Genomic DNA, 222,479 nt, shown 5'->3' on the forward strand with positions numbered 1-222,479 from the left:
GCGGATAGACCACCAGCTGGCCGGGGCCGTGATAGGTCACCTGGCCACCGCGGTCCACATGCAGCACCGGAATCTCGCCCGGCGCCAGCACGTGCTCGTCCTTGCCGGCCTGGCCCAGGGTGAATACCGGGTCGTGCTCGACCACCCACAGCTCATCGGCGTCGGCCTCGCTGCGCTGATCGGTGAAGCGCTGCATGGCGCGCCACACCGGCTCGTACGCCTGGCGGCCGAGGTCGCGGACCAGCGCCGGACGCGGCGCGCGGTCTTCCGGGGCGGCTTCGGCCGGGCAGCTGTCGGCTACAGCGTCCACTTCACTTCCGGGTGGTCGCGCAGCGCCTGGTGCGCCAGGTCGTACTGTTCGCGGCTCTCGGCCTTGAACACGATGCGGACGGACACGTACTTGCCGTTGGAGGAATGCTTCCAGCTGATGCGTTCATTGACGACATCGATGCCGGCAGCCAGCAGCAGGCGGGGGAGCTCATGTTCCAGGCCGCGGTTGGCCGGGCCCATGGCACTGAGCTCGAACTGGCCGGGGAACTGGAAGCCGTGGTCGGGGTTGTCGGACTTGATTTCCATGCCCCCATTATCGGGCCGCAGGGCAACAAACCCAAGAGTATTCATCAACGTCAAACAGTGCACCGGTGAGTCGCTGCGTTGCAGCTGAACGGCCGTTCAGCATTAGCCTTGGCCCCATCGCGCACCGCAGGACAGTGCAGCATTGTCTTCACGAGACAATGTCGTTTTCGGAACAGACAAGTGATCCGAACGCGCTCGTTCCATCACGTTCGCGCGAGTACCGTGTCGCAGCATATAACGACAGACAGAAACAACTTCTCCCATGAGCCCCCCTTCCCAACGCCGCCTTGCAGCCCTCGGGCTGTCCGGCCTGCTGGCTGCTGCCCTCCCCCTTGCCGCCCAGGCGGCCGAACAATGTGGTCCGGACGCAATGCGCGACCACCCGCCGCAGGTCAATTTCCGCGTCGACAATGACCTGTTCGGCGGCCGCCACCAGGACCAGGGCTACACCAACGGTGCACTGTTGACCCTGGTCTCGCCCAATCTGGTCGATTACACCGACGACCCCTGCCTGCCGCGCATGGCGCGCTGGGTGAACCAGTACCTGGAAGGGCTGCACCCGGGCAAGTTCGAACAGCAGAACATGATCTTCAGCATCGGCCAGGGCATCTTCACGCCGACCGATTTCAGCCGCAGGGACCTGATCGAGGACGACCGCCCTTACGCTGGCGTACTGATCGCAAACTTCGGTTTCAATGCGCGCAGCGGCGACCGCCTGCAGACCACCCAGCTGACGCTGGGCGTGGTCGGCCCGTGGGCACAGGGCAAGCAGGTGCAGAACGCCGTGCACGACGTGCTGGGCGACGAGAAATTCAAGGGCTGGGACAACCAGCTGCACAACGAGCCGCTGTTCATGCTGACCCATGAGCGCATGCGCCGCTGGCCGGGCGATGCCAGCGTCAATGCCGACGGCTGGGGTTGGGACGCCATCAGCCACTACGGTGGATCGATCGGCAACCTGGAAACCAAGGCCAACCTCGGCGGTGAAGTGCGCTTCGGCTGGAAGCTGCCGGACGACTTCGGCAGCACGCCGTTGCGCCCGGCCGGCGAGAACACTGCGCCGACCCGCGGCGGTCGTCCCAATGGCTGGTCCTGGCACCTGTTCGCGACCTCGGACGCTGCCTGGGTGATCCGCGACATCACGCTGGACGGCAACACGTTCCGCAACAGTCACAGCGTGGACAAGCGCCATGTGGTGGCTTACGGCGGCTACGGCGTGGCCGTGATGTACGGACGCTGGAAGTTCGCCGCGGCGCGTTACCACAGCACGCGCGAGTTCAACGGCCAGCGCGAAGCACCGGTGTTCGGCAGCTTCACCATCAGCCGGTCGCTGTAGGTAGGTGCCGACCGTTGGTCGGCACACCGGTTGATGGCAACGACAGTCGAGCATGGCTCGACTCTACAGGACGAAAAGGCCGGCATTCGCCGGCCTTTTCCTTCACCACGCCGGGGCGTGGATCATTCCGATTCCCACCACATCCAGAAGCTGTCCCACAGGCGCTTGAAGAAGCCGGCCTGTTCAACGGCAGCCACCGCCACCAGCGGCGCTTCAGCCACCAGCTTGCCATCCAGCATCACCTTCACAGTGCCGATCTGCTGGCCGGCGGTGAACGGTGCTTCCAGGGTCTTGGGCACATCGATGCTCGGCTTCAGGTCGTTGTAGCGGCCGCGCGGCACGCTCACCAGCATCGGCTGCGCCACGCCCAGCTGCACCTTGTCGGTCGTACCCTTCCAGACCTTGTGCTCGGCTACGGCCTTGCCCGGTTCGTACAGGCGGTGGGTCTCGAAGAAGCGGAAGCCCCAGTTCAACAGCGCCAGGCTGTCATCGGCACGCTGCTTTTCCGACTGGCCGCCCAGCACCACGGCCACCAGACGCTGGTCACCACGCTGGGCCGAGCTCATCAGGCAGTAACCGGCTTCCGAGGTGTGACCGGTCTTGATGCCGTCCACACTGCCATCGCGCCACAGCAGCAGGTTGCGGTTCGGCTGCTTGATGTTGCCGACCTGGAATTCCTTGATCTTGTTGTACGCGTAGGTTTCCGGGTAATCGCGCACCATCGCGCGGCCCAGCAGTGCCAGATCGTAGGCGCTGCTGTGGTGACCCGGAGCGGTCAGGCCATGGGCGTTCACGAAGTGCGAATTCTTCATGCCGATCTTGGCGGCATAGCTGTTCATCAGCGAAGCAAAGGCCTCCTCGCTGCCAGCCACGTGTTCGGCCAGGGCGATCGCGGCGTCGTTGCCGGACTGGATCGCCATGCCTTTTTCCATGTCTTCCAGGCGCGCGGTCTGGTTGACCGGGAAGCCGCTGTAGCTGCCATCGGTACCGGCGCCACCTTCGCGCCAGGCGCGCTCGCTCATCATCACCTGGTCATCCGCACGGACCTTGCCGTTCTTGACCTCGGCGGCGATCACGTAGGACGTCATCACCTTGGTGATGCTGGCCGGAGCCAGCTGTTCGTTGATGTTTTCACCGGCCAGCACCTGGCCGGTGGCGTAATCCATCAGCACCCAGGCCTTGGACACGCTGGGCGCGGGCGCCGGCGGAGTGGCAACAGTGGCCGGGGCGGCAGCGGCGGCAGGCGTCGGCGTGGCCGGGGTCGGCAGCGGCGTCTGGGCGGAAGCCAGGCCCACCACCAGGGTGGCGGCCAGGGCGGTGGCGGCGGAACGGAAATTCATTGGACAGCAGGCTCCAGGGGACGGCCGGGAATGGAGGGTGGAACGTAACGGCCATTGTAAGGCCGGGGGAGCATGGGCCGGCAGCACCGGCCCGGGCGGATCAATCCTTGACGATCTGCGGCGAACCCAGGCCCAGACCGGCGATGCGGCCGGCAAGTTCCGCAGCACTGGCATGGTCGCTGGCGGGAACGCGCAGGCGGAACAGGGTGCGGCCACCGGCAGCGATGTCACTGATGGTCGCGCCGACGATGCCGGCGGCGTTGAGCTGGCCCATCGCGCGGTTGGCGTTGTCACGGCTGGAGAAGCTGGCGACCTGCACCATCACCGCGCCCACCACCTGCTGCGACAGGCTGGGTGCGGCCGGCGTGGTCGATGCGCTGCGCACCGGTGCCGGCGCCACCGCGCGCGGAGTGGCGCTGGCCACGACAGCTGGAGCGGGCACCGTGCTGCGCACCGGCGGCGCGCTCGGCGGCAGGCTGCTGACCGCCACATCCGGCACGGTGCTGGCCACGCCCTGGGTGGTGGCCGGCTGGCCACGCGCAGGCATGCTGTCTCCCGGCAGGCGCTTGACCAGGCGATCGATGTCGCTGTCGACGTTGGCGCGTGCGGCTGGCGCCGGGCGCGCGCTGGCCACGGCGGTGGTTGCGGCCGCTTCGGCAGCACGACGTTCGCGGCGCGAGGGCTTCTGCGCCAGCAGGTTGCCCTCGCCCGGCTGCAGCGCGCGCACCTCGACATTGCCGGTACCGCGCTGGGTGATGCCCAGGCGCACGGCGGCGGCGTAGCTGAGATCGACCACGCGGCCATCATGGAACGGGCCGCGATCGTTGACGCGCACGATCACCGACTCGCCGTTGTCGAGGTTGGTCACGCGGGCGAAGCTGGGCAGCGGCAGCGTCTTGTGCGCGGCGGTGAACTGGTACATGTCGTAGACCTCACGGTTCGAGGTCAGGCGGCCGTGGAACTTGGCGCCGTAGTACGACGCGGTGCCGCGCTCGACATAGTTGCGGGTGTCATCAAGCACTTTGTACGACTTGCCCAGCACCACATAAGGCGTCTTGTTGCCGATCGCCGAGCGTTCTTCGGCGGTCACTTCCGGTTCGGGAATGCAGGCCACGTTCGGAATGTAATCCGGGGTGCTGTCACGCACGCCCGGCTTGTACAGACCACCGGCGGTGTAGTTGCCGCGGGTACTCAGGTCTTCCTTGGCCGCCGCGTAGGGCGAGCCTTCCGGGCAGTGTGCCGGGCGCGAGCCGCGCCCCTGCACCAGCGTGCCGCTCGACTTGCCACCGTGGCCGGCGGTCGCCGGCTTCTTCGGCGCGCTGCTGCAGGCGGCCAGCGCGAGGACGATCAATCCAGGGACCAGCCATCTGATGTTCATGCCGGGGGCAGCTCCTGTCCGGCAATGGCCTGCGACAACTGGAACACGGCCATCGCGTACATCTTCGAGAGGTTGTAACGGGTGATCGCGTAGTAGTTCTGGAAGCCCAGCCAGTACTGCTTGCCGGTGCTGCCTTCAAGCGTGATCGGGGTGGCGGTGGCGCCGGGCTGCACCGGTGCGCTGGGCTGGTAGCCGCGCTGGGCCAGATCGGACAGCGACCAGGTGGGCATCCACTCGGTCGGGTTGAACTCTTCGCGGCCAGTGGCCAGCGTGGCCGGCACGGCGACCTGGCCGCCGCGCACCCAACCGCCCTTCTTCACGAAGTAGTTGGCGATGGAGGAAAACACGTCGTCGTAGCTGGTGAACAGGTCACGGCGACCATCGCCGTTGCCGTCCACCGCGTAATCCAGGTAGCTGGAGGGCATGAACTGGCCCATGCCCATCGCACCGGCGTAGCTGCCCTTGAGCGTGGTGATGTCCAGCTTTTCCTCGCGGCCGAGCTCAAACAGCTTGGCCAGTTCATCGCGGAAGAACAGCTCGCGGCGCACTTCGCGTTCCAGCTTGGCCGGGTCGCCGCTGCGCGGGTAATAGAAGGCCAGCGTGTACAGCGCATCGAGCACGCGATGGCTGCCGGCATTCTTTCCGTAGCTGGTTTCCACACCGATGATCGCCACGATCACCTCGGCCGGCACACCAGTGCGCTGCTGCACGCGATCCAGTTCGGCGCGATGCTGGGCCAGGAACGCGCGGCCGCCATCAATGCGGGCCTTGCTGATGAACATCGGCCGGTATTCGTTCCACGGCTTGACCCGTTCGGCCGGGCGCGACATCGCGGCGATGATCGGCTGGCGCACCTGCGCCTGGTCGAGCACGCTGCTGATCTGCTCCGGCTTCAGGCCATAGCGCTTGGCGGTATCGGCAATGAAGCGGGCCCGTGCGACCTCGAACGGCACCGGAGTGAGATCGACCGGCGGCGCGGTGGCAGCGGCGGCTTCGGGCGCGGCCTCGGCCGGGCCATGGGTTTTGGCGGCGGGTTGGCGCGGCGTGCTGCTGGCCTGGGGCGAAGACGGTGGGGACTTCGGCTGGGTCGCGCAGGCGACCAGGCCGAGGGTGAGCATGCAGGCCAGAGTGCGTCGAATCATCGTCGCAGGTTAGCAGGTCATGGATGAATTAAAACCCCTAACACCATGAATCACAACGATTTGCCCGCGTTCAGCGGGAAATGTGAAGGCGTCGTGATCGCGCTTCCCCATTCAGTTAGAGGTGGCCGGTTGCGTCCCCATCCCCGCAGACGCAACCGGCAACCGGATCCGGTCGATACCCGCGCGGCTGCCGCTCCCCAGTGGCAGTACCCCGCGCTCCTTGTATCCGTTGGATCAGTACTGCTCCCGCCCGACGCCCCCTCGCGCTGCAACGATTGACGGCGCGCCGTGCCGAACGGGCCGCCATTGTGCAGGCCGATTACGACAAGTCCATTGATCAAGATCAACGCGCTGTAAAAGTGTGAACCAGATAACGTTTTTTCCGGACTTTGGTCAGCGGGTGTGCTGCCGTGCATCGTTGTGAGAACGCTTCCACAACGGGCGTTGCGCAGAGTCAGGAAGTTTCCAGCCAACGGCGCAGCCCCCTCGTGGGTGGTGTCTGGGTGGTCGCGGAAAGGAGAAGCCGCGGGTGGGCCGGTCGGGTTGGGTACGCGGGGGACGCCGTGAATCCGTCCCTGGAGGCTTGGCAGCCGCATCCATGCGGCTGACACCCCCGCGTACCCAACCCGACCGGCCTCTGACAGATTTCGGAGGTCTGCCACCCACGGAGAAGAAAAAGAAGATCAAAAGCGGATCGCGACGCTGCGCTTGCTCGTGAGCCGAGCATGGATCGGCTCTACACAAGGCAATGAAGCCACCCGCCAGGTCGCCTTTGCTTTTGATCTTCTTTTTCTTCTCCGTGGGAGACGCGCACGGAACCTGTCCGTGGCCGGGTAGATGGGCTGCGCAGGGGCGTGAGCCGCATGGATGCGGCGACCGAGCTTACATGGATGTACTTGCAGCGTCCCCTGCGCGGCCCATCTACCCGGCCCCACCCATGAACTGCTTTGCGCGGTCATCCACGAGGGGCTGCGCCGTTGGCTGGAAACCCTATCCCCCGTGCACGGGCCGGTGCCCACGCACCGCCATCACCAGTCCGATGCCGGCCAGCAACGAGACCGCCGATGTCCCGCCATAGCTGATCAACGGCATCGGGATGCCCACCACCGGCAGCAGGCCGGAAATCATTCCACCATTGACCAGTACATAGACGAAGAACGCCAACCCCAGGCTGCCGGCCAGCAACCTTGCATGCGTGTCGCGTGCGTGCACTGCGATCCACAGGCAGCGTCCGACCACGAACAGGTACAGCGCGAACAGCGTCGCCACACCGATCCAGCCGAATTCCTCGGCCAGCACCGAGAACGCGAAGTCGGTGGTGTACTCGGGCAGGAAATCCAGCGTGGCCTGCGTGCCCTGCCCCCAGCCACGCCCCTGCCAGCCACCGGAACCGATCGCGATGCGTGACTGCAGGATGTTCCAGCCGGTGCCGAGCGGATCTGCCGCCGGGTCGAGGAAGGTCAGTACGCGATCCTTCTGGTACTGCCGCAACAGCCCGAACCACGCCAGCGGTGCGGCCACCGCCAGCCCCGCCGCGCCCGTTGCCACCCAGCCCCAGTGCAGGCCGGCCAGCAGCAACGCGAACACCCCGCTAGCAGTGACCAAGGTGGCGGTGCCGAGGTTCGGCTGCATCAGGATCAGCACGGCAGGAACGCCGATCAACACTGCGGCCGTCAGCACCGTGCGTGGCGAGGGCGGCAACGGCTGCCTGTGCAGGTACCAGGCCATCATCAACGGCAGGCTGAGCTTGAGCAGCTCCGACGGCTGCAGGTAGAAGACGCCCAGGTTGAGCCAGCGCTGCCCGTACTTGCCGGTGCCGATCACATACACCGCCATCAGCGGCAGCATCGACAGCGCATACAACGCCGGTGTCCACGCGCGCAGGCGCAGCAGCGAAACACGCGACAGCAACCACATCGCCACCAGGCCACCGGCAAAGCGCGCCGCCTGCCCGGTCACTGGCCCGGACACGCTGTGCAGCACCGCCAGGCCCGCGCCCATCAGGATCAACAACGCGACCAGCAACGGCAGGTCGATCGTGCGCACCGCCTCACGGCAGCCGCCAAGCAGTCGTTTCCATTCCACGCGCAGCACGGTAACAACGGGTGCTTGCGTGAAGCTGTCATGGTGGTCATGCGTTTGTAGAGTCGAGCCATGCTCGACTCTACAGAAGCGCGCAGCCTGTGTTACCCGTAGCCGCCGTGCACCGGGTTGTGGCTGCGCACGGCCATCACCAACCCGAAGCCGGCCAGCAGTGACACCGCCGAGGTACCGCCGTAGCTGATCAGCGGCATCGGCACGCCCACCACCGGCAGCAGGCCGGAAATCATCCCGCCGTTCACCAGTACATAGACGAAGAACGCCAGTCCGGTAGCGCCGGCCAGCAGGCGCGAGTACGAATCGCGCGACTGGCTGGCAATCCACAGGCAACGCCCGATCACCACCAGGTACAGCGCCAGCACGGTGGCCACGCCGATCCAGCCGAATTCCTCGCTCAGCACCGAGAACGCAAAGTCGGTGGTCTGCTCGGGAATGAAGTTCAGGTGCGACTGCGAGCCTTCGCCCCAGCCCTTGCCATCGAAGCCGCCGGAACCGATCGCGATCTTCGACTGGATGATGTTCCAGCCGGCCCCCAGCGCATCCATCTCCGGGTCCAGGAACATCATGATGCGGTCCTTCTGATACGGCCGCAGCAGCCAGAACCAGGCCACCGGCGCAACCGCTGCCACGCCGCCCACGCCCAGGCCGACCCACCACCACGGCAGGCCTGCCAGCAGCAGCACGAACACGCCGCTGGCGGCGATCAGCACACCGGTGCCGAAGTCCGGCTGCAGCATCACCAGGCCGGTGGGCACGCCGATGATGACCAGGGCCACGAGCACGGTGTTGAAGCGCGGCGGCAACGGCATCTTGTGCAGGTACCAGGCCACCATCATCGGCAGGCTGACCTTCAGCAGCTCGGCCGGCTGCAGGTAGAAGAACTTCAGGTCCAGCCACTGCCGGCCGTATTTGCCGGTGCCCAGCACGAACACCGCCAGCAACGGGATCATCGAGATCGCATAGATCATCGGCGTGGCCGAGCGGATGCGCAGGATCGGCACCCGCGAGATGCCCCACAGCGCGGCCATGCCCACTGCGAAGCGCGCGCCCTGGGCCATCACCAGGCCGTCGCCACCAGCACTCTTCAGCGTGGCCAGGCCGATCACCATCAGCGCGGCCAAAGCCAGGCACAGCACCCAGTCCAGCGTGCTGAAGAAGCGGCGCAGCATGTCGCCGGCCCAACGCAGGAACACTCTCATCGTGCGGGCTCCGCGGCGGTAGGGCGTGACGTGGCCGGCAGCGCGGCAGCAGCCGGCGCCCCCGGCTGCGGCGGTGCGGGCGCCGGTTCCGGCGCGGGCACGCCGACCAGCACCGGGTGCTCGCCCAGCTGTGCCGCAGCAAGGTCACCGGCCTGGCGCGCGCCCACATCTTCGTTGTCGAACGCGGTGGCACCGATGGCGGTGGTGCCGCGCTCGCTGTCCAGCGGCTGCATGCCTTCAGGCATCTTGCCCAGCAGATAGGCGTCGAACACCTTGCGTGCGATCGGCGCAGCCGCCGCACCGCCGTAGCCGCCGCCCTCCACCGCGATCGCCAGCGCGATCACCGGCTGGTCGACCGGCGCGAAACCGACGAACAGCGCGCGGTGGCGCAGGTGCATCGGCAGGCTCTTCGGATTCACCGCGGCCGTGCCCTTGCGGCTGACGACCTGCGCGGTACCGGTCTTGCCGGCCATCGTATACGGCGCGCCGGCGGCCATGCGGGCCGCGCTGCCGCCAGGCAGCATGGTGGCCATCATGCCTTCGCGCACCGCCTGCAGATTGTTCGGGTTCGGGCTGACCGGTTTGCTTTCGCCCGGGTCGGTCGCCATCCAGTCATGGTCGAACCCCGCACGCTGCTGGATCACCAGATGGGGCGTGCGCAGCTGCCCGTTGGCCAGCCCACTGACACCCCGCGCCAGCTGCAGCGGGGTGACCTTCCAGTCACCCTGGCCGATGCTGATGTTGACTGTATCGCCCGGATACCAGGCCTCCTTGCGGCTCTTCCGCTTGTAGGCCGGCGACGGCAGGATGCCGCCGATCTCGCCGGTCAGGTCGATACCGGTCGGCTGGCCGAAGCCGTAGTACTCCATGTAATGGTCGAAGCGCTCGATGCCCAGGTCCAGCGCCAGCTTGTAGTAGTAGGTGTTGACCGACTGCGCGATGGATTTGCGCAGGTCGGTCCAGCCGTGGCCACCGCGGTGCGAGTCACCCCAGCCACGCGAGGTGCCGGGCAGATAGAACATGCCGGTGGACAACACCTTGTCTTCCGGGCGGCGTACACCCGAATCCAGGCCGGCCAGGCCGATCAGCGGCTTGAGCGTGGAACCGGGCGCGACGCCACCGAGCACCAGGCGGTTGAACTGCGGCCGCGACGGGTTGTCGTTCAGCGCCTTGAAATCGGCATGCGAGATACCGTTGACGAACAGGTTGGGGTCGTACGACGGCAGGCTGACCATCGCCAGCACTTCGCCGGTACGCGGGTCCATCGCCACGGCCGAGCCTTCCTGGTCGCCGAACGCGGCCACCATGGCGCGCTGCAGGTCGGCGTCGATCGACAGCCGCAGGTCGGCGCCGGACTGCGCGGCAACGCGGCCGATGGTGCGGATGGCACGGCCCTGCACGTTGGTCTCGACCTGCTCGTAGCCGACCTTGCCGCGCAGCTGCTGCTCGTAATAGCGCTCCAGGCCGGACTTGCCGATGTGGGTCAGCGCGGCGTTGCCTTCGCCGAGGATCTCCAGATCCTTGTCGTCGACACGGCCGACGTAGCCGATGATGTGCGCGAACAGGTCGCCATACGGGTAGCGCCGGGTCAGGTAGGGCTCCAGCTCGACGCCGGGGAAGCGCCAGCGGTCGACGGCGAAGCGCGCCATCTCCTCGTCGCTCATGCGCAGCTTCAGCGTGACCGGCAGGAACTTGCGGCGCGCCTTGCGCGACTTGTTGAACGCTTCCAGCTCTTCCGGGCTGATGCTGATGATCTTCGCCAGCCCTTCCAGGGTGGCGTCCATGTCCTTGACCTTGTCCGGGGTCACGTCCAGGCGGAACGCCGGCACGTTCTCGGCCAGCAGGCGACCGTTGCGGTCGTAGATCATGCCGCGCCCGGGCACTACCGGCCGCGGCTTGATGCGGTTGGCTTCCGAGCGCGTGGCGTAGACGTCGTGGTCCAGCACCTGCAGCTTGAAGTACCAGCCGCCCAGTCCCAGCAGGCAGACCAGCACGCCCAGGAAACCCAGCGCCGCGCGGCGGCGGAACTGTTCGGCTTCGGCGTGCGGATTCTTGACCTGGCGGCGCGGGATCATGGCTCAGCGCCCGCGCTTGCCGAAGCGCACCGCATCCAGCAGCACGAACACCAGCGGCCACAGGCCCATGCCCAGCAGCGGCGCCCACCAGTACGACCACGGCAGGGTGGGTTCACCCACCAGGATGTGCACCAGGGCGCTGACGATGCGATCGTTGAACAGCAGGCCGCCGATGGCCAGCATCTGCTGCGACATCGGGAAGAAGCGGATGCGGGCGCGGAAACGCTGCAGGATGAAGGCCAGCATCACCAGCCGCAGCGCCTGTTCGCCGAGCACGCCGCCGTACAGCAGGTCGGCGATGACGCCGCTGGCGAAAGCGATGCCCAGGCCGACCCGCTCGGGTGTCTCGATCACCCAATACGCCAGCACCAGCGCCAGCCAGTACGGGCGCAGTGGCTGCAGCAGCGCCGGCAACGGCAGCAGGCCCAGCAGCAGCGCCACCACCAGGCTGGCCGGCAGCACCCACGGATTGTCGCGCAGGCGGCTCATCGCTGGGCCTCCGGCGTGGTCGGTTGCCGGCCAGCGGCCGGCACTACCGGAGCAGCAGGATCAAGCGAGGATGCGGGGGCCACCGTCGGCGTCGCAGACGGAGCGGATGATCGGCCCACAGCCGGTGCAGGCGTTGCCGGCGTTGTGGTGGCCGGCGTGGTTGCAGCAGGCGCGGCTCCCGCCGGCGCGGCAGCGGTGCTGGCCGGGCCACCCGGGGCGGTTTCTTCCAGCTGCAGGCGCAGTTCCGGCGGAATGCGGATCGCTGCACCCGGGCGCAGCAGAAGCACGTCGCGGCCGCGATCAAGCTGTGCGGCCGGCTTCAGTTCGCCCAACAGGAAGGCATGGGTGTCGTCCGGGCGCAGGCCGGTGATGGTGCCGACCGGGAAGCCGGCCGGGAAACGACCGCCGAGGCCGGAGGTAACGATCTCATCGCCCACTTCCACGCCGGCGCTGAGCGGGATGTCGCGCAGTTCCAGCTTGTCGCCGCGGCCGTAGACGATCAGGCGCACGCCGTTGCGGGCCACGGTCACCGGCACGGCATGGTCGGGGTCGGTCAGCAGCAGCACGGTGGAGGTACCGCCGGTGACGCTGATCACCTGGCCCATCAGGCCGCCGGCATCGATCACCGCCTGGCCGACGTGCACGCCTTCGCGGCTGCCGGCGTCGAGCACCAGGCGCTGCTTCACCGGGTCAAGGTCGATATCCAGGATCGGCGCCAGCTGCACGTCCAGGCCACTGCGCTCGGCCACGTTCAGCAGTTCGCGCAGCTGGGCGTTGTCCAGCGCGGCGGTCTGCAGGCGGGTCAGGCGCGCGTTGGCCAGCAACAGCTGGTTGCGCAGTTCACGGTTCTCGTTGACCAGCTGGCCATGGCTGGCCGCCGAGTCCTTGACCTGGTTGCCGAGCTTGCCCGGCAGGCCAGCCAGTGCCCATACCGGCTGCACCAGGCTGTTGGCCTGCCCGCGCAGGTGCGCGAGCCAGCCGGCCTGGTCGTCAAGCACGATCAGAGTGATGGCCAGTGCCAGATAAGCCAGCAGACGCAGCGGGCTGGCGGCATCACCGGATCGGGAAGCAACGGGAGGTCCGGCGTAGGGCGGCACGGCAACGATTCAATTGGCAGAAGGCGGAAGGGGAACACGCGGGCGCCCCGCCGGTGCCGGCCCACCCTCGTGGTGGGCCGCACCCCGGAGGGGCGCTGCGGGCGCAGGCAGCCGGGACGGCTTATTCCGGCGCAAAGAACTCGTTGCCGTGCATGTCGACCAGCTCCAGCGCACGGCCACCGCCGCGGGCCACGCAGGTCAGCGGATCGTCCGCCACCTGCACGTGCAGGCCGGTTTCCTCGGAAATCAGGCGGTCCAGGTCACGCAGCAGGGCGCCGCCACCAGTCAGCACGATGCCGCGCTCGGCAACGTCGGCACACAGTTCCGGCGGGGTCTGTTCCAGCGCCAGCTTGACCGCGCTGACGATGCCCGACAGCGGCTCGTGCAGGGCTTCAAGCACCTCGTTGGAGCTGATCTTGATCATCTTCGGCACGCCCTCGGCGAGGTTGCGGCCGGAGATTTCCATCTCGATCACTTCCGCCTGCGGGTAGGCACAGCCCAGCTCGACCTTGATGCGCTCAGCGGTGGCTTCACCGATCAGCATGCCGTGGTTGCGGCGCACGTAGTTGGTGATCGACTCGTCGAAGCGGTCGCCACCGATGCGGACCGACGCCGAGTAGACGATGCCGTTGAGCGAGATCACCGCCACTTCGGTGGTGCCGCCGCCGATGTCGATGACCATCGAGCCACGCGCTTCAGTGACCGGCATGCCGGCGCCGATCGCGGCCGCCATCGGTTCTTCGATCAGGAACACGTCACGGGCACCGGCTTCCTCGGCCGATTCCTTGATCGCGCGGCGCTCGACCTGGGTCGAGCCGGCCGGCACGCAGACCAGCACGCGCGGGCTCGGGCGCAGCACGCGCGATTTGTGCACCTTCTTGATGAAGTGCTTGAGCATCGCCTCGGTATAGGTGAAGTCGGCGATGACGCCGTCCTTCATCGGGCGGATGGTGGTGATGTGGCCCGGGGTACGGCCCAGCATCTGCTTGGCTTCGGCGCCTACGGCTGCCACCGAGCGGGTGCCACCGATGGCACGGTCCTGGCGCACGGCCACGACCGATGGCTCGTTCAGTACGATCCCCTGCCCGCGCACGTAGATGAGGGTGTTGGCCGTGCCCAGGTCGATGGACAGGTCGTTGGAGAACATGCCACGGAGTTTCTTGAACATCTGAGGAAGGAGTCCTGAGGGGTGTCGTGCCCGCCGCGGGATGGCGAAAAAATGGGCAGAAATCGAGGCCGACAAGCCTAGCAACCCGCCTGCCGCCGAGCAAGGAAAAAACTAGCTGAACCCGCGTCTTCACAGGCTTTCGGCCTGATCGGGTCTCACCCGGTTCTGGCCCTGAGCGGCACCAGCGGGTAACCTTTGCGCCGTCGGGCGCCCAAGGGCGCCGTTTGCTTGCCCGCCGAACCGGGCCGGCCCACCCCAAAATTCACCGCATAGGCTTACATCGATGTCCGCTCTGATCTGTGGTTCTCTTGCCTTCGACACCATCATGGTGTTCCCGGACCAGTTCAAGAATCACATCCTGCCGGACAAGGTGCACATCCTGAACGTGTCCTTCCTGGTCCCGCGCATGCGCCGTGAGTTCGGCGGCTGCGCCGGCAACATCGCCTACAACCTGCACCTGCTGGGCGGCCAGCCGATCCCGATGGGCACCGTGGGTTCGGACTTTGGCCCGTACCGTGAGTACTTCGAAGGCCTGGGCATCGACCTGTCGCGCGTGCGCGTGATCGATGAGCTGTTCACCCCGCAGGCGTTCATCACCACCGATCACGACAACAACCAGATCACCGCCTTCCACCCGGGCGCGATGATGCGTTCCTACGAAAACCACGTGCGTGGCGTACCGGGCGTGACCCTGGGCCTGGTCGGCCCGGACGGCCGCGAAGGCATGATCCAGAACGCGCAGGAATTCCACGAAGACGGCATCCCGTTCATCTTCGACCCGGGCCAGGCCATGCCGCTGTTCAACGGCCCGGAACTGCGCGAGTTCATCGAGCAGGCCGACTACGTGGTGGTCAACGACTACGAGTCGAACCTGCTGCAGGAACGCACCGGCTGGGACGAGAAAGAGATCGTCAGCCGGGTCAAGGCCTACATCACCACCCGCGGCCCGAAGGGCGCGGTCATCCACACCCCGGGAAAGAGCTACGACATCCCGCCGGCGCACGAGCGCCGCGTGGTCGACCCGACCGGCTGTGGCGACGCCTTCCGCGCCGGCCTGATCTACGGCATCCAGAAGGGCTACGACTGGCTGACCATCGGCCGCATGGGCAACCTGATGGGCGCGCTGAAGGTCGAGCACCCGGGCACGCAGAACCAGCGCTTCACCTTCGATGAGTTCAACGAGCAGTTCAAGCAGCAGTTCGGTTACGCGCTGAGCGCGTAACCGAACTGCCCGCACATCTGATCGGTGGGTGTCGACCTTGGTCGACACTGCCGGCCAGCGGCCGGCACTACCGGAACCTCCGACCGACACGTGGCCTGCTCTCTGTAGAGCCGAGCCATGCTCGGCTTGCGCGCGCCAGCGCGATCCGACCGGAGGAGAGCAGCCGAGCGTGGGCTCGGCTCTACATCAGCAAGCGCCCTGCCAGGCAGCCAGCAAGGCGCGGCAATCAGCGAAATGCCAGTCGGCACGGCCCGGCCATGGGTTTTCCGGCAGGTTGACCAGCACGGTATGGGCGCCGGCCGCACGGCCGCACTCCAGGTCGTAGGCGTGGTCACCGACCATCACCGCCTCCGCAGCCCCGATCCCCCAACGCCGCAGATGCTGCTGCAGGCCATCCGGTGAGGGTTTGGGCACCGCTTCATCGCGGCCGATGATGTCGGCATCGTCGAACAACGCCCCGACCCCGATCGCGTCCAACGTCAGCTTCGCCAGCGCATGATCATTGCGGGTCAGGATGCCGAGCCGGCAGCCTGCCGCCGACAACGCGCGCAGCAGCTTCAGCGCACCCGGTGCCGGCAGTGCGTCCTCGGCCAGCGCGCGCTCATGATCCAGCAGCCACTCGCGCTTGGCCTGCGCCGGTGCGTCCGGCAACGCCGCAATATGGTCAAGGATGTCTTCCTCGGCCGCGATCTCCAGCGCGCGGCGGATCGCGGCGAAATCATGCACGGCGACGGTCAGCGTGCCATCCATGTCGAACACCCAGTGCCGGATCGCGGACAACGCGTGCACTGCGCTGCCCGCCGCAACCATCACTGCCACCACTGCGGCATGCGGCTGGCGTCGACGCCACCGGTTTCGAACACAGCGGTGCGGGTGCCACCGGCCTTGACCGGGAACTCGATGCTGATCGACTTGCCCTTGCGCGCCAGCTTCCACAGCGCCTTCTGGTCGGTGATGAACAGGGCAATGGCTTCATCGGTCTTCGGACGCCACGCCGCCATGGAAATCGGCTTGCCGTCGTCCACGGTTACTTTCACCGTGCACTGCGGGCAACGGAAATCGCCGGCCTGCAGTACCAGATACGCATGCCGCTTCCACTCCGGATGATCGCGGAACACCAGCTGCACCGGCTTGGCGCCGCTGCCATCCACGTCCACCCGTTCCTTGCTGTAGATCTGCGCCGAAACCTGGTTGCCCTTGTTGCCCACCGGGATCTGGTTGTACTGCCACAGCGCCTGCATGCGGCGCAGGTCGCGCGCGGCATCGCCCTTGGCCTTGACCGCGTCGAAGCCTGCGGCGATGCGCTCGGCGGCCGCGGTGTCCTTGTACTGGTCCAGCAGCGAGGCACCATGCAGGCGCGCGCGCTCCCAGTCCTGCGCGGCCACGGCCATGTCGTACTGCTTGGCCACGTCTTCGGCCTTGGCCTCCTTCTGCGCCTGCACGGCGGCTGCGGCGGCTTCCTGCGCCTTGCGCTCTTCCTCGGGGTTGCTGCAGGCAGCCAGGGCCAGGGTGCAGGCGGTGAGCAGGATCAGTCGTTTCATGGCGGAGGTCCTTCGTGTTTTCGCGATTCTGTAGAGTCGAGCCATGCTCGACTGGCCGTCCAACAGCCGTCGAGCATGGCTCGACTCTACAAAAAAAGCGCCGGGGGATGCCCGGCGCGTTTTCTTACTTGGCTTCAGCCTTGGCCAGCATGTCCTGGACCGAGGCAGTGGTGATCGGGTGGTAGCCCGGCTTGGCCTTTTCGAAGGCCTGCTTGGCCAGCTCCAGCCCCTTCGGGGTCTTCACCAGTTCGGCGTAGATCGGCAGGATCAGCTTGCGACGGCCGACGCGCTCGATGAATGCCGCCGCGCCTTCATTGGCCTGCTCGTAGCCGCTGCGGATCGCCAGCGGGTACCAGCGCATGGCGATCTCGCCATTCGGGGTGCCAGTGAAGTGGAAGGCCTTGTCCAGCGTGGCCAGCTTGTCCAGCGGCTGGGTCGCACCCAGGCCGTCGATGAAGCGCACCCATTCCTGCGTGCTCCAGTCGGCGATGACCTGGCTGCTCGGCACGGTGCCGGCGCTGGCGAAGGCGATGCGCGCGGTATCGACGCTGCTGAAGTTGCGCGACTGCGCCTTGGCAGCGAACGCCGGAATGCCCGGCTCGTCCAGCCACGCCTTCAGTTCGGCCTCGGTCACGGCCGAGGGATTCTTCGGCAGCAGGTTCTTCTTCATGTACGCGACGAACTGGTCGGTGTTCGCGCTCTGGAAGGCGTGGTCATCGAACCAGCCGCGCAGGAACGGATCGAAGGTCTCGCGGCCGAAGCGCTGCTCCAGGAATTCCAGGAACCACGCACCCTTGACGTAGGCGACCTGGCTGAGCGCTTCGTCGGGATCACGCTCGTTCAGCGGCGGCAGCGCCAGTGCCTGGTCAGCCGGGCTCATGTCCTTCACTTCGGCCAGCAGGTCGGTCTGGTCGATCTGCTTCTCCATCTCGGCCATTTCCTTGCCGTACAGGGCTTCGGTGATGCGGCTCTGGACGTAGGTGGTGAAGCCTTCATTGAGCCAGATGTCCTTCCAGCTGGCGTTGGTCACCAGGTTGCCCGACCAGCTGTGCGCCAGTTCGTGGGCGACCAGCGAGACCAACGACTTGTCGCCGACGATTACGGTCGGGGTGGCGAAGGTCAGGCGCGGGTTTTCCATGCCGCCGAACGGGAACGACGGCGGCAGCACCAGCATGTCGTAGCGGCCCCAGCGGTATTCGCCGTACAGCTTCTCGGCGGCACCGATCATCTTCTCGGTGTCTTCGAATTCCTTGGCGGCCTTGTTGACCATGGTCGGCTCGGCCCAGACGCCGGAGCGGCCGGAGATCGGCTCGAACACCAGGTCGCCGGCGGCGATGGCCAGCAGGTAGGACGGAATCGGCTGCGGCATCTTGAAGGTGTAGTCACCGTCACGCGCGGCCTTCGGATCGTTGTCGGCGCTCATCAGCACCATCACGTCCGGGCGCGAGACCACGTGCGCGCTGTAGGTAAAGCGAACGCTCGGGGTGTCCTGCAGCGGCACCCAGGAACGGGCGTGGATCGCCTGCGACTGGCTGAACATGAAGGGCAGCTTCTTGCCCTCGGTCATCGACGGTGCCAGCCACTGCAGGCCCGAGGCGGTCGGCGCGGTGTGATAGGTCACTTCCACCTTGGCCGGCTGTTCCGGAGCCTCGATGGTCAGCTTGCTGCCGAACACCTTGTCAGCGGCGGCCAGCTCGAACTTCAGCGGGCTGCGCGCGCCATCGGCGGCAACGGCCTCAACCTTGGACACGGTCAGCTCGCGGGTGTCGAGCACCAGCTGCTTGGCGTCCTTCTGCTTCCATTCCAGGGTGTAGGTGGCGGTGCCGCCGATCTGCTTCTGGTCGAAGTCCAGCTTCAGATCCAGTGCGATGTCCTTGATGGCGACCTTGTCCGGCTCGGCGTACGAGCTTTCGTCGTGGCTGCGGTTCTCGGCGTTCACGGGGGCGGCAGGGGCCTTTGTGGCAGTCGGGGCGGCGGCGGGCGCGGCCGCCTCCTGGGAGCAGCCGGCGGCCAGGGCCACGGCCAGCGGAAGGAGCATCAGCGGATTACGCATGAATCGGGACCGTTACGGGGATCAAACCCCAATGGTACCTCCCTCCGGCCCGGCAGGCGTTGCGCGGTGCGGGGTAATGCGGCCAAGGCCGATCCTGCGGCTGCGCCCCGGGTAGGTGCCAACCTTGGTTGGCACGAATCTTTCATCGCATGTGGCAGGCCCGTGCCGACCAAGGTCGGCACCTACCAGAGCGGATGACCGCAGCGGCCGAGTGCCAACCAGGGTTGGCACCCACCAGGGCAAGGCTTACAGCTTGTAGCCGGAGTGGATCGAAACGATGCCGCCGGTCAGGTTCTTGTAGTGGCAGCGCTCGAAACCGGCCTGCCCCATCATCGCCTTCAGTTCATCCTGCGGCGGGTGCTTGCGGATGCTCTCGGCCAGGTACTGGTAGCTGTCCGAATCATTGGCGAACAACTTGCCCAGCTTGGGCAGGATCTTGAACGAGTGGAAGTCGTAGATCGGCTTGAACCAGTCCGCGGTGACTTCGGAGAACTCCAGCACGCGGGCCTGGCCGCCCACCTTCAGCACGCGGTACATCTCGCGCAGGCCGGCGTCCTTGTCGGTGACGTTGCGCAGGCCGAAGGCGATGGTGACCAGGTCGAAGCTGTTGTCCGGGAACGGCAGGGCTTCGGCGTTGCACTGCACGTAGTCCAGGCCGAGCACCAGGCCGCGGTTGGTCAGGCGGTCGCGGCCGACCGACAGCATGCCGGCGTTGATGTCGCCCAGCACCACCGAGCCCTCGGCGCCGACGCGCTCCTTCAGCAGGGCGGCGATGTCGCCGGTGCCGCCCGCCAGGTCGAGCACGCGGTCGCCCGGCTTCACCTGCGCGGTCGCCACGTAGTAGCGCTTCCACGCCCGGTGCACGCCCAGGCTCATCAGGTCGTTCATCAGGTCGTAGTTGCGCGCGACCGAGGTGAATACCTGGCCGACCAGCTTCTGCTTGTCCTTGGCGGCGACGTCGCGGAACCCGAAATGGGTGGTACCGGCTTTGTAGGGGGATTCGCTCATGGCCCCGATTATCGCACCGCCGGGGGCCAGCGGCACCCCCTGCCCGTATCATGGCGGGCCACGACTTACCGGAGCCCCGCATGATCACCACGCCCGACTACCAGGCCCTGCTGCAGACCGCCATCGCCGAAGCCCGCCAGGGCCTGGCCGAAGGCGGCGTGCCGATCGGCGCGGCGCTGTACCACAACGACGGCCGCCTGCTCGGCTGCGGCCATAACCGCCGCGTGCAGGAAGGCGACCCGTCGGTGCACGGCGAAACCGATGCGTTCCGCAAGGCCGGCCGCCAGCGCCGCTACCAGGACACGATCATGGTCACCACCCTGGCACCGTGCTGGTACTGCTCGGGCCTGGTGCGCCAGTTCAACATCGGCACCGTGGTGGTGGGCGAATCGCGCACCTTCCAGGGCGGCATCGACTGGTTGCGGGAGAATGGCGTCAACGTGATCGACCTGGACAGCCAGGAATGCGTGGACCTGCTGGGCGGCTTCATTGCGCAGCACCCGGAGATCTGGAACGAAGACATCGGTGAATGATCACCACGCAGTGTCCTGTTGAACCCGTTTAATGAACGCTTCAGTGCCGGCACGCCCTAGTGCCGGCAGCGTTTGCGGCCATTGCCGTGAACCCGTGCACAGTCAGCTGCGCAACGTGCACACGCTGCGATAACACCCCGCACGGCTGCCGCGCCTAGGGTGGGGTTACCGGGACTTCTTTCCCCGGCGGAGCCAGCCATGTGCGCGCACGCCGTACGACCTACGCCTGACCCGATCCTCGACGCCATCCGCAAGCGCCTGCAGCAGCAGTACGCACTGCACCAGCGTGGCGCACTGTTCTGGACTGCCTACCAGGGCCTGCAGCTGGAGCTGGTGCGCGGCCACCCGCTCGACCACGAGCGCCTGTGCAATGCGATGGCCGACATCGCCGAAGATCTCGGTGCCGTCGAGCGTGCGCAGTTGATCGGACATGCCAACGCCAGCTCCACATCGCGCTGACGCGGCATGCACCGCCACATACGCCACACTCCGATGAACCCCCACTCCCTTTCCACTCAACCGAACTGGATTGTCATGCACGCTGAAGTCCCCACCATTCCTCCGGTCATCAACGTTGACGCCGAGCTGGATCACTGGCGCCGCCAACATGCCGAAGGCGCACTGCCGCACAACTCGTTCGGCTCGTACGTGCCGTGGATCAAGTTTGCCTGCGATTCGCTGATCACCCAGCCGCGCGCCAGCGAGGCCGAACGTGACGAGATGTTCCAGACCCAGTACGCCCTGCAGATCATGCCGCGACTGAGCGAAGCACAGGCCCGCGAGTTCGTCGACCGTTGCTGGCAGCACGTCTACCAGAGCAGTCCGGTGCGCAGCCTGCAGGCACCGCGCCTGCAGCGCATGCGCGCCTGACCGCCGCTGCACGGCGCCTGCACGGGCCACTGCCGATCATCCTCGTCACCTGAGTGGGACGACGACGATGAAAGCACGCAACCTGTTCAATACGATCGCCAAGAAGGCCGCGGCCGCCACCGGCTCGCCGTGGACCTTCCTGGCCGCAGTAGCGATCGTGGTGATCTGGGGCATCAGTGGCCCGGTGTTCGGTTTCAACGACACCTGGCAGCTGGTGATCAACACCGGCACCACCATCATCACCTTCCTGATGGTGTTCCTGATCCAGCACACGCAGAACGCGGATACCGCCGCGATGCAGATCAAGCTGGACGAGCTGATCCGGGCGACAGCCGAAGCCAACAACGAACTGTTGGATCTGGAAGAACTGGACGAAGAGCGGCTGGAAGAGATCCGTCGCGAGTACGAGCAGATGGCACGCGAAGCCGGCGACGCGCTGGCGCGGGTGCGCGCCTGCCATGCAGCGCGGCGCGACGATGAAGCGGTGTAGCAGGTTCGGAAATGACAATGCCGGCCAGCGGCCGGCACTACCATCGATCATCAAGGCAGGTGCCAACCTTCGTTGGCACAGGGCCAGCCACCAGCGCTGACGCATCCGTGCCAACCAAGGTTGGCACCTACCGGAAGCGCGGACTACCCGCGCTCGTGCCAGCCGCCACCCAGCACCTTGTACAGGGTGATGCGGTTGGCCTGTTGCGCCAGCTGGGCCTGCAGCTGGGTCTGCTGCGCGTTGTAGGCGGTACGCCGCGCATCAAGCAGGGTGACGAAGCTGTCCAGCCCCGCGTCGTAGCGGGCCTGCGACAGGCGGTTGGCCTGTTCGGCCGCGTCCACCAGGCGCTGCTGTGAACTCACCTGCTCGTCCAGGCTGACATTCAATGCCAGCGCATCGGCGGTTTCGCGGAAGCCGACCTGGATCGACTTCTCGTACTGCGCCAGAGCGATATCACGATCTGCGTTGGCGATGGCCAGGTTGGCGCGCAGCTTGCCGCCCTGGAAGATCGGCAGGGTGATCTTCGGCAGGAAACTCCATACACGGGTGCCACTGTCGAACAGGTTGGACAGTTCGTTCGAACCACTGCCGATGCTGCCGGTCAGCGAGATGCTCGGGAAGAACGCTGCGCGTGCCGCACCGATGTTGGCGTTTGCGGCCAGCAGCTGGTGTTCGGCGGCCATGATGTCCGGGCGCTGCAGCAGCACGTCGCTGGGCAGGCCGGCCGGCGGCGGGGCCAGTGCAAGCAGCTGCGGTTCGATGCTGTCCGGCAGCAGTGCCGGATCCAGCTGGCCACCGGCCAGCAGCGCCAGCGCATTGCGGTCCTGGGCCAGCTGGCCACGCAGGCGTGCAGCGTCCGTACGTGCGGTCTCGACCAGGGTACGGGTCTGGGTCAGCTCCAGCGCCGAACTGCCACCACGTTCGTGGCGGGCCTCGGCCAGGCGCAGCGAATCCTCGTAGGTCTTCAGCGTGGCCTCGGCGATCTTCAGCTGCTGCGCATCGGCACCATAGGTCAGCCACGCAGTCGCGGTCTCGGCCACCAGACTCAGCTGCGCGTTACGGCGGTTGGCGGCCACGGCGAAGTACTGTTGCAGTGCCGCTTCGCTGAGGTTGCGCACTCGGCCGAACAGGTCCAGCTCGAACTCGGCCACGCCGACACCGGCGGTGAACTGCTCGGTGACGCCCGCGTCGGTGCCTCGGCGATCCATCTGGCCGGTGACAGCCACGCCGGGCACGCGGTCGGCACGTTGCACGCGGTACTGGCCGCGCGCGCGTTCAACGTTGAGTACGGCCACGCGCAGGTCGCGGTTGTTCTGCAGCGACTGGTCGATCACCTGCTGCAGGCGCACATCGGTGAAGAAGTCGCGCCAGCCGACGGCGGCGACATCGGCCACCTCGCCCTGCGCGGCCTCGGCCGGCCACTGCGCCGGAATCGCCGGAGCGACAGCGGTGTTCTTCGGCACCAGAGTGGAGCAGCCAGCGAGCGTGAGCACGCCGGCAATGGAAAGGAACAGGGATGCACTTTTCATGGGAATGACTTCCATCGGTACTGCCGGATGGCAGGAGGTAGTGCCGGCCAGCGGCCGGCACTACCGTTTCGCTTACGTCGCAGATTTGCGCTTGAACACGCGCTGCACCACCACGAAGAACAGCGGCACGAAGAACACGCCGAGCACGGTGCCGACGATCATGCCGCCGAGCACGCCGGTGCCGATCGCCTGCTTTGCACCAGAACCGGCACCCGTGGAGACCGCCAGCGGTACCACGCCCATGCCGAAGGCCAGCGAGGTCATCACGATCGGACGCAAGCGGTCGCGCACGGCATGCATGATCGACTCGATCAAGCTGGCGCCCTTCTCCAGGTTCTCCTTGGCGAACTCGACGATCAGGATCGCGTTCTTGCTGGTCAGGCCCACCGTGGTCAGCATCGCCACCTGGAAGTAGATGTCGCGCTCCAGGCCCTTGAAGGTGTTGGCCAGCACCGCGCCGAGGATACCCAGCGGGGCCGCCAGCAGCACCGCGGTCGGCACGCTCCAGCTTTCGTACATCGCGGCCAGGCACAGGAACACGATCATCAGCGACAGCGTGTACAGCAGCGGCGTCTGCGAGCCGGCCTGGCGTTCCTGGTAGGACATCGCCGTCCACTCGATGCCGAAGCCCGCCGGCAGCTGCTTGGCCAACTGTTCGATCTCGGCCATGGCGTCACCGGAGGCCACACCCGGGGCCGGTTCGCCCTGGATTTCCATTGCCGACACGCCGTTGTAGCGCTCCAGGCGCGGCGAGCCGTAGTCCCAGTGCTTGGTGGCGAACGCGCTGAACGGCACCATCTCGCCCTTGTCGTTCTTCACGGACCAGAGGTCGAAGTCTTCCGGGACCATGCGGAACGGCTGGTCAGCCTGCACGAACACGCGCTTGACGCGGCCGCGATCGACGAAGTCATCGATGTACGAGCTGCCCCACGCGGCGGCCAGGGTGCCGTTGATCTGGTCGATCGACAGCCCCAGCGAGGTCGCCTTGGCCGCATCGATGTCGATGCGGAACTGCGGCGTGTCTTCCTGGCCGTTCGGGCGCACGTTGGCCAGTTTCTTGCTGCCGGCGGCGAGGCCGAGCAGCTGGTTGCGCGCGGCCACCAGCGCCTCGTGGCCCTGGCCGCTGTTGTCCTTCAGGAAGAAGGTGTAGCCCGAAGCGGTACCCAGCTCCGGGATGGCCGGCGGCGGGAAGGCGAAGATGAAGGCATCCTTGATCTGGCCCAAGGCCGCCATCGCGCGACCGGTGATCGGCATCACGCCATTGTTGGCGTCACGCTCGCTCCAGTCCTTCAGCTTGACGAATGCCATGCCCGCGTTCTGGCCCATGCCGGCGAAGCTGAAGCCCTGCACCGAGAACACCGAGTCCACCGCATCCTTCTCGTTCTGCAGGAAGTGGTTTTCCAGTGCCGCGATCGATTCCAGCGTACGTTCTTGGGTGGCACCCACCGGCGCCTGCACCAGCGCCATCAGCACGCCCTGGTCTTCGTTGGGCAGGAACGAACTGGGCAGGCGCACGAACAGCACGCCCATCAGCACGAACAGCGCCGCAACGATGCCCATGAAGCGCCACGGACGATGGATGATGCCGCGCACGCCACGCTGGTAGCTTTCGCTGGTGCGGTCGAAACCGCGGTTGAAGCCGTTGAAGAAACGACCGGCCAGGCCGCGATGGGCAACATGGTGCTCGCCCTTCTTCAGCGGCTTGAGCATGGTCGCGCACAACGCCGGGGTCAGCACGATCGCGACCAGCACCGACAATGCCATCGCCGAGACGATCGTGGCCGAGAACTGGCGGTAGATCACGCCGGTGGAACCGCTCATGAAGGCCATCGGCACGAACACTGCCGACAGCACCAGGCCGATGCCGACCAGCGCGCCGGTGATCTGGCCCATCGACTTGCGGGTGGCCTCGAGCGGCGACAGTCCCTCTTCGGACATGATGCGCTCGACGTTTTCCACCACCACGATGGCATCGTCCACCAGCAGGCCGATCGCCAGCACCATCGCGAACATGGTCAGCATGTTCACCGAGAAGCCCAGCATCGCCAGCACGCCGAAGGTACCCAGCAGCACCACCGGCACGGCGATGGTCGGGATCAGGGTGGCGCGGAAGTTCTGCAGGAACAGGTACATCACCACGAACACCAGCACGATCGCTTCGATCAGGGTCTGCACCACGCCCTTGATCGACACACGCACGAACGGGGTCGTGTCGTACGGGATCTCGGCCTTCAGCCCGGCCGGGAAGAAGTTCTTCATGTCCTCCAGCGCGGCATCCACGCCGGCGGCGGTATCCAGCGCGTTGGCGCCGGTGGCCAGGGTGACCGCCAGGCCGCTGGCCGGCTGGCCGTTGTAGCGGGTGACGAAGTCGTACGATTCCGCACCCAGCTCGACGCGGGCGACATCACCCAGGCGCAGCTCGGCACCGTCCTGCGCACCGCGCACGATGATGTTGCGGAACTGTTCCGGGGTCTGCAGGCGCGACTGCGCGTTGATGGTGGCGTTGAGCTGCTGGCCCTTGATCGACGGCGCACCGCCGAGCTGGCCGATGGCGACCTGGGCGTTCTGTGCCTTGATCGCTGCGGTCACTTCGGCAACCGACAGGCCATAGGTATGCAGCTTGTTCGGGTCCAGCCAGATGCGCATGGCGTACTTGCCACCGAACACCTGGATGTTGCCCACGCCCGGCACGCGGCTCAGGCGGTCGACGACATTGGAACCGACGTAGTCGGCGATGTCGTTGGCGTCCATGCTGCCGTCCTCGGACACGAACGCGATGACGTTCAGGAAGCCCGAGCTGGACTTGGCCACGTTGATGCCCTGCCGCTGCACTTCCTGCGGCAGCAGCGGCATGGCCAGCTGCAGCTTGTTCTGCACCTGCACCTGGGCGATGTCCGGGTTGGTGCCGCTCTCGAAGGTCAGGGTGATGGTGGCCTGGCCGTTGGACGAGCTGTTGGAGGAAAAGTAGATCAGGCCATCAAGGCCCTTCATGTTCTGCTCGATGATCTGCGTCACCGAGTCCTCGACCACCTTGGCCGATGCACCCGGGTAGGTGGCGCTGATTTCCACCGCCGGCGGTGCGACGTTGGGGTACATCGAGACCGGCAGCTTGAACAGGGCCAGGCCTCCGGCGAGCATGATGATGATGGCGATCACCCATGCAAAGATGGGTCGATCAATGAAAAAGCGTGCCATGGGGTTCTCCGCTTACTTCGCGTCGCCGGCCGGAGCGGCAGGCTGGGCGGCCGCTGCCGGCTTGGCCGGAGCAGCGCCCTTCTCGGTGGCCTTGACCGGCATGCCGGGGCCGATCTTCTGCAGGCCTTCGACGATGACCTTGTCGCCGGCCTTCAGACCGTCCTCGACCAGCCACTTGTCGCCAACCGTGCGGCTGACCTTGACCGGGCGCACTTCGACCTTGTTGTCCTTGTCGACCACCATCGCGGAGGTGTCACCCTTCGGATCGCGGGCGATGCCGGCCATCGGTACCAGCACCGCATCGCTGCGCACGCCGCCGCCGATCACTGCGCGCACGTACATGCCCGGCATCAGCAGGCCGTCCGGGTTGTCCACCTTCACGCGCAGGCCGAAGCTGCCGGTGGCCGGATCGACGCTGACTTCGGAGAACTCCAGCGTGCCCTTGTGCTCGAAGGTGCTGCCGTCTTCCATCAGGATGCTGACCGGCAGCGTCTGGTTGTCCTGCAGGCGGCCGGCGGCCAGTTCGCGGCGCAGCTGCAGCAGCTCGGCCGAGGACTGGGTCAGGTCGACATAGATCGGATCCAGCTGCTGCACGGTGGCCAGCGCATTGGCCTGGCCGGCGTTGACCAGCGCACCCTGGGTGACGCTGGACTTGCCGATGCGGCCGCTGATCGGCGCGGTGATACGGGCATAGCCGAGGGTGACGTTGGCCGCATCCAGCGATGCCTTGGCGGCGCCGACGTCGGCCTCGGCCTGCTTCTGCGCGGCCACGGCGTTTTCCAGATCCTGCTGGCTGACCGCGTCGACCTTGGCCAGCTCGGTGATGCGCTTGGCGCTCAGGCGGGCGGCATTGGCGGTGGCTTCTGCGCGGGCCAGCTGGGCACGGGCATTGTTGGCCTGGGCGCGGTAGCTGGCGTCGTCGAGCTGGTACAGCGGCTCGCCGGCCTTGACCATGCCACCTTCCGTGAACAGGCGCTTGGCGACGATGCCATTGACCTGCGGGCGCACTTCGGCGACCAGGAAGGCAGTGGTACGGCCCGGCAGTTCGCGGGTCAGGCCCACGGTCTCGGACTTCAGCGTGACCACGGTGACGTCACCGGGGCCCTGTTCGGGGGCCTGGGGTTGGCCGCCGCAGGCAGCCACGGTCGCGGCGATGGCCAGCGACAGCGCGATGGGTCGGATTCGGCTCAGCAACATGACGGAAAGGCTCTCAGGGGAAGGAATCTCAAAACGCGCTGATACAGGCCGAAAGCGCCAGCAGGCAACGCTCACCGGCGGGGAGAAGCAGCCGGCAACGGCCTGCCACGCACACGGCGGGAATGATGGGACGGAAATATACATACATGCGTGTTTGTTTGTAAACAGGTACAATTCAGCCACGTTTCACCCGCACTCGTACCCATCCATGGCCCGCAAGACCAAAGAGGACACCCAGGCAACCCGGGAAGGCATCCTTGACGCCGCCGAAGCCTGTTTCCATGAACACGGCGTGGCCCGTACCACGCTGGAGATGATCGGCGCCCGCGCCGGCTATACCCGTGGCGCGGTCTACTGGCACTTCAAGAACAAGAGCGAGGTGCTGGCCGCCATCGTCGAGCGCGTGCACCTGCCCTACATGCAGGAACTGGAACGCACCTCCACCGAGCAGCGCGACACGCCGGTACACGACCTGCGCGCGGTGATGATCCACTCGTTCATCGAGCTGTCCGAGGATGAGCGCCTGCGCAAGACCATGGAGATCATGCTGCGCAGCGATGCCTCCGCCGACACCAAGGTGCTGACCGAAATGCAGCAGGCCGGATTCCGCGATGCGCTGGACCGGATGGAGCGTGCGCTTCGCCGGGCCCAGGACCTGGGCCAGCTGCGCGAAGGAGCGGACCCGAAGATCGCCGCGCGCATGCTGCACGCCACCGTACTGGGCGTGCTGCACGGCGCGATGGTCGAACCGGAACTGATGGACCTCAAGCGCGACGGCATGCTCGCGCTGGACATGACTCTGGCCGCCTACGTGAAGGATGGCGTGTTCGTGCCCGGAACGGTGCCCGAGCCGTTGCCGGACGCGTGAGCGGCGCTGCTGCCACCACCGCCGTACCCATCTGAGGACAGACCCATGATCCTGGACAATGTGGTGTGGGGCTTCATCGGCTGCGGCAGTGTCACCGAGAAGAAGAGCGGCCCGGCCCTGGCCAGCACACCCGGATCACGGGTTGCAGCGGTCATGCGCCGCAATGCGGCGTTGGCCGAGGATTACGCGAGGCGCCATGCCATTCCCCGTTGGTACGCGGACGCTGATGCGCTCATCGCCGATCCGGAAGTGAACGCGGTGTACGTCGCAACGCCCCCCTCGACGCACATGCAGTACGCGCTGCAGGCGATCGCCGCGGGCAAGCCGGTCTACATCGAAAAGCCGATGGCCATGGATCACGCCGAATGCGAACGCGTACTGGAGGCCAGCGCACGCCGCGGCGTGCCGGTGTTCGTGGCCTATTACCGCCGCGCCCTGCCCCGCTTCGCACAGGTGAAACAGCTGCTGGACAGCGGCGCGATCGGTACGCCGCGCAGCGTGCGCGCCACCCTGCACCGGCCGCATTCGGCGAATGCCGCCTCGCCGGACTTCTGGCGGACCCATCCGGCGATCGCCGGCGGCGGGCTGTTCGTCGATCTGGGCTCGCATACCCTGGACCTGCTCGACCATCTCCTGGGGCCGCTGAGCGATGTGCGTGGCCTGGCCAGTTCGTTGACCGGCGCCTACGCCGCCGAGGACAGCGTCTCGATGTGCTTCCGCACCGGAATGGGCGCGCATGGCATCGCGCAGTGGAGCTTCTGCGCCTTCCGCCGCCAGGATGAGATCGAGATCACCGGCGACCGCGGGCAGCTGCGCTTTGCCACCTTCGAGGACGTTCCGGTGGTTCTGGAGACCGAAGCGGGCGTGCAGGCGTTCGATATCCCGAACCCGCCAGCGGTCCAGCAGCCGTTGATCGCCTCCCTCGTGGACGAACTGCGTGGCAACGGCTGTTCACCGTCGACCGGCATCAGCGCTGCGCGCACCAGTGCGGTGATCGACCAGGTACTGCAGGCCTACCGCGCCCGGCACCCGCACTGACCGCCAACAAAAAGGCCGCCTTTCGGCGGCCCCATAGCTTTGCAGAGCCGGGCATTACAGGATGTAGCGGCTCAGGTCCGGATCCTGCACCAGCTCGCCCAGGTGTGCATCGACATAAGCACTGTCGATGGCCAGGGTTTCGCCGTCGCGGTCCGGTGCCTCGTAGCTGAGCGAATCCAGCAGGCGCTCCAGCACGGTATGCAGGCGGCGGGCACCGATGTTCTCCTGGCGCTCGTTCACCTGGAAGGCGATCTCGGCCAGACGATCAATGGCGTCGGCAGTGAAGCTGACCTTGACGCCCTCGGTGGCCAGCAGCGCTTCGTACTGCTTGGTCAGCGCGGCCTTAGGCTCGGTCAGGATGCGCACGAAATCGTTCTTGCTCAGCGCCCCCAGTTCCACGCGGATCGGGAAACGACCCTGCAGCTCCGGAATCAGGTCGCTGGGCTTGGCCAGGTGGAACGCGCCCGATGCGATGAACAGGATGTGGTCGGTCTTGATCGTGCCGTACTTGGTGGACACGTTGGAGCCTTCAACCAGCGGCAGCAGGTCGCGCTGCACGCCTTCGCGGGAGACATCGCCACCGCCCACGTTATCACCCCGCTTGGCGACCTTGTCGATCTCGTCGATGAAGACGATGCCGTGCTGCTCACAGGCCTCGATCGCCGCCGTGCGGATATCGTCTTCGTTGACCAGCTTGCCGGCCTCTTCTTCCACCAGCAGCGGACGCGCGGCCTTGATGGTCAGCGTGCGCTTGTGCGCCTTGGCGCCGCCGCCGAGGTTGGCGAACATCGACTTCAGCTGCTGGCCCATTTCTTCCATGCCCGGTGGGGTCATGATGTCCATGCTGACATTGGCGGCCAGGTCGAGTTCGATCTCGCGCTCGTCCAGCTCACCGTTGCGAAGCATCTTGCGGAACTTGATGCGGGTCTCGTTGTCCTGCGCCGACGGTTCGTTGCGGGCGACTTCCGGATCGAAGCCGATGCCACCGCTGCGGCGCGGCAGCAGCGCATCGAGGATACGGTCTTCGGCACGTTCTTCGGCCTGGGTACGCACGCGCACCTTGGCCTGTTCGCGGTACAGCTTGACGGCCGTATCGGCCAGGTCACGGATGATCTGCTCGACGTCCTTGCCGACGTAGCCGACTTCGGTGAAGCGGGTGGCTTCAACCTTCACGAACGGTGCGTTGGCCAGCGTGGCCAGGCGGCGCGCGATTTCGGTCTTGCCGACGCCGGTCGGGCCGATCATCAGGATGTTCTTCGGCATCACTTCATTGCGCAGCTCCGGCACCAGCTGCATGCGGCGCCAGCGGTTGCGCAGGGCGATGGCCACGGCGCGCTTGGCGTCGTGCTGACCCACGATATGCCGGTCCAGTTCCTGCACGATCTCGCGCGGGGTCATGGTGGCGGAGGAAACTTCGATCTTCGACATGGATGTGCTCACGGATTCGTTGTCGGTAGCGCCGGGCCATGCCCGGCGGATCGGGAGGCGTTACAGCTCCTCGACCACCACGTTGCGGTTGGTGTAGATGCAGATGTCGCCGGCAATGCCAATGGCTTCGCTGGCGATGGTGCGCGCATCCAGTTCGGTGTGCGCCATCAGCGCGCGCGCGGCCGACAGCGCATAGGAACCGCCGGAACCGATGGCGATGATGCCGTCCTCCGGTTCGATCACATCGCCGGTGCCGCTGATGATCAGCGAGGTTTCCTTGTCGGCCACTGCCAGCAGGGCCTCGAGCTTGCCCAGGCGGCGCTCGGTGCGCCAATCCTTGGCCAGTTCGACCGCAGCGCGCTGCAGCTGGCCGTGCTTTTCCAGCTTGGCCTCGAACAGCTCGAACAGGGTGAAGGCATCGGCGGCGGCACCGGCGAAGCCGGCCAGCACCTGGCCGTCACGACCGAGGCGGCGCACCTTGCGTGCATTGCCCTTCATCACGGTGTGGCCCAGCGTGACCTGGCCGTCGCCGGCGATGGCCACGTGCTCGCCGCGACGGACGCAGACGATGGTGGTGGCGTGGAAAACGTTGGGATTCTGACTGGGGTCCATGCGGCCTCCGATAGCTGTTCCCGGGACATGGGGACAGCGCCGGGTGCGATCAAGCCTGTGCGGATGGCTGCCGTTCAGCGCTTGGCTTGCGAAGGCCGATCCGGATTGGGCTCGATGCCCCAGGCGATATACCAGTCTTCGCCCTGCGTCTCGATCGGATGCTGGGTGCGGCCGGAACCATTGCCGCAGGCCAGTGCATCAGCTGCGCAGTAGCGGTCGCAGCCCCAGCAGATGCGCTCGGGATGCCTGGGATGCAGCGGAATGGGCTTCGCCATGGTGGCGGGTTCTTCGTGGCCTGCGGCCACGATGCGCCGGTAGCGCCCGCCCTGCCCTGATCCAGATAAAGGGCGGGCTATTCAGCCGTGTCGCCCTTGTTGCGGCGCTTGGCGCGCGGATGCGCGGCGTCGTAGACCTTGGCCAGGTGCTGGAAATCGAGGTGGGTGTAGATCTGGGTGGTGGCGATGTCGGCATGGCCAAGCAGCTCCTGCACACCACGCAGGTCGCCGGACGATTCCAGGATGTGGCTGGCGAAACTGTGCCGCAGCATGTGCGGATGCACCTGCTTGAACAGGCCCTGGCGCTGCGCCAGCTGGCGGATGCGGATCTGCACCGCGCGTTGGCTGATCGGCCCGTTGCGGCCGGGGAACACTGGCGAGGCCGGGCCACCGCCACTTTCCGCGCGCCACGCCTGCAGCGCTTCGCGCGCCGGCCGGCCGAACGGCACCCGCCGCTGGCGATTGCCCTTGCCCAGTACGTTGACCAGACCACTGTCGAAATCCAGATCGCGCCAGGTCAGCGCGCAGACTTCGCTCAGGCGCAGGCCGGAGGAATAGAACAGTTCCAGCAGCGCGCGATCACGGCGGCCCAGCTCGCCTTCCGGTTCCAGCTCGACCAGCTGCACGGCTTCGTCGGCGTCAAGCACCTGCGGCAACCGGCGCGGCGCACGCGGCGCCTTCAGCGTCGCCGCCGGACTGACCTCGATGCGCCCGTGCTTGAGCAGCCAGGCATAGAAGCTGCGGCAGGCGGACAAGCGGCGCTGCAGGCTCTTGGCCGACAGGCCGCGGCGATGCTCGTCGGCGACGAACTGGCGCACCGCGTCAGCATCAAGCGCCTCCACCGCTACACCACGTGGCTCGGCCCAGACCGACAGCGCATCCAGGTCGCGGCGGTAGGCATCAAGCGTATGCGCCGACATCCGCCGTTCCACCTGCAGGTGCTGCAGGAAGGCCTGTACCGCGCTCATCGACGTGTCCTGCTCAGCCCGGGAAGCGCTTCAGGCCGGTGACCAGCGCATCGCCCATCATGCGCAGGAACAGCGTGCCCATGCCCGGATAGAAGCGGTTCGGGTCGTGGCTTCCGACCGCAATCAGGCCCACGCCCGGTAGCGGCAGCAGTGCGGTGGTCTGCACTTCCTCGCTGCGCACGCCATACAGCACGGCATTCTTTTCCGGCTGCAGGCGGCCGCAGATCGGCTCGCCATCCTTCAGGCAGTCGCGGAACGGGCCCAGCTGCGGATCATCGGCGGCGATCACCTGCAGCCAGTCGGCCTGCTCCAGCCCGGCCACCGGCCTGTGCACCACCAGCCGTACCAGGTCGCCGGCGAAATCTTCCTGCAGCGAGGCAGCCATAGCACGCAGGGTATCGGCGGCGTTGTCCTGCTTCATCAGCGCCAGGGTCAGCTGATGCGTGCGCACTGCCAGGCGTTCATTGATCTGGGCGGTTGCGCCCAGATCGGCCAACCGTCGTGCCAGCTCGCGGTTCTTCTCGCGCAGCACTTCCAGCTGGTAGCTGGCCAGCGACGCAGTCGGACCGTCATCACGCGGCACCACCAGGGTCAGGGCCAGGTCCGGGAACTGCTTGAGGAAGCCCGGATGACGCCGCAACCAGGCAGCGACTTCGTGGGCCCCGAGCTTGTCGACGGTTTCGGTCATGCGATCCACTCCCCTTCGAAGACGAATGCGGTCGGCCCGGCCATCACCACCGGCTGGCCATCGCCTGGCCACTGGATGCGCAGGTCACCACCGGGCAGGCTGATGCGCGCGTCACGCTGCAGGCGGCCACGCTGCATCAGGGTCACCGCAGCGGCACAGGCACCGCTGCCACAGGCCAGGGTTTCACCGACGCCGCGCTCATTCACACGCAGACGCGCATGCGCCGGGCCCATCACCTGTACGAAGCCCACGTTCACCGAGCGCGGGAAAGACGCATGCTGCTGCAGCAGCGAACCGACGCGCTCGACCGGTGCGGCATCGATCAGGCCCACTTCAATCACCGCATGCGGATTGCCCATCGATACCGCAGCAAAGCGGACGCTCTCGCCCTGCAGCGGCAGCAGGTATTCCTCGCGCGCGTGGGCGAAGCCCATCAGCGGCACGTTGGCCGGCTCGAACGCGGGCACCCCCATGGTCACCGCGAACTGGCCCTCGCCCAGCATCTTCACTTCGTGGCTGGCCAACGGGCTGTCGATGACGAATGCACCGCCCTGCGCACTGCCCTCGCGCACCAGCCAGGCCGCGATGCAGCGCGCGCCGTTGCCGCACTGCTCGGAGTTGGAACCGTCGGCATTCCAGATGCGGTAGGACGCCACCGAGCCTTCCGCGCGCGGTGCTTCGATGGTCAGGATCTGATCGCAGCCGACGCCGGTGTGGCGGTCGGCCAGGCGCGCGGCCAGTTCAGGCGTGGGCGGCGCAGTGCCGTCACGCAGGTCGATCACTACGAAATCATTGCCCGCGCCATGCATCTTGCTGAAGCGCAGCGCCTTGGAACCGGCCTTACTCATTCCCGCCGCCCACCTTCTTCGCAGGCGCAGGCGCCGGTTGGGTGGTCGGTGCAGCCGGGTCCACGGTCGTGGCCGGCGTGCCGCTGCCCTCGGTCTCGGTCGGGGTCGCTTCGGTCGCGGGCTCGGCAACCGGTTCGACGGTTTCTTCCACCGGCACCGGCTTCTGCGGCAGTACCAGCGGGCCCTTGTTGCCGCAGGCGGCGAGGAACAGCAGCGAAGCCGCTGCCAGCGGAATCAGGATGGCGTTTCGATGGGGGGTCTTCATGCCCCGAGTATAGCCACTGGCGGCTGAGCGGTTGGTGCAGGGGATCGGGTTGCCGGCCAGCGGCCGGCACCACCGCAGGGGTTCAATCCGCGGGCGGCGGCAGCGGCCGGGTCCACAGCCAGATCGCCACCACGGTCATGCTGCCGATCGAGAACCACTTCACCCAGGCGATCGGCACGCACCACAGCATGATGCCGGCGCATACCGCCATGGTGATCGTGGCCATCCACTTGCCGTAGCGGCTGACTGCACCATGCGCCTGCCAGTTGGCGATGGCCGGGCCAAAGCGTGGATGCTGCAGCAGCCAGCTGTGCAGGCGCTCGGAGCCGCGCGAGGCGGCCCACGCCGAGATCAGGATGAATACGGTGGTCGGCAGGCCCGGCACGAAGATCCCGACGATGCCGGTACCGAGGCTGACGTACGCCAGCAGCCACCACGCCCAGCGGAAACGCACCACGCGCGGTGGCGCGGTGGCGTTGCGAGTGGCGGAAGGATCTGGCGCGCTCATGGCCGCAAGGATACCGGTTCAGGGTGCCAGGCAGTGCCCGGCACCCTGTCGCCATCACGGCTGGGCGATGCCCAGCTGCTGCAGCACGAACGCATACGACTCGGACAGCTCGCGGTAACGCTGGAAGCGCCCCGACTTGCCGCCGTGGCCGGCTTCCATGTTGGTGCGGAACAGGATCGGGTAGGGGCCGGTGTTGTCGTCACGCAGCTTGGCCACCCACTTGGCCGGTTCCCAGTACTGCACCTGCGAATCCCACAGGCCGGTGCCCACGAACAGCGCCGGATAGGCCTGCTGCTTCACGTTGTCATAGGGCGAGTAGGACAGCATGTAGTCGTAGTACGGCTTCTGTTCCGGGTTGCCCCACTCGTCGTACTCGTTGGTGGTCAGCGGAATGGTCGGGTCGAGCATGGTGGTGACCACATCGACGAACGGCACCTGCGCCACCATCACCCGGTAATCCTGCGGGGCCTGGTTGGCCACCGCGCCCATCAGCAGGCCACCGGCACTGCCGCCGGATGCGGCGACGCGATCCTTCGCCGCCCAGCCCTGTGCCACCAGCCCTCGGGTGACGTCGATGAAGTCGTTGAAGGTGTTCTGCTTGTGCAGCAGCTTGCCGTTCTCGTACCAGTCGCGGCCCATTTCCTGGCCACCGCGGATGTGGGCGATGGCATACACCACGCCGCGGTCGAGCAGGCTCACCGCGGTCTGGTTGAAGTACGGGTCCATCGACATGCCGTAGCTGCCATAGGCGTACTGGAACAGCGCGCCCTTGCCATCCTTCTGGTAGCCCTTGCGGTAGACCAGCGACACCGGCACCTTTACGCCATCGCGCGCGGTGATCCAGACGCGATCGGTTTCGTACTTCGAGGCGTCATAGCCGATCACCGGCTGCACCTTCAGCTGGCGGCGCTCGCCGGTGGCGGTGTTCAGTTCGAACACCGTGGTCGGGGTGGTCATCGAGGTGTAGATGTAACGCAGCCACGGCGTATCGGCCTCGGTGTTGTCGCCCAGGCCCATCGAGTACGCCGGCTCGTCGGCCTTCACGTAGTCGCTGCGACCGTCCTCGAACAGCAGGCGGATGCGTTCCAGGCCCTGCGAACGCTCGGCGATGGCGGTGTAGCCATCGAACAGTTCGAAGCCTTCGATGAACACCGCATCGTCATGCGCGATCCAGTCCTTCCACTGCGCGCGCGAGGTCGCATCGGTCGGTGCGGTGACCAGCTTGAAGTTCTTCGCACCATCGTTGGTACGGATCACCCAGCGGCCGTCGTAGTGATCGGCGTCGTACTCGACATCGCGCTGGCGCGGGGCCAGTACGGTGAAGGTGGTCGGGTCGCTGGCGGGTGCATAGCGCTCTTCCGAGGACACGGTGCTGTGCACGCCGATGGTGATGAAGCGATCGTCGCGGGTGCGGCCGATGCCCATGTAGAAGCTGTCGTCCTTCTCTTCGTAGACGACGGTGTCGGCGCTGGCCGGGGTACCCAGCACGTGCTTCTTCACGCGCACGGTCAGCAGTGTTTCCGGATCGTTCTCGACATACAGCACGGTGCGGTTGTCGTCGGCCCAGACCAGGTCGCCGGAGCTGCCGGTGATCACATCGGGCAACACCTTGCCGGTGGCCAAGTCCTTGAAGCGGATCGTGTACTGGCGGCGGCCCACATCATCATCGGCCCAGGCCAGCAGCTGGTTGTCCTGGCTGACCTCCATCGAGCCGACGCTGAAGTAGCCCTTGCCAGCGGCCATCGTGTTGACGTCCAGCAGGATCTCTTCGGCCGCGTCCATGCTGCCCTTGCGGCGCGCGTGGATGGGGTAGTCCTGGCCGGTCTCGAAACGGCTGTAGTACCAGTAGCCGCGCTCGCGCGCCGGCACGCTGGAATCGTCCTGCTTGATGCGGCCGACGATCTCCTTGTACAGGGTGTCTTCCAGCGGCTTCAACGGTGCCAGCAGCTGGTCAGCGTAGGCATTCTCGGCCTGCAGGTAGGCCAGCATGTCCTTGTTCTCGCGCTTGTCGTCGCGCAGCCAGTAATAGTCATCGTTGCGGATCGCGCCGAACGGCGCCTTGACCACATGCGGGTGCTTGGCGGCATCCGGCGGAACGGGCGGCGTGGCGGCGGTAGCGGTCGTGGTCATCAGGCTCGCAAGCAACAGGCAGAGAGTGGATTTCATGAGATAAGGCTCCAGGCGCATCAATGCAATGGTCTTCGGCGGGGTCAGATCCCTTTTCCCGAAAAGGGATCTGACCCCAATCCCTGCAATGCGGCAACCCTGCGGATCGTCATGGGTCATGCCGACCGGCGTACCATGGGCAGATGAGTACCCTGCCCCACACGCCGGGCTACAGCCGGCGCAGCCATGAAATCGCTCCGTTCCACGTGATGTCGCTGCTGGCCCGCGCACAGGCGCTGGAACAGGCCGGCCACGATGTGATCCACCTGGAAATCGGCGAACCGGACTTCACCACGGCCGAACCGGTCGTGCGTGCCGGCCAGGCCGCATTGGCCGCCGGCCATACCCGCTACACCGCCGCACGTGGCCTGCCGGCCCTGCGCCAGGCCATCAGTGGTTTCTATCGCAGCCACTACGGGCTGGACATCGATCCCGAACGCATCCTGGTCACCCCCGGCGGCTCCGGTGCGCTGCTGCTGGCCAGCAGCCTGCTGGTCGATCCTGGTCGCCACTGGCTGCTGGCCGACCCAGGTTATCCGTGCAACCGCCACTTCCTGCGCCTGGTGGAAGGCGGTGCGCAGCTGGTGCCGGTCGGGCCGGAAACCGCCTACCAGCTGACTCCATCGCTGGTGGAACAACACTGGAACGCCGACAGCGTCGGCGCGCTGGTCGCCTCGCCGGCCAACCCGACCGGCACCGTGCTTTCCGCCGACGAACTTTCAGCCCTGTCGCAGACCCTGCACGCGCGGGGCGGCCACCTGGTGGTGGACGAGATCTATCACGGCCTGACCTACGGCCTGGATGCGCCCAGCGTGCTGCAGGTGGATGACAGCGCGTTCGTGCTGAACAGTTTTTCCAAGTACTTCGGCATGACCGGCTGGCGGCTGGGCTGGCTGGTGGCACCGCCGGCGGCCGTGCCCGATCTGGAGAAGCTGGCACAGAACCTGTACATCAGCGCGTCGAGCATCGCTCAGCATGCCGCCCTCACCTGTTTCAGCGAGGAATCGATGGCGATCTTCGAGCAACGCCGCGAGGCGTTCCGCCAGCGCCGCGATTTCCTGCTGCCTGCACTGCGCGAACTGGGCTTCCGCATCGAAGTCGAGCCGCAGGGTGCGTTCTACCTGTACGCCGATGTGAGCGCATTCACCGACGACGCGCAGGCGTTCTGCGCGCACTTCCTGGAAACCGAGCACGTGGCATTCACCCCCGGGCTGGATTTCGGCTTCCATCGCGCCAACCAGCATGTGCGGTTGGCCTATACCCAGGAAGTGCCGCGGTTGCAGGAAGCGGTGGACCGTATCGCGCGTGGATTGAAACATTTCCGGTAGCGCCGGGCCATGCCCGGCGAGCGCGCAGCGCGGCAAAGGAGCCGCCGGGCATGGCCCGGCGCTACCGTTCAACGAATGCCCAACGAAAAACGCCGCCCGAAGGCGGCGTTTTTCATTCCGTCACTTACCGCCGAGGCGTTCCCACAGGAAGCTGTAGGCCAGCGCCGACATGTGCGCGGCCTGCGCGTTGTTGGCTGCACCGCCGTGGCCACCTTCGATGTTCTCGTAGTAGGTCACGTCCTTGCCGGCGTCGATCATCTTCGCCGCCATCTTGCGGGCGTGGCCCGGATGCACGCGATCATCGCGGGTGGAGGTGGTGAACAGCACCGGCGGGTAGTTCTTCTTCGCGTTGAACAGGTGGTACGGCGAGAAGGTCTTGATGAACTCCCAGTCGCTGGTATCCGGGTTGCCGTACTCGGCCATCCACGAGGCGCCGGCCAGCAGATGGCTGTAGCGCTTCATGTCCAGCAGCGGCACCTGCACCACCACCGCACCGAACAGTTCCGGGTACTGGGTCAGCATGTTGCCGGTCAGCAGGCCACCGTTGCTGCCGCCCTGCACGCCCAGGTGCTTGGCGCTGGTGATCTTGCGCTTGACCAGATCGCGCGCCACCGCGGCCATGTCTTCATAGGCCTTGTGACGGTTCTGCTTCAGCGCTGCCTGGTGCCAGCGCGGGCCGTACTCGCCACCACCACGGATGTTGGCGACCACGTACACGCCGCCCTTCTCCAGCCAGGCGCGGCCCATGCCACCGGAGTAGTTCGGGGTCAGCGAGATCTCGAAACCACCGTAGCCGTACAGCAGGGTCGGGTTGGAGCCATCCAGCTTCATCGCCTTGTCGTGCACCACGAAGTACGGCACGCGGGTGCCGTCCTTGCTGGTGGCGAAGTGCTGCTCGATCACCTTGCCCTTGGCATCAAAGAAGGCCGGCATGGTCTTCAGCGTTTCCGGCGCCTGGCCGATCTCGGCCAGTGCCAGCGTGGTCGGGGTCAGGTAGTCGGTAGCGGTCAGCCACACCGCGTCGCTGTCGTTGCTGTCCACCGCGGCCACGCCCAGCGTGCCAAAGGCCGGCGCGCCGACGAAGCGGCTGGTCTGCCAACCATCGGCGCCTGGGGTCAGCACCGACAGGCGGTTCTTGACGTCATCCAGCACGTTCAGCACCAGATGGCTCTTGGTCCAGGTGGCGCTGGCCAGCGAGGTGGTCGCGGTCGGGGTGAACAGCACCTCGAAGTCGCGCTTGCCCGCCAGGAAGTCATCCAGCTTGGTGGCCAGCAGCGAACCGGAGGCATAGGTCTTGCCGCCCACGGTCCACGGGTCGCGCAGCTCCAGGGTCAGCCACTGCTTGTGCAGGCCCTTCTCGGCCGAGTTCGGCGCATCAATCTTGGTCAGCGTGCCGTCGTCGCCGCGCAGGTAGATCTCGTTGTTGTAGAAGGCCAGGGTGCGGCTGACCAGGTTGCGCTCGAAGCCCGGGGTGTCATCGTGCATCGCCGCGATGTACATGTCTTCCGGCTTGCCTTCGTACACGGCCGTGGCCGAGGCCATCGGCGTGCCGCGCTTCCACAGCTTGGCCACGCGCGGGTAGCCGGAGGTGGTCATCGAACCGGCACCGAAGTCGGTGTAGACGAACACCGTATCGCGATCGATCCAGCTGAGGCCGCCCTTCGACTCCGGACGGAAGAAGCCGTCCTTGATCCAGCTCTTGTTGGACAGGTCGAATTCGCGGGTGACATCGGCGTCGGCGCCACCGCGTGACAGCGCGATCAGGCAGCGGCTGTAGTCCGGACGCAGGCAGTCAGCACCGTGCCAGACCCAGTTCTCGCCTTCGGCCTTGTTCAACGCATCCAGGTCAAGCACGGTTTCCCACTGCGGCGAGGCCTTGCGGTACTCGGCCAGGGTGGTGCGGCGCCACAGGCCACGCTCGTGCTGCTGGTCCTTCCAGAAGTTGTAGTAGTAGTCGCCGATCTTCTGCACGCCGGGAATCTTGGCATCGGAGTCGAGCACCTCGCGGATGCGGGTCTCCATCTGCTTGAAGGCCGGGGTCTGCGCCAGGCGCGCCTCGGACTTGGCGTTCTGTTCCTTGACCCAGGTCAGCGGCTTGTCGCCGGTGACGTCTTCGAGCCAGGCGTAACGGTCGGTGTCTTCAGCGGCCACGGCGGTCCCCACCGAGGCAGCGGTCATCATGCCGGCCAGCAGGCAGGCGGAAGCGAGTCGTGACATTGCAGCTCCAGGCAGTCATAAGCCTTGGAACGCTAGCACGGAATGTCGCGGTCTCCCCCGTGTCGAAGGTCAGGCCGTGGCCGCGGGGCTGCGCCGGCCACGGGTCGTGCCGCCGGTGCGGCGACGGGCCTGTCCACCGGTACGCCGGGCCAGCCGCAGCCACGACAGTCCAGGCAGCGGGAAGCGCAGCAACGCCCACCAGGCCACCAGCGGCATGCCCACCAGCCACATCGGCAGCCAGCCCAGCCAGGCGTTGCTGCCGCGCGCGGCTGGCCAGACCAGCACCAGTGCCAGGCCGGCCAGCGCCACCTGCTGCACGCTGCGCAGCAGGCGTGGATCGGCGCGTTCAATGATGACGCGTTCAGTTGCAGGGCGGCGAACGGAACGTGCGTTCATGGGGCTTCTCCGGTGGACAATGCAACACAGTTTGGGCAAGGCCCTTCTCACAGGTTGCGACACCATTGACGGATCGCGTGCACACAGTCGACCATGCGCGTGCAAGCCCACTGGAGCCCGCTCCCGCATGACTTCGATCCGCCCGCTCTGCGCCGCGCTGCTGGCCCTTTCCCTGGCCGGCCCCGCCGTGGCCGCCAGTGAGCCGCCGTCGCCCCGTACCAGTGCCTCTGGTGCAGCTGCCCTGGACGCACCGATCGACCTGAAGCGCTTCATGGGCACCTGGTATGTGATCGGCCGCGTGCCGAACTTCATCGAACGTGGCCATGTCGCCAGCGTCAACGAGTACGAGCTGCGCGACGCGCACAAGGTCGGCATCACCTACCGCTACCGTGATGGCTTCGGCGAACCGCTGCAGGAAGTGCGTGCCCGCGCCAGCGTCGACCCGGACAGCGGCAACCACGGCTGGCGCACCTGGTTCTACCGCGTCGTGCCGACCCATTCGCGGGTGCTGGAAGTGGCGCCGGATTACTCGTGGGCGCTGATCGGCTACCCCGGCCGTGAGATGGCCTGGATCTTCTCGCGCACGCCGGACATGGACAAGGCGCTGTACAAGGAGCTGGCCGAACGCCTGCGCGACGAGTACGGCGTGAACACCGACAAGCTCAAGCGCGTACCGCAGCACCCGGAACAGGTCGGGAAGCTGGGCTACGAAGTGCCGAACGTGCGTTGAGAGAGCGCTCGCCGGGCATGGCCCGGCGCTACCGTAGCCGCGCGGCCATTCTGGTAGCGCCGGGCCATGCCCGGCGGACGCACCGATTACTTGCGGCTGTAATGCGCGACCAGGCGGTCGCCGAGCATCTGCAGCAGCTGCACCAGGATCAGCAGCAGGACCACGGTGACCAGGGCCACATCAGTGTGCGAACGCTGGTAGCCGTCGCGGAACGCCAGGTCGCCGAGGCCACCGGAACCGATCGCACCGCCCATCGCGGTGAAACCGATCAGCGCGACGGTGGTGACCGTCGCACCGGCAATCAGGCCCGGGCGCGCCTCCGGCAGCAGCACGCGGGTGACCAGCTGCCAGGTGGTGGCACCCATCGACTGGGTCGCTTCGATCACGCCACGGTCCACTTCGCGCAGCGCGGTCTCGACCAGGCGTGCGTAGAACGGTGCGGCACCGATCACCAACGGCACGATCGCACCGCGTACACCCAGCGACGTCCCCATCAGGAACAGCGTGACCGGGATCAGCACGATCATCAGGATGATGAAAGGCACCGAGCGCAGCAGGTTCACCACCAGCGCCAGCACGCCATAGGCGAACGGCCGGCGCTTCATCTGCGGTGCGCCGAACAGGTACAGCAGCACGCCCAGGGGCAGGCCGATGGCCAGGGTCAGCGGCAGCGAACCGAGCAGCATCAGCAGGGTATCGATGGTGGCCTGGCCGATATCGGCCCACTTGCCCGCATCCAGGTGGCGGAAGAATCCGCCGGCAGTGGCGATGATCATCGACGCAGTTCCTCAACGTGCACGCCGGCGGCCACGAACGCGGCCTGCGCGGCGGACTGGTCGCCGCCCACCAGGGCGACCACCAGCTGGCCATACGGGGTGTCCTTGATCCGGTCGATACGGCCGGACAGGATGTTGTAGTCGACCCCGGTCTGGCGCGCGACGCTGCCAAGCAGGGGTTCGTAGGTGTCGCCGCCGAGGAAGGTCAGGCGCACGATGCGGCCGCCGACCACGTCGAAATCGCGGTGCAGCGCGCCCTCGTCCACATGCTCCGATTCGCTGACGAAACGGCGCGTGGTCGGGTGCTGCGGGTGCAGGAACACGCGGGTGACCGGCCCGGTCTCGACCATCTGGCCGGCGTCGAGCACGGCCACGCGGTCGCACACACGGCGGATCACATCCATCTCGTGGGTGATCAGCACGATGGTCAGGCCCAGCTCGCGATTGATCTTCGACAGCAGCGACAGCACCGAGGCCGTGGTCTGCGGGTCGAGCGCACTGGTCGCCTCATCGCACAGCAGGATCTGCGGGCGGGTCGCCAGCGCGCGGGCGATGCCGACGCGCTGCTTCTGACCACCGGACAGCTGCGCCGGGTACTTCTGCGCGTGCGCCTCCAGGCCCACGGTCTGCAGCAACTCGGCCACGCGCGCGTCGATCTCCGCCTTCGGCGTGCCGGCCAGCTCCAGCGGGAAGGCGACATTGCCGGCCACCGTGCGCGAGGACAGCAGGTTGAAGTGCTGGAAGATCATGCCGATGCGCCGGCGCAGTGCGCGCAGGCCGTCCGCATCCAGTGCGGTGACATCCTCGCCACCGATCAGCAGGCGACCACCGCTGGGCTCTTCCAGGCGGTTGATCATGCGGATCAGAGTCGACTTGCCGGCGCCGGAATGGCCGATGATGCCGAAGACCTCACCGGCCTCGATGGTCAGGTCCAGCGGCTGCAGCGCGCTGACTTCGCGGCCGGCAACGGCATAGGATTTGTGCAGGCGCTGGAACTCGATCACGGGCGTGGCTCACCGGCTGGGTGACGGAAGGGGGCGTGCAGCCTACCAGCGCAGGCGGTCGCGCGCCCGCGCCATGGGCCAGAATGTTATTCCTTTTGGTTCTAAGTCGCCCGCGCCGACGCATTGGCTGGGGTTAGGGCCCCTGTGGGGACCCGACCCTGGGGTCGGATCCTGGCCCAACCGGCTCAGGGGTGATCCAGCGGCTTCGGCGGCTCCTGCCGGTTCACCCGCTCGCGGTGCAGCAGGTACAGCCCCGAAGCCACGATGATCGCCGCGCCCACCCAGGTATAGCCATCAGGCAGCTGGCCCCAGAAGGCCAGGTCCCAGCCAATCACCCAGACCAGCCCGCTGTACTCCAGCGGCGCGATCATCGAGGCCTCGCCCAGCTGGAAGGCCTTGGTCAGGGCGATCTGGCCCAGCGCCCCGGCCAGCCCCATGCCGGCGATAAGCGGCGCATGCGCCAATTGCAGCGGTACCCAGCCGGGAATGGCCAGCAGGCCGGCGCCGATGGCCATGATAACCAGGAACCAGACCACCATCGACTGCGAGGTATCGGTGCGGGTCAGCAGGCTGACCGTGATCGCAGCCACGGCATAGGCCGTCGCCGCCGCCAGCACCATCAGGCCGGGCACCGAAATGAAGCCGTCCACGCCCGGCCGCAGCACCACCAGCACGCCCACCAGGCCGATGCCGATGGCAACCCAGCGCCGCGGCCCGACCCGTTCACCGAGCAGCGGCACCGAGAGTGCAGCGATCAACAACGGGGCGACGAAATAGATGGTGTAGGCGGTGGACAGCGGCAGGTCGCGCAGGGCGAACACGAAGCAGCCGATCATCGCCATGCCCAGCCCGCCACGCAGCAGGTGCAGGCCCCAGCGGCGCGGGATCAGCGAGCGCGGGCCGGCGCTGACCAGCACCCACACCAGCACGAACGGCAACGAGGCCGCACCACGCAGGAAAGTCACTTCCAGCGTGGGATAGCTGGCCGACAGCTGCTTCATGCCAGCGTCCATCAGCGAGAAACAGGCGACCGCCGCGACCATCCAGGCCACCGCGCGCGAAGGGGAGCGTTGCACGTTCATGGCCCATTATCGCCGACCGCGCGCCCCGCCGGGCGCCGGGCATGGGCGCCGCGATAGAATGGCGGCCACTGAATTCCGCGGAGCCACGCCCATGCCTTCCTTCGACGTCGTGTCCGAAGTCGACACCCACGAGCTGACCAACGCCATCGACCAGGCCAACCGCGAACTGGCCACCCGCTTCGACTTCAAGGGCGTGGACGCCAAGTTCGAGCGCGATGGCGATGTCATCAACCAGACTGCGCCGACCGAGTTCCAGCTCAAGCAGATGAACGACATCCTGCGTGCCCGCCTGGCCGCGCGCGGCATCGATGTGCTCAGCCTGGAGTTCGGCGACATCGAGACCAACCTGGCCCAGGCCCGGCAGAAGATCACCGTCAAGCAGGGCATCGAGCAGAAGATCGCCAAGAAGATCGCTGCCGCGCTGAAGGAAGCCAAGCTGAAAGTCGAAAGCCAGATCAACGGCGACAAGCTGCGCGTGCAGGGCAAGAAGCGCGACGACCTGCAGGACGCCATTGCCGTACTCAAGGCAGGCAAGTTCGAGCTGCCGCTGCAGTTCAACAATTTCCGCGATTGATCTGCCCGGCGGGCTGCAACGTCAACCGCGCAGCAGCTTGTACAGCGTAGTACGCGAGATGCCCAGCTGGCGAGCGGCCAGGCTCAGATTGCCGTCCGCCGCCTGCGCCGCACGGCGCGCCGCTTCACGCTGCTGATCACGCAGCAGCGGTGCATTCATCGTCGCCGCTGGAGGGCTTTGCGCGCTGCGGCCAGCGACCTTGCGCGGCGCCTGCAGGTGCTGCAGGTAAACCGCACTGCCCTCGCCTACCCGCACCCGATGCGGCGCCCCGGGTTGCAGCAGGCGCCGCCGCTGCGCGGCACTGGCGCCGGCAAACACGCTTTCCAGGTTCAACAACGGCAATGGCCCCCGACGCGGCAGGCCCAGCAAGCGCCGCGCAACACGGTTGGCCGCGCGCAGCTGGCCATCCTCCTGCACCGCCAGCAGCCCCTGCAATGGCGACGCCAGCCAGCGCGGATCATGCTGCAGCGCCAGCAGGTGCACGTCGGCAAGCGCGTGGAACAACCGGTTCTCGCTGGCCAGCGCGGCCTGCCGGAAGTAGCCCTGCAGCAACGAGGGATCGCGCTCACCCAGGCCGGTGATATCGATCACCCCGCATACCTGCCCATTGAGATCGTGCAGTGGCTCGCTGAGGCAGAACACCGGGGCGAACCGCTGCAGGTAGTGTTCATTGCCCCGTACCAGCGCAGGCAGGTCGTCGGCCAGGCTGACTGCCGGTGCCGTGGTGCCGATCTCGCCCTCGCCCAGCCTCCGCCCGACCTGGATCGGGCGCAGCAGCGGTGCATCTTCCAGGCCATGGGCCTGCTGCGCGATCACCATGCCCTCACGGTTGGCACAGAACATCGTCCAGCCACGCCCGCCAAAGGCGGCCCACAGCTGTTCCAGCTCCGGCCGCACGCAGCGCGCGAGCCGACGGTCGCCGGGATCGGAAAGATGCCGGCCATCACCCAGCAGCGGACGGTAGTCCGGCTCCTGCCCGGGCAGCAGGCCCGCCGCGCGTGAACGCAGCCATGACTGCTGCAGTGGGAGCGGCAACACGCCCAGTGAACCCGCATCGCCCTCGGCAAAAGCGGCACGTGCCGCCACCAACTGCTGTTGCCCGACTGTCGTGGCCATCATGGAAGCAGCCTACACCCGTCGGCGGCAACGCCACGTTACGTTCCGACAACGGAATGTTTCCGCCAACGGTTCAAACACGGGGTCAGAGGCGTTTTCCTTTGGAAAACGGATCCGACCCCGTGCCGACCAACAGCGGCGGGAACCTGTCGAAGGCGGGGTGGGTCCGGTTGCGGGGGTGTCAGCCGCATGGATGCGGCTGCCAAGCCCCCAGGGGTGAGGGCGCTTTGCTCGCGAAGCACTGCTTCGCAAGCGCGCGAACGCACAGCCGCCAGCGGCTGGGCCGGACCGCGGAGCGGGGTTTACGGCGTCCCCCGCAACCGGGCCCACCCCGCCATCCCACGGAATGCCCGCTTTTGCCGTTGCCGTGGACGTTGCTTCGGCGGGTGCAGGGCGCAGCCCTGCAAACCCTCCCCCACCCTTACGCCGCGATGCGCAGGATCGGCTTGAGCGTGATTCCCTTCGTACTGTCCTCCGCCGCCTGGTTGATCTGTTCCAGCGGGTAGAACTTCACCAGCTTGTCGAACGGGAAGCGGCCCTGCAGGAACAGCGTGACCAGCTGCGGAATGAACACCTGCGGCACGCTGTCGCCTTCCACGATGCCGCGGATGCTGCGACCACCAAGCAGCAGGTTGTTCACATCGAAACTGGCGGTGGTGCCCAGCTTCGGTGCGCCGACCACGCCCATCATGCCCAAGCCGCCCAGCGCCTCGATACCCGCCGACAGCACCTCGGGGCGACCGGTCGATTCCAGCGCGAAGTCCGCACCACCGCCGGTGATCGCGCGTACGGCCTCGATCACGTCGGTCTCGCGGCTGTTCACCACGTGGGTGGCGCCCAGTTCCAGCGCGAGCTCCAGCCGCGAGGGCACTACGTCGATGGCGATGATGGTGGTGGCACCGGCCACCTTCGCCGCCATCACCGCACTCAGGCCCACCGCGCCGGCACCGTAGCTGGCGAAACTGCTGCCCGAGCGCACCTGCAGCGAATTGAGCACCGCACCGGCACCGGTCTGGATGCCGCAGCCCAGCGGGCCCAGCAGTTCCAGCGGCGCATCGTCGGGTACCTTGATCGCGTTGATCTCGCGCGCGATGGCGAAGGTGGCAAACGAAGACTGCGCGAAGAAATGGTCGTGCAGCGGCTGACCCTGCGCATCGGTGATCGCGGTATGGCCGTGGCCATCGTCGCCACCAAAGTTCAGCGCAAAGAAGTCCTTGCAGTAGGCACCGTGGCCGCCCCGGCAGGGATTGCAGTGACCGCAGGCGCCATAGGTCAGCACCACATGGTCGCCCACCTTGAGGTCGCGCACGTTCGGGCCCACCGCCTCAACGATGCCAGCCCCCTCATGGCCGAGCACTGCCGGCAGCGGCACCGGGTAGTACTGGTCGCGCACGATCAGGTCGGTGTGGCACAGGCCCGTCGCCACCACCTTCACCAATACCTCGTCGTCCTGCGGGCCACGCAGCCGGGCCTGCTCGATGACGAAGGGCTGTTCTTTGCCGCGGACCACGGCGGCGGTGATCTCGTGGGTTGTGGTCTTGTCGTTCATCGTGATGGCTCCTTCGATCAGATCGGGTAAGCGGGCGCTTCGCCCTTGACGGTCAACCACTGCCACTGGGTGAACTCTTCCCCGTTGGCGGGGCCACCGATGCTGGTGCCGTTGCCGGACGCACCGACGCCGCCGAACGGGTTGATCACTTCGTCGTTCACGGTCTGGTCGTTGATATGCAGCAGGCCGGTGCGCAGGCGCTCACCGAGTTTCAGCGCGCGCCCGACATTGCTGGACACGATGGCCATCGACAGGCCGTACTCGCTGTCGTTGGCCAGGCGCACGGCATCCTCGTCATCGTCGAACGGCACCACCACCGCCACCGGTGCGAAGATCTCCTCGTTGAACGCCGGATTGTCGGCAGAGACGTTGCCAAGCACGGTCGGTGCGAAGAACAGATCGCGATGGGTACCGCCCGCCTCCAGCGAGGCGCCGGCCTGCACCGCCTGTTCGACCACGCGCGTGGCGTGGTCACGCTGGCCAGCATTGATCAGCGGGCCGATCGCCACGTCTTCGCGCGCCGGGTCGCCCACCTTCAGCGAATTGGCCTTGGCCACCAGCTTCTGCAGGAACGCGGCATGGATCTTCCGATGCACCAGCACGCGGCCAGTCGCCATGCAGATCTGGCCCTGGTGCAGGTAGACACCCCACGCGGTGTTGGCCACCGCCAGGTCGAGGTCGGCATCGTCGAGAATGATCAGCGAGTTCTTGCCGCCCAGCTCCAGCGAGACCTTCTTCAGGTGCCTGCCCGCCGCTTCGCCGACCTTGCGTCCAGCGGCGGTGGAACCGGTGAACTGGATCATCGCCACGTGCGGGTCACTGGTCAGTGCGGCCCCGGCCGCGCCATCGCCGGGCAGCATGTGCAGCACCCCCGCCGGCAGCCCGGCCAGTTCGAACAGGCGTGCGATGACCGCGCCACCACACACCGCCGTGCGCGGGTCCGGCTTGAGCACCACGGCATTGCCCAGCGCGATGGCCGGCGCCACCGCGCGCATGGCCAGGTACAGCGGGAAGTTGAAGGGCGAGATGACGCCGACCACACCCAGCGGCCGGCGTCGCGCCAGGTTCAGCCGACCCGGCTCGGAGGGCAGGATCTCGCCGGTGCTGCGCGACGGTAGCGCCGCAGCTTCGTGCAGCGCCTTGATCGTCACCTTCGCTTCGAAGCCGGCCTTGAGCCGTGTCGAGCCGCTTTCGCGCACCAGCCACTCCACCAGGGTGTCGATGTGTTCCTCGGCCAGGCGTGCCGCGTTGCGCAGCACCTCCGCGCGCTGCTCGTAAGGCGCTGACGCCCACGCCTGTTGCGCCTGTGCAGCGGCCGCCGCCGAGCGCGCTACCTGCGCCGGGTCGGCCAGGCCGATTTCGCCGAGGGTGTTGCCGGTGGCCGGCTCGATCACCGGCTGCCGTTGCTCGGCCGCCTGCCAGTGACCATCGAAGAAGGCGCCGGCCCAAAGGGCATCCGGCAGCCACGGAGAAGATGCAGTCATGGGTGTCCTCCTGTGTCGTGCGTCCATTCCACGCCCGCCGTCCGCGACAGGCAATCGGCCATCCAGCGGTCGCCCGCAAGGGCTTGAATCGGCGGGAATTTCCAGCATGGCGACTGTCCAGTTCCTGCACAGTGAACAGCGCGGCAGCGGCACACTGCCTACAATGTCCGCCCCGCCAGCCGACGTGCCCGCCATGACCGACACCCACCTGCCCACCGATGACCCGATCGCCGCCACCCGCCTGTGGCTGGAGCGCATCGTCATCGGCCTGAACCTGTGCCCGTTCGCCAAGGCGGTGTACGTGAAGGACCAGGTCCGTTTCGTGCTCAGTGATGCGACCACGCCCGAAGCACTGGTCGAACAGCTGGCCGAGGAGCTGGTGCTGCTGCGCGATACGCCGGCCGAGCAGATCGACACGACGCTGATCGTGCATCCGCAGGTGCTGACCGACTTCCTCGACTACAACGATTTCCTCGACAACGCCGACGCGGCAATCGAAGCGCTGGACCTGCAGGGCATCCTGCAGGTGGCGAGCTTCCATCCGGACTACCAGTTCGAAGGCGTGGCCGCCAACGACGCCAGCAACTACACCAACCGTGCGCCCTTCCCCACCCTGCACCTGCTGCGCGAGGACAGCGTGGCACGCGCGGTGGACGTCTATCCGGACCCGGACGTGATCGTCGAGCGCAACATCCAGACCCTGGACCGCATCGGCGTGGACGGCTGGCATCGCCGCCTGCGTGGCGACGACCTGTCATGAGCCGCGTGCCGCCGATTGCCGCATGGCCGGTCGCGCCGCTGTCGGGCAAGGTGGCGCTGATCACCGGCGGCGCCAACGGCATCGGCCGCGGCATCGCCCAGGCCGTGCTCGGTGCCGGGGGCCGCGTGCTGATCGGCGACCTGGACATGGAGGCCGGCGAGGCGTGCCTGGCGGAATGGCAGCGCGGTGATGACGCCGCGTTCCAGCGCCTGGACGTCACCGACGAAGCCAGCGTGCGCGACTTCATCGCCGTGGCGCTGCAGCGTTTCGGCCGCATCGACGGACTGGTCAACAACGCGGGCATCGCCGGCCCGCACGGCACGCGGCTGCAGGACATGGAGTGGGATGAGTGGCAGCGCCGGCTGTCCTCGCTGCACGGCGCGTTCTTGTGCAGCAAGCATGCATTGCCCGCGCTGACCGCCAGCGCTGCCGGTGCGATCATCAACATCGCCTCCACCCGCGCCTGGCAATCCGAAGCACATAGCGAAGCCTATGCCGCGGCCAAGGGCGGACTGGTGGCCTTTACCCATGCGCTGGCGATCAGCAGCGGCCCGGCTGTGCGGGTGAACAGCATCAGCCCTGGCTGGATCGGCACCACTGCGTGGCAGGCACCCTCACGGCGCCATGAGCCTGAGTACTCGGCCATCGACCATGCGCAGCACCCGGTCGGCCGGGTCGGCCAGCCCGAGGACATCGGCGCGCTGGCGGTGTACCTGCTGTCGTCACTGTCCGGCTTCACCACCGGCCAGGACTTCGTCGTCGACGGCGGCATGACCCGGAAGATGATCTACGCCGAATAAGCACCGCTTTCCGGTGGGTGCGGACCTTGGTCCGCACCATTGCCAGGAAGTGCCAACCAAGGTTGGCACCTACCAGAGCGGTTTACGCCATGCCCGAATGGCGCAGCAGCGCGTCGATCTGCGGTGCGCGGCCGCGGAAGGCCTTGAAGTTCTCCGCCGCCGGGCGGCTGCCACCCCGCGACAGGATCTCATCGCGGAAGCGTGCACCGGTTTCCGCGAGCGCCTGCGGCGCTTCCTCGAACGCGGCGTAGGCATCGGCGCTCAGCACCTCGGCCCACTTGTAGCTGTAGTAGCCGGCCGCATAGCCCCCCGCGAAGATGTGGCTGAACTGGTGCGGGAAGCGGTTCCAGGCCGGCGGATGATTCACCGCTACCTCCGCGCGCACCCGATCAAGCAGCGCCAGCACGCTGTCCTGCGCCGGTTCGAACTGGCTGTGCAGCAGCATGTCGAACAGGCCGAACTCCAGCTGGCGCACGGTCGCCATGCCGCTATGGAAGTTGCGTGCAGCCAGCATGCGTTCGTACAGCGCGCGTGGCAGCGGCTCGCCACTGTCCACATGCGCGGTCATCGCCTGCAGGTGCTCCCATTCCCAGCAGAAGTTCTCCATGAACTGGCTCGGCAGCTCGACCGCGTCCCACTCCACGCCGTTGATGCCGGCCACACCCAGCTCGCCGATGCGGGTCAGCAGCTGGTGCAGGCCATGGCCCATCTCATGGAACAGCGTGGTCACTTCGTTGTGGCTGAAGGTAGCCGGCTTGCCATTGGCACCGCGACCGAAGTTGCACACCAGGTAGACCAGCGGCGTCTGCACACTGCCGTCCGCGCGCACGCGGCGGTTGCGGCAATCATCCATCCACGCGCCACCGCGCTTGCCTTCGCGCGCGTACAGGTCCAGGTAGAACTGGCCAACCAGTGCGCCCTGCGCATCGACCAGACGGAAGAAGCGCACATCCTCGTGCCACACTGGCGCGCTGTCCTCCTGCACACGCAGGCCGTACAGCTGCTCGATCACCGAGAACAGGCCGCCCAGCACCTTCGGTTCGGTGAAATACTGCTTCACTTCCTGCTCGGAATAGCTGTAACGCGCCTGCTTCAGGCGATCGGCGGCGAACGCCAGGTCCCAGGCCTGCAGCTGCCCGATACCCAGTTGCTCGCGCGCGAACTGCTCCAGCTCGGCACGGTCCTTGGCCGCGAACGGTTTGGCGCGCGAGGCCAGGTCACGCAGGAAACCGAGCACTTCGGCAGGGTCCTGCGCCATCTTGGTCGCCACCGAATAATCACCATACGAACCGAAGCCGAGCAGCGCGGCCAGTTCCGCGCGCAGGGCCAGGATGCGGTCGATGTTGCCGCTGTTGTCCAGCGCGTCGTCGCCGAATTCGGACGCACGCTGCGCACTGGCGCGGTACAGGATCTCGCGCAGGTCGCGGTCCTCGCCCCAGGTCTGCACCGGCAGGTAGCACGGCATCTGCAGGGTCAGTTTCCAGCCGGCCTTGCCATCCTTCTGTGCTGCGGCATGCGCGGCGGCCTTCACATCTTCCGGCAGGCCCTTCAGTCGCGCTTCGTCCTCGATGATCAGCGACCACGCATCGGTAGCGTCCAGCACGTTCTGCGAGAACTTCGCCGACAGTGCCGACAGCTCCTCCTTGATCGCCGCGAAGCGCTGCTGGGCCTCGGGCGCCAGTTCGGCGCCCCCCAGGCGGAAATCGCGCAGGGTGTTGTCCAGCACCTTGCGCTGGGCCTCGTCGAAGGTCGCCGCCTCGGGGCTGCCGGCCAGTGCCTGGTACTGGCGATACAACGCCAGGTTCTGGCCCAGTGCACTGGCAAAGCGGGTCACCCGCGGCAGATTGCTGTTGTAGGCCTCGCGCAGTTCCGGCGTGTTGACCACGCCCTGCAGGTGGCCGACCAGGCCCCAGGCGCGCCAGAGGCGTTCGGTGGCATCGTCCAGCGGGGTCACGAAGGTCTGCCAGGTGACCGGCTGCACCTGCTCGGCGGCGCTGACTGCGGCTTCCGCCTCGGCCAGCAGCACATCCAGCGCCGGCGCCACGTGCTCCGGGCGGATCGCCTCGAAACGCGGCAGGCCGGAAAAATCGAGCAGGGGGTTGGCAACGGTCACGGCAGGTCTCCAGGGTACGGGCCCGGCGGGCGGGCAGCCCGATAGATATGGCGCTGGCAGGCGTGGCTGACAAGGGGTCTCGGCCCGGCATTCACGTCGGCCTTACGGTCGCGCACCGAAGCTCTGGCTGCGGGGGAGTCCGCAGCGGTACGCACCGAACGAGGCCCTACATGGAAGGTCTGGCTGCAGTTGCATCCGCCTCACCGGCCCGGTCACTGGCATTGTCCGCCAGCCCGGCCGAACTGACCTGGATCGCCGCATTGTGCGATGCCGACGACGACGCCCCGCGTCACCTGCAGCAATTGCAGGCTGTGCTGCAGCAGGGCGGCACGTTCAGCGATGCCCAGGAGTGGTACCCGTTCGAAGTGATCGAACGCGGCGCCAGCCAGCTGCGGCTGGGCCATGAGCGCGAGTTCGTGATCTGCGTGCTGCTGTGGCTGCAGGCGTTGGCGCAGGGCCGCGCCAGCACGCTGGACCCGAGCCTGCATCTTGATGACCGCGCGATGGACATCGAGGCGCTGCCCGATGCCCTGCGTGATGCGGTGCTGGATGCGTTCACCGCGGCGGGGTATTGAGACGCCCTCGTGATCGCCGGGCGTGGCCCGGCGGACCTACAGCGCCTCCAGGCTGCACCACGGCAGTTCCGGCAACCCCTGCCCGGCCACTGCGGCGGCCAGCTGTGCATCGGCGCCCTCAACATCAATGCCCTGCCGCGCGTACCATGCCGGGTCGTAGTAACTCTGCGCGTAACGCTCGCCGCTGTCGCACAGAATGCTGACGATGCTGCCCTGATGGCCCGCCTCGCGCATCCACTGCGCGGCCTGCAGCACACCAATGAAGTTGGTGCCGGTGGAGCCACCGACGCGGCGGCCGAGCTGGCGGCTGACATGGCGCATCGCGGCCAGGCTCAGCGCGTCGGGCACCTTCACCATCGCATCCACACTGGTCGGGATGAAGCTCGGCTCCACCCGCGGCCGGCCGATGCCTTCCACGCGCGAACCGCCGCTGCAGGTCAGGCCACGCCAGTCCTGCTCACCGGCCACGGCGGACTGGTATCCGTCGAAGAACACCGATACTTCCGGGTCTGCACAGAGGATGCGGGTGTCATGCCGACGGTAGCTGACATAGCGGCCCAGCGTCGCTGCGGTACCGCCGGTGCCGGGGCTGCACACGATCCATTCCGGAACCGGGCTCGGCTCTTCCGCCATCTGCTTGAAGATGGACTCGGCAATGTTGTTGTTGGCCCGCCAGTCGGTGGCGCGCTCGGCATAGGTGAACTGGTCCATGAAGTGGCCGCCGGTTTCACGGGCCAGCTTTTCCGACTCACCGTTGAGGTCGCAGGCACGCTCGACCAGATGGCAGCGACCGCCATGGAATTCGATCGCCGCGATCTTCTCCGGCGAGGTCGTGGCCGGGATCACCGCAATGAACGGCAAACCGAGCAGTCGCGCGAAATAGGCTTCGGAGACAGCGGTCGAGCCGCTGGACGCCTCGATCACCGGCCGCCCTTCGCGCAGCCAGCCATTGGCCAGCGCATACAGGAACAGCGAGCGCGCCAGCCGGTGCTTGAGGCTGCCGGTGGGATGGCTCGATTCATCCTTCAGGTACAGGTCGATGCCCTCGAACCCGGGCAGCGCCAACGGGATCAGGTGGGTATCGGCGGAACGGTTGAAATCGGCTTCGATCTTGCGGATGGCAGCAGCCACCCATTCACGCTGCGACATGGCGGGCAATGCTCAGAACGGAACGGTGCGATCCGCCCATTGTACGTCGCGGTGCCGTCAGGTGACGGCCGGTAGAATGACCCCATCCGGCCTGCAACGGCCCTGTCTGAAGGACCTCCCCCATGACCATTCCCGCCCTGCGCGATGTCCCCGGCGTCGCCGCCCAGGCCCCGGCCGAAACCACCGGCTTCGTGTTCAACCACACCATGCTGCGGGTCAAGGACATCACCGCCTCGCTGGACTTCTACACCCGCGTGCTCGGCTACCAGCTGATCGACAAGCGCGACTTCCCGGACGCCCAGTTCAGCCTGTACTTCCTGGCCTACGTACCGGCCGGTACGGTGGTGCCGGAAGACGATGCCCAGCGCCGCCTGTGGATGGCCGGCCTGCCGGGCGTGCTGGAGCTGACCCACAACCACGGCACCGAGACCCAGGACGGTCCGGTCTACCACGACGGCAACAGCGACCCGCGCGGCTTCGGCCACATCTGCGTGTCGGTGCCGGACATCGAGGCCGCCTGCCAGCGCTTCGAGGACCTGGGCGTGACCTTCCAGAAGCGCCTGACCGACGGCCGCATGAAGAACCTGGCCTTCATCAAGGACCCGGACGGCTACTGGGTCGAGATCATCGCCAACGTCTGACCCGGAAAGGGGCACAATTCCGGTAGCGCCGGGCCATGCCCGGCGGCCTTGAGCAGGCCGCGCTGCGCGCTCGCCGGGCACGGCCCGGCGCTACCGACTCCGTCCCCTTTTTTACGAGGTTCGTATGGAAACGATGGAACTGCACCGTGGGCGATTGATCGACCACATCCAGCTGGTGGTGCGTGACCTGGCCGCCAGCCGCCGCTTCTATCAGGCGGTGTTCGATACGATCGGCATTCCAATCGCCGGCGAAGGCGATGATTACTTCTGGGCCGATGAGCTGTTCATTTCCAGCGCCAGCAGCGAGGCTGCCGCCGGCCAGCTGACCGGCCGCCACCACCTGGCGTTCCAAGCGCGCGACAGCGCCACCGTTGATGCCTTCCACACTGCAGCCATCGCCGCCGGCGGCACCGACAACGGTGCACCGGGCGAACGCCCCTACCATCCGGGCTACTACGGCGCGTTCGTGCTCGATCCCGATGGCAACAACATTGAAGTGGTCTACCACGGCCCAGCCAAGTACAGCGCCGACTCGGTGAAGGTCACTTTCTGATTTCACCGATGCCGTGAACGAAGAAGCCGGGCAATGCCCGGCTTCTCTGCGTCCAAGGATCCAGTCCTCAGTGCGCCGCCATGTAGATGTCCTGCAGCACGGCCTTTTCCAGTTCCAGCTCGCCCAACAGGTTCTTCACGATGTCGCCCAGGCTGAGGATGCCGACCAGTCGGGTGCCTTCAGTGACCATCAGATGACGGCGCCGCGAGTACGTCATCAACGACATGGCCTGCTTCAGGGTGGCCTCCGGCGCAATGCCTTCCAGACCGGTGGACGGCAGGCTGGAGATCACCCGGCGGCCGGCCTGCGGGCCGTCGTCGGCCAAGGTACGCACGATGTCCTTTTCGGAAATGATGCCGACCGGGGCATCGTCCTTCATCACCACCAGCGCAGCGATCCTGTTCGCGCTCATCTTGTGGGCGGCGGCACCGATGGTGTCTTCGGCGTCGATGGTGATGACAGCTTCTTTCTTGGATTGCAGGAGTTCGCGGACGTTCATTCTTGTTTCCTGGTGCAGGTCACTAAGTCAAAAAGTGTGCTCTTCCGATACGCCCCCTCCCCGGGAACAGACCTTTCAGCGCACGTCTGGCGCACCCGGCTGCCGCTTGGAATGGATCGGCAGACGACGTGCTGCAACGCGAACGAGGTGGGCTCAACGGCGCAACCCGGCCCTCGGTCAAAGTGATTCTACGACTGCGACCATCGGTCACTACCGGCATCGATGGGACAGTTCGTCGTGGGAACCAACTGACGATCCAGAGAATGGCACCGCGGCTGAAACCGCCGCTGAATACTGGCGGTGCCACGCGTTAAAGATTGAGTGCGCCCTGCCGAAGGCGGACAAAGCGCGCGGCGGCTGTCCCACTTTCCACGGCTACCGACGCAAACGAAAGGGGCCACGCAGGCCCCTTTCGCATACAACATCCAACAGAGCCGGGAGTGCTTTACTCCACCGTCACGCTCTTGGCCAGGTTGCGCGGCTTGTCCACGTCGGTGCCACGTGCCAGCGCGGTGTGGTACGCCAGCAGCTGCACCGGAATGGTGTGCACGATCGGGCTGAGCACGCCGGCATGACGCGGCGTACGGATCACGTGCACGCCTTCGGACGCGTTGAAGTTGCTGTCCTGGTCGGCGAACACGAACAGCTCGCCGCCACGCGCACGCACTTCCTGCATGTTCGATTTCACCTTCTCCAGCAGGCTGTCGTTGGGCGCGATCACCACCACCGGCATGTCCTCGTCCACCAGCGCCAGCGGGCCATGCTTCAGTTCACCGGCCGGGTAGGCCTCGGCGTGGATGTAGGAGATTTCCTTGAGCTTGAGCGCGCCTTCCAGCGCGATCGGGTAATGCAGGCCGCGGCCCAGGAACAATGCGCTGCTCTTGCGCGCGAAACGCTCGGCCCAGGCAGCGATCTGCGGTTCCATGTTCAGCGCGTGCTGCACGCTGCCCGGCAGGAAGCGCAGCTGCTCCAGGTAGTCCGCTTCCTGCGCGGCGTCGATGCGGCCATGCAGCTTGCCCAGCACCACGGTCAGCTGGAACAGCGCGGCCAGCTGGGTGGTGAAGGCCTTGGTCGAGGCCACGCCGATCTCGGCGCCGGCGCGGGTGTAGCAGACCAGTTCGCTGGCGCGCGGAATCGCACTTTCCGGCACGTTGCAGATCGACAGCGTGTGCTTATGGCCCAACGACTTGGCGTACTTCAGTGCTTCCATCGTATCCAGCGTTTCGCCGGACTGCGAGATGGTCACGATCAGATGCTTGGGGTTCGCATAGGCCGCGCGATAGCGGTACTCGCTGGCGATTTCCACGCTGCACGGCAGGCCGGCGATGGCCTCGATCCAGTAGCGCGCGGTCAGGCCGGAGTAATAGCTGGTACCGCAGGCGATGATCTGCACGCCTTCAATGCCCGACAGCACGGCTTCGGCATTCTTGCCGAACAGCTCGGCCGGGAAACCACCGGCGTCGATCGCCGCCTCGATGGTGTCGCCCAGCGCGCGCGGCTGCTCGTGGATTTCCTTCTGCATGAAGTGGCGGTACGGGCCCAGCTCCAGCGAAGCCAGCGACACATCGGACAGATGCACGTCGCGCTCGATGGGCTGGTCATGCTCATCGAAGATGCGCACGCCGTCACGGCGGATTTCGGCGGTGTCGCCTTCCTCCAGGAAGATCACCTTGCGCGTGGCCGAGATCACCGCCGAGACGTCGGAGGCGACGAAGTTCTCACCCTCGCCCAGGCCGACCAGCAGCGGGCAGCCCATGCGCGCACAGACGAAGCGCTCCGGCTCGGCACGGCTGACCACGGCCAGCGCGTAGGCGCCGGTCAGTTCCTTCACCGTGTGCTGCAGCGCCACCAGCAGGTCGTCGCCGTCCTTCAGGTGATGGTGGATCAGGTGCGCGATGACTTCGGTGTCGGTCTGCGACTCGAAGGTGTAGCCCAGCGCGCGCAGTTTCTCGCGCTGCTCTTCGTGGTTCTCGATGATGCCGTTGTGCACCAGCGCCACGCCGTGGCTGATGTGCGGATGCGCGTTGGCCTCGGTGACACCGCCATGGGTGGCCCAGCGGGTGTGGCCGATGCCCAGCACCGCGTTGAAGCCCTCGGCCTCGGCCGCAGTGGCCATTTCCGACACACGACCGGTACGACGCACACGACGCACATCGCGGCGCTCACCCTGGTCGATCACCGCGATGCCCGAGGAATCGTAACCACGGTACTCAAGGCGCTTCAGACCCTCGATCAGCACCGGCACTACGTCGCGATCAGCGATCGCACCCACGATTCCACACATGTCACGCGTTTCCTTGAAGACGATCGGCGCATTCTAGCCTGCGGGCCCGCGCTCCCCCTCCTGTCCGCTTAATGAAAGTGTCCGGAAAGGTGTCCGCGGACACCCGGACACTTCAGCACGCCGCCCAACTCATTGACATGAAAGGAAATAAACTTGGCACGCTACGTGCTTGGTACTGGCTACCACCGTCAGGCACGCACCCGATGATCCGCGACACTTCCGCACAGGACCAGATCGTTTCCTCCGCCCCGGCCGGCACCACCCGCGCCAACTGGCAGCGCTACCGCTGGCCGGCACTGGGCGCCATCGTGCTGCTCGCCGGCATCGGCTGGGCCGTGCACGCCTGGTCCAACGCCAGCCGCTCCTTCGACAGCAGCCGCGTGCGCATCGCCGAAGTGAAGCGCGGCGACCTGGTCCGCGACATCGCCGCCGACGGCCGCGTGATCGCCGCCAACAGCCCGGTCCTGTACGCCATCTCGGCCGGTACCGTGGACCTGAAGGTGGTCGCCGGCGATGTGGTGAAGAAGGGCCAGGAGCTGGCCATCATCGACAGCCCGGAACTGCGCAGCAAGCTGGCCCAGGAACAGGCCACCCTGGCCGGCCTGGAAGCCGAGGCCAGCCGCGCCGCGCTGGACGCCACCCTGGCCCGCGCCAAGTCGCGCAAGGAAACCGACCAGGCCACCATCGAGCGGCAGGCCGCCGACCGCGACCTGCAGCGCTACCAGCGCGGTTACGACGGCGGTGCAGTACCGCAGATCGATCTGGCCAAAGCCAAGGACTCGCTGAAGAAGGCCGACATCACCCTGGCCAACGCCACCACCGACGCACGCCTGCAGAGCCAGGGCGCCGACCTGGATGCCCGCAACAAGCGCCTGCTGGCCGACCGCCAGAAGGCCGTGGTGGCCGAGGTGCAGCGCCAGGTCGATGCACTGACCCTGCGCGCCCCGTTCGATGGCCAGGTCGGCCAGGTGCAGGCCGTCCAGTCCACCAACCTGGCCGCCAATGCGCCGGTGCTGGGCGTGGTCGATCTGTCCAAGTTCGAGGTCGAGATCAAGGTGCCGGAAAGCTTCGCCCGCGACCTGGCGATCGGCATGCCGGCACAGCTGACCGGCGGCAATGGCCAGCCGTTCCCGGGTGAGATCAGCGCGGTGTCGCCGGAAGTGGTCAATGGCGAGGTCAATGCCCGCGTGCGCTTCGCCAGCGCGCAGCCGGAAGGCCTGCGCCAGAGCCAGCGGATGTCGGTGCGCGTGCTGCTCGATACCCGCAAGAACGTGCTGAAGGTCGAGCGCGGTCCGTTCGTCGAACAGGGCAACGGCGTGGCCTACGTGATGGATGGCCGCACCGCCGTGCGCCGTCCGGTCGAACTGGGCGTCAGCAGCCTGGGCGAAGTGGAAATCAAGTCGGGTGTGCAACCGGGCGACCGCATCGTGGTCTCCGGCAGCGACCTGTTCAAGGACGCCGAACGCGTCTCCGTCAACTGATACCTGAACCCTGAATCCTGGAGAGAGGACACCCCATGTACATGCTCGAAATGCGTTCGGTCGCCAAGGTCTTCCGCACCGAACAGGTGGAAACCCACGCACTGCGCTCACTGGAACTGCAGGTCAAGGAAGGTGAGTTCGTCGCGGTCACCGGCCCGTCAGGCTCCGGCAAGACCACCTTCCTCAACATCGCCGGCCTGCTGGAAACCTTCACCAGTGGCACCTACATGCTGGACGGCCAGGACGTGAGCACGCTGGGCGATGATGCGCGCAGCCGCCTGCGCAACCAGAAGATCGGCTTCATCTTCCAGGGCTTCAACCTGATCCCCGACCTGAACCTGTTCGACAACGTCGACGTGCCGCTGCGCTATCGCAAGATGAGCGCCAACGAGCGCCGCGAACGCATCGAGAAGGCGCTGACCCAGGTCGGCCTCGGCTCGCGCATGAAGCACTACCCGAACGAGCTGTCCGGCGGCCAGCAGCAGCGCGCGGCGATCGCACGTGCCCTGGCAGGCAGCCCGCGCCTGCTGCTGGCCGACGAACCGACCGGCAACCTGGACACGCAGATGGCCCGCGGCGTGATGGAGCTGCTGGAGGAGATCAACGCTGCCGGCACCACCATCGTGATGGTCACCCACGATCCGGAACTGGCCGCGCGCGCCCAGCGCAACGTGCACATCGTTGATGGCCAGGTGACCGACCTGGTGCGCGAGCCGGTGCTGGCCACGCCGCCGCGCCACATCGTCGCCGTCAACGAGTGAGGGCCCCACCATGTTCGCCTACTACGCCCGACTGGCGGTGCGCAGCTTCCGCCGCAACAAGGTCCTGACCGCGCTGATGGTGGTTGCCATCGCGCTCGGCATCGGCGCCTCGATGACCACCCTGACCGTGTTCCACGTGCTGTCCGGTGACCCGATTCCCGGCAAGAGCGACCGCCTGTTCTACGTCCAGCTCGACGCCGCGACCGGCGCCTACGTCGCCGGCGAGGAGCCGGAAACCCAGCTGACCCGCTTCGACGGTGAAGCCCTGCTGCGCGAAGCCAAGGGCGAGCGCCAGGCGCTGATGAGCGGCGGCGGCGGCACCATCGAACCGGACAACAGCACCCTCAAGCCCTTCAGCATCGACACCCGCTGGACCTCGGCCGACTTCTTCCCGATGTTCGAGGTGCCCATGCAGTACGGCCGCCCCTGGACGCGCGAGGACGATGAAGGCCGTGCGCGCGTGGTGGTCATCTCCAAGGCGCTCAATGACAAGCTGTACCAGGGTGCCAACAGCGTGGGCCGCGACCTGCGCATGGAAGGCCAGAGCTACCGCATCGTCGGCGTGATGAAGGAATGGAGCCCGGAGCCGCACTTCTACGACCTGACCACTGGCAGCTACGGCAAGAACGAAGACCTGCTGCTGCCGATCTCCACCTCCTTCGACCTGAAGCTGGGCAGCAACGGCAACATGAACTGCTTCGGCGAGAATCCCGACGGCAACAGCTATTCGCTCAACGCACCGTGCGCGTGGCTGCAGTACTGGGTGGAGATGGACCCGGCCAAGGCTGGCGACTACCGTCGTTACCTGGAGAACTACTCGACCCAGCAGCGCGAGGCCGGCCGCTTCAAGCATCCGCCGAACGTGCGCCTGCGCACCGTGATGGAATGGCTTGACTTCAACGGCGCGGTGCCCAGCGACGTGCGCCTGCAGCTGTGGCTGGCGTTGGGCTTCCTGGGTGTCTGCCTGGTCAACACGGTGGGCCTGCTGCTGGCCAAGTTCCTGCGTCGCAGCGGTGAGATCGGCGTGCGCCGCGCGCTCGGTGCCAGCCGCGGCCAGATCTTCCTGCAATGCCTGGTGGAAGCAGGTGCGGTCGGCGTGGTCGGTGGCGTGCTGGGTATCGGCCTGGCGCTGCTCGGCCTGTTCGCGGTGCGCCAGCAACCGGTGGAATACGCCAAGCTGGCCCACCTGGACGGCAACATGCTGCTGCTCGCACTGGGCCTGACCCTGCTCGCCAGCCTTGCTGCCGGTTTCCTGCCCGCCTGGCGCGCCATGCAGGTCACCCCGGCCATCCAGCTCAAGTCGCAGTAAGCACCCGAACGAGGACTCCCATGGACATCCGCCCCATCCTCAGCACGCTGCGCCGGCACAAGACTGCCGCTGCCCTGATCGTGCTGGAAGTCGCACTGACCTGCGCCATCGTCTGCAACGCGCTGTTCCTGGTCAGCCAGCGCGTGGAGAAGATCAGCATGCCCAGCGGCATCGCCGAGAGCGAACTGGTGATGCTGCGCGTCAGTGGCATCGGCAAGCAGACCGACGCCATGGCCCGCACCCGCGAGGACCTGGCATCGCTGCGCGCGATTCCTGGCGTCAGCAACGTCACCATCATCAACCAGGTTCCCTTCCGCAACGGCTCCTCCAGCAGCAGCATCTCGCGCGAGGTCGACCAGGAACGGCCGACCACCAACGCCTCGATGTACACCCTGTCCGAGAACGGGCTGGCCACGATGGGCATCAACCTGATCGCAGGCCGCGATTTCCTGCCCGACGAATACCAGAACTTCGAAGACGCCAGCAAGGGCGGTGCCAAGGAAAAGGCGATTCCGGTGATCTTCACCCAGGCCACCGCCGCCAAGATGGAACCCAACGGCAGTGCGCTGGGCAAGACCTACTACATGGGCAAGCAGCCGCTGCATGTGGTCGGCATCGTCGACACGCTCAGCACGCCCAATGGCTGGAATGACAACTGGACCAACTCGATGCTGCTGCCCATGCGGCGCACCTTCGATGAAGGTGGCACCTATGTGCTGCGCACTTCGCCAGAGCGCCGCCAGGAGGTCCTCGATGCCGGTGCCGCCGCGCTGGAACGCAACGATCCCAACCGGCTGATGCGCGACAAGCTGACCTATGAAGACCAGCGCAAGGACTTCTTCAAGAACGACCGCGCGATGGTCGGCCTGCTGATCACCGTCAGCATCTCGCTGCTGGTGGTCACTGCGCTGGGCATCATCGGCCTGGCCAGCTTCTGGGTGCAGCAGCGCAGCAAGCAGATCGGCATCCGCCGTGCGCTGGGCGCGACCCGCGGGCAGATCCTGCGCTACTTCCAGACCGAGAACTTCCTGCTGGCCTCGCTGGGCATCGTGCTGGGCATGCTGGCGGCCTACGCGATCAACCTGGCGCTGATGAACCTGTACGAGCTGCCGCGCATGCCGCTGTACTACCTGCCGCTGGGTGCGCTGCTGCTGTGGGTGCTGGGCCAGATCGCGGTGTTCGGTCCGGCACGGCGTGCGGCGGCGGTACCGCCTGCGGTCGCCACGCGGGGCGCCTGAGATGCGTGCCTGCGCGATGTGCCTGATGCTGCTCCTGCCGCTGCCGGCGCTGGCCGGCGGTGGCAACGCGCAGACACTGGAATGGCGCCAGGATGCCGCGCGGCTGTCACTGCGCTCGACCGAGGGCCAAGTGCGCGTGGAGGCTGCCAGCCCGGAAGCACGCTTCGGCGTGCGCAGCGGTGATCGCATCCTCCGCGTGGACGACACGGCGGTGCGCCGGGTCGAACATCTGGCCGAGGCACTGCGCCATTCCCACGCCGCCACCGCCTATCTGTTGCTGCGCCGCGACAGACGCGAACTGACGGTGGCGGTCGACGCCGCAGCCTGGCGCCAGGCACTGGAAGTGCCGCCGCCACCTGCGCCGCCAGCGCCCCCGGCGCCTCCCCGGCGCTGAGCAGGGGCCGCTCCTGCACAGCCACGGGTTTGGCTATGCTTGATGGGTGGCGCCGGGCTCTCCCGGTGCGTGGACACGAACGGCTCCAACGGCGCCGCCCATCCCTTTCTGCAGAACCGTTTGATGCCTGCGATCCTGATCATCGACGACAACGCCAGCGTGGGTACCGCGCTGGACGTACTGTTCTCCCTGCACGACATCGACACCCTGCAGGCGCAGACGCCCGCCGACGGGCTGGCGCTGCTCGAATCACAGCCGGTCGACCTGGTCATCCAGGACATGAACTTCAGCGAGGACACCACCTCCGGCGAGGAAGGCGAGGCCCTGTTCGCGCAGATCCGCGCGCGCCATCCGGACCTGCCGGTGATCCTGCTCACGGCGTGGACCCATCTGAGCAGCGCCGTGGACCTGGTCAAGGCCGGCGCCGCCGACTACCTGGCCAAGCCCTGGGACGACCGCAAGCTGATGACCACGGTCAACAACCTGCTGGAACTGTCCGAGGCGCGCCGCGAACTGGACCGGCGCCGCAGCCGTGAACTGCACCAGCGCAACGCACTGGAAGAGAAGTACGACCTGTGCGGCGCGGTCTTCGCCGACCCCGCCAGCGAGCGCGTGATCGCGCTGGCCTGCCAGGTCGCACGCTCGGAACTGCCGGTATTGATCACCGGCGCGAACGGTGCCGGCAAGGAAAAGATCGCGCAGATCATCCAGGCCAATTCCCTGGTGGCCAAAGGGCCGTTCGTGGCAGTCAACTGCGGCGCGCTGCCCTCGGAACTGATCGAAGCCGAACTGTTCGGTGCCGAAGCCGGTGCGTATACCGGCGCCAACAAGGCCCGCGAAGGCAAGTTCGAGGCAGCCGATGGCGGCACCCTGTTCCTGGATGAGATCGGCAACCTGTCACTGGGCGGGCAGATGAAGCTGCTGCGCGTGCTGGAAACCGGCCGCTTCGAGCGCCTGGGCTCCAACCGCGAGCGCCAGGTCAAGGTCCGCGTGGTCAGCGCGACCAATGCCGACCTGCCGGCGATGATCCGCGACGGTACCTTCCGCGAAGACCTCTATTACCGCCTCAACACGGTAGAACTGGTGCTGCCGCCGCTGGCCGAACGACCGGGCGACATCGTGCCGCTGGCCGAGCGCTTCCTGACCGCTGGCAAGCCGTTGTCCACTGCGGCCACCGCGGCCTTGCAGCGGCACCCCTGGCCGGGCAACGTGCGCGAGTTGCGCAACGTGATCCAGCGCGCCGAGCTGCTGGCCACCGGCAACCGCATCGAAGTGGCCGATCTCAACCTGCCGCGCGCAGCCGCCACACCGCGCCCGGCCCCCAGTGCGGGCAATGATCCCGACCGTGCACGCATCGAGGATGTGCTGGCGCGCAACCATGGCGTCATCGCCCAGGCCGCCGCCGAACTCGGCCTGAGCCGCCAGGCGCTGTACCGGCGCATGGACCGCCACGGTATTCCGCGCGAATGAAACGGCGCTCGTTCACTTTCCGCCTGTTCCTGCGCCTGCTGCCGGTATTGGCACTGGCGGCGGCACTGCCGTGGCTGCTGGCCTACTGGATGGACCATGGCTGGGTGGTGACCACGGTGTCGGCGTTGATCCTGCTGTCGTTGATGTGGTGGACCCTGCGCCGGGCGACCGCCCCGGTGCGATCTCTGATGCGGGCCCTGGCGGGTACCACCAGCAGCTATCGCGACGGCGAGTACAACTTCGGCGTGCACTGGCCGGGGAACGACGAGCTGGGCGACCTGGTGCAGGCCCACCGCGAACTGGGAGATGTACTGCGTGAGCAGCGGCAAGGCCTGGTGCAGCGTGAACTGCTGCTGGACACGATGGTGCAGAACACGCCGGTGGCGATGCTGCTGATCGCCTCGGGCGGTGATGGCATCGCCCGCGTGGTGTTCTCCAATCTGGCGGCACGCAAGCTGCTGCATGGCGGCTGGAAGCTGGAAGGCCAGCGCCTGGAAGACGTGCTGGAACAGGTGCCGGTGGAACTGCGCGATGCCATCGCCCGTGGCGGTGACAGCCTGTTCGCGGTGCATGCCGAGGGCGAGGACGGCGACGAGGATGACGAGCAGGTCTACCACCTCTCGCGCCGCGCGTTCCAGCTCAACGGCCGCCCGCACGACCTGTTGCTGGTGCGGCTGCTGACCGCCGAACTGCGCCGCCAGGAAGTGCAGACCTGGAAGAAGGTAATCCGGGTGATCAGCCACGAACTGAACAACTCGCTGGCGCCGATCGCTTCGCTCGCCCATTCCGGCGGCGTGCTGGTGCAGCGTGAGCGCTTTGACCGGCTGCCCGAGATCTTCACCACCATCGAGGACCGGGCGCGTCACCTGGAAGGCTTCATCCGTGGCTACGCACGCTTTGCCAAGTTGCCGCAGCCGCAACTGCAGACCGTGCACTGGGCCCCCTTCCTGTCCAGCTTGCGCCAGCAGATCCCGTTTACCATGGAGCGCGAGCCGGACGAAGAACTGAGCAGCCGCATCGACATCGCGCAGTTCGGGCAGGCGCTGCTGAACCTGTTGAAGAACGCGCACGAAGCCTGCGCCGAAGCAGAGCCCCCAAACGATGACGTACAGGTGCAGCTGACGCGGCTGCCGCAGTGGCTGCGGCTGGACGTGCTGGATCGTGGCAAGGGCATGAACGAGCAGGTGCTGCAGAACGCACTGATGCCGTTCTATTCGACCAAGCGCAATGGCACCGGGCTGGGGCTGGCCCTGACCCGCGAGATCGTGGAGGCCCACGGTGGTCGGGTGTCGTTGCAGAACCGCGGCGATGGCGGGCTGTGCGTGTCGATTCTGTTGCCGGTGGGCTGAGCGGGCAGATCCACGCCATGCGTGGACGTGCCGACCAAGGTCGGCACCTACCAGGCCTGCCGCATCGCCACCCGCAGGTGCATCGGGAACCCAAGCGCGGCTTCTTCGGCCATCACCGCACGCAGGCCATCGTTCCACTGCGCCTCGGGCACTACCTCGAACCCTTCACTGGCATAGAAGGCCGCATTCTAGGGCACGTCGGACAACGTGGTCAGCACCGCTGCCCCGTAGCCGCCAGCCCTGGCCTGTGCCAACGCATGGCGCAACAACACGCGACCATGACCGCGGCGCGCGTGCGCGGGATCCACGTCCATCTGCAGCACATGGAAGTCACCGCACAGCTCACCAGCCAGCAGGTAGCCCGCGATGCCACCGTCAGCCGCATCCACCACCCACAACTGGCCACGTTGAAGGCCATCCTGCAGCGTCGGCAGGTCCAGGCCATGCCCGGCAAATACCGGGTAGGCCTGGTGCCCCTTCAGCAGTTCACCGGCACGTTGCTCAATTGCCGGCAGCATGCCGAGTTCGTCGGCGTGCGGGATGCGTGGCTCAGGACTTCTTGAGCGGGCGCTTCCAGCCATCGATGGTTTCCTGTCGTGCACGTGCCAGTGTCAGCTTGCCATCCGGGGCGTTGCGGGTGATGACCGAACCGGCAGCGATGGTGGCGCCCTCACCGATCAGCACCGGTGCCACCAATGCGCTGTTGGAACCGATGAAGGCGTTGTCGCCGATGGTGGTGGTCGACTTGTTCACGCCGTCGTAGTTGCAGGTGATGGTGCCGGCACCGATGTTCACCTTGCTGCCGATCACCGCGTCGCCCAGGTAGGTCAGGTGATTGGCCTTGCTGCCAACACCGAGGGTGACCTTCTTGGTCTCGACGAAGTTGCCGACATGCACGCCATCGGCGAGCACTGTACCCGGGCGCAGCCGTGCGAACGGCCCCACCAATGCAGCACCTTCGGTGACCACGCCTTCCAGGTCACAATGCGCGCGCACTTCGGTGCCCGGGCCAAGATTGACGTCCTTCAGCCGGTTGAACGGGCCCACGGTGACGCCGTCGCCGAGTACGATATTGCCTTCCAGAACGACGTCGACATCGATCAGCACGTCGCTGCCCACGGTGACGGTGCCACGGATATCCAGGCGTGCCGGGTCACGCACGCGCGCGCCCTGCGCGCACAGGGCCCGAACCGCACGGCGCTGCCAGGCACGCTCCAGCTGCGAAAGCTGCCAGGGATCGTTTGCCCCTTCGGCTTCCTGCGCGTCGGCCACCAGCGCCATCTCGGCCGGGGTGTACTCGTGCGCGGCAAAGGCGAACACGTCGGTCAGGTAGTACTCGCCCTGCGCGTTGCTGTTGGACAGCTGCGACAGCCAGCGCCGCAGCGCGGTCGACTCGGCGGCAATGATGCCGGTGTTGATCGTGCGCACACGCAGCTGGTCGTCGGTGGCGTCCTTCTGTTCGACAATCGAGCCGACCTTGCCTTCGGCATCGCGCAGCACGCGGCCGTAACCGGTCGGGTCATCGACATCGGCGACCAGCACCGCCAGTCGACCCGGCTGTGCCAGCAGGTCGCGCAGGGTCTGCGCGCGGATCAGCGGCACGTCGCCGTACAGCACCAGCACCTGCGCGGCGTCGGGCACCTGCGGCATCGCCTGCGCGACGGCGTGCCCGGTACCGAGTTGCTGTGCCTGCTCGGCCCATTGTAGATCGGGCTGGTCGGCAAAGTGCTGGCGCACCGCTTCACCACCATGGCCGTAGACCACGTGGATCGCGGCCGGCTGCAGCTCGCGGGCGGCATCGATCACATGCGCCAGCATCGGCTGCCCAGCGATCGGCTGCAGCACCTTCGGCAGCACCGACTTCATGCGCTTGCCCGCGCCAGCGGCGAGGATGATGACGTGCAGGGCTTGGGTCATGGGAGCAGCAGTCCGTAGTTCGTTGCCGGTGATTCTAGAGCGTGGGCCGTTAACATGGGGATCTGCCCGCCCACACTCCGACCATGAGCCTGCTCCGCCAGGGAAGCGCCTACCTCATCATCGGCGTGCTGCAACTGCTGCTCGACTGGGCGGTGTTCGTGCTGGTCACGGCCGCCGGCCTGCCCGTGGTGCAGGGCAACCTGGCCGGGCGCGTGGCCGGCATGCTGCTGGGGTTCTGGTTGAACGGGCGAATCACCTTCGCCACTGCCGACGGCGAGCAACGGCTGGGCTGGCGACGCTTCGCACGCTTCCTGCCGCTGTGGTTGCTGCTCACCACCGCCAGCACGCTGCTGGTCTCGAGCGCCGACCATGCATTGGGCCTGCAGTACGCCTGGTTGGCCAAGCCACTGGTGGAGGGCGGCCTGGCCGTGATCTCCTTCCTGCTGCTGCGGCACGTGGTGTACCGCTGATACGACGTCAGGATCGGGATCGGTAGCGTCGACGGTCAATCGACTGCCCTTCCATCAGACCGCGGAAATCCCACGCTGCGCGCGACAGTCGACTCGACCCGCCGCCCAAACAAAAACGCCGGCACAGGGCCGGCGTTCTCGTGGGTGCAGCGCGAACCTCAGTGCTTGAGGTTCTTGCGCAGGCGCTCCAGCGCCTGCAGCTGGACAACGGCTTCAGCCAGCTTCTGCTGGGCCTCAGCCACTTCCATCGCCTCGCCGCGGTTGGCCAGGATGCGCTCGGCTTCTTCCTTGGCCTTGCGGACCGAGGCTTCGTCGATGTCCTGCGCGCGGATCGCGGTGTCGGCCAGCACGGTCACCACCTGCGGCTGCACTTCCAGGATGCCGCCGGAAATGGCGAAATCCAGCTGCTCGCCGTTCGGCGTGGTCACCACCACCTTGCCCGGCTTCAGGCGGGTGATCAGCGGCGCGTGCTTGGGCGCGATGCCCAGTTCGCCCAGCTCACCGGTGGCCACGACCAGGGTCGCTTCGCCACGGAAGATTTCCTGCTCGGCGCTGACGATGTCGCAACGGATCGTGCTCATGCAAATCTCTTCGCTGTTCGCGGCGGCGCAATGCCACCGTGGGGGTCCACCGGCGCGGGCGGTTGCCCGGCGCCGGCGTCAGGTCGGGCAGGATCGCTCCCGCCCGTCCCGGATCAGGCCTTCTCGGCCATCTTCTTGGCCTTCTCGACCGCTTCTTCGATGCCGCCGACCATGTAGAACGCCTGCTCCGGCAGGTGGTCGTACTCGCCATCGACGATGGCCTTGAAGCCACGGATGGTGTCCTTCAGCGGCACGTACTTGCCCGGCGAACCGGTGAACACTTCGGCCACGTGGAACGGCTGGCTGAAGAAGCGCTCGATCTTACGGGCGCGCGACACGGCCTGCTTGTCCTCTTCGGACAGCTCGTCCATGCCCAGGATCGCGATGATGTCCTTCAGTTCCTTGTACTTCTGCAGGGTCTGCTGGACGCGCTGGGCGGTGTCGTAATGCTCGTGGCCGATGACCAGCGGGTCCATCTGGCGGCTGGTGGAGTCCAGCGGATCGACGGCCGGGTAGATACCCAGCGAGGCGATCGAACGCGACAGGGTGACAGTCGAGTCCAGGTGGGCGAAGGTGGTCGCCGGCGACGGGTCGGTCAGGTCGTCCGCGGGAACGTAGACGGCCTGGATCGAAGTGATCGAACCGTTCTTGGTCGAGGTGATGCGCTCCTGCAGGACGCCCATTTCCTCGGCCAGGGTCGGCTGGTAACCCACGGCCGACGGCATACGGCCCAGCAGTGCCGACACTTCGGTACCAGCCAGGGTGTAGCGGTAGATGTTGTCGACGAACAGCAGGACGTCCTTACCCTTGCCGTTTTCGTCCTTCTCGTCGCGGAAGTACTCGGCCATGGTCAGGCCGGTCAGGGCGACGCGCAGACGGTTGCCCGGCGGCTCGTTCATCTGGCCGTACACCATCGCCACCTTGTCGAGGACGTTGGAGTCCTTCATTTCGTGGTAGAAGTCGTTGCCCTCACGGGTACGCTCACCCACGCCGGCGAACACGGACAGACCGCTGTGCGCCTTGGCGATGTTGTTGATCAGTTCCATCATGTTGACGGTCTTGCCGACGCCGGCGCCGCCGAACAGGCCGACCTTGCCGCCCTTGGCGAACGGGCACATCAGGTCGATGACCTTGATGCCGGTTTCCAGCAGTTCGGTGGCCGGGGACTGGTCTTCGTACGACGGGGCCGCACGGTGGATTTCCCAGCTGTCGCTGGCGGCCACCGGGCCGGCTTCGTCAATCGGACGGCCGAGCACGTCCATGATGCGGCCCAGGGTGCCAGCGCCGACCGGCACGGAGATGCCGCGGTTGGTGTTGGTGGCAACCAGGTTGCGCTTCAGGCCGTCGGTGGAACCGAGGGCGATGGTACGCACCACGCCGTCACCCAGCTGCTGCTGGACTTCGAGGGTGATTTCGGTGTTGTCGACCTTCAGTGCGTCGTACACCTTCGGCACCGACTCACGCGGGAATTCGACGTCGACGACCGCGCCGATGATCTGAACGATCTTGCCCTGACTCATTGCTGCATCCTCTAAATGTGTGCTTTGAACGAACGCGGTCAGACTGCTGCCGCGCCGCCGACGATTTCGGAGATTTCCTGGGTGATCGCTGCCTGGCGCGCCTTGTTGTAGACGAGCTGGAGGGTGCCGATCAGCTTGTTGGCGTTGTCGCTCGCCGCCTTCATCGCAACCATGCGTGCGGCATGCTCGGAGGCGACGTTTTCCAGCAGTGCTTGGTACACCAGCGACTCGATGTAACGCGTCATCACGTGCTCCAGCACGGTCGCGGCATCGGGTTCGTACAGGTAATCCCAGTCGTGGTGAGCGACCTGCTTCTCAGCCGGCGGCAGCGGCAGCAGCTGATCGAAGCTGGCCTTCTGCACCATGGTATTCACGAAGCGGTTGTAGACCAGGTACACGCGGTCGACCTTGCCTTCGGTGAAGGCGTCGAGCATGACCTTGATCACACCGATCAGCGATTCCAGCTTCGGCACATCGCCGATGTGGGTCACGCTGCCGACCATGTTGACCTTCACGCGGCGGAAGAAGGTCGATGCCTTCTGGCCGATGGTCACCAGGTCCACTTCCGCACCCTTGTCCTGCCATGCCTTGGCTTCGCCCAGCATCTTGCGGAACAGGTTGTTGTTCAGGCCGCCGGCCAGGCCGCGATCGGAGGAGATCACGATGAACCCGACCCGCTTGACCTGCTCGCGCTCGACCAGGAACGGATGCTGGTAGTCGGTGCTGGCCTGGGCCAGGTGGCCGATCACCTGCTTCATCGCCTGCGCGTACGGACGCGAGGTCTTCATCCGATCCTGCGCCTTGCGGATCTTGGAGGCCGAGACCATTTCCAGGGCGCGCGTCACCTTGCGGGTGTTCTGCACGCTCTTGATCTTGGTTTTGATTTCGCGTCCGCTTGCCATCTCTTGTTTCCCGTGGCGCGGGGCTGATGCCCCGCGTTGTTCAACCGTTTGAGCGGGGCGAGCCCCGCTCTACGAGCGCTGGATTACCAGCTGCCGGTGGTCTTGAACTCGGCGATGCCCTTCTTGAAGGCACCTTCGATGTCGTTGTCCCAACCGCCGGTGGCGTTGACCTTGCTGACCAGTTCGCCCTGGGTGTTGGCGAAGTGGGCGTGCAGGCCTTCTTCGAACGCCAGCAGCTTGTTGACCGGCACGTCGTCGAGGTAACCCTCGTTGACGGCGTAGATCGACAGCGCCTGGTTGGCGATCGACATCGGCGCGTACTGCTTCTGCTTCATCAGCTCGGTGACGCGCTGGCCACGCTCCAGCTGCTTGCGGGTCGCCTCGTCCAGATCCGAGGCGAACTGCGCGAACGCAGCCAGCTCGCGGTACTGGGCCAGCGAGATACGGATGCCGCCCGACAGCTTCTTGATGATCTTGGTCTGGGCCGAGCCACCGACGCGCGACACCGAGATACCGGCGTTCACGGCCGGGCGGATACCGGCGTTGAACAGGTCGGTTTCCAGGAAGATCTGGCCGTCGGTGATCGAGATCACGTTGGTCGGAACGAAGGCGGACACGTCGCCGGCCTGGGTTTCGATGATCGGCAGCGCGGTCAGCGAACCGGTCTTGCCGGTGACCTTGCCTTCGGTGAACTTCTCGACGTATTCCTCGGACACGCGGGCAGCGCGCTCGAGCAGGCGGGAGTGCAGGTAGAACACGTCACCCGGGTAGGCTTCACGGCCCGGCGGGCGCTTCAGCAGCAGCGAGATCTGGCGGTAGGCAACGGCCTGCTTGGACAGATCGTCGTACACGATCAGCGCATCTTCGCCGCGGTCCATGAAGTACTCACCCATGGTGCAGCCCGAGTAGGCGCTGATGTACTGCATGGCAGCCGATTCGGAAGCGGTCGCGGCCACCACGATGGTGTGGGCCAGCGCGCCGTTCTCTTCCAGCTTGCGCACGATGTTGGCGATGGTCGAAGCCTTCTGGCCGATCGCAACGTACACGCACTTGATGCCGGTGCCCTTCTGGTTGATCACCGCATCGATCGCCATCGCGGTCTTGCCGGTCTGGCGGTCACCGATGATCAGCTCGCGCTGGCCACGGCCGATCGGGATCATCGAGTCGACCGACTTGTAACCGGTCTGCACCGGCTGGTCGACCGACTTGCGCCAGATCACGCCCGGAGCAACACGCTCCACCGGAGCGGTCAGGTCGGTGCCCAGCGGGCCCTTGCCGTCGATCGGTTCGCCCAGCGCGTTCACGACGCGGCCCAGCAGCTCCGGACCAACCGGCACTTCCAGGATGCGGCCGGTGGTCTTGGCGACGTCGCCTTCGCGCAGGTGCTCGTAGTCACCCAGCACCACGGCGCCGACCGAGTCGCGCTCCAGGTTCAGGGCCAGGGCGAAGGTGTTGTTCGGCAGTTCGATCATTTCGCCCTGCATCACGTCGGCCAGACCGAAGATGCGCACGATGCCGTCGGACACGCTGGTCACGGTGCCTTCGTTGCGCGATTCCGCGGCCAGCTTGACCTTCTCGATGCGGTTCTTGATCAGTTCGCTGATTTCGGAGGGGTTGAGCGTGGTTGCCATCGTCAAGTCCTAGTGCCGGCAGCGGGGCCGGACGTTAAATGAATTCAGTTAGCGAGCGCGGTCTGCAGACGGGCCAGCTTGCCCTTCAGCGAACCATCGATGACCACGTCGCCGGCGTCGATCACGGCGCCGCCGATCAGCGAGGCATCGACCGCGGTGGTCACATCGACCTCGCGGTTGAAGCGCTTGCGCAGCGCGACCTTGATCGCGTCCAGCTCACTGGCCGACAGTTCGGCGGCCGAGGTGACGGTGGCCTTGACCACGTGCTCGGCTTCGGCGCGCAGGGCGTCGAACATGCCGGAGATTTCCGGCAGCAGCGGCAGACGATGCGATTCGGCCAGGATGGCCAGGAAGCGCGAGTAGGTCTCGCCGTGCGACACCGGCGCCAGCAGGGCGACGGCGTCGTCACGACCCAGCTCCGGGTTGGCGAGCAGGGCCGCCACGCGCGGGTCGGCGGCGACGTGGGCGGAGAACGCCAGGGCGTCCGACCACGGCGCGAACGCGCCTTCGTCGCGCGCGGTCGCGAACGCGGCGCGGGCGTACGGGCGGGCAAGCGTGAGGGCCTGGCTCATCCTTAGATCTCCGAGGCCAGCTCGTCGAGCAGCGCCTTGTGGGCGTTGGCGTCGATTTCGCGCTTGAGCAGCTTTTCGGCACCGGTCACGGCCAGCGCGGACACCTGCTTGCGCAGATCTTCACGGGCACGGTTGGCGGCGGCGTCGATTTCAGCCTGGGCCAGTTCCTTCTGACGGGTGGCTTCGGTGATCGCTTCGTTACGGGCAGCATCAACGATCTGGTTGGCACGTGCGTGGGCCTGATCGATGATCTCGTTGGCCTTGGTGCGTGCTTCCTTCAGCGCTTCGTTGACCTTCTCCTGCGCCTGGGCCAGATCTTTCTGGCTGCGGTCGGCAGCAGCGAGGCCTTCAGCAATCTTCTGCTGGCGCTCTTCGATCGCGTTCATCAGCGGCGGCCAGATCTTGGTCGCGATGATCCAGATCAGACCAGCGAAGGCCAGCGCCTGCGCAAGAAGGGTGAAATTGATATTCATGGTTAGCTCGATCGCTGGTTTCGGGGTGGACGCGCCGCCGTAGCGGCGCATCCGGCCTTCATCCGAAACCGGGTGCATCAGCACCCGGTCGTCTCAAACCGCTGTATCAGCCGGCCAGAGCCTTGGTGACGGCGCCAGCGAAGGCAGCCGACAGCGGGTTGGCGAAGGCCAGCAGCAGGCCGACGGCGACCGAGATGATGAACGCGGCGTCGATCAGGCCGGCGGTGATGAACATACGGACCTGCAGGACCGGGATCAGTTCCGGCTGGCGGGCGGCCGACTCCAGGAACTTACCAGCCATGATGGCCAGACCCAGACCGGCGCCCAGCGCGGCCAGGCCGATCATGATGCCGACGGCAAGGGCGGTGGAGCTCTGAATCTGCGCGAAGTTGGTCAGGACGGCGAAGTACATGGTTATCTCCAGGAACTTAAGTTGCTAAGGGTGATGAAACGGATGAAGGTTGAAACGCGTTGAAGCTTGAAACTCAGTGAGCGTCTTCCGACAGGCTCAGGTACACGATCGACAGCATCATGAAGATGAAGGCCTGCAGCGGGATCACCAGCAGGTGGAACAGCATCCAGCCGAGGCCGAACACACCACCGGCAATGGCACCGAAGAAACCGGCACCACCCAGCACCCAGATCAGCAGGAACACGATTTCGCCGCCGAACATGTTGCCGAACAGTCGCATCGCCAGCGAGATCGGCTTGCTCAGCCACTCGACGATGTTGAGGATCAGGTTGAACGGCATCATCCACTTGCCGAACGGCGCCGTCAGGAATTCCTTGATGAAGCCGCCCAGGCCCTTCGACTTCAGTGCGAAGAACAGCATCAGGAAGAACACGCTGATGGCCATGCCCAGGGTGGCATTGACGTCAGCGGTCGGGACCGGCTTCCAGTAGTGCACGCCCACCCACTCCAGCGGCTTGGCGATGAAATCGGCCGGGATCATCTTCAGCAGATTCATCAGCAGAATCCAGAAGAAGATGGTGATGGCGATCGGCGTGACCAGCTTGCTCTTGCCGTGGTAGGTGTCCTTGGCCTGGCGGTCGACGAACTCCAGGCAGATCTCGACGAAGGCCTGCCACTTGCCCGGCACGCCGGCGGTGGCCTTGCGGGTCCCCAGCCAGAACGCGACAACGATCACCAGGCCCATCAGGACCGCAGTGAGGAAGGTATCGACGTGGATATGCCAGAACATACCCTCACCCTTGCCGACCGGTGCGGTCAGGTTGTGCAGGTGATGCTGGATGTAGCTGGTAGGGGTTAGAGCCTCGCCCGCCATGTGTCCGGAACCTTCAGTTAATTGAATTCTGTCAACGCCTGGCCATGGCCAGGACCTGGAACATCAAGCCGACGGCGATACCGGCCAACAGCGCCAATGCAGGCAGCTTGAAGACCAGGAACCCCACCAGCAGGACGCCGAAAACCACCACCCACTTGGCCACGATCGCAATAATCAGGCGAGCCATCGCCGATCCTGCGGCCAGTGCCCCACCACCCAGTGCCATCCGTGCCGCCACCCAGCCACCGGCCGAAATGGCCACACCGGACGCCAGCGCGCCGAGGGCATATTTCGGACCTACCAGCAGGAAGGCCAGGGCCAGGACAGCCACTGCGGCCAGCGGGTAGACCGCGGCGCGCAGCATCAGTCGCCGACCCGCATCAACGGAGTTCAGCACAGGACGTCCCGCGTGGTTGCAAGTGGAGGGCTGAGGCGGCTACAGCAGGGGGGCCTCATCGAGCCGCCAAATTATAGCAATGGGACAATTTGCGAGACAACCGCTGCCTGTTCATCCCGGGAAGCCGCAAGTTGCGGTAACGGTTACATTTTTGCGTGCCACCCGGGGGACAATGACGTCCGTATGATGCTGCGGCGCAATATTGAACTTTGGTCGCATCCGGCGGAACTTTCGCCGAATGCGCCGGTCCGATCTTTCGACCTGCCTGCAGCAACCTCGTCGACGCTCCGCCCCGCAGGTCCCAAGATGGCCCCGAAGCCCGGCTCCGGGGCCATCTTTTTGCATCGTCGCGACAGCGCTGAACCGTGCACACGCCGTGGACCATACGTTCACGGATGGTGGACGGGCCTGTCCGGCACAGTGGTCTTCATTCTGATGAACCACTGCAAGGACTCTTCGATGCGCCCTGTACCCACCCTGCTCGCCCTCTCCCTGCTCGCCGCCGGCGCCTCGTTCGCCACTGCCGCCCACGCCGCTGAAGGCGACGACCGCTTCGCCCTGCGCCTGGGTGCGATGAACATCGACTCGGACAATACCCTCCGCGGCAAGACCAACGTGGCCGGCCAGGACATCGGTTTCTCCGAGGACTTCAAGCTGGGTGGCAAGGAGTGGGAACCACGCATCGACGGCATGTTCCGCATCAGCAACCGCCAGCGCCTGCTGTTCAACTACTTCAAGTACGACAAGGACCGCCGCGAGACTCTCGGCCAGGACATTTCCTTCGGTGACGTCAACGTGCCGTCGGGCAGTTTCGTCAAGGGCGAGCTGAAGTACCAGGTCGCCAGCCTGGTCTATGACTACTCGGTGGTGGACACCGATACCTTCGACCTCGGCCTGCAGCTGGGTGCCGAGTACGCCAAGGTGAGCACCAAGGCCTACGCGGATCTGGGCACCGTCTACGAAGGCCAGTTCCTCAACGAGAAGACCGACGGCGTGGCGCCGGTGGTCGGTGCGCGGCTGAGTTTCACCCCGTCCGAGAAGTGGATGATCACGCTGCAGGGCCAGTACCTCAACACGCGCTGGGGCAGCTTTGATGACTACAAGGGCGACCTGAGCCGCGCCAACGCCATCGTCGATTACCGCTTCACGAAGAACTTCGGCGTGTTCGCCGGCTATGACTGGTTCAAGCTGGACGCGGACAAGAAGGGCAGCGACGGCACCATCGGCCTGAAGCAGGAATTCAAGGGCCCGGTGGCCGGCGTCAGCTTCGTGTTCTGACACCCGCCCCTTCCACGGCATTCTCTCTCCTGGCGCGGCCTCCGGAACATCGGGGCCGCGCTTTTTTGTTTGCACGGTCAAGCAGAAGCGGGTTGGTCGAGCGCGGGGGGAGAGGGGCTTGCGAGCGAATGTCCCCCGGCGCCGGCCTGCGGCCGTCACCTCCTCCTTTACTTCGCACGCAAGCCCCTCTCCCCCTCTTACTATCCGCAAGCCGAGCCGCTGCGTGGGTGGCAGGCGTTTGGACAAAGTAAAGGAGGAGGCGACCGCCACAGGCGGGCGACGGGGGACATTTGTCCAAATGCCTGCCACCCGCGCTGCGGCCCGAACGCTCGCAATGAGAGTGATCGAGGCTCAACAAAAAAACCCCGGCAAATGCCGGGGCTTTTCGTGTGGAGCGGCGCTGACGCCTTACTTCTTCTTCGGCATGTACAGATCGGTGATCGTGCCGTCGTAGATTTCCGAGGCCATTGCCACCGATTCGCTCAGTGTCGGGTGCGCATGGATGGTGTGGCCGATGTCTTCGGCTTCGGCACCCATCTCGATCGCCAGGCCGATCTCGGCCAGCAGGTCACCGGCATGCACGCCGACGATCGCGCCGCCGATGATGCGGTGGGTCTCCTCGTCGAAGATCAGCTTGGTGAAGCCCTCGGTACGGCCGATGCCGATCGCGCGGCCACTGGCGGCCCACGGGAACTTGGCCACGCCCACCTTCAGGCCCTTGGCCTTGGCTTCGGTCTCGGTCACGCCGACCCAGGCGATTTCCGGGTTGGTGTAGGCCACCGACGGAATCACACGGGCCACCCACTCCTTCTTGTGGCCGGCAGCCACTTCGGCGGCCAGCTTGCCTTCGTGCGTGGCCTTGTGGGCCAGCATCGGGTTGCCGACGATGTCGCCGATGGCAAAGATGTGCGGCACGTTGGTGCGCATCTGGCGGTCGACCGGAATGAAGCCGCGGTCGGTGACCTGCACGCCGGCCTTTTCCGCATCGATCTTCCTGCCGTTCGGCGAGCGGCCCACGGCCACCAGCACGCGGTCGAAGGTGCCCTGCGCCAGCGCAGGCGCCTGACCTTCCTCGGCAGCTTCGAAGGTCACGGTGATGCCCTTGGCATCGGCGGTGACGCCCGAGGCCTTGGTCTTCAGGTGCACTTCGATGCCCTGCTTCTTCAGGCGGTCAGCCAGCGGCTTGACCAGGTCCTTGTCGGCGCCCGGCATCAGCTGGTCCATGAACTCGACCACGGTGACCTTGCTGCCCAGCGCACCGTACACGGTGGCCATTTCCAGGCCGATGATGCCGCCGCCGACGACCAGCAGCGAAGCCGGCACTTCAGCCAGCTCCAGCGCGTCGGTGGAATCCATCACGCGCTTGTCGTCCCACGGGAAGTTCGGCAGCTTCACCGCCTGCGAACCGGCGGCGATGATGCACTTCTGGAAGCGCAGCAGCTGGGTGCTGCCGTCAGCTGCGGTGATTTCCAGTTCGTTGGCGGAAACGAACTTGCCGACGCCCTGCACGTTGCGGACCTTGCGCTGCTTGGCCATGCCGGCCAGGCCCTTGGTCAGCTGGTTGACGACCTTTTCCTTGTACTGGCGCAGCTTGTCCAGGGTGATGGTCGGCTTGCCGAACTCGACGCCGAAATCACCGGCGTGGGCCACTTCGTCGATCACCGCAGCAGCATGCAGCAGCGCCTTGGACGGAATGCAGCCCACGTTGAGGCAGACGCCGCCGAGGCTGGCGTAGCGCTCGACCAGCACCGTATCCAGGCCGACGTCTGCGGCGCGGAACGCCGCCGTGTAGCCGCCCGGACCGGAGCCCAGCACAACCATCTCGCATTCGATGTCGGCCGGCTTGCCGCTGGACAACGCCGGCTTCGGTGCGGCCGGTTCGGCCGGGGCGCGGTGCGACGGGGTCACCGGCGGCTTGCTGGCCGGAGCAGCTGCTGCCGGAGCCGGCGCAGCGGCCTTGGCCGGGGCTTCGGCGACGCCTTCAGCGTCCAGCACCACGACCACGGCACCCTCGGACAGGGTGTCGCCCAGCTTGACCTTGATTTCCTTGACCACGCCAGCAGCCGAGGACGGCACTTCCAGAGTGGCCTTGTCCGATTCCAGGGTCACCAGACCCTGATCCTTCTTCACCGTGTCGCCAACGGCGACCAATACTTCGATCACCGGCACATCGCTGTAATCGCCGATGTCGGGAACCTTGACTTCAATCGTGGCCATGGTGGTTTTCCTCGTGCCCGCCCGGCATGGCCGGCGGACTGTCACTGCATCTGTTCACGCGGCCGCGCCAGGGGCTGCGGCCGCACGGTGGGGGCGAAGCGGTGCCTTACAGCAGCACGCGGCGCATGTCGGCCAGTACCTGCGACAGGTACGTGGTGAAGCGTGCGGCCAGGGCGCCGTCGATGACGCGGTGGTCGTAGCTCAGCGACAGCGGCAGCATCAGCTTCGGCGCGAATTCCTTGCCGTTCCAGACCGGCTGGATGGACGACTTGGACACGCCGAGGATGGCCACTTCCGGTGCATTGACGATCGGGGTGAATGCGGTGCCGCCGATGCCGCCCAGCGAGCTGATCGAGAAGCAGCCGCCGCTCATGTCGGCCGGGCCCAGCTTGCCGTCGCGCGCCTTCTTGGCCAGTTCGCCGGTTTCCTGCGCGATCTGCACCACGCCCTTCTTGTCCACGTCGCGGATGACCGGCACGACCAGGCCGTTCGGCGTATCGGCGGCAAAGCCGATGTGGAAGTACTTCTTCAGGGTCAGGTTTTCACCGCTGGCATCGAGCGAGGCGTTGAATTCCGGGAACTTCTTCAGTGCCGCGGCGCTGGCCTTGATCAGGAAGGCGAGCATGGTCAGCTTGATGCCGGCCTTCTCGTTTTCCTTGTTCAGCGCCACGCGCAGGCCTTCCAGATCGGTGATGTCAGCCTGCTCGAACTGGGTGACGTGCGGGATCATGGCCCAGTTGCGGGCCAGGTTCGCACCCGAGATCTTCTTGATGCGCGACAGCGGCTGGACTTCGGTCTCGCCGAACTTGCTGAAGTCGACCTTCGGCCACGGCAGCAGGTTCAGGCCACCACCGGCAGCGACAGCAGCACCGCCGGCAGCCGGCACGCCACCGCTGAGTGCGGCCTTGACGAACTTCTGCACGTCACCCTTGGTGATGCGGCCACCCTTCTCGGTGCCGTTGATCTGCAGCAGGTCCACGCCCAGTTCGCGGGCGAACACACGCACCGCCGGGGTGGCATACGGCACCTTGGCCGGCAGCACGCCATCGGCGTTGAACTGCACCGGCGGGCTGCTCGGGGTACCGGCCGAGGCGATCTCACGGGCCGCCAGCTTGTCCGGCTGCGCCGGCACAGCGACCGGCTCGACCTTGGTGGCGGTCTCGGCGGCAGCCGGAGCGGCCGCAGCGGCCGCCTTGGTCGGCGCCGGTGCGGCAGCGCCCTCGGCTTCGATGATGGCGACCACATTGCCCTGCGACAGATTGTCGCCAACCTTGACCTTGATCTCCTTGACCACACCGGCCACCGACGACGGCACTTCCATGGTGGCCTTGTCGCTTTCCAGCGTGACCAGGCCCTGGTCCTTCTTGACCGTGTCGCCGACGGCGACCAGCACTTCGATGACCGGGATACCGGAGTAATCGCCGATATCCGGCACCAGCGCCTCAACCGCGCCACCGCTGGCGGCCGGGGCAGCCGGTGCAGCAGCGGCCGGAGCCGGCGCGCTCTGGGTAGCGGCAGCCGGGGCAGCGGCCTTGGCCGGTGCCGGAGCAGCAGCGGCCGGCTTGGCGGCTTCGCCTTCGGCCACTTCGATCAGCGCCACGACCTTGCCTTCGGACAGGTTGTCGCCGACCTTGACCTTCAGTTCCTTGACCACGCCAGCCACCGACGACGGCACTTCCATGGTCGCCTTGTCGCTTTCCAGCGTCACCAGGCCCTGGTCCTTCTTGACCGTGTCGCCGACGGCGACAAGCACCTCGATTACCGGGATATCGCTGTAGTCACCGATATCGGGGACAAGTGCTTCCTTGATTTCGGCCATGGGGATAACTCCGGCAATCTGGTGTAGGGAAACGTCTATTGTGCGGCCAGCGGGGGCCAGCGCCAACCGTTACAGGTGTTTTCAGTACTCACGCAGCCGGGACACGCTGTTGCTCATGGGTTGCGGCCGCGACCAGTCGGTAGCGTATTGTCCGGACGATGTCCGCTTCATGTCGCCAGTGCGTCGGCTACCGGCTGCCAGGCCTGGCGCAGCCGCGGCAGCGACCAGGCCGCGTTGGCCGGGCTGGTGGACGGCAGTGCCAGCAGCCTTGGCGGAGTCTCCAGGCAGGGCAGCACCCAACGCTGGAATGCCTTCAGCGAAGCGGCACCGTTGCAGCCGATCAGCTCCAGCTCAGGAAGCGAAGCGATCAATGCCGGCAGCGCATTGGGCACTTCCGTGCCACGCACGATGTCGGCATCCAGGCTGCCACGCCGCTCGCACTGGCCGATCACATCCCACAGGCCGATACCTGCCGCCTGTAGTGCCTGCAGTCGCTGCGCATAGGGCAGACCCGCGTCGAAGCCACAGATATCGGCCAGCACAGGCCAGAAGCGATTGCGCGGATGCGCGTAGTAGCGCTGCTCCTGCAATGACGCAACGCCGGGCATCGAACCCAGCAGCAGCACCCCGCACTTCATGTTCACCTGCGCTTGCAGGCCGATGCACACCGTCGCTTCGCTCACATCTTCTCCAACTGCATGAATGTCGCCGAAGGCCAAAAAGCCCATGAAAACAGGCTTTTCGCTCCGGTCGCTGAACAAGGAAAACTATTTTTTAACGTGCGTCGGATTCGATTCATGTTGGGGCGACTACGGTGTGCTCGCCCCGCAACCGGGGGCCCAAAACAAGAAACATTAGGAGATACCCCCATGCGCTCCATCCGTATCCTGAGTCTCGCCCTGCTGACCTCCGCCGCCTTCGCGCCGGCCGCTTTCGCCCAGGACAGCAGCAGCACCGACACCGCTTCGGGCAAGCATTTTGCCGTTGTCGGCGGCATCTCGCTGCTGGAACCGAAGAACGACCCGATCACCGGCGTGAAGAAGACCGATGGTGGCCCGGCGCCGACCGTCAGCTTCAGCTACTACATCAACGACAACTGGGCCGTTGAGCTGTGGGGCGCTGCCGACAAGTTCGACAACAAGTTCAAGGGCCCGGACAACGCCCGCCTGGGCTCGGTCGAGCAGCAGCCGATCGCGCTGAGCGGCCAGTACCACTTCGGCCAGGCTGACAACGTGTTCCGCCCGTTCGTGGGCGTGGGCTACTACCAGTCGAGCTTCAGCAACGAGAAGCTGGGCAACGGCGCTGACACCGACATCCGCTTCAAGGATGCCAAGGGCGTGATCGGCACCGTCGGTGTGGACATGAACATCAACTCCACCTGGTTCGCCCGTGCTGACGCCCGCTACATGCGTTCGCGCCCGGACGTGAAGGTGGGCGGCGAGAAGATCGGCGAAGCCAAGATGGATCCGTGGACCGTCGGCTTCGGCATCGGCGCCCGCTTCTGATTCAGGCTGCACCTGCTTCACTGATGTAACGCGACGGGCCCTTCGGGGCCCGTCGTCGTTTCTGTCACCCGCGTTCCACCTGTAGAGCCGAGCCCATGCTCGGCTGCTTTTATGTAGAGTCGAGCCAAGCCCCTATCCCGAGTCGAGCGGCGGGCTCCTCGCGCATTGCGATGCGTTACGTTCAATGGCGCCCACGGTCAATGGTGGCGCGGCTCGGCTCTACATAAACAGGATGCGGAGGCACGATGCACGACGTCGACCTGCTGGTGATCGGTGGCGGCATCAACGGCGCCGGCATCGCCCGTGATGCCAGCGGCCGCGGCCTGCGCGTGCTGCTGTGCGAACAGCACGACCTGGCCGCGCATACCTCCAGTGCCAGCAGCAAACTGGTCCACGGCGGCCTGCGTTACCTGGAACAGGGCGAGCTGGGCCTGGTGCGCAAGGCGCTGGGCGAACGCGAGGTGGTACGCCGGCAGGCGCCCCATCTGGTCCATCCATTGCGCTTCGTACTGCCGTGGGAACCCCACCTGCGCCCACGCTGGATGCTGCGCATGGGACTGTGGCTGTACGACCACCTGGGCCGGCGCAGCCCGGCATTTCCCGCCTCGCACGTCCTGGACCTTCAGAGTGATCCGCTCGGCCCTTGGCTCTCTCCGGACCTGCGGCAGGCCTTCAGCTACGCCGACGCGCAGGTCGATGACGCGCGCCTGGTGCTGCTCAACGCCCTGGACGCTGCCCAACGTGGCGCGCAGGTACATGTGCGCAGCCGCTGCATCGAGCTGCGCCCTGTACAGGGCCATTGGCAGGCCATGCTGGAATCCGCCGATGGACAGCATCATGTGACCGCGCGCGCCGTCGCCAATGCGGCCGGTCCATGGGCCGGCGGCCTGCTGGAGCAGATGGAGGCACGCAGCGGCGGCCCGTCACTGCGGCTGGTACAAGGCAGCCACATCGTGCTGCGCCGTCCCTGGCCCGGTGACAGTGCCTGCCTGCTGCAGCAGCCCGATGGCCGCGTGGTGTTCCTGCTGCCGTTCGCCCACGATCATCTGCTGGTCGGCACCACCGACACCGACTACCGCGGTGACCCGGCGCGCTGCGGCGTACTGCCCTCCGAGGTGAGCTACCTGTGCGCGGCCGCCAACCGTTATCTGCGCGAGCCGATCACTGCGCAAGACGTGGTCTGGCAGTTCGCCGGTGTGCGCCCACTACTGGCCGACCCGGACCCGCGTGCGGCGAAGCTGAGCCGAGACTACCGCCTTCAGCTGCAGTCCGACCCGGCGCCGGCGCTGCATGTGCTGGGCGGCAAGCTGACCACCTACCGGGTGCTGGCCGAAGAAGTGCTGAACCTGCTGCGGCCAGCTCTGCCACAGATGGGACCGGCCTGGACGGCAGATGGAGACCCGCTGCCGGGCAGCGACTGGGGTGACGCCGCACAGGCGCGCTCCCGCCTGCGGGCGCTGGCACCGTGGTTGCCCGAGGAAATCGCACGCCGCTGGGCCGGCGCCTACGGCAGCCGCAGCGCGGAGCTGCTGCATGGCCTGCAGGGTGTGAACGATCTTGGCGAGGACTTTGGCGGCGGCCTGCATGCGCGGGAAGTCGCCTTCCTGCGTGAGCACGAATGGGCCCTGGATGCCGAGGACGTGCTGTGGCGGCGGAGCAAGCTGGGGTTGCGGCTGGATGCGGCGCAGGTGGCGCGGCTGCAGGCGTGGATGGAGCAACCCACCCTGTAGAGCCAAGCCATGCTCGGCTGCGCTGTGCAAATGCAGCCGAGCATGGCTCGGCTCTACAGAGAGAAAGGTAAGTTACCCTGACCGTTCTACCGGAGACGCTGCATGACGCCCCGCTACGTGCTGGCCATCGACCAGGGCACCACCAGTTCGCGCGCGATCCTGTTCGACCGTGCCGGCGACATCGTCGGCAGTGCGCAGCGCGAGTTCGCGCAGATCTTCCCGCAGCCCGGCTGGGTCGAGCATGACCCGCGCGAGATCCTCACGAGCGTCTATGCCACGCTGACCGAACTGCTCAGCCGCGGGCAGATCGACCCGCGCCATATCGCCGCACTGGGCATCACCAACCAGCGCGAAACCACCGTGGTCTGGGACCGTGCCACCGGCCAGCCGATCCACAATGCCATCGTCTGGCAGTCGCGGCAGAGCCACGCCATCTGCGAGCGGCTGAAGTCCGACGGGCATGAAGCGCTGATCCGCGAGCGTACCGGTCTACTGATCGACGCCTATTTCTCCGCCACCAAGGTGCGTTGGATACTTGACCATGTGGAGGGCGCGCAGCAGCGCGCCGAACGCGGCGAGCTGCTGTTCGGCACCATCGACAGCTGGCTGGTGTGGAACCTCAGTGGCGGCCAGGCGCACGTGACCGATTACAGCAATGCCGCGCGCACCCTGCTGTTCAACATCCACACGCTGGACTGGGATGACGACCTGCTGGCGCTGCTGGACATCCCGCGCGCGATGCTGCCTCAGGTGCGCGATTCCAGTTCGGTGTATGCGCACACCCGGCCGCAGTTCTTCTTCGACCACCCGATCCCGATCGCCGGCATCGCCGGTGACCAGCAGGCGGCGTTGTTCGGCCAGGCCTGCTTCCAGCCGGGCATGGTCAAGAACACCTATGGCACCGGCTGCTTCATGCTGATGCACACCGGCACGCAGGCGGTGCGTTCGCGCAACGGCCTGCTGACCACCATCGCCTGGGGCCTGGATGGCCGCGTGGAATATGCGCTGGAAGGTTCGATCTTCATCGCCGGCTCGGTGGTGCAGTGGCTGCGCGACGGCCTGCGGATGATCGAGCGCGCCAGTGACAGCCAGGCGCTGGCCGCGCAGGTGCCCGACAGCAGCGGCGTCTATCTGGTTCCCGCCTTCGTCGGCCTGGGGGCGCCGTACTGGCGCAGTGATGTGCGCGGTGCGATGTTCGGCCTGACCCGTGGCACCCGCAAGGCGCACTTCGTGCGCGCGGCGCTGGAAGCGATGGCCTACCAGACCCGCGACGTGCTCGATGCGATGCAGTCCGATGCCGGTATCGCGCTGACCGAACTGCGCGCCGATGGCGGCGCGATCGGCAACGACTTCCTGGCCGGCTTCCAGGCCGACATCCTCGGCGTGCCACTGCTGCGGCCGCGGTTGACCGAGACCACCGCGCTGGGCGCGGCCTACCTGGCCGGTCTGGCAGTGGGGTTCTGGTCCAGCCGCGAACAGATCGCCGCGCAATGGGGCCTGGACCGGCGCTTCGAGCCACAGATGGACGTGGCCCGGCGTGAAAAACTGTATGCAGGATGGCAGCAGGCCGTTGCCGCCACCCTCGCCTTCCACGTCGACTGACTTTGTAGAGCCGAGCCATGCTCGGCTGCCGTTGGTGGGGCGCCGCAAAAAAGCAGAGCCGAGCATGGGCTCGGCTCTACAGGGACATTGGCGCCGGCAATCAGAACGCCGGCAGCACCGCGCCCTTGTACTTGGTCTCGATGAAGGCCTTCACCTGCGGGCTGATCAGGGCCTTGGCCAGCTTCTGCACGCGGGCGTCGTCCTTGTTGTCCGGGCGCGCGACCAGGAAGTTCACGTACGGCGAGTCCTTGCTCTCGATCGCCAGTGCATCCTTGGTCGGGTTGAGGCCGGCGTCCAGCGCGTAGTTGGTGTTGATCAGGGCCAGGTCGACCTGGTCCAGCACGCGCGGCAGCATCGCCGAGTCCAGCTCGCGGAACTTCAGGTTCTTCGGATTGGCGGTGATGTCACGCAGGGTCGACAGCGCGTTGGTCGGATCCTTCAGCTCGATCACGCCGGCCTTGTGCAGCAGGATCAGCGCACGGCTGTTGTTGCTCGGGTCGTTCGGGATCACCACGTCGGCGCCTTCGCGCAGCTCGGCCAGCGACTTGATCTTGCGCGAGTACGCACCGAACGGCTCGATGTGCACGCCGATCACCTTCACCAGATCGGTCTTGCGGTCGCGGTTGTAGGCGTCCAGGTAAGGCTCGGTCTGGAAGTAGTTGGCGTCCACCTGCTTCTGCACCAGCTGGTCGTTGGGCTGCACGTAGTCGTTGAATACGCGCACGTCCAGATCCACGCCTTCCTGCTTGAGGATCGGCTTGACCACTTCAAGGATCTCGGCATGCGGCACGGCCGTGGCGGCCACCACCAGCTTCTGCGAGGGCTCGCCGGACGTGCCGCAGGCGGTCAGGGCCAGCACAGCGGCGAGCAGGGGCAGCAACAGGGTCTTCTTCATGGGCGGGAGGGTTCTCGGGGGGAGTGTCAGGAGTTGTCGTAGTTGCTCAGGGCGAGCTCAAGCAGCGCCTTGGCCTGCTCGCGCAGCATCACCGGTTCGACGATCTCGGCATCCGAGCCGTAGTGCAGCACGTCCATCAGCAGCTCGCGCGAGACACTGTACGGCACCTTCAGTTCATAGCGGCCGTCGGCCAGGAAGCGGCCCTGCTGCTTGGAATGCCAGTGCTCGTCGGCCACCCAGCGCGCGGCCTTGGCGCTGAACAGGATGGTCGCCCAGCCCTTCGGCGCGCCGGAGAAGATGCCGTAGCTGGCCCCCAGCTGCTCGTCCAGTTCGCTGTCGGCCACGTCGCGGGCGGTGCTGTCGATCACCCGCGCCTTGTGGATGCGATCCACGGCAAAGCTGCGCAGCGCCTCGCGGTCATGGTCCCAGGCATCCAGGTACCAGTTGTCGCGGTAATGGGTCAGGCGCTGCGGCGAAACGGTGCGCTTGGTCGGCTCGTCGGTGGAGCGGGCGCGGTACTCGAACTCCAGCTGGCGGCGCTCCAGCACCGCCGAAGCCACGCTGCGGAAGCTGCCTTCATCGAACTTGCGGCCACGGTGCGGAATTACCCGCACGCGGTCCACCGGCCAGCTGGAAACACCAGCCTGGGCTGCCAGCAGGCTCTCGATGCGCTGCTGCAGAGGTGCCAGCACCGAGGACAGCACGCCGCCGCCGGTCCGCGCCAGCAGGTGCTGCGAGGCCAGCAGGGCATGCAGTTCCTCCGAGCTCAGCCACAGGCCGGGCAGCTCGAAGCGGTCGCTCTCGTCGGCCTGGTAACGGAAGCCGGCCTCGCCGTCGCCCTCGATCGGTGCCATCAGCGCGTCGCGCAGGAAGGCCAGATCGCGGTAGACGGTGGCACGGGAGCAACCGAGCTTGTCCTGCAGGGTCGCCACCGTCACCGGATAGCGTGCGGACTTGAGCAGACGATGCAGGGCGGTGATGCGTTCGTATCGGTCCATACCCCCGATTATGTCCGAGTCGCGGGTCTTGTGTGGGACGTTTGGGCTATCGTGGTCGCCCCCACCCCTCTGGAACACCCGATGCGCCGGTTGCCTGCCCTGTCCCTGCTGGCCTGCCTGCTGCTGGCCGCCTGTGATCGCGCGCCCGCGCCGGCCAGCACCGACGCGCCCGTGCCTGCGGCGGATCCGGCGCAGGCGGTACTGGGCGCCAGCCAGCGCTTCTCGGCCCTGCGCAGCTTCCACGCCGAACTGGAGGTGCTGGGTGCACCGCAGCCGGTGCGCAGCGCCATGGACTTCGTCGCCCCCGACCGCTTCCGGGTGCAGACCCCGGCCGGTCCGCAGACGATCATCGGCGACACCATGTTCCTGCAGGCCGACGACGCGATCCGGCAGGTGCCGACCCCACCGGGCCTGCTCGAGCAATGGCGCAACCCGCTGCCGGCCGATGCCCTGCCCGCCGATCTGCAGGCCGAAGACCTGGGCAGCCAGTCGCTGGACGGGGTCGAGACGCGTCACTACCGGCTGCGTGGCGCGCAGCCCGGCGAACGCCTGGAGTACTGGGTGGACGCGCAGGGCTTGCCGCGGCAGATCGTCCGCAGCGGCAGCAGCAATGGCCGCAGCTTCCAGCTGCGCCTGCGCTATTCGCGCTTCAACGACCCGGCATTGCGCGTCGATCTGCCCTGAATAGGCGATCGCGGCAACGTCTGCTGAAGAAACCGTTTGGATCGATTCGGACCGCCATCACGCTTCCAGTATCATCACCGGCTGTCAACCGCTTCGGAGAAGCCCCGATGTCCCTGCGCGTGTCCCTGCTGATCCCCCTGCTGCTGTGCGCACCGCTTGCGTATGCGCAGGATGCCTCCGAACTGGCGGCGATGTCCTCGCCGTGGAGCGGCAGTGGCGGCGAGCTCGGCTTCGCTTCGGCACGCGGCAACAGCAGCACCGAGAGCTTCAACGGCCGCCTGCGCCTGCGCTACACCGATGGCGACTGGGTGCACAGCATGGACCTGGCCGGCCTGCGTTCCAGCTCCAAGGTGATCGAGACCCGCGACGACGGCTCCACCAGCCGCCGCAACAACACCACCGCCAACCGCTACACCGGCAGTGCCGGCAGCGCGCTGCAGCTGGGCGAGCACCGCCAGCTGACGGCCACGGTGCGTACCGAGCGCGATGACTTCGCCACCTACGACCGCCAGAGCTCGTTCGGTCTGGGTTACGGCACCCGCCTGTGGAACACCGAGCGTTTCTCGTTCGACGCACAGATCGGCCCCGGTGTGCGCCGCACCCACAGCACCGAGGACGACCGCACCCGCACCGGCATGATCGGCCGCGGCCTGTTCGACATGAAGTACTCGCTGACCGACAACACCGACCTGGTCAACACCCTGCTGGTCGAATCGGGTTCCTACAACACCTTCGGCCAGAACGACTTCGGGGTTTCGGTGAGCATGAACGAGCATCTGGCGCTGAAGGCCGGCTGGCAGGCGCGTTACAACAGTGACGTGGCCGAGGACAAGCGCAAGACCGATACGCTGACCACGATGAACGTGGTCTACAAGTTCAAATAAGCAGAACGGGCGCCGAGGGCGCCCGTTCTTCTTCCGGTAGTGCCGGCCGCTGGCCGGCAACTGCATTCAACTGGGCCACGAGGTTGCCGGCCAACGGCCGGCACTACCTGCGATGGCTCAGACGTTCAGCAGCTCGCCGGCGCCATCATCCATCAGCATCTTCGCCACGCGCTGGCCCAGCGCTTCCGGGTCACTGGCCGGGCCCACCGCCTCGGCACGCACCGCACGGCCATCGCTGGCGCTGCCAACCAGCCCCTGCAGGTGCAGGTCGTCGCCCTGCCACTGCGCGATGGCCGCAACCGGCACGTGGCAGCTGCCATGCAACGCACGGTTCATCGCCCGCTCGGCCTCCACGCAGGCACGCGTGGCCGCGTCATCAAGCGGGGCAAACAACGCCATCAGGCGCGCATTGCCGCCATCGCACTCCACTGCCACCGCGCCCTGCGCCGGGGCCGGCAGCCACTGCGGCGGCTGCAGGCGCGCGACGATGCGCCCGCCCAGGCCCAGACGCTCCAGGCCGGCCACGGCCAGCACGATGGCGTCGTAGCCGCCGTTGTCGAGCTTGGCCAGGCGGGTGTTGACGTTGCCGCGCAGGTCCAGCAGCTCCAGGTCCGGGCGCAGCGCGCGCAGTTGGGCCTGACGACGCAGCGACGAGGTACCGACCCGCGCGCCGATCGGCAGCGCGTCCAGCGAGGCGTACAGATTGGAGACGAAGCCATCGGCGGGATCGTGGCGGGTCAGCATTGCCGGCAACGCGAACGGCGCGTCCAGTTCCATCGGCACATCCTTCAGCGAATGCACGGCGCAGTCGGCCTCGCCACGCAGCATGGCCAGCTCCAGTTCCTTCAGGAACAGGCCCTTGCCACCGATCGCGGCCAGCGAACGGTCGAGCACCTCGTCGCCGCGGGTGCTCATCGGCACCAGTTCCACATGCAGGCCGGGGTGGGCCTGGCGCAGGCGGTCGGCGACGTGTTCGCTCTGCCAGAGGGCGAGCGGGCTCTTGCGGGTGGCGATGCGGACGGTTTCCATCCGGTCATTATCGCGCCTATCGGCGGGATACGGCCAACGGCGGAGCCCCTCGTGGCTTGAAGCAGCAGCTGGGCTTGGCCGGTCGGGGTGGGCTGCGCAGGGGTCGCTGCAAGTACGTCCATGTAAGCTCGGTCGCCGCATCCATGCGGCTCACGCCCCTGCGCAGCCCACCCCGACCGGCCTCTGACAGTTTCCGTGTGCGTCAGCCACGGAAGATCAAAAGAAAAAAGAAAAAAGCAGAAGCAGAAGCAGCAGCCGTCGGCTTCCGGGGTCAGATCCCTTTTCCGCAGGAAAAGGGATCTGACCCCTCTTCCCCCCACCCGATAACAACAATGCCTTTGCCGTCCGACACGGGAAAAGCGAGAGCGTTGGGCCGGGGTGGGGTGGCGGGACCGTTGGCGCCATGGATGGCGCCATCGAGCTTACAGGGATGTACTTGCAGCGTGTCCCGCCACCCCACCCCGGCCCGACCCCGCACGTAGAAACACCGAGCCATGACCCGCTGTTGCTGTTGCCGTTGCTGTTGCTGTTGATCTCGAAGCAGTCGCGGCCGCAGGCCGCGCGGAACACTCACAGATGCCGCAATTCCTGCTTCAACGTCGCCACGCAGCGGCGGCTCACTTCCAGCGGCTGCTTGCCATGGCGCAGCATCGCCTGCACCTGGCCGCCCGTGCCTCGACGCAGCTCCACCAGCTCATGGCGTGCCACCAGGCAGTTGCGATGGATGCGGATGAAGCGGCTGGCGAACTCCTCCTCCAGCGACTTCAGCGACTCCTCGATCAGGTCTTCGCCGCGTGCGTGGTGCACCACCACGTACTTCTCTTCGGCCTGCAGGTAGTGGATGTCGTCCAGCGGAATCAGGCGCAGGCTGCCGCGCAGGCGCGCGCACAGCATGCTGCGGGCCTGCTGCCCGCGGTGGTCCTGCGGCTGGCCGTCGCGGCCGGCCAGGAACGTGCGTGCGCGTGCGATCGCTGCAGCCAGGCGCTCGGCACGCACCGGCTTCATCAGGTAATCGATCGCTGCCGCTTCGAAGGCCGACAGTGCATGCGCGTCGTAGGCAGTGCAGAACACCACCGCCGGGCGTGGCTCGAAGCTGGCCAGGTGGCGGGCCGCTTCCAGCCCATCCAGCCCGGGCATGGCGATATCCAGCAGGACCAGGTCCGGCTGCAGCTCCGCGCACGCGTGCAGGGCCTGCTCGCCGTTGCCGGCCTCGGCCACCACATCCACGCCGTCCTGCGCGGCCAACAGGCTGCGCAGGCGCTCGCGCGCCAGCGGTTCGTCATCGGCGATGACTACCCTCACGATCGCTCCCTCACTGGATCGGCACTGTCACCTGGCAGGCATAGTAGCCCTCGCTCCAGCCAGCCGTCATCCGCGCGGCGCTGCCGAAGCGCCAGGCCAGCCGATGGCCGATGCTGTGCTGGGCATGGCCGGCACCGCGCGCCAGGGCCAGCCCGGGGGCCTGCGGATCGGGCGCCGGATTACGCACGCGGATCTGCAGCTCATTGCCCTCGCGCGCCAGCTGCAGCTCGATGGTCCCACCCTCGGGCAGCCGCGAGATGCCATGCAGCACTGCGTTCTCCACCAGCGGCTGCAGTACCAGGCGAGGCAGGGGAAGATCCCAGGGCAGTGGCTCGTCGCGTTGCCAGCTCACCTGCAGGCGCTCGCCCAGTCGAAGTGATTCGATCGACAGATAGCGCTCGGCCAGCTCGCATTCGTCACGCAGGGTGGAATCGCCCTCGCCCGCCCCCAGCGCGGCACGGAACAGATCGGACAGGTCCAGCACCGCCCGCTCGGCCACCACCGGGTCGCGATGCAGCAGGCTGGCGATCAGGTTCATGCTGTTGAACAGGAAATGCGGGCGGATCCGCGCCTGCAGCGCGTCGGCCTGTGCGCGTGCGTTGGCCTGTACCTGCGCGGCCCAGCGATCACTCACATAGAAGTAGCGCAGGGCCAACGCCGTGATCAGCGCCGTCGTCGCGGCGCTGCCCAGCGTGAAGCGCCAGAAGCTGATGCCGCGGGCGAAGTTGTCGCCAAGCACCGCGTACAGGGCATGCACGATGCCCGCGCAGACCACCGCGATCAGCGTCGCCAGTGCGATGGCCGAGACCGCCCCCAGGACCTGTGGCAACCTCGACAACGCGTTCCGCAGCAGGCACAGGCTGGCCGTTACGGCCAGCGCCAGCCACAGCGCGAAACCACTGGCCGACAGCAGTTCGCCCACGGTCCAGTGGCGGCTGCCATCCGGGGCCAGGGCCAGCACCACCACCACCAGTTCGGCCAGGCCGAGCATCGCCGCCAGCCGCGGCAGGCGGCACAGTTCCGGCATCCAGGGCGGGGCGCTGGCCGGTGACATGGCTCAGGCAGCGCCCAGGCGTTCCTGCAACCAGTCACCCAGCGCCTGGATCTCTTCGGCGCAGACCTGGTGGGCCATCGGGTAGCTGTGCCATTCCACCTCCAGGCCCAGTGCCTGCAGGGCCTGCGCGCTGTGTACGGCCACCGCCTGCGGAATCACCGGGTCGCTGCTGCCATGGGCCATGAACACCGGCACCTGCACCGCTCCGTCAACGCGCTTGGCGCTCTCGGCTTCCGGCAGGTAGGTGGACAGTGCGATCAGGCCAGCCAGTGGCGCGGTGCGTGACAGCGCGGCGGTCAGGATGATCGCGCCCCCCTGCGAGAAGCCGGCCAGGAAGATCTTCTCCGGCGCGATGCCGCGCTCGACCTCCCGCGCAATCAGCGCATCCAGCTGCACCACCGATTCCTGCACGCCGGCCATGTCGGCGCGCGAACGGAAATCCATGCCGACGATGTCGTACCAGCCACGCATCGGCACGCCGTTGTTGATCGTGATCGGCCGCACCGGTGCATGCGGGAACACGAAGCGCAGCGCCGGCCAATGCGGACGCACCAGCTCCGGCACGATCGGTGCGAAGTCGTGGCCGTCGGCGCCGAGGCCGTGCAGCCAGATCACCGACCACTGCGGCGAGGCGCCGGTTTCCTGTTCCACCGTTTGCAGCATGATGCGGCTCCTTCAAGTTCGAGCCGCATTATGCCGCTGCCGCGGGACGATCAGTACAGCGTCGGTTGTTCGGCGGCTTCCCGTCGCAGCTGCGCGGCGCGTACCAGCACCGGCGGCGGGATGTTCTCCTCGGGAATATCGAGCAGGCCGAGGCGATGCAGGAAGGCACCCGGGCCGCGCGAAGACGTCAGCGCCACCACCGGTACCGCCAGCACCATGCCGATCACCACCGGCGCCATCCACGCGGCCAGCGAGGGCGATACCGCCCAGGCCAGCACGCCCATGAAGGCACCGAACACGCCCAGGCCGCCGTAGCCGCGGATCAGCGCCAACCACGAGATGCCGCCATCGTCGCGCTGCTGTGCGTCCCAGCCGGAATCGCGGCCGGACAGCACTTCGGCCACGCCGCGCGACTGCACGTACATCACCACCGGTGCCATCAGTGCCGCCAATACGGTTTCCACCAGCATCGAGACGAACGCGCGGATCGCACCACCGCAGCCGCGGCGGTCGACCGGGTCCAGCAGCATCGCCAGGTAACCCAGCACCTTGGGCAGCAGCAGCACCGCCATGGTCGCCGCGAACAGGCGCACCACCTGTTCCTCGTCCTGGGCCCGCCAGTACACGCTCGGCGACAGGTGCAGCAGGGCGTTGAAATCGATGCCTTCCTGGAACAACGGGATGGCGATGCCGATCAGCATCAGCATCGCCCACATCGGCGCGGTGAAGTAATGACCGATGCCGATCAGCATGTGCATGCGGCTGATCCAGTGCAGGCCGCGGCTGCCGACCACCTTGCCGTGCTGCAGGTTGCCCTGGCACCAGCGGCGGTCGCGCACCAGCAGATCGGTCAGCGTCGGCGGACCTTCTTCATAGCTGCCCCCCAGGTACGGCACCATGTGCGCGGCCCAGCCGCCCCGACGCATCAGCGCCGCTTCGACGAAGTCATGGCTGAGGACGTGGCCACCGAACGGCTTGCGCCCCGGCAGCGCCGGCAGCCCGGCCTGATCGGCAAAGGCGCGGGTGCGGATGATGGCGTTGTGCCCCCAGTAATTGCTCTCGGCACCGTGCCACCAGGCCACACCGCGGGCGATCACCGGACCGTACACGCGGCCGCCGAACTGCTGCATGCGCGCGAACAGGGTGCGCCCACCGATCACCGACGGCAGGGTCTGGATCAGGCCGACATCGGCGTTGTGTTCCATGCCCGCGACCAGGCGCACGATGCTGTCGCCGGTCATCAGGCTGTCGGCGTCGAGGATCAGCATCTGCGGGTAGGCGCCGCCGAAGCGACGGACCCAGTCGGCGATGTTGCCGGCCTTGCGCCCGCTGTTGTCGCCACGGCGGCGGTAGAACAGCCGCGCCTGGCCATCGGTCACGCGCTCGCGCAGTTCGGCGAACACCTGCTCCTCGGCCCGTGCGATGTCTTCGCGGCGGGTATCACTGAGCACAAAGAAGTCGAACCGGTCGAGCTGGCCGGTGGCGGCCACCGACTCGTAGATCGCCTGCAGGCCGGCCAGCAGCCGGCGCGGGTCTTCGTTGTAGGTCGGCATCAGCAGCGCGGTGCGGCTGTGAACCGCCGGCAGCGGCTTGTCCGGGTCGATGCCGAGGCGGTAACCCCGGTCGAACACGGCAGTCAGGAAGCCGGCCACTGCACTGGCGAAAGACAGCGCGATCCAGGCAAACAGGCCGACAAACAGGACCAGCAGGCAGGCTTCGAGCACGCTGATGCCATTGGCCGACAGCACCCGCCACATCATCCGGGTGGCGATGGCGGTCATCGCCAGCGTGCCGCCGAAGATGTAGAACCGGCGCAGGCCGATCAGTCGCGGCGAGGTGCGGTGGCGGCGAACCTTCAGTTGGCCTTCGCGCAGGGTCTGCTCGGGCATCTGCAACGGCGATTCGGCCGGCAGCAGCGTCCAGCCGGCATCACGCCGGGACGTATCTGCTTCCGCATGGATGGTCTGCACCCCCATTGCCGCCTACTCCGCGCAGTCGGCACGGCCGGCCATCCCGGCCGGGCTGCATGCACCAAGGTTCCCGGCGCGCTTTCCCGGCGCCCGCACTTGTCCTGGCTGCGTCGGCCTCACGCCACGCAGTCGCTGTCTGTCACTACCGGAACCCACACGATCTCCAACGGGGCGGAATCGAAAATGCGGCTCAGTCTAGGGCGCCGGATGTAAGCCGAGTGCGAAGGTCTACGCCGGGATTTATCCCCATTCAGCAAACAGCAGGCGAGTGCCGGGGCGTGGGTACGGATGTCACTTGGTCGCCCCAGGTACTGGATCGTAACAAACGCGAACGGTTATCATTTCATTAACCAGGCAGGTCACCGTCTTCCGCACGGCCGAGACCCACCCAGCTGCGCCGGTTCGAGCCGCGCGCCCAACGACCCATGGAAGGGGGGCCTGCCTGCTTGTCTGCTTGCGCCCGTTGCTTCCATCCGGTCCCCCTCATCCGATGGAAGCCGTCATGTCCCAGCTGTTCCGTTCCCGTTCCGCGCGCCTGCCGCGCACCCGCCTGGCCAGTGCCCTGGCCACCGCCTGCCTGCTGGCCCTGCCCGGCCTGGCCGCCGCAGAGGCCAGCGCCGATGCCTCCACCAAGGATCTGGATACCGTGGTGGTCACCGCCTCGGGCAACCAGCAATGGATCAAGGATGCGCCGGCCAGCATCAGCGTGATCAGCCGCGAGGACATCGAGCGCCAGCCGGTGCACGACCTGGCCACCCTGCTCAGCCGCGTGCCGGGCGTGACCGGTGGCCTCAGTGCGGTCGGCGAGCAGTCCAAGATCAAGCTGCGCGGCATGCCGTCCAATTACACGCTGGTGCTGGTGGACGGCAAGCGCATGGGCAGCTCGGCCTCGACCAACTACCGCCCCGACCTCGGCCGCCAGGATCTGAACTGGATCTCGCCCGACCAGATCGAGCGCATCGAAGTGGTGCGCGGACCGATGTCGTCGCTGTACGGCTCCGACGCCATGGGCGGCGTGATCAACATCATCACCCGGCGCATCGGCGATGACTGGAGCGGCAGCGCAACGCACAGCTATACCCGCCCCGGCGATGACAAGCGCGGTGATACCCAGCAGATCGGTGCGACCTTCTCCGGCCCGCTCGGCGAACGCTTCGGCCTGCGTATCGGTGCCAACAGCATGCGCCGCGACTCGGACCAGTCCAACGGTGGTGTCTACGGCAACGCCTACGCCGGCGAGAAGGACCGCAACGTCGACGCGCTGCTGCAGTGGAAGCTCAGCGATGCGCAGGAACTGTCGCTGGAAGCCGGCCATGGCGTGCAGCAGGCCTTCATCGATGCCTCTCTGGAGAAGCAGGACGAAGGCGCCTGGGGTGCCAGCGAACTCAAGCGTAGTTCGCTGGCGCTCAACCACGACGGCAAGTGGAGCTTCGGCAACTCGAAGATCAGTGCGTACTGGACCGAGTACAAGAACGACATCGGTGCCACAGGCCGCTCCGAAGCCACCGATACGATCATCGAGGGCAGCCTGACCACGCCCTTCACCCTGGGGGTTGAACACCAGTTCGCCGTGGGCGGCCAATGGAAGCGCCAGGAACTGACCAACACCGACACCATCGGCCGCGCGCCGATCGACTATGCCGGCAATGCCGTCAGCGGCTCCGATCTGGAAGTGGATACCTGGGCCCTGTTCGTCGAAGACGAACTGAAGCTGCACCGCACCTTGGCGCTGACCCTCGGCGCACGCCTGGATCACCATGAGAAGTTCGGCGGCCACGTCAGCCCGCGTGCCTACCTGGTCTGGCATCCGGCCGAGCAATGGACCATCCGCGGTGGCGTTTCCAAAGGCTTCCGCGCACCCAGCCTGACCGAGAATTCGGCCACCGCCGCCACCCAGTCCGGCGGCCGAGGCTGCACCTCGCTGATCCCGCTGGGCTATACCCGCGGCGGCTGCTACATGGCCGGCAACCCGGACCTGGACCCGGAAACCAGCACCAACCGCGAGATCGGCATCAGCTTCGACAACGACCTGGTCGATGCGGGCCTGACCTACTTCCATACCGACTTCAGGAACAAGATCGAGTACGCGCCCCTGGGCAACTTCAACGGCATCTGGTGGACGCGCATGAGCAACGTGCAGCGCGCACGCACCAGCGGCATGGAAGGCAACCTCAATTTCCGCTTCGGCGAGCACTGGCGCTGGCGCACCTCGGCGACCTGGATGAAGGAAGCCAAGAACCTGACCACCGGCCGCAACCTGATCGATACTCCGGAATTCTCTGGCTATTCGTCGCTGGACTGGACGCCCAGTACGGTGTTTTCCAGCAGCCTGTCGGCGCAGTACACCGGCAAGCAGACCGGCACGGCGACGACCTTCCTCAAGGCCTACACGTTGTATGACCTGACCGCGGCCTGGAACGTCAACGAGGTACTGACCCTGCGTGGCGGCGTCAGCAACCTGGCCGACAAGAAGCTGTATGCCGAAGGCTCCACCGACTACTTCGTGGCCGGGCGCAGCTACTTCATGAGCATGACCGCGCGGTTCTGACCGGCCGCGCGCGCCGCGATCGCGCTGGCAGCACGCCAGCGCGATCGGCGGTGTTGCGGATTACTCGCTTTCCAGCGCCGCCGCGGCCGCGTTCTGCGTAGCGGCCGTGCGTGCACGGTCCATCGCTACCGCCAGTTGCTGGCGTGCGAGCAGTTGTTGAGCCTGCACCACTTCAGGTGTCGGCAGGAGCACCGGTCCCGGTGCGTTTTCCGGTGTAGCAGGTGTGGTCATGCAACCTCCATGGACATCCCGCCGCCACCCGGGTTCAGCTGGGGCAGCAGCGGAACTGCGCACCCTATCCTAAAAACAAGGCGGATGGGTGACGGTGCGGCGCCCCGCCGCACCACAACGAACAAGGCGGGCGTCACATTTTTGACGCCGAAGCTTGGATCCTGAATAGGACTTGTCCTATCATGAAAACGTTTTCCAACAGGGATGTTTCCCATGAATACCACTGACCTGTCCCAGTTCAGCCCGAAGTGGCAGTTCCGCTTCAACTTCTTCCGCCAGCACGGCGCCCCCAAGAATCCCGGCTTCAAGCAGGCCTGGAAGGCGCTGTCCTTCGGCGACCGCCTGAAGATCAACCTGAACTTCTTTGCGTTGTTCTTCGGCGCCATCTACCTGTTGATCCTGGGCATGTGGCGCAAGGCACTGGTGTTGATCGGCATCAACATCGTGCTCGCCATCATCACCATGTTCCTTCCGGACGTGGTGGGGCGCATGCTGTTCATCGCCATGAACCTGCTCGTCGCCTCCAGCACCAACTACAGCTACTACCTGGAGAAGGTGGAAGGACGCACCAGCTGGAACCCGTTTGAAGGCATGTTCTGAGCCCTCAGAACTGCGCAGGGATGCGCGGCAAGGATGCAATCGACGCCCGGCCCCCGCCGGGCGTCTTCGTTTGCGGGATCAGGCCGCGCGGCGAGCCGTGGCCACCGGCTCGGCCTGCAGGCGGAAGCGCGAGACCGCCACCGCCAGCTGCTCGGCCTGTTCTTCCATCGCACGCGCGGCGGCACTGGCTTCCTCCACCAGCGCGGCGTTCTGCTGGGTGGTCTCGTCCATCTGCACCACGGTCTGGTTGACCTGCTCGATGCCCGCCGACTGCTCGCGAGAGGCCGCCGAGATCTCGGCCATGATCTCGTTCACTCGACCGACCTGGCCAACGATTTCCTGCATGGTGCGGCCCGCGCCGTGCACCAGCTGCGCACCGGCACCGACCTGCGCCACCGAGGCGTCGATCAGCTCCTTGATCTCCTTCGCCGCACCTGCCGAGCGCTGGGCCAGCGCGCGCACTTCGCTGGCGACCACGGCGAATCCACGTCCCTGTTCGCCGGCACGCGCCGCTTCCACCGCCGCGTTCAGCGCCAGGATGTTGGTCTGGAACGCGATGCCGTCGATCACCGAAATGATCTCCGCAATGCGCTGCGACGAGGCCTCGATCTGCTCCATGGTCTGCACCACCTGGCTGACCACCTGCCCGCCTTCGCTGGCCACACCCGCTGCGGAGCCGGCCAGGGTGTTGGCCTGCAGCGCGTGGTCGGCATTCTGGCGCACCGTGGAGGTCAGCTCCTCCATCGAGGCCGCGGTCTCTTCCAGGTTCGCTGCCTGCTGCTCGGTACGGCGCGACAGGTCACTGTTGCCCGCGGCAATCTCACCCGCCGCCAGGCGGATGCTGGCCGCCGACTGCTGGATCTGGCCGACGATCTGGGTCAGCTGCTGCACGGTGCTGTTGGCATCGTCGCGCATCACCGCGAACACACCGTGGAAGTCGCCGTGCATGCGTGCGCTGAGATCGCCTGCGGCGATCGCGCGCAGCAGCGTCGACAGCTCGGCCAGGTTGTGGTCGCTGACCTGCATCATGGTGTTGAGGGTTTCCACCATGCGGCGGAAGTCGTGGTCGAAGCGCAGCGTGTCGCCGCGCACCGCGAAGTCGCCGGCGGCGGCGGCGGCGGCCAGCTGCTGGATCTGATCGTTGATCGCCGCCAGGTTCCTCTTGGTGGTGGCCATCGCAGCGGTGAACACCGCCTTCTCGCCCGGCAGCGCTTCCATGTCCACGCTCAGGTCACCCACCGCATAACGCTGCATCACCTCGACCAGGCGCTGGGTGACGGCGTTGCTGGAGGCCACCAGCTGGTTGCTGTCGGCCACCATCCGGCCGTACTCGCCCGGGAACGCCGCGGCGTCCATGCGGTAGCTGATTTCGCCGGCGTCATGGCGACGCGCCATCACCGCCTGCGCCGCCATCACCGACTGCAGCTGACCCCGCATGCCCTGCATCGCGTCCAGCAGGCGGCCCACTTCGTCGTTGCTGCGTGCCGGCAGGGTGCTGTCCAGCTTGCCTGCGGCGACGTCGCCGGCCACGCGCACGGCTTCGGCCAGTGGGCGGATCGCCAACCGGCGCAGCAGCACATAGACACCCACACTCAGCGTCAGCGCGGCTACCACGCCAACCAGCAGGGTCAGCCACAGCAGCTGGCGCGCCTCGGCCACGATCACCGCGTGTGGCATCACCACGCCCAGCGCGAAGCGCTGCGGCGCGTCGCCCACGCGCAGCGGCACGTACACGCGCACGTTGCCTGCCGCATCCGGAGTGAAGGCTTCGAACCGGCGGTCGGCGGCGATGTCGGCCAGCATGCTGCGGGTCAATGCGTCGTTGCGCGGCTTGCCGATCTCGGCGGCGTTCGCCGAGGCCAGCACCACACCGTTCGGCGAGAGCAGTTCAACGCGCCCGGCGCCCATCGGCTTCAGCGTGGCCAGGTGCTTCTGCAGCGCCGCCAGCGAGAAGTCCACGGTAAACACACCGAGGAACGTGCCGTTTTCGATGATCGGCGTGCTCAGCGTGCTCATCAGCACCTGCTGGCCGGCGATGTCGTAGGCATAAGGTTCACTGACCTTGGGCAGCTTGTCGCGGCTGGGCACCACGTACCAGTCGGCCGAGCCGTCAGCGGCTTCGGTGTAGTCGGTCATGGTCGACTGCTGTGGCTTGCCGTCATGCCAGGCCCAGTAGCTCATGTAGCGGCCACTGGCATCGTGCATCTCGGCATTGGCGAACTCGGCATCCTTGCCATCGAAGGCGTCGGCTTCCCACATGGTGCTCTTCCCCAGCCATTCCGGGTGGGTACGCAGCTGCTCACCGAGCACGGCCGCCAGGCTGGCGCGATCAGGCGCGTCACCCCGCGCACGCTGGGCGAGCACGGCCTCGACCATGGCGTCGTTGCTTGCAAAGGCGGTGCCCAGATCCGCCGCGACCTGGCGGGCTTCGGCGGTGGCTTCGCTGGCCATGGTCTGGCGCGAGGCATCGATCAGGCTGGCGCTGGCCTGGCGGTAGATCAGGAACGCGGTCAGGCCGAAGCACAGCAGCGCGATCGCAGCGGTGCCCAGCATCAGCTTGTGGGCGATGCTGCCCGGGCGGCGGGCAGCGGCGGAACGGGGAGAATGCATGGAAGGGTCCGCAAGGCAGTTCAGGACGACCGGCACCGCGAGGGCACCGCGCAGGTGCGCGATCCGTCGCGCAGGCCACCGGCCGCCGGGACCCGCCCGGCGCAGGAAGCGCACCGGGTTAGCGGCCGCCTGCGAACGAGGTTGAGACGCTCCGCCTGCACATTCCTGAACCTGCTCAGGGTCGGGTCAGGAACCCGCCCCGTTCCGTCCTATTCGGCAACCCGATCCTTGATCCACTGCGCCCGAGGCAACACCTCGATGCTGCCAGCCGCGTACTGCTGCAGCACGTCGTCCGGGCCGAAGCGCGGCTGCCAGCCCAGTGTGCTGCGCATCAGTGCACTGTCGTAGACGCGGTCGATGCTCAACGGCAGCGGCCAGCCGCGGCGCTCGAACTCGGCCAGCAGCAGCGGGGCGCGGCGTGCCAGCACCCGGCGGGGCTGGGTCGCCAGTTCCAGGCAATCCTCGCGCAGGAACGGTGTCGGTGCGCAGGCAATATAGCGTGCGAAGGCAGCGCCCTCATCGTGCAGCAGCGCGGCATGTGCACTGGCCACGTCGCGCGCGTCGATGCCGCGGTGCAGGCGGAACATCGCCATCCGCTCCGGTGGCTCGGGGAAGCAGCGGGCCATGCGCAGCACGCGCACGCTGAAGCCCGGTGCCGCAGCGGCTTCGGCCAACGCCTCTGCCTGCAGCTTGCTGCGATGGTAGATCGTGCGCGGCAACGGCTCGGTATCTTCATCGATCCAGCGGCATCCGCCCGCCACTACCGCATGGCCATACAGCGCCGTGGTGCTGGTCAGCACGAAGCGGCGTGCACCGGCCTCGCGGGCAGCCTGCAACAGGTGTGCGGTCGCCTCCACATTGATCTGCTGGAATACCGCATCCGGCACCAGGCCGACATGAGGTGCGTGCAGGGCGGCGGTATGGATCACCGCATCGACCCCCTGCACCGCCCGCGTCACGGCCTGACGATCGGTGACATCGGCAATGATGCGGGTGGTGGCAAATGGGCTGCGATCCAGCCCCACCACTTCGTGGGCCGCCGCCAGCGCGCCGAAGATCGCACGCCCGATCCGCCCGGAACTGCCGGTCAACAGAATCTTCATTGAGTCCATTCACTCGAAGCGCCCGGGAACTACCGGGATGCTTCGATTCTAGGCACGCTGCATGTCGTCTGCGATAGGGCGCGGTTGCAATTGTGCGTTCATTTTGGCGATGCCGATCGGGCCAGCAGCTGCCGGGCGACGAACAGCGGATCGTCACCGCCTGCCGCATCAGGCGTGACCCCGGTACCTTCCCAGTTGGTTCCGGTACGAAGGTTGATCGGCTGCCGGTCGGGAATGCTGATCTGATAGCCATCCGGCAGCAGCACAGGATCATCGAACATATGTGCCGCGCCGCCACTTCGACTCCCAACGACACGTGCCCGCCCCTGCGCCTGCAGCGAGTACGCGACGAATTCGGCGGCCGAGCCGGTGCGGCGGTCGATCAGCACCACCAGCGGCTTCAGGTACAGCCCCAGGCTCGCCGGTGGCAACGGTACCGGACTGCGTTGGCCACGTTGTTGCAGTGACTGCACCTGGGTGATCTCCGCCGCCAGCAGGGTCCGCACCAGCAGGTCCGCACTGCCGTCATCACCCCCCCCGTTCTGGCGCAGATCGAGCACCAGGCCATCGGTGTCGGCCAGCAGGGTGAAGGCCGCGGCCAGTTTCGGCCGGGCCAGATCGAGCGGATAGAAGGTGCTCAGGCGCAGGTAGCCGATGTTGCCTTCCAGCACCCGCACCTCGCGCACGCCCGCACCATTGCTGCGTGCATCCGCGCGCCAGGCCATCAGCCAGTCGTCCTGGTCGGCGCTGGCATCCACCCGCTCGACATGGAAGTGGCCATCGAACACGTCCAGGTCCTGGTTCAGGCGTGCGCTGAACGCCTTGGGGTCCGCGCAGCTGTCCGCATAGCGCTGCTGGGCGGACCAGCCGCGCACCACCTCGGCAATGCGCGCGCCTTCGGCCACGTCCAGGTACTGCGCCTGTATCGCCTTGGCCGCCGCCTGCAGCACCGCGTCCTGGGCCGGGCAGGACGCCGCCAGCAGCGCGCCCAGCATCCACGAAACCACCATGACCGCACTCCACGTTGATGATATGTAAGTGCTTATATATCATCGCGACCATGGATCTCCAACATGCCTCCCTGGGAACGCTGCTGCGGGCCCTGCTCGACCAGCTCGACCCGGCGGTCGAGCAGGCCTACCGCGACCTGAAGCTGGACTACCGGCCGCGCTACACCCCGGTGCTGCGCACGCTGATGGCGCAGGGCCCCTGCCGCATCAAGGACCTCGCAGTGGCCTGCGGGCTCAGCCATTCGGCACTCAGCCAGACGGTTTCAGCAATGGTGCGCGACGGCTGGCTGCACGCTGCGGTCGGTGAAGACAGCCGTGAGCGCATCCTGCAGTTGAGCCCGCGCGCACTGCAGGCGCTGCCGGCGCTGCAGGCGCAGTGGCAGGCCACGGCTCGCGCGGCGCGCAGCCTCGATGCCGATCTTGGACAGTCGTTGGAGCAGGTGCTGCGCGACGCACTGCAGGCGCTTGAGCAGCGGCCGTTCGCGCAGCGACTGCGCGACACACCCCAGCGCTGAGGCGCCTACTGTTCGGCTGCCATCTCGATTTCACTGAGGAAGGTCCAGCTGCCATTGGCCAACCGCAGCTCCAGCGTGCGGCACTGCGCGGCCAGCGGCGCGGCATTGCCCAGCACGTATTCCTCTTCGGTCGAACCGCTCAGCCCGGCCTGGGTGAATGGCGCCGACAGCACGCCGATGCGGGTTGCGGCAGAGCCCGGCTCAGCGCACATCACCTCCACCGACGTCGGCGTGACGATGCCCCAGGCCGGGCGGGTCATCGTGTGCAGGCCGATCCAGTCAACCCGCCGGCGCTGGCCGAGGTCGATGGTGATGCTGACATTGCCGTGCACGCCCACCCAGCCGGCATCCATCGGGTTGCGCGGATCCCCCACCCGGCGATCGAACAGTTCATGCCCGGTGCTGTCGGGATAGTTTGCGTCCGGCGCCGTGCTGTAGCTGTAGGTGGTCTGCACCGGATCGACACTGTAGGACGCACCGAGGCCATACAACCCGCGATAGGTGTTCATCATCCGCGGCGATTCGCCATAGCCCTGGCCGGGGCCGACCATCTCGGACATGTGGTACTGGTTGAGCCAGGCAACGCGCTTGCCGGCCGAACGCGCACTCCACAACTGCTGGTTGATGCGCTGCACCGACGCGGAGCGATAGGCACCGGACAGCCCGTTGCCGGTGTCCAGGAACAAGGGGCTGCCATGGTTGAACAGTTCGATGTCGGCCCACAGGCCGCTGGCACCCAGCGCCGCCGACAGCGCCTCGTAGTACGCCTCGGTGGAATGACCCGCGCGATCCCACTGGAACAATCGGGCATGCGAGGCAGCACCGATGCCGTCCTGCCAGATCTGCACGTCCACGCCGGTGGCTGTACGGAACTGTGCAGCAGCCCGGCCCACGCTGGCCGGATCCACGCTGGATGACGCCAGGTAGGGTGCCACCATCACCGGCCGCGAGGGTGTACTGCCTTTGAGCGCCGTCACGATCGCGCGATAGAACGACGCGCGATCAATCGGCACCTGTGCCGGCTCGTCGGTGATGTACCAGCCGGCGAACGCCGGATGCGATCCGTACTGCTGGCCAAGCTGCGCCAGCGACTGCGCCGCATCCTGTGCCACGGCCGTTGCATTCTGGCCCTGCCAGAAGGTGGCGCACTGCCCCGAACTGTAGGTGGTGCCCACCACGACCTTCATGCCGCGCGCGGCTGCCGCATCGAGCACGGTGCCGAGCTTGCCGGGAAAGCCGGCAATCCATTCGAAATCCTGCACACCGCTGGCGCATCCCACGCCGGCACGGGTGGCACGCACCTGACCGAGGATGATCGTGTCGTTGCCGAGGTCCTGCAGTTCATCCAGGAACAGCGGCAATTGCGCGGCTGGCAGCTGTTCGTCGGTGGCCGAATAGCCGACGTGAACAAAGCTGCCGGACAACAGGGGGCTGGCTGCATGGACGGGGGCGATACAGGCCAGCAATGCGATCAATCCAATCCTGTTCATGTTCTACGTCCCTGTGGTGGCCAGGCAAGTGGCGTTGTCGCGCATGCTATCAACAGCGGCGGTGACCGCATCACCATCATCGGCAACGCTGCGCGACCGCCGACATCAGCTGCCGCTGCAGCAGCGCACATGCAAAGTCGATTCAAGCGGTTGATTCATTCATCTGCGTGATCGAGCCTGCGCGCTCCTTCCCCTGGAGTACCTCTCATGCGCACGCCGCCCGCACCGCTCAGCCTGATGGAACGCGACCGCCGCTGGGCGCTGGCCCGCGACATCATGGCCGGTGAGTGCCTCGATGCCCTGGTTGTACATGGCGACCGGGAAGCCGCCGCGCCCGCCGGCTTCTCGCCAGACTGCTACTTCACCAATGACCGGCCCGGCTCGATCGTGGTGTTCGTCGGCGACCAGCCCCCCCGGGTGTTCACCTTTGCCTCGCTGATGATTGCCGACCACCTGCAGGCCGGCCTGCGCGGCGATCTGCAATGGATCGCACCCGAACAGCTGTGGGTGGGCAAATCCGGGCAGGAGGTGGGCCGCTGGCTGCAGCAGTGTGGCCTGCACTCGGCACGTATCGGCGTGCTGGGGCTGGAGCCGTATCCGCCGTTCTACTTCGACGGCGCGATGCCTGCGCGCACCCTGCAGGGCATGCAGGCGGCAGTGCCGGGCGCGGAATTCGTACCGGTGTATCGTGCGTTCTTCCAGCGCGCCTCGGTCAAGAGTCAGGAGGAACTGGCGCTGATCGCGCATGCCGCCTGGATCGGTGAATCCATGAGCGAGGCGCTGCGTGCCACCGCTCGCCCCGGTGTTTCCGAAGCCGAACTGGTTGCCGCAGTGACCGCCACTTGTTTCTCGCTGGGAGGCTATACCGCCGAGGTGCTGCTCGGCTCGGGTCCCGAGTATGTAGGCTGGGGACCGCCCGCCTGGCAGTACCGTGCACAGCCGCCGCGCATTCTGCGCGATGGTGACCTGGTGTTGTCGGAGATCTTCGCACTGTACGGGCTGATGGAAACACAGCATCAGGCCGCGGTTGCCATCGGCGAGGTACACGACGACATCCATCGCGCCGCCGCTGTCGCCCGCAGCAGCTACGAAGCGGGCCTGTCTGCACTGCGCGTGGGCAATACCTTCGGCGACGTCGTCGACGCGATGGAAGCGCCCCTGCTGGAGGCGGGGGGTTGGCACGTGCATCCGTTGGTCCACAGCCTCAACCCCTATGGACCGGTTGGCTTTGGCCGTGCGCCGGGCATCGAAGCGCTGCCGGAGGCCGCGCGCTATGCGCACATCGCGCCGCTGCCGACTGTCGGGCGCGAACTGCCCCTGCAGGCCGGCATGTGCTTCGCCTTCGAACCGAACTGTGCATTCGGCCGGCACATGGCCAACATCGGCGGTACGGTCATCGTCGGCACGGATGCGGGTACCGCGCTGAATGAAAACTCGACACGGTTGATGCAGGCCGATGCCTGAGTTCATCGCCCACCTGCAGACACCGGCACGGCGGCGCGCGGCCGAGACGCGCAGCGGGCAGACCCGAGCCCGACTGCTGCACGCGGGGCTGCAGCTGTTCAGCGCGTTCGGCGTGGAGGGCGTGCGTACCCGCCAGCTGGTGGACATGGCTGGCTGCAGCCAATCGGCCATCCCATATCACTTCGGCGGCAAGCAGGAATTGTATGCCGCAGTGCTGCAGCGCTGTGCCCAATCCATTGCCGAACGACTGCCGCTGCCGGCAGCACCGCCGACTGGCGTGCGGCAGGCCGCGCAGCAGCTGCAGCAATTGATGCAGGTATTTGTCCATGCCTTGCTGTCGGCACCGGATGCGGGGCCACGCACGCTGCTGTTGGCGCGCGAACAGATCCAACCGACGGCCGCGTTCGCCAGCGCCCACCGTACGCTGTTCGAACCCCTGCACACCACGTTGGCCGCGTGCGTGGCGTGCCTGCGTGGCAGCGAACCAACCAGCGTCGAGACGCTGCTGCGTACCCACGCCCTGCTCGGGCAGGCGATCGTCTTCGCCGTCTCCCATGGGGCTCTGCAGGCCAGATTGAACCAGGGAGCACCCTTGGCAGACGTGGAGACGATCGCGGCGGTGGTCAGTGGCATGGCATTGGCTGCAGCGAAGGCAGCGCCCACCTGAATGGCTACGTGATCGGTCCCGTGCGCAGGGCGCGTGAAAACCGTGGCGAAGATGGCGACCTGGACTTAGCGTGCGATGGCCAAGCATGGAGGCCGTCGTCTACGAAGGCGACGCCCACACCGCAGGAGATTTCACATGACTGAGCAGAACCCGCGCAGCTCCAACCGGGGCTTCGCATCAATGGACCAGGCCAAGCAGCGCGCGATCGCTGCCAAGGGCGGGCGTGCAGCACATGCGTCCGGCAATGCGCATGAGTTCAGTCCGGCCGAAGCGCGTGTCGCAGGCCGCAAGGGCGGCGAGGCGATCAGCCGCAACCGCCAGCACATGGCCGCGATCGGTCGTGAAGGTGGGCACGCTCGCCACGCCAATGCGCGCCAGCAGCAACAGCAGCCACACGAGATCGAACGCACGGCAGAGGGCCCGCAACGCCAGCAGGGCTGAACGCTGCGCGTCAGGCCGGTGCGCGCTGGCGATACAGACCCAGCGCAGCAAGCAGGACCAGCGCACCGGCCACAGCCATCGCCCAGCCGAAACCACTGGTCATCGCACTGCGATACCACGCCAGTGTCTGCGGCGTGGCGTGCATCGAGCTTGGTTGCAGGATGAGTTCGCGCGCCTGTGCCACCAGCCCCCGCTGCCCGGCCGCCTGCGCGGAAACGGCGAAGTGCTGCACGGCGCGCTGGCCCATCAAGCTGCCCAGCAGCGCGATGCCCAGGCTCATGCCTGCCTGGCGTAACGCGTTCATCGTGGCTGAGGCGATACCCGCGCGCTCGACCGGCGCGCTGGCCATGACCGCCATGCCGGTCGCCGGCACTGCCAGCCCCATGCCAATGCCAAGCAGCACCAGCACAGCGCTGGCAAAAGCACGCGACGTAGCCGGTTCGAACGTGGCCATCGCGCACAGCGCTATCCCGGCCAGGGCGTAGCCCAGCACCAGCGCGGCATGCAGCCCGAGGTGGGCGACCAGACGACCGAACAACAGCGAGACGACCCCCATCAACAGGAACTGCGGAGCCAGCTGGGAGCCGGCCTGCGCAGCGCTGTAGCCCTGCGCCTGCTGGAAGAACAGCGACAGGAAGAACAGGCTGGCATAGGCAGTGAAGCCCAGCACGAACGATGCCAGGTTGAACATGCCGAAGCGGCGGTCGGCAAACAGGTCCAGCGGCAGCAATGGGCGTACAACCCGGCGTTCAACGATGCCGAACAGGATCAGTCCGGCGGCTGCGACGCCCAGCGCCAGCAGGGTCACCGGCGCCAGCAGGCCGTGCTCGCCGATCGCGATCAGGCCATAGCTCAGCGCACCCAGCGCGACGATGCTGAGCAGCTGCCCGGCGGGGTCCAGTGCGGCGTGCTGCGGATGCCGCCGCTCCGGAATTCCCCAGACGCCCAGCGCCAGCGCGAGCAGGCCCAACGGCAGGTTGATCAGGAAGATGCTGGGCCATCCGGCGCGCTGCACCAGCACGCCGCCCAGCAGCGGGCCAAGCACCAGGGCCAGCGCACTGAACGCGGACCAGCCACCGATCGCACGTGCACGTTGGCGCGCATCGGGAAACGCATGGCTGAGGATCGGCATTGCGGCGGGAATCAACAATGCGCCCGCGATGCCCTGCACTGCGCGCCCGGCCACCAGGGTTCCAAGATTGCCGGCACAAGCGCACAGCAGGGACCCCAGCGTGAAGGTGGCGACGCTGAGCAGCCACATCCGCCGATGACCGTAACGATCCCCAAGCGGCCCCGCCGACAGCATCAACGCCGACAACGCGATCGCGTAGGCGTTGATCACCCATTGCAGGCCGGCCATGTCGGTGTGCAACGCCTGCTGCAGGGTCGGCAGGGCGACGTTGACGATGCTGATGTCCAGCGAGGCGAGGAATGTGCCGAGGTAGGCGGCCAACACCAGGGCCGGACGTTGGAAACGCTGCATGTGTGGATCCCGGGGGAGGACGTGCGCGCATCGTAGCCACTGACTGACCGTCGGTCAATGACCGACGGTCAGTCAATGCCGAAGGACAGCTAGAATGGCCACCGTCGCACCCGGACCTTGCCCACCATGCAGACCCCAGCTGTCGCCAGGCCTCGCACCAAGCCTGCGGAAACCCGCCAGGAAGAACTGATGGACGCCGCGCAGGCACTGTTCCTGTCAAAGGGAGTGGACGCCACCACCATCAGCGACATCGTCGCCGCGGCTGATGTGGCCAAGGGCACCTTCTATACCTACTTCGCCTCGCGCACCGAGATCCTGCAGGCGCTGGCACAACGCTACACGCGGCAGTTCATGGAAGCGGTCGACCAGGCCGTGCAGCAGCACCCCGTAGGCGATGGCGTAGCACGCCTGCGCGCCTGGATCCGCGCCAACATCGAACTTTACGTGCGCACCCATGCACTGCACGATGTGGTGTACGCCAACCATCACCATCATCAGCGCGGCAACGCCGAACGCAACGCAATCCAGCAGCAACTGCTGGGCATCCTCGAAGCGGGCAACGCCGCCGGTCTGTGGCAGCTACCGGCGCCGCAGGTTACCGCCTCGTTGATCTACGCCGGCGTGCACGGCGCTACCGACGACCTGATCGCCACACCGGCACAGGATGCCGATGCGTTCATCGAAGCCGTGCAGGCCGATTGCCTGCGCATGGTCGGCGTGCCACCGGCCGGTGCCAAGCGGCGCTGACGAACCGTCTGTCGCTCAGGTATGGGCGAGGATGTTCAACAACCGCCCGAACGGGTCACGGACGAAGAAGCGACGCACGCCCCAGGGCTCATCGGCCGGGCCATATTCGAGCGGGATGCCGGCCGCGCGCATGCGCTCCAGTACCTGCTGCAGATTGTCCACTTCGATCGACAGATCCGGCACTGCGGTGCCGGAACCCCCTTCACTGGCAAAGCTGACCTGCGCCAGCGCGCTGCCCTCGCCGCCGTGGGTGACGATCCAGCCGTGGTCCATCACTACCGGCATGCCCAGCAGCTCGCCATAGAACACTGCGGCACGCGCAGGATCAGGCGTGGCGATGTTGGCGACGACACGTTTGACGGCCATGTGCAGCGGCTCCGATGCGATTCCCCATCCTCGCCGCTGCGTGCATGGCCTGCAAGCGGGCTGCGCTGAAACAGAAGAGCCCCGTCGGTGACGGGGCTCGTCATCAGTCCTGCATTGCCACTGCTTACACAGCGCCGCAGCGATCCATGACGCAACGATCGTATTCGTACTGGCATTCCATCGCATCACCGCCACCGGACAAACAGGCCTGGTAAGCCTTCCAACAGGGAAGATCGCATGGCGGAATCGGCCCGGCCACAGCAACCGAACCGCTGCAGGCCAAGGCGAACACGGCACCTACGATCATTTTCCTGAAAGTACGCATCGACATCACTCCTTGATAAGCCTGGTGAGCCCAGGCCGGGCCACGGTAGCGGGGTTTCCCGGAGATGGAGTGAACACGCGCGTCACGAAACATTAACCTGTTCATTAAATTTTCTTCACACCACTGGGGGTGATCGGCGCGCTGCGGGGTTAACGGCCTTGTTGTCCGTCAATCAAGGAAGTTGTCCGATGAATCACCCGCTGCACGGCCGTTCGTCCCGCTCCCGTTCTCCGATGCACAGCCGCCTCGCACTGGCGGTCACCAGCACATTGCTGCTTGCCAGCACGTTGCCCGCCATGGCCAACGACTCATTCGAGGTCTGGCAACAACAGCGCCAGTTGCAGGCGGCCTGGGCGCAACCAGGCGTCGGCGCGTCCGCAGCACCGACGGCCACCACGCCAGCGGCGGCCAACACGTCCGTGCTCGGCAACCCCGGCGATGCAGCCAGTTGGCGCAGCGATGAATTCAACGCTGACTGGGGGCTGGGTGCGATGGGGGCCGATTACGCCTATGCACGTGGACTGACCGGCCAGGGCGTACGTCTTGCCCTGTTCGATTCGGGCTCGGCACTGGCCCATCAGGAATTTGCGGGGCGCAATACGTCCAGCATCACCATCGGCGCGGACTGCGCCACGCCAGGCGTGGTGGCCGGTACCGGTGCCTGCGAACAAACCCGTGGCGAGCAGCCAGGCTACAACTACTACGGCCTTGGCCCCGGCGTTCCCGCCGCACTGGCCGCACGCCTGATCGCGGCAGGCCAGCCCTATGGCTTCAGCTACGCCGACCACGGCACCCACGTGTTGGGTACCATCGGTGCCAACCGCGATGGCAAAGGCATGCATGGCGTAGCATTCGGTTCGAACCTGACCGCAGCCCGTGTGTTTGGTGATACCTACTATGAGTGGCGCCTGGATCCGGACAACTTCTATCGTCCGCGCGCGCTATATCGCACCGATCCCGATGACACCGCTACCTTGGATATGTATGCGCAGATCCAGGCGCAGGGCGTGCGCGCCATCAACCACAGCTGGGGTATCTCTACCCGCAACATGACTGCTGCCGCGCTGGATGCACAGTATGCAGCGATCGGTGACGGCTACGGCGTGTATGGCAGCATCTACGCCAACGATGGCGATGCCCCCTCCTCCACCCTCATCCAGGTGTGGTCGGCTGGTAACGGCAGTGGCGCCGTCGCCGGAATCACGGCCGCCATGCCGCGCTGGAAGCCGGAACTTGAACCGTACTGGCTGGCCGTGGCCAACGTCCGCCGGCCCAACGCTGCTGCGGGCGAAACCGACTACGTGATCGATGGCAGTTCCAGCATCTGCGGCGTTGCCGCCAACTGGTGCATCTCGGCACCCGGCACCGACATCCTGAGCACCATTGTGTCCGGTGATATCCAGGGTCGCGTCGAGAACACTTCCGCCTATGTCCGCCTGATCATCGACAGCGAGAACACCCAGTACGTCTATGGCACCAAGACGGGCACGTCGATGGCGGCGCCACACATCACCGGTGCGCTCGGCCTGCTGATGGAGCGCTTCCCCTATCTGGACAACGCCCAGGTCCGCGACGTGTTGCTGACCACCGCACGCGACCTGGGTGCAGCAGGCATCGATCCGATCTACGGCTGGGGCATGGTCGACCTGCGCAAGGCCATCGAAGGCTACGGCTCGCTGCGCGTGGATACCAACGTGGTGATGAACCAGAAGGCCGGTGGCCTGAAGGTCTGGGAAGGCGATGCCTGGGACGACTGGACCAACGACATCGGTGGCCCCGGCAAGCTGACCAAGTCCGGCATCGGCTGGCTGCGCCTGAGCGGTGACAACACTTTCAACGGCGCGGTACTGCAGGACGGTACGCTGGAATTGAATGGCGCCAACACGCTCACGTCTGCGGTCGAGGTCCAGGGTGGCCAGTTCCTGCTCAATGGCAGCCTGGTCTCCACCGCGCTGAACACCACCGGGGGCGTGAGCACGGTCAGCAGCAGCGGCCTGCTGAAGGACAGCAACCTGACCGTCAACGGTGGCGTGGTGTCCTTCAACGGCACGCAGACCGGCGGCACCACCACGGTCGGTGCCAACGGCCTGCTGAAGGGTGTCGGTACGCTCGGCAGCACCCACGTCGACGGCATCATCGCGCCCGGCAATTCGATCGGCACGCTGACCATCAACGGCAACTACGTACAGGGTGCAACCGGCGTCTATGCTGCCGAACTTGCTCCGGGCGGGCGCAGTGACCAGCTGCACGTGACCGGCACCGCCACCCTCGGCGGCACCCTGATCGCACTGCCGGAGCCGGGTACCTACTACCTCGGCGAGCAGTTCAATTTCATCCGCGCCGACGGCGGTGTCAGCGGCCAGTTCGCGAAGACCGACTTCAGCGCGTTCTCGCCGTTCCTGCAGTTCAGCCTGGCTTACGGTGCCAATGGCACCCGCATCGACGTGGCCCGTGGTGCGTCGCTCGCCAGTGCCGCCGCCACGCCGAACCAGCGTGCGGCCGCGGCGGCGGCCGATGGACTGGCAATCAACCAGGGCCTGCCCAAGCCGCTGACCCAACTGTTCCCGCAACAGGTCGGTGGCGTGCTCGATGGCCTCAGCGGCGAGCTGCATCCGGCCACGGCACTGGCCCTGGTCGAGGGCAGCCGCCATGTGCGCGATGCCGCACTGTCACGCCGTGCCGGTGCAGCCGCACCGGGATCCGATACGGGTGATGCCACCGGTGCCTGGGTGCAGGCGCTGGGCGGCAACAGCAAGCTGGATGGCAACAGCAACACCGCGCGCACTGACGCCAACAGCAATGGCCTGCTGGTCGGCATCGACCGCGAGTTCGGTGGCTGGCAGATCGGCGTGCTGGCCGGTACCGGCCGCACCGACGTGAAGCAGCAGGAGCGTCGTGCCAAGTCGAAGATCGACAACACGCACTTCGGCGCCTACGCCAGCCACACCTGGGGCGGGTTCGGCCTGCGCGGTGGCGTGGCATGGAGCCGCAATGAAGTGAAGAGCACGCGTGATGTTGCCTTCGCAGGCTTCAGCGACAGCCTGAGCGCGCGCTACAACGCACATACACGCCAGGCCTTCATCGAAGCGGGCTACCGTTTCGGCAATGCGGAAGGTGGGCTGGAGCCGTACCTGCAGGTCGCCCGCGTGGAAGTGGACCTGAAGCAGATCAACGAGCGTGGCGGCGCGGCGGCACTGCACGGCAAGGTGGACGACACCGGCACCACCATCGCCACCGCTGGTCTCCGCTTCGACAAGGGTCTGAAGGCATCGTTCCAGCAGGACAGCTGGTTGCACCTGCGTGGCGGTGTCGGCTACCGCCGTGCCTCCGGCGACCGCAGCCAGGTGGCCAACCTCGCCTTTGCCAACAGCAGCACCACGTTCGCGGTCGAGGGTGCTCCGATTGCCGACAACGCCGTCGTGGCCGAGCTGGGCCTGGCGGCGTGGCTGACCCCGCGGCAGCAGCTGGAGCTGGGCTACAGCGGTCAGTTCGGCAGTGAAAGCCGCGACCATGGCGCCACTGCACGCTGGTCCGTCCGCTTCTAAACACGTGTTCTCTTGACGGGTTGGGGCGGCCTCGCGGCCGCCCCTTTTTTTGCCCGCCATCCAGCGCTATGTGCGGTGCCGCAGCGCGGCGGTACCTGCCAGGCTGGCAAGTGGCAGCAGCAACCCGTAGGCCACCAGCGGCCACACGGTATCGCCGGGCAGCACCAGGGTAACCAGCGTGCCGATGCCTGCCACGATCAGGCTCTGCACCGCGTAGTACAGAGCCACCGCCGTACCCGACGCATCGGCGAAATCACGCAGCGCGCCGCTTGCGGCCACCGAAACCACCATCACCAGCCCCACCGCGATGCCCCACATGGGCAGCACCACCGCGATGAACGAGGGAGGCCACGCTGCGGCCAACGCCATCAGCAGCACCCCGGCCACCATCACCCACAGGCCGCGCAGGAAGGTACCGCGCACGTTCCAGCGGGCAATGCACACGTGCGCCATCCGCGCCGTGACGATCATCACCAGCGCCACCGTGGCGAAGGCAAGGCTGAACGACAGGGGCGAGTACTGCATGCGCCCGACCAGCAGCCGGGGCGCGACCGAGAAGAACACGAAGAACGTGCCCATGCCCGCACTGAAGCCCAGCGTGTAGACCCAGAACGCGCCGCTGCCGAGGATGCGTCGTACCGCCGGTCGCGACGCGTCATGGCACCGCGGGCGGGTTTCCTGCCAATGCCGTACCGCGCGCATGCCGGCGATCATGCCCAGTGCGCCGAGCAGAACGAAGATCGCGCGCCAGCCAACCGCGCCTGCCAGCAGTGCGCCGAAGATCGGCCCCAGCGCCGGCACGAAGGCCAGCATCGAGGCGAACAGCCCATACAGCGACGCACCTTCGGGCGTATCGGCATACACGTCACGGACGGTGGCAAAGGTCGCCACCAATGCCGCCGACGCCCCCACCGCCTGTACGGTTCGCCAGGCCAGGAATGCTGCGCCGCTGCTGGACATGGCCAGCGCAAACGACGAAAGCGCGAACAGCAACGCCCCCAGCAACAGGACCGGCCGCCGCCCGATGCGGTCGGACAACGGGCCGAACAGCAACTGGCCCAGGCCGAGCACCAGCAGGTAGATGCTCAACGTCAGCTGCACCACCGTCGGTGATGTCTGCAGTGCCCGCGGCATCACCGGCACCACAGGAAGATAGATATCCATGGCCAGCGAGGCCAGGAGGTCGAACGGCGCCATCAGCACAATGGCCGATGGCAACGGGTGGGCCCAACGCGGGGCCTGTCGATTGAACATGGGGAGTCTCCGCCCAGAGTGAATCCGGCGGTGATCCATCCACTTCGCGTGCATCGCAGGGATGATCACCGCAACAACGTCTGCATCGTTGTTGCGGCTCAGCGAACTGTCTGCGGACCGTTCCCGTTGTTCATGATGTCCATCGAATGCGAATGCAGGTGGCGCAAGTGTAGCAATCGTCCACCTGCCGCGCGGCGCTCAGGCCAGGGGCAACATGTCGATGCGCCGGCACGGCGTCTCCTTCACCTGCTCGATCAGCCGTCGCACCACAGGCGAGGTCTCCGCCCGCCGGTACTGCACAGCGATGGTCGAGACGATGGTGGGGCCGGCCAGTGGCAGATAGATCATTCCGGGCAGCACCAGCGTGCGTTGCAGTACCGATGGCACGATCGCCACCGAACCAACGCCGACCGACACCTCGGCCAACACCGCCGCCAGATGCCCGGGCTGGGAACGGATACGTGGAATGAACCCGCCGCGGCGCCCGACTTCCATTGCGCCCACCGGCTGCTCCGGCATGACGAAGCTTTCCCGGGCCAATGACGCCGGCTGTACCGGCGCGCGGGCCTGCGCCAGCGGATGGGTTTCCGGCAGGGCCACGCAGAACTGGTCTTCGACCAGGGTGTGTTCGCCGAAACTGTCGGGTACATCCATCGGAGGCCGGCAGAACACCACATCCACCCGGCCTTCCTGCAGCAGCTGCGGGAGCTCGCCCATCGGCCATTCGCTCACCTGCAGTTCCACGCCCGGGTAGCGGCTGCGGAACCGGCTGAGCTGATCCTGCAACGCACCGGCATACAGCGCCGAGCCGACGTAGCCGATCTCGATCTTGCCGATCTCACCCCGCCCGGCGCGCCGGCCCAGGGTTTCGGCCTGTTCGAATCGGCGCAGCACATCGCGGGCTTCCGCCAGGAACACCTCGCCTGCGGAGGTCAGCAGCACTTCGCGCCGGCCGCGGTCGAACAGGCGCGTGCCGAGGCGACGCTCGATGTCCTGGACCTGCACGCTCAGCGTGGGAGTGGCGATCCCCAGCCGCAGGGCCGCGCGACCGAAGTGCAGTTCCTCGGCCAAGGTGACGAAGTACTCCAGGTGACGGCGTTCCATGGGCGGCATTTCGTTAGGTTCAAGCTAACGTAACCAGAAAACACCGAGAATGAAACAAACACCGATCATTGCTGGAATGGCGGTCCTCCCTTCGTGCGGGTGACCGGTGCCGCCCTCCCCTCCCTCTTCGCCTGCACGGCACAGGCTGCCTGACGCGATCCTGCTGGTGGCCTCGCTGGGCTGCACGATGACCGTGCTGGAGACCAATGCCGTAGCGGTCGCACTGCCCAGCATCGCGCGCGACCTGCACGCCGGATTCGCCGATATCGAGTGGGTGATCAGTGCCTACATCCTGTCCTTCACCTCACTGCTGCTGCCCGCCGGTGCTGTCGCCGACCGCTACGGCCGCCGCCGGGTGCTGCTGATCGGCATCAGCCTGTTCGCCCTCACTTCTCTGCTCTGTGCACTGGCGCCCGGTGCCACCCTGCTCTACCTGGCGCGGGCACTGCAGGGCATCGGTGCTGCTTTCCTGCTGGCGCCCTCGCTGTCGATCATCGGCCACACCTACCACCAGGGGGCCGCCAAAGACACTGCATGGGCGTTCTGGGGCACAGCCATGGGCGTGATGATGGTGCTCTCGCCACTGATCGGCGGCCTGCTGTCCGCGCTCTGGGGCTGGCGCGCGGTGTTCATTGCGATCCTGCCGTTCCTGGGCCTGCTCGGCTACGGCACGCTGCGCTGGATACCCGAGTCGTCCGACAGCGCGGTCCGCCCGCTCGACCCGCCCGGCATCATCACCTTCAGCGTTGCCATCTTCGGCATCGTGTTCTTCCTGGTCGAAGGACTGGCAAAAGGATGGTCATCGGCGCCGGCGCTGAGCGGGCTGGGCCTGGCCATCATCATGGCCGCCGCCTTCGTCATCGTTGAGCGGGCACGGTCACATCCCATGGTCGATCTCGGGCTGCTGGCCAGTCCACGTTTCATCGGCGCACTCATTGCCATGGTCGGCTATTCGGTCAGCGCACAGGTGATGGCGTCGATGCTGCCGCAGTACCTGCAGAACGGCATCGGCCTGGGCGTACTGGCTGCGGGTGCCGGCATGCTCCCGTTCGCTGCGGCGATGCTGCTGTTTCCCAGCGTGGGCCGCCGGCTCGGTCGCCATCTGAACAGTCCGGCGGTGCTGGCGATCGGGCTGTCGATCACTGCCGCGGGCAATGCCGTGGCCGGACTGGCCGCGTGGCAGCATCTGCCCTGGCTGGCATTCGTCGCAATGGTGGTGATCGGTGCCGGCGGCGGCATCCTCAATGGCGAGACATCCAAAGCCATCATCGGCGCGGCACCGCGCGAGCGGGCCGGCATGGCCTCCGGCATCAGCGCGACCACGCGCTTTGTCGGCATCCTGCTCGGATTCACCGTGCTGTCCAGCGCCTTGAGCCTGGGCATCCGCAACGCACTGTCGGCTGTGGTTCCCGCGCGCGAGGTACTGTCGATGGCCGATGCGATCGCTACCGGCACCTTCACCAGTGCGCGCAACATGGCCTTCGCACAGGCGATCTACAGCCACGGATTTGCCAGTGCACTGTGGACGTCGGCCATTGCCGCGCTGCTGGCCAGCCTTGCGGTGTTGCTGCTGGGCCGTAGTCCCGCACAGCGATGACGCTGGAGCGCGGATTACGAAGTTGGCCGGGGCAGCCACGCTGCCCCGACCGTGGCGGCCCCGGGGAGAAGGCCGCCGATGATCGTCAGGCCGCCTTCATGGCGTGCTTGCGCGCCCGCATCACGTTGTGGCATTCCTGCACTTCGGGCAGCAGCTGGGTGACTTCCTGGCGCACGGCCGGCGGCAGTTCGTTGTCCTTCAGCACGTCCTTGAACGCGCCAAGCAGCCGGTCTTCCGACTCTTCCAGCTCGGCCACGTAACCATAGTTGGTGTCGCCGAATGCAGCGCGCACCTTGCCGTAGAACTGCTGCATCGACCCGACCATGGTGCCGTGCTCGGCGGGCTTGCCGCCGCTGGCGGCGACCGAACTGCTCAACGCGGCGACGATGCGGCCCTTGACGCCGGCAATGCGGGTGAACAGGGCCGACAGTTCGGCATCCTTCACCTTGGTCGCAGCTTCTTCGTAGAACGACTTTCCGTCCCGGGCAATCTCGATCAGGTCGTTGAGGCGATGTTCGATGGTGGACTGGGTGCTCATGGAATCGCTCCTGTGTGCTCGATGGTCTATGGAGAATGACAGCGCGAGTGCGTTGCCTTCGGGATCACTGTGGAGGTTTGAATGTGCCGGTTGGGTGAGTACGAATTGATGCATGCATCACCACCCTCAACGCGTCCTGACTCCTTCATCCCATCGCATTTCCGCGTTCACGGCATCTGAGCAGAACGCCCACGATTCACCAGGGCGCGATGACGATGATCAGCGCCACCAGCAGTGCGATGGCAAGCACCAGCAACAGCACATGCCACTGCTTCCACGTGGGTTTTGGTTTACCGGGGGTATTCATCGGATGTCTCCTGGATTCTGTCATCGGCCCGCAGCCAGACTGAAGCAGGGCACCCCCGGTGCGCGTCGCGGTTTCGTGCATGGCTTGTGCATGAACGCTGTATCCAGCGCGCGACGATAACGCGTCCATAACGTAATCGAGTTGTAAACGGAATGTTAGGTTCCTTCCGATTCCGCACAGCGGAGTTTCAGATCGGTTTCCACGCAGCTATGCGGAAACCCATTCAACTGGATTTGGAGAGAGCCAAATGCATTACAAGTACACCCTGCTTTCCCTGGCAGTGGGCACGGCCCTGGCCGCCGCCTGGTCACCGGCCGCGCATGCGCAGGATGACGGCGACAAGACGCCGAAGAACCTCGATCGCATCCAGGTTACCGGCTCTGCCATCCGCAGTGTGGATATCGAAACGCAGCAGCCGATCATCGCCATCACCCGCACGATGATCGAGCAGCAGGGCTTCACCACGATCGCCGACCTGCTGCAGAACCTGACGTCCACGGGCGCGCCGGCGATCTCCCGCGCACGCGCATTGTCGTCTGGTGAAAATGTCGGCGGCTACTACGTCGACATCCGTAATCTGGGCGCCACGCGCACGCTGGTGCTGGTCAATGGCAAGCGCCTCGGTGCGACCACCAGCGGCCTGCAGGATCTCAGCCAGATTCCGATGAGCGCGGTGGAACGCATCGATGTCCTGAAGGACGGCGCCTCCTCGCTGTACGGTTCGGATGCGATCGCTGGCGTGGTCAACATCATCACCCGCAAGAACTACGAAGGGCTGGAAGTGTCCATGCAGCACGGGCAGTTCAGCCAGGGCGATGGCAAGGACAGCACGTTCTCGCTGGTGACCGGCGCCCGTGGAGAACGTGGCGGATACACCCTCGCACTGGAATACCAGAAGTCGGATCCGGTATTTGCCCGCGACCGCGAGTTCTCCCGGTACGGCGGCGCCGGCCCCAATTACCCGGGCGCGGACTGGAGCAACATCAGCCAGAACGGTTCGTGGTGCGACCCGGCGCTCTACAAGTGCAACACCGGTGACGCGGTGTTCAAGACGCTCAACCGTGGCGGCGACCCGAAGAATCCGAACGAATACCACCCGATCACGCCGGCCGAGTTCGCCAACGGCAACGACCAGATGCACCTGCAGACCGGCATCGAGCGTCGCTCGCTGTTCCTCAGCACGGACTACGCGCTGAGCGACCAGATCAAGTTCGCCGCCGACATCGGCTACAACGAGCGCACCACCGACCAGCAGATCGCGGGCTACCCGTACCAGTCGACCAAGTTCGGCACGCCCCTGGACGCAGCCAGCGTATTCAATCCGCTCGACCACGGCATCGCGTTCAATCGCCGCCTGTGGGAAGTGCCGCGCACGACCGAAAGCAAGCTGAAGTCGCTGCGCATTGCACCAAGCCTGTCCGGCTACTTCGAACTGGGCGCCAAGACGTACGACTGGGAAGTCGGTGCGCTGTTCAACCGCAATGAAGTCACAAAAACAGGCCGTGGCGACATGAGCCTGATCGCTTCCCGGCAGGCATTGGGGCCCTCCTACCTCGATGCCAACGGTGTGGCCCGGTGTGGCACGGCGGCATCGCCGGTCACGGGCTGCCTGGCCTGGAATCCTTTGCTGCCATACGGTGTCGCGGGGGCTGGCTCTCTCTCCGATCCCGAACTGCAGCGCTTCTTGTTCCCGACGTTCAACGATACCGGCATCACCAAGACCCGCAGCTATTTCGCCAATATCTCCGGGCCAGTGATCGAACTGCCTGCCGGTGACCTGTCCGTCGCTCTGGGTTACCAATACCGCAAGGAAGAAGGCCGCTTCGTGCCCGACGCCTTTGCCCAGTCGCGCCAGAGCACGGCGCTGGGCGCGTCCACCACCTCGGGTGAGTACAGCCTCAATGAGTTCTTCGCCGAAGTGAACGTGCCGGTGCTGCGTGACCTGCCGTTCGCCAAGGAACTGACCGTGAACCTGGCCACGCGCTATTCCGACTACAGCAATTTCGGCAATACCACCAATTCCAAGGCCAGCTTCGCCTGGCGCCCGATCGAGGAATTGATGATCCGCGGCACCTTCGCCGAAGGCTTCCGCGCACCGAGCATCTCCGACCTGTATGGTGGAATGGGGACCAGCTTCGAAACCTATGTCGATCCCTGCGGCACCGGCGCCACCAACAGCGTCAACGGCAACGCTGCCTGCAACGCTGCCGGCGTCCCGCTGGGCTACCAGCAGCTGAACCAGAGCCTGAAGCCCTGTGCCAGCTATCCGTGTGCCACGCCCGACGAATTCACCACCGGCTCCAACGCGAAGCTGCGACCGGAAGAGTCCAAGAGCAAGACCGTGGGCGTGGTCTGGAGCCCGCGCTGGGTCGATGGCCTGGACATCAACCTCGACTGGTACAGCTACAAGATCACCAACATGATCATCGAGGACAGCGTCGACCGCATCCTGCGTGACTGCTACGTGCTGGGCAATTCCTCGCGCTGTGGCAGCATCAAGCGCGCTGGCGATGGCCACATCACCAGCATGTTCTACGGCCTGGCCAACCTGGGCTCGATGGAAACCGAAGGCTGGGACTTGGGCATCCACTACCGCCTGCCCGAGTTCTCGTTCGGCCGCTTCACCATCGACCTGCAGAACAGCTATGTCTCCAAGTACGACGAGGAGAACCAGAACTCGGCCGGCGACACCATCATGATGGGCCGGATCGGCCGGCCGGGCATCTTCCGCCTGCGCTCGAACCTGGGTGTGAACTGGCAGCTTGGCAACTTCAGCACGCAGTACACGGTGCGCTACTACTCCGGCATGGCCGAAAGCTGCGTGCCGAACCGACCGTGCTCGCTGCCCGATCGCTACGCCTACGGAGAACCGGATGCCCTGCGCAAGGTGGGCTCCAATGCCTTCCATGACATCCAGGTCAGCTACAAGCTGCCGTGGGACGGTACCGTGGCGCTGGGTTCGAACAACGTGTTCAACCACCAGGGCCCGATCATGTTCTCCAAGCCGTCCAGCTCCTTCCCCTACTACGGCGGCTTCGATATCGGCCGCACCGTGTACGTGAAGTACTCCCAGCGCTTCTGACGGGCATGTCCGTGCTCGTGGCCGGCGGAAGGGGAGTCCGCCGGCCACGATGCACACCACCTCCACCCAATCTCCATCGTTTTTCGACGGAATCTCCAAGGTTCCCGGCAACACTTGATGTCATGACGGCTAAGGAGCAGGACCGCATGGATCGCCACGCGCCCCGACGCTGCACACCCGTCTCCAGGTTCACCACTGAGTGTGGCGATGTGGCCGGGTTCCGACCCTCCGGACGCGCCGCCGCCAGGGAAGTACGAGATGACGACGGCAGTTCGCACCGGCCTGACCGACCTGGTCGCTGACGCGCAGCGGTACCTGCGCAGGATTCTCCCCGGGCTGGCCTCGGCAGTGCATCCACTTGCTTCATTGCACGCCATTCCCCACGCAATGGCATCGCGCTACCACCTCGCCGGACTGATGCTGTACGGGGAAACCCCCGCCATGCTCGCCGTGGCCCGCGAGCCCGGCGAATCCAGCACACGTGTGATCCAGGATGTACGCTGCCTGCGCTCTGCTGCGAATGCACTGGTGCTGTACGTCTCGCCCTATCTCACGCCGACCCAGCGCCGCTTCCTGGTCGAGAACCACATCGACTTCGTCGTCCCGCACACCCAGTTGTTCGCGCCCAGCCTGGCCATTGAGTTCCGCGACGACCCTGATCATGAGAAGAAGGCCATCTCGCTGCTGCCTTCGGCGCAGGCCGTGCTGATCCACGTGCTGCTGAGCGGCCAGTCGCGCTGGTGGTCGCCGCGCGAGATCAGTGCTGCCGCCGGCTACACCTCGATGACGGCGTCGCGCCTGTCTGCCGAACTGGTTGGTCGCGGCCTGGTTGAACGCTCCACCGGTGGCCGCGAGCGCTTCCTGAAGCTGGCCGGCAACCGCGACGAGGTCTGGGCCAGGGCGCAGCCGTTCCTGCGTTCCCCCATCCTGAAGGAAGTGGATGTCTGCTGGGGCCCGACCGCCGAGGCGCTCCGCGATGCCGGGCACCCGGCGCCGACGGCGGGCCTCGATGCGCTTGCTGACACGTCACCGCCCGCGATCGGCGGCACCCGCGCGCTGCACATCGATGCGTGGCGGTTGCTGGGTGCACTTCCCATGCCCGGCCCGGACTGCGTCCAGAGCGCACGGCTGCAAATCTGGGCCTATCCGCCGGCATTCACCAGCATCGGCGATGTGGTTGACCCGCTTTCGCTGTATCTCAGCCTGCAGGGCAAACGCGGCCATGATGCAGACGCGCTGGAACAGCGGGTGGAACAGGCGCTGAGCGGGAACACATACCCCGCATGACCGAAGCCCTAGGCGGGCTGCTCGCTCGGCACCGCAGCAGCGCGCCTGGCGCTGTACTCGGCGAATACCACGCCGGACACCGCCAGCAGGCCACCGCCCAGTACCCAGCCACTGAGCGATTCGCCCAGCAGCAGCACGGCCAGCGCGGCGGTCACGATCGGCACCAGGTTGAAGAAGCCAGAGACGCGCGCAGCGCCCAGACGTGAAAGTCCGGTCATCCAGGTCAGCGGCGCCAGGATCGAGGCACAGACCGCCGCGAAGCCGATGCAACCAACGGCGGTCAGATTGCTCACCCCGGTACCGACCAGCAACTGCAGTGGCAGCAGGATCAGCGAGGCCGCCGTGGCCTGCAGGAACAGCGACTCCAGCACCGACAGCGGAATCTTCCAGCGCTGCATCAGCACGTTGTAGGCGGCGAAGGCCAATGCGCCGATCAGCATGATCGCGTCTCCGCGGTTCAGGCCCTGCGCCGCCAACCGTGCCAGGTCGCCCTGCGATACCACCGCCACCACGCCGGCGGTGGAGATCACCGCGCCAAGAATGGAAGTACCACGCACCGGATGGCCCATGAACACGCGTGACAGCGCCAGCGCGATCAACGGAATCAGCGCCTGGATCACCCCCATGTTGGTGGCCGAGGTGAAGTGCGCCGCATGGTAGGCCAGGCACTGGTACATCACCCCACCCAGGCAGCCCAGCACCAGGAAGCGCCCGAGGTTGGCGCGCACGGTCGGCAGATTGCCGCGCAGCCGCGGCAGCGCGAATGGCAGCAGGACCACCGCCGCGACCAGCCAGCGGAAGAAGCCGATATCGATGGGACCGACCGAGCCCGAAGCAAGCTTGGTCACGATGGTGTTCGCGCCCCACAGCAGGCAGGCGAAGATCGGGAAGAGATAGTTCACGCGTGCAGGTGTACGTGGGGGAATGGCCAGCGTACGCTTGGCGTATATTGAGGACATCCCGAAAATGCGCCACCCCGACCCCGGCTTGCGGCAATCGATGGAGCCGATCCCCACCTTCCGCCAGCTGCCCGGCCCGATCTACTTCCGGCAGGGCGCGATGGAGCCCACGGACTGGGGCACGCACAGCCATCCGTGGGGTCAGTTCAACTTCGTCGCGCAGGGGGTGATGGAGATGAAGATCGACGGCGAGTGGATGGTGTCGCCGCCGCACTACGCGATCTGGATTCCAGCAGGAATGGCGCACTATTCACGCAACCGCTCGCAGCTGGCCTACCGCTCGGCCTATCTGTCGGCGGCGCTTTCACGCCGGCTGCCCACGCGTTGCAGTGCGCTGGAAGTCAGCCCGCTGCTGCGCGAACTGCTGCATGAACTGGCACGACAGGGCGTGACCGATCCGCAGACACCGGTCCAGCGGCGCATGGCCGCCGTGGTGATCGACCAGATCGTCAATGCCGCTGTGCTGCCCAGTTTCCTGCCGATCGCCAGCAGCGATACCTTGAAGCAGGTGATGGCGTACATGGAGAAACACCTGTCGGCGACCGAATCGGTTGCCGAGATCGCGCGGCGGCACCACATGAGCGTGCGCAAGCTGGAGCGCCTGGCACGCAGTGAACTGGGCATGTCGCTGGGCGACTGGCGTGGGCGGGTGAAGTTCGTGCGCGCCACCGAGGCGCTGTGTACACGCCGGCCGATCAGCCGGATCGCCGAAGAGCTGGGCTATTCCGGCGTCAGCGCCTTCGCCGAGATGTTCAAGCGGCACGCGCAGTGCACGCCGGATCAGTACAGGAAGCTGCATCGGGCGGGGTGAGCGCGGCCTAGAGAGCGACCAGCAGGTCCACAAGCAGCCCCGGCAGGAACAAGGCGGCCAGAACGCTGGCCAACAGGATCAGCAGGACCTTCGCCGTCAAGGGGCGACGGCGCGGATTGCTGAAGTACAGGTGCAGATCGCGCAGTTCATCTTCCAGCTCCTTCCGCACGCCTGCGCTCTGTGCACCGGGTTCGAGCAGCTGTCGCTCAAGCGCCTTCAGGCGCTTCATCAGTTCACGCGGCGGTGTAGCCCGCAGGATCAGCTGATTGAGCTCCTGGAGCCGGTGCGCCTGCGGCATCAGCGCTGCCACGAGATCATCCGGCGGAAGCCGTGAGACCCGTCGCTGGGCGTCCGCATCCATCTCAGCCTGCAGCACATCGCGTTGCCGCTGCAGTTCGGCCAGGGAGGTGCGGCGCTGCCACATGAGGAGGCACAGGATTGATGGGTGGCGGGCAGTGTATCGCCCGGCGCCCCGGGAAGGGTGTCGATTTCCCGCCCCATCGTTCGTCGGAGAAGGAAAGGCGGGTCTTTCAGCCTGCAGGAGTGCCCCGATGTGCCCGATCCTCACCGCCTTCGCCACCTCTCCCGACCGCGGCCAGGGCCTGGCCCGTGACATGCGCGTACGCTGGGCGCTGGAGGAACTGGCCGTGCCCTATGACATGCAGCTGCTCAGCTTTGCCGAGCTGAAGCAGCCCGTCCACCTGGCGCGCACCCCCTTCGGGCAGATCCCCACCTGGCAGGACGGCGACCAGGTCCTGTTCGAATCCGGCGCAATCGTCCTGCACCTGGCCGAACAGCATGCCGGCCTGCTCCCCGCTGATCCGGACGCACGCATGCGCGCGATCATGTGGGTATTCGCTGCGTTGAACACGGTGGAACCGCCCATCGTCGAACGCTCGATGGCCTGGGTGCTGGAACGCGAACTACCTTGGTATTCACAGCGGCTGGTGATGCTGGACGAGCGCGTGCGGATGCGTCTCTCGCAGCTGTCTGCGTGGTTGGGCACGGTGGCGTGGCTGGATGGCGACTTCAGCGTGGGCGACCTGATGATGGTCTCGGTGCTGCTGCGCCTGAAGAGCAGCGGCCTCCTCGACGAATACCCGAAGGTGGCTGCCTATGTGGGCCGTGCAACGCAACGCCCCGCCTACCAGCGTGCGTTTGCCGCGCAGCTGCAGGTGTTCCGGCAAAGCACAGACGCGCCATCACCAAAGGATGACTGAGGCAGCCTCCTTCGGCATTCGAAGGTCCCCGGCCGCGCGGGAAACCGGAAGGCAGCCGTGTCGTGTATACACGGGCTTCACTGCCTGTGGGCTCCGATCGCGGGGGTCGGACACCCTCAAGGACTTCACTGTGAGCACTTCCTCGCACTCGCTTGCTTTCCTGCTTGCGCGCATCCTGCTGATGGCACTGTTCCTCGTCTCCGGCCTGGGCAAGCTTGGCGACCTCAGTGGTACCCAGGGCTACATGGAAGCAATGGGAGTGCCCGGCGTCCTGCTGTGGCCGACCATCGCCTTCGAGATCGGCAGCGGCCTGTGCATCCTGCTCGGCTTCCAGACCCGGCTGGTATCGATCGTCCTGGTGGGCTTCAGCCTGGTCACCGCCTTCATCTTCCACCACAACTTCGGCGACCAGACCCAGCAGATCATGTTCCTGAAGAATCTGGGCCTGGCCGGTGGCTTCCTGTTGCTGGCCTGCACTGGAGCCGGGCGCTACAGCATCGACGGCCGGGGACGCGGCGCATAGGTACCGGCCAGCAGGCTCGCCACGCTAGCGACGGAGCTCCGCCTCCGGCGCCAGCGTGTGGACCACCTTGCCCTGCGCATCGAGGAACTCGATTGCCCCGTAGCCCTCCGGCGTGACGGTCAACCGCAGTCGCGGCCGATCCGCCTTGTCATTCAGTGCAATGGCCGGCGTTCCATCGGCGCCGACCACCAGGCCGATGCGGGTCGGCGCCTGCACACCGGGAATCAACGCATTCCCGAGCGCGGGTTCGCGTATCAGCTTCGGTGCCTGGTTGATCGAGAAGCTCACTTGGCCATCGGGAGACACCCGCCATCCGATCGCATCCATCGCCGGATGATCCAGCGCCAGCACCGCCATGCCGCCGTCGACATCAGCGGTGCCGAAACCACCGCGCTCGCTGCCCTTGTCGTCGTACAGCACCATGCCGGCCACGTTGAAGGCGCGCTTGTACTGGATGCCATCGATGATCGGCGCCGGCGTCTTCCCCGACAGCGTCATGCGGATCACGCCCTGGTCATCGACGATATCGATGCGACGCGCGGTGATGCGCTCGCTGTCGGGCGTCCCGATCCGCGTCTGCGGAGCCTTGTCCACGATCAGGCGCTGCAGGGTTTCCACCGAAGGCCGCTTGGGCGCTCCGGCATCTTCGGCCGCACGCGCCGGAATGCTGTGGAATGCAATCAGCAGGACCAGCGTGCAGGCAGGGCGCATCATGCGGCCTCCAGAGCGGCGTGCACCGGGCGCCGGCAGGCGGCCTGCACCAGCATCAGCTGTGCCACCAGGATCAGCATCGCGCAGCCGGACAGCAGCCATGGGTCGATGTACCACTGGGCATTGAAGCTGAATTCGCCGGCGGAGATTCGCTTCCAGCCGTTGAAGTGCTGCATCGCCGCGACCACGAACGCGAAACCACCCATCGCGTTCGAAAGCCACGGTACGACGATGCCACCCGGCCGTGCAGACATCATCAGTAGACCCAGCACGCCGATGACGGTGCGCTGCACGCGGCAGTAAGGGCAGACATAGGCCAGCCCACTCCATTCCACCGACCAGGCCAACAGGCTGATCAGCACCGCTGCCGCCCCCGCGACGTACAGGACCCTCGGCGCGATCGCCGTGCTGCCGTTATGTGCCATGCTGTGGCTCTCTGCGGTAAGGACCCGCGCAGGGTAGCGCGGTTGGCCCTCGTACGGTTCAGCGCAGCGGATCGGCGGCCACACCCTCGCGGGTGATCTTCACCGGCAGGATGTTCCCCTGCGCATCGAATTCCAGGCGTTCTATGGCGGTCTGCCGATGGTCGCGCGTGGTGTCACCCAGCGGCCGGCGATGGTAGACGATGTACCAGCGGTCGCTATTTGGCACCTTGATCACCGAGTTGTGGCCGGCACTGGTGGCGATGGCCTCGTCCTGCTGCAGCACCTTGCCGATGCGCTTGAAGGGCCCGGTGGGTGTATCGGCGATGGCGTAGGCCACCGAGTAATCCGGGCCACCCCAACCGCCTTCGGACCACATGAAGTAGTAGCGGCCTCCGCGCCTGAACATCAGCGGGCCCTCCACGTATTCCGGCGCCGGGGTGATCTCCTTGAACAGCAAACCATCGGTCAGCGGCAGCACGCCGGTGAAATCATCCTTCAGGCGCACGATGTTGGCGCGCTTCCAACCGCCGTAGATCATGTACCAGGCGCCATCGTCATCCTTGAAGACGAACTGGTCGATGGGCTGCGCACCATTATGGAAAGCGCCGACCAGCGGCTTGCCCAGCAGGTCTTTGTAGGGCCCTTCCGGGCGGTCGGCCACCGCCACGCCGATGCCACCCAGCTCGCTATCGGTCTTGATGTCGTTGGCGGCGAAGAAGAAGTAGTACTTGCCGTTGTTTTCCACGACGGACGGCGCCCACATCGCGCGCTTCGCCCAGGGCACGTTCCTGGCGTTCAGGACGTCGGCATGCTTTGTCCAATGCACCAGATCAGGCGACGAGAAGGCATCGAACGTAATCTGCGCATCGTAGTCCGCCGAGGTGGTTGGAAATATCCAGTAGCGGCCTGCAAATACCGCCGCTTCCGGGTCGGCATACCACCCCTGCAGGATCGGATTACCCGAGGTGGCCGGCGGCGCGGCGTGCGCGCCCGTTGCCAGTGCCGCTGCCGTGCAGGCGGCCATCATCCACTTGCTCAACGCCATGCCGTGCGCTCCCGTGCTGGATGGATGGGAGCATATTAGATCGATTCAGATGCGGATTGCGAAGGCAGCCTCACCCCATGGGCGGGAATGGGACGAAGGCCTCAGGCTTTCTTGATGACGGTGCGCTTGCCGATGCTGCTGGTCTTGCCCGCTGTCGGCCTGGCCAGGCCAGGAATCAGGAAATCGGTGACCTTGTGGCCCATCGATACCTTGGCGGCCAGCCAGCGCGGCATGCGGCCACGGCCGGTCCAGGTCAGGCGCTTGTATTCCGGATCGCGGTATTTGGCCGCGACCTTGCCGGTTTTACGGCGGGCGGACTTGCGCGCAGGTGCGGCGGTTTCTGCGGCTTCATCGCCGAAGAGCTCTTCGATGGTGTAACCAGCTTCGGCGGCAGCGGCCTTCAGCAGGCGGCGCACGGCCGCGGCCGGGCGGCGGGTGGTGATGAGCGCTTTGCGCTGTTCGGCCGCAGCCACCAGTGCGCCCAGCTCCCGAAGGCTGAGCGATTCGATATCGATAGTCATGCGGGGAAAGGTCTACTGCGGCGGGCTGGGTGTCAAGTTTGGTTTATAGGTGCAGCAACTTGCCGACGGCCACCCTCTGCAGCCTGCCGGCATGAGATCGGGATAATTTGATTAGTTTCATTCTCGGCCATCCCACGGAATGACAGAATGTCATGAATCCGATCCCCCCTAAATGATGATGCGTCAAGGATTAGCCGGATTCAGGAACGTCTCGATTCATGGCGATACCACAAGGAAAGAAGGATGATCTCCGGAACGCTTACTCAAGAGCATCATCTCCACGCACTTCGCCTGCACCGGCGGAAGGCGGTAAAGGTACTGGTAGGGGTCCTGCTGGCATGTGCGGTGATCGGCGTTGTCGCTCTTGCCACGGACCATCACTTCTCTGGCCTTATCCTGGTCTGCGGCGGCGTCGGTGGCGCGATCAGTGCGTTCGCCCAGTCCAGGCTGACCCTGCCCCGTCAGGTGGCCAAGATCCACCGTCAACAGGCGAGTCTGCACGCCCACTACACCTATAGCTGGGACGAAGAGTGGCTCAACGTTGCGTCCGAGCATGTGCAGGCCAAACGGCGGTGGTCGGATTACGCCAAGGTGCGGGAGAACGAGGAAGTGCTGCTCCTCTACCACTCGGACGTCATGTTCGAGGTTCTCCCGAAAGCATGGTTCAACGGCCAGGCGCAGATGGATGAATTCCGGAGATTGGCCTCGCGCGCAGCGGGCTGAGCGTATCTACCGAACGTTTGAAACATTGCAGCTCTCCAATGAACACGTCACAGTTCGTTGCGTATAACGGAGACAGCGCATGCAAGAGAAGACTCATCACCTCAGGATGGCAGCGACAGGAATCACATTGCTACTGGCCGCCTGTACCTCCGTCGGCGACATGCGACGCACTGGACACGTCGCGACATTCTCGTCCGATCAGAATCCCTTGGCTGCGGCCACTTGCGTACGCGATGCGTGGGGAGAGGTGAGCATTGGGGGATCGCACTGGCAGTACGTCATTGAGCCCCGTTCCGATGGCTACTCCGTGTCCACTTCCAACGGCGGCGTCCCGGCAGAGTTTGTTGAGATCACCCCTCAGGCTGGAGGAGGAAGCGAGATCAAGTTCTACAGCAAGTTCCTGAAGCGCCGGCAGGCACGCTACATCGAGGCCGCCACGCAATGCGGTGCCCGCACGAAGTAGATCGAGCCCGGCGAACATCCCCGATTTCATGAGTCCTGATGGAAAGCCATCTCGCCATGACCAGCGCTCACTCACCTTCTTCGTGGATGCCACTGAACATCAATAGACGCAATAACTGCTCCAAATCCAGCATCAATAACCCTTGCTAGACGCTCTTGGACTCCGCCGGAGATCAGTGTGGTGGGCCCATCAGGATTCGAACCTGAAACCAAGGGATTATGAGGCACCACATTCATGCTTTGAAATCAACGACATGGCGCCTTCAATTTTTCCGGTGCTGCGTCGTGGAACGCCTGCTATGTATGGCGAGCGTGAGGTATTTTTCCGGTGATCGAGCGTCCGACCGCGCCTCAACGCAGGTCTACACGCTGGCTAGGGTGCATCAGACTCCACGCCGTAGATCCCGCAGCGCTGCGCTCACTCGCGCCTTTTGGGGATCCCTCGCCCTGGGCTTCGTCGCCGCCGGCAGACGGATTGGCTCGAGCGCTGCCTTAACCCGCTCCAGCTCCCTCGTCCCCGCCTCGGCCAAGCGGCGGGCCTGTTGCTGCTGCTCGCGGGTCGGCGGCAGCCCAGGCATCGGTGGCGGCGGCTGGATCGGGGTGCTGTCGGTCAGCCGGGCGACGGCCTCACGCAGGGACATGTCGGGGTAGAGCCTGGCGGCGCACCAGCGCTCGGCGTAGCGCTTCGCCTGCCGGACGTTGGCCGCGCGTACTTCCTTCACGTGCCACATCTTCTGGCCTTCCATCCACAGGCGCACTCCGGGGAGCCCGTCAGGGGTAACGCTGGCAGTCTCCCGGCCGTTGTACCAAAGCGCCCACCGCTCGCCCGTCTGGACCCAGCCAGAGGGGATCGGGGCGGTGCGGAAGCCGTGGGAGGACTGCATGGCCGGAAGAATACGGCCGGCGGTCGCAAAGGCTGCGACAAGCGATCGTTTACCGGCTGAACCATTCGGGATCACACGCCGGGCACGGCCGGGCGGACTACGCTTCGGCCATGTGTGGCCGATTCGTCCAGCTACCAGTTGTCGACTTTGGCCAGCCTGGCCTGGCTGACCTTGCCCCCGGTCTGGCTGAGATCCAGCCCAGCTACAACCTGGCGCCGACGCAGCGCGCCTCGATCATCTTGGACCGTGGCGAAGGCAGGCAGGTCACCCGGCTGGCCTGGGGCCTGTTGCCGTTCTGGGCGAAGGCCAAGGGCCTGCAGGGCTCGACCATCAATGCCCGGATCGAGACGGTGGCCACCAAGCCAGCCTTCCGGTCGGCGTTCAAGAAGCGCCGATGCGTGATCCCCATGACCGGCTACTACGAGTGGTCGGTCAGCCCCGAGGACGGGAAGAAAGATCCGTGGTTCATCCACGCAACCGGCCCGCTGCTGGCCGCCGGTTTGTGGGAAGACGCCAGCCCCCTACTGCCCGACGGCAATCTGGGAACCTTCACCATCATCACTGGCGACAGCAGCGGCGTATCGGCCGACATCCACGACCGCATGCCGGTGTGGCTGCAGGCCAACCAGATCGATGAGTGGATGGCCGCCAGCCCGGACGATGCCATGGCGATGCTGCTGGCCAGCGAAACGCCGGCGATGGAGGCCTATCGCGTCAGCAGGGCAGTGAACACCCCTCGCAACAACACTGAGCAACTGCTGTTGCAGGTCGCCTGACACCGGGGCGGCATGCGGCGGGTACAAGCGGCGGCAGAGCGGCAGCATGGGGGTGGGGGTAGACCCTCCCCCTTTATAGGGCAATTTTCGATGTGCCCACGGCAACAGGGTAATTCAGGTAACCGCCCTCAGAAATTGCCATAAAATTCCTTATATTTCAGATAGATAGAATACTTTTCCTAAGGTAATAATAGGGTAACCTTTCAGTAACCACGTTACCTTTCAACAGGGTAACCAACGGACCAAAAATAGTCCTTTAAAATCAATCACATAACCTTAATCGGCTTTAGAAATTACCCATAATTACCCCCTGAGGTAACGCCGAAAAGCCTTGCGGCAGTAGGACCAACGGCGTTCGCCGCCGCTCGGATTACCCGATTACCCGGTTCCGATGGGCACATCGAGAAACGGCCAGTCGTTGAACCACGCCGTCAGGCGTCCTGGGAGCGCCTACAAAGGGCCGTTCCGCGCAGGGTTCCGCAGGGCCGACCCAAGGCTACTCGCGCCCCGTGCAGCCATAGCGGGCGGGGCTTGGCCGGTTGTGCGGGGCGTGCAGAAAAAACACCCCATGAAGTGCGCAGGCGTGGCGGGGAGACGAGTGCGCGCGCCGGGTGGTGGCCATAGCCGTCCGTACGTGATCGGGGTAAACCGTATGCATTTCGTGCAACACTTCCGCTCCGGCCCAGATGGACAACCGCATGAGCCTTGCGCAGCACGCCCTCGCCCTCTCCGTCCGTCAGGTCGATGCAGTCACCGCCTTGATAGCCGAGATGCGCCCGCCGCTTGATCCACCTGGCCGGCCCCAATGCGCGCTGTTCCTCACAATCGCGGAGCAGTTCGATGCCACGGTGTGCCTTGCGCGGGCCAATCTTCTGACCCACGGGGCCGTGCATGTGCGCTCAATGATTGAGGCCACCGCAGACCTGTTCATGCTTGGGTTGAGAGATAACCACGTGCGACGCATGCAATATGAAGAGGCCAACGGCGCGAAGCGGTTCTATGAGCGTCTGCTCGAATCTCACCAGCTGTCCGCTGCGGACCGCGAGATGATCGAAGCCAATCTGGCCGAATGCATCGGGCGTTACACCCCGCTGCATGAAGAATTCAAGAAAGACAAGCTCTATGAGGTGGAGAAGTTCACCGCCACAGGTTTGCCCGAGTTCATCGGCATCTACTCGATGCTGTGTAGCTTCGTCCACAATGACCTCACGGCTCTGTCGCTGCGCCACCAGCGAGACACCGCTGGGATGATCTTTCGCGCCCCACTGGACGACGGGATCTCGTTCCTTATCCTGCAAGCCGCTCAACACGCAATGGTGCGCTCGGTCGAATACATCGGCGAAATCGCCTGGTTCCCGCCAGGTCATTTCGAGCAGTACAGGGATACGATGCACAGGCTGTACCGGCAGCTGGTGGACAGCCGCCCTCTGCAGCGAACAGAGACACCTGCGTAAACAGAAAAGCCGCCCGAAGGCGGCTTTTACTGTTGAACTGCGTTGCAGCTTATGGTTTCGGAAGTCGGGACCTGGCCACGTCGAAGTAGTGGCCGGTCATCTCGATGCCGGTCCAGCTGTAGCCCTCAGCATCCGCGGCTACCAATGTCGTGCCGGAGCCGGCGAAGGGATCAAGGATGCGCCCGCCCTGCTCGCAGATCCGCACCAGCTGGCGCATGAGGTCGGTCGGCTTGCCGGTGAGGTGGTGCTTGTCCGACTTACGCACCGCTTCGCGGAAGACACCCGGCAGCGTTGGCGCCGCCCGGCCCAGTGGCATCCCGCCCTTGCTGCCCCATACGACGTACTCAGCCTGGTTGGAGAAACGGCCGCGCTGAGGCCGCACGCCGCCCGTCTTGTCCCACACCGCCACACCGCGCCAGGTGAAGCCGGCGCACTGCAGCGCGTCGGTGGTCAGCGGCAGCTGCCGCCAGTCGGTGAACAGCAGCACCGGCGCACCATCCCGCAGCACGCGGTTGCATTGCGCCAACCACAGCTGCATCCACGCCAGGTGCGAGCGCTGGTCGCGTTCATCGCTGGGGAAGTCAGCATGCAGATATGGCGCACTGCTCTGCATGTACTTCTCGTTGGGGCTGCGCTGGCGAGCAGACGCATGGACGCCGCCGCTTGCATACGGCGGGTCAGTGATGAGAGCGTCGAAGCTGTTGGCCGGCAGGGTCGGCAGGACGGTCAGCGCATCGCCGTGGATCAGTTCGTTCTTCATGGGTAGAGCCTTCTTCGTGGTGTCGCTCGCGGCGATCCGTGGAGAGGCTCTGGGCCTTCATATGGTTCATATCCCCGCACCGGGGGCATTTCATCTGTAGGTCATAGTCGCCTGCGGCCTTGGCCAGCAGGCGAGCACACGCGCCGCAGCGCAGGTTCTGACGGCCGGTCATCATGCAGCCGCTCCCAGCTCGAAGGGATCGAAGCGGATCACATCCTGGCCCAGCCATTCATTGATCGCCGCAATCCGCGTTTGCAGCGGGGCGAGCTCCATCGCCGCCCACACCGTGGCCGCATCGCGGATCGACCCAAACCCGCCACTGTTCTGCGGCACGATGCCCAGCAGCTGCGGCGGTACGCGGAGCGCCGCCAGCATGTCATCGCGCGTCACGCTCTTGATGCCGGCGAACTCATCACGTGCGGCTACCTCACTGACCGGAATCACCTGCAGGCCGTCCTTCTTGCCGTTGGGCGAATGCACGAACAGGTTCTTGAAGTTGCCCGGCCCGCGCGACTGCCGCAGCGCGTCGCGCAATGCGTCCACGTCCATCCCTTCCGGCTGCGGATCGGTCATGTAGAGGATGTAACCGGCGTGGGAGCCGTTGTTGTAGTACTTCCGGCGGAACAGCGTGGCCGACTCATTCAGGAGCGCCGACTGCACTGCTGGCATCCACTCGGGCACGCCGTAGATTTCCTGATCCGCGTCGGCCTCGCGCAGCTGGAACACCTCGCCACCGGGGAACTCATGCTCCACGCGGCCAGCGCGCACCTGGAAGAACTCACCATCTTTCACGCCCCTGCGCACGTACTGCGCCAGCGGAACCGCCAAGCTGTGCGCGGCGCCGGACATAGCCCGACGCCGCTCAACGTAGGCCATGCCGAAGGTGGTGTAGTCCAGCGCCAGCTGCGAGAACGCCTCGCGGCTCAGCAAGCGATGCGGGCGAAAAGTACGTACCAGCATGTTGCGCTTGAACGTGAGGCCGCTGTGCAAGTACGGATTCGCGCGCGTGGTGCGCGACAGGCCATATAGATCCACGGGAGGCTCGAAGTAGCGACCGTTCTTCCAACATTCGAGGTAGTCGAGGATGCCGCGCGACTCCAGCACGGGGGTGGCCTCGCCGAACGTAAACGCCTCGATACTCGGCGGCGTCGCAGTGGCGCCCTGGTCGGTGTCTGTCATCAGAAAATCTCCATGGTGCCGCGTGCTGCAGCACCGCCTTCCAGCGGTTCGTTCTGCAGGGCGTGCATGAGTGCCCACGCCAGATCGGCGTGGCCGGTGATGCGCGAGCGGCCAGCGGTGTATGTCACCTGGCGCCCGCTCGGGGTAATGGTTTTCTGGATGGCCAGCAGTGACTGCGTCAGGTCCGTCCAGCCGGCGTCGTATTCCAAGCGCTCGTTCTTGATGACATCGAACGCCTTCAGCACCAGCCGGGTTTTCACTTCGGGCGAGTAGTTGAAGACGGTCACGCCAGGGAAGAACTGGCGCACCAGCTGCGCCACGCCCGTACCCATGCCGGTAGCGTCGATGCCGATATAGGTCACCCAATACCGCAGGGTGATCTGCTGAATGAATGCGGCCTGCGCCGCAAAATCCATGCCCTTGAACTGATGGCGTTCCAGCACGCGGAACTTGCCACCGGGCACCAGCGGAGGGGCCAGCACCACGATGCCCGCGCTGTCGCCCGTCTCGGCAGGGTCATAGCCGATCCACACCGCGCGGTCGCCGTAAGGGCGAATGGCGAATGGCTTGAAGTCGTCGGCCCAATCCACCCAGCTGTCGACCTGGCACGGCTGCAGCATCGTGAGCGGGAAGACGCTGGCGCTGTCGTCCACGAACTCGCACATCAGCAGGTTTGCGAATTCCTCGGCGCTGTAATCGCGGCGCAGTTCCTCGATATCGAACAGATCGCAGCCCCGGCCTGCCGCGTCCAGCACGGTCACGATCTGGCGCCAGATGGCATCCTCGCAGCGGCGGCCGCCCATCAAGCGCGCATGGCTCACGTCCAGCTGGATCTGCTGGGACACCGGCCGGCCCTTGTTGAAGCGATCACCGGTCCAGAAATCGAACGCTTCGTGCGCCATAGTGGACGGCGTGCTGAAGTAGGTCTTGCGCCACTTCTTGTGCATCGCCATGCCGCTGGCGACCTTGTTCAGCTGATTGAAACCGTAGGTCCAGAAGAACTCATCGAAGTAGAAGTTCCCGTGGTAGCCCTGTGCGGTGCGGGCGTTCGTACCGAGGAAGAACAGTTCTGCCCCGTTGGCCAACGTGATCGGATCGCCGGTCAGGTCACGGTCCAGCACCTCGCGGACAAACCCGCGCATGTAGCCGAGGAAGATGTGTGCCTGGCTCTTGGATGCGCTCAGGAAAATCTGATTACGGCCCGTGGTCAGCGCATCGATCAGCGCCTCGCGGGCGAAGTAGTACGTGGCGCCGATCTGGCGCGACTTCAGGATGATGCGCGTGCGTTCGTTGCCCGCCCGGTACCAATCGCGCTGGTAGTCGAAGCACCCATCCACAAACGCCGTTTGCAGGCGTTCGATCTCTTCATCGCTGAATTCGTTCTTTCGCGCCTTCTTCTTCGGTGCCGCATTGCGATTGGCCACCGCAGGATTCAGATCGGCCTCGTTGCCGCCGCCCTGGTAGCGCTGAATTCGGGCCTGCCGTTCCAGCTGGCGGTGGAGCAGATCAATCTCTTTGAAGTCGCCGCCGGTCTTTTCCTCTTTGTGGATGAGGATGGCCAACCGCGCTTCCAGTGCCCCGCCGATGCGCTCAACAGTGTCTGCGCGGTCCCATTCGTCGCGCGCCTTCCAGCTGTGGACGGTCTTCTCTTTCTCGCCAATCAGGCTGGCGATATCGCACACGCGCCAGCCCATCCAGTACAGGAACTTGGCTTGGCGCCGTGGATCGACGTGGAGTTTTTCGGCTAGGCTGCTCACGTGAACAGGTTGCCCGGCGTCACGCGCGCGCGACACGAAAACCCCACGTAGAACAGCGGCTTACACATCGTTCGCGTTGCCGCCGACTCGCCCTCATTCGACCATGGGTCATCGCATCGAGAACCGATGCGCACCGACACCAGCAGAGGGCGAGATGGCCAGCAAAACCAAGAAGCGTTCCGAGTTCTTCCGTGTGGCCGTCGAAGGCGCGACCACCGATGGCCGGGTGATTGAACGACAGCAGATCGCAGACATTGCCGAAACCTACGATCCGCAGGTGTACGGCGCCCGCATCTGGCTGGAACACTTCCGCAGCACGCTGCCGGACAGCCCGTTCCGCGCCTATGGCGACGTGCTGGCGGTCAAGGCCGAGGAAGTGGACATCGCCGGCAAGAAGAAGCTGGCCCTGTTCGCGCAGGTCGAACCGACCGATGACCTGGTCGATATGGTGAACGTGCGCAAGCAGAAGGTCTTCACCAGCATTGAGATTTCGCCGGAGTTCGCCGACAGCGGCAAGGCGTACCTGTTCGGCCTGGCAGTCACCGACTCGCCGGCCAGCCTCGGCACCAGCATGCTCGCATTCTCCGCGCAGAATCCCGACAGCAGCCCGCTCAAGGATCGCAAGCAGGCACCGGAGAACCTGTTCACCGAGGCCGCCGAGACCATCATCAAGTTCACGGCCGAGGATGAGCCGGAGGCACGCCCCGGCCCGGTTGCCGCGTTGCTGTCCAGCCTCGGCCTGGCCAAGAAGCCCGCACCAGCACCGGCGAAGGAAGATCCCGAGTTCAACGTGGCCGAGTTCGCCACCCAGCTGCTCGGCGCGGTGGGCGAGCAGGATGCGGCCATGGCCAAGCTGGGCCAGGACAACCGCGAACTGCGCGAGCAGGTGCAGGCGCTGTCCACTCAGGTCAATGGCCTGCGCAAGAAACTGGACGAAACCCCGCAGTCCTTCACCAAGCGCCCGCCGGTGCCGGGTGGCAAGGACGTGGATACCGCCAACTTCACCGACTTCTGATCGGCCCCACCTCTTTCACGATTCCGGAGCTATCCCATGCGTACCGAAACCCGTCACAAGTTCGACGGCTTTACCCAGCAGATCGCAAAGCTGAACAACGTCAGCGGCGTCGCCAACACCTTCTCCGTGGAGCCGGAAGTACAGCAGCGCCTCGAAGCGCGCATGCAGGAAGACAGCTCGTTCCTGCAGGCGATCAACATGGTCCCCGTCAACGAACTTAAGGGCGAAAAGGTCGGCGTCGGCATCAGCGGAACCATCGCCGGTCGTACTGACACCAGCGGCAACGGCGAGCGCAACCCCACCGATCCCAGCGCACTGGACTCCAACGTGTACGAGTGCCAGAAAACGGACTTCGACACCGCGCTGACCTATTCCCGGCTCGATGCCTGGGCACACCGTCCCGAGTTCCAGACCCTGATCCGCGACGCGATCATCCATCGCCAGGCGCTGGACCGCATCATGATCGGCTGGCACGGCACCAGCATCGCCAAGAACACCGACCGCAAGGCCAACCCGATGCTGGAGGACGTGAACAAGGGCTGGCTGCAGAAGTACCGCGAACACGCCCCCGAGCGCCTGATGCTCGAAGGGAAGGAAGGCACGGGCAAGATCAAGGTGGGCGGTACGGGCGCCGACTACGGCAACATCGACGCGCTGGTGTTCGACCTGGTCTCCAACCTGATCGACCCGTGGCATCAGGAAGATCCGAGCCTGGTCGTGATCTGTGGCCGTCAGCTGGTCCACGACAAGTACTTCCCGATCCTCAACGAGGACAACAAGCCCACCGAGAAGCTGGCGGCCGAACTGATCCTGGGCACCAAGCGCATCGGCGGTCTGCAGCCGGTCATCGTGCCGTTCTTCCCGGCCAAGTCGCTGATGGTGACCTCGCTCAGCAATCTGTCGCTCTACTGGCAGATCGGCGGGCGCCGTCGCCACATCATCGAGCAGCCGAACAAGAACCGGGTCGCCAACTTCGAGTCGTCCAACGATGACTACGTGGTGGAGGACTACGGCCTGGGCGCCGTCGCCGAGAACATCGAGTTCGGGTCCTAAGCCATGGCCGACTCACCCGCCAGTCGCCACGTGAAGCGTGCGCTCGCCGCCAAGGAGGCGGCGCGCACCGCCGGGAGCAACCTGATGGAAGGGACCACCATCTACCAGCAGATGCAGGTGCGTCTGACGGCCGACCGCGCCCGCCTGAAACAGATCCAGTCCACCCAAGGCAAGGCCCAGCTCAAGGTCGCGCTGCTCCCCTCCTACGCCCCGTATCTGGAAGGCGTGCTGTCCGCTAATGCAGGCGGCAAGGACGACATCGTTTCCACGCTGATGCTCTGGCACTTCGATGCCGGTCAGTTCGATGCCGGGCTGGACATTGCGCAGTACGTGCTTGCCCACGGGCTGGATATGCCGGACACGCACAAGCGCACCGCAGGCTGCGTGGTTGCCGAAGAAATCGGACAGGCCGCCGTCAACGCCCTCAAGACCAGCGCACCGTTCGATCTGGCTGTGCTTGACCGTGCGGTGGCGCTTACCGATGGCCAGGACATGCCCGACGAAGTGCAAGCCCGTCTGCTGGTGGCGCGTGGCCGTGGCCGGCTCGCAACGGATACCGACGACGCGCCGCTGGATGCGGAGGCTGTCGGCCAGGTCATCGACGACCTGCGAAAGGCCATCCAGCTGCATGACGCCTGCGGCGGCAAGGAAGACCTCAAGCGCGCCGAGCGCCTGATGAAGAAGTTCGAGGCCAGTCAGTCCAACGACTGACCTCACACCGCGCGTACCCCGCAACCCCGCCGGCTCGGGGCCGATCACCAAGACCTCTCTCCCTTGGTGTGACGCCCCGACCACCGGCGACCTACGAGGCCACCATGAGCAGCTTTGTTGCCAACGCATCGCCCGTCCCCAAGCAGCCCAACGTCTCCGCCGGCGCGTTCTGGCCGGAAATCGACGTGGCTGTGCTGCGCGAGACGATCCGCGTTCCCGGCGACATTCAGGCACCGCGGATGCGCAGCACCGTGGTGTCGGCGGTCATGGACGTAACGCGGGAACTGGAGGCGTGGCAGGCGGGCAAGGAAGCCGCCGGCTACGCCACCTTGGCCGACGTACCTGCGCCGGTGATCGACGGCAGCACACGCCTGGTGCATCTGTTTCTGCGCGCGGTTGGCTGCGCCACCGCCGTCGAACTGCACGAACGCTACCGCTCCTACGACGCCACCGCACAGGGCAACCAGCGTGCGGAGGAACTGACTCCGACCATTGATGAGATCCGCCGCGATCTGCGCAACACCCTCTGCGATCTGCAGGGCGTGCGGCGGGTCACGGTGGAACTGATCTGATGCGCGTCGTCTCGATGCAGGGCGACACGCTCGACGCGCTCTGCCACCGGCACCTGGGCACCACCGCCGGCATGGTCGAGAAGGCGCATGCACTGAACTACGGCATCAGCTTGCATGGGCCGGTCCTGCCCATCGGCACTGTCGTGGAGCTACCCGACGTACCCGCACCGTCCACCGGCGCCGCGATGCGCCCCCTTGTTCAGCTATGGGATTGAAGATGACCGAACCAACCTCTACCGGCAGCATGGCAGCACTGGCAACGGGGGTCGGCCTTGCGTCGATCCTGCCGGGGATCCAAACCGACGCATTCCTGGGCGCGTTCGCCGGCGCCACCCTGTTCGTCGTGTCGGCCAAGAATCTGCCGATCTGGAAGCGCCTGGTGTATCTGGCCATCAGCGTCGTGGCCGGCTACCTGGGCGGTACCGAGGTGATGCAGCGCTTCGGCGTGGTGTCCACGGGCCTTGCCGCGTTCATCTGTGCGGCGGTCATCGTCACCCTGACCCTGAGCCTGATCGAGCGCAGCCGCTCGGCTGACGTGACCCGCCTGCCGCGTGGAGGCTCCGATGGCTGAGTTCCTGACCACCGCCACGCTGCTGTGCAGCCTGGCCATCTGCATCCGCCTGCTGACCTACCGGCCCGCCCCCGGCGCCAACCACCGCCCCGCCATCGCCTGGTGCGCATGGCTGCTGATCGCCGCCACCGGCGGCCTGGCCCTGCAGATCATGCTGCAGGGCGCCCGCGCCCACGTCACCGTCTGGCAGCTGCTGCTACTGCTGGTCCTGCTGGTGGCCACCTATCGTTCACGCGGCAACGTCGCGCACCTGTTCGGGAGCAACTGACGTGCTGACCGCCCCACTACTGGCGCAGATCATGCAATGCCCGCTCCCCCGCGCTCAGCGCTGGGTGGCGCCGTTCAACGCGGCGATGAAGCGCTTCGGGATCAACACCCCGGTGCGCGCCGCGTACTTCCTCGCACAGGTCGGCCACGAAAGCCTGAGCCTGTCGCGGGTGGAGGAATCGCTCAGCTACAGCCGCGAGCGCCTGCTCGAAGTGTTCGGCAAGTACGTCGAAGGCCCGGAGGCGGCTGCGTTCGTCCACCAGCCGGCGAAGCTGGGCAACCGCGTCTATGCCGGCCGCAACGGCAACGGCAATGAGGCCAGCGGCGACGGCTACGCCTATCGCGGGCGTGGGCCGATGATGCACACCGGCCGTGGCAACTATCGCCACATCGGCCAGCTGATCGGCCAGCCGCTGGAAGAGATGCCCGGCCTGCTGATCGAGCCGGAAACCGGCGCCCTGGCAGCGGCGGCGTTCTGGCACGACAACCGGCTCAACGCCTACGCCGACCAGCGCGACGTGCTGGCCGTCAGCCGGGTGGTCAACCTGGGCAACGCCCGCAGCCGCGCCACGCCGAACGGCATGGCCGACCGAACCGCACGCACCACCCGCGCCCTGGCCGCGCTGGGCGCACGCTGATGCTCTACCGCGCCCTTGCCATCGTGGCCCTGATCGCAGCCACCGCCGGCCTTTTCAGCTGCCAGCAGGTGCGGGTGAACCGCGCCACCGCCGCGCTGGACCGCGCCAACGCTGCCTTAGCCAGCGCCAACGCCGAAATGAAGGATCTGGCCGGCAAGCTGGAACTGGCAAAGGCCACCACCCGCGTCGTGACCGAGTACGTGGACCGCGTACAGGTGGTGCGCGAGCGCGGCGACACCATCACCAAAGAGGTTCCCGTCTATGTCACTCCGACCGCTGATGCCGCTTGCGCTGTGCCTGCTGGCTTCGTGCACATCCACGACGCCGCTGCGGCAGGCATCGCCCCCACCGGAACTGCCGGCGATCCTGATGCGCCCGCTGCCGGCGTTACGCTCTCTGCCGTCGCCGAAACCACCGCAGCCAACTACGGCCAGTACCACGCCGCCGCCGAGCAGGTGACGGCGCTACAGCAGCTGGTCACCCAGCTGCACACCGCCCTGGCCGAGTGCGCGCGGCGATGAAGAAGCCCCAACTGCTCCGCCAGCACCTGGTCGCGGCAATGCCGACGCTCGCCGCCGATCCGGAACGCCTGCTGGTGTTCGTGGACGACGGCGGGCTGGTGGCCAGCTTCACGGCGGGCCTGTCCTTCCAGTACCGCTACACCCTCGAACTGATCCTGCGTGACTTCGCCGGGGCGCCCGAGGCCGTCATGGTGCCGCTGCTGCAGTGGCTGACGCGGCACCAGCCCGATCTGCTGGCCAACCCGGACAACCGCGAAAAGCTGGCCTTCGAGGTGGACGTGCTGAGCGATACCGTGGTCGATCTGGCCATCCGGCTACCGCTGACCGAACGCGTGCGCGTTCTGCAGGACGACGCCGGGGTGTTCCAGCTGCAGTACCTGCCCGAGCCGCGCACCGAGTGGGAACATCGCCACACGCTCGCCGGTGGCCCGCTGACGGCCGACGGTGAAGTGCTGGGCACCCTGCCGGCGATCACCGAGTGAGTGAGGATCTGCAGCGCCTGGAGGCGTGGGTGGCGCCTCTGCTGCAGCAGCTCAAGCCTGCCCAGCGCAGCCAGCTGGCACGCAAAGTCGGCACCGCCGTGCGGCGCTCGCAGCAGAAGCGCATCGCGGGTCAGCAGAATCCCGACGGTTCCCCGTTTGCCGCACGACGAAACGCACCGCCTCGCCGCGCCAAGGCTGGCCGCATCAAGCGCGGCGCCATGTTCGGCAAGATCCGGCAGGCCAAGCATCTACGCGTGCGGGGCAGTGCCAGTGAGGCGGCGGTGGGCTTCGCCGGCCGCGTCTCCCGCATCGCGCGAATCCACCAAGAAGGTCGCACCGATTCCGTCAGCAAGGGCGGCCCCCGCGTCACCTACGCGCGGCGCGTGCTACTCGGCTTCACCAACGCCGACGAACAGCTGATACGCGAGCTGATCCTCGATCACCTGCACACGCTGTAGCGTAAGCGGCTGCGCTACACGCCGCATTCCACGGCCTCGCGCGCGCGCGATGGGAATCTGGACCGGACCCATCAGCCGGTGCATCCGTGTCCTCTTTTACCGCCATCGAAGTCGATAAGCTGCCGGCGCCGGACATCTTCGAGCAGCGCACGTTCGAGGCCATCTTGGCCGAACGCCTGGCCGAGTTCCGGCGCCTGTGCCCCGACTACACCGCCCTGGTCGAATCTGATCCGGTCATGAAGCTGCTGCAGGCCAGCGCGTACCGCGAGCTGGTGCTGCGTGAGCAGTTCAACCAACGCGCACGCGGCCTGCTGCTGCCCTACTCCAACGGCGCCGACCTGGACAACCTCGCTGTGCCGTTCGGCGTGCAGCGCAAGCTGCTGACGCCGGCAGACCCCAAGACCAACACCCCGGCCGTCTACGAGAACGATGCCGCGTTCCGCCGCCGCATCCAGCTGGCGCCCGAAAGCCTGTCGGTTGCTGGCCCCGAAGGCGCCTACATCTTCCACACGCTCTCCGCACACTCGGACGTGCTCGACGCCAGCGTCGCCAGCCCATCGCCAGGCAAGGTCGTGGTCACGGTCCTGTCGCGGCAAGGCAACGGCACGCCGTCGGCGGCGCTGTTGAAGACTGTGGAGTCCGCGCTGCTCAACGACAACGTGCGGCCCCTGACCGACTACGTGACCGTGGCCCCGGCCACCGTGAAGCCCTTCGAGATCCGGGCGCGGCTGGTGACGTTCAACGGCCCCGATAGCGCGCTGGTGCTGGCCGAAGCGCGGCGCCGGGTGTCGCTGTTCCTGCAGCAGACCCAGCGCCTGGGCCGCGACGTGCCCCTGTCGGCGCTTTACTCCGCCCTGCACGTCGATGGCGTCCACCGCGTGCAGCTGCAGATGCCCACGGCGGATATGCCGGTGGACGCGCAGTCGGCGCCGTACTGCACCAGCGTGGTGATCGAGCACGGCGGCACCGATGCCTGACGCCACCTCCCTGCTACCCCCCAACTCGACGCGGCTGGAACGTGCGGTAGAGCGCGCCGATGCGCAGCTGTCGGGCGTGCCCATGGTTCACGACACGCTGTGGAACCCGTGGAACTGCCCGGCCGAGTTCCTGCCGTTCCTCGCGTGGAGCGTGTCGGTGGATACCTGGGACAGCAACTGGCCAGAGCGCATCAAGCGCGCCCGCATCGCCAGTTCGTTCCAGATCCAGCGCCACAAGGGCACCGCCAAGAGCATCGCGGACCTGATCGCCAGCTTTGGCGGCCAGATGCAGATCCGCGAGTGGTGGCAGATGACCCCGCAGGGTGAGCCGCACACGTTCAACCTGTTTTTGACCATCAGCGGCGACGGCGGGCAGGAGTCGTCGGCCGAGTTCGTCCACCAGATCGTGGACGCGGTGAACCGCACCAAACCCGTGCGCTCGCACTTCACTTTCACCCAAGGCATTCAGGCCGACAGCCAAGTCGGAACCGTCGCAGGTGCCCAAGCGGCGGTGTACCGCCGCCTGACGATGACCGGAGATTGAACCCCCATGCGCATGAAGATCACCAACGCCGGCCGCGCCAAGCTGGTCAATGGCACCAACACCGGCACCAGCACGGTGCTGATTTCTCAGATCGGGCTGACCTCTACCGGCTTCACCCCCACTGCGGCCATGACGCAGCTGCCCGGAGAGTTCAAGCGGATGACCAGCTTCGGTGGCGAGTCGGTTGCGGCTGACACGATCCACGTCACGCTGCAGGACAGCGGCACCGACAAGTACCCGCTGCGTGGCTTCGGCCTCTACCTGGCCGACGGCACACTGTTTGCCGCCTACGGTCAGGCCGAGGCGATCATGGAGAAGGCGAGCATCTCCACGCTGCTGCTCTCGGCCGACGTGGTGTTCGCCGATATCGACACGGCGCAGATCAAGTTCGGCAGCACGCAGTTCCTAAATCCGCCGGCCACCGAAACGGTTGCCGGTGTGGTGGAGCTGGCGGACAGCCCCGAAACCATCCTGGGCACCGATGCCGTGCGCGCAGTCACCGCTCGCGGATTGAAGGCGACGCTGGATAGCCGTTTCGGCGCCAATGCACCGACGCCGTTCGTCAAAACGGTGCTGGCGCTGGCTACGGCCGCGGCTATCCGGACTGCCCTTGAAGTGAAGGGCGCCGCGCTGAAAGACATGGGCCACGGCAAGGGGCTGGACGCGGACACGCTCGACGGCATGCACGCCGCCGACTTCCCGCAGATCGGGAAGGTTCAGCCGATTGACGCGATCCCCGGCAACTCGAACCAAGTTCGTTGGATCAAGCTGGGCACGCTGCCGTGGCGTGGTGCTGCCGCAAGCATTCTGCTGTTGGAAATGACCAACGGCGCCATCGGCAGCCCGCGCTACGCATGGGAGCAGATCGCCGCGTCTACGCGCACGTTCAGCGATACCACCACTGTGCTTACACAGGCGGTCGTTGATGGCATGGTGCAGCACACCCGCATTGGGGCTGACTCCTCGCTGGACCGGCCCAGCCGCTTTGGCCTGGTACTGTCCACGGACGCCGCAGGTAAATCCACGGGCGTCGAGTTGTGGCTGCAGCAGCGCGAGTACAACCAAGGTCATGCCGTGCGCGTGGTCAACGCGACCGGCGCGACGTATCACGGCCCAGGTGCATACGTGACCACGGAGCCGCAGGGAATCATCTACGCCACGGCTCAGCCCCTCGCCTACATGGGCGACCTGCGGCGCCTGGTGGAAAGCACCGAGAACCGGTGGGGTCGTCGTCAGACCTTCGCCCTGGGCGTCTATCTGCCCAGCGATCAAACCGTCGACCTCGGATTCGGCGGTGGCAGTTTGCGTGGGACAGATACTGGCAGCGTGGTACTCGCCGCAGGGGCTGGGCCGACTGGCGATTCAGGCGGCTATGTCTATCTGCGCCCCAATGGCTCCGCGAACCCGGCAGGGCAGCTGGCTGTCTACAAGAACGGCTTTACCGAAATGGCCGGCGCCCGGATCGGAACCGGATCTGGCGACGGGAAGGTGCTGTGCGAGCTGTACTCAGAGCGTCCTTGGCAATTCAAACAAGGCGGGACCGAGGGACAGACCGGATTGGAGCTGCACGACATTACCGGCGGCAAGGAATTCCGCCTTACGAATGTGGCCAACCCCAACAAGATCGTGCTGAACCCGACCGGTAGCTGGGTCTATGCGGCCGAGTTCCGGGGCAAGCTGACTGGCAACGCCGACACCGCCAGCAGGCTTGCAGCACCCCGCACGATCAACGGAACCGCATTCGACGGCTCCGCCAACATCGTGACCACGGCATGGGGCGCTTCCCGCAAGGTGACCATCGGGAACACCGCCAAGGATGTGAACGGTGGCGTGAACTTTGGATGGACTCTGAGCGAGATCGGCGCAGCTTCCGTTGAGGACGTGGCTGCGCGCGTGGCCTATCTCACCCCGACCAGCAATGACGACAGCTGGGTGGACACGTGGAACGCGCTGCGCATCAACCGGCAGACAAATGGCACGCCGACCACCATGCCGGCGCAGTACACCATTGCTTGGTCGCTGCCGAGCTATGACAACTCCCGTGGCCTGGCCATTGCCGCCGACTACGGCGGCGGAAACCGATTCTGGATGCGGTCGCGTAGGGACACGGCACCGGTAGATCAGCGCTGGAAGGAATGGGTAGAGCTGTGGTCGAGCGCCAACTTCGACCCGGCTACGAAGGCGAACCTGTCGGGTGCGGAATTCACGGGGGGCGTTTCGACTCCCTGGGTAAAGGCGAAGTCCAACAACTTCATGGGCGGCCCGGTGTATGCGGTGCTTTCGCCGGACGGCACTGGTGGTCAGGTGCTGCTGCGGCCAAATGGCGCGGCGTCTGCGGTGGGCCAGCTGAAAGCTACCGTGTCCGAAGTGTCCTGGGATGGAAAAGGAATCTGGCACGCCGGGAATCTGAACCCTGCCAGCATGGCCAACCGGATTCCCGGCCAGGTCATCATGTTCGCCGGCAAGACTGCCCCGGCCGGCACCCTGCTGTGCAACGGTGCCGCCGTGTCCCGCACCACCTACGCGGACCTGTTTGCGGCCATCGGCACGCTGTACGGCGCCGGCGACGGAAAGACGACGTTCAACCTGCCGAAGATGGACGAAGGTGCGGTGGTTGCGCATACCACGAAGGCAGATGCGGTAGGCACGCCGACGGCCGGCGAAGTGATCGGCCACACACACACCGGCAGTGCGGCGAGTGCGGGCGCGCACACCCACGCGGTGACCGTCGCTGCCGGGGGCGCGCACTCCCACGGCGCGAGCGCCAGCGCGGTTGGCGACCATGCCCACGGTGCCTGGACCGACCAGCAGGGACACCATGCGCACACTGGCGGCACGTCGTGGACCGGCGACCACCAGCATTTGACGGCATTCGCCGAGGCGGGCATTGCCTACCCGTGGGGCGCGGACTACGGCCAGCATCCCGGCTCGCGCGGCAACGCCGACAACGACAACCCTTGGCCGAACACCAGCCCGGCGGGTGGCCACTCGCACAGCTTCACCACTGACGGTGCTGGCGGCCACGCCCATAACATCGGCATGAACGGTGCAGGTGCCCACTCGCACGATATCTCCATCGCACAGGTCGGCGACCACGGCCATACCGCAACTGCTGCCAGCGGCGGCGCCCACTCTCATACCGTCACCGTGGACAGCACTGGCGGCACACGCAACCTGGCTGCAGGTCTGCGAATGATCTACTGCATCACGTACTGAGGACCGGAGCATGTCCAACGAACCCCGCTTTGCCCACGCCTTCGACCCGATAACCCGTGCGTACATGGGCGCAGTCCGGCTTCAGCCGTCCCCTGATGGCGCCTGGCACCTGCCCGACCGCACCGTGGACGTGGCGCCCAGCCAGTCCCCCGGCGAATGCCAAGCGCTGCGCCTCTCGGATGATGGCAAGCGCTGGCATGTGGTGGCCGACTACCGCAACCGGATGCTGTGGGACACGCGCACCGCGATGCCGGTTCCCAACCGTCTCGCTCTCGGCGAGGGGCTGCCTAAGGGCCTGACGCTGGCCGAACCGTTCCGGCTCGATGGCACCACTCCGCAGTACAACGCATGGCACGATGGCCAGGGCCAATGGGTGCTGCAGCCGGACTACAGCGGCCGACCACTCTGGAACAAGGCGGACGGCACGTTCGCCGCACCCGTACCGCGCGGCCAGCCGCTGCCGCCTTCGGTCACTGACCACGCGCCCCCGTCCAGCCGCAGCGCGCCAGTCACCTACGACGACGCGGCAGGATCGTGGGTCAACGCAGTGCCCACTGAGCCGGAAGATGCGCCCCCGGCGGATCTGAGCTGACGTGGTGCAGATCGCGGCGGTGCGACACATTCGCCCGCCGCTGTAACGGCTCTATCTACTTGCCGCGCTACGTGCGCGCGCGAGGGAGCGCCTAGAACATGGGGGCATGGATAGCGCCCTGCCCCAACAGATCAACAACCTGCTCCGCGACGGCGTGGTGACCGAGGTCGATCACGCCAGGCACATGTGTCGCGTGCAGACAGGTGAGGCGCACACTGACTTCCTCCCTTGGTTCAGCGCCGCCGCCGGAGAACTGCGCACCTGGGCACCGCCGAGCAGCGGCGAGCAGGTTGCACTGCTGTGTTGCGATGGCGACCTGGCCAACGCCATCGTGCTGCGCGGCCTGTACTGCGAGCAGTATCCGGCACCGTCGGCCAGCCCCAGCCTGACGCTGATCCAGTTCAAGGACGGCGCCGTGGTCAGCTACGACCATGATGCGCACTCGCTGGCGGCTGTCCTGCCCGCAGGCGGAACCGTCGCCATCACCGCCGACGGCGGAACCACGATCACCGGCCCGGTGACCATCAAGGGCGCCACCAGCATCGAAGGCAAGGTGACGATCACCGGCAAGGCGGAGGTATCCGACGACGTGATCGCCGCCGGCATCAGCCTAACCAAGCACAAGCACGCCGGCGTGCAACCGGGCAGCGGCACCACCGGGGCGCCAGCATGATCGGCATGGATGGCCGCACAGGCGCGTTCAGCGACGACTTGGCGCACCTGCGCCAGTCCATCGCCGACATTCTGACCACCCCCATCGGCTCGCGCGTGCAACGCCGTGAGTACGGCTCGCTGCTGCCCGAGCTGATCGACCAGCCATTCAACGACGAAACCCGCCTACGGCTGTTCGGCGCTACCGCCACCGCGCTGATGCGTTGGGAGCCGCGCATCAGCCTGACCCGTATCGACCTGGCTCACGGCGACGTGGCCGGCTCGTTCGTCCTCGACCTGCAGGGCCAGCTGGCCACACCGAGCGGCGCATCGCGCAACACCCGCCTTTCCGTACCACTCCGCTTCCACACCCCCTAACCGAAGGAGAAGCCCATGGCCGCCAGCGGCTACCACCACGGCGTTCGCGTCATCGAAATCAACGGCGGCGTCCGGCCGATCCGTACCGTATCCACTGCTGTGATCGGCGTCGTCTGCACGGGCGAGGACGCCGACAAGACTGCATTCCCGCTTAACCGCCCGGTGCTGATTACCGACGTGCTGAGCGCCGTCGGCAAGGCCGGCATGACGGGCACGTTGCGCGCCACGCTGCAGGGCATCGCCGACCAGGGCAACCCGATTGTGGTGGTGGTGCGCGTGGCCAGCGCCAGCAACGACACCGACACCACCGCAAATGTCATCGGCGGCGCCAATGGCGGCAGCTACACCGGCCTGCACGCGCTGCTGGTTGCGCAGGCACAGCTGGGGGTGCGTCCGCGCATCCTGGGCGCACCGGGGCTGGACACCCAGCCGGTGACCGCTGCCATGATCCCCATCGCCAAGAAGCTGCGCGCCATGATCTACGCCAGCTGCGCCGCCAGCGCCACGGTGTCGGAGGCCATCGCCTACCGCGAGCAGTTCGCCGCCCGTGAACTGATGCTGATCTACCCCGACTTCATGGCCTTCAACACCGTCACCGCCTCGACAGGCATGGCCTTCGCCGTCGCCCGTGCCCTGGGCGTGCGCGCGATGACCGACCAGCAGCAGGGCTGGCACAAGTCCATCTCGAACGTGCCGGTGGCTGGTGTGACCGGCATCAGCCGCGACGTGCATTGGGATCTGCAGGACCCCAACACCGACGCGGGCCTGCTCAATGCCGGCGACGTGACCACCCTCATCAACTCGAATGGCTACAAGTTCTGGGGTTCGCGCACCTGCAGCGCCGATCCGTTGTTCCAGTTCGAGACGGCCACCCGCACCGCGCAGATTCTTGCCGACACCATCGCCGAGGCGCAGGAAATCTACATCGACAAGCCGCTGCATCCGACGCTTGTCCGCGACCTGCTGGAGAGCATCAACGCGAAGTTCCGCGAGCTGGTCTATGCCGGTTACCTGATCGGCGCCAGCGCCTGGTACGACGCCGGCGCCAACGCTTCGGAGTCGCTGGCCAGCGGCCAGCTGGTAATCGACTTCGATTACACCCCGGTGCCGCCGCTGGAAAGCCTGCAGCTGAACCAGCGCATCACCGACCGCTACTTCGCCGACTTCCCGGCCCGCATCAGCGGCTGAGGCCGCATAAGGAACCCCTGCCATGGCACTGCCCAGCAAGCTGAAAAACCTCAACCTGTTCAACGATGGCATGAGCTACATCGGCCAGGTTACCGAGTTCAAGCTGCCCACCCTGACCCGCAAGATGGAGGAGTACCGCGCAGGCGGCATGCTCGGCCCCATCGACGTAGACCTGGGCCAGGAAAAGATCGAGGCCGAGTGGAAATGCGGTGGCCTGATGCTCGACGTGCTGCGCCAGTACGGCGCCGTTTCGCACAACGCGGTGCAGCTGCGCTTCGCCGGCGGCTACCAGCGTGAGGACAGCGGCGAGGTTGATGCGGTCGAGATCGTCATCCGCGGCCGCCACACCGAGATCGACGCCGGCACCGGCAAGGTCGGCGACGACACCGAGTTCAGCGTCAAGACCTCGGCCAGCTACTACAAGCTGACCGTCAACGGCCGCACTGAAATCGAAATCGACCTGGTCGGCATGGTCTTCATGGTCAACGGCGTTGACCGCCAGTCTGCCCTGCGTCGCGCCATCGGCGCCTGATCCCGCCCCCCTGCCCGGCCGCTACAGCGGCTGGGCCATTCCTGAGAGATATAGCGATGACCCACAACACCACCCATGAAGCCGACACCGCCGCCGACGCCGAAGCCACCGGCACCAACGTGATCGTGCTGGAAACTCCCATCGAACGCGGCGAGCAGGTGATCCGTTCCGTTCGCCTGCGCAAGCCGACCGCCGGCGATCTGCGCGGCATCAAGCTGTTCGACCTGGCACAGATGGATGTGACCGCGCTGACCACGGTCCTGCCGCGCATCAGCCAGCCGATCCTGACCACCGCCGACGCCGGCAAGCTGGAACCGGCCGACCTGATCGAGATCGCCCGTGTCATCGGTGATTTTTTCGTGCCGAAGTCGGAGAGGGAGTTCCCGTCTGCGTAGAGGATCTGATGGCCGATATCGCGGTGACCTTCTCCTTCACCCTCACCGAGCTATCGGCCCTCTCCCTGTCTGAACTCATCCAGTGGCGCCAGCGCGCCTATGAACGAAGTGGAGCCCAGCAGTGATACAGTCCGCCCATGGACACCATCCTTTTCCTCGCCCTTGCGGCGTTCCTGCTGTGTGCAGTTGGCGCTCTGCTGGTGTGGGCGTTCAGCGCTGCGTGCCGCTTCCTAGCCGCGCTGGCAGCCAATCCCACGGACACCACGACGCCGTAGCACGCGCACCGGTTGTCGTCGCATGAGCGGCGGCAACCTTCGCCTGCAGGTGGTGCTGGAAGCGCTCGACCGCGCCAGCGCCCCGTTCAAAAAGGTCATGGCCGGCAGCAAAGGCCTGTCCACCGCTCTGCAGGAACAACAAGCCAACCTGCGCCGCCTCAATGCCGCCCAGCGTGACGTTGCGGCATACCGCCAGCAGCAGCAGGCCGTGCGCGCAACCGAGCAAAGCCATCTGGCTGCAACGCAGCGCGTCGCCGCTCTGGCCCGGCAGATCAAAGAGGCAGGCACGCCCACCCGCCGGCTGAGCCGCGAGTTCAATCAGGCCCGCACCGCCGCCGGCCAGTTGAAGGTCCAGCACCAGCAGCAGTCAGTCGAACTGCAGCGCCTGCGCGGCGGTCTGGATCGTGCCGGCATAAGCACGCGGCAGCTGGGCACGCATGAGCGCAAGCTGCGCGGCGAGATTGCCGCCGCCTCGGCGCAGATGGATGCCCAGCGCACGCGCCTGGCCGCGCTCGATGCTGCGCAGGCCCGTAGCCGCAAGATCCACAGCGCTGGCATGAACGCTGCTGCACACGGCACCGGCGTGGCGCTGGCGGCTTTCGGTGCGCTGCGTGCGCAGACGCTGCCCATCGCGCAGGCCATGAGCTTCGAGTCGGCCATGGCCGACGTAAAGAAGGTGGTGGACTTCGACACGCCGGACGGCTTCGAGAAGATGGGCCGCGACATTGAGGAACTGTCGCGCCGCCTGCCCATGGTGCCCACCGATATCGCCAAGATCGTCGCTGCCGCCGGCCAGGCCGGCATCGCCAGCAACGAGCTGACCCGCTTCGCCGAGGACGCGGCGAAGATGGGCGTAGCCTTCGACACCACCGCCGAAGACGCCGGCCAGACGATGGCCACCTGGCGTACCGCGTTCCGCATGGGCCAGGACGACGTTGTCGTGCTGGCCGACAAGATCAACTACCTGGGCAACACCGGCCCGGCCAGCGTCCAGAAAATCAGCGAGGTGGTGAACCGTATCGGTGCGCTGGGCGAGGTGGCCGGCCTCGGCAGCGGCCCGCTGGCGGCGCTGGGCGCCACTGTCGCCGGCATGGGCATCGAGTCGGAAGTGTCTGCCACCGGCATCAAGAACATGCTGCTCACGCTGTCCTCTGGTGATGCGGCCACCAAGCGACAGGTGGAGTCGTTCGAGAAGCTGGGGCTGAAAGCTGGTGATCTGGCTCAGGCCATGCAGAAAGACGCCGGCGGCGCCATTCTCGACGTGCTGGAAAAGCTGAAGAAGCTGCCGAAGGCCGAGCAGGCGGCGACGATGACGCAGCTGTTTGGCCGCGAGTCGATCGGTGCGATCGCTCCGCTGCTGACCAACCTCGATCTGCTGAAAGAGAACTTCGGCAAGGTCACCGATGCGCAGAAGTACGGCGGTTCGATGAACGCCGAATACGCCGCGCGCGTGGGCACGGCCGAGAACGGTCTGACGCTGCTCAAGAACAGCGCCACCGTGCTTTCCCAGCGCCTGGGCAAGACCCTGCTGCCGACGGTCAAGGAACTGGCCGCGCGCGTGGCCAAGGTTGCCGACCGGATGGCCGAATGGGTCACGAAGAACCCGCAGCTGGTGGCTACCATCGCCAAGCTGGCCATCGGCGGTACCGCCCTGGCCACCGCGCTCGGCGGCCTGCTGGTGGCCGGCGGCGTCGGTGCCATGGCGCTCACGCAGATCCACAAGGGCGTGATGCTGCTCAGCGGCGGCGGCGGCATCGGCCGGCTGATCGGCCAGGTGCTGTCGCTGGGTGGCCGGGCGTTCCCGATGCTGCTCAATGTTGGCCGCATGCTGCTGCCGCTGCTGGGTGGTATCAGCCTGCCGGTGCTGGCCATCGGCGCCGCCGTGGCCGTTGTTGCCGCGCTTGTCTGGAAATACTGGGAGCCGATCAAGGCTTTCATGATCGGCGTGTGGCAGGGCGTGCTGGATGTGGTCAACCCGATCATGGCCGAGCTGATGACCGCGCTGGAACCGCTGGGGCCGGTGTGGGCGCAGGTGTCCGATGCCATGGGCAAAGCCTGGGCATGGGTGCAGAAGCTGTTCACCCCCTTCAAGGCCACCAGCGAGCAGCTGCAGGGCGCCACAACCGCCGGCCGTGGATTCGGCCAGGTGCTGGGTCAGGTGCTGACCGTCAACCTGCGCATGGCCGTCGCCGCCATCGGTTGGCTGGTGAAGGCGTTCACCTTCATGCTGCCGATCATCAAGAACGCCGTGGGCGGCGCGTGGACCTACCTGCAGGGTGCGTGGCAGCTGATCGTCGGCCTGTTCACCCTCAACGGTGACAAGATCCGGTCGGGCCTGTCCGCCATGTGGGAGGGTGCCAATCAGATCCTGCTCGGCTGGCCCGCGAAGATGATGCAGGCCGGCATCGATATGGTGCAGGGGCTGGTCAACGGCATCGTGTCCAAGGGCAGCGCCGCGATGGATGCCGTGGCCGGTATCGCCTCGGGCGTGATGGACCGCTTCAAGGGGCTGCTGGGCATCCACAGCCCGTCGCGTGTCTTCGCGCAGTTTGGTGACTTCACCATGCAGGGGCTGGCCGGCGGCATCGACCGCAGCCAAGGCGAGCCGCTGCAGCAGGTGACCAGCGTCGGCGACCGCATCACGCAGGCCGGTGCTGGGATGGGCGAGCGCATGCAGCAGGCAGGCGTCGGGGGCGCCGGTGCGTCGGCCAGCCGCCTTGATGAACTGCGCGAGCGGCGCATTGCCCGCGCTGGCGCGAGCGCCGATACCGAGCGCGCCACCGCAAGCCGTGACCGTCTACGTGCGGCAGCGGTCGGGGGCGAGCGCGTGGTGCAGATCGGCGCCGGCATGACCCAACGCATGCAGCCCACCGGTGGAAACGGCCTTACCGCGCCCTCCCGCCTGGACGAACTGCGCGAACGCCGCATCGCCCGGATGGCCGACAGCGCCGACACCGCACGCGCGACGGCCAGCCGCGACAAGCTGCGCCAAGCATCGGCCGGATTCGCGCTGGGCGCGGCTGCGCTGCCCGTCATGGCCGCTGCCGCCCCAGTGATGGCCCCGGCTGCTGCGCAGGCCGCTGCGGGCAGCACAGGCGCTTCCAGCTACACCATCCACATCAACGCGCCGGCTGGATCTGATGAGCAGAAGATCGCGGACCTGGTGCGGCAGACCGTTGAACAGATTGAGCGCGACAAGGCCACCCGACGCGGTGCCCGGCTCAGCGACTGAGGACCACCGCCATGATGATGACCTGGGGCACGTTCGTGTTCTCCCTCTCAACCGCCGCCTACGGCGAACTGCAGCGCCAGATGACCTGGCGCCACGCCAGCAGCGAGCGCGTGGGCGCCCGCGCAGCGCGCCAGTACGTCGGGCCGGGCGATGACACTATCAGCCTGCAGGGCACCATCGCCGGCGAGCTGGTGAGCGACCTGCAGGTGCTGGACAAGCTGCGCGAGCTGGGCGACCAAGGCAAACCGCAGGCGCTGGTGGAGGGCACGGGGCGCGTCTACGGCGCCTACCTGCTGACCAGCCTCAGCGAGACACGGCGCGAACTGTTCAACGATGGCACACCGCGCCTGATCGACTTCCAGATGCAGCTGGAACGCGATGACGACGGCGCCAGCGAGGCCATCGCATGAGGGCGACCCCATACCCGATTCCCGCTTGGCGGGTGGTGCTGGACGGCAAGGATCTGACCGACCGGCTGGCGCCCCGCCTGCTGGATCTGTCCCTGACCGAGAGCCGTGGCGATGAAGCCGACCAGGTGGATCTGCGGGTGCATGACCATGACGGCATGCTGGCGCTGCCGCGCCGTGGGGTCACCCTGCAGGTGGCCATCGGCTATGAAGGTAGCGGGCTGTTCGACAAGGGCACCTTCAAGGTGGACGACGTAGAACACAGCGGCTCGCCCGACATCATCACGATTCGGGCGCGTTCGGCCGACCTGACTGGAGCGGTTCGTCGCCGGCGCGAGCGCAGCTGGCACGACACCACCCTGGGCGACATTCTCGGCGCCATCGCCGGCGAACATTCGCTGCGTGCGTCGGTAGCCGCGGATCTGGCCAGCGTTCCCATTCCACACCTCGACCAGGCCAACGAGAGCGATATCAACCTACTGACGCGGCTCGGCAAACGCTTCGACGCCGTGGCCACGGTGAAAGCCGGAACGCTGATCTTTGCGCCCATCGGTGCGGGCACCACGGCCAGCGGCCAACCGCTGCCTGGCGTGCACATCACGCGCGCATCCGGTGACCAGCACCGCTACAGCGTCGCCGACCGCGAGAAGTTCACCGGCGTTCGAGCCTACTGGGGTGACCGCAAGGCAGCGCGTCGCACAGGCGTGCTGGTGGGCACGTCCGACAACGAGAAGAAGCTGCAGGCGACCTATGCCACCGCGCAGGAGGCGCGGCAGCACGCAGAGGCGGAGTTCAAGCGGCTGGACCGGGGGACTGCGCAGCTGAGCTATCGGCTGGCAGGTGGCCGTGCAGATATCTACCCCGAGCAGACGGTGACAGTCAGCGGCTTCAAGCCAGAGATTGATGGCACGGACTGGCTGGTGGCCAAGGCTACTCACAGCATCGACGGCAGCGGCGGCTTCGTCACTTCACTGGAGCTGGAACGCGGCGGCGAGAACACGCCCTCAGCCGAGTAGCAGTTAGGGCAAATGGCACAGCAGGGGTCTTGCTAAGGGAGTACCGAGACGAGAACGTTCAAGTTCGCTCTAGGTCGTGCCGATCTTTATCCCGGTCAGACGGCGAATGTCGCGCGCATCAAGCCCAAAATCTATGGCACGGACTGGCTTGTGGTGAATGCGACGCACACCATTCACGGCGCCGCCGGATTTACTCCTCCCCTTAAACTTGAACGCGGGGCAACGGCGTAGACGCCTGTCGCGTTTGCCTCTACAGGCACCGTTGCCCCGGTCGATATTTTGGCCGACAGCGAGTATCAGCTGTCCGATGTTCAGCTCGAGCGTTTCCGGCCGCCCTTGTTGCGCGAACCGATCTGGAAGCTGACATCGCCCTGGGTCACCGAACCCGCATTGACCTGGCCGGAATTGTTGCCGCCCACCATCGGCGCCGCGCCCGCTTCGGCGTGCTTCGCAGCGGCCTCCTTCGGTGCCGTCAGCATCAGCCGCACCGCAAAGCGCATTTCAGGTGATGCCGACCGGAAGCGGGCCAGCATCTCGCCGTCCTCGTCGTCCAGCTCTGTCGGGAAGCCGGTCAGCACGTACCCAATGTCCACACCGAGCGCAACCAGGTCGTGCAGGTAGGCGGCAGTGGGCGAGTTCACGCCCGTCTCGTAACGCATCTGCGTGTTCTTGTTCTTACCGGCGCGCGAGCCCATTTCCTCTTGGCTCAAGTCCAGCCGCTCGCGCTCCGCACGCAGCCGTGCGCCTACGCCGAGTTTTGGATCTTCAGTAAGTGACATTTTTCGAACTCTCCATGTTGACTGGTGCGCTTTTTCGCACTATCGTTGCCCCAAGTACACAATAATCACACTTTGGTGCCCGATATGTCCAAACCTGTCCTAAAAACCGCACCCCAGGTGCGCGAGGAACTCGACCGGAAGGGCATCTCTATCGCCGAGTTTGCCCGCACCCACAACCTCGACCAGCGCGCCACGTGGCTGGTGCTGTCCGGTCGCAACAAGGGTCGTCGCGGCGAAGCGCACAAGGCCGCAGTGGTGCTGGGCATCAAGGCCGGCACCATCGATCCCGCGTCGAACTGAGGGCCGATCATGTCGTCGCACAGCGCACGCAGGAAGGTGGTCTTTCGATGCCCGTTCTGCCATTCCCCTTTGGTGAAGCGCACCAGCCACCTGAGCCATGACCATCTCAGGCACGACTCGTTCAACTGCACCAACCCGGTCTGTTCTGCCGCTTTTACCGGGCACACCGAACTGACCGGCGTTGCCAGTCCCAGCGGCCTGCCTGATGCACGGCCGACTGATCTTCCCCCAAGCCCCGCATATGCCCGCGAGATCGCCCAGCGCGCTCACCGCATGCAGCACAGCGGAAACCAACCCGATCTGCTGGACGCATTGCCGCTCCCCGCCGACCACTGAGGTAACAACCATGGCTGTTCTTGAACTGGCGATGCTCTCGCCAATGGCGAAGCTTTGCCTGCAATCCACCATCCGTCACGGCGGGTTAGTGGTTGGCGCACGCGGTTATACCGGTCGTCGGTCCGAGGCCGAGGCCGAGGCCGAGGCCGACGAAGCATTCACCGCTGCGCCCGTGTGGCAGTTGATGGCCCTGGGCCTTGTGCGTTGCGCCCCCGGCAATGACCGCCTGCTGGAAGCGACTGATCGCGGTATCGAGTTGAACGACTGCGGCGTGGTCGAGATCAAGAACCCGCCCGACGGGCTGGGCCTGATCGACTCCGAGGCCGACCAGGGCGAGGCCACCCCATGAGCCAGCGCGACGCCTGGTCCACTGCACAGGTGCCCTTCCTCGTCCCCGGTCCTGCCGGATACGTGCCTACCGATCCTGCCAAGAAGGCAGAAGACGCCGCCACGTTGGCCGCGCGGGTAGCCGCGTTCCGCAAGGCAGGCGGCAAGGTCGAAGTCATCACCGAACCCACCTACCGCCCGCAGAAAAGCAGCAAGCGCCGCAGCGCGAAGGCCTGAACCGATCATGCAAGAAGACATCCGCCAGCAAGTTCTGCAGCGCATCGAGCGGGACTACGGCCTCAAGCACCGTCCCAGCACGGAATACATGCGCGGCGGCAAGTGCCCCGCCTGTGGTCAGAAGGAGCTTTACACCAGCTTCCAGAATCCGTGGGTGCTGCGCTGTGGCCGCCAGGCCAAGTGCGGGCATGAGGTCAGCGTCAAGGATGTCTACGACGATCTGTTCGATGACTGGTCAAAGCGCCACGAACGCACGGAGACGGCGCCGCACGCTGCGGCGGACGCCTACCTGCGGTACTCGCGCGGCTTCGATCTGACCGCGCTCCGTGGCCTCTACACGCAGGAGAGCTACTTCGACCGCAAGTCCAGGGAAGGCACCGCGACGGTACGGTTCCCGCTGACCAAGGGCGGCTATTGGGAGCGCCTGATCGACCGCGCTCACCGCTTCGGCAAGCAGAAAGCGCGCTTCATGCCGGGCCAGAGCTATGCGGGCGCCTGGTGGATTGCCCCCGCTGCGGCCGACATGCTGCCGACCGCGCGTGAGGTCTGGATCACCGAGGGCATCTTCGACGCTATCTCGCTCCTGCAGCATGGCATTGCGGCTGCATCCGGTATGTCCAGCAACGGCTACCCCGAGGAATCGCTGCGCGCCCTGCGCGACCTGCGCGGCGGCAAGCTGCCGGTGCTGGTATGGGCCTACGACAACGAGCCAACCGCACGTGATTACGTGCGCAAGCATGCCCGGCGGGCCGAGTCGCTGGGCTTCAAGAGCCGTGCAGCACTGATCCCGCAGAAGCCGGGGAAAAAGACCGACTGGAACGACCTGCATCTGCGCGCGTCGACTATCAACGACGCCGACGCACGCCAGGCTCAGTGGGATGCCGACATCGCGGAGGCGCGCTATCACGGCGACGTGCTGCTGGCGAAGTCCGCCATCGAGAAGGGCCTGCTGATGTATACCCACACGCAGCGCCGCGAGTTCCACCTTGAACACCGCTCGCGCCTGTTCTGGTTCAGCTTCGATAGCGTGAAGTTCGACAAGCTGTGCCAAGAGCGCGCCAAACGCAAGGAAGACCCGGACGAGGAACTGGATGCCGACGAGGCCGAGAAGATCCGCCGCGCCTGCTGCAGCGTGGAAGAAATCGCCAACTGCTATCCCGAGGCGCTCTACTTCCAGAGTCATGAGGTGACGGACGAAAGCTGGTACTTCTTCCGCGTCAGCTTCCCGCACGATGCGCCGCCCGTGAAGGGCACCTTTACCGGTGCGCAGGTCGCCAGCGCCAGCGAGTTCAAGAAGCGCCTCATCAGCATGGCGCAGGGTGCGGTGTTCACCGGCACCGGCCACCAGCTGGATTGCATCATCCGCGACGTGCTGTATGACATCACCAAGGTCCAGACCATCGACTTCGTTGGCTACAGCGAGGATCACAAGTCCTACATCCTCGGCGATGTGGCGGTGCGCGACGGCGAACTGAGCATCGCCAACGCCGAGGACTACTTCGAGTTCAAGAACCTGCGTGTGAAATCCACGCAGAAGTCGATCCGACTGGACATTCAGCGCGACCCCGAAAAGCAGCGCAACGACTGGCTGGCATGGCTGTGGATGTGCTTCGGCACCCACGGCATGATCGCGCTCACGTTCTGGTTCGGCTCGCTGTACGCCAACCAGATCCGAAGCGCGCACAAGTCGTTCCCCTTCTTGGAAGCGACGGGCGAGGCCGGCGCCGGCAAGACCACGCTGCTGACCTTCCTGTGGAAGCTGCTCGGCCGCAGCGATTACGAAGGCTTTGACCCCGCGAAGTCATCCAAGGCCGGCCGCGCCCGCGCCATGGGCCAGATTTCCGGCATGCCAGTTGTGCTGCTGGAGGCCGACCGCAGCGATGCTGATCGCTCACACGCCAAGTCGTTTGAATGGGATGAATTGAAGGACTACTACGGCGGCGGCACGCTCGCCACGCGCGGCGTGCGCAATGGCGGCAATGACACCTACGAGCCCCCATTCCGGGGCACCATCGTCATCAGCCAGAACGCCGCCGTGGACGCCAGCGAGGCCATCCTGACGCGTATCGTCAAGCTGCACTTCCGCAAGCCGCAGGTCACCACTGAAAGCCGCATCGCGGCCGACAATCTCAACGCCCTGCAGGTGGAGGAACTGAGCCACTTCCTGATTCGCGCGGTTCGCGCCGAAAGCCAGGTGATGGAGAAGTTCGGCGAGCGCGTGCGCTTCTACGAGGGCAAGCTGCGCGAGCGGGGGGAGCTGCGCATGGAGCGCGTCATCAAGAACCATGCGCAGATGCTGGCGCTGTTCGACGCCCTGCGCCTGGTAATGGAGATCCCCGAGGAAATGGTGGTCGCCACGCGCGAAGCGCTGGTTGCGGCCGCACTGGAGCGCCAGAGCGCGGTCAGCGCCGATAACGCCCTGGTCACTGAGTTCTGGGAGGTCTACGAGTACCTGGAAACCACCAACGGCGGCATGCCGGCGGTGAACCACTCGCGCGATGCATCGCGGATCGCCATCAACCTCAACGAGTTCGCCGCCAAGGCAGCGCACCATTCGCAGCAACTGGCAGACCTCAAGGTGCTGCGCACGCTGCTGCGTGACTCGCGCCGGCACAAGTGCCTGGACACGAACGTAGCCGTGAACAGCGCTATCCGTCAGGGCACCATGGGCGCCGCCGCCACGGTCAAATGCTGGGTGTTCAAGGTATGAACACCCTCACCTCACGCCACCTTCTTGGCGGCCGTCTTCCGGGCCTTGGGCTTGCGCTTGACCGGCTTGCCGTCGCTGTCGATCGGCACCAGGCTCAGGCGGAAACCCAGCGAGTTTGCCAGCTTGCTGAGGTTGCCCATGGTCGGATTGCCTTCGCCGCGCAGCATCTTGTAGAGGGTTTCGCGGGCGATGCCAGTGGTGCGTGCCAGGTCCGCAATGTTGCGAGCCTTTGCCACGATGCCCAGGACGGATGCGATGAACGCAGCATCGTCTGGGGCTTCTTCCAGAGCCGCTTCGATGAAGAAAGCGATGTCCTGTTCGTCACGCAGGTGTTCGGTGGCGTCCCAATCGTGCAGCTGCACTTTGTTGTTCATGGTGTTCTGCCTTGTTCCTTGTCTTGTGTCGCGTATGGAGTGCTGCTGGCTGGCCGGTCAGAGTTGACCGGCCAGCTTTCGAGCCTGCTCTATGTCGCGGGGCTGGCTGTCTTTGTCGCCACCGCACAGCAGGATGTAAGTGATGCCGGCGCGCTCGGTGTAGTACACGCGGTAACCGGGGCCGAAATCGATCTTCAGTTCGGCGACTCCGCCAGTCAGCATGCGGTGCTGCCCGGGGTTGCCCTGTGCGAGCCGTTCGATACGGACCGCGATGCGCTGCCGGCCCTGCCGGTCACGCAGTCCCTTGAACCAATCGTTGAACTCGGTGGTGGTCTTGATCGTCGCCATGTGTCCATTATAATGGACACTTCCGACCTTTGCAACGCCCCGAAATATCACTTGACAACCGTGCGCGGTCGGAGCAACCATTCTCCCGTCGCCGCACAATCGGCGACCGGGATTGGCGTCCCGAATCCACACGGCGCAACAGCGCCCATCAGTCGATGTCAGGCGCTTTTTTCTTGCCCTGCATCGCGCTGGGCTTGCCTGCCTGTTCTATGGCGGGCGGTGCGCGGGGACCGCAAGGTCCGCCGGAACCGTGTGTCCGGTACGCCAACCCGCACCGTCCGCCACCCTGATTGGCGTCAGGGCGGCGGTCTCCATCACACACACGGAGACACGCATGTCCCACGACACCCAAGTTGCGCCCGCTCAATCAGCGCGCCAACTCGCACACTTCTTCGGCCAGATCGCCGACACCACCGAATGGAACCATGCCTGCTGGCAGGGTCTCTTTGCGCGCCTGCTCGGCGCGGGGAAGACGCCGGCAGAGTTGACGCTGGGCGAAATCCAGACCGCCATCGACCAGGTAGTGACCCGGTGGGCAGATTGCCAGGGCACCGGCCCGAGGGCGCTTTCATGAGCGCACACACCCGCAACGGCACCCGCACAGCGGCGGACGTGGTGAACAGCATCCACTTCGTGGTGCACGAGAACGACGTCGACCGTCTCTGGCAGGCCCAGCAGGCCATTGACCTGCTCGCGCTGCTCGACACCGATCAGCCCTCCCCCATCACTCTCGACCACATCGCCGCAGTTGCGGCGTACGTGGCGGAGGATCTGCGCCACGTACTGGGCAATGCCCACCGGGCCGACCAACTGCCAGCCGTAGACCTGGCGGACACCCTGTAAGAACGGGTCCGGCCGGTGGCGCGCCAACGCCACCGCTGGGCCTTCCCACCACGACGCTCGGAGAAGAGCCATGTATCAGCAAACTGAGTCACCCCCAGCCGCCGCATGTTCGCAGGGGGCCGACACCGGACCCGCCGCGCAGGCTACCACGCAGCCGGAACTCACCCCGGTAGCCGCCAATAAGGCTGTGCTGCAGTTCACCATCAGCCCCGATGAGATCCTCGTGAGCGCGATTCTCGCCATGGGGCCGACGCGCTGCATCGAGCAGCGCTGGACGCGCCGGACCCGCAGCAGCTTTCTGCTGGCTGCAGGGCCGGTACTGTGGGAGATGGAGAAGGACGCCATAGGCCACGACCTGGCCGACTTCCTCGACCGTGCCGGCGTGCCCCTTGCCATCGCCAACATGCTGCCTCGGCCTGCCAGTACCGCCGCATCCGCGGCTATCGCTGCAGCAGCGCTGGAGGTGGCGAATGTCTGAGAGCAAGCCATGCCGATGCGCACGGTGCGAGACGACGCCCGCCAACGCCAGCCATTGGGTGAAGCACCTGACGCAGCAGGCCGAGTACGCAGCGGAACTACCACCCTACGAGCGTGTCGTTGGCCTGCATCAAGCCCAGCAGGCACTGGCGGCCGTGCTGACCGCGCGCACCCCTCCTGCAGCCCAGCCGCTTTCTGGCCGGGAGGTTCTGATGGCTGCGGTGATCGCTGCGGTGAAGCGTCATCGCTCCCTGGTGCACTCGCCGCACAGTGTCTATGCAACGGAACTGGCCGCTGCGAGCCAACAGGTCGACGCCGCACTGGCGGCACTTGCCGCCCACGACTTCGATGCCGGCGAGGTGGTCAACGCATGAAGTACCACACAACCCAACGGCAGATAGCGGCGCCTTGGCCGATGCCCAGCTGCAGGGCTGGGCATACGGCGCGACTGATGGAAGACCGGCGCAGAGCCGATGCCGGCGGTGGCCATTTCATCGAATGCCAATGCGGTCGCACCCACAAGCACCCCAGCGCACACCTGGCGTTGCAGGAGTGGACCCGCCTGTACGGGCGCGCGACACCGGTCGCGTCCACAGCCAGCAACGTGATCCAGCTGGGGCTGGGCCTGGGCGATAGAAGCACCGGGTAATGGATGACGCCACAGAGCAGCATCGGCGGGCCTGCGAGGCCCGCCACTGGATCAGGCAGGGCTACAACAGCGGCAGATGGGTGGACGAACTGATTACCCGCATTGCGGGTAGACGCGGCCCCGCTGCTGCTGAGGCCCTACGGGAAGAAATGCGCCGGCAGTGGTTGCGCCGGCGCGATTGGATGGAGGCGTCCGAGCTTTGAGCAGCCGCATTGTGCAATTCAACACCCTGCAGGAGCTGTGCACCCCGCACGGCCCCGCACCCCGCGCGGCGACCGTGCGGCGCTGGGCAGAACGGCAGGGTATCCGGTACAAGTACGACCGCCACGGCGGGATCTGGACCACCCTCGACGCGCTGAACGCGGCGCTGGGGCTGGTCGACCCGCAACAGCAGGAAGGACGGGAAGAGGACAACATCTGATGACACGCGGCAGAAAACGGAAGTTCAACCCGGCCATACCTGGGCACATCGAGCAGGACGCATTGCCGAAAGGGATCTACTGGCACGACGACCGCTGGTTCGTCTACCAGGATCACGCGGAGGGCGGCCGGCGCGTCAAGCGCACGGTCGCCCACGCGAGCGCCCGCTTGTCCGACCTGCATGCCATCGTTGAGTCACTGACCACAGGCCAGCAGCGCGGCACAGTGCGCTACCTGTTTGATCGCTTCCATGAGTCCAGCGAGTTCAAGGAACTGAGCCTAGACTCGCAGGCCGACTACAAGCGCTACGCCGACAGCCTGGCCAGCTACATCCGCAAGGACGGCACGCCGTTCGGCAGCATGCAGGTCGACCGCATCACCACACCGGTCGTGCAACGGCTGGTGGAGGTGTTCGCCAATGGTCGGCCGGCGACGCGGAACCAGCCCGCGCTGCCCCCCTTTCCGAGCAAGGCCAACCATCAATTCCGCTATCTTCGTCGCACGCTCGCGTGGGGCGTGCGTCACGGCTACTGCAAACACAACCCCGCAACCGGCGTGCGCCAGGCAAAGGAAGCGAGCGAGCACAAGATGCCAACGCCTGACGCATTCGCCAAGGTATTGGCATTCGCACGCGAGCGCGGCGCCAGAGCGCCGCACACCAAGGGCAGTTGCCCCGGATACCTTGCGCCGGCCATGGTGCTGGCTTTCAGCGCACGCCTGCGCGGCATCGAGGTGTGCACGCTTACCGACGCCCACCGGCTTGACGAAGGCGTGCATGGCGACCGGCGGAAAGGCTCGCGCGCCTCGATCACCGAGTGGAACGAAGAAATGACCGAAGCATGGGAGGCACTCGTGGCCCGGCGGAATGCTATCTGGAACCGCGACGGCCGCAACTTCGCCATACCAATACGGCCTGAGCAGCGCTTTCTGCTGGTCGAGCAGACCGGCAACCCAATCGCGCGATCATCGGTGTCGAGCGCGTGGCAGCGCTTCATCCACATGGCGATGCGCGAGGGCGTGATCGAGGAAAGCGAGCGCTTCTCCATGCATGGCCTCAAGCACCGTGGCGTCACCGACACTGCTGGCAACCGGGGCGACAAGCAAGACGCGGCCGGGCACAAGTCACCGGCAACGACAGGTCGGTACGATCACAGCGTACCGGTCGTGAAACCACCGCGCAGGCGCTGAACAGTAAAATCAGCTGGCCCCCAATCCCGTAAAAACTTCAGCAGGTGCACCGTTGAATGACTTTGCTGCCACTGTGGCCAAAGCAAAAACCGCTCGCAAACTTGATCTTTGCTTCATCTCCGCCCTTTGCATTGTGGCAATTGCGGCACCGGCGCTTTCACTTTGGGCTCCGCTACGCCCAGCATCCGAGTCGCTGCCCGTGTGGTTCCAGCGAAGCGGCGCAATTACCTCGATCTTCGCGGTTCTTGCCCAGTTCCGCATCAGCGCTTTCTATGAGCGAATTCGGGGCGGAACGTTCGCAGAGTCATGGCAGCTTTTTCACGTTTTCATCGGACACTATCGCCTGGTGTCGCGAACGATTGCGGCCATCACCGTGGCAGGTGCCGTGATCTGGGGATATGGTGATCTGCTGCTCAACAGCGTGCTGTAGTTGGCGCCGATTGGAGGCCAAGCACGGCCGTGAAACGTCAGGGCAAGCGCTGAATTTTTCCGGCAATTTTTCCGCCGGCACAAAAAAGGCACTTGGGCGGAAGCCTAAGTGCCTGTTTTTTATGGTGGGCCCATCAGGATTCGAACCTGAAACCAAGGGATTATGAGTCCCCTGCTCTAACCGTTGAGCTATAGGCCCTGCGCAGCGCCACAGTGTAGTGGACCGCCCCCCCGCCCGGCTACTCAGGCATCACTGCCAACGCATTGGCCACCTGCTCCAGCCGCACCTCCGCAATCTCCGCGAAGTGCTGCATCTGGCGTAGATGCGCCTGAAAGAGCGCGACGGTTCTTCGCGCCCCTTCCAGCCCCGACTGCTTACTGCCACCAAACCCATCAACCAGTTCCGAGCCAGAATGCGTCAGCAGCGCATCGTGCGCCGGGCGAACCCAAGTCGATCCTCGCGCTCATCCTGCAGTACCTCATCCCGGTCCAGCAGCGGCGTGAAATCGTCTCGCGGGGAATCGGGCGCGTCGTTCTCTACATCGTTCATGGCGTAGCTCCAGATACAGGACTAACCAGAGCAGCAGTGCGTACATGGCGCCTACGACCTGCTGCGCGTCTGCATCGGTGCCGGTGATGTCCGGCCCGCCTAAGTGATATGTTGAGCATCTGCCCGGCCAGACTGCGGCCGCCATTGAGTGAATTCAAATGGCATATGCGACAGGCGGCAGTTCCCCGGGGCATTGCCCGGTTCTACCGGGTGGTGAATTATGGGACGAATAGTGTTACGTAATTCCGGCACTCACCGCGTCCCAATCGCCGACGGCATTCCGCAAGTCATTGTTTGGAGATGAATTCCACGCGACCTTGGAGGCTCGGTCGCCGGAATAGTGTTACGTAATCAATACGAATCCCGTTACGAATCCGCCGGCCACGCCCCACCGCCACCAAAGAAAAACCCCGCCGAAGCGGGGGTTCTTCTTGACAGCACCACTTGCCGAGCATGGGCTCGGCACTACCTGGAAATCAATCGATATCCAGGAAGCTGCGCAGCTGCTCCGAGCGGCTCGGGTGACGCAGCTTGCGCAGGGCCTTCGCTTCGATCTGGCGGATGCGCTCGCGGGTCACGTCGAACTGCTTGCCGACTTCCTCAAGGGTGTGGTCGGTGTTCATGTCGATGCCGAAGCGCATGCGCAGCACCTTGGCTTCCCTCGGGGTGAGGCCGGCCAGCACGTCGCGCACGGTTTCAGACAAGTTGATGTTGGTGGTGTTCTCGATCGGGGACTCCACGTTGGTGTCCTCGATGAAGTCGCCCAGATGGGAATCCTCGTCGTCGCCGATCGGGGTTTCCATCGAGATCGGCTCCTTGGCGATCTTCATCACCTTGCGGATCTTGTCTTCCGGCATGTCCATTTCCTTGGCCAGCTCCTCCGGCGTAGCCTCGCGGCCGTACTGCTGGAGCATCTGGCGGGAAATGCGGTTCAACTTGTTGATCGTCTCGATCATGTGCACCGGAATACGGATGGTGCGCGCCTGGTCGGCAATCGAGCGGGTGATCGCCTGGCGGATCCACCAGGTGGCGTAGGTCGAGAACTTGTAACCGCGGCGGTACTCGAACTTGTCCACGGCCTTCATCAGGCCGATGTTGCCTTCCTGGATCAGGTCCAGGAACTGCAGGCCGCGGTTGGTGTACTTCTTGGCGATCGAGATCACCAGGCGCAGGTTGGCCTCGACCATTTCCTTCTTGGCCTTGCGCGCCTTGGCTTCACCGTAGGCCATGGCACGGCTGATTTCCTTCAGCTCTTCCAGGTCCAGCTGGGTCAGCTTCTCGATGTCGATCGTCGCCTGCTGTTCGGCGATGATCTGGTCCTTCACTTCGCGCAGGGCCGACGACCACTTCTGCTTGCGCTTCAGTGCGTCTTCCACCCACTCCAGGTTGGTCTGGTTGCCTTCCCAGGAACGGATGAAGTCCTTGCGCGGCATGCGTGCAGTGACGGTGGCCAGGTTCAGCACGCGGCGCTCATGGGCCTTGATCGACGCCATGGTGTCGCGCAGCTGCTTGGTCAGCACATCGGTCAGCGGCAGCGGCAGCTTCAGGGTGACGAACACCGCCGACATTTCTTCGCGCAGGCGCGGCAGGTTCTTCTTGTCGCCCTTGGTCGCGGCCTTCTTGAAAGCGTTGAAGGCATCGCTCAGCGCCTGCATGCGCGCGGCGACTTCCTCCGGATCCGGACCGGTCGGTGCGGCTTCTTCATCGCCACCGTCGACATCGTCGTCCTCGTCCTCGTCGCCTTCGGCGTCGGCATCGCTGCTGTCATCGGCAGCGGCCGCCGGCGGTGCCGGCTCTTCATCGGTCAGATCGTTGAAGCCGACGATCACTTCGGCCAGGCGCTTCTTGCCTTCCTTGTGGGCTTCGTAGTCGGTCAGCAGCGACTCGACCGAGACCGGGAACTGGCCCAGGGCCGCCTGGACCTGCGAAAGGCCTTCCTCGATGCGCTTGGCGATGGCGATTTCGCCTTCGCGGGTCAGCAGCTCGACGGTGCCCATTTCGCGCATGTACATGCGCACCGGGTCGGTGGTACGGCCACCTTCGGTGTCGAGCGCGCTCAGTGCGGCGGCGGCTTCTTCGGCCGCGGTGTCATCGACTTCGCGGTTACCGGTGTTGCCGTCGTTGAGAAGCAGGGTTTCCACATCCGGCGCAACTTCATGGACATCGATGCCCATGCCGTTGATCATGCCGATGATGTCTTCGATCTGTTCCGGGTCGACCATGTCGTCCGGCAGATGGTCATTGACTTCGGCGTAGGTCAGGTAGCCCTGTTCCAGGCCCTTGCTGATCAGTTGCTTGATTTCGGATTGGGCAGGACGTTCGTTGGCCATGTAGTGCTCGCGCCACCGGCTAGGGAGAAATAGGGAACGTAGCATTATACCAGCCCGGGGCCCGGCCTGCCGGGCGGTGGTCCCGGCGGCTTAGGGCCTGAGAAGGAAGGTCACGGGACCGTCATTGACCAGGCTGACGACCATATGGGCACCAAATTGGCCCGTTTCCACCCCTGGCGCGTGATTTTCACGACAGATCTCGACAAATCGATTGAACCCGCGTTCAGCCTCGTCCGGCGGCGCGGCGCTGGTGAAGCTGGGCCGCATGCCCGACCGGGTGTCGGCGGCCAAGGTGAACTGGCTGACCAGCAGCAGGCCGCCGGCGGTATCGCGCAGCGAACGGTTCATCTTCCCGGCCTCGTCGGCGAATACCCGGTAGCCCAGCAGGCGCTCGGCCATTCGCTGCAGCTGGGCCTCGCTGTCGCCCGGCTCCATGCCGACCAGCGCCAGCAGGCCGGGGCCGATCTGCCCCACCGCTTCGCCCTCGACGTGGACGGCGGCCTGGCTGACGCGCTGGATCAGGACGAGCATGCGGGGGCTTCCAATGAACACGGCCGGCCACGATAGCAGCGCCCTTGGCTAAACTGGCGCCGATGAATCCGCAACGCAAAGCCCGGCTGGTCTACCGCGCCACCACCCTGTTCGCCCGCCTGCCCTGGCCGCTGCTGCGGGGAGTCGCCCGTGCCCTGTCCTGGACCTGGATCAGTCTCAACGCCCGTGAGAGCCGCGTCACCCGGCGCAACCTGGAGTTGGCCTACCCGGACCTGGAGGGCGCCGCGCGCGACCGCCTGCACCGGAAGCTGCTGCGCTCCACCGCCCTGCAGGCCATCGAAACCCTGCGACTGTGGAGCCAAGCGCCGGCCGACAACCTGCGCCTGCACCTGAAGCAGCGCCACGGCGAGGCCCTGTACGACGCGGCGCTGGCCAGCGGCAAGGGCGTGATCGTGGCGGCGCCGCACTTCGGCAACTGGGAGCTGCTGAACCAGTGGCTGGCCTCGCGCGGGCAGATCGCCATCGTCTACAAGCCACCGGAGGACGAGGCCAGCGATGCCTTCCTGCAGCTGGTGCGGGGCGGCCAGAACGTACAGCAGGTGCGTGCCGAAGGCCCGGCCGTGCGCCAGCTGTTCAAGGTGCTCAAGGACGGCGGTGCCACCGGCATCCTGCCCGACCAGCAGCCCAAGGCCGGCGATGGGGTGTTCGTGCCGTTCTTCGGCGTGCAGGCGCTGACCATGACCCTGGTCAACCGGCTGGCCGAGCGTACCGGCGCCACCGTGCTGTATGGCTGGTGCGAGCGCATCGGGCCGGACATGGAGTTCGCCCTGCACATCGAACCGACCGACCCCGCCGTGGCCGACCCGGACCCGCAGGTGGCCGCCACCGCGCTCAATGCAGGCATCGAGCGCATCGCCCGCCGCGACCCTGCGCAGTACCAGTGGACCTACAAGCGCTATACGCTGCGGCCATCGGGCAGTGGCGAGGAAGACCCCTACGCGACCGAGGAGCACCCGCACTGACGGCCGCTCCACTCAGGCCACCGGCCCCTGCGACCGGCGGCCGCACCACGTTGAATACGACGCCGGCGCCCCCATAGAGACTGCGATGTCCGCCTCCCCCGGTCCTGCCATGCCTGCTGCTTCTTCCCTGTTCGGCGATCCGGCCGCGATCCGCTGCGAGCGCGCGGTTTCCGAACTGCGTGCCGGTCGCCCGGTGCTGCTCCACGATGGCCAGGGCCAGCGCCTGGCGGTGATCGCGCTGGACAGCGCCACGGCCAGCAGCTTCGCTGCCTTCGCCAATGCCGCCCACGAGCGGCATTACCTGTTCCTGACCGCCACCCGCGCCCGCGTGCTTGGCGTGGAGGCCCCGCAGGGTGCGCGCCTGCCGCTGGCCGGTGTTGCCTTCGACGCCCTGCCCTCGCTGGGCTATCTGCGCGAACCGGGCCCGATGCCGGACGGCTGGAGTGCCGGTGACGCCTTCGACGCAGGCGCCGTGGAACTGGCCCGCCTGGGCCTGCTGCTGCCGGCGATGGTCGCGGTGCGCCTGGACGCCGAAGACCGCACCTTCGATGGCGCGGCCGAGGTGGCCCTGTGCGACCTCGCCGAAGGCGCAGCACATGCCGCGCATGATTACGAGCTGGTGGCGCGTTCACCGGTGCCGTTGCGCGATGTCGGCATGACCACGTTCGCGGTGTTCCGTGGCGGCGTCGCCCAGCGTGACCAGGTCGCGATCATCGTCGGCGAACCGGACCTGTCGGCGGTGGTACCGGTGCGCGTGCACTCCTCGTGCCTGACCGGTGACCTGTTCGGCTCGCTCAAGTGCGACTGCGGCGACCAGCTGCGGCGCGGCCTGCGCAAGCTGAAGGAACTGGGCGGCGGCGTGCTGCTGTACCTGGACCAGGAAGGCCGCGGCACCGGCATCGCCGCCAAGATGCGCGCCTACGGCTACCAGCACGACGGCCTGGACACCATCGACGCCGACGCACAGCTGGGCTTCGGTGCCGACGAGCGCCGCTACGGCAGCGCGGTGGCCATGCTGCGTGGCCTGGGCATTTCGCGCGTGGCCCTGCTCAGCAACAACCCGACCAAGGCGCAGCGCCTGCGCAATGCCGGCATCGAAGTGCTGGACTGCATTCCGGTCACCGGCGAAATCACCGCCGAGAACGAACACTACCTGCGCACCAAGGCCGATCGTGCCGGCCACATGCTGGATGTGGACGCGCTGATCCAGGCTGCCCAGTAACGCAGCCGACCTGCTACCGTCTGCGCGGTGCGGCCACGGCCGCCACCGCCCGCCCTGCCACCTGACGGAGCCCGCGTGACCGACGTTCCCCTTACTGCTCCGCCCACCGATGCCTGGCAGTCGCTGCCGCGCCGCGCCTCGCGGCTGGCCGCACTGGAAGGTGCCTTCGGTGGCCTGTTTGTGCCAGGCCTGCCGCTGGCCGCTGCATGGTGGTTCTTCGATCTGCCCGGTGGCGTATGGGTCGCAGCCCTCGGGCTGCTGGTGGGGGCTGCATGTGGTGCGTGGCTCGGCCACCGCCGCCTGGTCCGCACCCGTTGGCGGCTGGACGCACAGGGCCTGGGCCTGCGACGAGACCTGATGTGGCAGCTGGAAACGCGCATTCCCCTGTCGCGCGTGCAGCACCTGGACCTGCGCCGCGGGCCACTGGAACGCCGCGCCGGTCTGGCCACGCTGATCGTGCACACCGCCGGCACCCGCATGAGCGCGGTGACCGTCAGCGGCCTGGACGAGGCGGATGCCGAGCGCCTGCGCGACACCCTGTCCCATCAGCTCGACCAGGACGCCGACGCCCTGTGAGCCTGCCACCACCTCTGCCTGCAGCGCTGCCCACCGGTGGCGAGGACCACCGCCTGCATCCGTGGTCATGGTTGTTCGTACTGTTGATGCAGCTGCGCCATTACTTCCTGCCGCTGGTCGCGCTGCTGGTGTTCGGCCAGCGGGGTGACCGCGACCCGATGTGGGCGCAGCTGATTCCGCTGACGGCAATTGCCGCACTGGTACTGGTGTCGGTGCTGCAGTACCTCAGCTACCGCTACCGTATCGGCAGTGATGCGATTACCGTGCGCAGCGGTCTGCTGGCGCGCAACCGGCGCGAGATTCCGTTTGCGCGCATCCACAACGTGGAAGTCCGGCAGAACCCGCTGCACCGCCTGTTCGGTGTGGCCGAGCTGCGCCTGGAATCGGCCGGCGGCGTGCGTCCAGAAGCCGAAATGCGGGTGCTGCAGCTGGACCAGGCGCTGGCGCTGGAACGACTGGTGCGCCAGCGCGGGCAGGCGCCGCAGGCCGCCGACGTTGTCGCCGCCGCCTCGATCACCGAGGCCGACACCGAACAGGTACTGCTGCGCCTGTCGAGCTGGGACGTGGTGCGCATGGGGCTGCTCTCCAACCGTGGCTGGGCGCTGGCGATCGCCGCGTTCGGTGTCCTGTTCCAGACCGTCCCGCGGCCGGTGATGGACGATGCCCTCCAGCGCGGTGGCCGCGAGGCCTTCGGCTACGCCAGCCACCTGCACCCCGGCGTGGCCGGCGCGTTCCTGCTGCTGGCTGCGGCTCTGTTGCTGGGCTGGCTGGCGCTGCGCGTGTTGTCGGTGGTGCTGACCCTGCTGCGCTACCACGGCTTCACCCTCAGCGAGCAGGATCGCCGCCTGACCGTTTCGGCTGGCCTGCTCAGCCGCACCCGCAGCAGCGTGGCGCGCCGGCGCATCCAGGCCTGGACGCTGCGCGAAGGTACGTTGCAGCGCTGGTTCGGACTGCGCCAGCTGCGCATCGACAGCGCCGCCGGTGGCCCTGCGCGCGATGAGGACCGCGCCCTGCGCGAACTGGCACCGCTGGCGTCAAGTACGCGTTGCGAGCAGCTGGTGCAGCACCTGCTGCCACAGTTGCAGTGGCCACCCGCGCAGTGGCAGTCCATTCCGCAGCGCGGCTGGTGGCGGCTGTGCCTGGGCGCGCTGCTGCTGGTGCCGCTGCTGGCTGCGGCCGCGTACTGGCGCTGGGGCCCATGGGGCCTGCTGGTGCTTGCGTGGCTGCCGGTGGCGCTGCTGGTCGCGCACCGGCAGATGGCGCGCATGGGCTGGTACCTGGACGAGCACTATGTGGCGGTGCGCGGCGGCTGGTGGAAGCGCTGGTGGCGCTGGGCCGAGCTGGACAAGGTGCAGGGCCTGCGCCTGCAGCGCTCGCCGCTGGACAGGCTGCTGGGCACCAGCAGCCTGCAGCTGGATACCGCCGGCGCGCATGGCGATGTGGCGCTGACCCTGCACCATCTGCCGCAGGCACAGGCGCAACAAGTGATGGAGCAGCTGGCCGCAGCACTCGCGCGGCGCAAGCTGCGCTGGTGACGGCGGGGCCGGATCCCGGCCGCGCATCCACGCATGGCGTGGATCTACTGTAGCGCCGAGCCCATGCTCGGCTTGACGCAGCCGAGCATGGGCTCGGCGCTACATCACCCCCGTTACCGCTGCGAGGGGCCCCAATAGCCCAGGTCCTTGCGGATCTGCAGATCGCGCACCCAGCTGCCGAACGGCTTGCGCCGCAGCGCGCCCATTTCACCCGACAGGAAATCCTCGGTGGCCGCGATCACGCGCTCGCTGGACAGGCCATCGCGGTACGGGTGGATGGCATCGGCGTAGCGCACGATTTCCGCCTGCAGCGCCGCGTCCGGGTGCAGCGCGCGCTGCAGCATCGCCTGCAGCTGCGCAGGATCATCGAAGTCGATCATGTGCGGCTTGGGCACGCGGTTGCGGAAGGTCACCACCGGCTTGTGCTGGACAATGAACTCCGAAACGATCGACGAGGTATCCGATACCAGTACATCGGCGGCGCGCTGCGCGGCCATCACCTGCTCGGGCTCGATGAAGCGGGCATTGGCACCGGCCAGCGCGCGGTAGCGTTCGAACAGTTCCGGCGGGCACTTCGGGTGCAGGGTCAGCAGCCAGTAGTGATCACCAGCAGCGATATCGGCGGCGATCTGCGCGTGCAGGTGCGGGGCCGCGCTCAACCGTTCAGTGAAGGTCGAGCCGAACAGGATCACCGGGCGCTCGCCGGCCGGAGCACGCAACGCGGCGCTCTCGCCACCGTCATCGCGGAACAGCGGGTCCAGCTTCGGCCAGCCGGTCTCTGCCACCGCGAAATGGCCCTGCAGGGCAGCGATCTCGCGGAACGGCGCAGTGGTGGCCGGCCCCTGCGTGCAGTACAGGTCGAACATGCCGCGCACCCGGAAGTGGCCGCGCGCACTGTCCCGCTTTTCCACGTTGAAGCCATGGAACAGCTGCACCTTGGCCCCCGAAAGGAACGTCGGCACCCAGTTGGCCGCGCTGAATACCGCCCGCGGACGCATTGCCAGGGCCTGCTTCACGCCCAGGTTGGGCACCCCCGGCAGGCTGCTGCCGGCCGCGCCATCCTCGAACCAGGCTGCTACCTCCTGCCCGGACGCGTGCAAGGCCTGCGCCAACGGGGCGAGAATAGGCAGCGCATAGCGCTCCGTCGCAAACAACAGGTACCCGGCCATCATGTCCTCCACGACCGCTCCCATCGAACGGCCTCGCATCTCGGCGTGCATTATCGCGTTCAACGAGGCCGGGCGCATCGGCGACTGCCTGGCCTCGCTGGCCTTCTGCGATGAGATTGTGGTGGTGGACTCGCAGTCCACTGACGCCACCGTAGCCATCGCCGAGGCCGCCGGTGCCCGCGTGCTGCAGCGCCGGTTCGAGGGTTTCCGCAGCCAGAAGGCGTTCTGCGTCGAGCAGGCCAGCCATGACTGGGTGCTGTGCCTGGATGCCGATGAACGGATCAGCCCGGAACTGCGCGCGGCCATCGAACAGGCCCGCGACGGCGGCTTCAGCGGCCACGCCGGCTACCGTTTCGCCCGCCTCTCGGAGTATTTCGGCAGGTTCCTGCGCCACGGCAACGCCTATCCGGACCGGGTGATGCGGCTGTTCGACCGCCGCCAGGGCGGCTGGCGCGGCAAGCGCGAGATCCACGAGGCGGCCAGCGTCGACGGCAGCGTCGGTACGCTGCGCGGCGACCTGATCCACTACCCGTACCGGTCATTGCAGCAGCAGCTGGCCAAGACCGAGAAGTATGCGCGGATGATGGCCGAGCACGAGTTCGCACGGGGCAAGCGGGCCACCCTGGGCAAGCTGGTACTGGCGCCGGCCTGGCGCTTCTGGCGCGGCTTCCTGTTCCGTGGCGGCTTCCGCGATGGCTGGCACGGCCTGGTGTATGCCTACGTGCGCGCCAACTACGTGCGGCAGAAAACCATCATGCTGTGGATGCTGGGCAATGGACAGGCGGTGGCCGACCCGGCGCCTTCCGCGGACAGGCCGTGACCACGCTGTGTCACACTGCGCGGGCGTTGCCTGAAGACCCCCCATGAAAATCCTGTACACCAACTTCCACTACGGCGACGGTGGCGGCCACACCACGTACATCGTCTCGTTGGCGCGTGCGTTGCACGGCCAGCACACGCTCCATGTCGCCGCGCCGGCCGACAGCCGCCTGCTGCGGACCATGGCCGATGAAGGCATTGCCCGCACACTGCCGATTGCATTCGGCAGCGGCCTGCCAACGCTGCCCCGGCAGCTGGCCGAACAGCGTGCGCTGCGCAGGCTGGTGCGCGATGAAGGCATCGACCTGATCCACGTCAACGGTGCGCGCGACCACCGCTTCGTGATGCAGGGGCTGCTTGGCATGCGCCGCCCGCCGATCGTGCTGACCAAGCACAACAGCAAACCCACCGACACCTTCGGCAATGTGCTGCGCGCGCGCTGGGCCACCGATCGGCTGATCGCAGTCTCGGCCGACACCAAGCGCCTGCTGGAACAGGGCCCATACCGTCGCTGCCCGATCGACGTGGTCCGCAACGGCGTGGACCTGGAGCGCTACTCGCCACAGCCGGCCGGCACCGGCAGCGCGCTGCGCCAGCAATGGACGCAGGATCCACAGGCGCTGGTGCTGGTCAGCAATGCCGGCACCGACGATTACAAGGGCTGGATCGACCTGGCCCAGGCCATCGCGCGGCTGCCCGATGCGGTACGCCCGCACGTGCACATGGCCGTGGCCGGCCACCTGCCCACCGCGCAGCAGCGCGAACAGGTGCAGGCGCTGGGCGAGGTGGCCGCGCAGGTGCACTTCACCGGCCTGCTGGCCGATACCCGCGTACTGATCGCGGCCGGCGATGCTGGCTTCGTGCTGTCCCATGACGTCGAGACGATCTCCTTCGCCTGCCGCGAGATGATGGCCAGCGCCAAGCCGATGCTGGTCAGCGATTACGCGGGCCTGCCGGAAAACATCGAACAAGGCGTCGATGGCTGGGTCGTTGCCACCCGCGACATCGACGCCATCGCCGCACAGGTGCAGGCGCTGTACGCACAGCGCGATGCGCTGCCGGAACATGGCCGGGCAGCACGCCGCCATGCACAGCGGGAGTTCGGCCTGCAGACATTCGCCGACGCCACGCTGGCCAGCTACCACGCCGCCCTGGCCAGCCCCTGAGCCAGGTTGCCCGAACGCTCAATCGGTGATGCCGGGCCCCTGCAGGCGGCGCTCGTGCTCGAGTTCCGCCGCCGACGGCCGGCAGGTGCCGGCGACCGCGTCGGCAGGCACCAGCCACCAGCGGCGACGATTGGAAATGCCCGCCATTTCGGCCTGCGCACGATCAATGCAGGCCTGCATCGCATCTTCGTTCACCAGCAGCCAGCGGTGCTGCGGAACCAGCCGCTGCCAGCGCACGGCTGCCTGCAGCTGTTGATGCCAACGCGCTTCGAATCCAAAGGTGGCCGCAGGACGATCGGCCATCAGCAGGTTCTGCTCTTTCCATGCCACCAGTCCCAGCTCGGCCTGCGGGCCGATGCGTGCGCTGACCTCGCGCATCAGGCCACGGGCCGAGCTGGAATCGTTCAACACCGGATAACCGACCAGGCTGTACAGCACCCAGACCCCGGCAAGGGTAGCGACCAGGGCAACGTGCCTGCGCCGGCGCCCGCACACCCACAGGCTCAAGGCCGACCAGGCCGCCATCGCCAGCGCCGCCCAGGCCAACGCATCGGTGGCACCGGGAAGCAACCCGCGGCCATGGGTAAGGCGCACTTCGAAATCCGGATCACCCAGCAGCGCCAGCGCACCGACCAGGCCCAGCGCCAGTGCCAGCAACGCGGTGAATGCGCCCAGCACACGCTGCACATCGCGCCGCCTCAGCAGCCCCGGCAGCAACGGCGCCAACGCCAGGCAGAACATCGGCAATGCCGGCAGGATGTAGACGTCGCGCTTGCCGTGCGGAATGGAGAAGAACAGCACGACCAGCAGCCACCAGGCCAACGGCAGCAGGTAGCGCGCATCGCGCCGGCGCAGCCGCCGGAACCAGGCCGGAAGCGCCCACGGCAGCAGCAGGAACGCGGGGATCCACATCGACGGCATGATCGCCAGGAAGTACCACCACGGCTGGTGATGGTCCCAGGACTGCGTATAGCGCCGTGCCGTCTGCCGGAACAGGATGTCGTCGATGTAGGCGCGGTACGGCTCCGAGCCGGTGGCCAGGCCGGCCAGCAGCATCGGCACCAGCCACAACGACACCGCCAGCAGGAAGGCCAGCGGTGCCAGCCAGAAGCGTAGGTCACGCACGTGCAGGCTCACCCGCGGCCAATGCAGCATGGATGCGACTGCGGCCGGCACGATCATCATCAGCGCCAGCACGCCTACGCCCTTGGTGATCACCCCGATGCCGGCGAAGAACCAGCCCATCCACCACCAGCGCCAGGCCGGGCCCAGCAGCAGATGGCGCAGCAGGCCGTAGTTGGCCAGGGTGATGAACAGCACCACCAGCGGATCGATCTGCGCCTTCTTCGCCTGGAAGGTGAAGTGCAGCGCGAACAGCAGTGCCCAACCCGCGTACAGCCCCACCTGCCGCGTCCACAGGCGGCGGCCGAGATCGACCACGCACCACAGCGTGCCCAGCGCGGCCAGCAGCGAGGGCAGCAGGAACGCCATCCGCCAGTGGCCGACCAGGCTGTACAGCGCGGCCTGCCACCACATCAGCATCGGCGGCTTGTCCGAATAGAGTTCGGGGCCGCGATGCGGGAACAACCAGTAACCACTGTCGACCATCTGCTTGGCCACCAGCGCGAAACGTGGCTCATCCGATGGCCACGGATCACGGAGGCCCAGGCCGGCCCCCAGCACCAGCAGGGCCATCACCACCAACAACCACGTCTGGCGCGACGCGTGGGTTTTCAGCATGGGACTCGAAACGGCAGCGGGGGTCAGGCTGCTTTTAACAGACGCGCGTAGAAGAAACCGTCAGCATCGTTTTCACCCGGCAGCCGCTGGCGTGCCACCCCTTCGCAATCGACGCCGAACGCGTCGCCCAGTGGCTGCGCCACGGCATCCGGATGCCACTTCAGGAACGCGCGCACCTGATCGATGTTCTCGGCGCGCAGGATCGAACAGGTGGCATACAGCAGCACGCCGCCCGGGCGCAGCATCGACCAGCAGGCTTCCAGCAGGCGCGCCTGCACGCCAACCAGTGCATCGATGTCTTCAGCGCGACGGTGGAACATCACATCCGGCTGGCGGCGGATCACGCCAGTCGCCGAGCACGGCGCATCCAGCAGGATCGCGTCGAACGGCACGCCATCCCACCAGGCACCGGGATCACTGGCATCGGCAGCCAGGGTCTGCGCATGTTCGCCCACGCCGGTGCGGGTGTAGGTATCGCGTGCGCGGGCCAGACGGCGCGCGTCGATATCCAGCGCCAGCAGGCGCAGGCTGGGGTCGCGCTCCAGCAGGTGCGCCGACTTGCCGCCGGGTGCCGCGCAGGCGTCCAGCACGCGGGCACCGGCCACCGGGGCCAGCGCATCGGCCGCACACTGCGCCGACAGGTCCTGCACCGAGATCGCGCCCTCGGCGAAGCCGGGCAGCTGATTCACGGCAACCGGAGAGGCCAGCCGCAACGCGTCGGCGCTGAGCGGACTGGCTTCCGCGGCGATGCCGGCTTCGGCCAGCGCTGCCAGTGCCTTGTCACGGCCGCCCTGCTGGCGGTTGGCGCGCAACCACAGTGGCGCCGGTTGCAGGCTGGCGCTGAAGATCGCGTCGGCTTGCGCCGGCCAATCGCGTTCCACCGCATCGGCCAGCCATTCCGGGAAGGCATCGCGCGCGGGCTGTTCCGGGAAACCTTCGCGCTGCGCACGGCGCAGGATCGCATTGACCAGGCCCGCCTGGCGCTCACGGCCCAGTGCACGCGCGGCATCGACCGTGGCCGACAGCGCCGCGTGCGCCGGCAGCTCGAGCACGTCCAGCTGGGCGAACCCGACCATCAACAGCGTGCGCAGGTCGGCATCACGCGCCGACAGCGGCTTCTGCATCCACGACTGCAGCGCCGCGTCATAGGTGCTGCGGCGACGCAGGACGGCGAAACACAGCGCTTCCAGCAGCGCGCGGTCGCGGCTGTCGGCCAGCTTCGGCAGCGCCCAGGCCAGCTCGGCCTTCAGCGAACGGCCACGGGTGAACACCTGTGCCAGCACACGTGCGGCCAGCATGCGCGTGGCCGCGCCCGGCGCCGCCTTGGCGACGGAGAAATCGTTCTGCTTCGACACCGCTTATGCCCCCACGCGCAGATCGCGGCGGGCGTTGAGGTAGTCGGCCGCAGTAATCGCCTTGCCACCTTCCCGCTGCAGCACTCGCAGGCGCAGCGCGCCCTGGCCACAGGCGATGTCGATGCCATCGCGGCTGGCGGCCAGTACGGTGCCCGGTGCCTGGCCGTGGTCCGCCTCCAGCGCCACCGCACCATGGATGCGCACGCGTTCACCGGCCAGCGTCGCCTCGGCGATCGGCCACGGATTGAACGCGCGCACGGTACGCGCCAGCGCGCCGGCGTCCTGCGCCCAATCCAGCTTCGCTTCGGCCTTGTCCAGCTTGTGCGCGTAGGTCACGCCCTGCTCCGGCTGCGGCCGCGCGATCGGCTTGATGCCGGCACGCAGCAGGCCCAGGCCATCGGACAGCACCTGTGCGCCCAGCTCGGCCAGCTTGTCATGCAGCTGGCCACCGGTATCGGTGGCCGCGATCGGCAGTTCCTGGTGCAGCAGCACCGGGCCGGTGTCCAGGCCGGCCTCCATCTGCATCAGGCAGACGCCGGTCTTGGCGTCGCCGGCCTGGATCGCGCGCTGGATCGGCGCGGCACCGCGCCAGCGCGGCAGCAGCGAGGCATGCACGTTCCAGCAGCCGTGGGTCGGAATGGCCAGCACCGCCTTGGGCAGGATCAGGCCATAGGCCACTACCACCATCAGATCCGGCTGCAGGTCGCGCAGCTGCTGCTGGGCGGCCGCGTCCTTCAGCGACTCCGGCTGGTAGACCGGAATGCCACGGGCCACGGCTTCCAGCTTGACCGGCGACGGCGCCAGGCCACGGCCACGGCCGGCCGGACGATCAGGCTGGGTGTAGACGGCCACGACCTCATGATGGCGCGCAGCCGCGCGCAGCGATGACACCGCGAATTCCGGCGTACCGGCAAAGACAATCCTCATGGCTACCCCACTTGCAGGATGGATTCGTGCAGGAAAGAAAACGGCGCCGTCGGCCGGCGCCGTACAGCCCGCGCGTGCCGCGCAGGCGCGGGCCACCCGAAGGGTGGCCCGGATTGGCGATCACGCCACGTGCTTGCGCTGCTTGGCCAGCTTCTTGCGCACCATCTCGCGCTTGAGCGGCGACAGATAGTCGATGAACAGCTTGCCGTCCAGGTGATCCATCTCATGCTGGATGCAGGTGGCCAGCACTTCGCCGGCTTCCATCTGCTGTTCCTGGCCGTTGCGGTCCAGGTACTTCACGGTGATGGTATCGGCACGGGAGACGTCAGCGAAGATGCCCGGAACCGACAGGCAGCCTTCCTGGTACACCCGGCCCCCGTCCTTGGCGACGATTTCCGGGTTGATGAACACATGCGGTTCATTCTTTTCTTCGCTGACGTCGATGACCATGAAGCGCTTGTGCACGTCCACCTGGGTGGCGGCCAGGCCGATGCCCGGGGCGTCGTACATGGTCAGGAACATGTTGTCGATCAGTTCCTGGAAGGCCGGCGTGGTGACTTCGGCGACTTCGATCAACGCAGCCTTGGTACGCAGGCGCGGATCGGGGAACTCGAGAATGGGGAGAAGGGCCATGGCTGTTTCCGGATAGGGGGCCGGCACGCCGGCATACGTCGCAGATTCTAGCTCCAACGCTTGCCTTGCGCCCCGGTTTCTGGACTATAGTGCGCGAACCTGTTGGGGAATCAGGGCTTCACACCTATGTTGCTTCGTTTTCGTACGGTCGTCGCCGCGGCGATGCTGACCGTGGCTGCCTATGCTACCGCCGTGGAAGTGAATGGCGGGCACCCGGACACCTATGTGGTCCGAAAAGGGGATACGTTGTGGGATATCGCCGCACGTTTCCTGCAGAAGCCGTGGCTGTGGCCGGAGATCTGGCAGGCCAATCCGCAGATCGCCAATCCGCACCTGATCTATCCCGGTGACGTGCTCAGCCTGGCCTATCTGGACCGGGTGACCGTCGCTGCCAAGCCCGGCCCGCGCCAGGAAGCCCCGATCGATGCCATTCCGCTGGCCCAGGTCGAGCCGTTCCTGAAGCAGCTGAGCGTGGTCGACAGCATCGAGCAGCTGCCCTACGTGGCCGGCCTGGAGGAAGAACGCCTGCGCGTCACCAGCGGCAGCGCGGTGTACGTACGCCTGGCTGACGCCCAGCTGGGCCAGCGCTGGGCCGTGGTCCGCCCGACCGTGCGCTATGCCCAGCCCAAGCCGACCGAGGACCTGACCGCCAACGGCGACGTCACCCCGGGCAGCGGCAACCTGTGGCGGGCCTACAACGCCCCCAACCACCGCCGCGGCGTGCTCGGCTATGAGCTGGCCCAGGTCGCCACCGGCACCATCACCCATGTCGCCGGCGGCAAGGTCGAGGCGTCCACCCTGGTGCTGGACAAGAACGAGGGCGGCCGCGAGGTGCGTGCCGGCGACCGCCTGGTCCCGGTCGAGGCCAAGCCGTACGACCTGCAGTTCATTCCCCATGTCCCGGCCGCCGGTGTGGAGGGCGTCGACGTGCGCGTGCTGGCCGTCACCGACATGTTCACCGCCGCCGGCCCGCGCGATGTGATCGCGATCTCGGCAGGCCGCGCGCAGGGCGTGGACAACGGCACCGTGTTCTCGTTGTGGCGCCCAGGCCGCCACGTGGCGCACCGCATGAAGTACCCGACCTCGTCGCGCATGGACGATTCGCTCAGCACCGGCGCAGGCCGGGTCTCGCTGCCGGACGAATATGCCGCGCACGCCATGGTGTTCCGTACCTTCGACAACGTCAGCTACGCGCTGGTGATGCAGGGCGTGAAGCCGGTGCGCGTGGGGTTCAACGCACTGCACCCGGACGCGAAGTAGCCATCGCCAGGCGGCCCGGCCACTGCGTGTAGTGCCGGCCTCTGGCGGGCAGGCACCTCCGGCAAAGTCTGACAGCCACATGCGAAGGCGCCCTAGGGCGCCTTTGTTGTATGCGCTCGATAGTGGGGGGATGACCAACCCAACTGACGAGGCGCTGCTGCGCCTGTTGATGGCAGGCGGCGCGCTGGCACCACGTCGGGCGCTGCTGGAGGCCGCAGGCAATGCGGAAATCGCGATCGCGCAGGGCGCCGCGAACTGGCGCGCCCACGGCTGCACGCCAGAGCAGTGCGCCGCACTGGAACGCCCGGACGCCCGGGCCTCGGCCGTGGCACGGCGCTGGCTGGAAGACGACAACCAGCACCTGCTGGCCTTCACCGATCCGGCATTCCCCCCGGCCCTGCTGGATGTTCCCAACCCACCCCTTGCGCTGTTCATCGCCGGTGACCCCAGCCTGGCCTGGCGCCCGTCGGTGGCGCTGGTCGGCAGCCGCTCGCCAACGCCGGGCGGACGCGCGCTGGCAGCCCGCTTTGCCGGCTGTTTCGTCGAAGCCGGACTGACGGTGACCAGCGGCCTGGCGGCGGGCATCGACGCCGCCGCCCACCAGGCGACACTCGACGCCGGTGGTTGCACCGTGGCGGTCATCGGCACCGGCCCGGACCGGGCCTACCCGGACAGCCACGCTCGCCTGCAGGCCCGGATCGCCACCGAGGGCGCGGTGCTCAGCGAGTACGTGCCGGGAACGCCGGCACGCCCTGGCCACTTTCCCGCCCGCAACCGGCTGGTGGCCGGGCTGGCACTGGCGACGGTGGTGGTCGAGGCCGCCCAGCGCTCCGGCGCGCTGATCACCGCACGCCTGGCTGCCGAGGCCGGCCGCGAGGTCTGCGCCCTGCCCGGCTCGGTGCTCAATCCACGCGCGGCGGGCTGCCATCGGCTGATCCGTGAGGGTGCTGCATTGGTCGAGCGCCCGGAGGAGGTCCTGGAACTGCTGGCCCCCGCCCTCCGCCAGCAGCTGCCGAGCTTGCAATCACGGTTGGCCACCCCCACTGAACAGGCACCGCCGGTACTCCTGCCGGCGCGCTGGGCCGACGACCCTGACTACCAGTGCTTGTGGCGGGCCCTGGACCACAACCCAAGCAGTATGGATTCACTGATCACGCGCTGTGGATTGACGGCGCCCCAGGTGTCCTCCATGCTGCTGGCCATGGAACTGGCGGGAATCGTGGTGTGCGTACACGGCCGCTACTGTCGAACTCCCTAGTTTCTTCACCTCCACAGCGTCGCGCGACGCAGGCCGAGGGGCAATGAAAGAGAGCATCCTGGACGTACTGCTGTACCTGTTTGAACACTATTTCAGCGAAGATGCGGACCTGATCCGTGACCGCGATTCGCTCCAGAACGGCCTGATCCAGGCCGGTTTCAGCCCAACCGAGATCAACAAGGCATTCGACTGGCTCGATGCCCTGGCCGCGCAGCGGCCGAGCGTGGCCCAGGCACGGGTCGATGGCCCCGTGCGCGTCTACCACGGTCCCGAGCTGGACAAGCTGGACGTGGAATGCCGCGGCTTCCTGCTGTACCTGGAACAGCACGGCATCCTCGACGCCGACCAGCGCGAGCTGGTGCTGGACCGGGCGATGGCCCTGGACCAGGACGAACTGGACCTGGACGACCTGAAGTGGGTCGTACTGATGGTGCTGTTCAACCAGCCTGGCTCCGAGGCGGCGTATGCCTGGATGGAGACGCAGATGTTCATGGACGAGCCAGAACCCCTGCACTGACCGTACACTTGGGGGCATAGCGCATTCAGGAGCGTCCCCGTGAGCGAGTGGTTCCATGCAGAAGGCAACCGGCAGCAGGGTCCGCTGCCAGCGGAACAGTTGGTCGAGTTGTTCCGCAACAACCAGATCTCCCTGGACACCCTGGTCTGGCGCGACGGCCTGCCGCAATGGCAGCCGTTGCGCACCGTGGTCGACGAACTCGGCCTGATCGTGCCGGCGCTGGACGCTGCCACGCCACCCGTGGAACCCGAGCCCGAACCGGAACCGGTGGCACCGCCTCCGCCGCAGCCGCCGGTACTGCCGCCGTCCACCCCCTACACCACCAGTGCATCGGCCACCGCCCTGCCGGCGCCGAAGAAGAAGCTGTCCGGTTGCGCACTGACCGCCATCATCGGCGGCGGCCTGCTGCTGGTGCTGGTACCGATCGTGGCCATCCTGGCCGCCATCGCGCTGCCTGCCTACAACGACTACACCGTGCGCGCCAAGGTCGCCGGCGCAGTGACCGCACTGCAGCCGTTGAAGGACCAGGTGCAGCATTTCGCCGATGACGAAGGCCGTTGCCCCGGTGCCAACGACGCCGGCTTCCCGGCCCCGGGTGACTTCGCCCATGCAGGGCTGTCGGCGGTGAACATCGGTCGCTTCAACAATGGCCACTGTGGCATCGAAGCCACCCTGGCGCTGCCCGGCAAGAGCCTCGATGGCGACCTGCTGTGGCTGGAATACGATCGCGACAGCGGCCGCTGGGAATGCAGTGGCGAAAGCAACGACAAGTACCTGCCGCCGTCGTGCCGCGGCTGAGCCACGCGCACGCCAGCACCTCCAAGGATGATTCAACAGGGAACATGCAATGACTGAGTGGTACTACGCCGAAGGACAGCAACGCCAGGGCCCGCTGCCGGTCCAGGAGATCCGCCAGCGCTTCCAGCGTGGCCAGCTCAACCTGGACACCCTGGTCTGGCGCGAGGGCATGGCCCAGTGGGCTGCACTGCGCCAGGTGGTCGACGAGCTCGGCCTGCAGACGCTGGCCGATGCCAGCACTGCCACCAGCAGCGGCGGCTTCGACCTGCGTGGCGACTATGCCGCCATCGACAACGGCAGCGCCCCGCTGCCCGGCACCGGCGCACTCAGCAGCTCGCCATACAGCGCTCCAGCCGCCGCCGGCGGCGGTGGCCACGCACAGCCGGTGGTTGGCGGTGAAGTGGTCTACGCAGGCTTCTGGAAGCGTGTGGCGGCCTACATGATCGACTACTTCGTGCTGGTCATCCCCGGCAGCATCATCGGTGCCATCCTCGGTGCGATCCTCGGCGCCAGCATGGGCGCGGTGGGCAGTGGCGAATCGGCCATCGAGATCGTGGCGCAGCTGGCCAGTGCCCTGATCAACCTCTGCATCGGCATGGCCTACTACACCTGGTTCCACGCCTCGCAGGGCGGCGCCACGCTGGGCAAGATGGCGGTCGGCATCAAGGTCGTGCGTGGCAACGGCGAGCGCCTGACCAAGGCGCGCGCATTTGGCCGCTACTGGGCCATGCTGCTGAGCAGCTTCACCCTCGGCATCGGTTTCCTGATGGCGGCCTTCACCGAGCGCAAGCAGGGCCTGCACGACATGATCTGCGACACCCTGGTGGTCGACCGCTGGGCCTACACCGACCAGCCGCAGCTGCAGCGCCGCGAGCTGGGCACGGTGACCGTGCTGGTGCTCGTGCTGACCGGCCTGCTGTCGCTGGCGGGCGTGGTCCTGCTGGTGTTCGCGGTCGGCTTCATCGCCAAGATGGCCTCATGAACGGCCATCCTCACGCCTGGCTGCTTGACATGGGCTGGCCGGGCGTGATTCCTCTAATAAGGTGAAACCTGAACGCCCGGCACATTACCGGGCGTTCAGTTTATGGATTTGCCCGTGGCCGCTTCACTAATGCGGCCGTTTGCTCCACCCTAGCGGCCCCTCTCCCCCGGTCCGCCCACAGACCTTTCCTGACATGCCCAAGCACCTGCTCATCGTCGAATCGCCGGCCAAGGCCAAGACGATCAACAAATACCTCGGCAAGGACTACACGGTCCTGGCCTCGTATGGGCACGTGCGCGACCTGATCCCGAAGGAAGGCGCGGTCGACCCGGACAACGGGTTCGCCATGCACTACGACGTGATCGACAAGAACGAGAAGCACGTCGATGCGATCGCGAAGGCCGCCAAGGGCGCCGACGACATCCTGCTGGCCACCGACCCGGATCGCGAGGGTGAGGCGATCAGCTGGCACATCGCCGAAATCCTGAAGGAACGCGGGCTGGTCAAGGACAAGCCGATGCAGCGCGTGGTGTTCACCGAGATCACCCCGCGCGCCATCAAGGAAGCGATCAGCCAGCCGCGCGCGATCGCCAGCGACCTGGTCGATGCCCAGCAGGCGCGCCGCGCGCTGGACTACTTGGTCGGCTTCAACCTGTCGCCGGTGCTGTGGCGCAAGGTCCAGCGTGGCCTGTCCGCCGGCCGCGTGCAGAGCCCGGCGCTGCGCATGATCGTCGAGCGCGAGGAAGAGATCGAAGCCTTCATCGCCCGCGAATACTGGTCGATCGCCGCCGAGTGCGCACACCCGTCGCAGCACTTCAACGCCAAGCTGATCAAGCTGGACGGGCAGAAGTTCGAGCAGTTCACCATCACCGATGGCGACACCGCTGAAGCAGCGCGCATGCGCATCCAGCAGGCCGCGCAGGGCTCGCTGCATGTCACCGATGTGGCCAGCAAGGAGCGCAAGCGCCGCCCGGCGCCGCCGTTCACCACCTCCACCCTGCAGCAGGAAGCCTCACGCAAGCTCGGCTTCACCACCCGCAAGACCATGCAGGTGGCGCAGAAGTTGTATGAAGGCGTGGCCATCGGCGACGAAGGCACCGTCGGCCTGATCTCGTACATGCGTACCGACTCGGTGAACCTGTCGCAGGACGCGCTGGCCGAGATCCGCGATGTGATCGCCCGCGACTACGGCATCGCCTCGCTGCCGGACCAGCCGAACACCTACCAGACCAAGTCCAAGAACGCCCAGGAAGCGCACGAAGCGGTGCGCCCGACCTCGGCGCTGCGCACGCCGGCCCAGGTCGCACGCTTCCTCACCGACGACGAGCGCCGCCTGTACGAGCTGATCTGGAAGCGTGCGGTGGCCTGCCAGATGATCCCGGCCACGCTCAACACCGTCAGCGTCGACCTCTCGGCCGGCAGCGAGCACGTGTTCCGTGCCAGCGGCACCACCGTGGTGGTGCCCGGCTTCCTGGCCGTGTACGAAGAAGGCAAGGACAACAAGAGCGCCGAGGACGAGGACGAAGGCCGCAAGCTGCCGGCGATGAAGCCCGGCGACCGCGTGCCGCTGGAACGCATCCAGGCCGAACAGCATTTCACCCAGCCGCCGCCGCGCTACACCGAAGCGGCGCTGGTGAAGGCGCTGGAAGAGTACGGCATCGGCCGTCCCTCGACCTACGCTTCGATCATCCAGACCCTGCTGTTCCGCAAGTACGTGGAAATGGAAGGCCGCAGCTTCCGCCCGTCCGACGTCGGCCGCGCAGTGTCCAAGTTCCTGTCCAGCCACTTCACCCGGTACGTGGACTACGACTTCACCGCCAAGCTCGAAGACGAGCTCGACGCCGTCTCGCGTGGCGAAGAAGAGTGGATCCCGCTGATGGCCCGCTTCTGGGAGCCGTTCAAGGAGCTGGTGGAAGACAAGAAGGAATCGGTCGACCGTGCCGAGGCCAGTGGCGCGCGCGAGCTCGGCACCGACCCGAAGACCGGCAAGCCGGTCAGCGTGCGCCTGGGCCGCTTCGGGCCATACGCCGCCATCGGCAGCACCGCCGAAGATGCCGAGGAGAAGCCCAAGTTCGCCTCGCTGCGCCCCGGCCAGTCGATGCACACCATCTCCCTGGAAGACGCGCTGGAGCTGTTCCTGATGCCGCGCGCGCTGGGTGAGGACAAGGGCGAGCCGGTCAGCGTCGGCATCGGCCGCTTCGGCCCGTTTGCCAAGCGCGGCAGCACCTATGCCTCGCTGAAGAAGGAAGACGACCCGTACACCATCGACCTGGCCCGCGCCGTGTTCCTGATCGAAGAGAAGGAAGAGATCGCGCGCAACCGGATCATCAAGGAATTCGACGGCAGCGACATCCAGGTGCTGAACGGCCGCTTCGGCCCGTACATCAGCGACGGCAAGATGAACGGCAAGATCCCCAAGGATCGCGAGCCGGCATCGCTGACCCTGGCCGAAGTGCAGCAGCTGATGGAAGAAACCGGCAAGCCGGTGCGCAAGGGCTTTGGCGCCAAGAAGGCCACCGCGAAGAAGGCCCCGGCCAAGAAAGCAGCGGTGAAGAAGGAAGCGGCGCCAAAGAAGGCCGCTGCAAAAAAAGCACCTGCCAAGAAGGCCCCGGCCAAGAAAGCAGTAAAGAAGGCCGCCGCCAAGAAGGCCCCGGCGAAGAAGGCCGCTGCAAAGAAGTAGATCCACGCCATGCATGGATGAGGGCCAAGGTGTGCGGACCAGCGGTCCGCACCTACCGTCCGCGCCGACCACCCCTTCTGCACGCAGCAGGGGGATAATGGAGGCCCACGCCGGGCCGGTCGCCGCCATGAAAGAACTCACCCTGGACTCTGCTGTCGCCACGCTCCGCGCGGGCGGCGTGATCGCCTACCCGACCGAAGCGGTCTGGGGCCTGGGCTGTGATCCCTCGCAAGAAGCTGCGGTGCACATGGTGCTGCGGCTGAAGCAGCGCCCGATCGAAAAAGGCATGATCCTGGTCGCGGCCGAGCTGGCGCAGCTGGAAGGCTGGGTGCGCCTGCAGGCGCTGCCCGACGCCCGCCAGCGCGCGGTACTGGCCAGCTGGCCCGGCGCCAACACCTGGATCCTGCCCGCCGGCCCGCGCGCGCAGCCCTGGGTCACCGGCGAGCACAGCGGCATCGCGGTGCGCATCAGCGCGCACCCGCTGGTGGCCGAACTCTGCCGCGCCTGGGGCGGCCCGCTGGTCTCCACCAGCGCCAACCTGGCCGGCGAACCGCCGGCCCGCAGCCGCGAAGAACTGGATCCACGCCTGCTGCGCCTGCTCGACGGCATCCTCGATGGACAGACCGGCGGCCTGGCCCAGCCCACCCCGATCCGCGACGCGCTCAGCGGCAACGTACTGCGTTCCTGAGCCGGCGATTGCGCTGCTGCGGACAATCACGCACCCTGCCGCCATGACCCTGCTGCGCGCCACCCTCAGCCTGTGCCTGCTGCTGCCGTGGACGGCGCCCGCCGCCGACGACGTGCGGGTGTACCGCTGCGTTGCCAGCAACGGCGCCGTTGCCCTGCAGGACACGCCCTGCAACAGCGGCCGCCAGCAGGTACGCGACCTGCAGCGCCCGCGCGATCCCGCTCCACGGGTGGTACGCAGTGATGCCACGCCTCCGCCGCCCAGCGAACCCCCGGTCATCCGCGAGCGCGAAGTCCGCCACGTCTACATCCAGCCGCCGCAGCCGATGTACGAATGCGTGAGCGAGGATGGACGCCGCTATACCAGCGACAACAACGAAGGCAATCCGCGCTGGGTGCCGCTGTGGACCAGTGTCTGGCTGCCACACGGCCATCGGGGCCCGGCCTACCCGGGTCCGCGCCCGGCCATCGGCACGCCGATCGGCGAAGGCGCGGGTTATCGCCCTCCCTCGATCGGCATGGGCGTGCAGGTACCGGCCGGCAGCGTGCTGGTCCGCGACAGCTGCCATGCGTTGCCACCGCAGGAAGTCTGCGCGCGACTGAGTGACCGCCGCTGGGAGCTGGATCGCCGTTACAACAGCGCGCTGCAGAGTGAACGCACCGCCATCAGCAACGAACAGCGCGGCATCGATGCGCGCCTGTCGCGCGATTGCGAACGCTGAGCGCAGCACGCCGTCGCTGCCTGTACGCTGTGCGCATGAACCGAGTGATCTGGCTGCTTCTGGTGCTGCTACCCGGAAGCGCGTTGGCCGAAGAGGGCGTGATCTACCGCTGTACCTCCAGCAGTAGTGACGTCCCTACCCTCCAGCGCACGCCGTGCCCCACCGGCAGCAAGCAGCAGGTGCTGCGCATACCCGACCCGACCAACTCGCAGCCGGCCGCCGCTGCACCTGTGGCGGCCGAACCTGCACCCGCCCCCGTCGAAATACCCGCGCCGGTGCCGGCCGGAGCGGCCGTTGCCCCTGCGGCTCCAGCGAAACCACGACGCGCGGATGAAGGACGCACGATCATGGAAGCAGGCATGGTCGAACACGAAGGAGACGACCAGATCCTCGACAGCGCGACGCTGCGCCGCGATGCCGAGGCCCGCGCCGCCGCAGGTGACGGTCCACCGAAGCCGCCGCTTCCTCCGATCTTCCAGTGCACCGACAGCCAGGGCGGCGGCTACCTGTACGAGTACGAGGCCGCGCCCGGCCGCTGCGAGCTGATGACGGTACAGGGCCTTGGCGGAGTGACGCCGGTGAACGCCGCCAGCTGTGAAGTGGTGCGCGACCACTGCGAAGCGCTTCCCGAAGCGCAGCGCTGCGGTGGTTGGCAGCAGCGCTTCCGCGATGCCCGCGGCCGTGAGCGCTTCGCCGCGCCGGAGAACCGCGATACCGCGCGCGGTGAACGCAAGCGGCTGCAGGACGTGCTCGAAGCCAGCAACTGCCCGGTACCGGGGTGACAGCGGCGGCATGGCCGCACCTGCCCATGGGGTGGATCTGTTGTAGAGCCGAGCCAGGCTCGGCTGCCGTTGGCGGAGTGCAGCCGAGCAAGGGCTCGGCTCTACAGCAGAGCGATCAGAACCCGTAGCGCAGGAATCCACCATCCACCGCGATGCACTCGCCGGTGACATAGCTGGCCGCCGGCAGGCACAGGAAGCCCACGGCTGCAGCCACTTCCTCCGGCTCGCCGATGCGGCGCATGGGCGTGCGGTTGATCACTTCCTCGTAGTAGTCCGGGTCCGCCAACGGCCCGGACGTGCGCCGCGTGCGGATGTACCACGGCGCCACCGCGTTGACCCGGATGCCATCCTCGGCCCACTCGACGGCCAGGTTGCGGGTCATCTGGTGCATCGCCGCCTTGGTCATGCCGTAGACCACGCCGCTGCGCACATGGGTCAGGCCGGACACGCTGCCGACGTTGACGATGGACGACGACGCGTGGCGGGCCAGCAACGGATGCGCGTAGCGCGACAGCTCGAATGCCGAGAACAGGTTGGTCTCGAAGATCTTCCGCCATTCATCCTCGGAATACTCGGTGGCCGCCTTGGTGACGTTGCCGCCGGCGTTGTTGACCAGGATGTGCAGGCCATCGCTGTGGTCCTCCACCCAGTCCAGGATCTGGCGGCGGTCCTCGTCGTCGGAGACATCGGCAGCCAGTGCATGCACCTGCATCTGCGGATACACGTCCAGCAGTTCGTCACGCGCCGTCTCCAGCATGTCGATATCACGGCCGACGATCATCAGATCGGCGCCGAAGCCGGCCAGTTCATGCGCGATGGCAAGGCCGATGCCGGCGCTGGCGCCGGTGATCAGGGCGGTCTGGCCGTCCAGGCGCCACCGTTGCTGGGTCATGTGCTCTCCGGGGCCGCGCCCGCTGTGTTTCGATGCGGCAAGGATACGCGCTCACGGCCGCCCCCTGCCGAGGATGCGACACTGCCCGCACGCCCATCACGGAGTGCCGCCATGCGCATCCTGATCCTGTCCACGTCCCTGCTGGCCACCGTGCTGCTGTCCGCTTGCCAGCGCCCGCCCACGCCGAATCCGGAGAAGCCGCCGGAACCGCAGGCCATGGCCCGTGCGATCCAGCAGCCACTGGACCGCGCCAAGCGCGTGCAGAAAACCGTCGATGACGCCGCTGCGAGCGAGCGCAAGGCCGAGGCTGACGCCACGCAGTAACCCCGCGAACGAAAACGCCCGGCCAAGGCCGGGCGTTTCCAGTAGATCCACGCCATGCGTGGATGGCTTCCGGTCAGAACCCGCAGAAGCAGTACGCCAGCGCCTTCACCGGCGTGCCGTTGCCCTTCTCGCGGGCCGCGTTCTCGACAAAGCGCAGCTGCGTATCCACTTCCGGCATCGTGCGCGCCAGCACCATCCGTGCCATGCCCGAGTCGGACAGCATCCAGGCACCGGCACGGCTGCCGGCGAAACCGCTGACGAACTGCGCGAACGGCGTTGCCGCCTTCTCGATGTAGCGCACGCGATAGGCATCGGCCTTGCCCAGCTTGGCGCGGCTGGCGGCATCGGCCACGGCATCCTTCAAGCCACCGAAGGCATCGACCAGGCCTCGTTCCTTTGCCTGCGCACCGCTCCACACGCGGCCACGGGCCACTTCGTCGACGGCCTCGACCGGCTTCTTGCGGGCGTCGGCGACGCGACCGGTGAAGTCGGCGTAACCCTTGTTGATCACCGACTGGATGACCTGGCCCACAGCCGGGTCCATCGGGCGGGTGACATCGAACGCCCCGGCGAAACGGGTGGTGCCGACACCATCGGTGTGCACGCCGATCTTGTCCAGCGCGCGGCTGAAGTTCGGCACCATGCCGAAGATGCCGATCGAACCGGTGATGGTCGACGGATCGGCATAGATGCGATCGGCGTTCATGCTGATCCAGTAGCCACCGGAGGCGGCCAGGTCGCCCATCGACACCACCACCGGCTTGCCGGCGGCCTGCAGGGCCACCACTTCACGGCGGATCTGCTCGGAGGCGAACACTTCACCACCCGGCGAATTGACACGCAGCACCACGGACTTCACGTTCTCATCGTCACGCGCGGCACGCAGCAGCGCCGAGGTCGATTCGCCACCGATGCGGCCGGCCGGGAGATCGCCGCCGCTGATTTCGCCGGCGGCCACCACCACCGCCACCTGCGGACGGTTGTCGACCGGGTTGCGGCGCGCATCGAGCTGGCCCAGGTAGGTGCCGAAGTCGACGTTGCGGAAACCACCGTCGGCATCGTCGTCGGCCACGCCGCGCTCGATCATCAGATCCTCGAATTCCTCGCGGGTCTTCAGTGAAGTCACCAGCTTCTGCTGCAGGGCGAACTTGGCCAGGTCACCACCGGCAGCGGCGATGCCTTCCGGCAGCGTGTCGATGCCGGCAGCCAGCTGTGCCGGGTCCAGGCGACGGGCCTTGGCAATGTCGCCCAGGTAGCGCTGCCACACGTCGTTCATCCAGAACAGGTCGGCTTCCTTGGAGGCCGGCGACGCAGCATCGAGCACGTACGGCTCGGCCGCGGACTTGTACTCGCCCACCTTGAACAGGTGCACGTCCACGCCGAGCTTGTCCTGCAGGCCGGAGCGGAAATACTGCCGGTAGCGGCCCAGGCCCTCGAGCACCACCGACCCCATCGGATCCAGGTAGACCTCGTCGGCCTGCGCGGCCAGCAGGTACTGCGACTGGCCCATGCTCTCGCTGTAAGCCACCAGCTGCTTACCGGAGGCGCGCAGGTCCTGCAGTGCGGCGGCGACTTCACGCAGCGAGGCGAAGCCCGACGGCTGCAGCTTGTCCAGCTCCAGCACCACGCGTTCGATCTTCTTGTCTTCCTTGGCCGACTCGATCACCCGCAGCAGGTCGCGCAGCTGGATCTCTTCGGCACCGTTGTCGCCCACCGCCTTGGCCAGCGCACGGCTGACCGGATCAGCGCTGAACTGCTCGACCAGGCGGCCTTCCGGCGCGATCACCAGGGTGGTGCGGTCCTGCAGCGATTTGCTGGCACCGGCGCCCATGCCGGCAGCGATGACGAACATCACCAGCAGCAGGAACAGCAGGCCGAAGAACACCAGGTTGAGGATCAACCGGCGGGTGAAGTTCATGACGTCCCACAGCCCGATGAAGAAACTGGCGACGGGGTTGCGACGCGCCGGGGGCAGCGGGGGCACGGGTTGATTCATGGAACGCTCCGGATGGCTTCTTGCCGTGGTGCCAGCATAGCCGGTGCCGCGTGATGCGGCATCGGACACAAGTCAGGGGATCGCCCGCCACGGGTCATCGCGGCGGGCGGGGCGGATCAGGACAGTACGGACTGGCCGATGCGCAGGCTGCTGCGCCGCAGGCGCCAGCCCATCAGGATGGCGGCGGCGGTCAGTCCGACGATCAGGCCGATCCACATGCCCTGCGGGCCCATGCCCAGCCCCAGGCCGAGCCCGGCGCCGAGCGGCATGCCCAGGCCCCAGTACGCGAACATGGCGATGAACATCGGCACGCGGGTGTCCTTCAGGCCGCGCAGTGCGCCGGCGGACAGTACCTGGATGCCATCCGGGAACTGGAAGGTGGCCGCGTACAGCAGCAGGGTGGAGGCCAGGCCGGCCACCGCCAGGTCGTTGGTGTAGACACCGACGATGGCATCGTGGCCGAACAGCAGCACCGCCGCCGACAACGTCTGCGTGCCCATGATGATCGCGTAGCCAGCCCACGCCGCACGGCGCACGCCGAAGCCATCGCCACGGCCGACTGCATGGCCGACCCGCACGGTGGTGGCTTCGGCCACGCCCATCGGGATCATGAAGCACAGCTGCGCCACGTTGATCGCGATCTGGTGCGCGGCCGCTTCATTGGCACCGAGGCGGCCGATCAGCAGCGCGGTGACGATGAACAGGCCGCCCTCCATCAGCACGGTGATGCCGATCGGCAGGCCGGTGCGCAGCAGATCCCAGATCGCCTTCCAGCGCGGCCCTTCGAAGTGCGAGAACAGCTGCAGGTGGGCGAAGCGCTTGGTGAACCACAGGTAGGTGGCGAAGGCGATCGCCTGCAGCCACATCATCACCGCCGAGGCGATGCCCAGGCCCTCGGCACCCATTTCCGAGAAGCCCAGCTTGCCGTTGGCCAGCACGTAGCCCATCGGCGCCAGCACCAGCAGGCCGCCGAAGCCGAGCAGCATGGTCGGCAACGTCCAGTGCATGCCCTCGCTCAGATAGCGCATGCAGAAATACAGGGTCAGCGCCGGGCCGCCCCAACGCACCGCATGCAGGAACGCGGTGGCGCCCGGCACGATGTCCGGCGCGATGCCGAAGGCCGGCAGCAGCGGCGGCACCACGGTGAGGAAGGTGAACATGATCAGGCCCAGGCCCAACGCCAGCCACAGTGCCTGGCGGAACAGCGGGCCGATCTCGCGCTCGCGGCCGGCGCCATGCAGCTGCGACACCGAGGCCGTGAGCGAGATCAGGGTGCCGATCGGGATCAGCATCGGCAGCCACAACAGCGCCGTGCCGATGGTCACCGCGGCCAGGGTCGCGGTGGCGTGGTGGCCGGCAATGACGTTGTCGACGAAGGAGATCAGACCGGTGGATACATGCCCGAGCACAAGCGGCAGGGCGAGCAGACCGGTGGCGCCGACTTCCTTGCTGAAGCGCGGCGTGGAGGTTGCAGTAGACATAAGGTGCTTGACGCGAACTGCGGTTGCGCGCGAAGGGCACAGGCACCGGGTTGCGGCCGGTCATCTTACGCGTGCAGCGCGCGCATTCCCATGACATGGCGTGAATGCTGGGTTCCGGCAGGCCCCAGCATCACGCGTTGCGATCGCGTTACGAACAGGAAAGGGGACGGAGGGGATTAAGTCGTTTCCAGCCCGACTGTGCCGAATACGACTTAATCCCCTCCGTCCCCTTTGTTTACTGACCCGCCTGGCGCTTGAGCCAGGTGTCGCGCTCGGCGGCCGGCACCGCGAGGAACGCGCTGCGAACCGTGTCGCGCTCCTGCGGCGGCGTGCGCTGCGCGACCAGGGTGAGCTGGGCCAGCTGCGCCGGGCTGAGCTGGCGCAGCACGGCCAGCGCGGCCTCGCGCTGTTGCGGCGGCACGAACCCGAACAGGCCGTGCAGCTTGGGGAACTCCAGGCCCAGCTGCGGGCCCAACCGCCAGCCTTCGCGGAACGCCTGGTCCTGCGCCTGGAACTGCTGGCGCAGGCGCTGCTGCTGGTCGGCTGGCAGTGCATTGAATCGCGCAGCGGCCTGACGGATCCGCTCGCGCTCGCCCTCCGGCAGGGCGCGCCAGGCCGCGTAATCGGCCCGACGCTGGCGCTGCTGCGGGGCGTCAAGCTGGGCGAACGCGGCGGGTGTCGTGCTTGTGGTGGCCGGGGCCGTAGCCGCCGGTGAACTGCCCGGCACTGGCGGCGGCAGCGGCACGTTCAAGGTCTGCGGCGCGGCGGACAGCGACAACGGCAGGGCCAGCAGCAGGCTGGCGAGCAGGGTCTTATTCATCGGCGGCAACGGTTTCCAGCGTGGCACTGGCCGGCTCGGGCCGGCTCGGCTTGGATTGTGATTCGTCCACCGGCAGCGGGCCGCCAGCAGCGGTCCACGCATACAGATCAGCATCGGCCACCAGCGGATAGTCGCGGTCGGCCAGCATGGTGGCGTCGTCCGTAGCCTGCGCAGGGGTCGCGTCCGGCGTGGCGTTGACCTTGCTTGGCGGCAGTGCTTCCACCGTGACGGGGCCCGCCTCACCGACCACGCCTTCCGGCAGCGGTGCGTCGCTGCCAGACGAATGGCCCTGCCAATAGCGCCAGCCCAGCGCGGCTGCCAACAGCACAACCACGGTCACCAGCAGGATCAATGGACCGCGCCAGCGCGGCTTTGCGTTCGAACGGCGGCGCTTGCCATTGGCAGCCGTGCGATCTTCACGCTGCGGCGCACGCCAGCCGGAGGTCGGGGCTTCATTGTTGGCCGCCGGCGCGGCCGGCTGCTGCAGCTGCTGCAGGCGTTTGGCGGGCAGGTCGCGGATGCGCAACTGCACCTGTTCGGCCAGCCGGCGCCAGGCCGAGGCATCGGGTTGGCCGTGCGCGTCACGCGGGCAGGCCTCGGCCAGCAGGTGCTGGTAGCCGGCTTCATCCTGGTCAAGCACGCGCATGGCGATACCTTCATCCAGGCTGCCGCCCACCCGCAGCAACAGCGCCAGGCGCGGCAACGGTCCCATCTCGCCCAGCGCGGCCAGCGGCGGTTCCCACTGGCCGCCCACCGGCTCGCGCAGCGCCTGGCGCTGGCCCAGCAGGGTCCAGAAGCGGGTCGGCCACTGCGCCATCGGCAGGTCACTGGCGACCGCGGCAAAGGCACGCATCACCGCCACCAGGGTCTGCTCGGCACGCGCGGCATCGCCGCACTGCAGCTCAGCCACCACCAGGGCGCGGCGCTCGACGCCACGCAGGAACGCCGACAGCGCGCCGGCCGCGGTCGAGGAAACAGGGGCGGGCACAGCCGTCATCGGTCACTCCAAAGGTCTGGGGGAATGATAGCGGCAGGCAATCGACGCCCGTAGGACTTGCGCCCACGGATACTTCGTGCTGCAGGTTGTGCACAGCACCACGCTCCCGGCGCGGGAAACTGCGGCATGCAACTGAATTCACTCTGTTTCAGCAATGTTTCACACTTAAGTCCTTGATTTTGAATTCTTTTTAAGTATGGCGATTTTTTGACCAACCCAAGCGTGAGCTCGTCGCCATCGGCCTCCTGCGTTCCCGTCGACCGGTAACGCACAACGTTATCCACAGAACATGTGGATAAGCCTGAATCTCCAATGGACACCGATATTTAGGTGACATTTATGATTCAACGGGCGCCGCTCCGCCGTCTCCCACCCCGCCATTCGCGCGCGCATGGCCCGGTACACTGGCCCGATGCTTTCACCGATTCCGACCCTGCAGGTTGCCCTGCCCGTCCCCCTGCCCCGTCTGTTCGACTACCTGCCGCCGGAGGGCGATGGCCCCACGGTTGCGGTCGGCTGCCGCCTGAAGGTGCCGTTCGGCAACCGCGAGCTGGTCGGGGTGGTGGTGGGGCACGGCCAGACCGACGACGGCCAGGGACTGCGCCAGGCGTTGGCCTGGTGCGACCCGCAGCCGCTGCTGCAGGGGGAGCTGTGGCAGAGCCTGCAATGGCTGGCGCGTTACACCCACGCACCGCTGGGCGAAGTACTCAGCACCGCCCTGCCCGGCCCACTGCGCCATGGCGACACCCTGCCTGACACCCATCACTGGGGCTGGCAGCTGACCCCCGAAGGCCATGCCCAGCGCGGGAAGCTGCGCGCCGGCAGCCGCCCGCGACAGTTGGCAGAACTGCTGGCCGAAGCCGTCGTGGACGAGGACGTGCTGGGCGAACGCATGGAGGACTGGCGGACCGCCGCGCGCAGCCTGGCCAAGCGTGCGCTGGCCGAGCGCGTGGCGATGACGGTGGCACCGCAGCATGCGCAGCCACTGCCCGGCCCCACGCTCAACCCGGACCAGGCCGAGGCCGTGGCCGCGATCAACGCTGCCGAAGGCTTCCAACCCTTCCTGCTGGATGGCGTGACCGGCAGCGGCAAGACCGAGGTCTACCTGCAGGCCATCATCCACTGCCTGGCACAGGGCAGGCAGGCGCTGGTGCTGGTGCCGGAAATCGGCCTGACCCCGCAGACCCTGGCACGCTTCCGCGGCCGCCTCGGCATCGCCGTGCATGCACTGCATTCGGGGTTGAACGACAACGAGCGCGCGCGCGTCTGGGCTGCGGCTTCGCGTGGCGAGGCACGGGTCATCGTCGGCACCCGCTCGGCGGTGTTCACGCCATTGCCGCAGGCCGGGCTGCTGATCATCGACGAGGAACACGACGGCAGCTACAAGCAGCAGGACGGCATCCGCTATCACGCGCGCGATTTCGCTCTGGTGCGCGCCAAGGCACTCGGCATCCCGGTGCTGCTGGGCAGCGCCACCCCCTCGCTGGAAACGCTGCACAACGCCTATGCCGGGCGCTACACCCACCTGCGCCTGAAGCAGCGTGCCGGTGATGCGCGGCCACCGCGCGTGCGCATCCTCGATGTGCGCAAGCGGCCGCTCCACGATGGCCTCTCGGCCGATGTGCTGGCCGGCATCGGCGAGCACCTGCAGCGCGGCCAGCAGGTGCTGGTGTTCAAGAACCGCCGTGGCTACGCGCCGGTACTGCTGTGCCACGACTGCGGCTGGACCGCACCGTGTAACCGCTGCGATGCACCGATGACCGTGCATGGCGGCGGCCGTCGCCTGCAGTGCCATCACTGCGGCGCGCGGCAACCGGCGCCGCTGGCATGCCCGGCCTGCGGCAGCCTGGCGCTGCAGCCGCAGGGCATCGGTACCGAACGCCTGGAAGAGCATCTCACCGCGGCCTTCGCCGACGTCCCTGTGGTGCGCATCGACCGCGGTACCACGTCGCGACGTGACGCGCTGGAACAGCAGCTGGCGAAGCTGGGCGACCAGCCCGGCATCCTGGTCGGCACGCAGATCCTGGCCAAGGGCCACGACCTGCCGAAGCTGACCCTGGTAGTGGTGGTCGGCATCGACGAGGGCCTGTTCTCGGCCGATTTCCGCGCCAGCGAGAAGCTGGCGCAGCAGCTGATCCAGGTGGCGGGCCGTGCGGGCCGTGCACGTGATCCCGGCGAAGTCTGGCTGCAGACCCATCACCCCGGGCACCCGTTGCTGGAAACCCTGGTGAGTGGTGGCTACCACCCGTTCGCGCAGGCCGAGTTGAACCAGCGACAGGCCGCCGGATTCCCGCCGTTCGCGCATCTGGCGCTGATGCGCGCCGAGGCGCAGCAGGTGGAGCATGCCAATGCATTCCTGCTGGCAGCGCGTCAGCTGCTGGGCGAGCAGAACGTGGTGGAGGCGTATGGGCCGATGCCGGCGCCGATGCCGCGGCGGGCCGGTTACCAGCGCACGCAACTGCTGCTGTCTGCCGTGCAGCGGCCGCCATTGCACGGTGTGCTCGGGCAACTGGTTCCGCAGCTGTATGCGCTGCCGGAAGCACGCAAAGTGCGCTGGTCGCTGGATGTGGATCCGACGGACCTGTATTGATCCGGTAGGTGCTGCCGGGCACGGCTCGGCACTACGGTAGAGCCGAGCCATGCTCGGCTGCTTCTCTTTCCAGGAAAAGACCCGTCCCCGCTTACGTCAGCGGCGACATCACGCCGCGCTGGTAGGCCGGCCGCTCGCGCAGGCGCGCATACCAGTCGGCCAGGTGCGGCAGTTCCGGGCGCTGGATCGGCAGTTCGAACCAGGCATAGATCAGCGAGCCCAGCGGGATGTCACCCATCGCGAATTTCTCACCCGACAGCCACGGCTGTTTGGCCAGCGTGGCATCGGCCATCGCCAGGTAGTCACCGGCACGCACGATGGCGGCATTGATGCGCGATTCGTCACGGTCGGCCGGGGCGGTGCGCATGATGCCCCAGATCAGGTCGGTGTACAGCGGCGCCATGCGCGAGGTGCTCCAGTCCATCCATTTCTCGGCCTGGGCACGCTCCATCGGGTCTTCGGCGTACAGCGTGCCCAATGCGTAGCGTGCGCTCAGGTAGCGCACGATGGCGTTCGATTCCCACAGCGGCAGGCCGTGGTCTTCGATCACCGGCACCAGGCTGTTGGGATTCATCGCCTGGTACTCCGGCGTCTGCGTGCCGCCGTGGCTGCCACCAACTTCGATGGATTCATACGGCAGGCCGATCTCCTCGGCGCACCACAGCACCTTGCGGACGTTACTGGAATTGCGGCGGCCCCAGATCTTCAACATGCGGGTTTTTCCTTGCTGGCAATGCGAGCGGCAACGATACGCCTGATCGGGTGGGGTGTGTGCGTGCCGGATGCGGGATCTTGCATCCGGCGTTGCCGGCCAGCGGCCGGCACTACCGGTTCTTCTTCGGCAGCGCGCGCACGTAGGATGACTTGCCGTCCTTCTTCAGCTCGAACAGCCCGATCGCTGCCAGCAGGTCACTGAGCTTGCCGTAACCGTAGTTGCGCGGATCGAACGAAGCCTGGTTGCCGATCTGGCTGCCAACCGGCCCCAGATGCGACCAGCCATCCTCGCCCTCGGCCGAGGACACCGCGCGGCGCAGCATCTTCACCAGCCGGGTGTCGCTGCGCATTTCCGCACCGCTCTTGCGCGGCCGCGCATCGTCGTTGGCTACCGGCTCGTTCGAGGCCTGTTCGCTGGAGGCCTGTTCGGTATCCGGCACGCTGGCGTGGGTCTGGCCCAGCGCTTCCAGATAGGTGAACTTCGAGCACGCGTTGACGAACGGTTCCGGCGTTTTCTTCTCGCCAAAACCATACACCTTCACGCCATCGGTCAGCAGGCGCATCACCATCGGGGTGAAATCGGCATCGCTGGAGACGATGGCGAAACCATCGAGGTTGCGCGCGTACAGCAGATCCATGGCGTCGATCACCATCGCCATGTCCGAGGCATTCTTGCCCTTGCTGTAGGCGAACTGCTGGATCGGACGGATCGCGTACTCGTGCAGCACCGCCTCCCAGCCCTTCAACCGCGGACTCTTCCAGTTGCCATAGGCGCGGCGTACGTTGGCCACACCGTAGCGGGCGACTTCGGCCAGGACCTCGTCGATCTTCGAGGCCGGCGCGTTGTCGGCGTCGATCAACAGGGCGATGCGCTTTTCCGGTTCGCTCATGGGCTCCTCACGGGCCGTTGCCTGAACCCGAGTATCGCCGATCCACGCGGGCGCTGACGTGACAGGGGGCCATCATGCGAAGATGCCAGGCGCTTCCCCCAATGCCCCCACTGGAGTAAGTCGATGAGTCGCGAGCGCGTTCCCCACCTGGTTGTTGTCGGCGGCGGTTTTGCCGGTCTCTGGGCCACCCGCGCCCTGGCCCGCGAGCGCATACGCATCACCCTGGTCGACCGCCGCAACCATCACCTGTTCCAGCCGCTGCTGTATCAGGTGGCCACTGCCGGCCTGTCCGCCCCGGATATCGCCGCACCGCTGCGCCACATCCTCGGCCACCAGCGCAATGTGGAAGTGCGGCTGGGCGAAGTGGTGACCATCGACAAGCAGGCCCGGCAGATCCGCATGGCCGATGGCAGCACGCTGGACTACGACAACCTGCTGCTGGCCACCGGCGCCACCCACGCCTACTTCGGCAACGACCAATGGGCCGATGATGCGCCCGGGCTGAAGACGCTGGACGATGCCATCGCGCTGCGCCGCAAGCTGCTGCTGGCGTTCGAGCGCGCCGAAGCAGAACCGGACCCGGCGAAGAAGGCCGCATGGTTGAGCTTCGCCGTGGTTGGCGGTGGACCTACCGGCGTCGAACTGGCCGGCACGCTGGCCGAGATCGCGCGCCATACCCTGCGCAACGAGTTCCGCCACATCGACCCGGCCAGCGCCAAGGTGCGGCTGGTCGAAGCCGGGCCGCGCGTACTGTCCTCGTTCCCGGAAGTGCTTTCGCTGAAGGCGCGCCGGCAGCTGGAAAAGCTGGGCGTGGAAGTGCTGACCGGCACCCCGGTGAGCGACATCGACAGCCAGGGCTTCAGGCTCGGCGATCAGTTCGTGCCGGCACGCACGGTGGTGTGGGCCGCCGGTGTGGCCGCTTCACCGCTGGCGCGCACGCTGGAGGTGCCGCTGGACCGCGCCGGGCGCGTGCAGGTGCAACCCGACCTCACCCTGTCTGGCCACCCGGAACTGTTCGTGGCTGGCGATCTGGCCGTATTGAACCAGGCCAACGGCAAGCCGGTGCCTGGCGTGGCGCCCGCGGCCAAGCAGATGGGCAAGTACGTGGCCGAGGTGATCCGCGCGCGCCTGCACGGCAAGCCCGAACCCGGCCCGTTCAAGTACGCAGACTTCGGCAACCTGGCCACGATCGGCCGCATGGCTGCGATCGTGCACCTGGGCCGGCTGCAGCTGTCCGGTGTGCTGGCGTGGTGGTTCTGGCTGGCCGCGCACGTGTTCTTCCTGATCGGCTTCCGCAACCGCATCGTGGTGCTGCTGAACTGGGCCGTGGCGTACTGGAGCTACCAGCGCAGCGCGCGCATCATCTTCGGTGATGACCAGGACGACCGGCGACCGAAGCGCTAGGGCCGCACGTATGCTCCTGTAGCGCCGAGCCATGCTCGGCTGCACTTCGCGCGGTTTGCAGAAGCCGAGCATGGGCTCGGCTCTACGGCGCCTTCGGTTTCGGGTACCACAGTGCGTTGACGATGACCCAGCGCTGGTCGAAGCGCCCCATGTGGAAGTAGTCGACAAACCACGGCGTTTCCAGCCGCACCGACGCCGCGTTGCCGGTCACGTCCAGCACCGTGCAGCGGCGGTCCCATTGATCCTTCGGGGTCTTCAACGCGCCCTGCTTCGTCAGCGAGACCAGTTCTTCCTTCGACATCCGGCGCAGGCCCAGGCGTTCGTCGGGCGTATCGCCGAGGACCGCGCGCTTGGCCAGGTCCGGGTGCAGGGAGCGGGCGACGCGCTGCGGGTCGGCCTCCAGCTGGCCGTCGACGTAATCGTGGCAGGTGGCTTCGATGGCCGCGAGGGTGGCCGGATCGGCGGCGGGGCTCGTTGCTGCGGAGAGAGCGAACAGCAGGGCGGTCGTGGACATCCGGGTCTCCAGCGCTGAGGGCTGGGCGATCATGGCATGGCTGGAAGCGCCCATCCACGCATGGCGTGGATCTACTGTAGAGCCGGGCCCATGCTCGGCTTCACCATCAGGCAGCAGCAACAAAAGCCGAGCGTGGGCTCGACTCTACAGAAGCGCAGGATCCGGTGCCTGCAGCCAGGCCAGCTTGCGTTCGCGCGGCTGCTGCTTGAGCTGCCACTCAGCCCGCGAGGCGGCGGCCCGGTCCGGGTACTCGCGCACGGCCAGCACGCGCAGCGGTGGCCGCGCCCGGGTGTAGCGCGCGCCCTTGCCGGCCTGGTGGGCGGCGAAACGCGCGTCCACGTCGGTGCTGATGCCGGCGTAATAGCTGCCATCCCGGCATTCGAGCAGGTACAGGAACCAAGGGCGGAGGGACGGGGCCATGCCCGGATTATGCCGTGCTGCACTGCAGCGGATATACTGGCGGCCGAATGCAGGAGAGAGGCGCCGCGCTGGCGCCCGCCGAAGGCGCAGGCTCCCATGATCGCTCAGGCCGGTGGGCTGGAATCCCACCAACCATGCATTCGACTCGCCGAGCTGGAGAGAGGTCACCGGGCACGCCCGGGACGATCCGCCGAAGGGGCACGCGGCCTACGCCGCTGAACTCTCAGGCAAAAGGACAGCGGGAGCGGCACCGGTCATCGTCATCCCGTCATTGCGCAGGCAGTGGCGGTAGTCGCGCATGGCCGGCCCCACCGCGCCCGGAGCCTGTCCCATGCTGCTGTCCATCATCTACCTGATTGCCATTTCCGCCGAGGCCATGACTGGCGCACTGTCCGCAGGCCGCCGCCGCATGGACCTGTTCGGTGTGGTCATGATCGCCTGCGTCACCGCCCTCGGCGGCGGATCACTGCGCGACATCCTGCTCGGCCACTATCCGCTGGGCTGGGTGAAGCATCCCGAGTACCTGGGCTTCACCGTATGCGCGGCGCTGATCGCCACCTGGGTCGCACGTTGGATGCACCACTTCCGCCGCACCTTCCTGGTACTCGACGGCCTGGGCCTGATCGCCTTCACCCTGATCGGCTGCTCGATCGCGCGCGAAGCCGGCCATGCGATGCCCATCGTGCTGATTGCCGGCATGCTGACCGGCGCGTTCGGCGGCGTGCTGCGCGACATCCTCTGCAACGAGGTACCACTCATCTTCCAGAAGGAGCTGTACGCGATCATCGCGCTGCTGACCGGCGCGGCCTACCTGTTGCTGCTGCACTGGGGCGTGGCCGATGCCACCGCAATCCTGTGCTGCCTCGGCGGCGGCTTCGCGCTGCGCCTGCTGGCGATCCACTACCGCTGGGAAATGCCGAAGTTCGTGTACCACGACGAAGTGCATTGAAGTTCGCGTTCTCCACGTCGCCCAGCGCTTGTTGCCGTGTTGCGTTGGGACGCTGTCTCCAGCGCCGCGGCGCCCATCTGGTCCCTCAGTGGCGGACCACGAATCCCCCCGAGCGCCCACTGGACGGCGCCCGCAGCTCTTCATCGAATGCATCCTTGATCGCGTTGATCGCCGCGCCGCGGTCCATCCCGCCACTCACGACCAGAGCATCTGCGACATGCTGGGCGACGTCTGCCAGGATGCGTCCCCACGCATGCTCCTCTCGAATGCCAGGACGATCTCCATACAGGCCAACGTTCAGCGAAGCATGCAATCCCCGTTCGGCAATCCACACGCGGATCATCTCGATGGAATCCTCATCGCGCTGTGCGGCTTCTGGAATGATCAGTTCTTTCATGGCTGCGGCCACCAAACAGGAAGTGGCATTGTGACGTGACCTGGAGCGTACGTGGAGCGGATCTTCTACAAAGCCCCGCGCTTCGCGGGCTCGACGCTACATGAAGGCCCCATCCATCGTTCTCACCACCCCGGCGATGTACCTGGCGCTGTCGCTCATGCGCAGCGCCAGGCGCATCGCCGGTGCAGATGGGCCGGTCTCCAACTCCGACCGGCCCTGATCGCGGCCGCACCCCCGCAGGCGCTGGCCGCCATCCACACACGTGCCGCACTCAAGCGGCTTCGGACACCTTTACGTCGCGACGGGCACGCACGGCCGCAGCCAGCCGCTCCAGCACCGTCACCGTGGTATCCCAGTCGATGCAGCCATCGGTGATGCTCTGGCCGTAGACCAGCGGCTGGCCTTCCACCAGTTCCTGGCGGCCACCGACCAGATGGCTCTCGATCATCACACCCACGATGCGCTGTTCGCCGTCTTCCAGCTGAACGGCGATGTCGTCGATCACCTTCGGCTGGTTCTCCGGATTCTTCAGGCTGTTGGCATGGCTGGCGTCGATCATCAGGCGCGCTGGCAGCTTGGCCTTGGCCAGCACCTGGCAGGCCTCGGCGACGCTGCCCGCATCGTAGTTCGGCTGCTTGCCGCCGCGCAGGATCACATGGCAGTCGGGGTTGCCGGTGGTCGACACGATGGCGGTGCCGCCCTGCTTGGTGACCGACAGGAAGTGATGCGGATTGGACGCAGCACCCACCGCGTCAGCGGCGATCTTCACGTTGCCATCGGTGCCATTCTTGAAGCCGACCGGGCACGACAACCCCGAGGCCAGCTCGCGATGCACCTGGCTTTCAGTGGTGCGTGCGCCGATCGCGCCCCATGCCACCAGGTCGGCGATGTACTGCGGCGAGATCACGTCAAGGAACTCGACACCGGCCGGCAGGCCCAGCTTGTTGATGTCGCGCAGCAGGCCGCGTGCGATGCGCAGGCCCTTGTCGATCCTGAAGCTGCCGTCCAGGTCCGGATCGTTGATCAGGCCCTTCCAGCCCACCGTGGTGCGCGGCTTCTCGAAGTACACGCGCATGACGATTTCCAGTTCACCGGCCAGCGCGTCGCGCAGCGGCTTCAGGCGCTGGGCGTACTCGATGGCGGCCTTCGGGTCGTGGATCGAGCACGGGCCTACCACCACTGCCAGGCGGTCGTCGCGGCCATGCAGGATCTGGTGCAGGGCCGCGCGCGAGGCGCTGACGGTGTCGGAGGCTTCATCGTCACAGGGCAGCATCGCCAGCAGCTGGGCAGGCGGTGTCAGCGGTTCGATGGTGCGGATACGCAGGTCGTCGGTGTGCGGGGGCATTGCGGGAGATCTCCGGAACGTTGGGGGTCCCCAGCGTGGCGGCATGAAAAAAGCCGCCAGGTTCGCTGGCGGCTTTCGGGAATGCGTCTGAAGCTTTCTTCAGGGTGAGCGCAGTCCTTCCTCCGCCAGTGGCTTCGGAAAGTAATACCAGTAAAAGCGGGTGGCGGCTGCGTTCATGGGATCTATTGATAACACAGCTTTTGCGCAGTGCAAAATGTTTCATACGCAACTGGGGACGCGGTTCAGCGAGATGCGCGCCAGCCCGGCCTACGCGGCGGCAACCACGCAAAGTTGCTCATTTTCCATGCACTTCCACGTCCAGCAGCAGGCCCTCATGGATGTCGACCCAGCGTTCCAGCACGCGATCCAGTTCCTGCCGGGCCTCGTCCAGCTGCTCGGGGTTGAGCAGGGAACGCGCGGTGTAGAGGTCGGAAACCAACCGCCGCAGGGCCGATTCCTGGATGGCCACCGACGGCCCCTCCAGCCCCGGCAACTGCAACGCCGGGCAGTCGCCAAGAGGGCCGAACAGCGTGACCTGGAGCGTGCTCTGCATGATCGACTTCCCTGCGGATGGACATGGGCAATGTCCTGTTTACCGCGTCCGGGTGACAGGCGCATGTGCCACCCATGCCGAGGACCGGGATCTGCCGGCGTCTGCCGCCCCGCTACAAGGCGGCCAGGTCGGCCAAGTGCTGGGCCATGCTGTCCATCGCGCCTACCGCATGGGTGGTGGTGAAGTACTCATGCCAGCCGGTAGCGGCAATGCCAGCCACCAGCGCATCGACCTCCTCGCGGCTCGCGCAGCGCCAGACCGCATAGAACTGTTCATCGCTGCTATGCGGTACGTCCCTGGCAATGCGGCCCATCGCCAGCGGCGTGATGCGGGCTGGATCGAACTGCTGCATGCCGGCGCCAATACGGGCGAAGAAGGCATTCCGCTGCTCGGGCGGCAGTGTGGTCCAGGCCGGCGTGGCGGTATAGAGCTCGATGAAGGTGTGCGACATGGTGGTTCTTCCTTGAGGTTGACGGGGTTGCGGGTTTGTCGGCCAGCATCCGGCACTACCGGAGCGAGCGCAGTGCGCGTTTGCGGATGTAGGCGTTGGCGTCGCTGTGGCGCTCGTGCTGCCAACGCGTGCACAGCACGCGCAGCCACTTCGGCTGAGTCTTGCCGGCATCATTGAGCCAGTTGCCGACCGAATCCTGCACGTAGCGTTCCGGGTCGTCAGCCAGTGCTTCCAGCATCGGCAATGCATGTTCAGGGTGCTGCTTGAACAGCGCGATATGTGTGGCCCAGACACCGCGCGGACGCAGTGCTTCGCAGGCGAAGCGGCGCAGGTACGGCGAAGTTTCCTGTGTCCACGGTTGCAGGTACTCAAGCGCCTGCATCGGCGCGGCAACGATGTCCGTGCGTAGCGCCAGCCACGCCCATTCGCGCACACCGAAGTGTGGATCGTCGGCCAGCGTGCGCATCTGCTGCAGCTTCTCTGCCAACGTCCCGCGGGCATCGCTGCCGATCAGGTAGCAGGCCCAGCCGCGCACGGTGTCGGACGCATGGTCCTGCCATTGCACGGGATCGCCCTGCCCCGCCTCACGCAGCAGTTGCGCAGCCAAGGCCATGCGCAGTGTGATGCCCTTGCCTGAGGCATCCTGCATGCGTTGCAGCGCTTCCGGTGCAAGCGCAGGCGCCACCACCTGCAGCAGCGCGGCGAAATCCACCGCCAGGCATTCGGCCAGATGGGTGGTGGGGGCATGGCCGGTGTTGAGTGCATGCAGCCGTTGCGCCGCGATCGCCGGGCTCATGCTGCACGTTCTCGTCCAGCATCGGTGTGCTGCCAGACCTTGTGCAGCAACTGCGACAGCTGTTGCTGTTCATCCGTATCCAACCCATTGAACAGGCCACCGATCCATTGCGTGTGCTGCTCGAACAACGTCCCAGCCAGGCGCGTTCCCTGCGCAGTCAACACGATCTGGAGGCGACGGCCATCTTCGGCATCGCTGCGCCGCTGCAGCAGGCCTTCGCGTTGCAGGCCATCGAGCAGGCCGCTGATGGTGGCGCGGGTCACGCCGGCGCGCTCGGCCAGTTCGTGCGGGGGCAACGTGCCGCCGGCGCCATGCAGCAGGAACAGCACGATGAAGCGGGCTTCACTGAGCCCGTGCGGTGCGAGACGGGTGGCGCAGTCGCGGTCGATGGCGGTGGACAGGGAAAGCAGCTGGAAGCACAGTCGCAGCTGCGCGATGTTGGCTTGCCCGCGTCGCTGCGCCTCATCCATCAGGGCATGGTGCTTGGGTTCGATCATCCTATGAAAGACGTATGATTAGGCGCCTAATCATAAATCGGGACATCTGATCCAGGCAAGCCGGGAAGGCGTTTCAGCAAGCGCTTCCCAGCAGCAGGCGCGCGATCAGTCCACCACCCTCCCGGTGCAGCAGCTGCAGTTCGCCCGCATGCCGCCGCGCCACGTTGGCGGCGACCGCCAGGCCCAGCCCGGCCCCACCCGTGGCGCGGCTGCGTGAGCTCTCGCTGCGCTGGAAGGGCTGCAGCAGGCGGGTGCGGTCGGCCTCATCGATGCCTGGACCGCGATCCATCACGTCAAGGTGCGCCACGTTGCCGCACACGGCTGCCCGCAGTTGTACCGCCCCCGCGTAGCGATCGGCGTTGTCGATGAGATTGTCGATCGCCCGTCGCAGCAGTAGCGCATCCCCCTGCCACCGCAACGTATCCGGCCCGTCGAAGGAGATGTCGATGCCCCGCAGCAGTGCGCTCTGCACGCACTCCTCCAGCAACACGGCCAGATCCAGCGGATGCATCTGCAAGGGCTGCAGCTCACCACGCGCGTAGTCGAGAACCTGCTCGATCATCGCGTCCATGCGCTCGATGTCGGCCACCATCCGCGCCGCCTGTTGCGGTGGCGCGAACTCCGCACGCAGGCGCAGGCCGGTCAACGGTGTGCGCAGATCATGCGCGACGGCGGCCAGCATGCGGGTCATCTCCTGCGCCTGTTCGTGCAGCCGCTCGCGCCCGGCACTGATCGCGCGGGCCAGAACCTGCACCTCGCACGGACCATCGTCCGGAAGCGGTGTACTGGCCTGCAGGTCCACGTTGGCGCTGGCCTCGGCCAGCCGCCGCAGGGGCCGGCCGAGGCGGATTGACGCCCATGCCGCCAGTGGTGCCAGCAGCACGGTTCCTGCCACCAGCGCCAGCACGACCTGCCGGCGCCATGCCGCCAGATCGCTGTGGTCGCTGCCCACCACCTGCCACCGACCATCTGCCTGGCGCACTGCCAGTTCGAACGGCGTCCACTGCATTGCGGTCAGCACCGCGACCTGTGCCTGCAACGCGTCCGCGCGCGCTTTGGCGTCAAGCACGGCCCCGCCTTCGATGACCTGCACCTCCGGCGCCTTGCTCCGCCTGCCCCAGACCAGCTTCACATGCTCCAGCGGCTGGCGCAGCTGCGCGGCAACCAGGTGGGTGAGCCAGTCATTGCTGGTGCCCTCCGGCGCAGACGCGCGGGTTTCGAGATGCAGGCCCAGCGCCGCGGCCGACCGTTCACCGCGCAATACCTGAATGGCTTGGTCCAGGCGCATCGGCGGCGGTGGCGGCCGCGGCATCCAGCCGACCACCGCCACACTGACCAAGGTGGCCAGCACCAGGCTTGCCAGCGCCAGCATCGCGATCCAGCGCGCGGTGGACCAGCGCGCCCTCACAGCACCTGCACCTCAGCGTCGAAGCGATAGCCTTCGCCGCGCAGCGTCTGTACCAGTGCCTCGGCACCCGGTGCGGCGTGGCCCAGCTTGCGTCGAAGGCGACTGATCGCCAGATCAACGGCGCGGTCGACGCTCTCGCTGTCCTCACCGCGGGTCAGGGACATCAGCTGCTCGCGCCCCAACACGCGCCCGGCGCGCTCGGCCAGCGCCAGCAGCAGAGCGAACTCGCCGCGGCTGAGCGCCAGTTCGCTGCCATCGGGTGCAAGCAGGCGGCGCTGATCGGGCAGCAATCGCCAGCCGGAAAAGCGCAGCTCGCTGGCCACCTGGGTACGCAGCTTGTCCTGGCGGCGTAGCAGGGCGCGGACCCGCGCCAGCAGTTCGCGTGGGTCGAAGGGCTTGGCCAGATAGTCATCGGCTCCCATTTCCAGACCGATCACCCGGTCCGGTGCTGTTCCCATCGCCGACAGCATCAGAATGGGGATGGCCCGCGCCTGCAGCCGGCGGCACACCGACAGGCCGTCCTCGCCGGGCATCATCCAGTCGAGCACGATCAGGTCCGGACGTTCGACTTGCAGCAGCACATCCAGCGCCGCCGCGTCGGCAGCCACTCGCACGTGGTAGCCATGCAGCAGCAGGCAGTCGGCAATGGCATCACGGATGCTGGCATCGTCATCGACAACGATGACCCGGGCGGGAGTGTTCATGCGGCCAGTATCGTGCAGGCGTGTATCAGGACGGTATCAACACCGATGTTCCGGTGATACGCCGCTGCGCGCCAATGGACCTCCGCATTCACTCTGGAGTTTCCTGTGCGCCTCACCTTGCTGCCCCTGTTTGCTGCCGCCTTCCCCACGCTGGCCGCCGACACCCCCGAACATGTGCTGCCGATGTGGATGCAGGGCGGCCACCCGACGGTAGCGCTCTCGCTGGATGGTCAAGCCGAGCCGCTGCGCTTCGTGGTCGACAGTGCAGCCGGGGCCACGCTCATCGATGGGCGTGTGGCACGCCGCTACGGCCTGGTCGATGGAAAGGCCGACGTTTCCACTGCCCAAGGCGCCAGTGCCTCGGGGGCACAGCTGAGGCGCACGCGCACTACCACCTGGCAGCTGGGTAGCTGGCAGCTGCGGGCCAGCGCACTGCAGGCTGATCTGGGGTCACTGTCCGGGGGCGACGACCCTGCCATCGACGGCCTCGTCGGCAACGACCTGACCGCGCGCTGGGACACCCGCTGGGACTTCGCTCGAGGTGAGCTATCGCTGTCGAGGACCGGCACTCTCCGCTTCGACGATGACAGCTGCCAGGCCAACGCGCTGCAGGACCGCACTGAAGGCCTGCGCGATTTTGGATTCATCACCCTCACCTTGGACGGAACGAACGTCGCCGCTGTTGCCGTGGTCGATACCGGCGCGGCGCAGACCGTACTCAACAATGCCGCCGCGCACGCGCTCGGGTTGCGTACTGATGGAAGCGATCCCCGCCTGCGCAAGCGAAGCAAGGGCACCGAAGGCCTCGGCGGCAAGCCGCACCCGACCTGGCTGTACACCCTGCCCGGCATGCGCAGCACCGCCTGGCAGCACCCGTCGATGGAGGTCCGCATCAGCGAACTGCCAGTGTTCAAGGCGATCGGCCTGGAGGGTCGGCCGGCGCTGATCCTTGGTGCGGATGCAATGCGTGGCGGCCAGGTGGACATCGGTGCCGGCGCGGCCCGGATCTGCCTGCGCCGGCCGCATGCCAGCTGACATCTGGCAATGACGCCAGCGGCAGCCTGGCGTAGCATCACCGTGCGCCCCACCAGGAGTTCCACGCATGTGCCGTGCCACCCTGATGTTGCTGACGCTGTTCCCGCTGGCCGTGCTGGCCGCGCCGCCCCCGTTACCCACCCCGGCCCACATCGACGCCGAAGCCCAGCGTCTAATGCTTGCCGCCCACGCGCGCGGCATGGCGCTGGCGGTGATCGATGGCGGCAAGGTAGTGCACGTGGCCGCCTACGGTGAACGCAACGCCGCAGGCGAGCCGCTGCGCACCGACACCGTGATGTACGCTGCGTCACTGACCAAGATGGCTTTCGGCCACCTGGTCGCACAGCTGGCGCAGGACGCGCGGATCGATCTGGATGCGAGCATCGCTACCGCCCTGGACAAACCGCTGCCGGACTATCCACCGGAACCGAAGAAGTACGCCGACTACAGCGTGCTGGCCGGCGATGCCCGCTGGCGCCAGCTCACCCCACGCCTGCTGCTCAACCATTCCAGTGGCTTTGCCAACTTCGGCTTCCTGGAGCCCGATGGGCGCCTGAAGTTCCACTTTGATCCGGGTAGTCGATATGGGTATTCCGGAGAGGGACTGATCCTGCTGCAGTTCGTGATCGAACGCGGGCGGCTGGGCGAGGATGTGGGCGCGTTGATGCAGCAGCGGGTGTTCGACCGCTTCGGCATGACCCGCACCAGCATGATGTGGCGCGAGGATTTCGCCGCCAACCTGGCCGATGGCTGGACGGCGGAAGGTGTGGCCGAACCGCATGATGAGCGCAGCCGCGTACGTGCGGCAGGGTCCATGGATACCACCATTGCCGACATGGCCCGCTTCGCCGCCGGTTACGTGCGTGGCGACGGGCTATCCGCACCGATGCGCAGGGAGCTGGTGCGGCCGCAGCTGCCCATCACCACGGCCAGCCAGTTCCCCACCCTGCAACCGGAGTTGCCGAAGGCGCAGCAACGCAAGAACCTGGCGGCAGGTCTGGGCGTGGTGACGTTTCTCGGCCCGCAGGGCGCAGGCTTCTACAAGGGCGGCCACGACGATGCAGTGGGCAACACGCTGGTATGCGTGGAGCAGCACCAGCGCTGCGTGGTGATCCTGGGCAACGATGTGCGGGCAGAGGCGGCCTTCCCGGCCCTGGTAGCGTTTGTGCTGGGCGACACCGGCGTGCCGTGGCAGTGGGAGTACGGCGCGGCGAAGGCGTTCGTCAGATGATCGAAGCGTTGCCGTTGCACACAGGTCCCGCAGTCGTGCAGCATGCAGACACGGACGCAATGCAGGAGACAGGATGAATCGCCCAGAGATCGATGCCATTGCCGAAGCGGTGTTGCAGCCGGATGCACGGCGCCTGCGCATCGCCGCACGCCATCGCCAGGCTGCACATCGGCAGCGGCGGCAGCGGGTGGGCGCCGGCGCCAGCCTGATCGGCATGGCGGCGGGCCTGCTGCTTGCGCCGATCACGGAGCTGCCGTGGGTACAGGGCATGATCGCGGGTGGCGCGCTGGCCCTGCTGGCGGCCCACCTGTGGCTGCAGCGGCGCGAGGGCCGCGCGTAGATACCCGCCTGGGAGCGGTATCCACGCATGGCGTGGATCTGATTCGATTCCGACCGGCCCCAAAAAAAAACCCCGCCTTCCGGCGGGGTTTTTCATTGCATCGGTAACGCGGGGACTTAGAAGTCCATGCCGCCCATGCCACCCATGCCGCCCATGCCACCGGCGCCGCCCATGGCCGGCTCGTCCTTCTTCGGAGCTTCGGCAACCATGGCTTCGGTCGTGATCATCAGGCCAGCGATCGAGGCTGCGTTCTGCAGCGCCGAACGGGTCACCTTGGTCGGGTCCAGGATGCCGAACTGCAGCATGTCGCCGAACTCGCCGGTGGCGGCGTTGTAGCCGAAGCTGCCGGTGCCTTCCTTGACCTTGTTGATGATGACCGACGGCTCGTCACCGGCGTTGGCAACGATCTCGCGCAGCGGGGCTTCCATCGCACGCAGGGCGATCTGGATGCCGTGGTTCTGGTCTTCGTTGGCGCCCTTCAGGCCGGCCAGCGCGGTGATCGCGCGGACCAGCGCAACGCCGCCGCCCGGAACCACGCCTTCTTCAACGGCCGCACGGGTGGCGTGCAGGGCGTCGTCGACGCGATCCTTCTTTTCCTTCATTTCGATTTCGGTCGAGGCGCCGACCTTGATCACGGCAACACCGCCGGCCAGCTTGGCCACGCGTTCCTGCAGCTTCTCGCGGTCGTAATCCGAGGAGGTGTCCTGGATCTGGGTCTTGATCTGCGCCACGCGTGCATCAACGTTGGCCTTGTCGCCGACGCCGTCGATGATGGTGGTGTTCTCCTTGGAGACCTGCACCTTCTTGGCGCGGCCCAGGTCCTTGATGGTGGCCTTCTCGAGCGACAGGCCGACTTCTTCGGAGATCACGGTGCCACCGGTCAGCACGGCCATGTCTTCCAGCATCGCCTTGCGACGGTCGCCGAAGCCCGGCGCCTTGACGGCCACGACCTTGACGATGCCACGGATGGTGTTGACGACCAGGGTGGCCAGCGCTTCGCCTTCAACTTCCTCGGCCACGATCAGCAGCGGCTTGCCGGCTTTGGCGACGCCTTCCAGCACCGGCAGCAGGTCGCGGACGTTGGAGATCTTCTTGTCGTGCAGCAGGATGAACGGGTCATCCAGGTCAGCGGTCTGCGACTGCTGGTTGTTGATGAAGTAAGGCGACAGGTAGCCGCGGTCGAACTGCATGCCCTTGACCACGTCCAGCTCGTTGTCCAGGCCCGAGCCTTCTTCAACGGTGATGACGCCTTCCTTGCCGACTTCCTTCATCGCGTCAGCGATGATCTGGCCGATCGACTCGTCCGAGTTGGCCGAGATGGTACCGACCTGGGCGATCGCCTTGTCGTCGGCGGTCGGCTTGGAGATGTTCTTCAGCTCGGCCACGGCGGCCGAAACGGCCTTGTCGATACCGCGCTTGAGGTCCATCGGGTTCATGCCGGCGGCCACAGCCTTAGCGCCTTCGCGGATCAGGGCCTGGGCCAGCACGGTGGCGGTGGTGGTGCCGTCGCCCGCGTCGTCGTTGGTGCGGGAAGCAACTTCCTTCACCATCTGCGCGCCCATGTTCTCGAACTTGTCAGCCAGTTCGATTTCCTTGGCGACGGAGACGCCGTCCTTGGTGATGGTCGGCGCGCCGAAGCTCTTTTCCAGCACGACGTTGCGGCCCTTCGGGCCCAGGGTGGCCTTGACGGCATTGGCGAGAACGTTGACGCCGCGCACCATGCGCGAACGGGCGTCTTCACCGAAACGAATATCCTTGGCAGCCATTGCGATTACCTCGATGTTTGCGCCGGGCCGGGCCCGGCGACGAAAAGGGATGTCTTACAGAAAAGCAGGTCGCGCCGAGGCTCAGCCGATGATGGCGAGCACGTCGTCTTCGCGCAGGACCTTGTACTCGACGCCTTCGCTCTTGTACGAGCTGCCGGCGTACTGGCCGTAGATGACCTTGTCGCCAACCTTCAGCGACGGCGCGCGCACGTTGCCGTTGTCCAGCGGCTTGCCCGGGCCGACGGCCACAACTTCACCCTTGGTGGACTTTTCCTTGGCCGAGTCGGGGATGACGATGCCACCGGCGGAGATTTCGTCGGCTTCGATCGGCTTGACCACAACGCGGTCGTGCAGCGGCTTGATGCTCATGAGAGACCTCTTAAGTTATTGATTGGTCTGAAAAAGTCCGGCGATGTTAGCAGTCACACCAGGCGAGTGCCAGCAACGCGCGTGAAAAAGCCCGACAAGTCGGGAGCACGACAGAGATGGAGACCTCCACAGGCCTTTCAAGGGCCGATCCCGAAATTTTTCTCGGGACCGGGAAACCTGCCTCCCTGCGTGGACGCCTGTATAGGGATGCAGTGCGGCAAGCCAAGGGGGCAAGGGGTGCTATTTAGTGATAGATGTCCCACTGTCAGATATCTGACGTTCATTTACGACAAAGTGTCACTGGATCGGCCTTAGGCTCGGCCGCGCATTCCCAATCACAAGGAGTAGTCGATGCGATTGCTGTCCCCGCTTGCCGCCGCCTGCCTGCTGGCGCTGGCCGCCGCGCCGGCCCAGGCCGAGGTCTTCATCAATGAACTGCACTATGACGACAGCACCGCCGCCGGTGACGTCGGCGAAGCGATCGAGGTCGTAGCCACCGCCGGTGAGGATCTGTCCGGCTACCGCCTCTACCTCTACAACGGCAGCAATCCTTCGGCCGCCACGGTCTACGCCAACAACCCGGTTCCGGCCGGCACCGCCGCCGGTTGCGGCAGCGCCACCCTGGCCGTGGTCAGCTACCCGACCAACGGCCTCCAGAACGGCCCGAACGACGGCATCGCCCTGGTCGATGCCAGCGGCAAGGTGGTCCAGTTCCTCAGCTACGAGGGCGCCATCACCGCCTCCGGTGGCCCTGCCGCCGGCATGACCAGCCAGAACATCCCGGTGGCCGAGACCAACAGCACCGCGCCGGGCACCTCGCTGCAGCTGACCGGCAGCGGCAGCCAGTACGCCCACTTCACCTGGGCCGAATCGGCCGGGCAGACGTTTGGCAGCTGCAACAACGGCCAGACCTTCAGCGGCGGCGGCACCCCGGGCCCGAACACGCCGCCGTCGGTCTCCACCACCACCCCGGCACAGGGCAGCAGCACCTTCCCGGCCGCGGCCGATCTCGAAGTGGTGTTCAGCGAAACCGTGAACCTGGCCAGTGGCGCATTCGCGCTGAGCTGCGGCACCTCCGGCAGCGTGCCGCTGACCTTCCCGGCCAGCGGCCGCAGCGTGAAACTGTCCACCAACACCGCGCTGGTGGCCGGTGAAGCCTGCCGCTTCGATATCCGCGCCGCGCGCATCACCGACCTGCAGGGCGCGCATCCGGCGGCCGACAGCCGCATCGCGTTCACCGTGGCCAGCACCGGCGGCAACCCCGACCCGGGCAATCCGGGTGTACCGGCCGGCTATTACTCAAAGGTCAACACCAGCAGCCCCAGCCAGTTGCGCTGCTCGCTGCACGCCACCATAAAGGGCCATACCGCCTATCCGTACAGCGGCTCGGGCACCAGCACCTGGACCATCCTGGAAATCGCCGACGAGGATCCGAACAATTCCGGCAGGATCCTGGATGCGTATCGCAACCGCAGCTACGCCAAGGTGACCGACCGCGCCGGCAGCGGCAGTGGCCTGAAGTACAACCGCGAGCACACCTGGCCGAACTCGCTGGGCTTTGCCACCACCACCGGTGACAAGGGCCTGCCGTACGCGCCGTATACCGACACCCACATGCTGTACCTGACCGACGCGCAGTGGAACGCCGACCGTGGCAACAAGCCGTTCGGCAAGTGCGACGCCAACTGCGGCGAGCGCGCCACCGAGGCCAACAACGGCCAGGGCGGCGGCAGCGGCGGTTACCCGGGCAACTCCAACTGGGTACGCACGCCGGACGGCAACACCGGCACCTTCGAGGTGTGGGGCAAGCGCAAGGGCGACATGGCGCGTGCGGTGCTGTACATGGCCATCCGCTACGAGGGCGGCAAGGATGCGGCGACCGGCCAGTCCGAGCCGGACCTGGAGCTGACCGACGACCGCAGCAAGATCGTCAAGACCAGCAGTTCGCCGGCCTACATGGGCCTGCTGTCCACGCTGATCGACTGGCACCTGTCCGATCCGCCGGATGATGCCGAACGTGCGCGCAATGACGTGATCTACAGCTTCCAGGGCAACCGCAATCCGTTCATCGACCACCCCGAGTGGGCGACCCCGGGCCTGTTCACCTCGGCCAAGCCGGCTACCTGCCAGCTGGCCAACTGACCGCGCAACGCAGCGGTCCACTGCCGCCGCCGGGCCCAGACCCGGCGGCGGCCCTATACTCGACGGTCATGTCGACCGTCGATCCCGTCCTGCTGCTGTTGACCACCTGCCCGGACCGGGCCAGTGCCGAGCGCATCGCGCACGCGCTGGTCGGCGAGCGCCTGGCCGCGTGCGTGACCCGCCTCGATGGCGCGCAGTCGACCTACCGCTGGCAGGGCGAGGTGACCACCGACGCCGAGTTGCAACTGCTGGTGAAGACCACCGCAAGCCGCGTCGATGACGCGATTGCCCGGATCGTCGAACTGCATCCGTATGAACTCCCGGAGTGCATCGCGGTCGAAACCCGGGCCGGCCTGCCGGCGTATCTGGACTGGATCCGGGCACAGACCCGGGAGGACACTGATTGAAGACTCTGTTTGCGCGTGGCGCCGCCTTGTGCGCCCTGATGTGGCTCTCGCTGCCAGCGTTCGCCCTGGATGAGAAGGACCTGCTGCCGGTGGACCAGGCGTTCGCGCTGACCGCCACCGCCCCCGAGCGCGGCCAGGTGCAACTGCAGTTCAAGATCGCACCCGGCTACTACCTGTATCGCCACCGCACCAGCGTCAAGGCTGATCCGGCGTTCAACGCCGGCGCGCTGCAGATGCCCAAGGGCGACAAGCACCACGACGATTTCTTCGGCGAAGTCGAAACCTATCGCGAACGCCTGCAGGCCACCCTGCCCGGCACGCCGACCGACGCCGCCGGCACCATCAGCCTGGAAGTGCGTTACCAGGGCTGCGCCGATGCCGGTGTCTGCTACCCGCCGCAGAAGCGCGTGGTGCAGGTCACCCTGCCCGGTAGCGGCGCACAGGCCGCGGCGCCGGCCACGCGTGCCGGCGCCACCAGCCCGTTCAACAACCCGCTGGCCGGTGCCGGCAACAGCGGCGGCCTGCGCCTGCCGGGTGCCGCCAGCAACAGCCAGGCGCTGCCGCTTCCTTCGGAGCAGGCGTTCGGCTTCGATGCCATCGCCAGTGACGGCAACACCCTGCTGCTGCGCTTCAGCCCGGCGCCGGGCTACTACCTGTATCGCGACCGCACTTCGGTGAAGCTGGACGGCAGCACCGGCGTGCTGGCCGACAAGCTGCGCTGGCCGGCCGCACAGTCGCATCGCGACGAGCATTTCGGCGATGTCTCGGTCTACTTCAACCAGGTGGAAGTGCCGCTGCCGCTGCGCCGCGCCGTCGCCGATGCGGTCGACAGCACCCTGGTGGTGACGTTCCAGGGCTGCCAGACCGATGGCATCTGCTACCCGCCGATGACCCGCCGGGTGATGCTGTCGATCCCGGCCGGCAAGATCAACGCCAGCACCGATCAGTCGCCGCCGCGCAACGAGGTGATCAGTCCGCTGCCTACCGCCAACGGCGCCCCGTTGCGCCTGCTGCCGACGGTGCCCAATACGGATGCCAGCACCCCGGTCGTTGCAGGCGCCGAAAACGGCAATGAGTTCGCTGCCGATGCGCGCGGTGACAACGCCCTGCGCACGCGCCCACCGGCGACCACGCCGAATCCGGACCGTTCGTTCGTTTGGGTGCTGCTGCTGGCCCTGGCCGGTGGCCTGGTACTGAACCTGATGCCCTGCGTGCTGCCGATCCTCTCGCTGAAGGTGCTGAGCCTGGCGCAGAGTGGCGAAAGCCCGCAGCGCGCGCGCAGCCACGCCCTCTGGTACACGTTGGGCGTACTGGTCGCGTTCGCGGTGATCGGCGCGTTGATGGTCGGCCTGCGCGCGATCGGCAACGCCGTCGGCATCGGCTTCCAGCTGCAGCACCCGGGCGTGGTGGCGGTGCTGGCCTACATCATGTTCGCGGTGGGCCTGAGCCTGTCCGGCGTATTCACCCTCGGCGGTGGTATCGGCAACCTGGGCCAGTCGCTGGCCAGCCGCAGTGGCCCGGCCGGGGACTTCTTCACCGGTGCGCTGGCCTGCGTGGTCGGCAGTGCCTGCGTCGGCCCGTTCATGGGCGGCGCGATCGCCTACGCGTTCATTGCCCCGCCGCTGAAGGCGATGACCGTGTTCCTGTTCCTCGGCCTGGGCCTGGCGCTGCCGTTCCTGCTGATCGGCTTCGTGCCGGCACTGGCGCGCCGCCTGCCCAAGCCGGGCCCGTGGATGGAGACGCTCAAGCACGTGCTGGCCTTCCCGATGTACGCCACCGCGCTGTGGCTGCTGTGGGTGCTGGGCAAGCAGCGTGGCGTGGACGGCATGGCGCTGGTGCTGGGTGGCCTGCTGCTGCTGGCCTTCGGCCTGTGGCTATTCGAGCGCAACCGCTGGACTGGTTCGCGTGCAGTGACCCTGCTCGGCGTGCTGCTGGCGATCGGTGCACTGGTTCCCGCCTGGGGCGTGACCCAGCTGGCAC

Annotated in this window: 221 protein-coding genes, 1 tRNA gene, 1 pseudogene and 2 riboswitches (2 of these 225 cut by a window edge); of the genes and pseudogenes, 111 read left to right on the plus strand and 112 right to left on the minus strand. The window is 66.5% G+C overall.

The features are described 5' to 3' along the window. Together lipB and M1L61_RS19710 are read right to left on the minus strand one after the other, a co-directional pair. Positions 1-310, minus strand: partial view of a lipoyl(octanoyl) transferase LipB gene (gene lipB, locus M1L61_RS19705; RefSeq protein ID WP_032130311.1) — the start only. Its footprint begins 401 nt before the window's first position; only the first 310 of its 711 coding nucleotides appear in the window; it begins with the start codon at positions 308-310; the stop codon falls past the left edge of the window. Then, the gene (locus M1L61_RS19710) at positions 298-576 is read right to left on the minus strand and encodes a YbeD family protein (protein ID WP_005411067.1); all 279 of its coding nucleotides are present in this window, start codon (positions 574-576) and stop codon (positions 298-300) included. The genes lipB and M1L61_RS19710 overlap by 13 nt, the downstream gene beginning before the upstream one ends. A 262-nt stretch (positions 577-838) precedes the next feature. On the opposite strand from M1L61_RS19710, the gene M1L61_RS19715 reads away from it, so the two are divergent. Then, positions 839-1,912: a lipid A deacylase LpxR family protein gene (locus tag M1L61_RS19715; RefSeq protein ID WP_029379720.1), complete on the plus strand. Its 1,074-nt coding sequence runs from the start codon at positions 839-841 to the stop codon at positions 1,910-1,912. Between the two features lie 122 nt (positions 1,913-2,034). Here M1L61_RS19715 and M1L61_RS19720 read toward each other — a convergent pair whose 3' ends face one another. From M1L61_RS19720 to M1L61_RS19760, 9 genes are all read right to left on the minus strand, one after another. Beyond that, positions 2,035-3,252: a D-alanyl-D-alanine carboxypeptidase family protein gene (locus M1L61_RS19720; protein ID WP_054172521.1), complete on the minus strand. Its 1,218-nt coding sequence runs from the start codon at positions 3,250-3,252 to the stop codon at positions 2,035-2,037. Positions 3,253-3,352: 100 nt separating this feature from the next. Continuing rightward, complete coding sequence (locus M1L61_RS19725) at positions 3,353-4,630, minus strand: septal ring lytic transglycosylase RlpA family protein (RefSeq protein ID WP_248853981.1); 1,278 nt, start codon at positions 4,628-4,630, stop codon at positions 3,353-3,355. Then, on the minus strand, positions 4,627-5,772 hold the full coding sequence (gene mltB / locus M1L61_RS19730) for a lytic murein transglycosylase B (protein ID WP_217014244.1): 1,146 nt from the start codon (positions 5,770-5,772) through the stop codon (positions 4,627-4,629). The genes M1L61_RS19725 and mltB overlap by 4 nt, the downstream gene beginning before the upstream one ends. Positions 5,773-6,762: 990 nt before the next feature. After that, entirely contained in the window at positions 6,763-7,857 is a 1,095-nt protein-coding gene (gene rodA, locus M1L61_RS19735) for a rod shape-determining protein RodA (RefSeq protein ID WP_171954641.1), read from the minus strand. A gap of 101 nt (positions 7,858-7,958) precedes the next feature. Beyond that, positions 7,959-9,071, minus strand: a complete 1,113-nt coding sequence (rodA, locus tag M1L61_RS19740) for a rod shape-determining protein RodA (RefSeq protein ID WP_049413298.1) — start codon at positions 9,069-9,071, stop codon at positions 7,959-7,961. After that, positions 9,068-11,146, minus strand: coding sequence for a penicillin-binding protein 2 (gene mrdA, locus M1L61_RS19745; protein WP_235650879.1), 2,079 nt, complete (start codon positions 11,144-11,146; stop codon positions 9,068-9,070). The genes rodA (M1L61_RS19740) and mrdA overlap by 4 nt, the downstream gene beginning before the upstream one ends. 3 nt (positions 11,147-11,149) lie before the next feature. Continuing rightward, on the minus strand, positions 11,150-11,635 hold the full coding sequence (mreD, locus tag M1L61_RS19750; protein ID WP_010481414.1) for a rod shape-determining protein MreD: 486 nt from the start codon (positions 11,633-11,635) through the stop codon (positions 11,150-11,152). Beyond that, positions 11,632-12,732 carry a rod shape-determining protein MreC gene (gene mreC, locus M1L61_RS19755; protein WP_248853982.1) on the minus strand — a complete coding sequence of 367 codons (1,101 nt, stop codon included), beginning with the start codon at positions 12,730-12,732 and terminating at the stop codon, positions 11,632-11,634. The genes mreD and mreC overlap by 4 nt, the downstream gene beginning before the upstream one ends. 121 nt (positions 12,733-12,853) lie before the next feature. After that, entirely contained in the window at positions 12,854-13,900 is a 1,047-nt protein-coding gene (locus tag M1L61_RS19760) for a rod shape-determining protein (protein WP_005419402.1), read from the minus strand. A 283-nt stretch (positions 13,901-14,183) separates the two neighbouring features. On the opposite strand from M1L61_RS19760, the gene M1L61_RS19765 reads away from it, so the two are divergent. Beyond that, positions 14,184-15,122, plus strand: coding sequence for a carbohydrate kinase family protein (locus tag M1L61_RS19765; protein WP_248853983.1), 939 nt, complete (start codon positions 14,184-14,186; stop codon positions 15,120-15,122). Between the two features lie 186 nt (positions 15,123-15,308). Here M1L61_RS19765 and M1L61_RS19770 read toward each other — a convergent pair whose 3' ends face one another. From M1L61_RS19770 to ubiE, 4 genes are all read right to left on the minus strand, one after another. After that, positions 15,309-15,932: an HAD family hydrolase gene (locus tag M1L61_RS19770; protein WP_010481411.1), complete on the minus strand. Its 624-nt coding sequence runs from the start codon at positions 15,930-15,932 to the stop codon at positions 15,309-15,311. After that, positions 15,932-16,663 (minus strand): hypothetical protein, encoded by a 732-nt coding sequence (locus M1L61_RS19775; protein ID WP_109814554.1) that lies wholly within the window; start codon positions 16,661-16,663, stop codon positions 15,932-15,934. The genes M1L61_RS19770 and M1L61_RS19775 overlap by 1 nt, the downstream gene beginning before the upstream one ends. A 124-nt stretch (positions 16,664-16,787) precedes the next feature. Then, entirely contained in the window at positions 16,788-18,716 is a 1,929-nt protein-coding gene (locus M1L61_RS19780; RefSeq protein ID WP_248853984.1) for a M1 family metallopeptidase, read from the minus strand. 246 nt (positions 18,717-18,962) lie between these two features. Beyond that, positions 18,963-19,724: a bifunctional demethylmenaquinone methyltransferase/2-methoxy-6-polyprenyl-1,4-benzoquinol methylase UbiE gene (gene ubiE, locus M1L61_RS19785; protein ID WP_005411082.1), complete on the minus strand. Its 762-nt coding sequence runs from the start codon at positions 19,722-19,724 to the stop codon at positions 18,963-18,965. 80 nt (positions 19,725-19,804) lie between these two features. Here ubiE and M1L61_RS19790 point away from each other — a divergent pair, with 80 nt between their 5' ends. The 4 genes from M1L61_RS19790 to M1L61_RS19805 all read left to right on the plus strand — a co-directional run bounded on the left by M1L61_RS19790 (position 19,805) and on the right by M1L61_RS19805 (position 21,617). After that, positions 19,805-20,257 (plus strand): nucleoside deaminase, encoded by a 453-nt coding sequence (locus tag M1L61_RS19790; RefSeq protein ID WP_005411083.1) that lies wholly within the window; start codon positions 19,805-19,807, stop codon positions 20,255-20,257. Between the two features lie 198 nt (positions 20,258-20,455). Then, on the plus strand, positions 20,456-20,716 hold the full coding sequence (locus tag M1L61_RS19795; protein ID WP_010481405.1) for a hypothetical protein: 261 nt from the start codon (positions 20,456-20,458) through the stop codon (positions 20,714-20,716). A gap of 75 nt (positions 20,717-20,791) precedes the next feature. Then, positions 20,792-21,127, plus strand: coding sequence for a hypothetical protein (locus M1L61_RS19800; protein WP_005411085.1), 336 nt, complete (start codon positions 20,792-20,794; stop codon positions 21,125-21,127). Between the two features lie 67 nt (positions 21,128-21,194). Beyond that, positions 21,195-21,617 (plus strand): low affinity iron permease family protein, encoded by a 423-nt coding sequence (locus M1L61_RS19805; RefSeq protein WP_032129005.1) that lies wholly within the window; start codon positions 21,195-21,197, stop codon positions 21,615-21,617. A gap of 143 nt (positions 21,618-21,760) precedes the next feature. Here the strand turns inward: M1L61_RS19805 and smeF are convergent, their stop codons facing one another. The 3 genes from smeF to smeD are packed head-to-tail and all read right to left on the minus strand — an operon-like array spanning position 21,761 to position 27,538. Further along, a complete protein-coding gene (smeF, locus tag M1L61_RS19810; protein WP_248853985.1) occupies positions 21,761-23,161 on the minus strand; it encodes a multidrug efflux RND transporter outer membrane subunit SmeF in 1,401 nt (466 codons plus the stop codon). A 57-nt stretch (positions 23,162-23,218) separates the two neighbouring features. Next, positions 23,219-26,341 carry a multidrug efflux RND transporter permease subunit SmeE gene (smeE, locus tag M1L61_RS19815; protein ID WP_248853986.1) on the minus strand — a complete coding sequence of 1,041 codons (3,123 nt, stop codon included), beginning with the start codon at positions 26,339-26,341 and terminating at the stop codon, positions 23,219-23,221. Between the two features lie 12 nt (positions 26,342-26,353). Next, positions 26,354-27,538: a multidrug efflux RND transporter periplasmic adaptor subunit SmeD gene (gene smeD / locus M1L61_RS19820; RefSeq protein ID WP_010481396.1), complete on the minus strand. Its 1,185-nt coding sequence runs from the start codon at positions 27,536-27,538 to the stop codon at positions 26,354-26,356. 208 nt (positions 27,539-27,746) lie between these two features. Between smeD and smeT the strand changes: the two genes are divergently transcribed. Further along, positions 27,747-28,406, plus strand: coding sequence for an efflux transporter SmeDEF transcriptional repressor SmeT (smeT, locus tag M1L61_RS19825; protein WP_248853987.1), 660 nt, complete (start codon positions 27,747-27,749; stop codon positions 28,404-28,406). Between the two features lie 45 nt (positions 28,407-28,451). Then, entirely contained in the window at positions 28,452-29,444 is a 993-nt protein-coding gene (locus M1L61_RS19830) for a Gfo/Idh/MocA family oxidoreductase (RefSeq protein WP_043401018.1), read from the plus strand. A gap of 54 nt (positions 29,445-29,498) precedes the next feature. Here the strand turns inward: M1L61_RS19830 and hslU are convergent, their stop codons facing one another. From hslU to M1L61_RS19875, 9 genes are all read right to left on the minus strand, one after another. Beyond that, positions 29,499-30,872, minus strand: coding sequence for an ATP-dependent protease ATPase subunit HslU (hslU, locus tag M1L61_RS19835; RefSeq protein WP_019337671.1), 1,374 nt, complete (start codon positions 30,870-30,872; stop codon positions 29,499-29,501). Positions 30,873-30,932: 60 nt separating this feature from the next. Next, positions 30,933-31,484, minus strand: coding sequence for an ATP-dependent protease subunit HslV (gene hslV, locus M1L61_RS19840; RefSeq protein WP_005411093.1), 552 nt, complete (start codon positions 31,482-31,484; stop codon positions 30,933-30,935). Positions 31,485-31,558: 74 nt separating this feature from the next. Further along, positions 31,559-31,759 (minus strand): DUF3079 domain-containing protein, encoded by a 201-nt coding sequence (locus M1L61_RS19845; protein ID WP_010481389.1) that lies wholly within the window; start codon positions 31,757-31,759, stop codon positions 31,559-31,561. 77 nt (positions 31,760-31,836) lie between these two features. After that, complete coding sequence (gene xerC, locus M1L61_RS19850; RefSeq protein ID WP_248853988.1) at positions 31,837-32,727, minus strand: tyrosine recombinase XerC; 891 nt, start codon at positions 32,725-32,727, stop codon at positions 31,837-31,839. A gap of 13 nt (positions 32,728-32,740) precedes the next feature. Then, positions 32,741-33,415: a DUF484 family protein gene (locus M1L61_RS19855; protein WP_010481384.1), complete on the minus strand. Its 675-nt coding sequence runs from the start codon at positions 33,413-33,415 to the stop codon at positions 32,741-32,743. After that, complete coding sequence (gene dapF, locus M1L61_RS19860) at positions 33,412-34,263, minus strand: diaminopimelate epimerase (RefSeq protein ID WP_043401027.1); 852 nt, start codon at positions 34,261-34,263, stop codon at positions 33,412-33,414. Before dapF ends, M1L61_RS19855 begins: the two co-directional genes overlap by 4 nt. After that, positions 34,256-34,528 carry a lipoprotein gene (locus M1L61_RS19865; protein ID WP_241886042.1) on the minus strand — a complete coding sequence of 91 codons (273 nt, stop codon included), beginning with the start codon at positions 34,526-34,528 and terminating at the stop codon, positions 34,256-34,258. The genes dapF and M1L61_RS19865 overlap by 8 nt, the downstream gene beginning before the upstream one ends. Before the next feature lie 82 nt (positions 34,529-34,610). Further along, positions 34,611-35,036 carry a YbaN family protein gene (locus M1L61_RS19870; protein ID WP_241886043.1) on the minus strand — a complete coding sequence of 142 codons (426 nt, stop codon included), beginning with the start codon at positions 35,034-35,036 and terminating at the stop codon, positions 34,611-34,613. Between the two features lie 54 nt (positions 35,037-35,090). Then, the gene (locus M1L61_RS19875; protein WP_248853989.1) at positions 35,091-37,202 is read right to left on the minus strand and encodes a S9 family peptidase; all 2,112 of its coding nucleotides are present in this window, start codon (positions 37,200-37,202) and stop codon (positions 35,091-35,093) included. A gap of 143 nt (positions 37,203-37,345) precedes the next feature. Here M1L61_RS19875 and M1L61_RS19880 point away from each other — a divergent pair, with 143 nt between their 5' ends. Further along, a complete protein-coding gene (locus M1L61_RS19880; protein WP_248853990.1) occupies positions 37,346-38,530 on the plus strand; it encodes a pyridoxal phosphate-dependent aminotransferase in 1,185 nt (394 codons plus the stop codon). A 120-nt stretch (positions 38,531-38,650) separates the two neighbouring features. On the opposite strand, the gene M1L61_RS19885 is transcribed toward M1L61_RS19880, so the two are convergent. Together M1L61_RS19885 and M1L61_RS19890 are read right to left on the minus strand one after the other, a co-directional pair. Continuing rightward, positions 38,651-40,747: a prolyl oligopeptidase family serine peptidase gene (locus M1L61_RS19885; RefSeq protein WP_019337663.1), complete on the minus strand. Its 2,097-nt coding sequence runs from the start codon at positions 40,745-40,747 to the stop codon at positions 38,651-38,653. Positions 40,748-40,816: 69 nt separating this feature from the next. Further along, positions 40,817-41,143 carry a hypothetical protein gene (locus M1L61_RS19890; RefSeq protein WP_053443541.1) on the minus strand — a complete coding sequence of 109 codons (327 nt, stop codon included), beginning with the start codon at positions 41,141-41,143 and terminating at the stop codon, positions 40,817-40,819. 127 nt (positions 41,144-41,270) lie between these two features. Here M1L61_RS19890 and M1L61_RS19895 point away from each other — a divergent pair, with 127 nt between their 5' ends. Continuing rightward, positions 41,271-41,873 carry a lipocalin family protein gene (locus M1L61_RS19895; RefSeq protein WP_010481371.1) on the plus strand — a complete coding sequence of 201 codons (603 nt, stop codon included), beginning with the start codon at positions 41,271-41,273 and terminating at the stop codon, positions 41,871-41,873. A gap of 86 nt (positions 41,874-41,959) precedes the next feature. Here the strand turns inward: M1L61_RS19895 and M1L61_RS19900 are convergent, their stop codons facing one another. The 3 genes from M1L61_RS19900 to M1L61_RS19910 form a co-directional block, all read right to left on the minus strand. Continuing rightward, entirely contained in the window at positions 41,960-42,649 is a 690-nt protein-coding gene (locus M1L61_RS19900) for a methionine ABC transporter permease (protein WP_049399224.1), read from the minus strand. Further along, entirely contained in the window at positions 42,646-43,653 is a 1,008-nt protein-coding gene (locus tag M1L61_RS19905) for a methionine ABC transporter ATP-binding protein (protein WP_010481369.1), read from the minus strand. Before M1L61_RS19905 ends, M1L61_RS19900 begins: the two co-directional genes overlap by 4 nt. A 185-nt stretch (positions 43,654-43,838) precedes the next feature. Beyond that, a complete protein-coding gene (locus M1L61_RS19910) occupies positions 43,839-44,735 on the minus strand; it encodes a DMT family transporter (RefSeq protein ID WP_248853991.1) in 897 nt (298 codons plus the stop codon). A gap of 91 nt (positions 44,736-44,826) precedes the next feature. Here M1L61_RS19910 and M1L61_RS19915 point away from each other — a divergent pair, with 91 nt between their 5' ends. Beyond that, the gene (locus M1L61_RS19915) at positions 44,827-45,309 is read left to right on the plus strand and encodes a YajQ family cyclic di-GMP-binding protein (protein WP_010481366.1); all 483 of its coding nucleotides are present in this window, start codon (positions 44,827-44,829) and stop codon (positions 45,307-45,309) included. Between the two features lie 21 nt (positions 45,310-45,330). Here M1L61_RS19915 and M1L61_RS19920 read toward each other — a convergent pair whose 3' ends face one another. From M1L61_RS19920 to M1L61_RS19930, 3 genes are all read right to left on the minus strand, one after another. After that, on the minus strand, positions 45,331-46,428 hold the full coding sequence (locus M1L61_RS19920) for a helix-turn-helix domain-containing protein (RefSeq protein ID WP_053443543.1): 1,098 nt from the start codon (positions 46,426-46,428) through the stop codon (positions 45,331-45,333). Positions 46,429-46,846: 418 nt separating this feature from the next. Beyond that, complete coding sequence (locus M1L61_RS19925) at positions 46,847-47,974, minus strand: NAD(P)-dependent alcohol dehydrogenase (RefSeq protein ID WP_043401040.1); 1,128 nt, start codon at positions 47,972-47,974, stop codon at positions 46,847-46,849. Between the two features lie 17 nt (positions 47,975-47,991). After that, positions 47,992-49,458, minus strand: a complete 1,467-nt coding sequence (locus M1L61_RS19930) for a benzaldehyde dehydrogenase (RefSeq protein WP_248853992.1) — start codon at positions 49,456-49,458, stop codon at positions 47,992-47,994. Between the two features lie 193 nt (positions 49,459-49,651). Here M1L61_RS19930 and M1L61_RS19935 point away from each other — a divergent pair, with 193 nt between their 5' ends. Together M1L61_RS19935 and M1L61_RS19940 are read left to right on the plus strand one after the other, a co-directional pair. After that, positions 49,652-50,218 (plus strand): DUF1415 domain-containing protein, encoded by a 567-nt coding sequence (locus tag M1L61_RS19935; RefSeq protein ID WP_029379749.1) that lies wholly within the window; start codon positions 49,652-49,654, stop codon positions 50,216-50,218. Further along, complete coding sequence (locus M1L61_RS19940; protein WP_248853993.1) at positions 50,215-51,018, plus strand: SDR family oxidoreductase; 804 nt, start codon at positions 50,215-50,217, stop codon at positions 51,016-51,018. Before M1L61_RS19935 ends, M1L61_RS19940 begins: the two co-directional genes overlap by 4 nt. Before the next feature lie 82 nt (positions 51,019-51,100). On the opposite strand, the gene M1L61_RS19945 is transcribed toward M1L61_RS19940, so the two are convergent. Further along, positions 51,101-53,131, minus strand: coding sequence for a M3 family metallopeptidase (locus M1L61_RS19945; RefSeq protein ID WP_248853994.1), 2,031 nt, complete (start codon positions 53,129-53,131; stop codon positions 51,101-51,103). Positions 53,132-53,301: 170 nt separating this feature from the next. Here M1L61_RS19945 and M1L61_RS19950 point away from each other — a divergent pair, with 170 nt between their 5' ends. After that, positions 53,302-53,706: a hypothetical protein gene (locus M1L61_RS19950; protein ID WP_248853995.1), complete on the plus strand. Its 405-nt coding sequence runs from the start codon at positions 53,302-53,304 to the stop codon at positions 53,704-53,706. A gap of 36 nt (positions 53,707-53,742) precedes the next feature. On the opposite strand, the gene M1L61_RS19955 is transcribed toward M1L61_RS19950, so the two are convergent. After that, the gene (locus tag M1L61_RS19955) at positions 53,743-54,855 is read right to left on the minus strand and encodes a PLP-dependent cysteine synthase family protein (RefSeq protein ID WP_010481349.1); all 1,113 of its coding nucleotides are present in this window, start codon (positions 54,853-54,855) and stop codon (positions 53,743-53,745) included. 122 nt (positions 54,856-54,977) lie between these two features. Here M1L61_RS19955 and gloA point away from each other — a divergent pair, with 122 nt between their 5' ends. Next, positions 54,978-55,496, plus strand: a complete 519-nt coding sequence (gene gloA / locus M1L61_RS19960; RefSeq protein WP_143994547.1) for a lactoylglutathione lyase — start codon at positions 54,978-54,980, stop codon at positions 55,494-55,496. A 124-nt stretch (positions 55,497-55,620) separates the two neighbouring features. Next, entirely contained in the window at positions 55,621-56,049 is a 429-nt protein-coding gene (locus tag M1L61_RS19965) for a VOC family protein (protein ID WP_019338853.1), read from the plus strand. Positions 56,050-56,116: 67 nt separating this feature from the next. On the opposite strand, the gene M1L61_RS19970 is transcribed toward M1L61_RS19965, so the two are convergent. Next, the gene (locus tag M1L61_RS19970; protein WP_005411115.1) at positions 56,117-56,548 is read right to left on the minus strand and encodes a CBS domain-containing protein; all 432 of its coding nucleotides are present in this window, start codon (positions 56,546-56,548) and stop codon (positions 56,117-56,119) included. A gap of 445 nt (positions 56,549-56,993) precedes the next feature. Then, a complete protein-coding gene (glmS, locus tag M1L61_RS19975; RefSeq protein WP_010481343.1) occupies positions 56,994-58,832 on the minus strand; it encodes a glutamine--fructose-6-phosphate transaminase (isomerizing) in 1,839 nt (612 codons plus the stop codon). Between the two features lie 203 nt (positions 58,833-59,035). Here glmS and M1L61_RS19980 point away from each other — a divergent pair, with 203 nt between their 5' ends. From M1L61_RS19980 to M1L61_RS20010, 7 genes are all read left to right on the plus strand, one after another. Next, positions 59,036-60,313 carry an efflux RND transporter periplasmic adaptor subunit gene (locus M1L61_RS19980; RefSeq protein WP_010481341.1) on the plus strand — a complete coding sequence of 426 codons (1,278 nt, stop codon included), beginning with the start codon at positions 59,036-59,038 and terminating at the stop codon, positions 60,311-60,313. 35 nt (positions 60,314-60,348) lie between these two features. Beyond that, a complete protein-coding gene (locus tag M1L61_RS19985; protein ID WP_014038558.1) occupies positions 60,349-61,074 on the plus strand; it encodes an ABC transporter ATP-binding protein in 726 nt (241 codons plus the stop codon). 10 nt (positions 61,075-61,084) lie between these two features. Beyond that, complete coding sequence (locus tag M1L61_RS19990) at positions 61,085-62,383, plus strand: ABC transporter permease (RefSeq protein ID WP_049411040.1); 1,299 nt, start codon at positions 61,085-61,087, stop codon at positions 62,381-62,383. Positions 62,384-62,403: 20 nt separating this feature from the next. After that, a complete protein-coding gene (locus M1L61_RS19995) occupies positions 62,404-63,621 on the plus strand; it encodes an FtsX-like permease family protein (RefSeq protein WP_010481336.1) in 1,218 nt (405 codons plus the stop codon). A gap of 16 nt (positions 63,622-63,637) precedes the next feature. After that, complete coding sequence (locus tag M1L61_RS20000) at positions 63,638-64,015, plus strand: PDZ domain-containing protein (protein WP_019338856.1); 378 nt, start codon at positions 63,638-63,640, stop codon at positions 64,013-64,015. 123 nt (positions 64,016-64,138) lie between these two features. Next, positions 64,139-65,485, plus strand: coding sequence for a sigma-54 dependent transcriptional regulator (locus M1L61_RS20005; protein ID WP_010481334.1), 1,347 nt, complete (start codon positions 64,139-64,141; stop codon positions 65,483-65,485). Continuing rightward, entirely contained in the window at positions 65,482-66,834 is a 1,353-nt protein-coding gene (locus M1L61_RS20010) for an ATP-binding protein (RefSeq protein ID WP_010481333.1), read from the plus strand. Before M1L61_RS20005 ends, M1L61_RS20010 begins: the two co-directional genes overlap by 4 nt. Before the next feature lie 47 nt (positions 66,835-66,881). On the opposite strand, the pseudogene M1L61_RS20015 reads toward M1L61_RS20010, so the two are convergent. Then, positions 66,882-67,415 (minus strand): annotated as a pseudogene (locus M1L61_RS20015) (GNAT family N-acetyltransferase). After that, entirely contained in the window at positions 67,384-68,751 is a 1,368-nt protein-coding gene (gene glmU / locus M1L61_RS20020; protein WP_010481330.1) for a bifunctional UDP-N-acetylglucosamine diphosphorylase/glucosamine-1-phosphate N-acetyltransferase GlmU, read from the minus strand. Before glmU ends, M1L61_RS20015 begins: the two are co-directional and overlap by 32 nt. Positions 68,752-68,834: 83 nt before the next feature. Between glmU and M1L61_RS20025 the strand changes: the two genes are divergently transcribed. Continuing rightward, the gene (locus M1L61_RS20025) at positions 68,835-69,221 is read left to right on the plus strand and encodes a GtrA family protein (RefSeq protein ID WP_010481329.1); all 387 of its coding nucleotides are present in this window, start codon (positions 68,835-68,837) and stop codon (positions 69,219-69,221) included. 158 nt (positions 69,222-69,379) lie between these two features. Here the strand turns inward: M1L61_RS20025 and M1L61_RS20030 are convergent, their stop codons facing one another. The 9 genes from M1L61_RS20030 to M1L61_RS20070 all read right to left on the minus strand — a co-directional run bounded on the left by M1L61_RS20030 (position 69,380) and on the right by M1L61_RS20070 (position 76,583). Beyond that, positions 69,380-69,802 (minus strand): F0F1 ATP synthase subunit epsilon, encoded by a 423-nt coding sequence (locus M1L61_RS20030; RefSeq protein WP_005419509.1) that lies wholly within the window; start codon positions 69,800-69,802, stop codon positions 69,380-69,382. 113 nt (positions 69,803-69,915) lie between these two features. Further along, the gene (atpD, locus tag M1L61_RS20035; RefSeq protein WP_010481327.1) at positions 69,916-71,322 is read right to left on the minus strand and encodes a F0F1 ATP synthase subunit beta; all 1,407 of its coding nucleotides are present in this window, start codon (positions 71,320-71,322) and stop codon (positions 69,916-69,918) included. A 38-nt stretch (positions 71,323-71,360) separates the two neighbouring features. Continuing rightward, positions 71,361-72,224 carry a F0F1 ATP synthase subunit gamma gene (gene atpG / locus M1L61_RS20040; RefSeq protein WP_010481324.1) on the minus strand — a complete coding sequence of 288 codons (864 nt, stop codon included), beginning with the start codon at positions 72,222-72,224 and terminating at the stop codon, positions 71,361-71,363. 83 nt (positions 72,225-72,307) lie between these two features. Further along, positions 72,308-73,855: a F0F1 ATP synthase subunit alpha gene (gene atpA / locus M1L61_RS20045; protein ID WP_005411130.1), complete on the minus strand. Its 1,548-nt coding sequence runs from the start codon at positions 73,853-73,855 to the stop codon at positions 72,308-72,310. 44 nt (positions 73,856-73,899) lie between these two features. Beyond that, positions 73,900-74,427, minus strand: a complete 528-nt coding sequence (locus M1L61_RS20050; RefSeq protein ID WP_010481321.1) for a F0F1 ATP synthase subunit delta — start codon at positions 74,425-74,427, stop codon at positions 73,900-73,902. A gap of 2 nt (positions 74,428-74,429) precedes the next feature. Further along, positions 74,430-74,900 carry a F0F1 ATP synthase subunit B gene (locus M1L61_RS20055; RefSeq protein WP_005419512.1) on the minus strand — a complete coding sequence of 157 codons (471 nt, stop codon included), beginning with the start codon at positions 74,898-74,900 and terminating at the stop codon, positions 74,430-74,432. A gap of 106 nt (positions 74,901-75,006) precedes the next feature. Further along, positions 75,007-75,312 (minus strand): F0F1 ATP synthase subunit C, encoded by a 306-nt coding sequence (gene atpE, locus M1L61_RS20060; protein ID WP_005411133.1) that lies wholly within the window; start codon positions 75,310-75,312, stop codon positions 75,007-75,009. A 73-nt stretch (positions 75,313-75,385) separates the two neighbouring features. Next, positions 75,386-76,186, minus strand: a complete 801-nt coding sequence (gene atpB / locus M1L61_RS20065; protein WP_010481316.1) for a F0F1 ATP synthase subunit A — start codon at positions 76,184-76,186, stop codon at positions 75,386-75,388. Positions 76,187-76,217: 31 nt separating this feature from the next. Next, positions 76,218-76,583 (minus strand): hypothetical protein, encoded by a 366-nt coding sequence (locus M1L61_RS20070; protein ID WP_006394654.1) that lies wholly within the window; start codon positions 76,581-76,583, stop codon positions 76,218-76,220. Positions 76,584-77,042: 459 nt separating this feature from the next. On the opposite strand from M1L61_RS20070, the gene M1L61_RS20075 reads away from it, so the two are divergent. After that, on the plus strand, positions 77,043-77,861 hold the full coding sequence (locus M1L61_RS20075; RefSeq protein ID WP_010481314.1) for a hypothetical protein: 819 nt from the start codon (positions 77,043-77,045) through the stop codon (positions 77,859-77,861). 408 nt (positions 77,862-78,269) lie between these two features. Here the strand turns inward: M1L61_RS20075 and lpdA are convergent, their stop codons facing one another. From lpdA to M1L61_RS20090, 3 genes are all read right to left on the minus strand, one after another. Next, a complete protein-coding gene (lpdA, locus tag M1L61_RS20080) occupies positions 78,270-80,078 on the minus strand; it encodes a dihydrolipoyl dehydrogenase (protein ID WP_043401095.1) in 1,809 nt (602 codons plus the stop codon). 106 nt (positions 80,079-80,184) lie between these two features. Next, a complete protein-coding gene (gene aceF, locus M1L61_RS20085) occupies positions 80,185-81,897 on the minus strand; it encodes a dihydrolipoyllysine-residue acetyltransferase (protein WP_248853996.1) in 1,713 nt (570 codons plus the stop codon). Between the two features lie 167 nt (positions 81,898-82,064). Beyond that, positions 82,065-82,580, minus strand: coding sequence for a DNA-deoxyinosine glycosylase (locus tag M1L61_RS20090; RefSeq protein WP_248853997.1), 516 nt, complete (start codon positions 82,578-82,580; stop codon positions 82,065-82,067). 186 nt (positions 82,581-82,766) lie between these two features. On the opposite strand from M1L61_RS20090, the gene M1L61_RS20095 reads away from it, so the two are divergent. The 3 genes from M1L61_RS20095 (at position 82,767) to glpK (ending at position 86,734) form a co-directional block, all read left to right on the plus strand. Continuing rightward, positions 82,767-83,402 (plus strand): OmpW family outer membrane protein, encoded by a 636-nt coding sequence (locus M1L61_RS20095; RefSeq protein ID WP_010481310.1) that lies wholly within the window; start codon positions 82,767-82,769, stop codon positions 83,400-83,402. 245 nt (positions 83,403-83,647) lie between these two features. Then, on the plus strand, positions 83,648-85,132 hold the full coding sequence (gene glpD / locus M1L61_RS20100) for a glycerol-3-phosphate dehydrogenase (protein WP_248853998.1): 1,485 nt from the start codon (positions 83,648-83,650) through the stop codon (positions 85,130-85,132). 102 nt (positions 85,133-85,234) lie between these two features. Further along, entirely contained in the window at positions 85,235-86,734 is a 1,500-nt protein-coding gene (glpK, locus tag M1L61_RS20105; protein WP_049411058.1) for a glycerol kinase GlpK, read from the plus strand. Positions 86,735-86,834: 100 nt separating this feature from the next. On the opposite strand, the gene M1L61_RS20110 is transcribed toward glpK, so the two are convergent. Continuing rightward, complete coding sequence (locus tag M1L61_RS20110; RefSeq protein WP_248853999.1) at positions 86,835-87,629, minus strand: MetQ/NlpA family ABC transporter substrate-binding protein; 795 nt, start codon at positions 87,627-87,629, stop codon at positions 86,835-86,837. Between the two features lie 26 nt (positions 87,630-87,655). Then, positions 87,656-88,627 carry a YafY family protein gene (locus tag M1L61_RS20115; RefSeq protein ID WP_248854000.1) on the minus strand — a complete coding sequence of 324 codons (972 nt, stop codon included), beginning with the start codon at positions 88,625-88,627 and terminating at the stop codon, positions 87,656-87,658. A gap of 81 nt (positions 88,628-88,708) precedes the next feature. Between M1L61_RS20115 and M1L61_RS20120 the strand changes: the two genes are divergently transcribed. Next, the gene (locus tag M1L61_RS20120; RefSeq protein WP_010481299.1) at positions 88,709-89,311 is read left to right on the plus strand and encodes a hypothetical protein; all 603 of its coding nucleotides are present in this window, start codon (positions 88,709-88,711) and stop codon (positions 89,309-89,311) included. Positions 89,312-89,418: 107 nt separating this feature from the next. Further along, positions 89,419-90,195: a DUF481 domain-containing protein gene (locus M1L61_RS20125; protein ID WP_010481298.1), complete on the plus strand. Its 777-nt coding sequence runs from the start codon at positions 89,419-89,421 to the stop codon at positions 90,193-90,195. Positions 90,196-90,312: 117 nt separating this feature from the next. Here the strand turns inward: M1L61_RS20125 and hemC are convergent, their stop codons facing one another. From hemC to mdoH, 5 genes are all read right to left on the minus strand, one after another. Beyond that, on the minus strand, positions 90,313-91,224 hold the full coding sequence (hemC, locus tag M1L61_RS20130; protein WP_248854001.1) for a hydroxymethylbilane synthase: 912 nt from the start codon (positions 91,222-91,224) through the stop codon (positions 90,313-90,315). Between the two features lie 570 nt (positions 91,225-91,794). Next, the gene (locus M1L61_RS20135; protein WP_010481294.1) at positions 91,795-92,526 is read right to left on the minus strand and encodes a LytTR family DNA-binding domain-containing protein; all 732 of its coding nucleotides are present in this window, start codon (positions 92,524-92,526) and stop codon (positions 91,795-91,797) included. 10 nt (positions 92,527-92,536) lie between these two features. After that, positions 92,537-93,580, minus strand: a complete 1,044-nt coding sequence (locus tag M1L61_RS20140; RefSeq protein WP_043397582.1) for a sensor histidine kinase — start codon at positions 93,578-93,580, stop codon at positions 92,537-92,539. A 3-nt stretch (positions 93,581-93,583) separates the two neighbouring features. Then, entirely contained in the window at positions 93,584-94,243 is a 660-nt protein-coding gene (locus M1L61_RS20145) for an alpha/beta hydrolase (RefSeq protein ID WP_100050030.1), read from the minus strand. A 50-nt stretch (positions 94,244-94,293) separates the two neighbouring features. Beyond that, a complete protein-coding gene (gene mdoH / locus M1L61_RS20150) occupies positions 94,294-96,219 on the minus strand; it encodes a glucans biosynthesis glucosyltransferase MdoH (RefSeq protein ID WP_049413091.1) in 1,926 nt (641 codons plus the stop codon). Between the two features lie 496 nt (positions 96,220-96,715). Here mdoH and M1L61_RS20155 point away from each other — a divergent pair, with 496 nt between their 5' ends. Then, the gene (locus tag M1L61_RS20155; protein WP_197601606.1) at positions 96,716-98,761 is read left to right on the plus strand and encodes a TonB-dependent receptor; all 2,046 of its coding nucleotides are present in this window, start codon (positions 96,716-96,718) and stop codon (positions 98,759-98,761) included. A 60-nt stretch (positions 98,762-98,821) separates the two neighbouring features. On the opposite strand, the gene M1L61_RS20160 is transcribed toward M1L61_RS20155, so the two are convergent. Continuing rightward, the gene (locus tag M1L61_RS20160) at positions 98,822-98,992 is read right to left on the minus strand and encodes a hypothetical protein (protein WP_167345305.1); all 171 of its coding nucleotides are present in this window, start codon (positions 98,990-98,992) and stop codon (positions 98,822-98,824) included. Between the two features lie 213 nt (positions 98,993-99,205). On the opposite strand from M1L61_RS20160, the gene M1L61_RS20165 reads away from it, so the two are divergent. Continuing rightward, a complete protein-coding gene (locus tag M1L61_RS20165; RefSeq protein WP_010481288.1) occupies positions 99,206-99,592 on the plus strand; it encodes a DUF2628 domain-containing protein in 387 nt (128 codons plus the stop codon). A gap of 78 nt (positions 99,593-99,670) precedes the next feature. Here M1L61_RS20165 and M1L61_RS23140 read toward each other — a convergent pair whose 3' ends face one another. The 3 genes from M1L61_RS23140 to M1L61_RS20185 all read right to left on the minus strand — a co-directional run bounded on the left by M1L61_RS23140 (position 99,671) and on the right by M1L61_RS20185 (position 104,315). Further along, complete coding sequence (locus tag M1L61_RS23140) at positions 99,671-102,202, minus strand: methyl-accepting chemotaxis protein (RefSeq protein ID WP_283102625.1); 2,532 nt, start codon at positions 102,200-102,202, stop codon at positions 99,671-99,673. A gap of 209 nt (positions 102,203-102,411) precedes the next feature. Then, positions 102,412-103,305: an NAD(P)-dependent oxidoreductase gene (locus tag M1L61_RS20180; RefSeq protein WP_049480185.1), complete on the minus strand. Its 894-nt coding sequence runs from the start codon at positions 103,303-103,305 to the stop codon at positions 102,412-102,414. Positions 103,306-103,403: 98 nt separating this feature from the next. Next, positions 103,404-104,315, minus strand: coding sequence for a S41 family peptidase (locus M1L61_RS20185; protein ID WP_248854002.1), 912 nt, complete (start codon positions 104,313-104,315; stop codon positions 103,404-103,406). A gap of 50 nt (positions 104,316-104,365) precedes the next feature. Here M1L61_RS20185 and M1L61_RS20190 point away from each other — a divergent pair, with 50 nt between their 5' ends. Further along, positions 104,366-104,830 (plus strand): MarR family transcriptional regulator, encoded by a 465-nt coding sequence (locus tag M1L61_RS20190; protein ID WP_126560059.1) that lies wholly within the window; start codon positions 104,366-104,368, stop codon positions 104,828-104,830. Between the two features lie 5 nt (positions 104,831-104,835). Here the strand turns inward: M1L61_RS20190 and M1L61_RS20195 are convergent, their stop codons facing one another. Continuing rightward, positions 104,836-106,320 (minus strand): DUF4434 domain-containing protein, encoded by a 1,485-nt coding sequence (locus tag M1L61_RS20195; RefSeq protein WP_126560056.1) that lies wholly within the window; start codon positions 106,318-106,320, stop codon positions 104,836-104,838. Positions 106,321-106,527: 207 nt separating this feature from the next. On the opposite strand from M1L61_RS20195, the gene M1L61_RS20200 reads away from it, so the two are divergent. From M1L61_RS20200 to M1L61_RS20210, 3 genes are all read left to right on the plus strand, one after another. Beyond that, entirely contained in the window at positions 106,528-107,784 is a 1,257-nt protein-coding gene (locus tag M1L61_RS20200) for a M24 family metallopeptidase (RefSeq protein ID WP_010481275.1), read from the plus strand. Beyond that, complete coding sequence (locus M1L61_RS20205; protein ID WP_057503219.1) at positions 107,777-108,451, plus strand: CerR family C-terminal domain-containing protein; 675 nt, start codon at positions 107,777-107,779, stop codon at positions 108,449-108,451. The genes M1L61_RS20200 and M1L61_RS20205 overlap by 8 nt, the downstream gene beginning before the upstream one ends. A 135-nt stretch (positions 108,452-108,586) precedes the next feature. After that, a complete protein-coding gene (locus M1L61_RS20210) occupies positions 108,587-108,892 on the plus strand; it encodes a KGG domain-containing protein (protein WP_043397558.1) in 306 nt (101 codons plus the stop codon). A gap of 10 nt (positions 108,893-108,902) precedes the next feature. Here M1L61_RS20210 and M1L61_RS20215 read toward each other — a convergent pair whose 3' ends face one another. Further along, a complete protein-coding gene (locus tag M1L61_RS20215; protein WP_248854003.1) occupies positions 108,903-110,375 on the minus strand; it encodes an MFS transporter in 1,473 nt (490 codons plus the stop codon). Between the two features lie 126 nt (positions 110,376-110,501). On the opposite strand from M1L61_RS20215, the gene M1L61_RS20220 reads away from it, so the two are divergent. Continuing rightward, positions 110,502-111,122, plus strand: a complete 621-nt coding sequence (locus M1L61_RS20220) for a TetR/AcrR family transcriptional regulator (RefSeq protein WP_029379742.1) — start codon at positions 110,502-110,504, stop codon at positions 111,120-111,122. A gap of 15 nt (positions 111,123-111,137) precedes the next feature. Here M1L61_RS20220 and M1L61_RS20225 read toward each other — a convergent pair whose 3' ends face one another. Continuing rightward, complete coding sequence (locus tag M1L61_RS20225) at positions 111,138-111,488, minus strand: VOC family protein (protein WP_010481265.1); 351 nt, start codon at positions 111,486-111,488, stop codon at positions 111,138-111,140. Positions 111,489-112,001: 513 nt separating this feature from the next. Between M1L61_RS20225 and M1L61_RS20230 the strand changes: the two genes are divergently transcribed. Further along, entirely contained in the window at positions 112,002-115,358 is a 3,357-nt protein-coding gene (locus tag M1L61_RS20230) for an autotransporter domain-containing protein (RefSeq protein ID WP_126560050.1), read from the plus strand. 66 nt (positions 115,359-115,424) lie between these two features. On the opposite strand, the gene cml is transcribed toward M1L61_RS20230, so the two are convergent. Both cml and M1L61_RS20240 read right to left on the minus strand, forming a co-directional pair. Next, positions 115,425-116,612 carry a CmlA/FloR family chloramphenicol efflux MFS transporter gene (cml, locus tag M1L61_RS20235; protein WP_010481262.1) on the minus strand — a complete coding sequence of 396 codons (1,188 nt, stop codon included), beginning with the start codon at positions 116,610-116,612 and terminating at the stop codon, positions 115,425-115,427. A gap of 198 nt (positions 116,613-116,810) precedes the next feature. Next, positions 116,811-117,716, minus strand: a complete 906-nt coding sequence (locus M1L61_RS20240) for a LysR substrate-binding domain-containing protein (RefSeq protein WP_241883653.1) — start codon at positions 117,714-117,716, stop codon at positions 116,811-116,813. Positions 117,717-117,822: 106 nt separating this feature from the next. Between M1L61_RS20240 and M1L61_RS20245 the strand changes: the two genes are divergently transcribed. Next, positions 117,823-119,313, plus strand: a complete 1,491-nt coding sequence (locus M1L61_RS20245) for an MFS transporter (protein WP_248854004.1) — start codon at positions 117,823-117,825, stop codon at positions 119,311-119,313. A gap of 85 nt (positions 119,314-119,398) precedes the next feature. Here the strand turns inward: M1L61_RS20245 and M1L61_RS20250 are convergent, their stop codons facing one another. Next, positions 119,399-119,851 carry a PA2169 family four-helix-bundle protein gene (locus M1L61_RS20250; protein ID WP_010481259.1) on the minus strand — a complete coding sequence of 151 codons (453 nt, stop codon included), beginning with the start codon at positions 119,849-119,851 and terminating at the stop codon, positions 119,399-119,401. 554 nt (positions 119,852-120,405) lie between these two features. Here M1L61_RS20250 and M1L61_RS20255 point away from each other — a divergent pair. Next, positions 120,406-123,240, plus strand: a complete 2,835-nt coding sequence (locus tag M1L61_RS20255) for a TonB-dependent receptor (protein WP_171954613.1) — start codon at positions 120,406-120,408, stop codon at positions 123,238-123,240. 258 nt (positions 123,241-123,498) lie between these two features. Beyond that, positions 123,499-124,527, plus strand: a complete 1,029-nt coding sequence (locus M1L61_RS20260) for a hypothetical protein (protein ID WP_049453022.1) — start codon at positions 123,499-123,501, stop codon at positions 124,525-124,527. An 8-nt stretch (positions 124,528-124,535) separates the two neighbouring features. On the opposite strand, the gene M1L61_RS20265 is transcribed toward M1L61_RS20260, so the two are convergent. Continuing rightward, on the minus strand, positions 124,536-125,486 hold the full coding sequence (locus M1L61_RS20265) for a DMT family transporter (protein ID WP_193390868.1): 951 nt from the start codon (positions 125,484-125,486) through the stop codon (positions 124,536-124,538). A gap of 7 nt (positions 125,487-125,493) precedes the next feature. Here M1L61_RS20265 and M1L61_RS20270 point away from each other — a divergent pair, with 7 nt between their 5' ends. Further along, positions 125,494-126,297 (plus strand): helix-turn-helix transcriptional regulator, encoded by an 804-nt coding sequence (locus M1L61_RS20270; protein ID WP_125437646.1) that lies wholly within the window; start codon positions 125,494-125,496, stop codon positions 126,295-126,297. A 7-nt stretch (positions 126,298-126,304) separates the two neighbouring features. Here the strand turns inward: M1L61_RS20270 and M1L61_RS20275 are convergent, their stop codons facing one another. Beyond that, the gene (locus M1L61_RS20275; RefSeq protein WP_019336342.1) at positions 126,305-126,721 is read right to left on the minus strand and encodes a hypothetical protein; all 417 of its coding nucleotides are present in this window, start codon (positions 126,719-126,721) and stop codon (positions 126,305-126,307) included. A gap of 127 nt (positions 126,722-126,848) precedes the next feature. On the opposite strand from M1L61_RS20275, the gene M1L61_RS20280 reads away from it, so the two are divergent. After that, on the plus strand, positions 126,849-127,517 hold the full coding sequence (locus M1L61_RS20280; protein WP_248854005.1) for a glutathione S-transferase family protein: 669 nt from the start codon (positions 126,849-126,851) through the stop codon (positions 127,515-127,517). Between the two features lie 130 nt (positions 127,518-127,647). Further along, positions 127,648-128,040 carry a DoxX family protein gene (locus M1L61_RS20285; protein WP_010481248.1) on the plus strand — a complete coding sequence of 131 codons (393 nt, stop codon included), beginning with the start codon at positions 127,648-127,650 and terminating at the stop codon, positions 128,038-128,040. A 24-nt stretch (positions 128,041-128,064) separates the two neighbouring features. Here M1L61_RS20285 and M1L61_RS20290 read toward each other — a convergent pair whose 3' ends face one another. The 4 genes from M1L61_RS20290 to M1L61_RS20305 form a co-directional block, all read right to left on the minus strand. Beyond that, complete coding sequence (locus M1L61_RS20290) at positions 128,065-128,751, minus strand: hypothetical protein (protein ID WP_099559929.1); 687 nt, start codon at positions 128,749-128,751, stop codon at positions 128,065-128,067. Beyond that, the gene (locus tag M1L61_RS20295) at positions 128,751-129,176 is read right to left on the minus strand and encodes a hypothetical protein (protein ID WP_010481243.1); all 426 of its coding nucleotides are present in this window, start codon (positions 129,174-129,176) and stop codon (positions 128,751-128,753) included. The genes M1L61_RS20290 and M1L61_RS20295 overlap by 1 nt, the downstream gene beginning before the upstream one ends. Before the next feature lie 58 nt (positions 129,177-129,234). Next, positions 129,235-130,221, minus strand: a complete 987-nt coding sequence (locus M1L61_RS20300) for a glycoside hydrolase family 43 protein (protein ID WP_171954607.1) — start codon at positions 130,219-130,221, stop codon at positions 129,235-129,237. A gap of 101 nt (positions 130,222-130,322) precedes the next feature. Further along, positions 130,323-130,742, minus strand: coding sequence for an H-NS histone family protein (locus M1L61_RS20305; protein WP_043397532.1), 420 nt, complete (start codon positions 130,740-130,742; stop codon positions 130,323-130,325). A gap of 243 nt (positions 130,743-130,985) precedes the next feature. Here M1L61_RS20305 and M1L61_RS20310 point away from each other — a divergent pair, with 243 nt between their 5' ends. Both M1L61_RS20310 and M1L61_RS20315 read left to right on the plus strand, forming a co-directional pair. Further along, on the plus strand, positions 130,986-131,465 hold the full coding sequence (locus M1L61_RS20310) for a YcxB family protein (protein ID WP_224328629.1): 480 nt from the start codon (positions 130,986-130,988) through the stop codon (positions 131,463-131,465). A 79-nt stretch (positions 131,466-131,544) separates the two neighbouring features. Then, positions 131,545-131,928 (plus strand): hypothetical protein, encoded by a 384-nt coding sequence (locus M1L61_RS20315; protein WP_224328630.1) that lies wholly within the window; start codon positions 131,545-131,547, stop codon positions 131,926-131,928. A 382-nt stretch (positions 131,929-132,310) separates the two neighbouring features. Here the strand turns inward: M1L61_RS20315 and M1L61_RS20320 are convergent, their stop codons facing one another. Next, entirely contained in the window at positions 132,311-132,811 is a 501-nt protein-coding gene (locus tag M1L61_RS20320; RefSeq protein WP_248854006.1) for a hypothetical protein, read from the minus strand. A 110-nt stretch (positions 132,812-132,921) separates the two neighbouring features. Between M1L61_RS20320 and M1L61_RS20325 the strand changes: the two genes are divergently transcribed. Together M1L61_RS20325 and M1L61_RS20330 are read left to right on the plus strand one after the other, a co-directional pair. Next, entirely contained in the window at positions 132,922-133,587 is a 666-nt protein-coding gene (locus M1L61_RS20325) for an SOS response-associated peptidase (protein ID WP_248854007.1), read from the plus strand. 698 nt (positions 133,588-134,285) lie between these two features. Then, positions 134,286-135,041, plus strand: coding sequence for a DUF5677 domain-containing protein (locus tag M1L61_RS20330; RefSeq protein WP_248854008.1), 756 nt, complete (start codon positions 134,286-134,288; stop codon positions 135,039-135,041). A gap of 49 nt (positions 135,042-135,090) precedes the next feature. Here the strand turns inward: M1L61_RS20330 and M1L61_RS20335 are convergent, their stop codons facing one another. From M1L61_RS20335 to M1L61_RS20350, 4 genes are read right to left on the minus strand one after another with little or no spacing between them, the layout of a single operon-like run. Next, a complete protein-coding gene (locus M1L61_RS20335) occupies positions 135,091-135,801 on the minus strand; it encodes a site-specific DNA-methyltransferase (protein ID WP_248854009.1) in 711 nt (236 codons plus the stop codon). Then, positions 135,719-136,030: a Com family DNA-binding transcriptional regulator gene (locus M1L61_RS20340; RefSeq protein ID WP_345779125.1), complete on the minus strand. Its 312-nt coding sequence runs from the start codon at positions 136,028-136,030 to the stop codon at positions 135,719-135,721. Before M1L61_RS20340 ends, M1L61_RS20335 begins: the two co-directional genes overlap by 83 nt. Then, positions 135,973-136,980 carry a phage portal protein gene (locus M1L61_RS20345; protein WP_248854010.1) on the minus strand — a complete coding sequence of 336 codons (1,008 nt, stop codon included), beginning with the start codon at positions 136,978-136,980 and terminating at the stop codon, positions 135,973-135,975. The genes M1L61_RS20340 and M1L61_RS20345 overlap by 58 nt, the downstream gene beginning before the upstream one ends. After that, positions 136,980-138,737, minus strand: coding sequence for a terminase ATPase subunit family protein (locus M1L61_RS20350; protein ID WP_248854012.1), 1,758 nt, complete (start codon positions 138,735-138,737; stop codon positions 136,980-136,982). The genes M1L61_RS20345 and M1L61_RS20350 overlap by 1 nt, the downstream gene beginning before the upstream one ends. 154 nt (positions 138,738-138,891) lie before the next feature. Between M1L61_RS20350 and M1L61_RS20355 the strand changes: the two genes are divergently transcribed. The 25 genes from M1L61_RS20355 (at position 138,892) to M1L61_RS20475 (ending at position 158,428) form a co-directional block, all read left to right on the plus strand. After that, on the plus strand, positions 138,892-139,752 hold the full coding sequence (locus tag M1L61_RS20355; RefSeq protein ID WP_248854013.1) for a GPO family capsid scaffolding protein: 861 nt from the start codon (positions 138,892-138,894) through the stop codon (positions 139,750-139,752). Between the two features lie 36 nt (positions 139,753-139,788). Then, positions 139,789-140,805, plus strand: a complete 1,017-nt coding sequence (locus M1L61_RS20360) for a phage major capsid protein, P2 family (RefSeq protein ID WP_248854014.1) — start codon at positions 139,789-139,791, stop codon at positions 140,803-140,805. Between the two features lie 3 nt (positions 140,806-140,808). Further along, on the plus strand, positions 140,809-141,516 hold the full coding sequence (gene gpM / locus M1L61_RS20365; RefSeq protein ID WP_010481674.1) for a phage terminase small subunit: 708 nt from the start codon (positions 140,809-140,811) through the stop codon (positions 141,514-141,516). Positions 141,517-141,620: 104 nt separating this feature from the next. Beyond that, on the plus strand, positions 141,621-142,088 hold the full coding sequence (locus M1L61_RS20370; RefSeq protein ID WP_248854015.1) for a head completion/stabilization protein: 468 nt from the start codon (positions 141,621-141,623) through the stop codon (positions 142,086-142,088). Next, positions 142,088-142,303, plus strand: coding sequence for a tail protein X (locus M1L61_RS20375; RefSeq protein ID WP_033833604.1), 216 nt, complete (start codon positions 142,088-142,090; stop codon positions 142,301-142,303). Before M1L61_RS20370 ends, M1L61_RS20375 begins: the two co-directional genes overlap by 1 nt. 2 nt (positions 142,304-142,305) lie before the next feature. Further along, the gene (locus tag M1L61_RS20380; protein WP_010481669.1) at positions 142,306-142,659 is read left to right on the plus strand and encodes a putative holin; all 354 of its coding nucleotides are present in this window, start codon (positions 142,306-142,308) and stop codon (positions 142,657-142,659) included. After that, positions 142,652-142,927, plus strand: coding sequence for a phage holin family protein (locus tag M1L61_RS20385; RefSeq protein ID WP_010481666.1), 276 nt, complete (start codon positions 142,652-142,654; stop codon positions 142,925-142,927). Before M1L61_RS20380 ends, M1L61_RS20385 begins: the two co-directional genes overlap by 8 nt. A gap of 31 nt (positions 142,928-142,958) precedes the next feature. Next, positions 142,959-143,564, plus strand: a complete 606-nt coding sequence (locus M1L61_RS20390) for a glycoside hydrolase family 19 protein (protein WP_248854800.1) — start codon at positions 142,959-142,961, stop codon at positions 143,562-143,564. After that, entirely contained in the window at positions 143,564-144,085 is a 522-nt protein-coding gene (locus M1L61_RS20395; protein WP_248854016.1) for a hypothetical protein, read from the plus strand. Before M1L61_RS20390 ends, M1L61_RS20395 begins: the two co-directional genes overlap by 1 nt. Continuing rightward, positions 144,082-144,567 carry a phage tail protein gene (locus tag M1L61_RS20400; RefSeq protein ID WP_248854017.1) on the plus strand — a complete coding sequence of 162 codons (486 nt, stop codon included), beginning with the start codon at positions 144,082-144,084 and terminating at the stop codon, positions 144,565-144,567. Before M1L61_RS20395 ends, M1L61_RS20400 begins: the two co-directional genes overlap by 4 nt. Further along, positions 144,564-145,025 (plus strand): phage virion morphogenesis protein, encoded by a 462-nt coding sequence (locus M1L61_RS20405; protein WP_248854018.1) that lies wholly within the window; start codon positions 144,564-144,566, stop codon positions 145,023-145,025. Before M1L61_RS20400 ends, M1L61_RS20405 begins: the two co-directional genes overlap by 4 nt. Positions 145,026-145,111: 86 nt before the next feature. Beyond that, positions 145,112-146,002 carry a baseplate J/gp47 family protein gene (locus M1L61_RS20410; RefSeq protein WP_248854019.1) on the plus strand — a complete coding sequence of 297 codons (891 nt, stop codon included), beginning with the start codon at positions 145,112-145,114 and terminating at the stop codon, positions 146,000-146,002. Next, positions 145,995-146,546: a phage tail protein I gene (locus tag M1L61_RS20415; protein ID WP_248854020.1), complete on the plus strand. Its 552-nt coding sequence runs from the start codon at positions 145,995-145,997 to the stop codon at positions 146,544-146,546. The genes M1L61_RS20410 and M1L61_RS20415 overlap by 8 nt, the downstream gene beginning before the upstream one ends. 6 nt (positions 146,547-146,552) lie before the next feature. Continuing rightward, positions 146,553-149,762 carry a tail fiber protein gene (locus M1L61_RS20420; protein WP_248854021.1) on the plus strand — a complete coding sequence of 1,070 codons (3,210 nt, stop codon included), beginning with the start codon at positions 146,553-146,555 and terminating at the stop codon, positions 149,760-149,762. A 10-nt stretch (positions 149,763-149,772) separates the two neighbouring features. Then, positions 149,773-150,354: a hypothetical protein gene (locus M1L61_RS20425; RefSeq protein WP_248854022.1), complete on the plus strand. Its 582-nt coding sequence runs from the start codon at positions 149,773-149,775 to the stop codon at positions 150,352-150,354. A gap of 106 nt (positions 150,355-150,460) precedes the next feature. Then, on the plus strand, positions 150,461-151,027 hold the full coding sequence (locus M1L61_RS20430) for a phage baseplate assembly protein V (protein WP_248854023.1): 567 nt from the start codon (positions 150,461-150,463) through the stop codon (positions 151,025-151,027). Continuing rightward, entirely contained in the window at positions 151,024-151,383 is a 360-nt protein-coding gene (locus tag M1L61_RS20435) for a GPW/gp25 family protein (RefSeq protein WP_010481648.1), read from the plus strand. Before M1L61_RS20430 ends, M1L61_RS20435 begins: the two co-directional genes overlap by 4 nt. 15 nt (positions 151,384-151,398) lie before the next feature. Further along, a complete protein-coding gene (locus M1L61_RS20440) occupies positions 151,399-152,571 on the plus strand; it encodes a phage tail sheath protein (RefSeq protein WP_248854024.1) in 1,173 nt (390 codons plus the stop codon). Between the two features lie 22 nt (positions 152,572-152,593). Next, positions 152,594-153,103, plus strand: coding sequence for a phage major tail tube protein (locus tag M1L61_RS20445; protein WP_010481646.1), 510 nt, complete (start codon positions 152,594-152,596; stop codon positions 153,101-153,103). Positions 153,104-153,159: 56 nt separating this feature from the next. Then, positions 153,160-153,498, plus strand: a complete 339-nt coding sequence (locus M1L61_RS20450; protein ID WP_248854025.1) for a phage tail assembly protein — start codon at positions 153,160-153,162, stop codon at positions 153,496-153,498. Between the two features lie 8 nt (positions 153,499-153,506). Further along, positions 153,507-153,623, plus strand: coding sequence for a GpE family phage tail protein (locus tag M1L61_RS20455; RefSeq protein ID WP_049449433.1), 117 nt, complete (start codon positions 153,507-153,509; stop codon positions 153,621-153,623). A gap of 12 nt (positions 153,624-153,635) precedes the next feature. Further along, on the plus strand, positions 153,636-153,773 hold the full coding sequence (locus tag M1L61_RS20460; protein WP_248854026.1) for a hypothetical protein: 138 nt from the start codon (positions 153,636-153,638) through the stop codon (positions 153,771-153,773). A 22-nt stretch (positions 153,774-153,795) separates the two neighbouring features. Next, positions 153,796-157,005, plus strand: coding sequence for a phage tail tape measure protein (locus M1L61_RS20465; RefSeq protein ID WP_248854027.1), 3,210 nt, complete (start codon positions 153,796-153,798; stop codon positions 157,003-157,005). An 11-nt stretch (positions 157,006-157,016) separates the two neighbouring features. After that, positions 157,017-157,415, plus strand: a complete 399-nt coding sequence (locus M1L61_RS20470) for a phage tail protein (protein WP_010481641.1) — start codon at positions 157,017-157,019, stop codon at positions 157,413-157,415. Further along, entirely contained in the window at positions 157,412-158,428 is a 1,017-nt protein-coding gene (locus M1L61_RS20475) for a phage late control D family protein (RefSeq protein WP_248854028.1), read from the plus strand. Before M1L61_RS20470 ends, M1L61_RS20475 begins: the two co-directional genes overlap by 4 nt. 311 nt (positions 158,429-158,739) lie before the next feature. Here the strand turns inward: M1L61_RS20475 and M1L61_RS20480 are convergent, their stop codons facing one another. Further along, positions 158,740-159,207, minus strand: coding sequence for a helix-turn-helix domain-containing protein (locus tag M1L61_RS20480; RefSeq protein ID WP_248854029.1), 468 nt, complete (start codon positions 159,205-159,207; stop codon positions 158,740-158,742). An 84-nt stretch (positions 159,208-159,291) separates the two neighbouring features. Here M1L61_RS20480 and M1L61_RS20485 point away from each other — a divergent pair, with 84 nt between their 5' ends. From M1L61_RS20485 to M1L61_RS20505, 5 genes are read left to right on the plus strand one after another with little or no spacing between them, the layout of a single operon-like run. After that, on the plus strand, positions 159,292-159,507 hold the full coding sequence (locus M1L61_RS20485) for a DNA-binding protein (protein ID WP_053461142.1): 216 nt from the start codon (positions 159,292-159,294) through the stop codon (positions 159,505-159,507). 9 nt (positions 159,508-159,516) lie between these two features. After that, complete coding sequence (locus tag M1L61_RS20490) at positions 159,517-159,843, plus strand: ogr/Delta-like zinc finger family protein (RefSeq protein ID WP_032975113.1); 327 nt, start codon at positions 159,517-159,519, stop codon at positions 159,841-159,843. Positions 159,844-159,853: 10 nt separating this feature from the next. Then, the gene (locus tag M1L61_RS20495; protein ID WP_248854030.1) at positions 159,854-160,192 is read left to right on the plus strand and encodes a hypothetical protein; all 339 of its coding nucleotides are present in this window, start codon (positions 159,854-159,856) and stop codon (positions 160,190-160,192) included. Next, positions 160,189-160,407, plus strand: coding sequence for a hypothetical protein (locus M1L61_RS20500; RefSeq protein ID WP_032975115.1), 219 nt, complete (start codon positions 160,189-160,191; stop codon positions 160,405-160,407). The genes M1L61_RS20495 and M1L61_RS20500 overlap by 4 nt, the downstream gene beginning before the upstream one ends. Before the next feature lie 7 nt (positions 160,408-160,414). Next, on the plus strand, positions 160,415-163,117 hold the full coding sequence (locus tag M1L61_RS20505) for a toprim domain-containing protein (protein ID WP_248854031.1): 2,703 nt from the start codon (positions 160,415-160,417) through the stop codon (positions 163,115-163,117). A gap of 11 nt (positions 163,118-163,128) precedes the next feature. On the opposite strand, the gene M1L61_RS20510 is transcribed toward M1L61_RS20505, so the two are convergent. Further along, positions 163,129-163,491 (minus strand): addiction module antidote protein, encoded by a 363-nt coding sequence (locus M1L61_RS20510; protein WP_248854032.1) that lies wholly within the window; start codon positions 163,489-163,491, stop codon positions 163,129-163,131. A 57-nt stretch (positions 163,492-163,548) separates the two neighbouring features. Continuing rightward, a complete protein-coding gene (locus M1L61_RS20515) occupies positions 163,549-163,839 on the minus strand; it encodes a type II toxin-antitoxin system RelE/ParE family toxin (protein ID WP_248854033.1) in 291 nt (96 codons plus the stop codon). A gap of 334 nt (positions 163,840-164,173) precedes the next feature. Here M1L61_RS20515 and M1L61_RS20520 point away from each other — a divergent pair, with 334 nt between their 5' ends. The 8 genes from M1L61_RS20520 to M1L61_RS20560 all read left to right on the plus strand — a co-directional run bounded on the left by M1L61_RS20520 (position 164,174) and on the right by M1L61_RS20560 (position 167,846). Then, positions 164,174-164,413: a hypothetical protein gene (locus M1L61_RS20520; RefSeq protein WP_248854034.1), complete on the plus strand. Its 240-nt coding sequence runs from the start codon at positions 164,174-164,176 to the stop codon at positions 164,411-164,413. Further along, on the plus strand, positions 164,410-164,682 hold the full coding sequence (locus tag M1L61_RS20525) for a hypothetical protein (RefSeq protein WP_248854035.1): 273 nt from the start codon (positions 164,410-164,412) through the stop codon (positions 164,680-164,682). Before M1L61_RS20520 ends, M1L61_RS20525 begins: the two co-directional genes overlap by 4 nt. Positions 164,683-164,752: 70 nt before the next feature. Next, entirely contained in the window at positions 164,753-165,160 is a 408-nt protein-coding gene (locus tag M1L61_RS20530; RefSeq protein WP_248854036.1) for a hypothetical protein, read from the plus strand. Positions 165,161-165,218: 58 nt separating this feature from the next. Beyond that, entirely contained in the window at positions 165,219-165,533 is a 315-nt protein-coding gene (locus M1L61_RS20535) for a hypothetical protein (protein ID WP_248854037.1), read from the plus strand. A gap of 77 nt (positions 165,534-165,610) precedes the next feature. Beyond that, positions 165,611-165,808: a hypothetical protein gene (locus tag M1L61_RS20540; RefSeq protein WP_248854038.1), complete on the plus strand. Its 198-nt coding sequence runs from the start codon at positions 165,611-165,613 to the stop codon at positions 165,806-165,808. 199 nt (positions 165,809-166,007) lie between these two features. Beyond that, positions 166,008-166,229: a hypothetical protein gene (locus tag M1L61_RS20550; protein WP_248854040.1), complete on the plus strand. Its 222-nt coding sequence runs from the start codon at positions 166,008-166,010 to the stop codon at positions 166,227-166,229. After that, entirely contained in the window at positions 166,229-167,416 is a 1,188-nt protein-coding gene (locus M1L61_RS20555; protein ID WP_248854041.1) for an integrase, read from the plus strand. The genes M1L61_RS20550 and M1L61_RS20555 overlap by 1 nt, the downstream gene beginning before the upstream one ends. A 52-nt stretch (positions 167,417-167,468) precedes the next feature. Continuing rightward, the gene (locus M1L61_RS20560) at positions 167,469-167,846 is read left to right on the plus strand and encodes a hypothetical protein (RefSeq protein WP_248854042.1); all 378 of its coding nucleotides are present in this window, start codon (positions 167,469-167,471) and stop codon (positions 167,844-167,846) included. Between the two features lie 122 nt (positions 167,847-167,968). Here the strand turns inward: M1L61_RS20560 and M1L61_RS20565 are convergent. The 4 genes from M1L61_RS20565 to dtd form a co-directional block, all read right to left on the minus strand. Beyond that, positions 167,969-168,044 (minus strand) — tRNA-Ile (locus M1L61_RS20565). A gap of 219 nt (positions 168,045-168,263) precedes the next feature. Then, positions 168,264-168,395, minus strand: coding sequence for a hypothetical protein (locus M1L61_RS23145; protein ID WP_019338915.1), 132 nt, complete (start codon positions 168,393-168,395; stop codon positions 168,264-168,266). A 476-nt stretch (positions 168,396-168,871) separates the two neighbouring features. Then, positions 168,872-170,725 (minus strand): RNA polymerase sigma factor RpoD, encoded by a 1,854-nt coding sequence (rpoD, locus tag M1L61_RS20570; protein ID WP_049480199.1) that lies wholly within the window; start codon positions 170,723-170,725, stop codon positions 168,872-168,874. A 90-nt stretch (positions 170,726-170,815) separates the two neighbouring features. Next, positions 170,816-171,256 carry a D-aminoacyl-tRNA deacylase gene (gene dtd / locus M1L61_RS20575; RefSeq protein WP_049480200.1) on the minus strand — a complete coding sequence of 147 codons (441 nt, stop codon included), beginning with the start codon at positions 171,254-171,256 and terminating at the stop codon, positions 170,816-170,818. Positions 171,257-171,318: 62 nt separating this feature from the next. On the opposite strand from dtd, the gene M1L61_RS20580 reads away from it, so the two are divergent. The 4 genes from M1L61_RS20580 (at position 171,319) to M1L61_RS20595 (ending at position 175,572) form a co-directional block, all read left to right on the plus strand. After that, the gene (locus M1L61_RS20580) at positions 171,319-172,239 is read left to right on the plus strand and encodes a lauroyl acyltransferase (RefSeq protein WP_043397526.1); all 921 of its coding nucleotides are present in this window, start codon (positions 171,319-171,321) and stop codon (positions 172,237-172,239) included. 85 nt (positions 172,240-172,324) lie between these two features. Further along, on the plus strand, positions 172,325-173,461 hold the full coding sequence (gene ribA, locus M1L61_RS20585) for a GTP cyclohydrolase II RibA (RefSeq protein ID WP_049452915.1): 1,137 nt from the start codon (positions 172,325-172,327) through the stop codon (positions 173,459-173,461). Between the two features lie 75 nt (positions 173,462-173,536). After that, the gene (locus M1L61_RS20590; protein ID WP_043397520.1) at positions 173,537-174,037 is read left to right on the plus strand and encodes a PH domain-containing protein; all 501 of its coding nucleotides are present in this window, start codon (positions 173,537-173,539) and stop codon (positions 174,035-174,037) included. Further along, positions 174,034-175,572 carry a PH domain-containing protein gene (locus M1L61_RS20595; protein ID WP_191850079.1) on the plus strand — a complete coding sequence of 513 codons (1,539 nt, stop codon included), beginning with the start codon at positions 174,034-174,036 and terminating at the stop codon, positions 175,570-175,572. Before M1L61_RS20590 ends, M1L61_RS20595 begins: the two co-directional genes overlap by 4 nt. A 113-nt stretch (positions 175,573-175,685) precedes the next feature. On the opposite strand, the gene M1L61_RS20600 is transcribed toward M1L61_RS20595, so the two are convergent. Then, positions 175,686-176,744: a CDP-glycerol glycerophosphotransferase family protein gene (locus M1L61_RS20600; protein ID WP_248854801.1), complete on the minus strand. Its 1,059-nt coding sequence runs from the start codon at positions 176,742-176,744 to the stop codon at positions 175,686-175,688. On the opposite strand from M1L61_RS20600, the gene M1L61_RS20605 reads away from it, so the two are divergent. Both M1L61_RS20605 and M1L61_RS20610 read left to right on the plus strand, forming a co-directional pair. Next, positions 176,743-177,561: a glycosyltransferase family 2 protein gene (locus tag M1L61_RS20605; protein ID WP_010481187.1), complete on the plus strand. Its 819-nt coding sequence runs from the start codon at positions 176,743-176,745 to the stop codon at positions 177,559-177,561. The two genes, M1L61_RS20600 and M1L61_RS20605, sit on opposite strands and share 2 nt — an antisense overlap. 43 nt (positions 177,562-177,604) lie before the next feature. Then, on the plus strand, positions 177,605-178,726 hold the full coding sequence (locus M1L61_RS20610; protein ID WP_248854043.1) for a glycosyltransferase family 4 protein: 1,122 nt from the start codon (positions 177,605-177,607) through the stop codon (positions 178,724-178,726). Between the two features lie 18 nt (positions 178,727-178,744). Here the strand turns inward: M1L61_RS20610 and M1L61_RS20615 are convergent, their stop codons facing one another. The 4 genes from M1L61_RS20615 to def form a co-directional block, all read right to left on the minus strand. Next, entirely contained in the window at positions 178,745-180,466 is a 1,722-nt protein-coding gene (locus M1L61_RS20615; RefSeq protein ID WP_248854044.1) for a glycosyltransferase family 39 protein, read from the minus strand. Positions 180,467-180,489: 23 nt separating this feature from the next. Continuing rightward, entirely contained in the window at positions 180,490-181,821 is a 1,332-nt protein-coding gene (gene rsmB, locus M1L61_RS20620) for a 16S rRNA (cytosine(967)-C(5))-methyltransferase RsmB (protein ID WP_010481181.1), read from the minus strand. A gap of 3 nt (positions 181,822-181,824) precedes the next feature. Then, positions 181,825-182,748, minus strand: a complete 924-nt coding sequence (fmt, locus tag M1L61_RS20625; protein WP_010481179.1) for a methionyl-tRNA formyltransferase — start codon at positions 182,746-182,748, stop codon at positions 181,825-181,827. A gap of 120 nt (positions 182,749-182,868) precedes the next feature. Next, the gene (gene def / locus M1L61_RS20630) at positions 182,869-183,381 is read right to left on the minus strand and encodes a peptide deformylase (protein WP_248854045.1); all 513 of its coding nucleotides are present in this window, start codon (positions 183,379-183,381) and stop codon (positions 182,869-182,871) included. Between the two features lie 126 nt (positions 183,382-183,507). On the opposite strand from def, the gene M1L61_RS20635 reads away from it, so the two are divergent. The 9 genes from M1L61_RS20635 to M1L61_RS20675 all read left to right on the plus strand — a co-directional run bounded on the left by M1L61_RS20635 (position 183,508) and on the right by M1L61_RS20675 (position 193,067). After that, positions 183,508-184,641, plus strand: a complete 1,134-nt coding sequence (locus M1L61_RS20635; protein WP_010481176.1) for a LysM peptidoglycan-binding domain-containing protein — start codon at positions 183,508-183,510, stop codon at positions 184,639-184,641. 130 nt (positions 184,642-184,771) lie between these two features. Next, a complete protein-coding gene (gene dprA, locus M1L61_RS20640; RefSeq protein WP_248854046.1) occupies positions 184,772-185,899 on the plus strand; it encodes a DNA-processing protein DprA in 1,128 nt (375 codons plus the stop codon). Positions 185,900-185,942: 43 nt separating this feature from the next. Further along, positions 185,943-186,416 (plus strand): DUF494 family protein, encoded by a 474-nt coding sequence (locus M1L61_RS20645; RefSeq protein ID WP_005411195.1) that lies wholly within the window; start codon positions 185,943-185,945, stop codon positions 186,414-186,416. A 39-nt stretch (positions 186,417-186,455) separates the two neighbouring features. After that, a complete protein-coding gene (locus M1L61_RS20650) occupies positions 186,456-187,214 on the plus strand; it encodes a pilin (protein WP_019338922.1) in 759 nt (252 codons plus the stop codon). A gap of 49 nt (positions 187,215-187,263) precedes the next feature. Further along, positions 187,264-188,196, plus strand: a complete 933-nt coding sequence (locus M1L61_RS20655; protein ID WP_010481172.1) for an RDD family protein — start codon at positions 187,264-187,266, stop codon at positions 188,194-188,196. Positions 188,197-188,389: 193 nt separating this feature from the next. Next, entirely contained in the window at positions 188,390-190,876 is a 2,487-nt protein-coding gene (locus M1L61_RS20660) for a DNA topoisomerase I (RefSeq protein WP_248854047.1), read from the plus strand. A gap of 97 nt (positions 190,877-190,973) precedes the next feature. Further along, entirely contained in the window at positions 190,974-191,564 is a 591-nt protein-coding gene (locus tag M1L61_RS20665) for a Sua5/YciO/YrdC/YwlC family protein (RefSeq protein ID WP_019660786.1), read from the plus strand. Between the two features lie 43 nt (positions 191,565-191,607). Continuing rightward, entirely contained in the window at positions 191,608-192,285 is a 678-nt protein-coding gene (locus tag M1L61_RS20670; protein WP_248854048.1) for a DUF4124 domain-containing protein, read from the plus strand. A gap of 35 nt (positions 192,286-192,320) precedes the next feature. Continuing rightward, positions 192,321-193,067: a hypothetical protein gene (locus tag M1L61_RS20675; RefSeq protein ID WP_248854049.1), complete on the plus strand. Its 747-nt coding sequence runs from the start codon at positions 192,321-192,323 to the stop codon at positions 193,065-193,067. A gap of 115 nt (positions 193,068-193,182) precedes the next feature. Here the strand turns inward: M1L61_RS20675 and M1L61_RS20680 are convergent, their stop codons facing one another. After that, positions 193,183-193,959, minus strand: coding sequence for an SDR family oxidoreductase (locus tag M1L61_RS20680; protein ID WP_010481164.1), 777 nt, complete (start codon positions 193,957-193,959; stop codon positions 193,183-193,185). A gap of 111 nt (positions 193,960-194,070) precedes the next feature. Between M1L61_RS20680 and M1L61_RS20685 the strand changes: the two genes are divergently transcribed. Further along, positions 194,071-194,283 (plus strand): hypothetical protein, encoded by a 213-nt coding sequence (locus M1L61_RS20685; RefSeq protein ID WP_010481162.1) that lies wholly within the window; start codon positions 194,071-194,073, stop codon positions 194,281-194,283. A 73-nt stretch (positions 194,284-194,356) separates the two neighbouring features. Here the strand turns inward: M1L61_RS20685 and sppA are convergent, their stop codons facing one another. From sppA to M1L61_RS20705, 4 genes are all read right to left on the minus strand, one after another. Next, complete coding sequence (gene sppA, locus M1L61_RS20690; protein ID WP_019338929.1) at positions 194,357-196,279, minus strand: signal peptide peptidase SppA; 1,923 nt, start codon at positions 196,277-196,279, stop codon at positions 194,357-194,359. A gap of 116 nt (positions 196,280-196,395) precedes the next feature. Then, entirely contained in the window at positions 196,396-197,760 is a 1,365-nt protein-coding gene (locus M1L61_RS20695) for an MATE family efflux transporter (protein WP_248854050.1), read from the minus strand. Positions 197,761-197,995: 235 nt separating this feature from the next. Continuing rightward, entirely contained in the window at positions 197,996-198,580 is a 585-nt protein-coding gene (locus M1L61_RS20700) for a DUF3106 domain-containing protein (protein ID WP_010481155.1), read from the minus strand. Further along, positions 198,573-199,577: a hypothetical protein gene (locus M1L61_RS20705; RefSeq protein ID WP_241885980.1), complete on the minus strand. Its 1,005-nt coding sequence runs from the start codon at positions 199,575-199,577 to the stop codon at positions 198,573-198,575. The genes M1L61_RS20700 and M1L61_RS20705 overlap by 8 nt, the downstream gene beginning before the upstream one ends. A 412-nt stretch (positions 199,578-199,989) precedes the next feature. Between M1L61_RS20705 and M1L61_RS20710 the strand changes: the two genes are divergently transcribed. Continuing rightward, on the plus strand, positions 199,990-202,167 hold the full coding sequence (locus M1L61_RS20710) for a primosomal protein N' (protein ID WP_159360824.1): 2,178 nt from the start codon (positions 199,990-199,992) through the stop codon (positions 202,165-202,167). A 91-nt stretch (positions 202,168-202,258) separates the two neighbouring features. On the opposite strand, the gene M1L61_RS20715 is transcribed toward M1L61_RS20710, so the two are convergent. After that, a complete protein-coding gene (locus M1L61_RS20715) occupies positions 202,259-202,879 on the minus strand; it encodes a glutathione S-transferase (RefSeq protein WP_010481150.1) in 621 nt (206 codons plus the stop codon). Positions 202,880-202,991: 112 nt separating this feature from the next. Beyond that, complete coding sequence (locus tag M1L61_RS20720) at positions 202,992-203,771, minus strand: NYN domain-containing protein (protein ID WP_010481148.1); 780 nt, start codon at positions 203,769-203,771, stop codon at positions 202,992-202,994. Positions 203,772-203,894: 123 nt separating this feature from the next. Here M1L61_RS20720 and M1L61_RS20725 point away from each other — a divergent pair, with 123 nt between their 5' ends. Next, positions 203,895-205,175, plus strand: coding sequence for an NAD(P)/FAD-dependent oxidoreductase (locus tag M1L61_RS20725; RefSeq protein WP_248854051.1), 1,281 nt, complete (start codon positions 203,895-203,897; stop codon positions 205,173-205,175). An 82-nt stretch (positions 205,176-205,257) separates the two neighbouring features. On the opposite strand, the gene M1L61_RS20730 is transcribed toward M1L61_RS20725, so the two are convergent. Together M1L61_RS20730 and M1L61_RS20735 are read right to left on the minus strand one after the other, a co-directional pair. After that, a complete protein-coding gene (locus tag M1L61_RS20730) occupies positions 205,258-205,689 on the minus strand; it encodes a nuclear transport factor 2 family protein (protein WP_049480212.1) in 432 nt (143 codons plus the stop codon). Between the two features lie 144 nt (positions 205,690-205,833). Further along, a complete protein-coding gene (locus M1L61_RS20735) occupies positions 205,834-206,109 on the minus strand; it encodes a GIY-YIG nuclease family protein (protein ID WP_012481382.1) in 276 nt (91 codons plus the stop codon). A 40-nt stretch (positions 206,110-206,149) separates the two neighbouring features. Beyond that, positions 206,150-206,239: riboswitch (glycine riboswitch) on the plus strand. 13 nt (positions 206,240-206,252) lie between these two features. Continuing rightward, a riboswitch (glycine riboswitch) is annotated at positions 206,253-206,356 on the plus strand. A gap of 84 nt (positions 206,357-206,440) precedes the next feature. Between M1L61_RS20735 and M1L61_RS20740 the strand changes: the two genes are divergently transcribed. Then, positions 206,441-207,058, plus strand: a complete 618-nt coding sequence (locus tag M1L61_RS20740) for a trimeric intracellular cation channel family protein (protein WP_005411215.1) — start codon at positions 206,441-206,443, stop codon at positions 207,056-207,058. 85 nt (positions 207,059-207,143) lie between these two features. Here the strand turns inward: M1L61_RS20740 and M1L61_RS20745 are convergent, their stop codons facing one another. The 8 genes from M1L61_RS20745 to M1L61_RS20780 all read right to left on the minus strand — a co-directional run bounded on the left by M1L61_RS20745 (position 207,144) and on the right by M1L61_RS20780 (position 213,209). Continuing rightward, on the minus strand, positions 207,144-207,455 hold the full coding sequence (locus tag M1L61_RS20745; protein WP_010481144.1) for a DUF5076 domain-containing protein: 312 nt from the start codon (positions 207,453-207,455) through the stop codon (positions 207,144-207,146). Positions 207,456-207,726: 271 nt separating this feature from the next. After that, entirely contained in the window at positions 207,727-208,800 is a 1,074-nt protein-coding gene (locus M1L61_RS20750) for a 3-deoxy-7-phosphoheptulonate synthase (protein WP_010481143.1), read from the minus strand. A gap of 295 nt (positions 208,801-209,095) precedes the next feature. After that, positions 209,096-209,353, minus strand: coding sequence for a hypothetical protein (locus M1L61_RS20755; protein ID WP_049413052.1), 258 nt, complete (start codon positions 209,351-209,353; stop codon positions 209,096-209,098). 112 nt (positions 209,354-209,465) lie between these two features. Further along, complete coding sequence (locus M1L61_RS20760; protein WP_010481139.1) at positions 209,466-209,804, minus strand: DUF6616 family protein; 339 nt, start codon at positions 209,802-209,804, stop codon at positions 209,466-209,468. A 55-nt stretch (positions 209,805-209,859) separates the two neighbouring features. After that, positions 209,860-210,600: a DNA alkylation repair protein gene (locus M1L61_RS20765; RefSeq protein WP_049413050.1), complete on the minus strand. Its 741-nt coding sequence runs from the start codon at positions 210,598-210,600 to the stop codon at positions 209,860-209,862. Next, positions 210,597-211,097, minus strand: coding sequence for a MarR family transcriptional regulator (locus tag M1L61_RS20770; RefSeq protein WP_049413049.1), 501 nt, complete (start codon positions 211,095-211,097; stop codon positions 210,597-210,599). Before M1L61_RS20770 ends, M1L61_RS20765 begins: the two co-directional genes overlap by 4 nt. 73 nt (positions 211,098-211,170) lie before the next feature. Continuing rightward, positions 211,171-212,469, minus strand: a complete 1,299-nt coding sequence (locus M1L61_RS20775; RefSeq protein WP_049413048.1) for an ATP-binding protein — start codon at positions 212,467-212,469, stop codon at positions 211,171-211,173. A gap of 32 nt (positions 212,470-212,501) precedes the next feature. After that, on the minus strand, positions 212,502-213,209 hold the full coding sequence (locus M1L61_RS20780) for a response regulator transcription factor (protein ID WP_049413046.1): 708 nt from the start codon (positions 213,207-213,209) through the stop codon (positions 212,502-212,504). 105 nt (positions 213,210-213,314) lie between these two features. Between M1L61_RS20780 and M1L61_RS20785 the strand changes: the two genes are divergently transcribed. The 3 genes from M1L61_RS20785 (at position 213,315) to M1L61_RS20795 (ending at position 215,815) form a co-directional block, all read left to right on the plus strand. Continuing rightward, on the plus strand, positions 213,315-214,244 hold the full coding sequence (locus tag M1L61_RS20785; RefSeq protein ID WP_248854052.1) for an aspartyl protease family protein: 930 nt from the start codon (positions 213,315-213,317) through the stop codon (positions 214,242-214,244). A 67-nt stretch (positions 214,245-214,311) separates the two neighbouring features. Beyond that, positions 214,312-215,475, plus strand: a complete 1,164-nt coding sequence (locus M1L61_RS20790) for a serine hydrolase domain-containing protein (protein ID WP_248854053.1) — start codon at positions 214,312-214,314, stop codon at positions 215,473-215,475. Positions 215,476-215,548: 73 nt separating this feature from the next. Then, positions 215,549-215,815, plus strand: a complete 267-nt coding sequence (locus M1L61_RS20795) for a hypothetical protein (protein WP_049413040.1) — start codon at positions 215,549-215,551, stop codon at positions 215,813-215,815. A gap of 116 nt (positions 215,816-215,931) precedes the next feature. On the opposite strand, the gene groL is transcribed toward M1L61_RS20795, so the two are convergent. Continuing rightward, on the minus strand, positions 215,932-217,581 hold the full coding sequence (gene groL / locus M1L61_RS20800; protein WP_005411226.1) for a chaperonin GroEL: 1,650 nt from the start codon (positions 217,579-217,581) through the stop codon (positions 215,932-215,934). 81 nt (positions 217,582-217,662) lie between these two features. Beyond that, entirely contained in the window at positions 217,663-217,950 is a 288-nt protein-coding gene (locus tag M1L61_RS20805) for a co-chaperone GroES (protein WP_019338944.1), read from the minus strand. Between the two features lie 351 nt (positions 217,951-218,301). On the opposite strand from M1L61_RS20805, the gene M1L61_RS20810 reads away from it, so the two are divergent. From M1L61_RS20810 to M1L61_RS20820, 3 genes are all read left to right on the plus strand, one after another. Continuing rightward, entirely contained in the window at positions 218,302-220,092 is a 1,791-nt protein-coding gene (locus M1L61_RS20810; RefSeq protein WP_191863097.1) for an endonuclease, read from the plus strand. A 68-nt stretch (positions 220,093-220,160) separates the two neighbouring features. Beyond that, on the plus strand, positions 220,161-220,499 hold the full coding sequence (gene cutA / locus M1L61_RS20815) for a divalent-cation tolerance protein CutA (RefSeq protein WP_010481118.1): 339 nt from the start codon (positions 220,161-220,163) through the stop codon (positions 220,497-220,499). Then, positions 220,496-222,479, plus strand: partial view of a protein-disulfide reductase DsbD domain-containing protein gene (locus tag M1L61_RS20820; protein WP_248854054.1) — the 5' portion only. The gene runs 374 nt beyond the window's last position; 1,984 of the gene's 2,358 nt are visible here — the first part of the coding sequence; the start codon lies at positions 220,496-220,498; its stop codon lies off the right edge, out of view. Before cutA ends, M1L61_RS20820 begins: the two co-directional genes overlap by 4 nt.

This window comes from Stenotrophomonas sp. NY11291 (assembly GCF_023277365.1).
GTDB lineage: Bacteria > Pseudomonadota > Gammaproteobacteria > Xanthomonadales > Xanthomonadaceae > Stenotrophomonas > Stenotrophomonas geniculata.

What these genes read in the sequence shown, in the direction of transcription:
- M1L61_RS20115 (WP_248854000.1), bottom strand. Translation starts at nt 88,627, where the DNA reads ATGGACCGATACGAACGCATCACCGCCCTGCATCGTCTGCTCAAGTCC.
- M1L61_RS19775 (WP_109814554.1), bottom strand. Translation starts at nt 16,663, where the DNA reads ATGAAACGACTGATCCTGCTCACCGCCTGCACCCTGGCCCTGGCTGCC.
- M1L61_RS20185 (WP_248854002.1), bottom strand. Translation starts at nt 104,315, where the DNA reads ATGGTGGTTTCGTGGATGCTGGGCGCGCTGCTGGCGGCGTCCTGCCCG.
- dprA (WP_248854046.1), top strand. Translation starts at nt 184,772, where the DNA reads ATGACCAACCCAACTGACGAGGCGCTGCTGCGCCTGTTGATGGCAGGC.
- M1L61_RS19725 (WP_248853981.1), bottom strand. Translation starts at nt 4,630, where the DNA reads ATGAACATCAGATGGCTGGTCCCTGGATTGATCGTCCTCGCGCTGGCC.
- M1L61_RS20765 (WP_049413050.1), bottom strand. Translation starts at nt 210,600, where the DNA reads ATGAGCCCGGCGATCGCGGCGCAACGGCTGCATGCACTCAACACCGGC.
- M1L61_RS19795 (WP_010481405.1), top strand. Translation starts at nt 20,456, where the DNA reads ATGTGCGCGCACGCCGTACGACCTACGCCTGACCCGATCCTCGACGCC.
- M1L61_RS20665 (WP_019660786.1), top strand. Translation starts at nt 190,974, where the DNA reads ATGGAGGCCCACGCCGGGCCGGTCGCCGCCATGAAAGAACTCACCCTG.
- M1L61_RS19915 (WP_010481366.1), top strand. Translation starts at nt 44,827, where the DNA reads ATGCCTTCCTTCGACGTCGTGTCCGAAGTCGACACCCACGAGCTGACC.
- M1L61_RS20230 (WP_126560050.1), top strand. Translation starts at nt 112,002, where the DNA reads ATGAATCACCCGCTGCACGGCCGTTCGTCCCGCTCCCGTTCTCCGATG.
- M1L61_RS20695 (WP_248854050.1), bottom strand. Translation starts at nt 197,760, where the DNA reads ATGTCTACTGCAACCTCCACGCCGCGCTTCAGCAAGGAAGTCGGCGCC.
- ubiE (WP_005411082.1), bottom strand. Translation starts at nt 19,724, where the DNA reads ATGAGCGAATCCCCCTACAAAGCCGGTACCACCCATTTCGGGTTCCGC.
- M1L61_RS20325 (WP_248854007.1), top strand. Translation starts at nt 132,922, where the DNA reads ATGTGTGGCCGATTCGTCCAGCTACCAGTTGTCGACTTTGGCCAGCCT.
- M1L61_RS20010 (WP_010481333.1), top strand. Translation starts at nt 65,482, where the DNA reads ATGAAACGGCGCTCGTTCACTTTCCGCCTGTTCCTGCGCCTGCTGCCG.
- mdoH (WP_049413091.1), bottom strand. Translation starts at nt 96,219, where the DNA reads ATGGGGGTGCAGACCATCCATGCGGAAGCAGATACGTCCCGGCGTGAT.
- M1L61_RS20540 (WP_248854038.1), top strand. Translation starts at nt 165,611, where the DNA reads ATGGAAGACCGGCGCAGAGCCGATGCCGGCGGTGGCCATTTCATCGAA.
- M1L61_RS19885 (WP_019337663.1), bottom strand. Translation starts at nt 40,747, where the DNA reads ATGTCACGACTCGCTTCCGCCTGCCTGCTGGCCGGCATGATGACCGCT.
- M1L61_RS20730 (WP_049480212.1), bottom strand. Translation starts at nt 205,689, where the DNA reads ATGTCCACGACCGCCCTGCTGTTCGCTCTCTCCGCAGCAACGAGCCCC.
- xerC (WP_248853988.1), bottom strand. Translation starts at nt 32,727, where the DNA reads ATGAGCGCGGTACAGGCCTTCCTGCAGCACCTGCAGGTGGAACGGCGG.
- glpK (WP_049411058.1), top strand. Translation starts at nt 85,235, where the DNA reads ATGACGCCCCGCTACGTGCTGGCCATCGACCAGGGCACCACCAGTTCG.
- M1L61_RS20050 (WP_010481321.1), bottom strand. Translation starts at nt 74,427, where the DNA reads ATGAGCCAGGCCCTCACGCTTGCCCGCCCGTACGCCCGCGCCGCGTTC.
- M1L61_RS20320 (WP_248854006.1), bottom strand. Translation starts at nt 132,811, where the DNA reads ATGCAGTCCTCCCACGGCTTCCGCACCGCCCCGATCCCCTCTGGCTGG.
- M1L61_RS19715 (WP_029379720.1), top strand. Translation starts at nt 839, where the DNA reads ATGAGCCCCCCTTCCCAACGCCGCCTTGCAGCCCTCGGGCTGTCCGGC.
- M1L61_RS20660 (WP_248854047.1), top strand. Translation starts at nt 188,390, where the DNA reads ATGCCCAAGCACCTGCTCATCGTCGAATCGCCGGCCAAGGCCAAGACG.
- M1L61_RS20720 (WP_010481148.1), bottom strand. Translation starts at nt 203,771, where the DNA reads ATGAGCGAACCGGAAAAGCGCATCGCCCTGTTGATCGACGCCGACAAC.
- M1L61_RS19900 (WP_049399224.1), bottom strand. Translation starts at nt 42,649, where the DNA reads ATGATCATCGCCACTGCCGGCGGATTCTTCCGCCACCTGGATGCGGGC.
- M1L61_RS19880 (WP_248853990.1), top strand. Translation starts at nt 37,346, where the DNA reads ATGAGTACCCTGCCCCACACGCCGGGCTACAGCCGGCGCAGCCATGAA.
- M1L61_RS20375 (WP_033833604.1), top strand. Translation starts at nt 142,088, where the DNA reads ATGCGCGTCGTCTCGATGCAGGGCGACACGCTCGACGCGCTCTGCCAC.
- M1L61_RS20305 (WP_043397532.1), bottom strand. Translation starts at nt 130,742, where the DNA reads ATGACTATCGATATCGAATCGCTCAGCCTTCGGGAGCTGGGCGCACTG.
- M1L61_RS20055 (WP_005419512.1), bottom strand. Translation starts at nt 74,900, where the DNA reads ATGAATATCAATTTCACCCTTCTTGCGCAGGCGCTGGCCTTCGCTGGT.
- M1L61_RS20645 (WP_005411195.1), top strand. Translation starts at nt 185,943, where the DNA reads ATGAAAGAGAGCATCCTGGACGTACTGCTGTACCTGTTTGAACACTAT.
- dapF (WP_043401027.1), bottom strand. Translation starts at nt 34,263, where the DNA reads ATGAGTAAGGCCGGTTCCAAGGCGCTGCGCTTCAGCAAGATGCATGGC.
- M1L61_RS19895 (WP_010481371.1), top strand. Translation starts at nt 41,271, where the DNA reads ATGACTTCGATCCGCCCGCTCTGCGCCGCGCTGCTGGCCCTTTCCCTG.
- M1L61_RS20775 (WP_049413048.1), bottom strand. Translation starts at nt 212,469, where the DNA reads ATGCTGGCGCTGGCAAGCCTGGTGCTGGCCACCTTGGTCAGTGTGGCG.
- M1L61_RS20680 (WP_010481164.1), bottom strand. Translation starts at nt 193,959, where the DNA reads ATGACCCAGCAACGGTGGCGCCTGGACGGCCAGACCGCCCTGATCACC.
- M1L61_RS20655 (WP_010481172.1), top strand. Translation starts at nt 187,264, where the DNA reads ATGACTGAGTGGTACTACGCCGAAGGACAGCAACGCCAGGGCCCGCTG.
- M1L61_RS20715 (WP_010481150.1), bottom strand. Translation starts at nt 202,879, where the DNA reads ATGTTGAAGATCTGGGGCCGCCGCAATTCCAGTAACGTCCGCAAGGTG.
- M1L61_RS20495 (WP_248854030.1), top strand. Translation starts at nt 159,854, where the DNA reads ATGGCTGTTCTTGAACTGGCGATGCTCTCGCCAATGGCGAAGCTTTGC.
- lpdA (WP_043401095.1), bottom strand. Translation starts at nt 80,078, where the DNA reads ATGGCCACGATTGAAGTCAAGGTTCCCGACATCGGCGATTACAGCGAT.
- M1L61_RS20530 (WP_248854036.1), top strand. Translation starts at nt 164,753, where the DNA reads ATGTATCAGCAAACTGAGTCACCCCCAGCCGCCGCATGTTCGCAGGGG.
- M1L61_RS20160 (WP_167345305.1), bottom strand. Translation starts at nt 98,992, where the DNA reads ATGACCACACCTGCTACACCGGAAAACGCACCGGGACCGGTGCTCCTG.
- M1L61_RS20370 (WP_248854015.1), top strand. Translation starts at nt 141,621, where the DNA reads ATGAGCAGCTTTGTTGCCAACGCATCGCCCGTCCCCAAGCAGCCCAAC.
- M1L61_RS20335 (WP_248854009.1), bottom strand. Translation starts at nt 135,801, where the DNA reads ATGAAGAACGAACTGATCCACGGCGATGCGCTGACCGTCCTGCCGACC.
- M1L61_RS20610 (WP_248854043.1), top strand. Translation starts at nt 177,605, where the DNA reads ATGAAAATCCTGTACACCAACTTCCACTACGGCGACGGTGGCGGCCAC.
- smeE (WP_248853986.1), bottom strand. Translation starts at nt 26,341, where the DNA reads ATGGCACGCTTTTTCATTGATCGACCCATCTTTGCATGGGTGATCGCC.
- M1L61_RS20125 (WP_010481298.1), top strand. Translation starts at nt 89,419, where the DNA reads ATGTCCCTGCGCGTGTCCCTGCTGATCCCCCTGCTGCTGTGCGCACCG.
- M1L61_RS20515 (WP_248854033.1), bottom strand. Translation starts at nt 163,839, where the DNA reads ATGGCGACGATCAAGACCACCACCGAGTTCAACGATTGGTTCAAGGGA.
- sppA (WP_019338929.1), bottom strand. Translation starts at nt 196,279, where the DNA reads ATGAATCAACCCGTGCCCCCGCTGCCCCCGGCGCGTCGCAACCCCGTC.
- M1L61_RS20390 (WP_248854800.1), top strand. Translation starts at nt 142,959, where the DNA reads ATGCAATGCCCGCTCCCCCGCGCTCAGCGCTGGGTGGCGCCGTTCAAC.
- fmt (WP_010481179.1), bottom strand. Translation starts at nt 182,748, where the DNA reads ATGAGGATTGTCTTTGCCGGTACGCCGGAATTCGCGGTGTCATCGCTG.
- gpM (WP_010481674.1), top strand. Translation starts at nt 140,809, where the DNA reads ATGGCCGACTCACCCGCCAGTCGCCACGTGAAGCGTGCGCTCGCCGCC.
- M1L61_RS20455 (WP_049449433.1), top strand. Translation starts at nt 153,507, where the DNA reads ATGGCCGATATCGCGGTGACCTTCTCCTTCACCCTCACCGAGCTATCG.
- M1L61_RS20760 (WP_010481139.1), bottom strand. Translation starts at nt 209,804, where the DNA reads ATGTCGCACACCTTCATCGAGCTCTATACCGCCACGCCGGCCTGGACC.
- M1L61_RS20555 (WP_248854041.1), top strand. Translation starts at nt 166,229, where the DNA reads ATGACACGCGGCAGAAAACGGAAGTTCAACCCGGCCATACCTGGGCAC.
- M1L61_RS20000 (WP_019338856.1), top strand. Translation starts at nt 63,638, where the DNA reads ATGTGCCTGATGCTGCTCCTGCCGCTGCCGGCGCTGGCCGGCGGTGGC.
- M1L61_RS20705 (WP_241885980.1), bottom strand. Translation starts at nt 199,577, where the DNA reads ATGACGGCTGTGCCCGCCCCTGTTTCCTCGACCGCGGCCGGCGCGCTG.
- M1L61_RS20435 (WP_010481648.1), top strand. Translation starts at nt 151,024, where the DNA reads ATGATCGGCATGGATGGCCGCACAGGCGCGTTCAGCGACGACTTGGCG.
- M1L61_RS20300 (WP_171954607.1), bottom strand. Translation starts at nt 130,221, where the DNA reads ATGGCGTTGAGCAAGTGGATGATGGCCGCCTGCACGGCAGCGGCACTG.
- M1L61_RS20190 (WP_126560059.1), top strand. Translation starts at nt 104,366, where the DNA reads ATGGATCTCCAACATGCCTCCCTGGGAACGCTGCTGCGGGCCCTGCTC.
- M1L61_RS20425 (WP_248854022.1), top strand. Translation starts at nt 149,773, where the DNA reads ATGTCCAACGAACCCCGCTTTGCCCACGCCTTCGACCCGATAACCCGT.
- atpB (WP_010481316.1), bottom strand. Translation starts at nt 76,186, where the DNA reads ATGGCGGGCGAGGCTCTAACCCCTACCAGCTACATCCAGCATCACCTG.
- M1L61_RS20440 (WP_248854024.1), top strand. Translation starts at nt 151,399, where the DNA reads ATGGCCGCCAGCGGCTACCACCACGGCGTTCGCGTCATCGAAATCAAC.
- gloA (WP_143994547.1), top strand. Translation starts at nt 54,978, where the DNA reads ATGACCATTCCCGCCCTGCGCGATGTCCCCGGCGTCGCCGCCCAGGCC.
- M1L61_RS20165 (WP_010481288.1), top strand. Translation starts at nt 99,206, where the DNA reads ATGAATACCACTGACCTGTCCCAGTTCAGCCCGAAGTGGCAGTTCCGC.
- M1L61_RS20755 (WP_049413052.1), bottom strand. Translation starts at nt 209,353, where the DNA reads ATGCAGAGCACGCTCCAGGTCACGCTGTTCGGCCCTCTTGGCGACTGC.
- M1L61_RS19790 (WP_005411083.1), top strand. Translation starts at nt 19,805, where the DNA reads ATGATCACCACGCCCGACTACCAGGCCCTGCTGCAGACCGCCATCGCC.
- atpG (WP_010481324.1), bottom strand. Translation starts at nt 72,224, where the DNA reads ATGGCAAGCGGACGCGAAATCAAAACCAAGATCAAGAGCGTGCAGAAC.
- M1L61_RS20675 (WP_248854049.1), top strand. Translation starts at nt 192,321, where the DNA reads ATGAACCGAGTGATCTGGCTGCTTCTGGTGCTGCTACCCGGAAGCGCG.
- M1L61_RS19800 (WP_005411085.1), top strand. Translation starts at nt 20,792, where the DNA reads ATGCACGCTGAAGTCCCCACCATTCCTCCGGTCATCAACGTTGACGCC.
- M1L61_RS19855 (WP_010481384.1), bottom strand. Translation starts at nt 33,415, where the DNA reads ATGACCGAAACCGTCGACAAGCTCGGGGCCCACGAAGTCGCTGCCTGG.
- M1L61_RS20500 (WP_032975115.1), top strand. Translation starts at nt 160,189, where the DNA reads ATGAGCCAGCGCGACGCCTGGTCCACTGCACAGGTGCCCTTCCTCGTC.
- M1L61_RS20025 (WP_010481329.1), top strand. Translation starts at nt 68,835, where the DNA reads ATGAGCCTGCTCCGCCAGGGAAGCGCCTACCTCATCATCGGCGTGCTG.
- M1L61_RS20355 (WP_248854013.1), top strand. Translation starts at nt 138,892, where the DNA reads ATGGCCAGCAAAACCAAGAAGCGTTCCGAGTTCTTCCGTGTGGCCGTC.
- M1L61_RS19955 (WP_010481349.1), bottom strand. Translation starts at nt 54,855, where the DNA reads ATGTCGCAGCGTGAATGGGTGGCTGCTGCCATCCGCAAGATCGAAGCC.
- M1L61_RS20725 (WP_248854051.1), top strand. Translation starts at nt 203,895, where the DNA reads ATGAGTCGCGAGCGCGTTCCCCACCTGGTTGTTGTCGGCGGCGGTTTT.
- M1L61_RS20415 (WP_248854020.1), top strand. Translation starts at nt 145,995, where the DNA reads ATGCCTGACGCCACCTCCCTGCTACCCCCCAACTCGACGCGGCTGGAA.
- mrdA (WP_235650879.1), bottom strand. Translation starts at nt 11,146, where the DNA reads ATGATCCCGCGCCGCCAGGTCAAGAATCCGCACGCCGAAGCCGAACAG.
- hslV (WP_005411093.1), bottom strand. Translation starts at nt 31,484, where the DNA reads ATGGACCCCAGTCAGAATCCCAACGTTTTCCACGCCACCACCATCGTC.
- M1L61_RS20505 (WP_248854031.1), top strand. Translation starts at nt 160,415, where the DNA reads ATGCAAGAAGACATCCGCCAGCAAGTTCTGCAGCGCATCGAGCGGGAC.
- M1L61_RS20670 (WP_248854048.1), top strand. Translation starts at nt 191,608, where the DNA reads ATGACCCTGCTGCGCGCCACCCTCAGCCTGTGCCTGCTGCTGCCGTGG.
- M1L61_RS19845 (WP_010481389.1), bottom strand. Translation starts at nt 31,759, where the DNA reads ATGGCGAAGCCCATTCCGCTGCATCCCAGGCATCCCGAGCGCATCTGC.
- M1L61_RS19920 (WP_053443543.1), bottom strand. Translation starts at nt 46,428, where the DNA reads ATGATGGCCACGACAGTCGGGCAACAGCAGTTGGTGGCGGCACGTGCC.
- M1L61_RS20520 (WP_248854034.1), top strand. Translation starts at nt 164,174, where the DNA reads ATGTCCCACGACACCCAAGTTGCGCCCGCTCAATCAGCGCGCCAACTC.
- cutA (WP_010481118.1), top strand. Translation starts at nt 220,161, where the DNA reads ATGTCGACCGTCGATCCCGTCCTGCTGCTGTTGACCACCTGCCCGGAC.
- M1L61_RS20140 (WP_043397582.1), bottom strand. Translation starts at nt 93,580, where the DNA reads ATGTCACCGGCCAGCGCCCCGCCCTGGATGCCGGAACTGTGCCGCCTG.
- M1L61_RS20780 (WP_049413046.1), bottom strand. Translation starts at nt 213,209, where the DNA reads ATGAACACTCCCGCCCGGGTCATCGTTGTCGATGACGATGCCAGCATC.
- M1L61_RS20685 (WP_010481162.1), top strand. Translation starts at nt 194,071, where the DNA reads ATGCGCATCCTGATCCTGTCCACGTCCCTGCTGGCCACCGTGCTGCTG.
- M1L61_RS20525 (WP_248854035.1), top strand. Translation starts at nt 164,410, where the DNA reads ATGAGCGCACACACCCGCAACGGCACCCGCACAGCGGCGGACGTGGTG.
- glmU (WP_010481330.1), bottom strand. Translation starts at nt 68,751, where the DNA reads ATGACCCAAGCCCTGCACGTCATCATCCTCGCCGCTGGCGCGGGCAAG.
- M1L61_RS20250 (WP_010481259.1), bottom strand. Translation starts at nt 119,851, where the DNA reads ATGAGCACCCAGTCCACCATCGAACATCGCCTCAACGACCTGATCGAG.
- M1L61_RS20205 (WP_057503219.1), top strand. Translation starts at nt 107,777, where the DNA reads ATGCCTGAGTTCATCGCCCACCTGCAGACACCGGCACGGCGGCGCGCG.
- groL (WP_005411226.1), bottom strand. Translation starts at nt 217,581, where the DNA reads ATGGCTGCCAAGGATATTCGTTTCGGTGAAGACGCCCGTTCGCGCATG.
- M1L61_RS19865 (WP_241886042.1), bottom strand. Translation starts at nt 34,528, where the DNA reads ATGAAGACCCCCCATCGAAACGCCATCCTGATTCCGCTGGCAGCGGCT.
- M1L61_RS20470 (WP_010481641.1), top strand. Translation starts at nt 157,017, where the DNA reads ATGATGATGACCTGGGGCACGTTCGTGTTCTCCCTCTCAACCGCCGCC.
- M1L61_RS20270 (WP_125437646.1), top strand. Translation starts at nt 125,494, where the DNA reads ATGCGCCACCCCGACCCCGGCTTGCGGCAATCGATGGAGCCGATCCCC.
- M1L61_RS20700 (WP_010481155.1), bottom strand. Translation starts at nt 198,580, where the DNA reads ATGAATAAGACCCTGCTCGCCAGCCTGCTGCTGGCCCTGCCGTTGTCG.
- M1L61_RS19965 (WP_019338853.1), top strand. Translation starts at nt 55,621, where the DNA reads ATGGAAACGATGGAACTGCACCGTGGGCGATTGATCGACCACATCCAG.
- M1L61_RS20215 (WP_248854003.1), bottom strand. Translation starts at nt 110,375, where the DNA reads ATGCAGCGTTTCCAACGTCCGGCCCTGGTGTTGGCCGCCTACCTCGGC.
- M1L61_RS19875 (WP_248853989.1), bottom strand. Translation starts at nt 37,202, where the DNA reads ATGAAATCCACTCTCTGCCTGTTGCTTGCGAGCCTGATGACCACGACC.
- M1L61_RS20490 (WP_032975113.1), top strand. Translation starts at nt 159,517, where the DNA reads ATGTCGTCGCACAGCGCACGCAGGAAGGTGGTCTTTCGATGCCCGTTC.
- M1L61_RS19910 (WP_248853991.1), bottom strand. Translation starts at nt 44,735, where the DNA reads ATGAACGTGCAACGCTCCCCTTCGCGCGCGGTGGCCTGGATGGTCGCG.
- M1L61_RS20735 (WP_012481382.1), bottom strand. Translation starts at nt 206,109, where the DNA reads ATGGCCCCGTCCCTCCGCCCTTGGTTCCTGTACCTGCTCGAATGCCGG.
- M1L61_RS20485 (WP_053461142.1), top strand. Translation starts at nt 159,292, where the DNA reads ATGTCCAAACCTGTCCTAAAAACCGCACCCCAGGTGCGCGAGGAACTC.
- M1L61_RS20380 (WP_010481669.1), top strand. Translation starts at nt 142,306, where the DNA reads ATGACCGAACCAACCTCTACCGGCAGCATGGCAGCACTGGCAACGGGG.
- M1L61_RS20740 (WP_005411215.1), top strand. Translation starts at nt 206,441, where the DNA reads ATGCTGCTGTCCATCATCTACCTGATTGCCATTTCCGCCGAGGCCATG.
- M1L61_RS20790 (WP_248854053.1), top strand. Translation starts at nt 214,312, where the DNA reads ATGTGCCGTGCCACCCTGATGTTGCTGACGCTGTTCCCGCTGGCCGTG.
- M1L61_RS20615 (WP_248854044.1), bottom strand. Translation starts at nt 180,466, where the DNA reads ATGCTGAAAACCCACGCGTCGCGCCAGACGTGGTTGTTGGTGGTGATG.
- M1L61_RS20210 (WP_043397558.1), top strand. Translation starts at nt 108,587, where the DNA reads ATGACTGAGCAGAACCCGCGCAGCTCCAACCGGGGCTTCGCATCAATG.
- M1L61_RS20360 (WP_248854014.1), top strand. Translation starts at nt 139,789, where the DNA reads ATGCGTACCGAAACCCGTCACAAGTTCGACGGCTTTACCCAGCAGATC.
- M1L61_RS20605 (WP_010481187.1), top strand. Translation starts at nt 176,743, where the DNA reads ATGTCCTCCACGACCGCTCCCATCGAACGGCCTCGCATCTCGGCGTGC.
- def (WP_248854045.1), bottom strand. Translation starts at nt 183,381, where the DNA reads ATGGCCCTTCTCCCCATTCTCGAGTTCCCCGATCCGCGCCTGCGTACC.
- M1L61_RS20385 (WP_010481666.1), top strand. Translation starts at nt 142,652, where the DNA reads ATGGCTGAGTTCCTGACCACCGCCACGCTGCTGTGCAGCCTGGCCATC.
- M1L61_RS20445 (WP_010481646.1), top strand. Translation starts at nt 152,594, where the DNA reads ATGGCACTGCCCAGCAAGCTGAAAAACCTCAACCTGTTCAACGATGGC.
- M1L61_RS19770 (WP_010481411.1), bottom strand. Translation starts at nt 15,932, where the DNA reads ATGGTTGCGGCGGGCAGCGCAGTGCACGCGTTGTCCGCGATCCGGCAC.
- mreD (WP_010481414.1), bottom strand. Translation starts at nt 11,635, where the DNA reads ATGAGCCGCCTGCGCGACAATCCGTGGGTGCTGCCGGCCAGCCTGGTG.
- M1L61_RS20400 (WP_248854017.1), top strand. Translation starts at nt 144,082, where the DNA reads ATGAAGAAGCCCCAACTGCTCCGCCAGCACCTGGTCGCGGCAATGCCG.
- hemC (WP_248854001.1), bottom strand. Translation starts at nt 91,224, where the DNA reads ATGGAAACCGTCCGCATCGCCACCCGCAAGAGCCCGCTCGCCCTCTGG.
- M1L61_RS20145 (WP_100050030.1), bottom strand. Translation starts at nt 94,243, where the DNA reads ATGCTGCAAACGGTGGAACAGGAAACCGGCGCCTCGCCGCAGTGGTCG.
- M1L61_RS20770 (WP_049413049.1), bottom strand. Translation starts at nt 211,097, where the DNA reads ATGATCGAACCCAAGCACCATGCCCTGATGGATGAGGCGCAGCGACGC.
- M1L61_RS20290 (WP_099559929.1), bottom strand. Translation starts at nt 128,751, where the DNA reads ATGCGCCCTGCCTGCACGCTGGTCCTGCTGATTGCATTCCACAGCATT.
- M1L61_RS20465 (WP_248854027.1), top strand. Translation starts at nt 153,796, where the DNA reads ATGAGCGGCGGCAACCTTCGCCTGCAGGTGGTGCTGGAAGCGCTCGAC.
- rpoD (WP_049480199.1), bottom strand. Translation starts at nt 170,725, where the DNA reads ATGGCCAACGAACGTCCTGCCCAATCCGAAATCAAGCAACTGATCAGC.
- M1L61_RS19780 (WP_248853984.1), bottom strand. Translation starts at nt 18,716, where the DNA reads ATGCGTAATCCGCTGATGCTCCTTCCGCTGGCCGTGGCCCTGGCCGCC.
- M1L61_RS20265 (WP_193390868.1), bottom strand. Translation starts at nt 125,486, where the DNA reads ATGTCCTCAATATACGCCAAGCGTACGCTGGCCATTCCCCCACGTACA.
- M1L61_RS20155 (WP_197601606.1), top strand. Translation starts at nt 96,716, where the DNA reads ATGTCCCAGCTGTTCCGTTCCCGTTCCGCGCGCCTGCCGCGCACCCGC.
- M1L61_RS19940 (WP_248853993.1), top strand. Translation starts at nt 50,215, where the DNA reads ATGAGCCGCGTGCCGCCGATTGCCGCATGGCCGGTCGCGCCGCTGTCG.
- glmS (WP_010481343.1), bottom strand. Translation starts at nt 58,832, where the DNA reads ATGTGTGGAATCGTGGGTGCGATCGCTGATCGCGACGTAGTGCCGGTG.
- smeD (WP_010481396.1), bottom strand. Translation starts at nt 27,538, where the DNA reads ATGTTGCTGAGCCGAATCCGACCCATCGCGCTGTCGCTGGCCATCGCC.
- atpE (WP_005411133.1), bottom strand. Translation starts at nt 75,312, where the DNA reads ATGTACTTCGCCGTCCTGACCAACTTCGCGCAGATTCAGAGCTCCACC.
- M1L61_RS20240 (WP_241883653.1), bottom strand. Translation starts at nt 117,716, where the DNA reads ATGGAACGCCGTCACCTGGAGTACTTCGTCACCTTGGCCGAGGAACTG.
- M1L61_RS20345 (WP_248854010.1), bottom strand. Translation starts at nt 136,980, where the DNA reads ATGACAGACACCGACCAGGGCGCCACTGCGACGCCGCCGAGTATCGAG.
- hslU (WP_019337671.1), bottom strand. Translation starts at nt 30,872, where the DNA reads ATGTCGAAGATCGAAGTTTCCTCCGCCACCATGACCCCGCGCGAGATC.
- cml (WP_010481262.1), bottom strand. Translation starts at nt 116,612, where the DNA reads ATGTTCAATCGACAGGCCCCGCGTTGGGCCCACCCGTTGCCATCGGCC.
- M1L61_RS20635 (WP_010481176.1), top strand. Translation starts at nt 183,508, where the DNA reads ATGTTGCTTCGTTTTCGTACGGTCGTCGCCGCGGCGATGCTGACCGTG.
- M1L61_RS19970 (WP_005411115.1), bottom strand. Translation starts at nt 56,548, where the DNA reads ATGAACGTCCGCGAACTCCTGCAATCCAAGAAAGAAGCTGTCATCACC.
- M1L61_RS20180 (WP_049480185.1), bottom strand. Translation starts at nt 103,305, where the DNA reads ATGAAGATTCTGTTGACCGGCAGTTCCGGGCGGATCGGGCGTGCGATC.
- M1L61_RS20110 (WP_248853999.1), bottom strand. Translation starts at nt 87,629, where the DNA reads ATGAAGAAGACCCTGTTGCTGCCCCTGCTCGCCGCTGTGCTGGCCCTG.
- M1L61_RS20075 (WP_010481314.1), top strand. Translation starts at nt 77,043, where the DNA reads ATGCGCCCTGTACCCACCCTGCTCGCCCTCTCCCTGCTCGCCGCCGGC.
- M1L61_RS20275 (WP_019336342.1), bottom strand. Translation starts at nt 126,721, where the DNA reads ATGTGGCAGCGCCGCACCTCCCTGGCCGAACTGCAGCGGCAACGCGAT.
- M1L61_RS19870 (WP_241886043.1), bottom strand. Translation starts at nt 35,036, where the DNA reads ATGAGCGCGCCAGATCCTTCCGCCACTCGCAACGCCACCGCGCCACCG.
- M1L61_RS20395 (WP_248854016.1), top strand. Translation starts at nt 143,564, where the DNA reads ATGCTCTACCGCGCCCTTGCCATCGTGGCCCTGATCGCAGCCACCGCC.
- M1L61_RS20600 (WP_248854801.1), bottom strand. Translation starts at nt 176,744, where the DNA reads ATGATGGCCGGGTACCTGTTGTTTGCGACGGAGCGCTATGCGCTGCCT.
- M1L61_RS20330 (WP_248854008.1), top strand. Translation starts at nt 134,286, where the DNA reads ATGAGCCTTGCGCAGCACGCCCTCGCCCTCTCCGTCCGTCAGGTCGAT.
- M1L61_RS20200 (WP_010481275.1), top strand. Translation starts at nt 106,528, where the DNA reads ATGCGCACGCCGCCCGCACCGCTCAGCCTGATGGAACGCGACCGCCGC.
- M1L61_RS23140 (WP_283102625.1), bottom strand. Translation starts at nt 102,202, where the DNA reads ATGCATTCTCCCCGTTCCGCCGCTGCCCGCCGCCCGGGCAGCATCGCC.
- M1L61_RS20580 (WP_043397526.1), top strand. Translation starts at nt 171,319, where the DNA reads ATGAATCCGCAACGCAAAGCCCGGCTGGTCTACCGCGCCACCACCCTG.
- M1L61_RS19935 (WP_029379749.1), top strand. Translation starts at nt 49,652, where the DNA reads ATGACCGACACCCACCTGCCCACCGATGACCCGATCGCCGCCACCCGC.
- M1L61_RS19985 (WP_014038558.1), top strand. Translation starts at nt 60,349, where the DNA reads ATGTACATGCTCGAAATGCGTTCGGTCGCCAAGGTCTTCCGCACCGAA.
- atpA (WP_005411130.1), bottom strand. Translation starts at nt 73,855, where the DNA reads ATGGCAACCACGCTCAACCCCTCCGAAATCAGCGAACTGATCAAGAAC.
- M1L61_RS19890 (WP_053443541.1), bottom strand. Translation starts at nt 41,143, where the DNA reads ATGAACGCACGTTCCGTTCGCCGCCCTGCAACTGAACGCGTCATCATT.
- glpD (WP_248853998.1), top strand. Translation starts at nt 83,648, where the DNA reads ATGCACGACGTCGACCTGCTGGTGATCGGTGGCGGCATCAACGGCGCC.
- aceF (WP_248853996.1), bottom strand. Translation starts at nt 81,897, where the DNA reads ATGGCCGAAATCAAGGAAGCACTTGTCCCCGATATCGGTGACTACAGC.
- M1L61_RS20220 (WP_029379742.1), top strand. Translation starts at nt 110,502, where the DNA reads ATGCAGACCCCAGCTGTCGCCAGGCCTCGCACCAAGCCTGCGGAAACC.
- M1L61_RS20805 (WP_019338944.1), bottom strand. Translation starts at nt 217,950, where the DNA reads ATGAGCATCAAGCCGCTGCACGACCGCGTTGTGGTCAAGCCGATCGAA.
- rodA (WP_049413298.1), bottom strand. Translation starts at nt 9,071, where the DNA reads ATGAGAGTGTTCCTGCGTTGGGCCGGCGACATGCTGCGCCGCTTCTTC.
- M1L61_RS20810 (WP_191863097.1), top strand. Translation starts at nt 218,302, where the DNA reads ATGCGATTGCTGTCCCCGCTTGCCGCCGCCTGCCTGCTGGCGCTGGCC.
- M1L61_RS20795 (WP_049413040.1), top strand. Translation starts at nt 215,549, where the DNA reads ATGAATCGCCCAGAGATCGATGCCATTGCCGAAGCGGTGTTGCAGCCG.
- M1L61_RS20255 (WP_171954613.1), top strand. Translation starts at nt 120,406, where the DNA reads ATGCATTACAAGTACACCCTGCTTTCCCTGGCAGTGGGCACGGCCCTG.
- M1L61_RS19930 (WP_248853992.1), bottom strand. Translation starts at nt 49,458, where the DNA reads ATGACTGCATCTTCTCCGTGGCTGCCGGATGCCCTTTGGGCCGGCGCC.
- M1L61_RS20430 (WP_248854023.1), top strand. Translation starts at nt 150,461, where the DNA reads ATGGATAGCGCCCTGCCCCAACAGATCAACAACCTGCTCCGCGACGGC.
- M1L61_RS20195 (WP_126560056.1), bottom strand. Translation starts at nt 106,320, where the DNA reads ATGAACAGGATTGGATTGATCGCATTGCTGGCCTGTATCGCCCCCGTC.
- M1L61_RS20280 (WP_248854005.1), top strand. Translation starts at nt 126,849, where the DNA reads ATGTGCCCGATCCTCACCGCCTTCGCCACCTCTCCCGACCGCGGCCAG.
- M1L61_RS20510 (WP_248854032.1), bottom strand. Translation starts at nt 163,491, where the DNA reads ATGAACAACAAAGTGCAGCTGCACGATTGGGACGCCACCGAACACCTG.
- M1L61_RS23145 (WP_019338915.1), bottom strand. Translation starts at nt 168,395, where the DNA reads ATGAACGATGTAGAGAACGACGCGCCCGATTCCCCGCGAGACGATTTC.
- M1L61_RS19990 (WP_049411040.1), top strand. Translation starts at nt 61,085, where the DNA reads ATGTTCGCCTACTACGCCCGACTGGCGGTGCGCAGCTTCCGCCGCAAC.
- M1L61_RS19710 (WP_005411067.1), bottom strand. Translation starts at nt 576, where the DNA reads ATGGAAATCAAGTCCGACAACCCCGACCACGGCTTCCAGTTCCCCGGC.
- dtd (WP_049480200.1), bottom strand. Translation starts at nt 171,256, where the DNA reads ATGCTCGTCCTGATCCAGCGCGTCAGCCAGGCCGCCGTCCACGTCGAG.
- M1L61_RS20340 (WP_345779125.1), bottom strand. Translation starts at nt 136,030, where the DNA reads ATGGCTGGGCCAGGATGTGATCCGCTTCGATCCCTTCGAGCTGGGAGC.
- M1L61_RS19995 (WP_010481336.1), top strand. Translation starts at nt 62,404, where the DNA reads ATGGACATCCGCCCCATCCTCAGCACGCTGCGCCGGCACAAGACTGCC.
- atpD (WP_010481327.1), bottom strand. Translation starts at nt 71,322, where the DNA reads ATGAGTCAGGGCAAGATCGTTCAGATCATCGGCGCGGTCGTCGACGTC.
- M1L61_RS19925 (WP_043401040.1), bottom strand. Translation starts at nt 47,974, where the DNA reads ATGAACGACAAGACCACAACCCACGAGATCACCGCCGCCGTGGTCCGC.
- M1L61_RS20480 (WP_248854029.1), bottom strand. Translation starts at nt 159,207, where the DNA reads ATGTCACTTACTGAAGATCCAAAACTCGGCGTAGGCGCACGGCTGCGT.
- M1L61_RS20095 (WP_010481310.1), top strand. Translation starts at nt 82,767, where the DNA reads ATGCGCTCCATCCGTATCCTGAGTCTCGCCCTGCTGACCTCCGCCGCC.
- M1L61_RS20225 (WP_010481265.1), bottom strand. Translation starts at nt 111,488, where the DNA reads ATGGCCGTCAAACGTGTCGTCGCCAACATCGCCACGCCTGATCCTGCG.
- M1L61_RS20295 (WP_010481243.1), bottom strand. Translation starts at nt 129,176, where the DNA reads ATGGCACATAACGGCAGCACGGCGATCGCGCCGAGGGTCCTGTACGTC.
- mltB (WP_217014244.1), bottom strand. Translation starts at nt 5,772, where the DNA reads ATGATTCGACGCACTCTGGCCTGCATGCTCACCCTCGGCCTGGTCGCC.
- M1L61_RS20005 (WP_010481334.1), top strand. Translation starts at nt 64,139, where the DNA reads ATGCCTGCGATCCTGATCATCGACGACAACGCCAGCGTGGGTACCGCG.
- M1L61_RS20030 (WP_005419509.1), bottom strand. Translation starts at nt 69,802, where the DNA reads ATGAGCACGATCCGTTGCGACATCGTCAGCGCCGAGCAGGAAATCTTC.
- M1L61_RS19760 (WP_005419402.1), bottom strand. Translation starts at nt 13,900, where the DNA reads ATGTTCAAGAAACTCCGTGGCATGTTCTCCAACGACCTGTCCATCGAC.
- M1L61_RS19950 (WP_248853995.1), top strand. Translation starts at nt 53,302, where the DNA reads ATGGAAGGTCTGGCTGCAGTTGCATCCGCCTCACCGGCCCGGTCACTG.
- M1L61_RS20460 (WP_248854026.1), top strand. Translation starts at nt 153,636, where the DNA reads ATGGACACCATCCTTTTCCTCGCCCTTGCGGCGTTCCTGCTGTGTGCA.
- M1L61_RS19765 (WP_248853983.1), top strand. Translation starts at nt 14,184, where the DNA reads ATGTCCGCTCTGATCTGTGGTTCTCTTGCCTTCGACACCATCATGGTG.
- M1L61_RS20475 (WP_248854028.1), top strand. Translation starts at nt 157,412, where the DNA reads ATGAGGGCGACCCCATACCCGATTCCCGCTTGGCGGGTGGTGCTGGAC.
- M1L61_RS19720 (WP_054172521.1), bottom strand. Translation starts at nt 3,252, where the DNA reads ATGAATTTCCGTTCCGCCGCCACCGCCCTGGCCGCCACCCTGGTGGTG.
- M1L61_RS20745 (WP_010481144.1), bottom strand. Translation starts at nt 207,455, where the DNA reads ATGAAAGAACTGATCATTCCAGAAGCCGCACAGCGCGATGAGGATTCC.
- ribA (WP_049452915.1), top strand. Translation starts at nt 172,325, where the DNA reads ATGTCCGCCTCCCCCGGTCCTGCCATGCCTGCTGCTTCTTCCCTGTTC.
- M1L61_RS20750 (WP_010481143.1), bottom strand. Translation starts at nt 208,800, where the DNA reads ATGCCCCCGCACACCGACGACCTGCGTATCCGCACCATCGAACCGCTG.
- smeT (WP_248853987.1), top strand. Translation starts at nt 27,747, where the DNA reads ATGGCCCGCAAGACCAAAGAGGACACCCAGGCAACCCGGGAAGGCATC.
- M1L61_RS20710 (WP_159360824.1), top strand. Translation starts at nt 199,990, where the DNA reads ATGCTTTCACCGATTCCGACCCTGCAGGTTGCCCTGCCCGTCCCCCTG.
- M1L61_RS20420 (WP_248854021.1), top strand. Translation starts at nt 146,553, where the DNA reads ATGCGCATGAAGATCACCAACGCCGGCCGCGCCAAGCTGGTCAATGGC.
- M1L61_RS20310 (WP_224328629.1), top strand. Translation starts at nt 130,986, where the DNA reads ATGATCTCCGGAACGCTTACTCAAGAGCATCATCTCCACGCACTTCGC.
- M1L61_RS20260 (WP_049453022.1), top strand. Translation starts at nt 123,499, where the DNA reads ATGACGACGGCAGTTCGCACCGGCCTGACCGACCTGGTCGCTGACGCG.
- M1L61_RS20450 (WP_248854025.1), top strand. Translation starts at nt 153,160, where the DNA reads ATGACCCACAACACCACCCATGAAGCCGACACCGCCGCCGACGCCGAA.
- M1L61_RS19980 (WP_010481341.1), top strand. Translation starts at nt 59,036, where the DNA reads ATGATCCGCGACACTTCCGCACAGGACCAGATCGTTTCCTCCGCCCCG.
- M1L61_RS19830 (WP_043401018.1), top strand. Translation starts at nt 28,452, where the DNA reads ATGATCCTGGACAATGTGGTGTGGGGCTTCATCGGCTGCGGCAGTGTC.
- M1L61_RS20315 (WP_224328630.1), top strand. Translation starts at nt 131,545, where the DNA reads ATGCAAGAGAAGACTCATCACCTCAGGATGGCAGCGACAGGAATCACA.
- M1L61_RS20120 (WP_010481299.1), top strand. Translation starts at nt 88,709, where the DNA reads ATGCGCCGGTTGCCTGCCCTGTCCCTGCTGGCCTGCCTGCTGCTGGCC.
- M1L61_RS19805 (WP_032129005.1), top strand. Translation starts at nt 21,195, where the DNA reads ATGAAAGCACGCAACCTGTTCAATACGATCGCCAAGAAGGCCGCGGCC.
- smeF (WP_248853985.1), bottom strand. Translation starts at nt 23,161, where the DNA reads ATGGAAGTCATTCCCATGAAAAGTGCATCCCTGTTCCTTTCCATTGCC.